The 224948-nt window shown below is 65.4% G+C and carries 220 protein-coding genes, 10 tRNA genes, 1 other RNA gene and 2 pseudogenes (2 of these 233 cut by a window edge); 96 read left to right on the forward strand and 137 right to left on the reverse strand.

What is annotated here, in order from left to right:
• A protein-coding gene (locus ABIB58_RS01160; protein ID WP_045810796.1) for a patatin-like phospholipase family protein crosses the window boundary here: on the reverse strand, window positions 1-1243 show its 5' portion. Its footprint begins 17 nt before the window's first position; the window shows 1243 of its 1260 coding nt (coding positions 1-1243); its start codon is at window positions 1241-1243; its stop codon lies off the left edge, out of view.
• 150 nt (window positions 1244-1393) lie between these two features.
• Between ABIB58_RS01160 and ABIB58_RS01165 the strand changes: the two genes are divergently transcribed.
• Complete coding sequence (locus tag ABIB58_RS01165; protein ID WP_039243689.1) at window positions 1394-1633, forward strand: DUF2171 domain-containing protein; 240 nt, start codon at window positions 1394-1396, stop codon at window positions 1631-1633.
• Window positions 1634-1711: 78 nt separating this feature from the next.
• Here ABIB58_RS01165 and fumC read toward each other — a convergent pair whose 3' ends face one another.
• Window positions 1712-3103: a class II fumarate hydratase gene (gene fumC, locus ABIB58_RS01170; RefSeq protein WP_045810797.1), complete on the reverse strand. Its 1392-nt coding sequence runs from the start codon at window positions 3101-3103 to the stop codon at window positions 1712-1714.
• A gap of 61 nt (window positions 3104-3164) precedes the next feature.
• Here fumC and ABIB58_RS01175 point away from each other — a divergent pair, with 61 nt between their 5' ends.
• A complete protein-coding gene (locus ABIB58_RS01175) occupies window positions 3165-3818 on the forward strand; it encodes a peptidylprolyl isomerase (protein WP_197071025.1) in 654 nt (217 codons plus the stop codon).
• The gene (locus tag ABIB58_RS01180) at window positions 3794-4174 is read left to right on the forward strand and encodes a RusA family crossover junction endodeoxyribonuclease (protein ID WP_231576629.1); all 381 of its coding nucleotides are present in this window, start codon (window positions 3794-3796) and stop codon (window positions 4172-4174) included. Before ABIB58_RS01175 ends, ABIB58_RS01180 begins: the two co-directional genes overlap by 25 nt.
• Window positions 4175-4180: 6 nt before the next feature.
• On the opposite strand, the gene ABIB58_RS01185 is transcribed toward ABIB58_RS01180, so the two are convergent.
• The 3 genes from ABIB58_RS01185 to miaA form a co-directional block, all read right to left on the reverse strand.
• Window positions 4181-4654, reverse strand: a complete 474-nt coding sequence (locus ABIB58_RS01185) for an SspB family protein (RefSeq protein WP_017504863.1) — start codon at window positions 4652-4654, stop codon at window positions 4181-4183.
• A gap of 68 nt (window positions 4655-4722) precedes the next feature.
• Window positions 4723-5089, reverse strand: a transfer-messenger RNA (tmRNA) gene (gene ssrA / locus ABIB58_RS01190).
• 354 nt (window positions 5090-5443) lie between these two features.
• Window positions 5444-6346 carry a tRNA (adenosine(37)-N6)-dimethylallyltransferase MiaA gene (gene miaA / locus ABIB58_RS01195; RefSeq protein ID WP_045810873.1) on the reverse strand — a complete coding sequence of 301 codons (903 nt, stop codon included), beginning with the start codon at window positions 6344-6346 and terminating at the stop codon, window positions 5444-5446.
• A gap of 74 nt (window positions 6347-6420) precedes the next feature.
• On the opposite strand from miaA, the gene ABIB58_RS01200 reads away from it, so the two are divergent.
• Together ABIB58_RS01200 and ABIB58_RS01205 are read left to right on the forward strand one after the other, a co-directional pair.
• Window positions 6421-7488: an Mrp/NBP35 family ATP-binding protein gene (locus ABIB58_RS01200; RefSeq protein ID WP_045810874.1), complete on the forward strand. Its 1068-nt coding sequence runs from the start codon at window positions 6421-6423 to the stop codon at window positions 7486-7488.
• A gap of 76 nt (window positions 7489-7564) precedes the next feature.
• Window positions 7565-8662 carry an NADH:flavin oxidoreductase gene (locus ABIB58_RS01205; RefSeq protein WP_045810799.1) on the forward strand — a complete coding sequence of 366 codons (1098 nt, stop codon included), beginning with the start codon at window positions 7565-7567 and terminating at the stop codon, window positions 8660-8662.
• A 19-nt stretch (window positions 8663-8681) separates the two neighbouring features.
• On the opposite strand, the gene ABIB58_RS01210 is transcribed toward ABIB58_RS01205, so the two are convergent.
• The 6 genes from ABIB58_RS01210 to ABIB58_RS01235 form a co-directional block, all read right to left on the reverse strand.
• Complete coding sequence (locus tag ABIB58_RS01210) at window positions 8682-9002, reverse strand: YbjQ family protein (RefSeq protein ID WP_039243695.1); 321 nt, start codon at window positions 9000-9002, stop codon at window positions 8682-8684.
• A 9-nt stretch (window positions 9003-9011) separates the two neighbouring features.
• The gene (locus ABIB58_RS01215; protein ID WP_045810800.1) at window positions 9012-9539 is read right to left on the reverse strand and encodes a dihydrofolate reductase; all 528 of its coding nucleotides are present in this window, start codon (window positions 9537-9539) and stop codon (window positions 9012-9014) included.
• Window positions 9536-9835 (reverse strand): nucleoside triphosphate pyrophosphohydrolase family protein, encoded by a 300-nt coding sequence (locus ABIB58_RS01220; RefSeq protein WP_045810801.1) that lies wholly within the window; start codon window positions 9833-9835, stop codon window positions 9536-9538. The genes ABIB58_RS01215 and ABIB58_RS01220 overlap by 4 nt, the downstream gene beginning before the upstream one ends.
• 4 nt (window positions 9836-9839) lie before the next feature.
• Window positions 9840-10694: an alpha/beta hydrolase family protein gene (locus ABIB58_RS01225; RefSeq protein WP_045810802.1), complete on the reverse strand. Its 855-nt coding sequence runs from the start codon at window positions 10692-10694 to the stop codon at window positions 9840-9842.
• Window positions 10695-10705: 11 nt separating this feature from the next.
• Entirely contained in the window at window positions 10706-11584 is an 879-nt protein-coding gene (locus ABIB58_RS01230) for a thymidylate synthase (protein ID WP_369796279.1), read from the reverse strand.
• Between the two features lie 116 nt (window positions 11585-11700).
• The gene (locus ABIB58_RS01235) at window positions 11701-12243 is read right to left on the reverse strand and encodes a DUF924 family protein (protein ID WP_045810803.1); all 543 of its coding nucleotides are present in this window, start codon (window positions 12241-12243) and stop codon (window positions 11701-11703) included.
• Here ABIB58_RS01235 and ilvC point away from each other — a divergent pair.
• On the forward strand, window positions 12242-13276 hold the full coding sequence (ilvC, locus tag ABIB58_RS01240) for a ketol-acid reductoisomerase (protein WP_045810804.1): 1035 nt from the start codon (window positions 12242-12244) through the stop codon (window positions 13274-13276). The genes ABIB58_RS01235 and ilvC overlap by 2 nt on opposite strands.
• A 60-nt stretch (window positions 13277-13336) precedes the next feature.
• Here the strand turns inward: ilvC and ABIB58_RS01245 are convergent.
• Window positions 13337-13413: transfer RNA gene (locus tag ABIB58_RS01245), tRNA-Pro, on the reverse strand.
• A 201-nt stretch (window positions 13414-13614) separates the two neighbouring features.
• On the opposite strand from ABIB58_RS01245, the gene ABIB58_RS01250 reads away from it, so the two are divergent.
• The 4 genes from ABIB58_RS01250 (at window position 13615) to ABIB58_RS01265 (ending at window position 14894) form a co-directional block, all read left to right on the forward strand.
• Window positions 13615-13688, forward strand: a tRNA-Gln gene (locus tag ABIB58_RS01250).
• A 125-nt stretch (window positions 13689-13813) separates the two neighbouring features.
• Window positions 13814-14329, forward strand: coding sequence for a Dps family protein (locus ABIB58_RS01255; RefSeq protein ID WP_045810805.1), 516 nt, complete (start codon window positions 13814-13816; stop codon window positions 14327-14329).
• A 68-nt stretch (window positions 14330-14397) separates the two neighbouring features.
• Window positions 14398-14760: a hypothetical protein gene (locus ABIB58_RS01260; RefSeq protein ID WP_231576620.1), complete on the forward strand. Its 363-nt coding sequence runs from the start codon at window positions 14398-14400 to the stop codon at window positions 14758-14760.
• Between the two features lie 49 nt (window positions 14761-14809).
• Window positions 14810-14894, forward strand: a tRNA-Leu gene (locus tag ABIB58_RS01265).
• 121 nt (window positions 14895-15015) lie between these two features.
• On the opposite strand, the gene ABIB58_RS01270 is transcribed toward ABIB58_RS01265, so the two are convergent.
• Window positions 15016-16590, reverse strand: coding sequence for an amino acid permease (locus ABIB58_RS01270; protein ID WP_045810807.1), 1575 nt, complete (start codon window positions 16588-16590; stop codon window positions 15016-15018).
• A 145-nt stretch (window positions 16591-16735) separates the two neighbouring features.
• On the opposite strand from ABIB58_RS01270, the gene hrpB reads away from it, so the two are divergent.
• Window positions 16736-19162, forward strand: a complete 2427-nt coding sequence (gene hrpB / locus ABIB58_RS01275; protein ID WP_354038701.1) for an ATP-dependent helicase HrpB — start codon at window positions 16736-16738, stop codon at window positions 19160-19162.
• Between the two features lie 56 nt (window positions 19163-19218).
• Complete coding sequence (locus ABIB58_RS01280) at window positions 19219-20496, forward strand: MFS transporter (protein ID WP_045810809.1); 1278 nt, start codon at window positions 19219-19221, stop codon at window positions 20494-20496.
• On the opposite strand, the gene ABIB58_RS01285 is transcribed toward ABIB58_RS01280, so the two are convergent.
• From ABIB58_RS01285 to ABIB58_RS01295, 3 genes are read right to left on the reverse strand one after another with little or no spacing between them, the layout of a single operon-like run.
• Window positions 20493-21290: a TrmH family RNA methyltransferase gene (locus ABIB58_RS01285; RefSeq protein ID WP_045810810.1), complete on the reverse strand. Its 798-nt coding sequence runs from the start codon at window positions 21288-21290 to the stop codon at window positions 20493-20495. The genes ABIB58_RS01280 and ABIB58_RS01285 overlap by 4 nt on opposite strands.
• Window positions 21287-22198, reverse strand: coding sequence for an RsmD family RNA methyltransferase (locus ABIB58_RS01290; protein WP_045810811.1), 912 nt, complete (start codon window positions 22196-22198; stop codon window positions 21287-21289). The genes ABIB58_RS01285 and ABIB58_RS01290 overlap by 4 nt, the downstream gene beginning before the upstream one ends.
• 18 nt (window positions 22199-22216) lie before the next feature.
• A complete protein-coding gene (locus ABIB58_RS01295) occupies window positions 22217-23533 on the reverse strand; it encodes a glycosyltransferase family 2 protein (RefSeq protein ID WP_354038704.1) in 1317 nt (438 codons plus the stop codon).
• A gap of 204 nt (window positions 23534-23737) precedes the next feature.
• Here ABIB58_RS01295 and ABIB58_RS01300 point away from each other — a divergent pair, with 204 nt between their 5' ends.
• From ABIB58_RS01300 to ABIB58_RS01315, 4 genes are read left to right on the forward strand one after another with little or no spacing between them, the layout of a single operon-like run.
• Window positions 23738-24367: a TetR/AcrR family transcriptional regulator gene (locus tag ABIB58_RS01300; protein WP_185224087.1), complete on the forward strand. Its 630-nt coding sequence runs from the start codon at window positions 23738-23740 to the stop codon at window positions 24365-24367.
• Complete coding sequence (locus tag ABIB58_RS01305) at window positions 24364-25161, forward strand: ABC transporter substrate-binding protein (RefSeq protein WP_185224088.1); 798 nt, start codon at window positions 24364-24366, stop codon at window positions 25159-25161. Before ABIB58_RS01300 ends, ABIB58_RS01305 begins: the two co-directional genes overlap by 4 nt.
• Window positions 25158-26147: a FecCD family ABC transporter permease gene (locus ABIB58_RS01310; RefSeq protein WP_185224089.1), complete on the forward strand. Its 990-nt coding sequence runs from the start codon at window positions 25158-25160 to the stop codon at window positions 26145-26147. The genes ABIB58_RS01305 and ABIB58_RS01310 overlap by 4 nt, the downstream gene beginning before the upstream one ends.
• Complete coding sequence (locus ABIB58_RS01315) at window positions 26144-26899, forward strand: ABC transporter ATP-binding protein (RefSeq protein ID WP_354038707.1); 756 nt, start codon at window positions 26144-26146, stop codon at window positions 26897-26899. Before ABIB58_RS01310 ends, ABIB58_RS01315 begins: the two co-directional genes overlap by 4 nt.
• Here the strand turns inward: ABIB58_RS01315 and ABIB58_RS01320 are convergent.
• Window positions 26893-28953, reverse strand: coding sequence for a lytic transglycosylase domain-containing protein (locus ABIB58_RS01320; RefSeq protein WP_354038709.1), 2061 nt, complete (start codon window positions 28951-28953; stop codon window positions 26893-26895). The genes ABIB58_RS01315 and ABIB58_RS01320 overlap by 7 nt on opposite strands.
• 125 nt (window positions 28954-29078) lie before the next feature.
• Here ABIB58_RS01320 and dapA point away from each other — a divergent pair, with 125 nt between their 5' ends.
• Entirely contained in the window at window positions 29079-29963 is an 885-nt protein-coding gene (gene dapA, locus ABIB58_RS01325; RefSeq protein ID WP_354038711.1) for a 4-hydroxy-tetrahydrodipicolinate synthase, read from the forward strand.
• On the forward strand, window positions 29963-30436 hold the full coding sequence (gene smpB / locus ABIB58_RS01330; protein WP_055809902.1) for an SsrA-binding protein SmpB: 474 nt from the start codon (window positions 29963-29965) through the stop codon (window positions 30434-30436). The genes dapA and smpB overlap by 1 nt, the downstream gene beginning before the upstream one ends.
• A 3-nt stretch (window positions 30437-30439) precedes the next feature.
• On the opposite strand, the gene ABIB58_RS01335 is transcribed toward smpB, so the two are convergent.
• Window positions 30440-31078 carry a uracil-DNA glycosylase gene (locus tag ABIB58_RS01335; protein ID WP_045810818.1) on the reverse strand — a complete coding sequence of 213 codons (639 nt, stop codon included), beginning with the start codon at window positions 31076-31078 and terminating at the stop codon, window positions 30440-30442.
• Window positions 31075-31611, reverse strand: a complete 537-nt coding sequence (locus ABIB58_RS01340; protein WP_045810819.1) for a LabA-like NYN domain-containing protein — start codon at window positions 31609-31611, stop codon at window positions 31075-31077. Before ABIB58_RS01340 ends, ABIB58_RS01335 begins: the two co-directional genes overlap by 4 nt.
• On the opposite strand from ABIB58_RS01340, the gene folK reads away from it, so the two are divergent.
• From folK to recO, 13 genes are all read left to right on the forward strand, one after another.
• Window positions 31610-32176 (forward strand): 2-amino-4-hydroxy-6-hydroxymethyldihydropteridine diphosphokinase, encoded by a 567-nt coding sequence (gene folK, locus ABIB58_RS01345; protein ID WP_045810820.1) that lies wholly within the window; start codon window positions 31610-31612, stop codon window positions 32174-32176. The genes ABIB58_RS01340 and folK overlap by 2 nt on opposite strands.
• Window positions 32177-32537: 361 nt before the next feature.
• Window positions 32538-32897 carry a DNA-directed RNA polymerase subunit omega gene (gene rpoZ / locus ABIB58_RS01350; protein WP_017504892.1) on the forward strand — a complete coding sequence of 120 codons (360 nt, stop codon included), beginning with the start codon at window positions 32538-32540 and terminating at the stop codon, window positions 32895-32897.
• 134 nt (window positions 32898-33031) lie between these two features.
• Window positions 33032-35191: a RelA/SpoT family protein gene (locus tag ABIB58_RS01355; protein WP_082064421.1), complete on the forward strand. Its 2160-nt coding sequence runs from the start codon at window positions 33032-33034 to the stop codon at window positions 35189-35191.
• Entirely contained in the window at window positions 35188-35946 is a 759-nt protein-coding gene (locus ABIB58_RS01360) for an LOG family protein (protein WP_045810822.1), read from the forward strand. The genes ABIB58_RS01355 and ABIB58_RS01360 overlap by 4 nt, the downstream gene beginning before the upstream one ends.
• Before the next feature lie 50 nt (window positions 35947-35996).
• Window positions 35997-36581 carry an orotate phosphoribosyltransferase gene (gene pyrE, locus ABIB58_RS01365; protein ID WP_045810823.1) on the forward strand — a complete coding sequence of 195 codons (585 nt, stop codon included), beginning with the start codon at window positions 35997-35999 and terminating at the stop codon, window positions 36579-36581.
• Between the two features lie 4 nt (window positions 36582-36585).
• Window positions 36586-37326 carry a pyridoxine 5'-phosphate synthase gene (locus tag ABIB58_RS01370; RefSeq protein ID WP_354038717.1) on the forward strand — a complete coding sequence of 247 codons (741 nt, stop codon included), beginning with the start codon at window positions 36586-36588 and terminating at the stop codon, window positions 37324-37326.
• Entirely contained in the window at window positions 37323-37730 is a 408-nt protein-coding gene (gene acpS / locus ABIB58_RS01375; RefSeq protein WP_354038719.1) for a holo-ACP synthase, read from the forward strand. The genes ABIB58_RS01370 and acpS overlap by 4 nt, the downstream gene beginning before the upstream one ends.
• Before the next feature lie 55 nt (window positions 37731-37785).
• Window positions 37786-38679 carry a signal peptidase I gene (gene lepB, locus ABIB58_RS01380; protein ID WP_045810825.1) on the forward strand — a complete coding sequence of 298 codons (894 nt, stop codon included), beginning with the start codon at window positions 37786-37788 and terminating at the stop codon, window positions 38677-38679.
• Window positions 38679-39389, forward strand: a complete 711-nt coding sequence (rnc, locus tag ABIB58_RS01385) for a ribonuclease III (RefSeq protein ID WP_045810826.1) — start codon at window positions 38679-38681, stop codon at window positions 39387-39389. The genes lepB and rnc overlap by 1 nt, the downstream gene beginning before the upstream one ends.
• On the forward strand, window positions 39386-40333 hold the full coding sequence (gene era, locus ABIB58_RS01390) for a GTPase Era (protein WP_045810827.1): 948 nt from the start codon (window positions 39386-39388) through the stop codon (window positions 40331-40333). Before rnc ends, era begins: the two co-directional genes overlap by 4 nt.
• 15 nt (window positions 40334-40348) lie before the next feature.
• The gene (locus ABIB58_RS01395; protein WP_231576621.1) at window positions 40349-41587 is read left to right on the forward strand and encodes a serine hydrolase domain-containing protein; all 1239 of its coding nucleotides are present in this window, start codon (window positions 40349-40351) and stop codon (window positions 41585-41587) included.
• Between the two features lie 47 nt (window positions 41588-41634).
• A complete protein-coding gene (locus ABIB58_RS01400; RefSeq protein ID WP_045810829.1) occupies window positions 41635-42111 on the forward strand; it encodes a nuclear transport factor 2 family protein in 477 nt (158 codons plus the stop codon).
• The gene (gene recO / locus ABIB58_RS01405) at window positions 42111-42842 is read left to right on the forward strand and encodes a DNA repair protein RecO (protein ID WP_039245096.1); all 732 of its coding nucleotides are present in this window, start codon (window positions 42111-42113) and stop codon (window positions 42840-42842) included. The genes ABIB58_RS01400 and recO overlap by 1 nt, the downstream gene beginning before the upstream one ends.
• Here the strand turns inward: recO and ABIB58_RS01410 are convergent.
• The gene (locus ABIB58_RS01410; RefSeq protein WP_354038724.1) at window positions 42839-44581 is read right to left on the reverse strand and encodes a cytochrome c biogenesis protein DipZ; all 1743 of its coding nucleotides are present in this window, start codon (window positions 44579-44581) and stop codon (window positions 42839-42841) included. The genes recO and ABIB58_RS01410 overlap by 4 nt on opposite strands.
• A 133-nt stretch (window positions 44582-44714) precedes the next feature.
• On the opposite strand from ABIB58_RS01410, the gene parC reads away from it, so the two are divergent.
• Window positions 44715-46916 (forward strand): DNA topoisomerase IV subunit A, encoded by a 2202-nt coding sequence (parC, locus tag ABIB58_RS01415; RefSeq protein WP_045810831.1) that lies wholly within the window; start codon window positions 44715-44717, stop codon window positions 46914-46916.
• Window positions 46917-46934: 18 nt separating this feature from the next.
• On the opposite strand, the gene ABIB58_RS01420 is transcribed toward parC, so the two are convergent.
• From ABIB58_RS01420 to metC, 4 genes are read right to left on the reverse strand one after another with little or no spacing between them, the layout of a single operon-like run.
• Entirely contained in the window at window positions 46935-48347 is a 1413-nt protein-coding gene (locus ABIB58_RS01420) for an FAD-binding oxidoreductase (protein ID WP_045810832.1), read from the reverse strand.
• A gap of 48 nt (window positions 48348-48395) precedes the next feature.
• Window positions 48396-50480 carry a DNA topoisomerase IV subunit B gene (locus ABIB58_RS01425; RefSeq protein ID WP_045810833.1) on the reverse strand — a complete coding sequence of 695 codons (2085 nt, stop codon included), beginning with the start codon at window positions 50478-50480 and terminating at the stop codon, window positions 48396-48398.
• Window positions 50455-51801: an O-antigen ligase family protein gene (locus ABIB58_RS01430; protein ID WP_354038727.1), complete on the reverse strand. Its 1347-nt coding sequence runs from the start codon at window positions 51799-51801 to the stop codon at window positions 50455-50457. The genes ABIB58_RS01425 and ABIB58_RS01430 overlap by 26 nt, the downstream gene beginning before the upstream one ends.
• A 23-nt stretch (window positions 51802-51824) precedes the next feature.
• Window positions 51825-53003 carry a cystathionine beta-lyase gene (gene metC / locus ABIB58_RS01435; protein ID WP_354038729.1) on the reverse strand — a complete coding sequence of 393 codons (1179 nt, stop codon included), beginning with the start codon at window positions 53001-53003 and terminating at the stop codon, window positions 51825-51827.
• A gap of 104 nt (window positions 53004-53107) precedes the next feature.
• Here metC and ABIB58_RS01440 point away from each other — a divergent pair, with 104 nt between their 5' ends.
• Window positions 53108-54175 carry an amino acid ABC transporter substrate-binding protein gene (locus ABIB58_RS01440; RefSeq protein ID WP_045810835.1) on the forward strand — a complete coding sequence of 356 codons (1068 nt, stop codon included), beginning with the start codon at window positions 53108-53110 and terminating at the stop codon, window positions 54173-54175.
• A gap of 33 nt (window positions 54176-54208) precedes the next feature.
• Window positions 54209-55534, forward strand: coding sequence for a dicarboxylate/amino acid:cation symporter (locus ABIB58_RS01445; RefSeq protein ID WP_045810836.1), 1326 nt, complete (start codon window positions 54209-54211; stop codon window positions 55532-55534).
• A gap of 2 nt (window positions 55535-55536) precedes the next feature.
• Here ABIB58_RS01445 and sseA read toward each other — a convergent pair whose 3' ends face one another.
• From sseA to ABIB58_RS01460, 3 genes are read right to left on the reverse strand one after another with little or no spacing between them, the layout of a single operon-like run.
• Complete coding sequence (sseA, locus tag ABIB58_RS01450) at window positions 55537-56361, reverse strand: 3-mercaptopyruvate sulfurtransferase (RefSeq protein WP_045810837.1); 825 nt, start codon at window positions 56359-56361, stop codon at window positions 55537-55539.
• Window positions 56358-57578: an SAM-dependent methyltransferase gene (locus tag ABIB58_RS01455; RefSeq protein WP_045810838.1), complete on the reverse strand. Its 1221-nt coding sequence runs from the start codon at window positions 57576-57578 to the stop codon at window positions 56358-56360. Before ABIB58_RS01455 ends, sseA begins: the two co-directional genes overlap by 4 nt.
• A 32-nt stretch (window positions 57579-57610) precedes the next feature.
• The gene (locus tag ABIB58_RS01460) at window positions 57611-59068 is read right to left on the reverse strand and encodes a cryptochrome/photolyase family protein (RefSeq protein WP_082064423.1); all 1458 of its coding nucleotides are present in this window, start codon (window positions 59066-59068) and stop codon (window positions 57611-57613) included.
• 111 nt (window positions 59069-59179) lie between these two features.
• On the opposite strand from ABIB58_RS01460, the gene kdsA reads away from it, so the two are divergent.
• The 7 genes from kdsA (at window position 59180) to ABIB58_RS01495 (ending at window position 66589) form a co-directional block, all read left to right on the forward strand.
• Window positions 59180-60058 (forward strand): 3-deoxy-8-phosphooctulonate synthase, encoded by an 879-nt coding sequence (gene kdsA / locus ABIB58_RS01465; RefSeq protein ID WP_185224107.1) that lies wholly within the window; start codon window positions 59180-59182, stop codon window positions 60056-60058.
• 18 nt (window positions 60059-60076) lie between these two features.
• Window positions 60077-61531 carry a D-glycero-beta-D-manno-heptose 1-phosphate adenylyltransferase gene (gene rfaE2, locus ABIB58_RS01470; protein ID WP_045810840.1) on the forward strand — a complete coding sequence of 485 codons (1455 nt, stop codon included), beginning with the start codon at window positions 60077-60079 and terminating at the stop codon, window positions 61529-61531.
• Between the two features lie 8 nt (window positions 61532-61539).
• Complete coding sequence (gene rfaD, locus ABIB58_RS01475; RefSeq protein WP_185224323.1) at window positions 61540-62529, forward strand: ADP-glyceromanno-heptose 6-epimerase; 990 nt, start codon at window positions 61540-61542, stop codon at window positions 62527-62529.
• Window positions 62529-63620: a DUF3089 domain-containing protein gene (locus tag ABIB58_RS01480; protein WP_045810842.1), complete on the forward strand. Its 1092-nt coding sequence runs from the start codon at window positions 62529-62531 to the stop codon at window positions 63618-63620. Before rfaD ends, ABIB58_RS01480 begins: the two co-directional genes overlap by 1 nt.
• Window positions 63621-63695: 75 nt before the next feature.
• The gene (locus tag ABIB58_RS01485) at window positions 63696-64685 is read left to right on the forward strand and encodes an SPFH domain-containing protein (protein WP_045810843.1); all 990 of its coding nucleotides are present in this window, start codon (window positions 63696-63698) and stop codon (window positions 64683-64685) included.
• A gap of 17 nt (window positions 64686-64702) precedes the next feature.
• Window positions 64703-65161 (forward strand): NfeD family protein, encoded by a 459-nt coding sequence (locus tag ABIB58_RS01490; protein ID WP_045810844.1) that lies wholly within the window; start codon window positions 64703-64705, stop codon window positions 65159-65161.
• Window positions 65162-65191: 30 nt separating this feature from the next.
• Window positions 65192-66589: an MFS transporter gene (locus tag ABIB58_RS01495; protein WP_045810845.1), complete on the forward strand. Its 1398-nt coding sequence runs from the start codon at window positions 65192-65194 to the stop codon at window positions 66587-66589.
• On the opposite strand, the gene rnhA is transcribed toward ABIB58_RS01495, so the two are convergent.
• Complete coding sequence (gene rnhA, locus ABIB58_RS01500; RefSeq protein WP_045810846.1) at window positions 66586-67038, reverse strand: ribonuclease HI; 453 nt, start codon at window positions 67036-67038, stop codon at window positions 66586-66588. The genes ABIB58_RS01495 and rnhA overlap by 4 nt on opposite strands.
• A gap of 110 nt (window positions 67039-67148) precedes the next feature.
• Here rnhA and ABIB58_RS01505 point away from each other — a divergent pair, with 110 nt between their 5' ends.
• Genes ABIB58_RS01505 through tatC form a run of 3 tightly spaced genes read left to right on the forward strand, consistent with a single transcriptional unit; the run spans window position 67149 to window position 68856 of the window.
• Complete coding sequence (locus ABIB58_RS01505; protein ID WP_017503863.1) at window positions 67149-67367, forward strand: twin-arginine translocase TatA/TatE family subunit; 219 nt, start codon at window positions 67149-67151, stop codon at window positions 67365-67367.
• 23 nt (window positions 67368-67390) lie between these two features.
• Window positions 67391-67969 (forward strand): Sec-independent protein translocase protein TatB, encoded by a 579-nt coding sequence (tatB, locus tag ABIB58_RS01510; protein ID WP_045810847.1) that lies wholly within the window; start codon window positions 67391-67393, stop codon window positions 67967-67969.
• Window positions 67966-68856, forward strand: a complete 891-nt coding sequence (gene tatC / locus ABIB58_RS01515) for a twin-arginine translocase subunit TatC (protein ID WP_045810848.1) — start codon at window positions 67966-67968, stop codon at window positions 68854-68856. The genes tatB and tatC overlap by 4 nt, the downstream gene beginning before the upstream one ends.
• Window positions 68857-68954: 98 nt before the next feature.
• On the opposite strand, the gene glnA is transcribed toward tatC, so the two are convergent.
• Both glnA and ABIB58_RS01525 read right to left on the reverse strand, forming a co-directional pair.
• On the reverse strand, window positions 68955-70361 hold the full coding sequence (gene glnA, locus ABIB58_RS01520; protein ID WP_354038738.1) for a type I glutamate--ammonia ligase: 1407 nt from the start codon (window positions 70359-70361) through the stop codon (window positions 68955-68957).
• A gap of 80 nt (window positions 70362-70441) precedes the next feature.
• Window positions 70442-70780, reverse strand: a complete 339-nt coding sequence (locus ABIB58_RS01525; RefSeq protein WP_008261682.1) for a P-II family nitrogen regulator — start codon at window positions 70778-70780, stop codon at window positions 70442-70444.
• A gap of 24 nt (window positions 70781-70804) precedes the next feature.
• On the opposite strand from ABIB58_RS01525, the gene ABIB58_RS01530 reads away from it, so the two are divergent.
• Window positions 70805-71731: an NAD(P)H-hydrate dehydratase gene (locus ABIB58_RS01530; RefSeq protein ID WP_231576622.1), complete on the forward strand. Its 927-nt coding sequence runs from the start codon at window positions 70805-70807 to the stop codon at window positions 71729-71731.
• Between the two features lie 30 nt (window positions 71732-71761).
• Here ABIB58_RS01530 and ABIB58_RS01535 read toward each other — a convergent pair whose 3' ends face one another.
• Window positions 71762-75115 carry an error-prone DNA polymerase gene (locus tag ABIB58_RS01535; RefSeq protein ID WP_045810851.1) on the reverse strand — a complete coding sequence of 1118 codons (3354 nt, stop codon included), beginning with the start codon at window positions 75113-75115 and terminating at the stop codon, window positions 71762-71764.
• The gene (locus ABIB58_RS01540) at window positions 75112-76686 is read right to left on the reverse strand and encodes a Y-family DNA polymerase (protein WP_231576623.1); all 1575 of its coding nucleotides are present in this window, start codon (window positions 76684-76686) and stop codon (window positions 75112-75114) included. The genes ABIB58_RS01535 and ABIB58_RS01540 overlap by 4 nt, the downstream gene beginning before the upstream one ends.
• 828 nt (window positions 76687-77514) lie before the next feature.
• On the opposite strand from ABIB58_RS01540, the gene ABIB58_RS01545 reads away from it, so the two are divergent.
• Together ABIB58_RS01545 and ABIB58_RS01550 are read left to right on the forward strand one after the other, a co-directional pair.
• Window positions 77515-78642, forward strand: coding sequence for a zinc-binding dehydrogenase (locus tag ABIB58_RS01545; protein WP_185224114.1), 1128 nt, complete (start codon window positions 77515-77517; stop codon window positions 78640-78642).
• A 582-nt stretch (window positions 78643-79224) separates the two neighbouring features.
• Window positions 79225-79839, forward strand: coding sequence for a helix-turn-helix domain-containing protein (locus ABIB58_RS01550; protein WP_231576624.1), 615 nt, complete (start codon window positions 79225-79227; stop codon window positions 79837-79839).
• Here the strand turns inward: ABIB58_RS01550 and ABIB58_RS01555 are convergent.
• The gene (locus tag ABIB58_RS01555) at window positions 79836-81482 is read right to left on the reverse strand and encodes an amino acid ABC transporter ATP-binding/permease protein (protein WP_354038743.1); all 1647 of its coding nucleotides are present in this window, start codon (window positions 81480-81482) and stop codon (window positions 79836-79838) included. The genes ABIB58_RS01550 and ABIB58_RS01555 overlap by 4 nt on opposite strands.
• On the reverse strand, window positions 81479-83083 hold the full coding sequence (cydD, locus tag ABIB58_RS01560; RefSeq protein ID WP_185224115.1) for a thiol reductant ABC exporter subunit CydD: 1605 nt from the start codon (window positions 83081-83083) through the stop codon (window positions 81479-81481). Before cydD ends, ABIB58_RS01555 begins: the two co-directional genes overlap by 4 nt.
• Before the next feature lie 196 nt (window positions 83084-83279).
• On the opposite strand from cydD, the gene ABIB58_RS01565 reads away from it, so the two are divergent.
• The 7 genes and pseudogenes from ABIB58_RS01565 (at window position 83280) to exaC (ending at window position 91066) form a co-directional block, all read left to right on the forward strand.
• Window positions 83280-84860, forward strand: coding sequence for a cytochrome ubiquinol oxidase subunit I (locus ABIB58_RS01565; protein WP_045810882.1), 1581 nt, complete (start codon window positions 83280-83282; stop codon window positions 84858-84860).
• 24 nt (window positions 84861-84884) lie between these two features.
• On the forward strand, window positions 84885-86033 hold the full coding sequence (cydB, locus tag ABIB58_RS01570; protein WP_045810855.1) for a cytochrome d ubiquinol oxidase subunit II: 1149 nt from the start codon (window positions 84885-84887) through the stop codon (window positions 86031-86033).
• Window positions 86034-86052: 19 nt separating this feature from the next.
• Complete coding sequence (cydX, locus tag ABIB58_RS01575) at window positions 86053-86202, forward strand: cytochrome bd-I oxidase subunit CydX (protein ID WP_017504187.1); 150 nt, start codon at window positions 86053-86055, stop codon at window positions 86200-86202.
• Window positions 86189-87565 carry an oxygen-independent coproporphyrinogen III oxidase gene (hemN, locus tag ABIB58_RS01580; protein WP_045810856.1) on the forward strand — a complete coding sequence of 459 codons (1377 nt, stop codon included), beginning with the start codon at window positions 86189-86191 and terminating at the stop codon, window positions 87563-87565. Before cydX ends, hemN begins: the two co-directional genes overlap by 14 nt.
• A gap of 128 nt (window positions 87566-87693) precedes the next feature.
• Entirely contained in the window at window positions 87694-88350 is a 657-nt protein-coding gene (locus ABIB58_RS01585; protein ID WP_045810883.1) for an OmpW/AlkL family protein, read from the forward strand.
• A gap of 89 nt (window positions 88351-88439) precedes the next feature.
• On the forward strand, window positions 88440-89411 hold the full coding sequence (locus ABIB58_RS01590) for a helix-turn-helix domain-containing protein (protein WP_045810857.1): 972 nt from the start codon (window positions 88440-88442) through the stop codon (window positions 89409-89411).
• Between the two features lie 137 nt (window positions 89412-89548).
• Window positions 89549-91066: pseudogene (exaC, locus tag ABIB58_RS01595) on the forward strand (acetaldehyde dehydrogenase ExaC).
• Window positions 91067-91484: 418 nt separating this feature from the next.
• Here exaC and ABIB58_RS01600 read toward each other — a convergent pair.
• Window positions 91485-91649: a methyltransferase family protein gene (locus ABIB58_RS01600; protein WP_231576625.1), complete on the reverse strand. Its 165-nt coding sequence runs from the start codon at window positions 91647-91649 to the stop codon at window positions 91485-91487.
• Between the two features lie 79 nt (window positions 91650-91728).
• Window positions 91729-91917 (reverse strand): annotated as a pseudogene (locus tag ABIB58_RS01605) (MBL fold metallo-hydrolase); the annotation flags it as partial.
• A gap of 56 nt (window positions 91918-91973) precedes the next feature.
• On the opposite strand from ABIB58_RS01605, the gene ABIB58_RS01610 reads away from it, so the two are divergent.
• Window positions 91974-92486 carry an ArsR/SmtB family transcription factor gene (locus ABIB58_RS01610; protein ID WP_231576626.1) on the forward strand — a complete coding sequence of 171 codons (513 nt, stop codon included), beginning with the start codon at window positions 91974-91976 and terminating at the stop codon, window positions 92484-92486.
• Between the two features lie 566 nt (window positions 92487-93052).
• Here ABIB58_RS01610 and ABIB58_RS01615 read toward each other — a convergent pair.
• Both ABIB58_RS01615 and ABIB58_RS01620 read right to left on the reverse strand, forming a co-directional pair.
• Window positions 93053-93775 (reverse strand): DUF1365 domain-containing protein, encoded by a 723-nt coding sequence (locus tag ABIB58_RS01615; protein ID WP_045811762.1) that lies wholly within the window; start codon window positions 93773-93775, stop codon window positions 93053-93055.
• 32 nt (window positions 93776-93807) lie between these two features.
• Complete coding sequence (locus tag ABIB58_RS01620; RefSeq protein ID WP_354038748.1) at window positions 93808-95145, reverse strand: NAD(P)/FAD-dependent oxidoreductase; 1338 nt, start codon at window positions 95143-95145, stop codon at window positions 93808-93810.
• A gap of 166 nt (window positions 95146-95311) precedes the next feature.
• Between ABIB58_RS01620 and ABIB58_RS01625 the strand changes: the two genes are divergently transcribed.
• The 3 genes from ABIB58_RS01625 to ABIB58_RS01635 are packed head-to-tail and all read left to right on the forward strand — an operon-like array spanning window position 95312 to window position 97328.
• Complete coding sequence (locus ABIB58_RS01625; RefSeq protein WP_045811716.1) at window positions 95312-95890, forward strand: sigma-70 family RNA polymerase sigma factor; 579 nt, start codon at window positions 95312-95314, stop codon at window positions 95888-95890.
• On the forward strand, window positions 95887-96525 hold the full coding sequence (gene chrR, locus ABIB58_RS01630) for a cadmium/peroxide/UV radiation responsive anti-sigma factor ChrR (protein WP_045811717.1): 639 nt from the start codon (window positions 95887-95889) through the stop codon (window positions 96523-96525). Before ABIB58_RS01625 ends, chrR begins: the two co-directional genes overlap by 4 nt.
• Window positions 96522-97328: a DUF1295 domain-containing protein gene (locus ABIB58_RS01635; RefSeq protein ID WP_082064507.1), complete on the forward strand. Its 807-nt coding sequence runs from the start codon at window positions 96522-96524 to the stop codon at window positions 97326-97328. The genes chrR and ABIB58_RS01635 overlap by 4 nt, the downstream gene beginning before the upstream one ends.
• Before the next feature lie 7 nt (window positions 97329-97335).
• Here ABIB58_RS01635 and trhO read toward each other — a convergent pair whose 3' ends face one another.
• From trhO to ABIB58_RS01680, 9 genes are all read right to left on the reverse strand, one after another.
• Window positions 97336-98298, reverse strand: a complete 963-nt coding sequence (trhO, locus tag ABIB58_RS01640) for an oxygen-dependent tRNA uridine(34) hydroxylase TrhO (RefSeq protein WP_354038751.1) — start codon at window positions 98296-98298, stop codon at window positions 97336-97338.
• Between the two features lie 27 nt (window positions 98299-98325).
• Window positions 98326-98402: transfer RNA gene (locus ABIB58_RS01645), tRNA-Arg, on the reverse strand.
• Between the two features lie 19 nt (window positions 98403-98421).
• On the reverse strand, window positions 98422-98784 hold the full coding sequence (locus ABIB58_RS01650) for an ETC complex I subunit (protein ID WP_082064508.1): 363 nt from the start codon (window positions 98782-98784) through the stop codon (window positions 98422-98424).
• Between the two features lie 20 nt (window positions 98785-98804).
• A tRNA-Pro gene (locus ABIB58_RS01655) sits at window positions 98805-98881 on the reverse strand.
• A 45-nt stretch (window positions 98882-98926) separates the two neighbouring features.
• On the reverse strand, window positions 98927-99406 hold the full coding sequence (locus ABIB58_RS01660; protein ID WP_052689615.1) for a DUF192 domain-containing protein: 480 nt from the start codon (window positions 99404-99406) through the stop codon (window positions 98927-98929).
• 21 nt (window positions 99407-99427) lie between these two features.
• Window positions 99428-99967: a cold-shock protein gene (locus tag ABIB58_RS01665; protein ID WP_045811719.1), complete on the reverse strand. Its 540-nt coding sequence runs from the start codon at window positions 99965-99967 to the stop codon at window positions 99428-99430.
• A 218-nt stretch (window positions 99968-100185) separates the two neighbouring features.
• Window positions 100186-100260 (reverse strand) — tRNA-Glu (locus tag ABIB58_RS01670).
• Window positions 100261-100338: 78 nt separating this feature from the next.
• Window positions 100339-102150: a single-stranded-DNA-specific exonuclease RecJ gene (gene recJ / locus ABIB58_RS01675; RefSeq protein ID WP_045811720.1), complete on the reverse strand. Its 1812-nt coding sequence runs from the start codon at window positions 102148-102150 to the stop codon at window positions 100339-100341.
• A 39-nt stretch (window positions 102151-102189) separates the two neighbouring features.
• Complete coding sequence (locus ABIB58_RS01680) at window positions 102190-102615, reverse strand: hypothetical protein (protein ID WP_197071091.1); 426 nt, start codon at window positions 102613-102615, stop codon at window positions 102190-102192.
• A 108-nt stretch (window positions 102616-102723) separates the two neighbouring features.
• Here ABIB58_RS01680 and phaC point away from each other — a divergent pair, with 108 nt between their 5' ends.
• The gene (gene phaC / locus ABIB58_RS01685) at window positions 102724-104664 is read left to right on the forward strand and encodes a class I poly(R)-hydroxyalkanoic acid synthase (RefSeq protein ID WP_156146848.1); all 1941 of its coding nucleotides are present in this window, start codon (window positions 102724-102726) and stop codon (window positions 104662-104664) included.
• A complete protein-coding gene (locus tag ABIB58_RS01690) occupies window positions 104661-105038 on the forward strand; it encodes a hypothetical protein (protein ID WP_045811722.1) in 378 nt (125 codons plus the stop codon). Before phaC ends, ABIB58_RS01690 begins: the two co-directional genes overlap by 4 nt.
• On the opposite strand, the gene msrB is transcribed toward ABIB58_RS01690, so the two are convergent.
• From msrB to rplM, 4 genes are all read right to left on the reverse strand, one after another.
• The gene (gene msrB / locus ABIB58_RS01695) at window positions 105035-105538 is read right to left on the reverse strand and encodes a peptide-methionine (R)-S-oxide reductase MsrB (RefSeq protein ID WP_045811723.1); all 504 of its coding nucleotides are present in this window, start codon (window positions 105536-105538) and stop codon (window positions 105035-105037) included. The genes ABIB58_RS01690 and msrB overlap by 4 nt on opposite strands.
• A 39-nt stretch (window positions 105539-105577) precedes the next feature.
• On the reverse strand, window positions 105578-106528 hold the full coding sequence (gene argC / locus ABIB58_RS01700; protein WP_185224124.1) for an N-acetyl-gamma-glutamyl-phosphate reductase: 951 nt from the start codon (window positions 106526-106528) through the stop codon (window positions 105578-105580).
• A 102-nt stretch (window positions 106529-106630) separates the two neighbouring features.
• Window positions 106631-107125: a 30S ribosomal protein S9 gene (gene rpsI / locus ABIB58_RS01705; protein WP_017503896.1), complete on the reverse strand. Its 495-nt coding sequence runs from the start codon at window positions 107123-107125 to the stop codon at window positions 106631-106633.
• 2 nt (window positions 107126-107127) lie between these two features.
• A complete protein-coding gene (rplM, locus tag ABIB58_RS01710; protein WP_017503897.1) occupies window positions 107128-107604 on the reverse strand; it encodes a 50S ribosomal protein L13 in 477 nt (158 codons plus the stop codon).
• Between the two features lie 262 nt (window positions 107605-107866).
• Between rplM and ABIB58_RS01715 the strand changes: the two genes are divergently transcribed.
• Window positions 107867-109252 (forward strand): alkaline phosphatase PhoX, encoded by a 1386-nt coding sequence (locus tag ABIB58_RS01715; protein ID WP_045811725.1) that lies wholly within the window; start codon window positions 107867-107869, stop codon window positions 109250-109252.
• Here the strand turns inward: ABIB58_RS01715 and ABIB58_RS01720 are convergent.
• Window positions 109221-110321, reverse strand: coding sequence for a COX15/CtaA family protein (locus ABIB58_RS01720; protein ID WP_045811726.1), 1101 nt, complete (start codon window positions 110319-110321; stop codon window positions 109221-109223). The two genes, ABIB58_RS01715 and ABIB58_RS01720, sit on opposite strands and share 32 nt — an antisense overlap.
• A 134-nt stretch (window positions 110322-110455) precedes the next feature.
• Here ABIB58_RS01720 and ABIB58_RS01725 point away from each other — a divergent pair, with 134 nt between their 5' ends.
• Complete coding sequence (locus ABIB58_RS01725; RefSeq protein WP_017503900.1) at window positions 110456-110707, forward strand: hypothetical protein; 252 nt, start codon at window positions 110456-110458, stop codon at window positions 110705-110707.
• Window positions 110707-110901: a DUF2842 domain-containing protein gene (locus tag ABIB58_RS01730; protein WP_045811727.1), complete on the forward strand. Its 195-nt coding sequence runs from the start codon at window positions 110707-110709 to the stop codon at window positions 110899-110901. Before ABIB58_RS01725 ends, ABIB58_RS01730 begins: the two co-directional genes overlap by 1 nt.
• Window positions 110902-110978: 77 nt before the next feature.
• On the opposite strand, the gene ABIB58_RS01735 is transcribed toward ABIB58_RS01730, so the two are convergent.
• The 7 genes from ABIB58_RS01735 to ABIB58_RS01765 all read right to left on the reverse strand — a co-directional run bounded on the left by ABIB58_RS01735 (window position 110979) and on the right by ABIB58_RS01765 (window position 115119).
• A tRNA-Pro gene (locus ABIB58_RS01735) sits at window positions 110979-111055 on the reverse strand.
• A 59-nt stretch (window positions 111056-111114) separates the two neighbouring features.
• The gene (locus tag ABIB58_RS01740) at window positions 111115-111522 is read right to left on the reverse strand and encodes a MerR family transcriptional regulator (RefSeq protein ID WP_045811158.1); all 408 of its coding nucleotides are present in this window, start codon (window positions 111520-111522) and stop codon (window positions 111115-111117) included.
• A 5-nt stretch (window positions 111523-111527) separates the two neighbouring features.
• Window positions 111528-111836, reverse strand: a complete 309-nt coding sequence (locus ABIB58_RS01745; RefSeq protein ID WP_026108237.1) for an integration host factor subunit alpha — start codon at window positions 111834-111836, stop codon at window positions 111528-111530.
• A 77-nt stretch (window positions 111837-111913) separates the two neighbouring features.
• Entirely contained in the window at window positions 111914-112891 is a 978-nt protein-coding gene (locus ABIB58_RS01750) for a beta-ketoacyl-ACP synthase III (protein WP_045811159.1), read from the reverse strand.
• The gene (plsX, locus tag ABIB58_RS01755; protein ID WP_045811160.1) at window positions 112888-113931 is read right to left on the reverse strand and encodes a phosphate acyltransferase PlsX; all 1044 of its coding nucleotides are present in this window, start codon (window positions 113929-113931) and stop codon (window positions 112888-112890) included. The genes ABIB58_RS01750 and plsX overlap by 4 nt, the downstream gene beginning before the upstream one ends.
• A gap of 139 nt (window positions 113932-114070) precedes the next feature.
• The gene (locus ABIB58_RS01760) at window positions 114071-114589 is read right to left on the reverse strand and encodes a YceD family protein (protein ID WP_045811161.1); all 519 of its coding nucleotides are present in this window, start codon (window positions 114587-114589) and stop codon (window positions 114071-114073) included.
• Between the two features lie 5 nt (window positions 114590-114594).
• Complete coding sequence (locus ABIB58_RS01765) at window positions 114595-115119, reverse strand: ubiquinol-cytochrome C chaperone family protein (protein WP_045811162.1); 525 nt, start codon at window positions 115117-115119, stop codon at window positions 114595-114597.
• A gap of 91 nt (window positions 115120-115210) precedes the next feature.
• Between ABIB58_RS01765 and ABIB58_RS01770 the strand changes: the two genes are divergently transcribed.
• Window positions 115211-115690, forward strand: coding sequence for an outer membrane protein assembly factor BamE (locus tag ABIB58_RS01770; protein ID WP_045811163.1), 480 nt, complete (start codon window positions 115211-115213; stop codon window positions 115688-115690).
• A gap of 79 nt (window positions 115691-115769) precedes the next feature.
• Here the strand turns inward: ABIB58_RS01770 and ABIB58_RS01775 are convergent, their stop codons facing one another.
• From ABIB58_RS01775 to ABIB58_RS01830, 13 genes are all read right to left on the reverse strand, one after another.
• Entirely contained in the window at window positions 115770-117917 is a 2148-nt protein-coding gene (locus ABIB58_RS01775) for a sodium-translocating pyrophosphatase (protein ID WP_354038763.1), read from the reverse strand.
• 177 nt (window positions 117918-118094) lie between these two features.
• Window positions 118095-118526 (reverse strand): hypothetical protein, encoded by a 432-nt coding sequence (locus tag ABIB58_RS01780; protein ID WP_185224195.1) that lies wholly within the window; start codon window positions 118524-118526, stop codon window positions 118095-118097.
• A gap of 42 nt (window positions 118527-118568) precedes the next feature.
• Entirely contained in the window at window positions 118569-119558 is a 990-nt protein-coding gene (gene thiL / locus ABIB58_RS01785; protein ID WP_185224196.1) for a thiamine-phosphate kinase, read from the reverse strand.
• Entirely contained in the window at window positions 119558-120082 is a 525-nt protein-coding gene (gene nusB, locus ABIB58_RS01790; protein WP_039245120.1) for a transcription antitermination factor NusB, read from the reverse strand. Before nusB ends, thiL begins: the two co-directional genes overlap by 1 nt.
• Window positions 120079-120540 carry a 6,7-dimethyl-8-ribityllumazine synthase gene (gene ribH / locus ABIB58_RS01795; protein ID WP_161639139.1) on the reverse strand — a complete coding sequence of 154 codons (462 nt, stop codon included), beginning with the start codon at window positions 120538-120540 and terminating at the stop codon, window positions 120079-120081. Before ribH ends, nusB begins: the two co-directional genes overlap by 4 nt.
• Window positions 120537-121673, reverse strand: a complete 1137-nt coding sequence (gene ribB / locus ABIB58_RS01800; RefSeq protein WP_185224198.1) for a 3,4-dihydroxy-2-butanone-4-phosphate synthase — start codon at window positions 121671-121673, stop codon at window positions 120537-120539. The genes ribH and ribB overlap by 4 nt, the downstream gene beginning before the upstream one ends.
• Complete coding sequence (locus ABIB58_RS01805; RefSeq protein WP_354038765.1) at window positions 121673-122275, reverse strand: riboflavin synthase; 603 nt, start codon at window positions 122273-122275, stop codon at window positions 121673-121675. Before ABIB58_RS01805 ends, ribB begins: the two co-directional genes overlap by 1 nt.
• A 65-nt stretch (window positions 122276-122340) precedes the next feature.
• Window positions 122341-122961: a RibD family protein gene (locus ABIB58_RS01810; protein ID WP_354038766.1), complete on the reverse strand. Its 621-nt coding sequence runs from the start codon at window positions 122959-122961 to the stop codon at window positions 122341-122343.
• On the reverse strand, window positions 122961-123431 hold the full coding sequence (gene nrdR / locus ABIB58_RS01815) for a transcriptional regulator NrdR (protein ID WP_039245113.1): 471 nt from the start codon (window positions 123429-123431) through the stop codon (window positions 122961-122963). The genes ABIB58_RS01810 and nrdR overlap by 1 nt, the downstream gene beginning before the upstream one ends.
• 7 nt (window positions 123432-123438) lie before the next feature.
• Window positions 123439-124722 carry a serine hydroxymethyltransferase gene (gene glyA, locus ABIB58_RS01820; RefSeq protein WP_045811170.1) on the reverse strand — a complete coding sequence of 428 codons (1284 nt, stop codon included), beginning with the start codon at window positions 124720-124722 and terminating at the stop codon, window positions 123439-123441.
• 547 nt (window positions 124723-125269) lie between these two features.
• Window positions 125270-125470 carry a DUF6898 family protein gene (locus tag ABIB58_RS16390; protein WP_045811171.1) on the reverse strand — a complete coding sequence of 67 codons (201 nt, stop codon included), beginning with the start codon at window positions 125468-125470 and terminating at the stop codon, window positions 125270-125272.
• Window positions 125467-126693 (reverse strand): 5-aminolevulinate synthase, encoded by a 1227-nt coding sequence (hemA, locus tag ABIB58_RS01825; protein ID WP_045811172.1) that lies wholly within the window; start codon window positions 126691-126693, stop codon window positions 125467-125469. Before hemA ends, ABIB58_RS16390 begins: the two co-directional genes overlap by 4 nt.
• Before the next feature lie 131 nt (window positions 126694-126824).
• Window positions 126825-127694 (reverse strand): class I SAM-dependent methyltransferase, encoded by an 870-nt coding sequence (locus tag ABIB58_RS01830; RefSeq protein WP_354038767.1) that lies wholly within the window; start codon window positions 127692-127694, stop codon window positions 126825-126827.
• A gap of 112 nt (window positions 127695-127806) precedes the next feature.
• Between ABIB58_RS01830 and hemB the strand changes: the two genes are divergently transcribed.
• Both hemB and ABIB58_RS01840 read left to right on the forward strand, forming a co-directional pair.
• Window positions 127807-128805 (forward strand): porphobilinogen synthase, encoded by a 999-nt coding sequence (hemB, locus tag ABIB58_RS01835; RefSeq protein WP_354038769.1) that lies wholly within the window; start codon window positions 127807-127809, stop codon window positions 128803-128805.
• Window positions 128805-129296, forward strand: coding sequence for a GNAT family N-acetyltransferase (locus tag ABIB58_RS01840; protein ID WP_354038771.1), 492 nt, complete (start codon window positions 128805-128807; stop codon window positions 129294-129296). Before hemB ends, ABIB58_RS01840 begins: the two co-directional genes overlap by 1 nt.
• Before the next feature lie 3 nt (window positions 129297-129299).
• Here the strand turns inward: ABIB58_RS01840 and ABIB58_RS01845 are convergent, their stop codons facing one another.
• Entirely contained in the window at window positions 129300-130160 is an 861-nt protein-coding gene (locus ABIB58_RS01845) for an NAD(P)-dependent oxidoreductase (RefSeq protein ID WP_354038773.1), read from the reverse strand.
• Between the two features lie 116 nt (window positions 130161-130276).
• Between ABIB58_RS01845 and ABIB58_RS01850 the strand changes: the two genes are divergently transcribed.
• The 5 genes from ABIB58_RS01850 (at window position 130277) to ABIB58_RS01870 (ending at window position 134844) form a co-directional block, all read left to right on the forward strand.
• Complete coding sequence (locus ABIB58_RS01850; protein ID WP_354038775.1) at window positions 130277-131167, forward strand: flagellar motor protein MotB; 891 nt, start codon at window positions 130277-130279, stop codon at window positions 131165-131167.
• 114 nt (window positions 131168-131281) lie between these two features.
• On the forward strand, window positions 131282-132019 hold the full coding sequence (locus ABIB58_RS01855) for an arginyltransferase (protein WP_354038778.1): 738 nt from the start codon (window positions 131282-131284) through the stop codon (window positions 132017-132019).
• Window positions 132020-132094: 75 nt separating this feature from the next.
• A complete protein-coding gene (gene yaaA, locus ABIB58_RS01860) occupies window positions 132095-132865 on the forward strand; it encodes a peroxide stress protein YaaA (RefSeq protein ID WP_354038781.1) in 771 nt (256 codons plus the stop codon).
• A 53-nt stretch (window positions 132866-132918) separates the two neighbouring features.
• The gene (locus tag ABIB58_RS01865; RefSeq protein WP_295218905.1) at window positions 132919-133758 is read left to right on the forward strand and encodes a 3-hydroxybutyrate dehydrogenase; all 840 of its coding nucleotides are present in this window, start codon (window positions 132919-132921) and stop codon (window positions 133756-133758) included.
• Between the two features lie 18 nt (window positions 133759-133776).
• Window positions 133777-134844, forward strand: coding sequence for a patatin-like phospholipase family protein (locus tag ABIB58_RS01870; RefSeq protein ID WP_354038784.1), 1068 nt, complete (start codon window positions 133777-133779; stop codon window positions 134842-134844).
• On the opposite strand, the gene ABIB58_RS01875 is transcribed toward ABIB58_RS01870, so the two are convergent.
• The gene (locus ABIB58_RS01875) at window positions 134841-135758 is read right to left on the reverse strand and encodes an L-threonylcarbamoyladenylate synthase (RefSeq protein ID WP_354038786.1); all 918 of its coding nucleotides are present in this window, start codon (window positions 135756-135758) and stop codon (window positions 134841-134843) included. The genes ABIB58_RS01870 and ABIB58_RS01875 overlap by 4 nt on opposite strands.
• Window positions 135755-136306, reverse strand: coding sequence for a cytochrome b (locus ABIB58_RS01880; protein ID WP_295183862.1), 552 nt, complete (start codon window positions 136304-136306; stop codon window positions 135755-135757). The genes ABIB58_RS01875 and ABIB58_RS01880 overlap by 4 nt, the downstream gene beginning before the upstream one ends.
• A gap of 134 nt (window positions 136307-136440) precedes the next feature.
• Between ABIB58_RS01880 and ABIB58_RS01885 the strand changes: the two genes are divergently transcribed.
• From ABIB58_RS01885 to ABIB58_RS01905, 5 genes are all read left to right on the forward strand, one after another.
• On the forward strand, window positions 136441-138225 hold the full coding sequence (locus ABIB58_RS01885; RefSeq protein ID WP_354038789.1) for an acyl-CoA dehydrogenase: 1785 nt from the start codon (window positions 136441-136443) through the stop codon (window positions 138223-138225).
• 78 nt (window positions 138226-138303) lie between these two features.
• Window positions 138304-140523 (forward strand): S9 family peptidase, encoded by a 2220-nt coding sequence (locus ABIB58_RS01890; protein ID WP_354038791.1) that lies wholly within the window; start codon window positions 138304-138306, stop codon window positions 140521-140523.
• 8 nt (window positions 140524-140531) lie between these two features.
• On the forward strand, window positions 140532-141086 hold the full coding sequence (locus ABIB58_RS01895) for a GNAT family N-acetyltransferase (RefSeq protein WP_354038979.1): 555 nt from the start codon (window positions 140532-140534) through the stop codon (window positions 141084-141086).
• Between the two features lie 39 nt (window positions 141087-141125).
• Entirely contained in the window at window positions 141126-141452 is a 327-nt protein-coding gene (locus tag ABIB58_RS01900) for a hypothetical protein (RefSeq protein ID WP_045811186.1), read from the forward strand.
• Window positions 141453-141509: 57 nt separating this feature from the next.
• Window positions 141510-142862, forward strand: coding sequence for a hypothetical protein (locus ABIB58_RS01905; RefSeq protein ID WP_045811187.1), 1353 nt, complete (start codon window positions 141510-141512; stop codon window positions 142860-142862).
• A gap of 1 nt (window position 142863) precedes the next feature.
• Here ABIB58_RS01905 and ABIB58_RS01910 read toward each other — a convergent pair whose 3' ends face one another.
• From ABIB58_RS01910 to tpiA, 4 genes are all read right to left on the reverse strand, one after another.
• The gene (locus ABIB58_RS01910; RefSeq protein ID WP_165116665.1) at window positions 142864-143028 is read right to left on the reverse strand and encodes a hypothetical protein; all 165 of its coding nucleotides are present in this window, start codon (window positions 143026-143028) and stop codon (window positions 142864-142866) included.
• A gap of 98 nt (window positions 143029-143126) precedes the next feature.
• A complete protein-coding gene (pyrG, locus tag ABIB58_RS01915; RefSeq protein WP_045811188.1) occupies window positions 143127-144779 on the reverse strand; it encodes a CTP synthase in 1653 nt (550 codons plus the stop codon).
• A 122-nt stretch (window positions 144780-144901) separates the two neighbouring features.
• The gene (gene secG / locus ABIB58_RS01920; protein WP_045811189.1) at window positions 144902-145333 is read right to left on the reverse strand and encodes a preprotein translocase subunit SecG; all 432 of its coding nucleotides are present in this window, start codon (window positions 145331-145333) and stop codon (window positions 144902-144904) included.
• Window positions 145334-145397: 64 nt separating this feature from the next.
• Window positions 145398-146150: a triose-phosphate isomerase gene (gene tpiA, locus ABIB58_RS01925; RefSeq protein WP_045811190.1), complete on the reverse strand. Its 753-nt coding sequence runs from the start codon at window positions 146148-146150 to the stop codon at window positions 145398-145400.
• Window positions 146151-146290: 140 nt separating this feature from the next.
• Here tpiA and ABIB58_RS01930 point away from each other — a divergent pair, with 140 nt between their 5' ends.
• Both ABIB58_RS01930 and trpE read left to right on the forward strand, forming a co-directional pair.
• The gene (locus ABIB58_RS01930) at window positions 146291-148198 is read left to right on the forward strand and encodes a peptidylprolyl isomerase (protein ID WP_045811191.1); all 1908 of its coding nucleotides are present in this window, start codon (window positions 146291-146293) and stop codon (window positions 148196-148198) included.
• Window positions 148195-149712 carry an anthranilate synthase component I gene (gene trpE / locus ABIB58_RS01935; protein WP_354038796.1) on the forward strand — a complete coding sequence of 506 codons (1518 nt, stop codon included), beginning with the start codon at window positions 148195-148197 and terminating at the stop codon, window positions 149710-149712. The genes ABIB58_RS01930 and trpE overlap by 4 nt, the downstream gene beginning before the upstream one ends.
• On the opposite strand, the gene ABIB58_RS01940 is transcribed toward trpE, so the two are convergent.
• Window positions 149709-149912 carry a peptidoglycan-binding protein gene (locus ABIB58_RS01940; RefSeq protein ID WP_354038798.1) on the reverse strand — a complete coding sequence of 68 codons (204 nt, stop codon included), beginning with the start codon at window positions 149910-149912 and terminating at the stop codon, window positions 149709-149711. The two genes, trpE and ABIB58_RS01940, sit on opposite strands and share 4 nt — an antisense overlap.
• Window positions 149913-150000: 88 nt before the next feature.
• Between ABIB58_RS01940 and ABIB58_RS01945 the strand changes: the two genes are divergently transcribed.
• The 4 genes from ABIB58_RS01945 to lexA all read left to right on the forward strand — a co-directional run bounded on the left by ABIB58_RS01945 (window position 150001) and on the right by lexA (window position 153239).
• The gene (locus tag ABIB58_RS01945; protein ID WP_185224216.1) at window positions 150001-150591 is read left to right on the forward strand and encodes an anthranilate synthase component II; all 591 of its coding nucleotides are present in this window, start codon (window positions 150001-150003) and stop codon (window positions 150589-150591) included.
• A gap of 2 nt (window positions 150592-150593) precedes the next feature.
• Window positions 150594-151631, forward strand: coding sequence for an anthranilate phosphoribosyltransferase (gene trpD, locus ABIB58_RS01950; RefSeq protein WP_354038800.1), 1038 nt, complete (start codon window positions 150594-150596; stop codon window positions 151629-151631).
• Window positions 151628-152422, forward strand: coding sequence for an indole-3-glycerol phosphate synthase TrpC (gene trpC, locus ABIB58_RS01955; RefSeq protein ID WP_354038802.1), 795 nt, complete (start codon window positions 151628-151630; stop codon window positions 152420-152422). The genes trpD and trpC overlap by 4 nt, the downstream gene beginning before the upstream one ends.
• A 118-nt stretch (window positions 152423-152540) precedes the next feature.
• Entirely contained in the window at window positions 152541-153239 is a 699-nt protein-coding gene (gene lexA / locus ABIB58_RS01960) for a transcriptional repressor LexA (protein WP_039247444.1), read from the forward strand.
• Here lexA and ABIB58_RS01965 read toward each other — a convergent pair.
• Window positions 153220-155337, reverse strand: coding sequence for a ComEC/Rec2 family competence protein (locus ABIB58_RS01965; RefSeq protein WP_354038805.1), 2118 nt, complete (start codon window positions 155335-155337; stop codon window positions 153220-153222). The genes lexA and ABIB58_RS01965 overlap by 20 nt on opposite strands.
• Window positions 155338-155404: 67 nt before the next feature.
• Between ABIB58_RS01965 and gltX the strand changes: the two genes are divergently transcribed.
• Window positions 155405-156820: a glutamate--tRNA ligase gene (gene gltX, locus ABIB58_RS01970; protein WP_045811198.1), complete on the forward strand. Its 1416-nt coding sequence runs from the start codon at window positions 155405-155407 to the stop codon at window positions 156818-156820.
• Between the two features lie 66 nt (window positions 156821-156886).
• Window positions 156887-158188, forward strand: coding sequence for a citrate synthase (gltA, locus tag ABIB58_RS01975; RefSeq protein ID WP_045811199.1), 1302 nt, complete (start codon window positions 156887-156889; stop codon window positions 158186-158188).
• A 56-nt stretch (window positions 158189-158244) separates the two neighbouring features.
• Here gltA and ABIB58_RS01980 read toward each other — a convergent pair whose 3' ends face one another.
• The 18 genes from ABIB58_RS01980 to dnaE all read right to left on the reverse strand — a co-directional run bounded on the left by ABIB58_RS01980 (window position 158245) and on the right by dnaE (window position 178484).
• Window positions 158245-159237 carry an FUSC family protein gene (locus ABIB58_RS01980; protein ID WP_052689552.1) on the reverse strand — a complete coding sequence of 331 codons (993 nt, stop codon included), beginning with the start codon at window positions 159235-159237 and terminating at the stop codon, window positions 158245-158247.
• A 2-nt stretch (window positions 159238-159239) separates the two neighbouring features.
• Window positions 159240-160409 (reverse strand): lipid-A-disaccharide synthase, encoded by a 1170-nt coding sequence (lpxB, locus tag ABIB58_RS01985; protein ID WP_045811200.1) that lies wholly within the window; start codon window positions 160407-160409, stop codon window positions 159240-159242.
• Window positions 160406-161245: a UDP-2,3-diacylglucosamine diphosphatase gene (gene lpxI / locus ABIB58_RS01990; protein WP_354038809.1), complete on the reverse strand. Its 840-nt coding sequence runs from the start codon at window positions 161243-161245 to the stop codon at window positions 160406-160408. Before lpxI ends, lpxB begins: the two co-directional genes overlap by 4 nt.
• Window positions 161242-162030 carry an acyl-ACP--UDP-N-acetylglucosamine O-acyltransferase gene (gene lpxA / locus ABIB58_RS01995; RefSeq protein ID WP_354038811.1) on the reverse strand — a complete coding sequence of 263 codons (789 nt, stop codon included), beginning with the start codon at window positions 162028-162030 and terminating at the stop codon, window positions 161242-161244. Before lpxA ends, lpxI begins: the two co-directional genes overlap by 4 nt.
• The gene (fabZ, locus tag ABIB58_RS02000) at window positions 162030-162524 is read right to left on the reverse strand and encodes a 3-hydroxyacyl-ACP dehydratase FabZ (RefSeq protein ID WP_425340937.1); all 495 of its coding nucleotides are present in this window, start codon (window positions 162522-162524) and stop codon (window positions 162030-162032) included. The genes lpxA and fabZ overlap by 1 nt, the downstream gene beginning before the upstream one ends.
• Window positions 162521-163534: a UDP-3-O-(3-hydroxymyristoyl)glucosamine N-acyltransferase gene (lpxD, locus tag ABIB58_RS02005; RefSeq protein ID WP_354038814.1), complete on the reverse strand. Its 1014-nt coding sequence runs from the start codon at window positions 163532-163534 to the stop codon at window positions 162521-162523. Before lpxD ends, fabZ begins: the two co-directional genes overlap by 4 nt.
• 6 nt (window positions 163535-163540) lie before the next feature.
• Window positions 163541-164146 (reverse strand): OmpH/Skp family outer membrane protein, encoded by a 606-nt coding sequence (locus ABIB58_RS02010; RefSeq protein ID WP_354038816.1) that lies wholly within the window; start codon window positions 164144-164146, stop codon window positions 163541-163543.
• A gap of 32 nt (window positions 164147-164178) precedes the next feature.
• Window positions 164179-166638, reverse strand: coding sequence for an outer membrane protein assembly factor BamA (gene bamA, locus ABIB58_RS02015; protein ID WP_354038818.1), 2460 nt, complete (start codon window positions 166636-166638; stop codon window positions 164179-164181).
• A gap of 29 nt (window positions 166639-166667) precedes the next feature.
• On the reverse strand, window positions 166668-167885 hold the full coding sequence (locus tag ABIB58_RS02020; RefSeq protein WP_354038820.1) for a M50 family metallopeptidase: 1218 nt from the start codon (window positions 167883-167885) through the stop codon (window positions 166668-166670).
• 27 nt (window positions 167886-167912) lie between these two features.
• The gene (gene dxr / locus ABIB58_RS02025) at window positions 167913-169109 is read right to left on the reverse strand and encodes a 1-deoxy-D-xylulose-5-phosphate reductoisomerase (protein WP_354038822.1); all 1197 of its coding nucleotides are present in this window, start codon (window positions 169107-169109) and stop codon (window positions 167913-167915) included.
• Window positions 169106-169924, reverse strand: a complete 819-nt coding sequence (locus tag ABIB58_RS02030; protein ID WP_045811208.1) for a phosphatidate cytidylyltransferase — start codon at window positions 169922-169924, stop codon at window positions 169106-169108. The genes dxr and ABIB58_RS02030 overlap by 4 nt, the downstream gene beginning before the upstream one ends.
• Window positions 169924-170697 carry a polyprenyl diphosphate synthase gene (gene uppS, locus ABIB58_RS02035; protein ID WP_045811209.1) on the reverse strand — a complete coding sequence of 258 codons (774 nt, stop codon included), beginning with the start codon at window positions 170695-170697 and terminating at the stop codon, window positions 169924-169926. Before uppS ends, ABIB58_RS02030 begins: the two co-directional genes overlap by 1 nt.
• Window positions 170698-170734: 37 nt before the next feature.
• Window positions 170735-171292, reverse strand: coding sequence for a ribosome recycling factor (frr, locus tag ABIB58_RS02040; RefSeq protein WP_017503964.1), 558 nt, complete (start codon window positions 171290-171292; stop codon window positions 170735-170737).
• Between the two features lie 38 nt (window positions 171293-171330).
• The gene (gene pyrH / locus ABIB58_RS02045) at window positions 171331-172065 is read right to left on the reverse strand and encodes a UMP kinase (protein WP_045811327.1); all 735 of its coding nucleotides are present in this window, start codon (window positions 172063-172065) and stop codon (window positions 171331-171333) included.
• 127 nt (window positions 172066-172192) lie between these two features.
• The gene (gene tsf / locus ABIB58_RS02050; protein WP_039247421.1) at window positions 172193-173134 is read right to left on the reverse strand and encodes a translation elongation factor Ts; all 942 of its coding nucleotides are present in this window, start codon (window positions 173132-173134) and stop codon (window positions 172193-172195) included.
• A 111-nt stretch (window positions 173135-173245) separates the two neighbouring features.
• A complete protein-coding gene (rpsB, locus tag ABIB58_RS02055) occupies window positions 173246-174109 on the reverse strand; it encodes a 30S ribosomal protein S2 (RefSeq protein ID WP_017503967.1) in 864 nt (287 codons plus the stop codon).
• A gap of 226 nt (window positions 174110-174335) precedes the next feature.
• Window positions 174336-174932: a DUF4142 domain-containing protein gene (locus tag ABIB58_RS02060; protein WP_045811211.1), complete on the reverse strand. Its 597-nt coding sequence runs from the start codon at window positions 174930-174932 to the stop codon at window positions 174336-174338.
• Between the two features lie 87 nt (window positions 174933-175019).
• Window positions 175020-178484, reverse strand: coding sequence for a DNA polymerase III subunit alpha (dnaE, locus tag ABIB58_RS02065; protein WP_354038828.1), 3465 nt, complete (start codon window positions 178482-178484; stop codon window positions 175020-175022).
• A 384-nt stretch (window positions 178485-178868) separates the two neighbouring features.
• On the opposite strand from dnaE, the gene msrA reads away from it, so the two are divergent.
• Window positions 178869-179492, forward strand: a complete 624-nt coding sequence (gene msrA / locus ABIB58_RS02070) for a peptide-methionine (S)-S-oxide reductase MsrA (RefSeq protein WP_340189836.1) — start codon at window positions 178869-178871, stop codon at window positions 179490-179492.
• A 14-nt stretch (window positions 179493-179506) separates the two neighbouring features.
• Here the strand turns inward: msrA and ABIB58_RS02075 are convergent, their stop codons facing one another.
• The 26 genes from ABIB58_RS02075 to ABIB58_RS02200 all read right to left on the reverse strand — a co-directional run bounded on the left by ABIB58_RS02075 (window position 179507) and on the right by ABIB58_RS02200 (window position 203055).
• Window positions 179507-180211 carry an ABC transporter ATP-binding protein gene (locus tag ABIB58_RS02075; RefSeq protein ID WP_354038830.1) on the reverse strand — a complete coding sequence of 235 codons (705 nt, stop codon included), beginning with the start codon at window positions 180209-180211 and terminating at the stop codon, window positions 179507-179509.
• Window positions 180204-181490, reverse strand: a complete 1287-nt coding sequence (locus ABIB58_RS02080) for a lipoprotein-releasing ABC transporter permease subunit (RefSeq protein WP_082465008.1) — start codon at window positions 181488-181490, stop codon at window positions 180204-180206. Before ABIB58_RS02080 ends, ABIB58_RS02075 begins: the two co-directional genes overlap by 8 nt.
• Window positions 181487-182803: a proline--tRNA ligase gene (gene proS / locus ABIB58_RS02085; protein WP_354038833.1), complete on the reverse strand. Its 1317-nt coding sequence runs from the start codon at window positions 182801-182803 to the stop codon at window positions 181487-181489. The genes ABIB58_RS02080 and proS overlap by 4 nt, the downstream gene beginning before the upstream one ends.
• Before the next feature lie 77 nt (window positions 182804-182880).
• Complete coding sequence (locus ABIB58_RS02090) at window positions 182881-183147, reverse strand: DUF1467 family protein (RefSeq protein ID WP_017503976.1); 267 nt, start codon at window positions 183145-183147, stop codon at window positions 182881-182883.
• Window positions 183148-183156: 9 nt separating this feature from the next.
• On the reverse strand, window positions 183157-183495 hold the full coding sequence (locus tag ABIB58_RS02095; protein ID WP_354038835.1) for a DUF3088 family protein: 339 nt from the start codon (window positions 183493-183495) through the stop codon (window positions 183157-183159).
• Window positions 183496-183535: 40 nt separating this feature from the next.
• Complete coding sequence (locus tag ABIB58_RS02100) at window positions 183536-184444, reverse strand: hypothetical protein (RefSeq protein WP_354038837.1); 909 nt, start codon at window positions 184442-184444, stop codon at window positions 183536-183538.
• Between the two features lie 56 nt (window positions 184445-184500).
• Window positions 184501-186174 (reverse strand): ribonuclease J, encoded by a 1674-nt coding sequence (locus ABIB58_RS02105; protein ID WP_017503979.1) that lies wholly within the window; start codon window positions 186172-186174, stop codon window positions 184501-184503.
• Window positions 186175-186954: a type III pantothenate kinase gene (locus ABIB58_RS02110; RefSeq protein ID WP_295194595.1), complete on the reverse strand. Its 780-nt coding sequence runs from the start codon at window positions 186952-186954 to the stop codon at window positions 186175-186177.
• Complete coding sequence (locus tag ABIB58_RS02115) at window positions 186951-187700, reverse strand: biotin--[acetyl-CoA-carboxylase] ligase (RefSeq protein ID WP_354038839.1); 750 nt, start codon at window positions 187698-187700, stop codon at window positions 186951-186953. Before ABIB58_RS02115 ends, ABIB58_RS02110 begins: the two co-directional genes overlap by 4 nt.
• 4 nt (window positions 187701-187704) lie before the next feature.
• Window positions 187705-189147: an NADH-quinone oxidoreductase subunit NuoN gene (gene nuoN, locus ABIB58_RS02120; RefSeq protein WP_354038841.1), complete on the reverse strand. Its 1443-nt coding sequence runs from the start codon at window positions 189145-189147 to the stop codon at window positions 187705-187707.
• A 9-nt stretch (window positions 189148-189156) separates the two neighbouring features.
• Complete coding sequence (locus ABIB58_RS02125; RefSeq protein WP_354038843.1) at window positions 189157-190641, reverse strand: NADH-quinone oxidoreductase subunit M; 1485 nt, start codon at window positions 190639-190641, stop codon at window positions 189157-189159.
• Window positions 190642-190645: 4 nt separating this feature from the next.
• On the reverse strand, window positions 190646-192733 hold the full coding sequence (gene nuoL, locus ABIB58_RS02130; RefSeq protein ID WP_354038845.1) for an NADH-quinone oxidoreductase subunit L: 2088 nt from the start codon (window positions 192731-192733) through the stop codon (window positions 190646-190648).
• A gap of 2 nt (window positions 192734-192735) precedes the next feature.
• A complete protein-coding gene (gene nuoK / locus ABIB58_RS02135) occupies window positions 192736-193041 on the reverse strand; it encodes an NADH-quinone oxidoreductase subunit NuoK (RefSeq protein ID WP_045811222.1) in 306 nt (101 codons plus the stop codon).
• Window positions 193041-193667, reverse strand: coding sequence for an NADH-quinone oxidoreductase subunit J (locus tag ABIB58_RS02140; RefSeq protein WP_017503986.1), 627 nt, complete (start codon window positions 193665-193667; stop codon window positions 193041-193043). The genes nuoK and ABIB58_RS02140 overlap by 1 nt, the downstream gene beginning before the upstream one ends.
• A gap of 74 nt (window positions 193668-193741) precedes the next feature.
• Window positions 193742-194233: an NADH-quinone oxidoreductase subunit NuoI gene (gene nuoI / locus ABIB58_RS02145; RefSeq protein WP_017503987.1), complete on the reverse strand. Its 492-nt coding sequence runs from the start codon at window positions 194231-194233 to the stop codon at window positions 193742-193744.
• Window positions 194233-194412 carry a hypothetical protein gene (locus ABIB58_RS02150; protein ID WP_045811223.1) on the reverse strand — a complete coding sequence of 60 codons (180 nt, stop codon included), beginning with the start codon at window positions 194410-194412 and terminating at the stop codon, window positions 194233-194235. Before ABIB58_RS02150 ends, nuoI begins: the two co-directional genes overlap by 1 nt.
• Window positions 194412-195485 (reverse strand): NADH-quinone oxidoreductase subunit NuoH, encoded by a 1074-nt coding sequence (gene nuoH / locus ABIB58_RS02155; RefSeq protein WP_039247406.1) that lies wholly within the window; start codon window positions 195483-195485, stop codon window positions 194412-194414. Before nuoH ends, ABIB58_RS02150 begins: the two co-directional genes overlap by 1 nt.
• A 3-nt stretch (window positions 195486-195488) precedes the next feature.
• On the reverse strand, window positions 195489-197534 hold the full coding sequence (nuoG, locus tag ABIB58_RS02160; RefSeq protein WP_045811224.1) for an NADH-quinone oxidoreductase subunit NuoG: 2046 nt from the start codon (window positions 197532-197534) through the stop codon (window positions 195489-195491).
• On the reverse strand, window positions 197534-197929 hold the full coding sequence (locus ABIB58_RS02165; RefSeq protein WP_045811225.1) for a hypothetical protein: 396 nt from the start codon (window positions 197927-197929) through the stop codon (window positions 197534-197536). The genes nuoG and ABIB58_RS02165 overlap by 1 nt, the downstream gene beginning before the upstream one ends.
• 2 nt (window positions 197930-197931) lie before the next feature.
• Window positions 197932-199245 (reverse strand): NADH-quinone oxidoreductase subunit NuoF, encoded by a 1314-nt coding sequence (gene nuoF / locus ABIB58_RS02170; RefSeq protein ID WP_045811226.1) that lies wholly within the window; start codon window positions 199243-199245, stop codon window positions 197932-197934.
• A 5-nt stretch (window positions 199246-199250) separates the two neighbouring features.
• Window positions 199251-199514 (reverse strand): hypothetical protein, encoded by a 264-nt coding sequence (locus ABIB58_RS02175; protein WP_017503994.1) that lies wholly within the window; start codon window positions 199512-199514, stop codon window positions 199251-199253.
• Window positions 199514-200191, reverse strand: coding sequence for an NADH-quinone oxidoreductase subunit NuoE (gene nuoE, locus ABIB58_RS02180; RefSeq protein ID WP_045811227.1), 678 nt, complete (start codon window positions 200189-200191; stop codon window positions 199514-199516). The genes ABIB58_RS02175 and nuoE overlap by 1 nt, the downstream gene beginning before the upstream one ends.
• A complete protein-coding gene (locus tag ABIB58_RS02185) occupies window positions 200188-201366 on the reverse strand; it encodes an NADH-quinone oxidoreductase subunit D (RefSeq protein WP_156146807.1) in 1179 nt (392 codons plus the stop codon). Before ABIB58_RS02185 ends, nuoE begins: the two co-directional genes overlap by 4 nt.
• Window positions 201367-201452: 86 nt before the next feature.
• Complete coding sequence (locus tag ABIB58_RS02190) at window positions 201453-202082, reverse strand: NADH-quinone oxidoreductase subunit C (protein WP_017503997.1); 630 nt, start codon at window positions 202080-202082, stop codon at window positions 201453-201455.
• Entirely contained in the window at window positions 202079-202708 is a 630-nt protein-coding gene (locus tag ABIB58_RS02195) for a NuoB/complex I 20 kDa subunit family protein (protein ID WP_087119131.1), read from the reverse strand. Before ABIB58_RS02195 ends, ABIB58_RS02190 begins: the two co-directional genes overlap by 4 nt.
• Window positions 202678-203055, reverse strand: a complete 378-nt coding sequence (locus ABIB58_RS02200; protein ID WP_045811229.1) for an NADH-quinone oxidoreductase subunit A — start codon at window positions 203053-203055, stop codon at window positions 202678-202680. Before ABIB58_RS02200 ends, ABIB58_RS02195 begins: the two co-directional genes overlap by 31 nt.
• Window positions 203056-203260: 205 nt before the next feature.
• On the opposite strand from ABIB58_RS02200, the gene ABIB58_RS02205 reads away from it, so the two are divergent.
• The 3 genes from ABIB58_RS02205 to ABIB58_RS02215 all read left to right on the forward strand — a co-directional run bounded on the left by ABIB58_RS02205 (window position 203261) and on the right by ABIB58_RS02215 (window position 205221).
• Window positions 203261-204892, forward strand: a complete 1632-nt coding sequence (locus tag ABIB58_RS02205) for an AbgT family transporter (RefSeq protein WP_045811230.1) — start codon at window positions 203261-203263, stop codon at window positions 204890-204892.
• Window positions 204893-204987: 95 nt separating this feature from the next.
• Window positions 204988-205064: transfer RNA gene (locus tag ABIB58_RS02210), tRNA-Asp, on the forward strand.
• Between the two features lie 80 nt (window positions 205065-205144).
• Window positions 205145-205221: transfer RNA gene (locus ABIB58_RS02215), tRNA-Asp, on the forward strand.
• 86 nt (window positions 205222-205307) lie between these two features.
• Here ABIB58_RS02215 and ABIB58_RS02220 read toward each other — a convergent pair.
• Window positions 205308-206558: a glycosyltransferase gene (locus tag ABIB58_RS02220; protein WP_354038853.1), complete on the reverse strand. Its 1251-nt coding sequence runs from the start codon at window positions 206556-206558 to the stop codon at window positions 205308-205310.
• A 311-nt stretch (window positions 206559-206869) separates the two neighbouring features.
• Between ABIB58_RS02220 and ABIB58_RS02225 the strand changes: the two genes are divergently transcribed.
• Window positions 206870-210163 (forward strand): autotransporter outer membrane beta-barrel domain-containing protein, encoded by a 3294-nt coding sequence (locus ABIB58_RS02225; protein ID WP_185224247.1) that lies wholly within the window; start codon window positions 206870-206872, stop codon window positions 210161-210163.
• A gap of 58 nt (window positions 210164-210221) precedes the next feature.
• Here ABIB58_RS02225 and ABIB58_RS02230 read toward each other — a convergent pair.
• The 3 genes from ABIB58_RS02230 to lon form a co-directional block, all read right to left on the reverse strand.
• Window positions 210222-210298 (reverse strand) — tRNA-Val (locus ABIB58_RS02230).
• A 34-nt stretch (window positions 210299-210332) separates the two neighbouring features.
• A complete protein-coding gene (locus ABIB58_RS02235; protein WP_017504003.1) occupies window positions 210333-210608 on the reverse strand; it encodes an HU family DNA-binding protein in 276 nt (91 codons plus the stop codon).
• Between the two features lie 104 nt (window positions 210609-210712).
• On the reverse strand, window positions 210713-213109 hold the full coding sequence (lon, locus tag ABIB58_RS02240) for an endopeptidase La (RefSeq protein WP_045811232.1): 2397 nt from the start codon (window positions 213107-213109) through the stop codon (window positions 210713-210715).
• Between the two features lie 281 nt (window positions 213110-213390).
• Between lon and ABIB58_RS02245 the strand changes: the two genes are divergently transcribed.
• Genes ABIB58_RS02245 through ABIB58_RS02255 form a run of 3 tightly spaced genes read left to right on the forward strand, consistent with a single transcriptional unit; the run spans window position 213391 to window position 213916 of the window.
• Window positions 213391-213519: a hypothetical protein gene (locus ABIB58_RS02245; protein ID WP_255360426.1), complete on the forward strand. Its 129-nt coding sequence runs from the start codon at window positions 213391-213393 to the stop codon at window positions 213517-213519.
• Between the two features lie 23 nt (window positions 213520-213542).
• Entirely contained in the window at window positions 213543-213725 is a 183-nt protein-coding gene (locus ABIB58_RS02250; RefSeq protein WP_354038857.1) for a hypothetical protein, read from the forward strand.
• Window positions 213722-213916 (forward strand): hypothetical protein, encoded by a 195-nt coding sequence (locus ABIB58_RS02255; protein WP_045811234.1) that lies wholly within the window; start codon window positions 213722-213724, stop codon window positions 213914-213916. Before ABIB58_RS02250 ends, ABIB58_RS02255 begins: the two co-directional genes overlap by 4 nt.
• A gap of 71 nt (window positions 213917-213987) precedes the next feature.
• On the opposite strand, the gene clpX is transcribed toward ABIB58_RS02255, so the two are convergent.
• Window positions 213988-215256, reverse strand: a complete 1269-nt coding sequence (gene clpX, locus ABIB58_RS02260; RefSeq protein WP_039243616.1) for an ATP-dependent Clp protease ATP-binding subunit ClpX — start codon at window positions 215254-215256, stop codon at window positions 213988-213990.
• 203 nt (window positions 215257-215459) lie between these two features.
• Between clpX and ABIB58_RS02265 the strand changes: the two genes are divergently transcribed.
• Window positions 215460-216098, forward strand: coding sequence for an HAD-IB family hydrolase (locus ABIB58_RS02265; RefSeq protein ID WP_354038860.1), 639 nt, complete (start codon window positions 215460-215462; stop codon window positions 216096-216098).
• Window positions 216099-216101: 3 nt separating this feature from the next.
• On the opposite strand, the gene ABIB58_RS02270 is transcribed toward ABIB58_RS02265, so the two are convergent.
• The 4 genes from ABIB58_RS02270 to tig form a co-directional block, all read right to left on the reverse strand.
• Window positions 216102-216422 carry a hypothetical protein gene (locus ABIB58_RS02270; protein ID WP_354038862.1) on the reverse strand — a complete coding sequence of 107 codons (321 nt, stop codon included), beginning with the start codon at window positions 216420-216422 and terminating at the stop codon, window positions 216102-216104.
• A gap of 72 nt (window positions 216423-216494) precedes the next feature.
• Window positions 216495-217142 carry an ATP-dependent Clp protease proteolytic subunit gene (locus ABIB58_RS02275; protein ID WP_091747119.1) on the reverse strand — a complete coding sequence of 216 codons (648 nt, stop codon included), beginning with the start codon at window positions 217140-217142 and terminating at the stop codon, window positions 216495-216497.
• 93 nt (window positions 217143-217235) lie between these two features.
• Window positions 217236-218141, reverse strand: a complete 906-nt coding sequence (locus ABIB58_RS02280; RefSeq protein WP_354038864.1) for a hypothetical protein — start codon at window positions 218139-218141, stop codon at window positions 217236-217238.
• A gap of 104 nt (window positions 218142-218245) precedes the next feature.
• Window positions 218246-219592, reverse strand: coding sequence for a trigger factor (gene tig / locus ABIB58_RS02285; RefSeq protein WP_082854088.1), 1347 nt, complete (start codon window positions 219590-219592; stop codon window positions 218246-218248).
• Between the two features lie 191 nt (window positions 219593-219783).
• On the opposite strand from tig, the gene ABIB58_RS02290 reads away from it, so the two are divergent.
• Window positions 219784-220485 (forward strand): MBL fold metallo-hydrolase, encoded by a 702-nt coding sequence (locus ABIB58_RS02290; protein ID WP_205195924.1) that lies wholly within the window; start codon window positions 219784-219786, stop codon window positions 220483-220485.
• A gap of 18 nt (window positions 220486-220503) precedes the next feature.
• Here ABIB58_RS02290 and ABIB58_RS02295 read toward each other — a convergent pair whose 3' ends face one another.
• Complete coding sequence (locus tag ABIB58_RS02295) at window positions 220504-220797, reverse strand: hypothetical protein (RefSeq protein ID WP_052689558.1); 294 nt, start codon at window positions 220795-220797, stop codon at window positions 220504-220506.
• A 103-nt stretch (window positions 220798-220900) separates the two neighbouring features.
• On the opposite strand from ABIB58_RS02295, the gene ABIB58_RS02300 reads away from it, so the two are divergent.
• Together ABIB58_RS02300 and ABIB58_RS02305 are read left to right on the forward strand one after the other, a co-directional pair.
• On the forward strand, window positions 220901-221062 hold the full coding sequence (locus ABIB58_RS02300) for a hypothetical protein (RefSeq protein ID WP_185224254.1): 162 nt from the start codon (window positions 220901-220903) through the stop codon (window positions 221060-221062).
• 116 nt (window positions 221063-221178) lie between these two features.
• A complete protein-coding gene (locus ABIB58_RS02305) occupies window positions 221179-221400 on the forward strand; it encodes a con-10 family general stress protein (protein ID WP_039243609.1) in 222 nt (73 codons plus the stop codon).
• An 83-nt stretch (window positions 221401-221483) separates the two neighbouring features.
• Here ABIB58_RS02305 and egtB read toward each other — a convergent pair whose 3' ends face one another.
• A complete protein-coding gene (gene egtB, locus ABIB58_RS02310) occupies window positions 221484-223643 on the reverse strand; it encodes an ergothioneine biosynthesis protein EgtB (protein WP_502909726.1) in 2160 nt (719 codons plus the stop codon).
• A gap of 102 nt (window positions 223644-223745) precedes the next feature.
• On the reverse strand, window positions 223746-224948 hold the 3' portion of the coding sequence (locus ABIB58_RS02315; protein ID WP_306003658.1) for an acyl-CoA dehydrogenase family protein. It continues 24 nt past the right edge of the window; only the last 1203 of its 1227 coding nucleotides appear in the window; the start codon falls outside the window, past its right edge; its stop codon occupies window positions 223746-223748.

Raw genomic sequence — 224948 nt, forward strand, 5'->3', positions numbered from 1 at the left:
CGGCGGGGGGCGCATCGGCCGACGGTTTGGCCGAGGGCTCGGGCGTCAGCACAGCCGGCACTTCAGACTCCGAAATCGTCGTCTGGGGGATGAAGGGCTGGTCCGCCGGGCGCTCGCCCAGCCGTGTCCAGGCATCGGCGCCGCCTCCGCGCTGGCGACCCAGTTCGAACATGGCCGTCATGGTCTCCTGATCGAACTTCAGGCTGGAGGCGGCGACATTGTCTGGAATGGCCGACAGGGCCATGTCCAGCCCATTGCGCCGCGCGAACGCCGCCGTCACCGCCAAGTGGATGCGCAGCGACGACTTGCTCATGCTGTCATAGGTCCGCGCCAGGATCCCTGACAGACGGCCAGGCGTGACCCCGTCGTTGCGGCCGACCTGACCGTTGACGATGACATAGAGGGCGCCGACGCGGCCTTCGTCCTTTGGGCGGGTCCAGAGCATCAGGTCTTCAGGGATGGCCAGGAACGGCGTGTTGACGCCGCCGTCGACGTGCATTTCCAGAACCACCTTGTCGTCGTCCTGAAGCCCGGCGATCAGAACCGGGGGGAAGACGCCGGGAATGCTGGCCGAGGCGACCAGCACCTCCTTGAACAGCTCGCGGGCGTTCTCATCGCCTTGTGTCGCCAAGAGGCCCATGTCCCAGATGACGGTTTCCTCGCTGTCCAGATCGGTCGTCGCCACCAGCAGGCGTCTGCCCTTGGCGTGCTCGCGCGCGACGGCCTGCATCAGTTCAGGGGTCACGTTCTCGTCCACCAGATTGCGTAGGACCTGTGACGAGAACAGGCTCGGGTTCAGGAAGGCGGCGAAACTGCGCCAGCTCAGCAAATTGCTGGCGGCGCCGCTGGTATAGGCGTGCTGAAGTTCGTCGTCCCAATCCCTTCCAAGAAAGGCGAATGGCGCGGCAAGCGCCCCGGTACTGACGCCGGTGACGACGTCGAACGCGGGGCGATCGCCCTGTTCGGTCCAACCGACCAGCAGCCCGGCGCCGTAGGCTCCATTTGCGCCGCCGCCGGACAGCGCCAGGATCGAGGTTGGCTTGTCGGGCCGAAGCCGCTGACCGATTTCCTGCGTGAAGGCTTGCAAACGCGCGCTGTCGCTGGCGCGGATGCGAGGGTCTTCCGCCTTGACGAGCGTGCCGTCCGTAATCCGAAGAGGGCCGGTCGGGCGATCCAGTGTTCCACACGCCGACAAGGCCAAGGCCATGAGGACGCCCAACAGGCCTGATCCAATCCGCCGCATGTCTTGAGTTCCGGTTCCGTGTGACCGCCGGCTTTTACCGCGTCCTGGCCAATCCTGTCATCAAGGCGATGAACAAGCGTCGCCGTTTGAAACCGTCGCAGGCCGGGTGTGTTTTCAACGGCAGGACAAACCAAACTGCTGGAGATACACATGGTTGACGTTTCGCTCATCAAGGAACACCTCGAAGTCGTAGGCTCGGACGGCGGTCACGTGGGTCGGGTCGACCACGTCCTAGGCGACCAGATCGAACTGGCGAAGCTAGATTTCGCCGGCGGCTTCAAGCACCACATGATCCCGGTCAGCTGGGTCGAACGGGTTGACGACAAGCACGTCCATCTGAGCCTGACCCAAGACGACGCCAAGGCGCGCTGGACCGAGAAGCCGCACTAAGGCCGATCTGACGGTCAAAATAAAAAGGCCCCGCTGAGGAAGCGGGGCCTTTTCTTTGTTGTGTCATCAAGGATGGGATCAGCCCGGCGAGATCATCTTTTCCGGCCGCACGGCTTCATCGAATTCGGCGTCCGTCAGATAGCCGCCGCCGACAGCTTCTTCGCGCAACGTGGTGCCGTTCTTGTGTGCGGTCTTGGCGATCTTGGCGCACAGGTCATAACCCAGCTTGCCGTTCAGGGCGGTGACCAGCATCAGCGAGTTGTTCAGGCCGCGCGCGATATTGTCCTCGCGCGCCTCAATGCCGACGACGCAGTTGTCGGTGAAGCTGATGGCTGCGTCGGCGACCAGGCGCACCGACTGCAGGAAGTTGTAGGCCATTACGGGATTGTAGACGTTCAGCTCGAAATGGCCTTGCGAGCCGGCGAAGGTCAGGGCGGCGTTGTTGCCGAACACCTGGACGCAGACCTGCGTCAGCGCTTCGCATTGGGTCGGATTGACCTTGCCCGGCATGATCGACGAGCCCGGCTCGTTTTCCGGCAGCGCCAGTTCGCCCAGCCCTGAACGCGGACCGGAACCCAGGAATCGGATGTCGTTGGCGATTTTGAACAGGCTGGCGGCGACCGTGTTGATGGCGCCGTGGCTGAAGACCATGGCGTCGTGGGCGGCCAGGGCCTCGAACTTGTTCGGGGCCGTGGTGAAGGGCAGGCCGGTGATTTCGGCGATCTGGGCCGCAACCTTCTCGGCGAAGCCGATGGGCGCGTTCAGGCCGGTGCCGACGGCGGTGCCGCCTTGCGCCAGTTCCATCAGGGCCGGCAGCGTCAATTCGATGCGCTTGATGCCGTTCTCGACCTGCTGGGCGTAGCCGCCGAACTCCTGGCCCAGCGTCAGAGGCGTGGCGTCCTGGGTATGAGTGCGGCCGATCTTGATGATGTGGGCCCAGGCCTTGGCCTTGGCGTCCAGCGCGGCGTGCAGATGTTTCAACGCCGGGATCAGGTCATTGACCACCTGTTCGGCGCAGGCGACGTGCATGGCCGTGGGATAGGTGTCGTTGGACGACTGGCTCATGTTGACGTGGTCGTTCGGGTGGACGGGCTTTTTGGAGCCCATCTCGCCGCCCAGAATCTCGATCGCGCGGTTCGAGATCACCTCATTGGCGTTCATGTTGGACTGGGTGCCCGAACCCGTCTGCCAGACCACCAGCGGGAAGTGGTCGTTCAGCTTGCCTTCGATAACCTCATTGGCGGCCTTAATGATGGCGTCGGCCAAGGCCGGATCCAGCTTGCCCAGGTCACGATTGGTCTCGGCGGCCGCACGCTTGACGATGCCCAGGGCGCGCACGACCGGCAGGGGCTGCTTCTCCCAGCCGATCTTGAAGTTGCCCAGCGATCGCTGCGCCTGAGCGCCCCAGTAGCGGTCGGCGGCGACTTCGATCGGGCCGAAGGTGTCAGTCTCTGTCCGGACGTTGCTCATGCGCGTAAATCTCGTCTCTCAGGCGTGGCGATGGGTTGCGCGGCGGTGTAGCACGAGAGCCATGCAGGGCAAGAAGAGCGCGGATATGAGACGAGGGTTGATCGCCGTGGCGGCGCTGTCGGCGCTGGCGGGCTGCGCGACTGTTCAGCCTGAACCGACAATGCCACGCGTTGCGCTCGACACGACAGCCGGCACGATCGTGCTGGCGGTGAATGTAGCCTCTGCGCCGATCACGACATGCAACTTCATCAGTTACGTCGTGACGGGTGATTACGATGGGGGGACGTTCTTCAGAACCGTCAGCCGCGAAACCAATACCGCCAGCCGCTATCCCATCGATGTGATCCAGGCGGCGACCCCACGGGGCAGCGACGACGCCTCGCGACCGCCGATCACTCTTGAACGGACACGAGACACTGGCCTGCGCCACACGGCCGGCGCGGTGTCCATGGCGCGGGACGGACCGGACAGCGCCACATCGAGCTTCTTCATCGTCACACAAGATTCGCCGAGCCTGGACTTTGGCGGAGGGCGGAATCCTGACGGGCAGGGCTTCGCCGCATTCGGCGCTGTGGTCGAAGGGCTGGATGTCGCGCGCAGAATCCAGCGGATGCCCGCGAATTCGGAGGAGCTGCTTACGCCGCCTGTAGCGATCCGCTCCGCGCGCTTGCTGGATGCTGCGCCCGCCGTCTGCATAAAGTCGATGCGACCGTGATCGCTGGCTGGACCGGGACCGGCAAGGTCAGGGCGCGCGAGGATGGCGATGCGGTCGAGATCGTTATCGACGGCCTGACGACCCAGGCCAAATACTACAAGCCGCTGGTCTATGAGTTCATGCGCAAGGAATGGCGCGGAGCCAGACCATCATGGGGCGACCATGTCGTCGAAATCCGCATGGAGCATGTTGGCGAGCCGCCGTGGATGGACCTCGACAATCTGGCCAAGGCCTTACTCGATTCCATCAAGGGCTATCTGTTCCACGACGACGCACAGGTCGCGCGGCTCTTGGTCGAAAGACGCGAAGGTGAAAGAGAGCGGATCCTGATCCGCTCTTATCCGCGCCAGGACTGACGGCGGCTATTTCTTGCGGAACTGGTCCAGCGAAACGACCTTGGGGCCGTCCGAAATCGGCGGCATGTCCTGTGGCGGGGTCGGCTCATCTTCAACCTCGTCCAGAAGCTGCGGGTCTTCGAACTGCAGCAGGAATTGGACGCTGGGATCATAGAAGCGCGTGATCGCGGAATAGGGGATGACCAGGCTCTTGGGCATGCCGCCGAAGCGCAGCTTGACCGAGAAACGCTCAGGCTCGACGCGCAGGTCGTCGTACTGGTGTTGCAGAACTACCGTCATCTCTTCCGGATATTTAGCCAGAATGTCGGGAGCGACGCTGACGCCGACAGCGCGCGTCTTGAAGGTGATGTAGAAGTGGTGGGCGCCGGGCAGGCCCTCGGCCAGCACGCGTTCCAGCGCGGCGCGCATGACGCCGCGCAGGGCTTCCTGCGCCAGCTGTTCGTACCGCATCTCATCGACCGGAGGGGCCTGGTCGCTCATCGTCACCTCACATCAGAGCGCGACTGATAGCGGCGCGGGGCCGCAGACGAAAGGTGTCATGAAGGTAAAGCGCCGGGATTCTGTTGCCAGGCTCCCGACAGGCCCCGCCCAAGGATCTGAACCCCTAGGACTTAAGATTCGAAATCACTCGAACCGCATTACGCGGCGAGAGCGACTTCTCCAGCGAAGTTATCGTTCGCAGTTAGAAAATGGCCCGATACGGTGGGCCAGGACGAGCGAAAGCAATCCTCTTTACACGTCCGTCGATGCTAGTCGGCCCCATGCTGCCTCCGCCGATAACGCGGGGAGAAAGTTGGTGGAGCCGCCGGGAATCGCACCCGGGTCCGGTCCGCTTATTACAAGCGCGTTTATCGCCATAGTCCGGCCGAAGCCGGACCAGACGAATATAGGCGGTTTCCGCAGGATTAAAAGGCGGTGCCGTCAGCCGGCTCGGTTGCTCGGCAATTCCTCGCCGCGGCCTGGGCTCGTTCGGTCCATCATCTGGCGCGAGTTATCGCGCTGTTCTTGCCACTGCTGACGCGTCAGGCAGACCTTCTGAGGGCGGTTGGAGCCCACGACCCGCTCGCGTCGGCATACCATGCGGTTGTCCTCGTTTGCGGGCTCGGAGACGCTCGGCGCGGGTGCGGCGGGTGCCGGGGCCGTCTGCTGCGCTAACGAGAGCGACAGTATAAATCCAAACACGATCACACGACGTCTCCAACATGGTTCGCATTACGGCGTAGTGGTTTTTCCTCGCCGCCGCAAACCAGCGCAACTTCGTTGTCGGGATCAGCCGGCGCCTGATGTGGAATGGTCAGTTGTAGTCCGCAACCAACGCGGCGTCTGCTGTCGAAACCAGGTCAACTGACGTTTGGCATAATTTCTCGTCGCCTGTTTTAGAGCCGCGACGGCGTCGGTCCGCGTCATCTCGCCAGACAGCAGGGCGGCCAGTTCACGCACGCCTACCGCCTTGATGGCGGGCAGATTGTCGGGCAACCGGCGGGCGGTCAGGGTCTGCACTTCGTCCAGTGCGCCGTGTTCGAGCATCAGATCCACGCGGGCGTCGCAGTTGCGATAGAGGTGATGTCGGTCCGGTTCGATCACCATCCCTGTCCATGAGTCTGGCGCGAGCAGAGGGCGGGTGTCGGCCTGCCAGTCGCTGAGCGACCGGCCGCTGGCGACGAAGACGCTCATGGCGCGCACCAGCCGTTGCCGGTCGCCCTGTTCGATGGCAAGGGCCGCACGGGTGTCGGTCTCGGCCAAGCGAGCGCGAAAAGCTGTTTCGCCTAGGGCGGCAAACTCGGCTTCGACCGCGTCTCGGGTTGCGAGCGGGACAGGGGGAACGTCCGCCAATCCCCGCGTCAGCGACATGAAATACAGCCCGGTGCCGCCGACTAGGATCGCAGGACGATTTTCCGCGCGCAGTTCACCAAGGATATCCAACGCCGCGCGGCTCCAGCGTCCGACGGACCAGGCATCCGCCGCGTCGGCGACGCCATACAGTCGATGATCGGCCTGGGCTTCATCTTCAACCGACGGGCGGGCCGTCAGGATGCGCAGGTCGGCGTAAAGCTGTTGGCTGTCGGCGTTGATGATCACCGCGCCCGTTTCGCGCGCCATCTTCAGCGCGAGCGCCGACTTGCCCGACGCGGTCGGGCCGGCGATCAGGGTGATTGGGGGCGGCTTGGACAAATCGTGGCTCGCGGGAAGGGTTCGAGGGCGATAGAACGCGCGCATCATCGCCTGCAAGTCCCTTGGAGATCGCCTTGGTCGAACGCACCGCCGTCATCGCCGCCCTGGACGCCGTCATCGATCCGGTTTCCGGCCAGGGGCTGGTCGCCGCCGGTCTGGTTCAGGGATTGGTCGTGGCCGAGGATCGCGCGGGGTTTGCTCTGGAAGTCGATCGCAGCCAGGCGGCCGCCTACGCGCCGGTTCGTGACAAAGCGGAGGCTGCGCTGAAGGCCATTCCCGGCATGGCGCGCGTCTCGGTCATTCTGACCGCCGAGACCCAGCCTACTGCTGCGCCGCGCACGGCGGGCCTTTCCAAGGCGGCCGTTGATCAGGGCCGCGCCAAGGCGCCGGTCCCCACAGATCGTCCCCCCCATGTCCGCCGCGTCCTGGCCGTCGCCAGCGGCAAGGGCGGGGTCGGCAAGTCCACCGTCGCGGTGAACTTGGCCGCCGCACTTTCGGCGCGCGGGCTTTCGGTCGGCATTCTCGACGCCGATGTTTATGGGCCGTCGCTGCCGACGATGTTGGGCATCAGCGGCCAACCCGCCTACGAGGACGGCGCCATCGTGCCGCACGTCGCTCACGGGTTGAAGGCCATGTCGGTCGGCCTTTTGACCAAGATGGACGACGCCATGATCTGGCGCGGACCCATGGCGTCGCAGGCCATCACGCAGATGCTGACCCAGACGCGTTGGGGAACGGCGTATGCGCCGCTGGACGTGCTGGTGGTCGATCTGCCGCCGGGCACGGGCGATGTCCAGCTGACGCTGATCCAGAAGACGCCCCTGGATGGGGCGGTGATCGTTTCGACGCCGCAGGAAGTCGCTCTGGCCGATGCCCGGCGCGCCCACACCCTGTTCCAGCGCGTCAATGTCCCGACGTTTGGCCTGATCGAGAACATGAGCGGGCCAGTCTTTGGCGAAGGCGGGGGCAAGGCCGAGGCCGAGCGCCTGTCCATCCCATTCTTGGGCGCCTTGCCGCTGGACGCCGCCTTACGAGAGGGCGGCGATGCCGGACGACCGCCGGTCGCAACCGATCCACAGGGCGATATCGCCGACCGCTTCGCCGAAATCGCCGCGCGCGTGTCCTCTGCGCTCGGGCTATAGAAAAAGCCGCCGCAAGGGGTTTTCAAACGCAACCCTGTTCGCCACCTTGGGTGCTACAGATACCCAAGGAGATACGATGAGCCTCGACGCCCTGTTCAGCCCCTTCACGATCAAGGGGCTGGCCCTGCCCAACCGCATCGTCATGGCGCCCATGACGCGGTCCTTCTCGCCGAACGGCATCCCGAGCTCCGACGTCGCCGCCTATTATCGCCGTCGCGCCGAGGGCGGGGTGGGCCTGATCGTGACCGAGGGCACGGTCGTCGAGCGTCCGGCGGCGCGCAACGACGCCAATGTTCCAGTCTTCCACGGCGAAGCGCTGCCGGAATGGAAGTCGGTGGTGGAAGAGGTTCATGCCGCCGGCGGTCTGATCGCGCCACAGATCTGGCACGTGGGCTCGGCCCGCGGACGCGGCGATGACTGGGCGCCTCTGGGCAAGGTGGACAGTCCGTCGGGCATGACCATGCCGGGCAAGACCAGGCTGGAGCCGATGACGGAGGAGGACGTCGCCGACACAATCGCCGCCTTCGGCCGGTCGGCCCGCGCGGCTCGAGACCTCGGCTTCGACGCTGTCGAAATCCACGGCGCCCATGGCTATCTGATCGACCAATTCTTCTGGAGCGGCCTGAATGCGCGCGAGGACCGCTGGGGCGGACCGACCATCGCGGATCGCGCCCGTTTCGGCGCCGAGGTCGTGAAGGCGGTGCGTGAAGGCGTCGGCGACGACATCCCCGTCATCCTGCGCCTGTCGCAATGGAAGCTGCAGGATTACACGGCCCGCATCGCCGAGACGCCGGAACAGATGGTCGAGTGGTTGACGCCACTATCGGACGCCGGCGTCGATGTCTTCCACTGCTCGCAGCGGCGCTTCTGGGAGCCGGAGTTCGAAGGCTCGGACCTGAACTTCGCCGGCTGGACCAAGAAGCTGATGGGCAAGCCCACGATCACCGTCGGATCCGTGGGCCTGGACGGCGAGTTCATAGCGGCCTTCGGCGGCGAAGGTTCAAAGCCCGCTTCGCTGGACGGTCTTTTGCGCCGTCTGGAGAACGAGGAATTCGATCTGGTCGCCGTCGGCCGCGCGCTGCTGGCCGATCCTCAGTGGGTCGCCAAGATCCGCGACGGTCGCGAAGACGAGCTGCGCAACTTCGAGCGTTCGGACCTGATGACCCTGTCCTAATCGGGAAACGTCGAGCCGGTTACGCCGGCTCGACGATCACGCCCGTGCCGTAGCACAACACCTCGGTCACGCCCGGCATGATCTCCGTCGCATCATAGCGGACGGCCAGGATGGCGTTGGCGCCGTGGGCCTGGGCGTGTTTGACAAGTTCGTCATAGGCTTCCTGACGCCCGGCCTCAGCCAGCTTCACATAGGCGCCGACGCGGCCGCCCAGCATGGACTGAACCCCGCCGATGGCGTCGGATATGGCGTTGCGAGAGCGGACCGTGACGCCGCGCACCAGGCCGATGTGGCGCGTGACGCGAAAGCCGGGCAGGTCGTTGGTCGTGGTGACGTACATCTGTTTCTCCTAGCGGCGTTCCAGCACGCGAAAGGTGAAGGCGTGGTCGTCCTTCTCGCCCGCCGCGTGCGATTCCGACGATACCTCGACCCAGGCGGTTTCGTCGAATGACGGAAAGACAGTGTCGCCTTCGGGCGAGGCGTCCACTTCCGTGATGTAGAGGCGTTTGGCGCGGGGCAGGGCGACCTCAAACAGGGCTGTGCCGCCGATGATGCAGATCTCCTCGACGCCATCGTCCTCGGCGGTTTCGCGTCCGATCTCGATGGCCTCGTCCAGAGTGGCGCAGACCAGCGCGCCTTTGGCCATGCCGTCGGCTTCGTAGGACTCGTCACGCGTCAGTACGATGTTCAACCGACCCGGCAGAGGCTTCAACGGCAGGCTCTCCCAGGTCTTGCGACCCATAAGGCAGGGCTTGCCCACGGTGATGGCCTTGAACCTCTGCAAGTCGCTGCGGAGCCGCCAGGGCAGGTCGCCGTCGCGGCCAATGACGCCGTTACGTCCACGCGCGACGACCAATGCGATCAGAGGAACGGTCATGCTTTCGGCTCCAGCCACTTCAGCCATTTGCGCTGCATGGCTTGCTCAAGATCTATGTCCGCCCGCGCGCAGTAGATCAGCAGCATCCCCAGCACATCCGCCGCTTCGTCACCCAGCGCCTGGCTGTCGGGCGCGCCTCGTGCTCGGCCGGTCAGACGCAGATGCTCGGCGGTCAGTTCGCCAAGCTCTTCCTGAAGCTTGAGCAAGGCCCAGTCGCGGTCGCGTTCGATATCGTGTTCGGCGGCATAGATGTCGGAGATGCGAAGCACCGACGCGGTCAGATGGCGCAAATCCATCTGTTCAGCGACGCTCGACGCTGACGCCGTCCGCCGCGAAGGCCTGAAGGCGCGACCGGGCGTCGGCGTCGTTCAGCGTATAGGCGTCGAGGAAATCCTCAGTCGCCCGGATGACCTGATCAAACTGCTCGCCTTGCGCCGTCCCCGGCAGCTGGTGGTCAGCGCCCGCGAAGATCATGAGAGTTTTGTCGCCGGCCGGGCTGTTGTCGAACGGCGCGCGATGATCGCGCCAATCGCTGACGAAGCCAGGCACCAGATCTTGATCGCCGGTGATCACCAACAGCGGACGGTCAAGCGTGCGGTAGCTGTCGGAGGTGACGAGGCCGGGGATCGAGCCGGCCGAGGAAAAGGCGATCACGCCTTTCACCGCCGGGTCGCCTGCTGGCCCGGCAGCCGTAACGGCGCCGCCCTCGATCACGGACATCAGAGAGCCAAACGAATGCCCCGCCACGATCAGCGGTTTGCCCGAATGCGCATGGGCGGCGATGCCGCGTGCGACGCCCAGGTCGATCAGCCTGGTCGAGAAGGCGGCGCGATTGTCGTATTTCTCATGTTCCGGATGACGCAGGGAATCGACGTGAAGCGGTGCGATTACCGTGAAACCATGCGCCGCCCAGGCCGACAGAATGCGAGCATAGGCCGTCGGCGAACCGTTATAGCCGTGGCTGAACACCACCACGCCGCGTTCGATCGGAGCGGTCCAGATGCTGATCGGTATGGCCCGACCGTCCGGCGCCGGCACCCTGATTTGTACCGGTGTGATCTCGGCGGCTTCAACGGCGGATGAGATCGGCTGAGCGATGGCCGACGCTGCCGGTGCTGCGAGCAGAATGAGACCAAGAGAGAAAGCGCGGATCATCGTGAATGACCTTAAACGGCGACGGCGGCCTTGATGTGCGGCCAGGCCTCGTAGCCTTCGAGGGTGAAATCCGAGAGGTCGAAGGCGAATAGGTCGGTCTTGGGCGCGATCTGCATGACGGGCAGGGGCAGGGGCTCGCGAGTCAGCTGAAGTTCGGCCTGTTCGAGATGGTTCAGATACAGGTGGGCGTCGCCGAAGGTGTGGACGAAGTCGCCCGGCTCCAGACCCACGACCTGGGCCAACATCATCGTCAGCAGGGCGTAGGAGGCGATGTTGAAGGGCACGCCTAGGAAGACGTCGGCGCTGCGCTGATACAGCTGGCAGCTGAGCTTTCCGTCGGCGACGAAGAACTGGAACAGGCAGTGGCAGGGCGGCAGGGCCATGTCGTCGACATCGGCCGGGTTCCAGGCGGTGACGATGTGGCGGCGGCTGTTGGGATTGGTCTTCAGCCCATGAACCAGTTTCTCGATCTGGTCGATGACGCGGCCGTCCGGCGCGGTCCAGGACCGCCATTGCTTGCCATAGACCGGACCCAACTCGCCCTCGGCGTCGGCCCATTCGTCCCAGATGCGAACGCCATTGTCCTTCAGATAGGCGATGTTGGTCTCGCCACGCAGGAACCACAGCAGTTCGACGATGATCGACCGCAGATGCAGCTTCTTGGTCGTCAGGACCGGGAAACCCTTGGACAGATCGAACCGCATCTGGCGGCCGAAGACCCCCAGGGTGCCGGTGCCGGTGCGATCGTCGCGGCGGACCCCATTTTCGAGGATGTCGCGCAGCAGGTTCAGATACTGCCGCTCGGGATGATCGGCCGGCGCGGTTAGCGTCTCGGTCAGGTTCGGTGACCTTAAGTCCGATCCAGTAGCAAAGTGCCCGCTGCCGTCCATCATCGAGTCCCCAACCTCGGCCAAGGCCGCGCTGAGTCACTTAAGAAGTTCCTAACTAAGGGGTCGCGTCTTGAATTTCATGAAGACGCTTGGAGCTCGAGATACTTGTGGGCGAATCAGCCGCCGAAGCCGCCTTCGTCGAGGAAGGTCTGTTCTTCAGGCGTCGTCCGGCGGCCCAGCGCGGTGTTTCGGTGCGGGAAGCGGCCAAAGCGGACGATGATGTCGCGGTGGAGCTTGCCCCACTTCTCCAACTCCTCGTCGCCCGCGACCAAGGCCATGTAGCGGTCCTGATCCTCGATCCGTTCGGAATGTTCGAAGGGCAGCAGCAGGAAGTTCTTAAGCGCCGGCTCGACCGCCAGATGCAGATCGCGGGCTACGGCTTGGTTTGCAAACATCAGGGCGAGCGGGTCGGTGGCGAACTGATGCGCCGTGCCGCGAAAACTGTTTCGGGGATACTGGTCCAGCAGAATCAGCAGCGCCAGGGCGCCCTCGGCCGTGTCCATCCAACCGTCCAGTTCGCGGCGCGCGGCGGCCCAGTGCAGGGCGTGGCCTCGGTCGCGGAAGTCGGCGTCGAACGCCTCGTCCTTGGCGAACCACTTTTCGGGCCCAGCCCCTTTCCAGAAGGCGACGACGTCGGATGGGGTTATGAAGGCGGTCATGACCCAGACCCTACCCAATCCGCTTCCCGTCTTCCATGACCGCGACTGCGACCTTTCGATCATTCGCGGCAAGCGCGTAGCCATGATCGGTTACGGCAGCCAGGGCCGGACCCATGCGCTGAATCTGCGCGATTCGGGCGTGACCGACATCGTGGTGGGTCTGAAGGCCGACTCCAGAACACGCGACCTGGCGCGCGCCGACGGGTTTGAGGTGATGACGGCCGGGCAGGCTGCGTCGGGCGCGGACGTGGTCGCCGTCATGACGTCAGACGAGGCGCACCGCGATCTGTGGCGCGACGAACTGGAGCCGAACGTGCGGCCGGGCGCGGCCCTGGTCTTCGCCCACGGCCTGTCGGTGCGATTCGGCCTGGTCGAACCGCGCGCGGATCTGGACGTCATCCTGGCCTCGCCAAAGGGGATCGGGCCGCGCATCCGCGATCTGTACGAAGCCGGGGAGGGGGTCTTCTGTCTGTTTGGGGTGCAGCAGGACACGACGGGCGGCGCGCATGCCCTGGGCCTCTCTTATGCGGCGGCCCTGGGCTGCGGGCGCAAGGGCATTCTGCAAACCACGATGCGCGACGAGTGCGAGAGCGACCTGTTCGGCGAACAGGTGGTGCTGTGCGGCGGGATCGCCGAGCTGATCGATTCCGCCTTCATGAAGCTGGTCGACGCCGGCTATCCGCCCGAGGTGGCGTGGTTCGAATGTTTTTACGAGACCAAGCTGGTGACCGACCTGATGTACGAGCGCGGCATCGCCGGCGCCTTCGCCAAGATTTCGAACACGGCGGAATACGGCGCCTATCTGACCGGACCGCGCGTCATCGGAGCCGAGTCTCGCCAGGCGATGGATCAGGTGTTGGCCGATGTTCAGGGCGGGGCGTTCGTGCGGCGGCTGATGGCCGATTATGACGCGGGCTCGCCCGACCTGACCGCGCGCCGAAAGGCGCTGGGCTCAAGAACCATCGAGTCGGTTGGAGCGCATCTGAATGCGGTGGCGCGCCAGGCGATGGAGAGCGCGGCGAACGACGACTGACGCGGTTCTGGCAGCGGGCGAACACCCGCTGTCGCATCGTCGATTTTTCTGAGGAGAAGATGGTCGGAGTGAGAGGATTCGAACCTCCGACCCCTGCGTCCCGAACGCAGTGCTCTACCAGGCTGAGCCACACTCCGACCGTGGGGGCTGGCCTGGCGGCGTCGCCCCGAAGTGAGGACGCGGCTTATAGCCATGGGTTTGATAGGCCGCAAGCGCCCATTTCGACCCATCTTCACGACAAGCGAAAATAGTCCTGAAAGAGGGTGTTGCATCCCAAAACAGCTTGGCGTATCTGACCGCCTCCGCCGCACAGAGTGCTTCGGAAACGCTGGTCCTGCTGGGGAATGGTGTAATGGTAACACTACGGTTTTTGGTACCGTCATTCTAGGTTCGAGTCCTAGTTCCCCAGCCATCCGCCGACAAAGGTCGGCGCCGCCGAACCACTTCACAGCTTCAGCATTATCATCTGCGCCAGGCCTTCCGTCCGGATGTCCGGCTACCTAGCTTGACCGCAGACTGCTGCTGAGGAGAACGATAATGGTCACCGCCAAAGAAAAGCGCCTGGCGCCCCTGAAGACGCCGACGAGCCTGTCGGAGGAGGCGACCCAGAGCATTTCCGCCGCTCTGACCGGCCTGCTGGCCGATACGTTCGCTCTCTACATCAAGACAAAGAATTTCCACTGGCACGTCTCGGGTCCGCATTTCCGGGACTACCATCTGATGCTGGACGAGCAGTCGGCGGAAATCCTAGCCATGACCGATCCGATGGCCGAGCGGGCGCGCAAGATCGGCGGGACCACCCTGCGCTCCATCGGTCAGATCGCCAAGGAATCACGCATCGCCGACAACGACGCAGACTATGTCGACCCGCTCGATATGCTGGCGGAGCTTCGTGACGACAACGGTGAACTGATCGGCCGGATGCGCGAGGTGCATGACTTGTGCGACGAGCATAACGACGTCGCGACCGCCAGCCTGCTGGAGAACTGGATCGACGAAAGTGAGAAGCGAGTCTGGTTCCTGTTCGAATCGGGTCGTCGCGGCAACGGCTGAGGAACCGCAGCGCTTGCGCCGTCTTATGTATCGTCGATAGTCGATGACGGATGGCGCAGGAGGGGCGTGTGAAGCAGGTTTCGGTGATCTGCGGTTTGGCGATCGTCGGGGTGCTGGCGGCCTCGCCCGCCTCAGCCGATATGTCCAAGGCGTTCGGCAATACGATCGTGTCCCATTATCCGAACGGCCAGTGGGTCCGGCACTATTTCGAGCCGGATGGGCGCTACACCTCACAGTTTTCGGACGGGCGACGTGTGGCGGCCCGCTGGTCGGCCGAGGGCGACAAGATCTGTCTGTCCGGCTTCAGCCCGCGCCAGATCCTGCCACGCTTCTGCAGCCGGATGGTCGAAGCGGATGTCGGCGACAGCTGGCGCGCCCGCGATCCCTTGGGACGCTCCATACGCAACGAACTGGTCGCGGGACGTCGCTGAGGCCTTGCCCTGAGCGGCGTCACCCTCTAGACGCGACCGCCTACCCGATGCGGATGTGGCGGAACTGGTAGACGCACTGGATTTAGGTTCCAGCGCCGAGAGGCGTGGAGGTTCGAGTCCTCTCATCCGCACCAAGACAAAAAAGGCCCCGGATCGCTCCGGGGCCTTTCTCTATTCTTGGCCTATCGCCCTTGCGGGTTATTTGAGGCCGATAGCTGGGCCTGCCGCGATTGGTGCGACAGGCCCGGTTTGGTCTTAGCGGATCGGCGGCACGGGCGGCGGCGGAACGTCACCATCCGTTTCGTGAACCTCGACCACACCGCGACCCAGGTGGCTCTTGCGGTAGCCGTAGGCGAAGTAGATCAGCAGGCCGATCCCGCCCCAGATCGGCAACACCATCTTGGCGTCGTGCGGCAGGTTCCAGAACAGGAAGGCGCAGCCGAACGCCGACAGGGGCGCGAACACCCAGATCAGCGGCGTGCGGAACGGACGGCGACGGTTCGGATCCTTGACCCGCAGCACCAGCACCGCGATCGACACCATGAAGAAGGCGAACAGGGTTCCCGAGTTCGAGATGTCGGCCAGCTGACCGACCGGGAACAGGGCGCCGGCGATGGCGACCGCGATGCCGGTGGCGGCGGTCACGATATAGGGCGTCTTCCACTTGGGGTGGATCTTGGTCAGGCCTTCGGGCAGCAGGCCGTCGCGCGCCATCACGAAGAAGATGCGGGTCTGACCAAAGATCATCATCAGGATGACCGAGGGCAGGGCCAGGAGGGCGGCGGTGCCCAGGGCGTTGCCGATCTGGGGGTGACCGACGACGCGCAGAACGTGGGCCAGGGCCTCGTTAGAGCAGACCAGCATTTCTGCGTTGGCGGGCAGGGCGCAGGCGGCCACGAAGGCGGGCGAGCCCGGCTGTACCGCTTCACCGGCGGCGCCCAGAACCGGCTGAGCGCCGATAGCGCCGGCGGCGCCGAGCGCAACCAGCAGATAGAAGATCGTGCAGATGGCCAGCGAACCAATGAGGCCGATGGGCACGTTGCGCTGCGGATTCTTGGTTTCCTCGGCCGCCGTCGAAACGGCGTCAAAGCCGACATAGGCGAAGAAGATCGAGGCTGCGGCGCCGACGATGCCCATGCCCGAATATTGGCCGAACAGGCCATTTGGAGCGAACGGCGACAGGTTCGCCGACTTGATGACGGGCAGGGTGATGACGATGAAGACCGTCAGGGCGATGACCTTGATCGCGACCAGGATCGCGTTGACGCGAGCCGATTCCGTGGTGCCGACCATCAGCAGAGCCGTCACCAGCAGGGCCACGACGATGGCGGGGATGTTGACGATCCCGGCCGAGAAGTCAGGCGTGGGGATGAAGCCGTTCATCGACCAGGTCGGCCCGGCGGATAGAAGATCAGGGAAGTCGAATCCGAGCCCCTGTTCTATCAGCCCGAGCACATAGCCCGACCAACCGACCGACACGGCCGAGGCCGCCACGGCGTATTCCAGGATCAGCGCCCAGCCGACCGTCCAAGCCAGCAGTTCGCCCATCACGGCGTAGGTGTAGGTGTAGGCCGAGCCCGAAACCGGCGCCATCGACGCCAGTTCGGAGTAGCAGAGCGCCGCGACCGCGCAGACCGCGCCGGCGATGACGAAGCTGATCATCATGCCCGGTCCGGCCTTTTGGGCGGCCGAAGCAGTCAGGACGAAGATCCCGGTGCCGATGATGGCCCCGATCCCTAGAAGCGTCAGTTGAACAGGACCAAGCGACCGGTGAAGCGATTTCTTCTCGGCCGTGGCAAGGATCGCGTCGAGCGACTTAACGCGCCACATAAAATACCCCCACGTTTTGATGCAGCCCCTCGGCTGCTTGGGGCGGACGCTAGCGACGGATGAGGCGGCGCGCAACGCGCATGACGGGGTGGTTAAGGCGCGACGACGCTTTCGTGATCGCCTGTCGGCAGGCTAGAGGCGACGCATGCTGCCCATCCACGCCGTTCTTGAACCGCTGAAAGCCGCGCTGAGCGCGGGCAATACGGCCGTGCTGGCGGCGCCGCCGGGGGCGGGCAAGACGACGGTCGTGCCGCTGGCCCTGCTGGATCAGCCGTGGCTGCAGGGCAAGGTGCTGGTGCTGGAGCCGCGACGCCTGGCCGCACGGGCGGCGGCCGATCGGATGGCGACAACGCTGGGCGAACAGCCGGGCGAGACGGTGGGGTATCGCACCCGGCTGCAGACCCGCATTGGGCCGAATACACGCATCGAGGTGATCACCGAGGGCGTCTTCACGCGCATGATTCTGGACGATCCGGGTCTTGAGGGCGTCGGTGCGGTCCTGTTCGACGAGTTTCACGAACGCAGCCTGGACGCCGACCTCGGGCTTGCGCTGGCGAGAGACACGCAAGGGCTGCTGCGCGAGGACCTGCGGCTGCTGGTCATGTCGGCGACGCTGGATGTGGTCGGGGTCTCGCGCCTGCTCGACGGGGCGCCAGTGATCGAGGCCGAAGGACGGGCCTGGCCGGTCGAGACCCGGTATCTGGGCCGCAATCCGTCGGAACGGTTCGAAGAGGCTGTGGCGCGGGCCTGTCTGACCGCCTTGGGGGAGGAGACAGGGTCGGTGCTGGTCTTCCTGCCGGGGCAGGGCGAAATCCATCGGGTGGCTAGGCTGGTGAACGAGCGGCTGCGGCTGCCGAACGTCGATGTCGTGCCCCTGTACGGCGGGCTGGACCGGGTCGAACAGGACCGGGCCATCGAACCGGCGGCGCCGGGGCGGCGCAAACTGGTGCTGGCGACCTCGGTTGCGGAAACCAGCCTGACCATCGAAGGCGTGCGTGTGGTGATCGACGGCGGCCTGTCGCGCGTGCCGCGCTTCGAACCGTCCAGCGGCCTGACCCGGTTGGCGACGGTCAAGGTCAGCCGATCCTCCGCGGAACAGAGGCGTGGCCGGGCCGGGCGCACCGAGCCGGGCGTCTGCTACCGCCTGTGGGACGAGGAACAGACGCGCGGGCTGGTCCCGCATCAGCGGCCGGAAATCCAGGAGGCGGACCTGACCGGACTGGCCCTGGACCTGGCGCGTTGGGGCGCCCGCTCGGTCGAGGGACTAGCCCTGCTCGACCCGCCGCCGGCCGGCGCCCTGGCCGAGGCGCGCAAGGTGCTGACACGTTTGGGGGCGCTGGATGCCGATGGCGGACTATCGAAACACGGGCTGCGCCTGACGAAGATCCCGCTGTCGCCGCGGCTGGCCCATATGGTCGCCGTGGCGTCCGACGCCGGCGACGCGATGACGGGGGCACGGATCGCGGCGGTGTTGAGCGAGCCGGGTCTGGGCGGGTCGAGCATCGATCTGGCGGATCGCCTGATCGGGCTAGAGCGTGATCGGACGCAGAGAGCACGCGATTCGATCAAGCTGGCGGAGCGCTGGGCGCGTGCGGCGGGCGGAGGATCGGGGCGGACGATCGATCCAGGACTGCTGCTGGCCGAGGCCTTTCCCGAGCGGATCGCAAAGGCGCGGGGCAAGGCGGGTGAATACCTTTTGGCTAGTGGGCGAGGAGCCGTGCTGGAGGCGACCGACCATCTGGCGCGTCAGCTCTGGGTGGCGATCGCCGAACTCGGCGGCGGCGACACGCGCGACCGGGTGCGACTGGCGGCGGCGCTGGAGGCGGACCGGATCGACAGCGATCTGGCGCGCCTGATCTCGACGGAGGACCGACTAGCGCGCGAACCGTCGGGGCGGTCGGTGATCCGCCGTTCGCGCCGCATCGGGGCCATCGTGCTGGACGAAAAGGTCGTCGGCGCGCCGGATGCGGAGACCTTGACCGCCGCCCTTCGGGCCGAGATCGAGGCGGATGGGCTGGGCGCGCTGAAATGGGGCGAGCAGGCGTCGGGACTGCGCGCACGTCTGGCCTTCCTGCACGCGCGCGACCCAGCCTGGCCCGACATGTCGGACAACGCCCTGCTGGCGGCGCGTGAGGACTGGCTGTGGCCTCTGCTGGATGGGGCAAAGTCGCTGGACGGGATTGCCGACGGTCGTCTGGTCGAAGCCCTGCGCGGACTGATCCCTTGGGACCTACAGCGCCGCCTGGACGAGCTGGCGCCCCCGCGTCTGGTCACGCCGCTAGGCTCGGCGGCCATCGACTACGCCGCCGAGGGCGGGCCGCGCGTGGATATTCGGGTGCAGGAACTGTTCGGCGTCACGACGCATCCCACCGTCGGCGGCGTGCCCTTGACCCTCGCCCTACTGTCGCCGGCGCGACGGCCGGTGCAGGTGACCAAGGACTTGCCGCGTTTCTGGTCGGGGTCGTGGGCGGCGGTGCGTGCGGAGATGCGCGGCCGCTATCCCCGTCATCCGTGGCCGGAAAACCCGGCTGAGGCGCAAGCGACGAACCGGGCCAAGCCGCGCGGCGCCTGATCGCCTTGACGCGGCGGGCGGGAAACGGGCATCGCTGGGATAACCGGGAGAAGAAGATGTCCGACGTCCTGCCGAAGAACTCCACCGGCCGCGTGCTGTTCGCCAGCCTGATCGGCACGACGATCGAGTTCTTCGACTTCTATATCTACGCCACGGCGGCCGTGCTGGTGTTCCCGACGCTGTTCTTCCCCGGCGAGGATCCGGGGACGGCACTGCTGTCCTCGTTCGCGACCTTCTCCATCGCCTTCTTCGCGCGGCCCATCGGGGCTCTGGCTTTCGGGCATTTCGGGGACCGGGTGGGACGCAAGGCGACGCTGGTCGCGGCGCTGATGACCATGGGCCTTTCTACCGTGGCCATCGGCCTGTTGCCGACGCACCAGCAGGTCGGCCTGCTGGCGCCCCTGCTGCTGGCCCTGTGCCGGTTTGGTCAGGGGTTGGGTCTGGGCGGGGAATGGGGCGGGGCGGTGTTGCTGGCGACTGAGAACGCTCCGCCTGGAAAGAAGGCCTGGTTCGGCATGTTCCCCCAACTGGGCGCGCCCATCGGCTTCATCCTGTCCACCACATCCTTCATCGTCCTGACGTCGACGATGAGCGAGACCGCGTTCGAGGGCTGGGGTTGGCGCATTCCGTTCCTGGCCAGCGCCGTGCTGGTGTTTGTCGGCCTGTGGGTGCGGCTGAAGATCACCGAGACGCCTGAGTTTCAGAAGGCGGTCGACCGCGACGAGCGAGTCAAGGCGCCCGCCATGACCCTGTTCGCCCATCACAAGGCGGCGCTGGTGCTGGGGACGTTCAGCGGCGTGACGACCTTCACCCTGTTCTATCTGATGACCGTCTTCGCCTTGGGCTGGGCGACGACGGGAATGGGGCTGGCGCGGGCCGATGTGCTGCCCATCCAGTTGATCGGCGTGCTGTTCTTCGCCGCCTTCATACCGGTGACAGCCTTGCTGGCGGATCGATACGGGCAGGTCAGGGTGCTGATCGCATCTTCGGTCGGGATCGGCCTGTTCGGCTTTCTGTTCGCACCGCTGTTCGGGGGCGGTCTCAGCGGCCTGCTGATCTTCTTTGCGCTGGGGTTCGCCCTGATGGGCTGCACCTATGGGCCCATCGGCGCGGCCATGGCGCGGCCGTTCCCGACAGCGGTGCGCTATACCGGTGCGTCGATGGCCTTCAATCTGGCGGGCATACTGGGGGCGTCGCTGGCGCCCTTTGTCGCGCTGAAGCTGGCCGAGCGGTTCGGGCCGGCGGCCGTCGGCGGTTATCTAACGATTTCGGCCCTGATCACCATCGCCGCCCTGTGGGGCATGGGGCGGGTGGCGCCGGAGGAACAGCGCTAGGCTTCGTCCGTCGCGGCATAGACCATAATGCCGGTGGCGATGGCCAGGTTCAGGCTGTCGGCTCGGCCGCGCATCGGGATCTTGACGTTGACGTCGCAGGCGGCGGCCAGGGCGTCTGTCAGGCCAGCCTGTTCATTGCCCATCAGGATCAGCGACGGCCGTTGCATGACGGCCGAGCGGTGACTGACCTTGGCGTCCAGTCGTGTGCCGACGACGCTGCCGGGCCAGGTCTTGCGCCAGGTCAGGAAGGCTTCGGGCGTCGTCTTGGTGATCGAGACGGCGAAGACCGAGCCCATCGTCGCGCGCACGGCCTCGACCGAATAGGGATCGACGCAGTCGCCGATCAGGATGACGCCGCCGCAACCGGCCGCGTCGGCCGTGCGGATGATGGTGCCCAGGTTGCCGGGATCGCGCACCTGCTCCAGCGCCACCCAGCAGGGCGCCGAGGCGGGGTTCAGGCTGTCGAGAGGCGCATAGGCCTGTTCGAACACGCCCAAGACCGTCTGCGGATTGTCGCGGCGGCTGATCTTTTCGAGGATGGCGTGGGTGACGACGATGATATCGCCGCCGGCTTTAAGTGTGGCCGCCTTGGCGCGGTCCAGCAACGGATGAGGCCGGGCGTCCTCGCCGACCAGCAGCATCCGGGGCGCGCGCCCCTGGTCAAGCGCCTCGCCGATGAACTTCAAACCCTCAGCCAGGAAGGTGCCGGTCAGGTCGCGTTCCTTGCGCATATGCAGGGCGCGGACGCCCTTGACCGTGTCGTTGGTCAGGGAGGTGATGACGCGTTCGCTCATCGGCTCCACCGCGCGAAGAAGGACAGGCCGATGGCGCGGGCGTCCGGGCCGTCTTCGGACAGGGCCAGTTCGCCCCAGTCGATCCAGCCGCCGCGATCCTGGGTCGCCTCCACCATCAGATGCGCCAGGGACAGTCCTGACACACGGGCCGCATAGGCGTTCAGCAGCAGGAAGTCGGCATCGTCTGACAATAGCGCGGCGCAATCCTTCAGCAGGCCCGGCATGTCCTCAAACAGGCGCCAGACTTCCCCCGTGGGGCCGCGCCCGTATTTGGGCGGATCCAGAATGACGCCATCATATTTCGAGCCGCGACGAACTTCGCGCGCGACATATTTGCGGGCGTCCTCGACAATCCAACGGATTGGATGCTGGGCCAGGCCCGACTGTTCGGCGTTCTCGCGGGCGTAGGCGACCGACTTTTTGGAGGCGTCGACGTGGGTGACCTCTGCACCCGCGGCGGCCGCGGCCAGACTGGCGACGCCGGTATAGCCGAACAGGTTCAGGATCTTCGGCGCACGGCCGGCCGAACGTGTAAAGTCCCGCACGCGCCCGTCCAGCCATTCCCAGTTGGCCGCCTGTTCAGGGAAGAAGGCGAGGTGGCGGAAGGGGGTGAAACGGCCGGTGAACTTCACGTCGCGCCATTTCAAAGGGAAGGCGTCGATGGGGCCGTACTTGTCGAACCGCCAGCGACCGCTGTCTTCTTCCTCCTGCTGCGGATCAAAGGTCGCCGTGGCGTTTTCGAAGGCTTTCGGATCGCGGGGCGACCAGAAACACTGCGGCTCGGGCCGGACGACGGTGTAGCGGCCATAGCGTTCCAGCTTCTTGCCGTCGCCGCTGTCCAGCAGGGCATAGTCGGACCAGCCGGAGGTCACGAGGGTTTCGGGAGTTTTAGAAAGGACGGGCGCCATCGTCGGGCTGATAGGCGCTCAGGCCGCCTCGCGTCCAGCGTCCAGCGCCACGACGGTCAATTCCGGCATCTGATCGTCGCGATCGTGCGGGGTCTTGTCCCAGACGTGCGGTTCGACCGCGAGCCGCCAGGCCGCATGGACGAAGGCCAGGCTGAGCAACGCCCAATAGGCTGGCGCAGCCAGCACATCGCCCAGCCGGTAATCGAGCCCGGCGCGTCGCGCCCCGGCCGCACAGCTCATCCAGGCGACGATGACGCCCAGCGCCAGCACGCCCAGTGAGCCTCCGGGCAGGGGCGGCAGGACGCCGGAAAGCGCCCAGACGGCGATGGCTAGCGCCAGCCAGGCCAGCGTCGGGGCATGGGCGGCCGCCGACAGGATCGCCGCGCCCAAGGTCATGATCAGCGACAAGCTTCCGCGCCGTCCCAGGGCGTTCGGACGCCGCGTGTGCACGCCCCAGGTCTGCATATAACCCTTCAGCCAACGGGTGCGCTGGGGCAGCCATCGGTCCATCGCACCCGGCGGCGTCTCCCACGTCGGACTGTCGATGACGCCGAGCTTCCAGCCGAGCGACCACAGGCGAAAGCCCAGGTCCGCGTCCTCGGTGACATTGTGCGCGTCCCAGCCGCCGGCGCCTCGCAGCGCCGTCATGCGGATGTGATTGCTGGTGCCGCCAAGCGGAAAAGGCAGGCCCAATCGCGCCATACCCGGCAGGGTCACTTCGAACAGCGCCGCATATTCGAAAGCGAACTGCCGATCCAGGAACCAGGAGCCAGGCTTTGCAGATGCTCGAATACGCAGCGGCGCCTGGAGACAACCCAATCGCGGTTGTGCGACGAAGCGCGCCGCCGCCTGACGGAGTTGTTGCGGATGCGGTCGATCCTCTGCGTCATAGATGGTGACCAGATCGCCCCGCGCATGACCCAAGGCATAGTTCAAGGCACGCGGCTTGGTCTGGGGGCTGCCCGGCGGCGCGATCAGTATCTTCAGCCACGGCGGTTTTGGCGTCGCCTGGGCTACCACCAGGGTGGCCTCGTCATGCGCCTCCAGCACGATGAAGGCCTCCAGCCTGTGCGCCGGATAGTCGATCCGGCTGAGGTTGGCGATCAGTTGCGGCGTCACCGCCGCCTCATCGTAAAGCGCCGCCAGAATGGTGTAGCGCGGCCATTCGATCGGACGCGGGACGGGCGCGGGGCGGCGCAGGCTGGCGATGCCGATGACGGCCTTCCACAACGCGCACACGACGAAGGCGGCTTGGAACAACACCAAGGCGACGTCGAAAGCGGTTTCCGGCCAGCGGATCAGCGCCACGACGGAAGTCAGGGTGAGCAGGATCAAAATCGTGACCTGAAAACCGCTCGGCGTGCGTCGTGAGGCGCCGTTTCGGCGGGGTCTGATCCCTGGATGCGCCCAATCCTTCACCGCATCCGCCCCCAAAGCGCCACAACCCATAATCGCTATTTGAAACAACCGCGTTCGGCAAGTCGATTGGCGTCCGGGACGGATTGTCGCTATTCAGGGCGCCTCACCCGGAGCAGCGGCTTGTCTCAACCCTCGAACGCCTCGCGCACGACCCGAAAGCCCAAGGGCGAAGGCCATTCGCGGCGAGGCGAAATCCTGGCGGCGGCCGAGCGCATCTTCGTCGAGCACGGCTATGAAGGCGCGACGATTCGCAAGATCGCGGACGAGGTCGGGTTGTCGTCGACGGCGCTCTATATGCATTTCCCGGACAAGGGCGCGATCCTGCAGGAAATCTGCCGTGACGCCTTCGCCCGTTTGATCGCGTCAAACGCCGTCGTCGCCGATGAGGCCGCACCGCCAGATCAGCGCCTGCGGCGGATGATCGAGGGGTATATCGACTTCGGTTTCGCTCATCCCAACGCCTATCGCCTGATCTATCTGACCCGGCCGGTCGAGGCGCGAGAGGGCGCCCAGGACGCGGCGCGCGAGTTGGGCTCCAGCCTGTTCACCACATTGGAAGCGACCGTCGGGGATGCCGTGACGGCCGGACGCATGAAGGGCGATCCCGCAACGATCGCCCAGGCGATCTGGGCTGCGGCGCATGGGATCGTGTCTCTGATGATCACCAAGCCCTATTTTCCTTGGTCCGATCGGCAGGCGCTGGTTCGCACGACCTTGGACGCCCTGTTCGCCGGTCTGATCGAACGATGAGGCGTATCTGCGTCGCCTTGGCGGCTCTGGCGTTCAGCAGCACGGCTCAGGCCAGGCCCTTGCGGATCATGGCGCTGGACCAGTGCGCCGACCAATATGTACTGGCTCTAGCGCCGGATGCGGACATCGCACTATCGCCGCGCGCCGACGATCCTGACGCCTGGCTGCGTCAGCAGGCGGTCGGTCACAAGCGTTTGCGTCCGACGCTTGAGGCCGCCGTGGGTTTTCAGCCTGACGTCGTGGTGCGCTATTGGGGCGGCGAACCGCGCCTGCTGGCAGCGCTGGCGCAGCGCGGGGTCAAGGTGGCCACGATCGATGACGCGGTCAACCTAGAGGGCGTGCGCCGGAACATCCAAACCGTCGCGCGCGATCTGGATCAAATTCAGCGCGGGCAGGCGTTAGAGCAACGGATGGACGCCAAGCTGACGAAGGCGGCGCCGGTGAAGCGCACGGCTGAGGCGCCGGGGGCCGTGTATCTGACATCGGGGGGCTTCACCGCGGGGCCAGGCACGCTGATCGATGCAATGATGCGGGCGGCCGGATTTCGCAATCTCACAGCCGCGCCCGGTTTTGGCGCTCTCAGCGTCGAGCGGATCGCGATGAATCCTCCGGTGCGATTTGTGCTCGGCTTCTTCGATCAGCTGCGCGCCGACCTGCGCGGACCGGGGCGGCATCCGGTTGTCGCGCGAGCGGCCGAGGGTCGAACGGCGGCGCGCCTGCCCGCCGCGACCTTGACCTGCCCGGCCTGGTTCGCAGCCGACGCGGTTGAGATGATGGCCAAGGGGCGGCCGTGAACAGAACGGTTCGGCTGTGCCTGGTTCTGATCGGATTGATCGTCGCGGCGCTGGCCCTGGCGGTGCTGGCCGGTGAGACGGCGTTCAACGTCGATCAGTATGCGGCGGCCTTCAGCGATCCGATATCCGGTCCGGCCGAGGTGCTGTGGCAGGTGCGGGCGCCGCGCGCGGTCTGCGCCCTGGTCGTCGGCGCCGCCCTGGGTTTGGCGGGAGCAGTGATGCAGGGGCTGTTGCGCAATCCGCTGGCCGATCCCGGCGTGCTGGGCGTGTCGGCCACCGCGGCCCTGGGCGCGGCGCTGGCCATCGTCCTTGGCGCTGCGGCCGTGCCGGGACTGGTCGAGGTGTCAGCCTTGGCGGGCGCGGCGCTGGCGGGCGGACTGCTGATCGCGGCGTCCAGGGCCATGCGGGCGCCTGAGGCCCTGATCCTGTTCGGCGTGGCCCTCTCCAGTTTCGCTGGCGCGGCGACGGCCTTGATCTTCAACCTGTCGCCGTCGCCGATCGCCTCGGCCGAGGTTATGTCCTGGCTGCTGGGATCGGTGCAGAACCGAAGCTGGGTCGATGTGGCCTGGGTGACGCCGGCCGTGATCGTCTCGGGCGTCTTTGCTGCCTTGTCGGGCGCCGGTCTGCGGATGCTGACCCTGGGCGACGAGGGTGCGGCGGCCTCGGGCTTGAATATGGGGCGGTTGAGGGCCTTCGCCCTGATCGCGGCGGCCTTGGCCACAGGGGCGGCGGTGGCGGTGGCGGGCGTGATCGGGTTTGTGGGCCTGACCGCGCCGCATCTGGTGCGCGCGGCGGTGCGCGGTGATGCAAAACAAATCCTGGCGCCCTCGGCGCTGGCCGGCGGGCTGATGCTGATCGTCGCGGACCTGTTGGCGCGACTGACGCCGACGGATCAGGAACTGAAGCTGGGCGTGTTCACCGCCCTGATCGGCGCGCCCCTGTTCGCCCTGATCGCCTGGCGGGCGGCGCGGGAGTGGCGGCTGTGAGCTTGCTGTCGCTGGAGACGGTTCAGGCGCGGTTGGGCAAGGCCGTCGTGCTGGATGGGGTGAGCGTGTCGGTTGCGGCGGGCGAGGTCGTGGCCCTGTGCGGACCAAACGGCGCGGGCAAGAGCAGCGCCATCCGCGCCGCTGCGGGCCTCTTGGCCACGACCGGCGGACAAATCAGGTTGGGCGGCGCGGACATCGTCGATCTGTCCCATCGCCAGCGGGCGGAACGCGTCGCCTATCTGCCGCAGGAACGGCGCATCGCCTGGAATCTGCCGGCGGTAGAGGTGGCGGCGCTGGGCGCGCCCTTTCTGTCAGGCGTGGACGCGCTGGCGCGCGCGCGAGCCGCTCTGGACGAAGTCGGCGCCGGTCATCTGGCGGACCGCGGCGTGGCGGAGATGTCAGGCGGCGAGCGCACGCGTGTTCTGCTGGCGCGCGCCCTTGTCGTGGATGCGCCGCTGCTGTTGGCCGACGAGCCGATCGCGGGGCTGGACCCGGATGCTCAGCGTCTGGTGCTGGAGCGCCTGAGAGCGCGCGCTGACCATGGGGCAGGGGTGATGGTCAGCCTTCACGACCTGACCTTGGCTGCAACCGTGGCCGATCGTATCATTGTGCTGAAGCAGGGCCGGGTGGTCGCTGACGCCGCTCCGATCCAGGCCCTGTCGCCCGCCGTCCTGCGCGAGGTCTTCGGACTGAATGGCGCGTGGATCGAGGGGCCGAACGGGCCGCTGCTGGCGGCCCGCCGGGCTCAATAGGCGATATAGGGCCGCGCGCCGGCCGCCGATCCGCGCGAGATGTCGGCAGACGGCGTCAGCGGCGCCGTGCCGCCGTTCAGGCGGGCCTTGTAGACCGCCATGTTCTCCATCACCCGCATCATATAGTTGCGCGTCTCGGTAAAGGGCGCGCACTCGATGAAGTCGATGGTCTTGATCGCATCGCCGCGCGGGTCGCCGCAACGGGCGATCCACTGGCTGGGGCGCGCCGGTCCGGCGTTGTAGCCGACTGTCGCCAGCAGCATGGAGCCGTTGTTCGCGGCCATCAGTTCGCCCAGGTGATAGCTGCCCAGGGTCATGTTGTAGTCCGGATCCCACAACTGCTCGGCGGAATAGCTCATGCCCAGGCGGCGGGCGACGCCCGAGGCCGTGGACGGCAGGAACTGCATCATGCCGCGCGCATCGGCGCCGGAGCGGGCGCGGGGATCGAAGCTGGATTCCTGGCGTGTGATGGCCTGGGTGAATTCCAGCGGCGCGGCGCCGGCGACCTGAGGCGGGATGCGGACGGGATACATGCGCTCAGGCATGACGAAGCCGCGCTGGCTGGCCGCGCGCCCCACCATCATGGCGGTGAAACCCTCACCATAGCCGCGCGACAGGTCCATCAGCAGGGCTAGATCGTTGATCGTCGGCAGGTCGTTGTCGAGCTGATAGGCGAACACCCGCAGCAGGCTCATTTCGCCGGTCTCGCCCAAGATGCGCGTGGCGCGGACGATCTCATTGCCTTCGAAACGGGCGATGTCCGCTTGTGAAGGCACAGGCTCGCCCGGCAGTTGAAGCGTGGTCATCCCCGCCTTCTCGGCCGCCAACTGCCCGTAGAAGGTCTGCCAATGCTGGGCGCCGTTGCGATAGTGGGCGAGGGCGGCGTCGCGTTCGCCGCGAGCCTCGGCGGCCCGACCCAGCCAGTAGAAGGCGCGGCCCTGGGTGATCGGCGTGGACGAGGCGGTGCGCAGGGCCTCGAAATGGCGCGCGGCGACCTCGGGCTGGTTCAGCTTGGTCAGGGCGACCCAACCGGCGAAGAACTCGGCGTCCACCATCCGGTCGCCCGAGGTGAAGCCGTGACCGTTCATGGCGTCATAGGCCGCGCGCCAGTTGCCCTGTTGAAGGGCGTCGAGGAAGTAGTTTCGGCGCTCGCTCCACAGGGTGTTGTCGCCGGTCGTATGGCCCGGCGCCGGCGGAAGATTGGCCAGCAGCGCAAAGCCTTCGGACTGGCGGTTCTGCGATCGCAGCAGGCGCACGCGTTCAAGAACCACCGCCGGATCGGCCGCCTGGGCCGGCGTCAGATTGGCGATGACAGCGTCGGGGCTGTAGGCCGAGCGAAGGGTCATCACCGCGTTCGCAATGGCGGCGTGATCAGGCGAAACCAGATTGATCATGCTGCGCGTCGCCGGTCCGTGCGGACCGAGCAGCAGCATGTTCAGACGCGCCTCGTGATCGGCGGGCGTCAGCCAGGAGCCCCATTGGCCTAGGATACGCGACTGCGGCGCGTCGTCGAACGAGCGGGTGCGCCACCAGTCGCGGACCAGTGCGCGCGCCTCGTCCTGGCGGCCGCGCTGCTGCAGCGCGGAGGCGTAGGCTATGGCCCCCTCGACCGTCGTCGGCTTGCCGTCGGACATCAGGGCCAGGGCCGCGTCCGCGCCCATGCCGGAGCGGTCCAGCACCTTTTCGGCGGCGGCGCGTCTTGATTCGCCGCGCGGCCATCCCGCGAGATCGGACTGACCGCGCGCGAGGTCCGAGTAGGACAGCTGCTCGCCCGAGGTGTCGATCAACGCCCATTCGACCAGCTTGCGAGCCGAGGCGTCCCTGATCTGCGACATGGCGGACTGGGCGCCGAACACGTCGCGCGCACGGGCCGCCGCCAGCCCCTGACGAAACAGCGCCGTGTCCTGATCATTCAGCACGCGACCCTGATAAGTCGCCGAATAGCCGGGCACGGACGAAGACGCCGAGGCATAGGGAACAGGCTGGGTGGGCAGGGCGTCCTGCGGGTTCGGCGCAAGGACGGCGAGGGCCGCCGCCAGACTGGTCGCGATCATGATCTGTCCTGTTCCCATTCAATCCCGGTTGCGGCGGAGCCGCTGGCGACCTAACGTCCCGCGCTCATTGCAAAGGCGATGAACATCCGTCCATCGTCACTCCCCACGCAGGCCAGCTTAGTCTTATGAACGCCCCCTTGTTCAAGGGCGTGATCACCGCCCTGATCACACCACTTCGTGACGGAAACGTGGACGAAGCCGCATTCGCCAAACTGCTTGAGCGTCAGATCGCCGCAGGGGTTCACGGCGTCGTGCCGATGGGCACGACGGGCGAGGGCGCCAGCATGGACCTGGACGAGCACAAGCACGTCATCGAACTGTGCGTGCGTCTGGCGGCGGGTCGGGTCAGCGTCATCGCCGGTACGGGATCGCCCTACACCAAGGAAGCCATCGACCTGACCCGCCACGCCAAGACGGTGGGCGCGGACGGGGCTTTGATCGTGACGCCCTATTATATTCGCCCGTCGCAGGCGGGCATGGCGGCGCATTTCGAGGCGGTGGCCGACGCGGTTCAACTGCCGATCCTGCTGTACAACGTGCCGGGCCGGACGGGGGCCGATCTGTCCAATGAGACTGTGGCGCGGCTGGCGGCCCATCCGAACATCGTCGGCATCAAGGACGCCACGGGCGACATGAGCCGCGTCAGCTGGATGCGCGCGAACATCGATGGTCAGTTCGACCTGATCTCGGGCGACGACCCCAGCTATCTCGGCTACCACGCCCACGGTGGCGTCGGCCTGATCTCGGTGGCGTCTAATGTCGCGCCCGAGGCCATGGTCGCCTTGCATAACGCGATGACCGCCGGCGATTATGCGACAGCACGCGACTGGCAGGACCGACTGATCAGTCTTTGCAAGGCGCTGTTCCTCGACAACTCGCCCGCGCCGACGAAATACGCCCTGGCCAAGCTCGGCTTGTGCAACGAGGAGGCGCGTCTGCCGCTGTCGCCGACCTCCGATGCGGTCAAACCCTTTATCGACCGCGCCATGGCGGCGGCGGGCGTCATCTGATGGCGCCCAAGCCGCAATCGAAGTCCAAGGTCATCGCCGAGAACCGCCGCGCGCGGTTCGACTATTTCCTGGAAGACAATATCGAGGCCGGGATCCAGCTGCTGGGCACCGAGATCAAGGCGCTGCGCGACGGCCGGGCCAATATCGCCGAAAGCTATGCGGCGGTGGAGGGGCGCGAGATCGTGCTGATCAATGCTGATATCCCGCCGTACAAACAGGCGAACCGCTTCAACCACGAGCCGCGCCGACCGCGTAAGCTGCTGCTGCACAGAAAGCAGATCGACAAACTGATGGGCGCGGTCCAGCGCGACGGTCAGACCATCATTCCGCTGAAGCTCTATCTGAACGATGCAGGCAAGGCGAAGCTGGAGATCGCGTTGGCCAAGGGCAAGAAGCTGCACGACAAGCGCGAGGCCTCGGCCGAACGCGACTGGCAGCGCGACAAGGCCCGCTTGATGCGCGACAAGGGCTGAGGCTCAGGCCTCGATCAAGGTTCGGGCGCGCGCGAAGATGTCCTCGAACATCTGCGGCGTCAGGCGACCCGTGTTCGTGTTCAGGCGGGAGCAGTGATAGCTGTTCAGAATGACGTAGCCGCCGGCTTTGCCCTGCGCCCCGTGACCCGCCGGCATCGCTGACGCGGGCCGTCCGAATGCTTTCAGGATGTTGCGGCGCGAGACGTCGCCCAAGGTCACGACCACCTTCAGGTTGGGCAGCAGCTTGAGCCTGTCGATCAGGAAGGGACGGCAGGTCGTCTCCTCGATCGGCAGAGGCTTGTTGCCGGGTGGCGCGCACCGGACCGCATTGGTGATCATGCAGTCCGTCAGCGTCAGGTCATCGTCGCCGTTACGATCGTAATGGCCTTGCGCAAAGCCGGCCTTCTTCAGGGTGTCGTACAGCAACCAGCCGGCGTGATCGCCGGTGAAGGGCCGTCCCGTCCGGTTTGCGCCGGTCCGGCCAGGCGCGAGACCGGCGATCAGCAGACGCGCGTTCGGATCGCCGAACGAGGCGGCCGGCCCGTTCCACCAGTCTGGATTCTGGCGCGCATTCTCCTGACGATAGGCGACCAGGCGCGGGCATAGGGGGCAGTCGCGGGGCGGTTCGGGCGTCAGGGTCATTGGGCGGCCTTCGGGCGACCGAAGTCGGTCATTAGATCGTTCAGGTCCAGGAAGGCGTCGGCCTGACGACGCAGTTCGTCGGCGATATGAGGCGGCTGCGTCTTCTGGGTCGAGATGACAGTGACCCGCACGCCCCTGGCCTGGACCGCCTGAACCACCCGCCGGAAGTCGCCGTCGCCGGAGAACAGCACCGCATGGTCGATGTGCGGAGCCAGCTCCAGCATGTCCACCGCGATCTCGATGTCCATATTGCCCTTGATCCGGCTATGGCCGCTAGTGTCCGTGAACCGCTTCACCGGCTTGGTGACGACCGAAAAGCCGTTGTAGTCGAGCCAGTCCACCAGCGGCTTCACCGGCGAGAATTCTTCGCCCTCGACCACGGCCGTATAGTAGTATGCGCGGGTCAGGATGGACCTCTCGCGGAACCAGTCCAGCATCCGCCGGAAGTCCATGTCGTGCTGCAGGGCGCGGGCGGCGGAGTAGAGGTTCGAGCCGTCGATGAAGATCGCCAGCCGGTCGGTGGGATGAAACATGGTCGAAGCCGTCGAAAGAGATGAAAAATCGGATCGCGCGGTCGCCGTCGGAATCGATGACGGGGTCGACCTGAATGATGCAGTCATCGTGGCCCTGGGCTGCAATGACAAGGGGGCATGGTCGTCCTGCACTGAAGCGCTGGAGGCGGCGATCGCGCGTTTTCGCAGCGAAGGCATTGATGTCGTCGCACGCTCGTCTTGGTGGTCTTCTCAAGCTTGGCCCGATCCGCACGATCCCGCCTTCCTGAATGGCGTGGTCATCGTCCGCACAGAACACGATCCCCATGCCCTGATGGCGGCGCTCGGCCGGATCGAGGACGCGTTCGGCCGCGAGCGGTCGGTTCGCAATGCGCCGCGGACGCTCGATCTGGACCTGATCGCCTACGGACGATTGAGCGGTGATCTGCAGGGGTTGATCCTGCCCCATCCCCGCGCGGCCGAGCGGCGGTTTGTCATGGGGCCCCTCGCCGAAATCGCGCCGGATTGGGTGCATCCCACGACGCATCAAAGGGCTGCGGCGCTCGTCGTGTCTGCCAAGGTGGGGACGGACGCCCATGCGGTCTAGCCGACGGCGGATTGAGCTAGCGCTAATTCAGACGCGATTGGCCGCGCCGTTAGGATTGGCGATCGCAGTCGCCGCAGTAGCAGTTCTGATCTGCATTTTCGTAGTGCTGATAAAGCCCAATCCTGCTCGCTTCGATCCATGGAGCAGCATCCATACTGATGACCCCAGTGTTTATTGCAGAACGTATGGCGAGGGCGGGACGGTCTGCTCCCAGGTTCCTGAAGGCGTCCGAAACTTCAGAGAACGGCAAGCCACGGTCCCGCGAAGTGCGCCTTGACGCCCAACTTCCGCCCCTGTGGCGTTGCAAAAAGCCGTCCTCATCTGTATTTGACGCGGTTCTCCCCCGCGTTCGAGGAATTTCATGGCCCGCGTCACCGTCGAAGACTGCATCGAGAAGGTTCCGAACCGCTTTGGTCTGGTGCTGATGGCTGGCCACCGCGCCCGCAGCATCGCCAACGGCGCCGCCCTGACGATCGACCGCGACAACGACAAGAACCCTGTCGTGGCTCTGCGCGAAATCGCCGACGACACCGTCGTGCCGGACGAACTGCGCGAGACCATCATCACCACGCTGCAACGCGTCGATGAGCGCACGGAAGCCGAGGACGAGGCCGAAACGGTCGCCTTGCTGGCCTCGCCGCAGCACATGAACATGGCCGAGGCGGAACTGATCCGCGCCCTGCAAAGCGACCGCGACGGCGGTCAGGAGGAGCGGTACTGACGCCCGAGGGAGCCCCTGGCGTCACTATCCTGCCGGCGCGGACCGAGACGGTTCCGCCGGCGCCCCAAGCTGCAAACAAAAACGACCCTCAGACGGCGCTCGTCGACCCGGCGCCGCAGCCCAAGCGCGCGCCGATCCTGCGTCAGTTCGAGCTGATCGAGGCCGTTAAGGCCTATGACCCTACCGCCGACGAAGCGCTTCTGAACCGCGCCTACGTCTATGCGATGAAGATGCACGGCTCGCAGTTGCGCGCCTCGGGCGATCCCTATTTTGCCCACCCGATTCAGGTCGCGGGGATCCTGACCGATTACAAGCTCGACACCGCCACCATCGTCACCGCCCTGTTGCACGACGTGGTCGAGGACACGACCGCGACGCGCGACGACATCGCCGGCATGTTCGGCGAAGAGGTCGCGGTCCTGGTCGAGGGCGTGACGAAGCTGTCGCGGCTGGAGCTTCAGGCCGAACACACGCGCCAGGCCGAGAACCTGCGCAAGTTCATCCTGGCCATCAGCCGGGACGTACGGGTGCTGCTGGTCAAGCTGGCTGACCGGCTGCACAATATGCGCACGCTCCAGTTCGTGAAGCCGGAGAAGCGCGAGCGGATCAGCCGCGAGACGCTGGAAGTCTATGCGCCCCTGGGTCGGTCGATCGGTATCCACTCGATCGCGTCCGAGCTGGAAGAACTGGCCTTCACCCATCTGAACCCAACGGCCAAGACCGCTATCGAGCGACGGCTGGAGGCGTTGAAGCTGGAGCACGGTCGCGCCATCGACGGCGTGGCGAGCGAGGTCGAGCGCGTCCTGTCCGAGGCGGGCCTGAAGGCCAATGTCTATGGCCGGCAGAAGACGCCCTATTCGATCTGGCGCAAATTGCAGCGCAAGTCGGTCGGCTTTTCGTCCCTGTCGGACATCTACGGCTTCCGCGTCATCGTCGAGGCGGAGGACGACTGCTATCGTGCCCTGGGTGTGATCCACCGCGAATGGCCGATGGTGCCCGAGCGGTTCAAGGATTTCATCTCGACGCCCAAGTCGAACAATTATCGCTCGCTGCACACGACCGTCGTCGGTCCCCGGGGTCTGCGGATCGAGATGCAGATCCGCACCGAGGACATGGACCGGATCGCCGAGGATGGGGTCGCCGCCCACTGGCGCTACAAGAACCATTCCTATGGCTTCGACCGTGAGGCGATGGAGCAGGGGGGCGGGCGTGATCCGCTTCAGAACCTGCGCCACCTGGTTCAGGTGATCGAGCACGGCGAGGGCGGCGAAGACTGGGTCGAGCACGCCAAGCTCGAAATGTATCTGGACCAGGTCTTCGTTTTCACGCCGAAGGGCCAACTGGTCACCTTGCCGCGCGGGGGAATGCCTCTGGACTTCGCCTATGCCGTCCACACCGAGGTCGGGGACACGGCCGTCGGGGTCAAGGTCAATGGCGAGCTGAAGCCCATGCGCACGCCGCTCCAGAACGGCGACGTGGTTGAGATCATTCGCGGCTCAAAACGCGAAGTGCCTGCCGACTGGCGCAGCCTGACGGTCACGGGCCGCGCGCGTTCCGCCATTCGCCGCCATATCCGCACCTCAGAGCGCGAAGAGTTCATCAAGCTGGGCCGCGTGGCGCTGGACCAGACCCTGGGCCGGGTCGACAAGACCCTGACCGACGTGTCGTTGAAGCCGGTTCTGGAGCTGCTGGCGGTCGCAAGCGACGACGATCTTTTCGAAGGCCTGGGTCGCGGGCGGTTGTCGCCGACGACGGCGGCCGAAATCCTGTTCCCCGCACTGAAGGGGCGGTTGAAGTCTGGGCCCGAGAAGCAGCGCATCGAGGGCGAGAAGGCGCGGCTGTTCGTGCGCGGCGGCGGGCTGACCCCAGGCGTGTCGGTACACTTCGGTCAATGCTGCACGCCCGTTCCGGGCGACCGGATCGTGGGCATTCTGGAGCCCGAATCTGGCCTGACCGTCCACACCATTGATTGCCAGACCCTGGCCGCCTTCGCCGATGACGACTCGGTCTGGCATGACCTGCAGTGGACGCCTCAGGCCGAAACGGAGGCGGTCGCCGCCGCCCGGATTCGCGCGACGATACGCAATGCGCCGGGGGTGCTGGGTCAGGTCACGACCCTGATCGGCGAGGCCGGCGGCAATATCATCAACCTGTCGATGGCCCATCGTCAGCAGGACTTCTTCGACGTTGACGTGGATGTCGAGGTCGAAGACGCCAAGCATGCCACCACGATCATGGCGGCGCTGAGGGCCAATCCGTCGGTCGATTCCGTCGAGCGCGCACGGGGCGAATGAGCGAGCCGATAAAGCCGAACGCGGCGCAGATGGCCTCGCCGTCCTATCGCATGGCGGCGATGGATCAGGACTTCCTGCTGGGCGATTCGATGCGCGGCGTGCGGTTCCTGATGGAATACGCCAAGCCCGAGGAGGCGTTGAGGGCCTGGGGCGTGCGCTCGACCCTCGTCGTCTTCGGCAGCGCGCGCATCCGTGAAGGGCACCGTTGGTATGACGAGGCGCGCGCCTTCGGTCGACTGGCGTCCGAGCGCGGCGGAGCCTTGCGAGGGCGCGTCGGCGAGCCCCGCGATAATGTCATCGCCACCGGCGGCGGCCCGGGCATCATGGAAGCGGCCAACCGCGGGGCCGTGGACGCGGGCGCGCCGTCGGTCGGTTTCAACATCACCCTGCCGCATGAGCAGGAGCCGAACGCCTATTCGACCCCGGAGCTGACATTCCGCTTCCATTATTTCGCGATGCGGAAGATGCATCTGGCGATGCGCGCGAATGCGCTGGTGGTGTTTCCCGGCGGCTTCGGCACCTTCGACGAGATGTTCGAGATGCTGACGTTGCGCCAGACCAAGAAGGCGCCGCCGGTTCCGGTCGTTCTGGTGGACAAGGCCTACTGGAGCTCGGTGATCGGTTTCGACGCCTTGGTCGAACATGGAATGATCGCGGCCTCCGACCTGGACCTGATCGGTTTCGCCGAGGACGCGGAGGGCGTCTGGGCCGAACTGCTCGCGCGCGGGCTGCGGCCGAACGAAAACATCGAATGAAGCGTCGCCGCAGGGTTCATCCGCGCGCGATCCGGGTCTAGAACCCTGTCATGAACACTGAAGACGTCCTCAACGAGTTTCGCGACGCCGGCGCCCTGCGCGAAGGCCATTTCGTCCTGTCATCGGGTCTGCACAGCCCGGTCTTCCTGCAGAAAAACCTGGTCTTCATGGACGGCGCGCGCTGCGAGCGGTTGTGCAAGGCGCTGGCGGACAAGATCACGGCCACGGTCGGCCCGGTCGATGTCGCCATCTCGCCTGCCGTGGGCGGCATCATCCCTGGTTACGAGACGGCCAAACACCTGAAGGTCTGTTCGATGTATGTCGAGCGCGAGGGCGGGGAATTCAAACTGCGTCGCGGCTTCTCGGTCGAGCCGGGCGAAAAGGTCGTCATGGTCGAGGACATCGTCACGACTGGCCTGTCATCGCGCGAATGCATCGCCGCTATCCAGGCGGCCGGGGGCGAGGTGATCGCCGCCGCCTGTATCGTCGATCGCTCGGGCGGCAAGGCGGATGTGGGCGTGCCGCTGATCGCCCTCGCGTCGCTGGACGTGCCCGCTTACCCGGCCGACGCCCTTCCGCCGGAATTGGCCGCGCTTCCGGTGGAAGATCCCGGCAGCCGCAGATTGTCGAAGTAGAGCCATGCGCGAACGGGTCAGGCTGGGCGTCAACATCGACCACGTCGCCACGGTGCGAAATGCGCGGGGAGGGACGCATCCCGATCCGGCGCGCGCGGCCGAGGCGGCGCTGGCGGCCGGGGCCGACGGAATCACGGCGCACCTGCGCGAAGACCGCCGCCACATCACCGACGCCGACATCGATGTGTTGAGCGCCCTGTGCGCTCGCGCCGGCAAGCCGCTGAACCTGGAAATGGCGGTGACGGACGAGATGCTGGCCATCGCTCTGCGCCACCGGCCGCATGCCGCCTGTCTGGTGCCCGAGCGGCGCGAGGAGGTGACGACCGAAGGCGGTCTGGCGGTCACCGGTCACGAAGGACGGATCGCGCCCGTGGTCAAGGCGCTGGCGGACGCCGGCATCCGGGTCTCGCTCTTCATCGAACCGACCGAAGCGCAGGTCGAGGCCGCCGCCGCCGTCGGCGCCCAAGTGGTCGAATTCCACACCGGTCGGTACTGCCATCTGGCCGATCCGGCGGAGCGGGAGGTCGAGTTCGAACGACTGGCCGCCGCCGCCGCCCAGGCCGACATCCTGGGGCTTGAGGTCCATGCAGGTCACGGGCTGGATTACGACACGGCCCCGCGCATGCTGGCGGTTCCGGAAATCCGTGAGTTGAACATCGGTCATTTCCTGATCGGCGACTCGATCTTCATCGGCCTGGACGGGGCGATCCGCCGGATGCGAGCGGCGATGGATGCGGCCAGATGATCATCGGCGTCGGCGCAGATTTGTCTGACATCCGGCGCATTCAGGCGTCGCTGGATCGGTTTGGGGATCGCTTCAAGACCCGCTGCTTCACCGAACTGGAACGCACCCGCTCGGATCGGAAGCCGAAGCCGGACCCGGCCTGGAGCTACGCCAAACGATTCGCCGCCAAGGAGGCCTGCGCCAAGGCCTTGGGAACAGGCATGCGGGCCGATGTCTATTGGCGCGACATGGGGGTGGTGAACCTGCGTTCGGGCCAGCCGACGATGGCGCTCACCGGCCATGCGGCCGAGCATCTGGCGCGTCTGACGCCGCCCGGACACGAGGCCAAAATCCACCTGACGCTGAGCGACGAACATCCGTATGCGCTCGCCTTCGTGGTGATCGAAGCCTTGCCGCAGTCGTAATCAGGTTATAGGCGTGCGCGATGACCGCGCGGACGCGGCGAGGATGCCTGATCGCATGAGCGAAGACCAAAAGCCCGACGACGCCAATCGCGACGCCACCCCCGAAGAACGATTTGCGGCCTCGGAGGCGGACGCTCCGGTCAGGTCGGTGCAGGAGCCGACGACGGCGAACCAGAAGGTCTATGCCAAGACGCCCAAGCGCGGCGACAAGGCGGCTTCGGCGGCCAGCGAGACCGGCGAAATCTTCAAGACCATCGTCTTCGCCCTGCTGATCGCGATGGTGCTGCGCATCTTCTTGTTCCAGCCCTTCACCATTCCTTCGGCCTCGATGGAGCCGAACCTCTACGAAGGCGACTATATCGTCGTCTCCAAGTGGTCTTATGGCTTCTCCAAGCACTCGATCCCGTTCAGCCCGCCGCTGTTCGACGGGCGGATCATGGGCTCGGCGCCCAAGCGCGGCGACATCGTCGTGTTCAAACTGCCGCGCGACAACAAGACCGACTTCATCAAGCGGGTGATCGGCCTGCCCGGCGACCGCATCCAGATGATCGCCAACAAACTGTATATCAACGACAAGCCTGTGCAGGACGTCGTGGTCAGCGAGCAGGAGATCAACGACATCTTCGGGCCGCGTCCTGTGACCGAGGTCCGCGAGACCCTGCCGGAAGGCAAGAGCTTCATGACCCAGGACTTCGGTCCCGGAAACGATCTGGACGACACCCCGGTCTATGAAGTCCCGGCCGGTCACTACTTCATGATGGGCGACAACCGCGACAACTCGATCGACAGCCGTGTCGAACAGTCCAGCGGCGTGGGCATGGTCCCGGCCGAGAATCTGGTCGGCAAGGCGCAGATCATCCTGTTCTCGTGGAAGCCCGGTTCGTCGCTGTGGAACCCCGTCAGCTGGTTCAACGTGCGGCTCGACCGGTTCTTCAACGTCCTGCACTGATGGCCAATCTGAGAGCCGAAGCGGTCGCGGCGCTGGAAACGCGCCTGGGACACAGGTTCAAGGACAAGGCCCTGCTGGAGCGCGCCCTGACCCACGCCAGCGTGGGCGAGGGGGCGCCCGCCGGCATCCACGGTCCACGCGACAACGAGCGGCTAGAGTTCCTGGGCGACCGGGTGCTGGGTCTGCTGGTCGCCGAGCGGCTGTCGGCCCAGTTTCCGACGGCGGACGAGGGCCAGCTGTCGTCCAGCCTGCACGCCTTGGTCGACAAGGGGGCCTGCGCCCGGGTGGGCGAAGCCCTGGGCGTGGGGCCTGCGCTGCGGCTCTCGCCCGGCGAGACCAAGACCGGCGGGCGGCGCAAGGCCGGCGTCATCGCCGATGCGGTCGAGGCCATATTGGCGGCCGTCTATCTGGACGGGGGACTGGATGCCGCCAAGGCCGTGTTTGAACGGGCCTGGTCCGACGAACTGGCGGCACCGCCGTCCCGCACCGTGACCAATCCGAAATCAGCGCTTCAGGAGTGGGCGCAAGGGTTGGGGCGGCCGCTGCCGACCTATCGCGTCGCCGATCGGACGGGTTCGGATCATGCGCCGACATTCACCGTCGAAGTGTCCGTGCAGGACGTGCAGCCCTTGACCGCGCAAGGGCGTTCGCGTCAGGAGGCGGAGAAGGCGGCCGCAACGGCTCTCCTCAAACGTGAAGGCGTCATTTGACCGATATCGAAAACCAGCGCGCAGGATTCGCCGCCATCATCGGCGCGCCCAACGCCGGCAAGTCCACGCTGGTGAACCGGCTGACCGGGTCCAAGGTCTCGATCGTCACGCAAAAGGTGCAGACGACGCGCTTTCCGGTGCGCGGCATCGCCATGGAAGGCGACGCCCAAATCGTGCTGGTGGACACGCCCGGCATCTTCACGCCGCGTCGTCGTCTGGACCGCGCCATGGTCGCCTCAGCCTGGGGCGGCGCGGAAGATGCGGACATCGTCGTTCACCTGATCGACGCCCAGTCGCACATCAACGCCGAAAGCCGGGATGGCACGGCGGCCGATCGTCGCTCGGCCGACGACACCGAGACCATAATCGCCAACCTGCAGGCCACCGGGACCAAGGTCGTTCTGGCTTTGAACAAGATCGACGGCATGCGCCGCGATACCTTGCTGGCGCTGTCGCAGAAGCTGTTCGAAAGCGGCGTCTACTCCGAGGTCTATATGATCTCAGCGGCCAACGGCGACGGCGTCGAGGACCTGAAGCAGCGTCTGGCTCTGTCCATGCCCAAGGGGCCGTGGCTGTATCCCGAGGATCAGGCCGCCGACGTGCCGGTCCGGGTTCTGGCGGCGGAGATCACGCGCGAGAAGGTCTATCTGCGCGTCCATGAGGAGCTGCCCTATTCGGCGGCGGTGGAGACCACCAGTTTCGAGGACCGCGCCGACGGCTCGGCCCGGATCGAACAGAACATCTATGTCGAGCGCGAGAGCCAGCGGCCCATCGTCCTCGGCAAGGGCGGCCAGACCCTGAAATGGATCGGCCAGAAGGCGCGCGAGGAGTTGAATGAAATCCTCGGCCGTCAGGTGCACCTGTTCCTGACCGTCAAGGTCGATCCGAAGTGGCAGGACAGCCGCGCCCTCTATGCCCAGTTCGGTCTGGATTTCGACGTCTGAGTTCCTGTGTTTGATGTGCCGCGTACCGCCGGGGGGCATCCTCGGCTCGTTCTGGGCGTCCTCGGGGCGCTGATCCTCGGTGGCGCGGTCTGGGGCGGCATCGCCACGGCCGTGGCCCCCAAGACCGATGTGGAACTGGCGACCGAGCGCGCCGATGCGCCGCCGCGGCCGCCCGTGGTCGTGGTTCAGGATCTGCCGCAACTGGCCGCGCGCCTGGATCGCGAAGCCGCTTCAGGCCGCTTCATGGGCGCGGTTCTGGTGGCCAAGGGCGACAAGGTCCTATTCCGCCAAGTCTATGGCAAGGCGAACTACGAACAGAACCAGCCGCTGGCGCTGGGCTCGCGTTTCCGGCTGGCCTCGATCTCGAAACAGTTCACGGCGACGGCGATTCTGAAGCTTCAGGACGAGGGCAAGCTCAACGTCTCCGATCCGGTCTGCAAATGGATCCAGCCCTGTCCGCAAGCCTGGGCGCCGATCCGTATCAGCCACCTGCTGTCGCATACGTCGGGCATTCCCGATCTGATGGCGCGGCCCGGTTGGGGCATGCGCCGCACGACGCCGGCGACGCTGGACGAACTGACTGAGGATTCAAAGCGGTTTGGTCTTCAGTTCGAGCCGGGCGCCAAGGTTCAGTACGACAACGCCGGTTTCAATCTGGCCGCCGCCATCGTCGAAAAGGCCAGCGGCAAGCCCTTCCAGACCTATATGCGCGAGACCTTCTTCAAGCCTCTCGGCATGAAGGATAGCGGGCTTGATCTCGATGGCGGCGATCACGGCGTCATCATGGGCTACGCCAACTTCCCCGGCGGCCTTGCGGCACAGCCGAACGCCAACACCTCCATCGTGGCGGGCGCCGGCGCGGTCTATTCGACGCTGGACGATCTGCTGGTCTGGCAAAGGGCGCTACATCGCGGCGGCCTGCTGACCCCCGCCAGCTATCAGCAGATGCTGGCCGACCATGCGCCGGCCGACACCAAGCCGAACGAGCGCAGCCATCCGCGTCGGGACTGGGGTTTCGGCATTTTCGCCAACCGCCTGGGCGATCAGGTGCGACCCAGCTTCCAGGACCGCCAGATTTATCACACCGGCAGTTGGGGCGGATTCCGCAACCTGATGCTCTATCAGCCGGACGCCGACGTGACCGTGATCGTGCTGTCCAACAACTATCACCTGCGTGACCAGGTCTTCCTGATCAGTCAGCAGGCGATGGCCGAAGCCTTGGGTCACGAGTTTCCGACGACACTGGCGCGCTGAGGCGCCCGACTGTTTCCCGGCGAGGAGAACAGGAGTAGAACAGGACCATGATCGCTCTTCTTGCCGCACTTGTCCTTTCCGCTTCGTCGACGCAGGCTGCGGGCGATCCCGTTGTCGAGGCTGGCGCTGTTCTCGATCGAATGCACGCGGCGGCCTCGCGCGCGGACGGCGACGCCTATTTCGATCTGTTCACGCCTGACGCCCGGTTTATCGGCACGGATTCGACCGAGCGCTGGTCGCTGACTGAGTTTCGCGCCTACGCCACGCCCTATTTCTCGCAAGGGAAAGGCTGGACCTATCGCCCGCATGACCGAGTGGCGACGCTGGCGCCGGGCGATTGCCGCTGCATCGTCTGGTTCGATGAGTTGCTGGACAACGACGCCTACGGCCTGACGCGAGGCTCAGGGGTGCTGCGGCTGACCGACGACGGATGGAAAATCGAGCAATATGTGCTCAGTTTCACCGTGCCGAACGACAAGGCCAAGGGCGTGGTCGGGGTGATCGCCGAAGGTCCGGCGGACTGATGGACTTCCACGAAGAGGCGTTCGTCCTGTCGGCGCGCAGCCACGGCGACACAGGCGCCGTGGTCGATCTGCTGACCGAGAATCACGGCCGACGTTCGGCCTATGTGGCTGGCGGCGCGTCACGCAAGATGAAGCCATTCCTGCAGGCGGGCGCGCGGGTCGTGGCCGATTACCGCGCCCGCACCTCGGATCACCTCGGCGCGGTACGACTGGAGCCGGTAGGCGAGGGGCCCAGCGCCCTGTTCGACGACGCCCTGGCGCTGACCGGGCTGGCGGCGGCGGCGGGCGTGACCCAAGGCGCGTTGCCGGAGCGTGAGCCGCATCCCGGCGTCTTTCTGGCGTTCGAGGCGCTGATGGCGGCGTTCGAAATGCCTGCGGTCTGGCCTGCGATCTTCGTGCGGTTCGAAGCCGGCCTGCTTGAGGATCTGGGCTTCGGCTTGGACCTGTCGAAATGCGCCGCGACCGGCACGGCCGACGACTTGATCTACGTCAGTCCTCGCACCGGCCGGGCGGTCAGCCGCGACGCCGGCGCCCCCTATGCTGACAAGATGCTGACCCTGCCGCCCTTCATGCTGGGCGCCCAATCCGGTCTGATCGAGGGCGACGTCCGGGCCGGGTTCGACCTGACGGGGCATTTCCTGGAGCAGTTCGTCTTCCACCCGCAGAACAAGCCCCTGCCGCCCGCGCGCGTGTGGATGCTGGACAAGCTGGGCGACGCCGGCCGCCTCTAGCCGAAGGTGAAGGCGAAGACCTGAACGCCGGGATCCAGGAACTCGATCTCGAACGTCCGTTCGCGCACCGCGCCCGTCTGCCGGACCAGTTGGTACAGTCGCTCGCCGTCGACCCGGCCGAAGCCCTGGGCGTCGATGTCGCTGCCGGCGTTCGCGCCCGGCGCCGCGCCATCGATCCGGACACGGAAGCGGACGGGTGCGCCCGGCTTGCTGGGCCCCATGACCAGATGGAGATCGCGCGCCTTGAAACGGAAGGCGATACGGCCGCCGGCCGCCTGCAGGTCGGCATGCTCACGCGTCATACGCCAGCGGCCCGACAGGCTCCAATCGTTCAGCTTCAGCGGCGCGGCGACATAGTCCTTGATCACATCGTTGGCCAGGCCGCCGGGCGAGCGGAAGTTCTCGGCGCGGCCATAGCCGACGTAGGTCTCCGGCGATTCGACCCGGGCCATGTCGGCGGCGGCCTCTGCGCCCTCAGCCTGAACTGTGACGACATTGCTGGCGACGTTCGCTGCGCCCGCCTCCTTCAAAAGTTGCTGGATGACGCGTTCGGAGCCCGCATAGTCCCCTTCGCCGAAGTGGTGGTGACGGATCTGTCCTTTTGCGTCGATGAAGTAGTGCGCGGGCCAGTACTGGTTCTTGAACGCCCGCCAGATGGCGAACTCATTGTCCATGGCGACCGGATAGGTGATGCCGAGGCGCTGGATGTTCTGGCGGACGTTGGCCTCGGCTTTCTCGAAGGCGAATTCGGGTGTGTGCACGCCGATCACCACCAGACCTTGATCCTTATACTTCTCAGCCCAGGCGCGGACGTACGGGATGGAGCGGATGCAGTTGATGCAGGAGTAGGTCCAGAAATCGACGACAACCACCTTGCCCTTCAACTGCTCGGTCGTGAGCGGCGGGGTGTTGATCCAGGTCGTCGCCCCGGTCAGCGGCGGCATCACCCCCTCGACCGGCAGATTGGCCAGATCGGCCGGCGCCCGATTCGTCGGCATGCCGCGCCCGATCCCGCCCAGCAACGCCTGTTCGATCCGGCCCGTGCTGGCGGCCGAAATCCGGGTCAACACTCCCGTGTCCGCACCCAGGCCAATCACGACCACGCCGATCAGCACCAGAACGCCCAGACCGCGCCGCACCCATTCGCCGACGCCCAACGCGCCCTTCATGGCCTTGAACATGCGACCGCCCACCAGAAGGGCCAGGCCGAGCGATGTCGCCGCGCCTGCCGCATAGGCCAGTAGCAGAACCGTCGTTCCGACGCCTGCGCCCTGAAGCGCGGCGCCCGTCAGGATCACGCCCAGAATGGGTCCGGCGCACGGCGCCCAGAGCAGCCCCGTCGCGACGCCGAGCAGCATCGACGAGCGCACGTCACCCTGATCTCCCCCCAGATTGCTGGCTTGGCGCTCGGCGCGATCCGTCAGCCAGGACCCGGCCGCCACGAACGGCCGCATCAGCCGATCGCCGACGGCCGGAAACAGCAGGCTGACGCCCAGCACCGCCATGACGGCCAGGGCGATCCAGCGCCCCACCTCATTGGCCCGCACCGCCCAGCCCCCGCCCAGCGCCGCCAGCGTCGCCACGCCCGCAAAGGTCACGGCCATCCCGACCAACAACGGCAGACCATTGCGGATGAACGGCCGATCCGCTCGCGCGAAGACGAAGGGCAGAACCGGCAGGATGCAGGGACTGACGATGGTCAGAACGCCGGCGAGATAGGACAGCAGGAACAGGATCATGGCGCGGCCTGACGAGGGTGTGTCTCTCACATACGCACGGCGGAGCGGTTTGGTGACTCCCCAGCGCGCTTATCCCCCAATCTGGCGCCTTACGGGCTAGACTTCCCGCTTCCGATCCCCGATTCGCAGAGCCATGACGATCCACGCCCCGCCGCCGGAAGGCGGCCGCATCATCGACGAGCCGATGGAGACGGCGCTCAGCCGCCGCTATCTGGCCTACGCCCTGTCGACCATTACGAACCGCGCGCTGCCGGACGTCCGTGACGGGTTCAAGCCCGTGCACCGGCGCATCCTCTACGCCATGCATCAGATGCGGCTGAACCCGCAGGCGGCGGCGCGCAAATGCGCCAAGGTCGTCGGCGAGGTTATGGGCGGATATCACCCCCACGGTGACGCCTCGATCTACGAGGCTCTGGTGCGCCTGGCTCAGGATTTCGCCCAGCGTTACCCGTTGGTCGACGGTCAGGGGAACTTCGGCAATATCGACGGCGATAGCGCCGCGGCCATGCGCTACACCGAGTGCAAGCTGACGCCGGCCGCCGTGTTGCTGCTCGATGGCATCGATCAGGACGCCGTCGATTTCCGGCCCACCTATGACGATCAGGACGAAGAGCCGATCGTCCTGCCCGCGGGCTTCCCGAATCTTCTGGCCAATGGCTCGTCGGGTATCGCGGTCGGCATGGCCACCTCGATCCCGCCGCACAATGTCGGCGAACTGATCGACGCCTGCCAACTCCTGCTGGAGCGTCCCGACGCGACGACCGAGGACTTGGTCCAGCATGTGCCCGGCCCCGACTTCCCGACCGGGGGCGTAGCGGTTGAGGGTCATGCCTCGATCCTGGACGCCTATGAGACGGGGCGGGGAGGCGTGCGCCTTCGCGCGCGCTGGGAGACCGAAGATCTGGGTCGCGGCGTGTGGCGGATCATTGTCACCGAAATGCCCTATCAGGTGCAGAAGTCGCGCCTGATCGAGGCGCTGGCGGACCTGATCGAGCACAAGAAGGCGCCTCTGCTGGGCGATGTGCGCGACGAGTCGGCCGAAGACATCCGCCTGATCCTGGAGCCCAAGAACCGCACCATCGAGCCTGAAATGCTGATGGAAAGCCTGTTCAAGCTGTCCGATCTGGAGGTCCGCTTCCCGATCAACATGAACGTGCTGGACGCCAGCGGCACGCCGCGCGTCATGGGTCTGAAAGACTGCCTGCGCGCCTTCCTGGATCACCGGCGTGAGGTGCTAAACCGTCGTTCGCAATGGCGGATTGAGCGGGTCGAAAAGCGCCTGCACCTGCTGGAAGGCCTGCGCATCGTCTTCCTCAACCTGGACGAGGTGATCCGTATTGTCCGCGAGGAGGAGCAGCCGAAGGCTGTCCTGATCGCGCGGTTCGGCCTGACGGAGGTTCAGGCCGACTTCATCCTCGACACCCGGCTGCGTCAGTTGGCGCGTCTGGAAGAGATGACGATCGAAAAGGAATTCAATGCGCTGTCGGAGGAACTTGCTAATCTGAAGGCGCTGACGTCGTCTGAAGGCAAGCAATGGAAGGCGATCTCCAAGGAGCTGGAGGCCGTGCGCAAGGCGCTGATCTCGCCGCGCCGGACCACGATCGCCGAGGCGGTGGACACGTCCGCCTTCGTCGCGCCCGAGGCCTTCATTCCGCGCGAGGCGATCACCGTCATCCTGTCGGAACGCGGTTGGATCCGCGCCGCCAAGGGCAAGATCGAGGATCCGTCAGAGCTGAAGTTCAAGGAAGGCGACCAACTCGCCTACCTCGTGCCCGCCTATACGACCGACAAGCTGCTGGTGGCGGCGTCGGACGGGCGCATCTTCACTATCGGCGCGGACAAGTTGGCCTCCGGCCGCGGCCATGGCGAGCCGCTGCGCCTGATGATCGATCTGGACGAGAAGGCCGAGATCATCAACGTCCTGGCCCACCAGCCAGGCGGCAAGCTGCTGATCGCATCAAAGGCCGGATACGGCTTCATCGCGCCGGAAGATGACACCTTGGCTCAGAAGCGCGGCGGCAAGCAGGTGCTGAACGGCGAAATGCTGGCGGTGCTGCGGGTAACCGGCGATCACGTCGCGACGATCGGCGAGAACATCAAGACCCTGATCTTCCCGCTCGCCGAACTGCCCGAGATGGGGCGCGGCAAGGGCGTGAAGCTGCAAAGCTTCAAACAGGGCGGCCTCGCCGATATCTCGGTCTTCAACGCTGAGAACGGGCCGGAATGGGCCGACGGCGGCGGCCGTCGTCGAAACTGGCCGGACTGGAAAGACTGGCTTGGCAAACGCGCCGGCGCGGGTCGCCAAGGACCGCGAGGCCTGCGGAAGTTCAGATAGATGGATCGCCCGTCGGTTCTAGAACAGGACCGACGGGTTCATGATCCGCCTGGGATCGATGGCGCGGCGGATGGCGGCCATGGTTTCGATCTCGAGAGGGGACTTGTAGCGCTTGACCTCTTCGGTCTTCAGCCGGCCCAACCCGTGTTCGGCGGAGATGGAGCCGTCATAGGTTCCGACAACGTCGTGAACCACTTGCGAGCCTTCCTTCCAGCGCCCGATGAAGGTGGGGATGTCCTGACCGACGCCGGGCAAGATGTCGTAGTGCAGATTGCCGTCGCCGACGTGGCCGAAGACCGAGATGCGGGTGCCGGGGTGGAAGCGTTCGACGGCGGCTGAGGCCTCGTCGATGAATTCCGCGATGCGGCTGATCGGGACGGAGACGTCGTGTTTCCAGCCGCCGCCCTCGGGCTTGAGCGCCGCCGAGTGTTCTTCTCGCAGACGCCAGAAGGCGGCGCGCTGAGCGTCGTTCTGGGCGATGGCGGCGTCAGTGATCAGGCCATGCTCGAAGGCGACCTCCAGCAGGGCCTCCATCTGGGCCTCGGCGCCGCCGGGCGTGCCGGAGGCGATCTCGATCAGAACGTACCAGTCGGGCGTCGTGTCGAGCGGTTCGCGGGTGTCGGGGATGTTCTTGAGCACCAATTCCATGCCGAGGCGCTTCATCAGTTCGAAGGCTTCGACCCCACCGCCCGTCTCGGCCTTGGCGCGCGCGAGCAGTTCGACCGAGGCGGCGGCGGTTTCCAGTCCGACCACCGCGACGGCGCGCGAACGCATGATGGGGAACAGCTTCAGGCTGGCGGCGGTCACGACGCCCAGTGTGCCCTCGGCGCCGATCATCAGCTGTTTCAGGTCGTAGCCGGTGTTGTCCTTACGCAGTCGCTTCAGCCCCCGGTAGATTTCGCCATTGGGCATGACCGCCTCGAGGCCCAGCACCAGGTCGCGCATCATTCCGTAACGCAGCACTTGGGTGCCGCCGGCGTTGGTGGAGATGACTCCGCCGATGGTGGCCGAGCCTTCAGCCGCCAGGCTGAGCGGAAAGTAGCGGCCCGACGCCGTCGCCGTCTGTTGCGCCTCGAGCAAAGTCAGGCCCGCCTCGACCGTCATGGCGTCGTCCAAGGCAGTGACGTCGCGAACGGTCCGCATCTTCTTCAGCGACAGCAGGACTTCGCCAAAGGGCACTTGCCCGCCGACCAGGCCCGTGCCGCCGCCTTGGGGCGTAATCGCGACGCCCTCGCGCGCGCATATCGTCACGGCACGCGCGACCTCTTCCGTCGAACGTGGGGTCAGCAGGATCGGCGTGTCGCCGGTCCAGCGATTGCGCCATTCGGTCAGATGCGGCGCGATGACATCCGGGTCCTGGGTCCAGCCGCCCGGACCGAGCGCGGCCTTCAGTTCGTCAAGCACGGCGGTGGAGGGAGCGGGCGTCTGCATGCCCCCTTTTGTCAGGCGTCGCCGTGCGTTGGAAGGGCCGCGAGGCCGTTAGACGTCGAGTTCTTCTTTCACGAACTGGGCGTTTTCCTGAATGAACTGGAAGCGCGCGTCGGCGCGCTTGCCCATCAGGCGTTCGACCAAATCCTCGATGCTGGCCTCGGCGTCGGGCACCGTAATGCGGGCCAGTGTGCGTTTCTTGGGATCCATGGTGGTCTCCTTCAGTTGGGAGGCCATCATTTCGCCCAGGCCCTTGAACCGGCCGATCTCGGTTTTCTTGCCCTTGAAGACCGTCGCCAGCAGTTCGTCGCGGTGGGCGTCGTCACGGGCGTATTCGCTCAGAGGCCCGGCGCTGATGCGATAGAGCGGCGGCAGGGCCATGAAGACCCGGCCCTGGCGGATCGTCTCGGGCATGACGCGATAGAAGAAGGTGATGAGCAGGGCCGCGATGTGGGCGCCGTCCACGTCGGCGTCGGTCATGATGACGATCCGCTCGTAGCGCAGGTCATCGATGTTGAACCGGTTGCCGGGCTGGACGCCCAAGGCCAGGGCCAAGTCGGACAGTTCGACGTTGGCGCGCAGCTTGTCGGCGGTGGCGGAGGCGACGTTCAGGATCTTGCCGCGCAGGGGCAGGATCGCCTGGGTCGTGCGGTCGCGCGCCTGTTTGGCCGAGCCGCCGGCCGAATCGCCTTCGACGATGAAGAGTTCGGTGCCCTCAGCGGCCTGACGGGAGCAGTCGGACAGTTTCCCGGGCAGGCGCAGCTTGCGGGTGGCGGCGGCGCGCTGGACCTCCTTGTCCTTGCGGCGGCGCAAGCGCTCTTCGGCCCGGTCGATGACGTAACCGAGCAGGGCGTTGGCCTGTTTCGGGCTCTCGGTCAGCCAGTGGTCCAGAGGGTCGCGCAGCAACTGCTCTACGATGCGCGCGCCCTCGGGCGAGGACAGACGGTCCTTGGTCTGGCCCTGGAACTCGGGATTGCGGATGAAGACGCTGATCAGGGCGCCGGCATTGGCGATGACGTCCTCGGCCGTGATGACTGAGGCGCGTTTCTCATTGGTCAGTTCGCCATAGGCCTTCAGCCCCTTGACCAAGGCGGCGCGGAACCCGGCTTCGTGCGTGCCGCCGTCGGGGGTGGAGACGGTGTTGCAGTAGGACTGGATGAAGCCGTCCGCCTCGCCGAAACCGACGGGCGACCAGGTGACGGCCCATTCGAAGGCGCCCGCTTCGCCTTGACGCTCGGCGCGGCCGGCGAAGGTGGGGGTGACGGTTTCCAGTTGACCGATGCGGTCGGCCAGAGCGTCGGCCAGGCCGCCTGGGAAGTGCAGACTAGCCTGGGCCGGCGTGGCGTCAGTGATCCGCTCTGATGCGCAGGTCCACCGGATTTCGACGCCGCGGAACAGATAGGCTTTTGACCGTGCCATGCGGAAGAGGCGCGCCGGCTTGAAAGCCGCTCCCATGCCGAAGATTTCGTCGTCGGGCTTGAAGCGGATCAGGGTGCCGCGCTTCTTGGACGGGCCGATCTGCTGGATCGGGGCCAGGACGTGGCCGCGACTGAAGGCCTGTTTCCATTCGAAACCGTCGCGCCAGACCGTGACCTCCACGCTTTCGCTCAGGGCATTGACGACCGAGACGCCGACGCCGTGCAAACCGCCTGAGGTTTCATAGGCTTTACCGGAAAACTTGCCGCCAGAGTGGAGGACGGTCATGACGACTTCCAGCGCCGACTTGCCGGGGTGTTTGGGGTGTGGGTCCACCGGAATGCCGCGTCCGTCGTCGCGCACTGACAGATAGCCGTTGGCGTCCAGATCGACGGTGATCAGCTTGGCGTGTTTGGCCACCGCCTCGTCCATGGCGTTGTCCAGGACTTCGGCGAACAGGTGGTGCAGGGCGCGCTCGTCGGTGCCGCCGATATACATGCCGGGGCGTTTGCGAACGGGCTCCAGGCCTTCCAGCACCTCGATGGAGGAGGCGGAATAGCCGGTGGCGGCCGCCGTCGTGGCCGTGGCCTGAACAGGTGGCGGCGCGGGGGTTGGGGCGATAATGGGCGCAGCCGCAGGCGGGGTCACCGCAACAGGCTTGGGCGGCTCGGGTTTGCGAGCTTCGGGTTCGTCGTCAAAAGCGAAGAGGTCGGCGGCCATTCACATAGTCTGAGGCGATTCGGGACCGGGTCTGGTAGGCCCGTGAGGCCGGTCGAGCAAGCGGAGCACGAACCGGGGCCGGATCAAAGGTCACGGCGCGGGCCATAATCGCCAGCATCAGGATCCACGGCAGGTTGGCGTGGGTCAGCAGGACGCTCTCCGAAAGGCTCAAAGCGGTGAAGACCGACAGATAGGCGATGCTCCAATAGCCTTCGCGCGCGCCGAGCCCGTTCGTGCGCGCGACGACGAAGATCGCAGAGAGCGCCATGACGGCGCCCACCGCCACCGCACCGGGCCAACCCAGTTGCACGAGAAGGTCGATCCAGCCGTTGTGAGCGGAAGGCACGGGCCATTGGGTCTCGATGCGGATTTCGCGTGCGGGGATCGAGTCCACGCCCCAGAAGGCGCTGAAGCCGTATCCGGTCCAAGGGCGCTCGGCCACCTTCCGCATCAGGGCTTCCCAGATCAGCGTGCGGCCTGTCAGCGAAGGATCCTTGCCCAGCGCCTCGAGGATTGCGGCGGAGTCGGAGTTCCACAGCCAGGTCGCGCCCGCCGCAACGATGACGGCAAGCCAGATGCCGATGACGGTGATGACCGCGCCGCCCTGCTTCAACGCCCACCACCCGCCGATCATGCCCAGGCCCAGCCCCCAGCATAGAAGCGATGTCTTGGATTGCGTGGCGAGGACCAAAAGCGTGGTCAGACCTAATGTCAGCAGGCTGATCCAGAACCGACGGCTGCGTCCCGCGATATGATCGGCGGCCAGGGTCGCTGCGGCGGAGACGGCGCCCACCACCATGACCAGCCCCATCTGGTTCTTCTCGTACCACAGGCCGCGCCACAGGCCGGCGTTGTCAAATTGGTGCACCCCGACCTTCGGATAGCCGAAAACCATGATCAGGCTGCCGACCGCCATCACAAGACAGGTGTACATCAGGACACGCGGCAGGGCGTCGTCACGGAATCGGGCGCCCAGATAGATGGCGAAGGCGCTGTTGATCGCCATGGCGATGACGCGGCGTTCAGTGACCTCGGGGTCGATGGACCAATATTTCGAGACGAAACACAGGGCGACCAGGGCGAACATCATTAGCCAAGCGGGCCAGGCGCGGACGACCTTATCGAAGCGAAAGACGATCAGGCCGGCAATGACGGCATAGACCGGCAACCAGATGAACCGCAGGATCGGCGTCTCGACTTGGGTCGGCGCGATGACGGGCGCGATAAGGGCGCCGGTCAGCATGAAGACGACGAAGCCCGCCGCCCACTGTTCCCACAGCGGCGGAGAATCATCCGGGGTCTGAACGGACGGTTCACGCACGGGCGCACAGTCCTTTGCGGCGCTTAAGGAACCGTGAGCGTGGCGGTGAAGGCGGCGAGACCTCGCTCCAGATCGGCGATCAGTTCTGAGGGGTCTTCCAAACCGACATGCAGTCGGATCAGTTCGCCCTCAAGCACAGGCGGATGATGGCGGTAGGCCATCTGATGCGTCTCGTGGGTGATCAGGCTTGCGAACCCGCCCCAAGAATAACCCAGGCCGAACAAGGTCAGGGCGTTCAGGAAGGCCTCGCCCGCCGCCTTGTCGCCGCCCTTCATGACTATGCCCATCAGGGACGCCGCGCCGGTGAAATCTCGCCGCCACAGATCATGACCGATCGAGCCGGGCAGGGGCGGGTAGAGGACGCGGGACACCTCCGGCCGAGCGTGCAGCCACTCCGCGACGATCAAGGCCGACCGCGCCTGTTCAGCATAGCGCAGCGGCAGTGTCCGCAGGCCGCGCAGCGCCAGCCAGGCGTCATCGGGCGACACATGCCAGCCGAGGTCCTCAATCGTGTCGCCGATGGCGCGCAGGCAGGCGGGGTTGTTTGAAGCGATACTGCCCATCAGCACGTCCGAATGACCGCCGACATATTTGGTCACGGCCTGAACACTGACATCCACGCCATGGGCCAGCGGACGATAGGCCAGGCCGGCGGCCCAGGTATTATCGACCACCGTCAGGACGCCTCGTGCGCGGCAGGCCTGGGCTACGGCGGCGACATCGACCATCTCGAATGTGAGAGAGGCTGGCGACTCCATCAGCACCAACCGCGTGCGCTCGCCAATGGCGGCCAGAACAGTCTGCGCATCTGCGTCTGCGGGCAAAAAGCGGGTCGTGACGCCGCGGGCCGATTGATACCGGCTCAGGAACCGGCGCGTCGGACCATAGACGGCGTCGGTCGTGATCACCTCGTCGCCCGGCCTCAAAAGCGCCAGCAGCGGAACCGTGACGGCCGCAAGACCCGACGGAACCAGAAAGGCGTCCTTTGCCCCTTCCAGATCGGCCAGGGCGCGGCGAAGATCGCGGGCGGCGCTGCTGCCACTGAGGCCATAGGTCGGCCCGTCGGTCTCGTCGCGCATGACGGCCGCGCTATCGCTCAACATCGTCGAGGCGCGTTCGACCGGCGGATTGACGCCGCGCCGACCGTGGCCGCGTCGCGTGGCGGCGGCGATCAGGCGGGTGCGGTCCGAAAGCGGCGACATGGCCCCTCCGATGGGTTGCGGATCGGTCCCTAAAGGCCTCTAAAGCCATCGGGGCGCAAGCGGCGAGGGATAGGAACGCGATGCGGTGCTGGACGATCGGAGCGATGGCCGTTGTGCTGATGACGACGGCTTGCGGGCGCAAGGACGCCAGCCCTGCGCCGGAAGCCAGCCCCGCCACGCCCGCGCAAACGTCTTCGACGGCGGTCGCAAAAAGCCCGACGCTGGCCGCCATCAAACGCCGCGGTCGCCTGAATTGTGGCGTGCATCAGGGGTTGGTCGGCTTCGCCTACACCGACAATCGCGGCCAGTGGCGCGGCTTCGACGTGGATTTCTGTCGCGCGACGGCGGCGGCGGTGCTGGGCGATGCCGATGCGGTGCGGTTCGTGCCTCTGTCGGCGTCGGATCGTTTCACGGCGCTGAACGACGGCCGGATCGATGTGCTTTGGCGCAATTCGTCCTGGACCATGAGCCGCGACGCGGGCGAGGGGTTCGTCTTCGCCGGGATCAACTATTACGACGGCCAGGGCTTTCTGGTCCGGCGGTCGCTGAACCTGAACAGCGCCACCGAACTGACAGGTGCGCGGGTCTGCGTTCAGTCGGGTTCGACGTCCCAGGCCAACGCCGCCGACTATTTCCGGTCTCGCGGCATCGAATACCGGCCCGTCGTGTTCGAGACTGAGGAAGCGGCGCGCGACGCCTATGGCCGTGAAGATTGCGACGCATTCAGCGCCGACATCTCTGCGCTAGCCGCCGCGCGAACTGTGCTGACCAATCCCAACGAACATGTGATCTTGTCCGATGTCGCGTCCAAGGAGCCGCTGGGGCCGGTGGTCAAGGCGGGCGACGAACGCTGGGCCTCGACTGTGCGCTGGACCCTGAACGCCCTGATGCTGGCCGAGGAACTCGGGGTGACCAAGGCGAATGCCGAAGATCAGTTCAAGACCACGACAGACCCGCGCGTCAGGCGTCTTTTGGGTGCCGAGGGCGAGTTCGGTCCCATGCTTGGGCTGTCCGACGATTGGGCCAAGGACGCGGTCGAAGCCGTCGGAAACTATGGCGAGATTTTCGAGCGAAATCTGGGATCACAATCGGCGCTCGACCTGGCGCGCGGTTTGAACGCACAATGGAACGCGCGCCCGGCCGGCTTGATCTATGGCCTGCCGATCCGATAAGCGCCGACGCTTGCATCGCTTCCTGGGGGACAGATGACCGAGACGAAACGCGGCGGCCTTGCGCTGCACTGGCTGATGTTGATCGGCTTCGCAGTCGGGCTGATCGGGGGATTGCTGGTCAATCTGGCGGTGGGGGCCGATGCGGCCTGGGTGGTCTGGCTGACAGACAACGTGACCGGACCGATCGGTCAGATCTTCCTGCGCCTGCTGTTCATGATGGTGATCCCGCTGCTGTTCTCGGCCCTGGTCGTCGGGGTGGCGGAGATGGGCGATCTCAGCTCGCTGGGACGGGCGGGGATTAAGACGCTGCTTCTGACAGTCGTGGTGTCCAGCATCGCGGTGGTCATCGGTCTGGTGATGGTCAATGTCTTCCAGCCCGGGCGAGGCGTCGATCCGGCGGTGGCTCAGCAACTGTTGGAGCAGGGCAAGGACGGCGCCGCCAGCATCGTTCAGACCGGGCGCGACAGCTCGATCCAGCTGGGCGATTTCTTCCTGGATCTGGTGCCGTCGAACGCGGTCACAGCAGCGGCGGAGAACGCGATCCTGCCGCTGATGATCTTCGCCCTGTTCTTCGGCATCGGTCTGGTCATGGCCAAGAGCCCGGCGACGGACCGTCTGCAGGAAGTGATCCAGGGAATCTTCGAGGTCTCCATGACCCTGATCAACCTGTTCATCAAACTGGCGCCGCTGGCCATCGCCTGTCTGATGTTCAACCTGGCGGCCCTGTTCGGTTGGGATTTGCTCGTGCGTTTGGCGGCCTTTGTCGGCGTCGCGGTCGGCGCCATGGCGATCCATATGTTCGTAGTCTATCCGCTGGTGATCTGGCTGGCGGCCGGCCGCTCGCCCATCGCCTTCTTCAAGGGCGTGCGCGAGCCGATGGTGGTGGCCTTCTCGACCGCTTCATCCAACGCGTCTCTGCCGGTGTCGCTTAAGGCGGCCGAGCAAGAGCTGAAGCTGCCGCGCAAGATCGCCCGCTTCGTCCTGACGGTCGGGGCCACCGCCAATCAGAACGGCACGGCCCTGTTTGAAGGCGTTACGGTGCTGTTTCTGGCCCAGTTCTTCGGCATCGACCTGACGATCACGCAGCAGGTCGTGGTCATGCTGGTCTGCATCCTCGGCGGCATCGGTACGGCAGGCGTGCCGGCCGGTTCGCTGCCGGTCGTGGCGATGATCCTGGTGATGGTGAAGGTCCCGCCCGAAGGCATCGGCCTGATCCTTGGCGTCGATCGCTTCCTGGACATGTGCCGCACGACTTTGAACGTTACGGGCGACTTGGTTTTGGCCACCGTCGTTTCGCGTGGCGAGGAAGACGAACCGGCCGACGCCGACGACGTCTTCCCCGCGGCGCCGCCGGCCTGATCTTAGCCGGTTTCGACGGGGGTGTCCGTTCGGGCGCCCCATTCGGCCCAGGAACCGTCATAAAGCCGTGACGAACGGCCGAGTTCGGCCAGGCCTAGCGTCAGTATGGCGGCGGTCACTCCGGATCCGCAGGTGGTGATGACAGGTCGGTTGATATCCACGCCGGCGTCTGCAAAGGCCTCCTCCAAGGCCGCGCCACGCTTCATCGTGCCGTCGTCGTTTAGCAATCGGCCATAAGGGAGGTTGCACGCGCCGGGCATATGGCCGCTGCGAACACCGGGGCGAGGTTCGGGCGCTGCGCCGTCGAATCGGGGTGCGCCGCGCGCGTCGACGACCTGAGCATCCTGGGCCAAGGCCGCGCGCACATCATCCAACGAGGCGACGGCATCGGTCGCCATCTCGGCATGGAAGTCCGTCGCATCCGCTACCGAATGCCCGTGGACGGTCGGCAGGCCGTCGTCACGCCAGCGCGGCAGGCCGCCGTCGAGCACCTGAACCCTCTTCGCGCCCATCGTCTTCAGCATCCACCAGACGCGCGCCGCCGAGAACAATCCGGTGGTATCATAGACGACGATCTGGTCGTCGACGGAGAGGCCCAGCGCCCCGACCGAAGCCCCGAAGGCCTCTGGCGTCGGCATCATGTGGGGCAGGGGGCTGTCTCGAGCCGATATGGCGTCCAGATCGAAAAATACGGCGCCAAGGATATGGGTCTGTTCAAAATCGGCGCGCGCGTCGCGGCCGTCCAGGTGCCAGCTGCCATCGACGATCCGCAAGTCCGGCGCGCCCAATCTCGCGGCGAGGTCTGTCGTCGAAATCAGCGGGCTCATGGGCGAGACAGGCTCAGTTGGATCACGTCAGTGCGGCGAGAGCGGAAACCGGCTTCGCAATAGGCCAGATAGAAGCGCCAGAGCCGCCGGAATCGTTCGTCAAAGCCGGAAAGCTTGCTGATCTCGTTCCAGGACGCCTGGAAACGCTCATCCCAAAGCTTAAGCGTCGCAGCGTAGTCGAGGCCGAACCGTTCTACCGACTGCCAGGACAGTCCGGCTTTCGACACGACCGGCGCCAGCCGGTCTTCGGAGGGGAGCATGCCGCCGGGGAAGACGTACTTCTGGATGAAATCCGTCCGGGCATTGTATTCATCGAAAAGGTCGTCCTTGATCGTGATGATCTGCAACCCGGCCTTACCGCCAGGTTTAAGGACGTCGTGGACCTTGCCGAAGTAAGCGGGCCAATACTCCATGCCCACAGCCTCGAACATCTCGATGGACGCCACCCGATCAAATCGACCCTGCACATCGCGGTAGTCGATCAGCTGAATATCGGCGCGGTCGCTCACACCCGCGTTGAACATGCGCTGGCGAGCGAAATCATGCTGCTCTTTGGAGATCGTGATCCCGGTGATCTTGGCGCCGATCTCGCGCGCTGCGAACTCGGCGAAGCCGCCCCAGCCGCAGCCGATTTCCAGCACTGACATTCCTGCCCGAAGATCCATCATTCGGGCCAAGGCGGCGTATTTCTCACGTTGCGCCGTCTCCAGAGCCTCACCATCACGGCTGAAGCGGGCCGATGAATAGGTCATCGTCCCGTCCAGCCACTGGGAATAGAAGGCATTGCCCAGATCGTAGTGGGCGTGGATGTTCTTCTTCGAGCCGGTCTTGCTGTTACGATTGGTGCGGTGGCTCAGCCAGTTGACCACCCACATGATCAGATTGCCGTCGAACAGGCGCCGGATGTGATCGTAGTTGTCCACTAGGGTTTCAAGCAGGGCGGCCAAGTTCGGACTGTCCCACTCGCCTGCGATATAGCCTTCGGCGAAGCCGATATCGCCGGCCGCCAGCACGCGGCGTGCGAACTGGTAGTCGCGCACGGTCATCATGCCGCTGGGGCCCGGCTGCTTGCCTTGAAGCACATGGGTCTCGCCATTGGGCAGTTGCACCGTCAAGCGGCCGAAGGTCCAGTTGGCGGCCAGAAGCCGCAGCAACATGGCGAACACGCGCGGTGTTCGGCTGGCGACGGCTTCGATATCGGCGTGTGCGACGCTCATCTTTTGACTTTCAACGCGGAATACAAAGGGGGTCAATCACGGTCGCTGTGGTCGTCGCCGCGACCGGAAACCGTCTTCAGGGCAGCGAGCGCCCGATGGCGCGCCTTCTCGTGTTCGACGATCGGCTCGGGGTAATCGCGCCCTAGAACGATTCCGGCGTCACGCAGCACTTCGGTGGGTGCGGTCCAGGGCGACTGCAGCCAGCGGTCGGGCAGGCGGCGAAGTTCCGGCACCCACCGACGGACATAGCCGCCGTCGGGATCGAACTTTTCACCCTGCGTGATGGGATTGAAAATGCGGAAGAAGGGGGAGGCGTCTGCGCCCGAGCCTGCGACCCACTGCCAGTTCTGCACATTGCTGGCGCGGTCGGCATCCACAAGCGTGTCCCAGAACCAGGCTTCGCCTTCGCGCCAGTCGATCAGCAGATGTTTGATCAGGAAGGAGGCGACGACCATCCGAACCCGATTATGCATCCACCCTGTCGTCCAGAGCTGGCGCATGCCGGCGTCCACCAACGGGTATCCGGTCCGCCCCTGTCTCCATGCCTTGAGGCTCGTGTCGTCTTTACGCCAGGGCATGGCGTCATACTCGGGACGGAACGCGCGCTCGGTGATGTAAGGGAAATGATGCAGCAGGTGCGCCGAGAACTCGCGCCAGCCGATCTCAGCAATGAATTTGTCGGCTTCCGCCGATGATACTCTGCCGTCTTTCGCCGCCTGTCGGGCGCGGTCGATCGCCCGCCAGGGGCTGATTTCGCCCCAGTGAAGATGCGGCGACAGGCGGCTGTTGGCGCCCTGCCGGTCGGGAAAGTCGCGATCCTTCGCATAGGTCTTCAGGCCGGATGGTATGAACCTGGACAAGGCCTGCGAGGCCCCGTCTTCCCCTGGCGTCCAGTCGAATCCTTTGGACCAGTCCGGACGATGGGGGTGCAGCTTCCAACTGTCGAGGTCGTCGGATTGAACCGTTCTGGGCGTCTGTATCTGGCGCGGTCCCGTTGTGTGAGCCGGCGCCTCCGCCGTGGCCAAGAGGGCTCTCAAGAACGGGGTGAAGACCTTGTACGGCTGACCCGAACCGTTCAGCACCTCGCCGGGGCGGCAGAGCAGGGCGCCGTTGAAGCCTCGGCATTCGATACCGTCCGCCTTGAGCGCGTGGGCGATTTCGGCGTCATGCTCAAACGCCTCGGGTTCGAACAGGCGGTTCATGAAGACGGTGTCGGCACCGGTTTCGCTGATCAGCGCCTGAAGCTGGTTCAGCGCATTGCCCTTGCGCAGAATCAGGCGCGAACCGCGATCTTGAAGCGCCGCATCCAGCGCCCTCAACGACTTGTCGAGCCACCAGCGCGACGCGGCGCCCATCGGCCGTTCGAAATGCTCGTCCAGAATATAGACAGGCAAGATGGGTCGCCCTGTCTCCGTCGCGTGGGTCAGGGCAGGATTGTCATGCAGTCGCAGATCGCGGCGAAACCACAGGATGACAGGTTTGGTGGCCACGCGGGCGAACTCCGTGATAACTTGCGCGCATCCCTTCAGAGCGCCACCTGATGGCCCAATAGTTGCGGCAAAAGCCGCCTCCACAACACCGAACGTCGAAAGAGCCGCCTCGTGAGCCGACCCAACGCTGTCATTACGTTGTCCGAAGGTCTTCGGACGCCTGTCGTCATCGGCGGCGGCGCAAGAATCGCTTTCATCGCCGGTCCTTGCCAGATGGAGAGCCGCCAGCATGCGCTGGAGACGGCCCATGCGCTGAAGGAAATCGGTGAACGTCTGAACGTCGGCATCATCTACAAGACCAGTTTTGACAAGGCGAACCGGACCAGCGCCAGCGCCGCGCGTGGCATCGGTCTGAAAGACGCCATGCCGATCTTCGCCGAGATTCGCGATGTTACAGGCCTGCCGACCCTGACCGATGTTCACTCCGAGGTTCAGTGCGGTCCGGTCGGCGAGGTCGTCGACGTGCTGCAGATTCCGGCCTTCCTCAGCCGTCAGACCGACCTGCTGCTGGCGGCCGCCGCCACCGGCAAGGCGATCAACATCAAGAAGGGTCAGTTCCTGGCCCCCTGGGACATGAAGAACGTCATCGCCAAGGTGGTCGGCGCCGGCAATCCCAACGTCATGGCCTGCGAACGCGGCGCCAGCTTCGGCTACAACACTCTGGTCAGCGACATGCGGGCACTTCCGGTGCTGCGCGAGATCGGCTGCCCCGTCGTGTTTGATGCGACCCACAGCGTTCAGCAGCCGGGCGGGCAGGGCGCATCGTCGGGTGGTCAGCGCGAGTTCGTGCCAGTGCTGGGGCGCGCTGCCGTGGCCGTCGGCGTCGATGCGGTCTTCATGGAAACCCATCAGGACCCGGATAATGCGCCGTCGGACGGTCCGAACATGGTGCCGCTAAGCCAGTTCGAAGCTCTGGCCGCCGAACTGATCGCTTTCGACGACCTGGCCATCAAGATCGGGGCCAAGGCGCCGGTGGCGCAGGCCGCCTGAATCCTCTAGGTCGGACCCATGTCTGACACCCTGGACCTGGGCGCCCTGCAAAGCCTGCTGGAGCGCGTGCGCGGCCTGAAGATCGCCTGCGTCGGCGACCTGATGCTAGATCGCTACGTCTATGGCGAGGTCAGCCGCATCTCGCCCGAGGCGCCGATCCCTGTGCTTCGCACCAGCCGCACCGTCGCCATGCCAGGCGGCGTCGGCAACGTGGCGCGCAATATCGCGGCGTTGGGCGGGGTGGCGCGGCTTGGCGCCGTAATCGGCGACGACGCGGCCGGGGCGGAACTGACCGCTCTGATCGCCGCCGAGCCGCACATCGAGGACGTCGTGGCGAGGCCGGCAGGCGCGTCCACCATCGTGAAGACGCGCTTCGTTTCGGGGGGGCAACAGTTGCTGCGGCTCGATGACGAGGCTGCGCCGACGGCGATCCAAGATTCGGACGCGTTTACAGATGCCTCGGTCTATTTGCTCTCAGATTACGCCAAGGGCGTCGTCAGCGATGCGCTGCTGGCTTCGGCTCTGAACGCGGCGCAGACATCCGGTGCGCCGGTTGTCGTCGATCCAAAGGGAAGGGACTTCGCTCGCTACGGCGCGGTGGATGTCATCAAGCCGAATGCTTCGGAACTGGCCGGCGCCACCGGCCTGCCGGTCGGGACGGACGCCGAGGTCGAGACGGCGCTGGCTGCCTTACTGGCCGCCACGACCGCCAAGGCGATCATCGTCACCCGTGCGGGCAAGGGGATGAGCCTGGCGCGGCGCGGTGAACCCGTGAAGCACTTCCCCGGCCGGGCGCGCGAGGTCTTCGACGTGTCTGGCGCCGGCGATACAGGCTTGGCCGCCATCGGGTTGGCGCTGGGCGCCGGCGCATCGCTGGAGATGGCGGTCGAGTTCGCCATCCTGGCCTCTGGCGTGGTCGTCGGGAAGGCCGGGACAGCTGTCGTCACACCCGCCGAGCTGATCGAAGCCGAGCTGAGCCAGCACGCCACCGCTGCGGTGTCCAAGGTGACGCCGATCGACGAACTGGCGGTCGAGGTCGAGGACTGGCGACGTCAGGGCCTGAAGATCGGTTTCACCAACGGCTGTTTCGACATCCTGCACCGCGGCCATGTGGCCTATCTGGCGCAGGCCCGTAGCTGGTGCGATCGCCTGGTCGTGGCGCTGAACACCGACGCCTCGGTCAAGCGACTGAAGGGCGAGGGGCGACCGGTGAATGATCTGGACAGTCGTGCCGTCGTCATCGGCGGGCTGGCCAGCGTCGATCGCGTCACCAGTTTCGATGACCCGACGCCGATCGCCCTGATCGAACGGCTGCGTCCTGATGTTCTGATCAAGGGCTCGGATTACACGCGCGAGGGCGTCGTGGGCGGCGATCTGGTCGAAAGCTGGGGCGGCGAGGTCAAGTTGGCCGACTTTAAGGACGGCTATTCAACCACGCGGACGATCGAGAAAATGACAGGGAGCGCGCAGTGACGCCGAGAATGATCGTCGTGACCGGCGGCGCCGGTTTCATCGGCTCGAACATCGTCGCCCGACTGACGGCGGAGACCGCCTACGATGTGGTCGTTTGCGATCGTCTGGAGACGGCCGACCTAGCCAAATGGAAGAACCTGGCCAAGCACGCAATCGCCGACTTCTGGTCGCCCGAAGAACTGTTCGAGCAGCTGGAGCGTCACGCCGAGCGGATTGAGGCCGTGGTGCATATGGGCGCGATCTCTTCGACGACCGAGCCGGACGCCGACCTGATTTTGCGGACCAACTTCATTCTGTCCCGCGACCTGTGGGACTGGTGCGCAATCCGGGGATCGCGAATGATCTACGCGTCTTCGGCTGCGACCTATGGCGATGGCGAGACGGGCTTCAACGACGATGACGATGCAGATTCATTATCGCAGCTTCGTCCGCTAAACGCCTATGGCTATTCGAAAATGCTGTTCGACCAATATGCAGTCCGGCAGGCGGATCGGGGTCGAGCGCCGCCCCAGTGGGCAGGGCTGAAATTCTTCAACGTTTATGGTCCGAACGAAGGTCACAAGGGCGGAATGAAGTCGGTTGTGGCTCAAATCTGGCCGAAGGTTGCGGCGGGCGAGACCGTGACCCTGTTTCGGTCGCACAATCCCAACTATGCGGACGGCGGCCAGATGCGAGACTTCGTCTATATCGACGATGTGGTCGATATCATCGAGTTTTTGCTCCAGTCGCCGCAGGTCTCGGGCATCTTCAACGCTGGCTCGGGTCAGGCGCGGTCGTTCGCCGATCTTGCGCGCGCCACCTTCGAGGCCGCCGGCAAGACGCCCTCCATCGACTATGTCGATACGCCCCTGTCGATCCGCGACCGCTATCAGTATTTCACCGAAGCCCGCATGGATCGCATCCGCGCCGCAGGCTTCGAGGGTCAATCGACGCCGTTGGAAGAGGGCGTGCGGCGCTACGTGCAGGACTTCCTCGCCACGGCTGATCCGTACCGCTGATGCGTCGGCTGACCTTCAGGCAATGGGTCGGATATGCAGGCTTCGCCGCCGTCTTCGTGCTCACGGCGGCCGTCGCGGTGTGGAGCGGCGACATTCTGAGGGCAGGGCTGGACCCGCAGGTGCCGTTCCAGACCTACAAGCCACCGCCCGCGCCCGACTATCGAAAGACATCCTCCTGGGCGCTGATCGACCAAGGCGCGCCCAACCAGGCGGCGGTCTTCTTCGTCATGCCGACCACTTTCGATGGTGGAGCCGAGTGGAATGGGCCGATCGACGATGCACGGGCCAACGCCTATATGCGGCGCGTCGTGCTGCCCAACTATGCGTCGCCCTTCGCCCGGGAGGGCAGGGTCAGCGCGCCGCTGTATCGTCAAGCCAGCCTGTACACCCGCCTGACCTTGCGTGATGACGCGCGCGAAGCGCGCGCCTTCGCCTATGAGGACGTGAAGACCGCTTTCGAACTGTGGCTGCAGCAGCATCCCGCCGGTCCCATTGTTATCGCCGGCGTCGAACAGGGCGGGGAACTGACGGCGCGTCTGGTTCGCGACCAACTTCGCGCCGATCCGGCGCTGAAAGACAGGCTTGTCGCCGCCTATCTGATCGATACTTTGGTCGGGCGCGAGATGTTCCGGCAGGCGATCTCGCCCTGCGACGCCGCTGATCAAACGGGGTGCATCTTGGCCTGGGCGTCGGTGCAGGAGGGCGATGATGCGGGCGCGCGGCGCAAGCTGAGACGCGCTCTGGAATGGGACGATCGCGGCGATCTGGTGAACCTGTCCACTGATCCCATCTGCGTGAATCCTTTGACGGGTGCTGTGAGCCAGCCGCGTGCCGCGGCGCGTCAGCACAGCGGCGCGACCAATGCGACCGGCTTGGAATGGGGCGCCCGACCAGCTCTCACGGGTCGGTTGATCTCCACAGAATGCCGTGGCGGCCTGTTGTGGCATAGCGCGCCTGACGCCGATTTTTTGACAGCTGGCGGCAGTTGGGCGGACCGACGCAAGATCGTGCCCTACAACCTGTTCTACGGCGACATCGAACGTGACGTCAGCGTGCGTTTGGCGGCCTGGCGGGCCAAGCGCGGCCTTTAAGGCGGCCATCCTCTCGGTTTGTCTGGCGCCGCTCGCGTACAGCGGGTAGGCTTGCCGCGTCAGGGAGGGATCTGAATGGACGTGACCACCATCTTCGCCGGCGTTGTGCTCTTGCTGGCCATCGTGCTGTTGATCAGCGTGATCAAGATTGTGCCGCAAGGCCGTGAATTCACAGTCGAACGCTTCGGCAAATACACGAAGACGTTGAGCCCCGGCATCGGCTTCCTGACCCCGTTCGTGGAGCGGGTCGGCCGCCGCATGAACATGATGGAGCAGGTGCTGGACGTGCCGACCCAGGAGGTCATCACCAGGGATAACGCCATGGTGAAGGTCGATGGAATCGTCTTCATCCAGGTTATGGATTCCGCCCGCGCCGCCTATCGCGTCGACGATCTGCCTTACGCCATCTCGCAGCTATGCATGACCAATCTGCGGACCGTGGTCGGTTCGATGGAACTGGACGAGGTGCTGAGCCAGCGCGACAGCATCAACACGCGCCTGCTGCACGTCATCGATGCCGCGACCGAGCCATGGGGCGTCAAGGTCAACCGGATCGAGATCAAGGATCTGACCCCGCCAACCGACATCACCAACGCTATGGCCCGTCAGATGAAGGCCGAGCGCGAACGTCGCGCCGTCATCACCGAGGCTGACGGCGAGAAATCCGCCGCCATCGCCCGCGCCGAGGGCGCCAAACAGGCCGCCATTCTACAGGCTGAGGGCCGCAAGGAAGCCGCCTTCCGCGACGCCGAGGCGCGCGAGCGCGAGGCCGAAGCCGAGGCCCGCGCCACGGCCATGGTGTCGGAAGCCATCGCCCGCGGGGACGTCAACGCCATCAACTATTTCGTCGCTCAGAAATACGTCGAAGCCTTCGCCGAACTGGCGCGCAGCCCGCAGCAACGCACCGTCATCGTGCCCGCCGAAATGGGCGCCTTGGTCGGCACCATCGCCGGCATCGGCGAGATGGTCGGACTGGCCAAGGATCAAAACTCGGCCGCGACGCCGCCCGTGCGGCCCGCGCCGCCCCGCCGCCCCGCCGGGGGCTCCGTTCCACCCTCGGCCTGATCCAAGGAGGCTGACCGATGATGTCGCTTGCTGATCTGTATGTCGCCCAGCCGTTCTGGATCTGGCTGGCGATCGGGGTTCTGCTGCTGGCGGTCGAAGCGATGTTCTCGACCGAATGGCTGCTATGGCCCGCCGTTTCGGCCGGGGTTGTCGCGGTCATGACGGCGGCGGGCGTGCGGTTGGGGCTGCCGGGTGAGGTCGCCGTCTTCGCGGTTCTGACCGTCATCGCCACCCTACTGTCCCGTCGTCTGATCTCCAAAGCCAATCCCGACGGTCCCGACATCAACGACCGCGACAGCCGTCTGGTCGGCCAGCGGGCGCGCGTGGTCGAGACGTTCGTCTCGGGCCGCGGTCGCGTCTTCATCTCCGGCGCTGAATGGCCGGCCGAGATCGTGGGCGAGGCGCCGATCGAGGGGCAGGACGTTGTCGTGACGCGCGTGAACGGCTCGTTGCTGACAGTGCAATCAGCCGTCTGAACGCAACGGTCACATCGGCGTTCGTCAGGCATGACTGACACCCAGAACGCCGTCACGGACGGCTTGCCGACACCCAGGCGCTATTGGGCAATCGTGTCCATCGGCCTGGGCATCACGCTTGCCGTTCTGGATGGCGCGATCGCCAATGTCGCCCTGCCGTCGATTGCGCAGGATTTACAGGCGTCATCGGCCGCCTCGATCTGGATCGTCAACGCCTATCAGATCGCCATCGTGGTCGCCCTTTTGCCGCTGGCGTCGCTGGGCGAGATCGTCGGTTATCGCCGTGTGTCGCAGGCCGGTCTGGCCGTCTTCACCCTGGCCTCCATCGCCTGCGTGTTCGCCAACTCCATCGAGACGCTCAGCCTCGCGCGCGTCTTTCAGGGCTTCGGAGCGGCAGGCATCATGAGCGTCAACGGGGCCTTGGTCCGTTACACCTATCCGCAGCGGCTGCTCGGTCGCGCGGTCGGGATCAACGCGGTGATCGTTTCGTTGGCGGCGGCGGCGGGGCCGACCATCGCCAGCGCTATCTTGGCTGTCGGACATTGGCGCTGGCTGTTTGCGCTGAATGTGCCGATCGGCCTGCTGGCGGTGTCGCTGGCGGGTTTCACCCTGCCACACAACCGACTTCAGCCGCGAAAGCTGAACTGGGTCGGAGCCGCGCTGAACGCTGCGGCGTTCGGCCTGCTGATCACCGGCATTCAATCGCTGGCGCACGGTGAGGCGGCCGTTCTTGGCTTCGGTCTGACAGGGGCAGGGCTCGCAGCCGGGGTCTTGCTGATTCGCCACGAGCGGTCACGAACCTCGCCGTTGATCCCCCTCGACCTGCTGGCGCGACCGATGTTCAGCCTGTCGGTCGCCACATCAATCATATCCTTCACCGCCCAGATGATGGCGTTCGTGGCCTTGCCCTTCTTCCTCCAGGGCACATTGGGGCTTACGGCGGTCGAGACCGGCCTGCTGATGACGCCTTGGCCGCTGGCGACTATGATTGCTGCGCCCTTGGCTGGCTATCTTTCCGATCGCTATTCGGCGGGCGTGCTGGGCGCCATCGGCCTTAGCCTGTTCGCCTGCGGCCTGATGGCGCTGAGTTTCCCTAAGGCCGATTTGAGCCACTTCGACATCGTGTGGCGCATGGCGCTTTGCGGCGCGGGCTTCGGATTTTTCCAGTCGCTCAACAATCGCGCCATGCTGTCGGAAGCGCCTAAGGATCGCGCCGGCGCGGCGGGCGGCACTCTGGGCATGGCGCGGGTCGTCGGGCAATCTTTGGGCGCCGTGGTGGTGGCTTTCCTGCTGTCGGCCGCGCCGATCAACGGGGTCGGTCATGGGTTCCAGATCGCGGCCGTTACAGCCCTGTTTGGCGCGGTGATGAGCGGATCGCGCGTCCGCCGACGTCCTGCCGAGCCGGATAAAGAGGTCGAGGCGGTCTAGCGCCGGGGTAGTTCCGCGACACCGCGATCCGCCAGTTGGTCGGCGCGTTCGTTCAGTTCGTGGCCGGCATGACCCTTTACCCATCGCCATTTCACGTCGTGACGCAGGCGCGCCGCGTCCAGCCGCTGCCATAGATCGGCGTTCTTGACCGGCTTCTTGTCGGCCGTCAGCCAGCCGCGCGCCTTCCAGCCGCGCATCCATTCAGTGATACCCTGCATGACGTATTTGCTGTCGGTATGCAGTTCGACCCTACAGGGCCGTTTCAGGGCTTCCAGCGCCATGATCGCGGCCATCAGCTCCATGCGATTGTTGGTCGTGTTGGCCTCGCCGCCCCATAATTCCTTCTCGTGACCGCCGCCGGCCTGAAGCACGGCGCCCCAGCCGCCGGGGCCGGGATTGCCCTTGCAGGCGCCGTCGGTGTGGATGATGACGTGATCGGAGGGACTCATGGTCGCGCAGACCTACAGCCTCCCTTGGCGCGGGGCCATCACTGCGCCTATATGCGGGTCGAATAAGAGTGGATGGGATCGGATGACCGATCCCCGCGAGGAGATTAGCCATGGGCTCCATGAGCATCTGGCATTGGGCCATCGTCATCGTCGTCATCGCGCTGCTGTTCGGCGGCCGGGGCAAGCTGTCGGGCATCATGGGCGACGCCGCCAAGGGCATCCGCGCCTTCAAGGACGGCCTGAAGGACGAAGACAAGAAGGACGGCCCGCACGAAGGCGTCAGCTCGCTGCCGCGCACCGAGGCGGAAAAGGAAGAGCTGAAGCGCTAGTCGTCGTCTGTAAGGGCTGACGCATGGGCGGGCTCGGCCCCGGTATCGGGGGTTTCGAATTAGTGGTGATCGGCCTGGTGGCCCTTCTTGTTGTGGGGCCAAAGGATCTGCCTGTCCTGATGCGGCGCGTCGGTCAGATGGTGGCCAAGGCGCGCGCCATGGCCAACGAGTTCCGATCCAGTTTCGACGAGATGGCGCGTCAGTCCGAACTGGACGACCTGCGCAAGGAGGTCGAGGCGCTGCGCACGGGGCAGGGTGCCATGTATCCCCTGGGCGCCGAGGCGGACGCCGCGTTCAAGGACATCAACGCCGGATTGACCGGGCCGACTGCGGCGGCTGCCCTGCCTGCGCCCGAGCCGGAGGCGCCGGTGATGATGCCTGCGGCCGATGAATGGCCGGACACGCCATCGCCTGTTGAGCCTGTCACGGCGACGAAATCCAAGCGAGGGGACCCCAAGGCAAAGACGGGGGCGGCTATCGCCGGATCGGCGACCGCCAAGCCTCGCTCAGCCGCCAAACCGAAGAGCGCTGCGCCGGCGGCCAAGACCAAGCCTGCAGCCGCCAAGCCCAAGACCTCGCACAAGAAAGCCGTTGACCTGTGACGCCTTCCGATCGTGACGAGGCCGAGATCGAGGCGTCGCGCGCGCCCCTGATGGATCATCTGATCGAGCTGCGCGGGCGGCTGCTGATCTGCGTCGTGGCCTTCTTCTTGGCCTTCATCCTCTGCTTCGCCTTCGCCAATCAAATTCAGATTGCGCTGATCAAGCCGTATCAGGCCGCCGTGGCGATCCATGCCGCCGCTCTGGCGACAGGCGGTCACGCCAATCCCATCGAACTGATCGCGGTGATGACGGGGATCAAACCCTATCCGCCCGGCAGCGCCGCCGTTGTTCAACTGATCGCTACGGCGCCGCTGGAACAGCTGTTCACCAAGATGAAGATCGCGGCCTTTGGCGCGGCGGTCCTGACCTTCCCCGTTATGGCGTGGCAGCTGTACCGGTTCGTCGCGCCGGGTCTCTATCGCAACGAGCGCGGGGCGTTTCTGCCGTTCCTGATCGCGGCACCTGTGATGTTCTGCCTGGGCGGGGCGCTGGTCTATTACGTCATGCTCCCTTTCGTGATGTTGTTCTCGCTGAGCCAGCAGGTGGCCACCGACGGCATATCCGTGGCGCAAACCACGAAGATTTCCGACTACCTCAGCCTGGTCACCTCGCTGCTGCTCGCCTTCGGTCTCTGCTTCCAGCTGCCTGTCGTCACTACGCTGTTGGGCCTGGCAGGTCTAATCAGCTCAAAGATCATGGCGGCTGGTCGGCGTTACGCCATCGTCGCCGTGGTCGTGGTCGCGGCCGTGGTCACGCCGCCCGATCCGATCAGCCAGCTGATGCTGGCCGTGCCTCTGGTCATTCTCTACGAGATTTCGATCTGGTGCGTGCGACTGATCGAGTTGCGCCGCAGGAAGGCGGACGATCTGGAAGCCGAGATCGCTTAGCGCCACGTTGGCGTCTCGATCGCTGCTTGAAGCAGTCAGGCCATGAAAAAGGGCCGGGGAGCGATCCCCGGCCCTTTGCCTTGACTGCGATCAGGTGATCAGCAGCTGTAGTACATGTCGAACTCGACCGGGTGCGGATGCAGTTGCAGACGCATCACCTCTTCCATCTTCAGCTCGATGTAGCTGTCGATGAAGTCGTCATCCATGACGCCGCCCTTCTTGAGGAAGGCGCGGTCCTTATCCAGGTTCTCCAGCGCTTCACGCAGCGAGCCGCAGACCTCGGGGATCGAGCCGCGCTCTTCCGGCGGCAGGTCGTAGAGGTTCTTGTCGGCGGGCGCACCCGGATCGATGCGGTTCTCGATCCCGTCCAGACCGGCCATCAGCAGGGCCACGAAGGTCAGATAGGGGTTGCCCATCGGGTCGGGGAAGCGGGCTTCCAGACGCTTGGCCTTGGGCGAGGAGACGTGTGGGATACGGATCGAGGCTGAGCGGTTGCGGGCCGAATAGGCCAGCTTCACCGGGGCTTCATATCCGGGGACCAGACGCTTGTAGGAGTTGGTGGTCGAGTTGGCGAAGGCGTTGATGGCCTTGGCGTGTTTGATGATGCCGCCGATGTACCACAGACATTCCTGCGACAGACCGGCGTACTGGTCGCCGGCGAACTGGGGCTTGCCGTCCTTCCAGATCGACATGTGGACGTGCATGCCCGAACCGTTGTCCGCAAACATCGGCTTGGCCATAAAGGTCGCCGACTTGCCATAGGCGTGGGCCACATTGTGGATCACGTACTTATAGAGCTGCAGGCGGTCGGCCATGGTCAGCAGGTCCGAGAACTTCAGGCCCAGTTCGTGCTGAGCCGGGGCTACCTCATGGTGGTGCTTCTCAGGCTGAAGGCCCAGATCGCGCATGACGCCCAGCATTTCGCCGCGCAGGTCCTGTCCGGAATCGACCGGATTGACCGGGAAATAGCCGCCTTTGGGTCCAGGGCGATGGCCCATATTGCCTTCGGAGTATTCGGCGCCGGTATTGGCGGGCAGCTCGGTCGAGTCGTAGCTGTAGCCGGTGTCGTGCGGCTGGGTGGACCAGCGCACGTCGTCGAAGATGAAGAACTCGGCTTCCGGTCCGAAGAATACCTGGTCGCCCACGCCCGACGACTGGACGTACGACAGCGCCTTCTTGGCCATCGAGCGGCTGTCGCGGTTGTAGGGCTCGCCGGTGTCCGGGTTCAGCACGTCGCAGAACAGGAACATCGTCTTCTGCTGATAGAAGGGATCGATGTAAGCCGTGGTCAGGTCCGGCTTCAGCAGCATGTCGGACTCGTTGATAGCCTTCCAGCCGGCGATCGAAGAGCCGTCGAACATCGTGCCGTCGTTCAGGAAGTCCTCGTCGACCAGATCGACGTCGAAGGTGACGTGCTGAAGCTTGCCGCGCGTGTCGGTGAAGCGGACGTCCACATATTGGACCTCCTCATCCTTGATCTCTTTGAGGATCTTGCTGGCGCTCATTCTCGAAAAGTCCTGTTCTTGTCGTTTGGGGAGGAGACCGGACAGCGACCCGAAGGCCGAGGGCCGGGGAGGGTAGTCGGTCAGACGGCTTGGGCTCCGGTTTCGCCGGTGCGGATGCGGATCACCTCGGCGACGTCGGACACGAAGATCTTGCCGTCGCCGATCTTGCCTGTGCGGGCCGAGGTCTGAATGGCCTCAACAACCGCGGGCGCGAGGTCATCGGCGACGACCACCTCGATCTTGATCTTGGGCAGGAAGTCGATGACGTATTCCGCACCGCGATACAGCTCGGAATGACCCTTCTGGCGGCCATATCCCTTAGCCTCCAGTACAGTCATGCCTTGCACGCCCACGTCCTGGAGCGCCTCTTTGACGTCATCCAGCTTGAAGGGCTTGATGATGGCTTCGATTTTCTTCATGGCGACCCCGGAGCGGCGCACGGAATGCAGCGGCGCTCGGGCGCGAATGGGACACAGCAGGGCTGCTCAAAGCAAGCGATTTTCGCAGGCTGGCGAAGGATAATCGGAACGCGGATGATAGAAACCAACGACCCGGCGATCTGGCGCAATTTTCTGCCTTGGCCGAGCGCGGAAACGCACAAGCATGCGCGTGGTCGTTTGGCGGTCGTTTCGGGAAAGGCGCATCACACCGGTGCGGCGCGGCTTGCCGCACACGCGGGTCTCAGGATGGGCGCCGGGGTGGTGCGAATCCTTTGTCCGGCAGATGCAGCGTCGGTGATCGCGCCGGCTGTGCAGGCGGTGATGCTGACGCCTTTTTCTTCACCCGAAAACTTAAGTCGCGAAGCCGCCGGCAGCGACGCGGTCGTGATCGGACCGGCCGCAGGCCCGGACGATGCGACGATCGCAAACATTCAGGCGCTGGGCTCGACCGGCGCCGTTCTGGTGATCGACGCCGATGGTCTGTCAGTCTTCAAAGGTCGGACTGCTGAACTGTTCGCCGTGTTGGATCGTGACGACATCCTGACGCCGCATGAAGGCGAGTTTGAACGACTGTTTCCGGGCCTGCTTGCGCAAGGCCGCGAAACGGCAGTTCAAGAAGCGGCGCGAGCGGCCCAGGCGACGATCGTCCTGAAGGGCGCTCAGACCCTGATCGCATCACCTGACGGCCGCATCCGCCGAAACGAAAACGGCTCGCCTTGGCTGGCGACGGCCGGAACCGGCGACGTCCTGGCCGGCATGATCGGCGGATTGGTCGCCCAACGCATGGACAGCTTCGAGGCAGCCTGCGCCGCTGTCTGGCTTCATTCCGACGCCGCAGAGCGTTTCGGTCCGGGATTGACCTCGGATGACCTCTACGATGCCTTGCCGAAGTCATTGTTTCAGCAGTGGAGTATCGGGAATCAAAAATGACCTTTTGAGTTTCGGTCCCGCAATTTTGGATCAATGAAAATCTCTAGATCCGGGCAGGATGCGCACATCACGGGGATGGCGATGCGGTGGATGTCGGGGTGTCTGGGGATGGGCGACGACGTCGGCGCGGGCGAGTTGCACCGAAGTATCGTGATCTTGAGATAGGCGTGACAGTTCGCTGGAACGGTCGATGACGCGGCGGGCGACCAAGTGGACGACGCCTTCGGGGCTTTTCTCAACCACACCCTCGACCGCCATCAGGCGGGCGGCCATGACCTCGCGGCGGAACTGCTCGAACATCCGCGCCCAGAGGACCACGTTGATGATGCCGGTCTCGTCTTCCAAGGTGACGAAGATGGCGTTGCCCTTGCCGGGACGTTGACGCACCAGAACCACGCCGGCGACCTGCACCAGGGCGCCGCCGTGACGGGCTTCGGTCCGGGCGCAGGTCAGCAGGCCTTCGGCGTGGAAGATCGGGCGCAGGATGGCCATGGGGTGCGCCTTCAACGACAGGCGCAGTGTCTGGTAATCGGCGGCGACATGCTCGCCCAGCGGCATGACCGGCAGCCGGGCGTCGGGTTCGACGCCGAGCTCGCGCGCATCGGCGGCGGCGAACAACGGCAAGGGCGTGTCGTCAGGCAGTCGGCGCACGGCCCAAAGGGCTTCGCGCCGGTCCAGCCCCAACGATCGGAAAGCGTCTGCGTCAGCCAGCTTGCGCATAGCGGCAGACGGCAAGGCGGCGCGGCGGGCCAGAGTTTCGATGTTGGACAGAGAGAAGGCGCGGGCGGCGGCGAGCGCCTCTGCCCAGTCTTCGCGGAAGCCCTCGATCTGGCGCAGGCCGATCCGCAGCGCCGGCGTCTTGTCCGAACCTTCCAGACTGTTGTCCCAACCGCTGTAAGAGACATCGACCGGCCGCACCTCGACGCCGTGTTCGCGGGCGTCGCGCACGATCTGGGCCGGGGCGTAGAATCCCATCGGCTGGCTGTTCAGCAGGGCGCAGGCGAAGGCCGCCGGATAGTGGCGTTTGATCCATGAGGAGACATAGACCAGTTGGGCGAAGGAGGCGGCGTGACTCTCCGGAAACCCGTAGGAGCCGAAACCCTTGATCTGATCGAAGCACCGCTGGGCGAAGGTCGGGTCATATCCGCGTTCGATCATCTTGCCGACCATTCGGTCTTCGTAGGTGTGCAGGGTGCCGTCGCCTCGGAAGGTGCCCATAGCCTTGCGCAGACCATTCGCTTCCTTCTCGTTGAACTCGGCCGCGACCATGGCGACCTTCATCGCCTGTTCCTGAAACAGGGGCACGCCGAGGGTCTTTTCCAGAACCTGTTTTAGCTCGTCTTGAGGATACTGCGGTCCAGGCCTGGAGTAGTCCGGCTCCTCAAGCCCGTTGCGGCGGCGCAGATAGGGGTGGACCATGTCGCCCTGGATCGGACCAGGCCGAACGATGGCGACCTGGATCACCAAGTCATAAAGGCGGCGCGGCTTCAACCGGGGCAACATGTTGATCTGGGCGCGGCTCTCGACCTGAAACACGCCGATGGAGTCGCCCTTGCACAGCATGTCGTAAACGGCGGGATCGTCGCGCGGGATCGTATGCAGCGCCCAATCGTCCCCGTGATGAGCGCGGATCAGGTCGAACGCCTTGCGGATGCAGGTCAGCATGCCGAGCGCCAGCACATCGACCTTCATCAGGCGGAGTGCATCAATGTCGTCCTTGTCCCATTCGATGAAGGTGCGATCCGGCATGGCGGCATTGCCGATGGGGACCAGTTCGTCCAGCCGGTCCTGGGTCAGGACGAATCCGCCGACGTGCTGGGACAGGTGGCGGGGAAAGTTCAATAGCCGCATGGCCATCTTCACCGCACGCTGGATCATGGGATTGGCGGGGTCTAGACCGGCCTGCTCGACATGGCGCTCGCCGATCTCACCGCCCCAACTGCCCCATTGGCTGGAGGCCAGACGTGCGGTCACGTCCTCGGTCAGACCCAGCGCCTTGCCGACGTCACGGATGGCGCTCTTGGGACGATAGCGGATCACGGTGGCGGCGATGCCGGCGCGCGCGCGGCCATAGCGTTCGTAGATGTGCTGGATGATCTCCTCGCGCCGCTCGTGCTCGAAGTCGACGTCGATGTCAGGCGGCTCGCCCCGGTCGGTGGAAAGGAAGCGTTCGAACAGCAGATCGGATTCCGCCGGGTCCACCGCCGTGATGCCCAGTACGTAACAGACAGCCGAGTTGGCCGCCGAACCTCGACCCTGACACAAAATCCGCTTGTCCTTCGCCACCCTCACGATGTCGTAGATCGTCAGGAAGTACGGCGCGTAGCCGGCCTTTGCGATGAAGATCAGCTCTTTCTCCAGCAGCGCCTTGACCTTGTTGGGCACGCCGTCGGGATAACGCATCTCGGCATGTCGCCAGGTCAGCTGTTCCAGCCAGCCCTGCGGCGTCTTATCAGGCGGGGTCGTCTCTTCCGGATACTGGTAACTGATATCGCCTAGATCGAAGCCGATGCGAGACAAGACGTGCCGGCTCTCGACCAGCGCCTCGGGCGCATCGCGGAACAGGCGGGCCATCTCGGCGGGCGGTTTCAGCCAGCGTTCGGCATTGGCGTTCAGACGTCGGCCTGCGTCCTCGATCGTCACGCCTTCGCGAATACAGGTCAGCACGTCCTGCAGATCGCGTTGGATCGGGTCGTGATAGAGGACATCGTTGACGGCCAGAAGCGGTGCGCCGCTTCGCTCTGACAGTGTTTTCAGCCGGGCCAGTCTTCGACGGTCGTCGCCGTTCCGCCCCATCACCGCGCCCAGCCAAACCGCGCCGGGCGACGCATCGGTCAACTGCGCCAAGACCTGATCGATGCCATTCAACCGTTCGCCCGGCATGAGGATCAGCAGCAGATCCTCGGGCGCGGCCAGCAGATCGCGCAGTCCGATCTCGCACTGCCCCTTCACCGCCCGGCGATTGCCCAGGGTCAGCAGCCGCGTCAGTCGTCCCCAGCCGGCGCGCGTCTCGGGATAGGCGAGGATGTCGGGCGTCCCGTCGTTGAAGGCCAGACGCGCGCCGGTCGCCAGTTTGAACGTCGCGGCCCGATCCTTGACCATCTGCGACAGGGCTGGATCGTTCAGCGGATCCTCGACATAGGTCACTTCGCCCGGCCCGCCGCCGTCGCGCACGACATCGGGCGGCGACAGGCCGTCCTCGCGGATGGTCCGCAGGGCGCTCCAGGCCCGCACCACGCCGGAAACCGTGTTGCGATCGGCCAGACCCAGCCCCGAATGCCCTCTCAGGATCGCGGTCAGAACGAGATCCTTCGGATGCGACGCCCCGCGCAGGAAGGAAAAGTTGCTGGTCGCCGCCAGCTCGGCATAGGCGGGCGCGGTCAAGCGAACAGGCCGTGGACGAACCACCGCGGCTCGTCGGTCTCGCCATACAGGCCCTGACGGAACAGCCAGAAACGGCGGCCCTCGCGGTCCTCGACGCGGTAATAGTCGCGGGTCTTCTGATCCGGCGCGCGCCACCATTCGCCGCCGATCCGCTCCGGTCCCTCGGCCAAGGCCACCTCATGCAGAACCCGGCGCCATCGGAAACGCAGGGGCGAACCGTCCGGCACCTCCGCCAGGGTTTCCACTGGCTGGGGCGGGTCGAACATCTGCAAGGGCCGCAAGGGCGGATCGTCGGGATCGAGATCCGGCCAGTCATGAGCCGTTCGCAGCGCCTTCATCGTCGCCGGGACCATCCGTCCGGCGCGCTCGGGGATGTGCGACCCTAGAGGTTCGAAACTCAACACCGCCTCGGGTCCCAGCCGCGCCGTCAATCGGTCGATCAGACGACTGAAATCCTCGCCGTCGGGGCTGTCACCGTCGAGGCCGCGCTGAACCGGTTTCAACGTCTGGGCTTCCAGAACCGATAACCGCATCTGATCGAAACCGAAGCCGGGATCCAGCGGGCTTGCCAAGGCCGCCAACCGTTCGCGAAACAGACGCAGCACCGTGTCCACATCGCGTGTCGGACGGCCTGTCCTCGCGACGATGCGGCGAACTTGGCCATCAACGCGGTAGAAGCCGGCCTCAAACGCCCGCCCGCCCTGGCCCGCCTGGTCCAGGCGATCGGCGATGTCGATCAGCAGGTCGGACAGGACGCGATCCACGTCCGCGTCGGTGAGAATGGGTTCGAAAAAGACTCGATCCACGACGATGGGGGGCGGCGGTCGGTGCGGGGTGATGCGAACATCCTCGTCGCCAAGCAAACGAGCCAGACGTGAAGGGAAGTCCGTCCCAAAGCGGGCCGCAAGAGGCGCGCGCGGCCGGTCGTCCAGATCGGCGATCCGCTTCAGGCCGGCGCGCTGCAGCGCCTGGGCGTCACGCTCCGGCAACTCTAGCGCCGTGATCGGCAGCCGACGCACCGCCTGTCGATCCTCGCCCGAAGCGAACAGCCCACCCCGCCCGAAACGGGCCAAGGCGCGCGCCGCCTGGGGTGTGGACGCCAGAGCGCTGCGCATCTCCAGGCCGATGCGACCCGCACGCTGATACGCAGCGCGCACCAGGCCAGCCTCCCCGCCGAACAGATGGGCGCAGCCGGTGACGTCCAGCAACAGACCGTGCGGCGCATCCTCGGCGATCATCGGAGTGAAGCGGCCGAAGTCCTCCAGCACCCGCAGCAGCAGGGCAGAATCCACCTCGGGCCTATGGATGATGGTGCACAGGAACGGCGTTCGCGCCCTCGCGTCAGCCAGGGTCAGCCCGGGCGTCAGCCCCGCCCTTGCCGCCGCCGGATCGACGGCCGCCAGACGCAGGGCGCCGCCGACCTTCTCGACCAGGACGACCGGCGCGGGATTAGGCCCAATCTCAGGCGACGCGTCGCCCGCTATCGCCCCACGCCTCAGCCGGTCGCTGGGCAGCCACGGGAACCATAGCGCCAGATAGCGGCGCCGGTTCGCGGAATGATCGGGCGTCACGATCCCACTCCAAGATCCAGTTTTTCACTTCGCCCCCGCCGCGCCGCCGCAGCAGGGTAAGTGAGAAAGACGGATGGCCAGGCGCGCCTCCGGCCAGAGAGGTGGAGGCTGTTGCCCTCACAGACCATCTTGTCTCTGCCGCACTGGATGATGGCTCGGCTCCAGCACGCACACAGAAAAGCGTTGAGCCTCCCCACTTGGCCGCCAGAGCAAGGCGTCGACTTGAGTTCAATGAGAGGGCTTTAGAATTGCCCCAGGCACTAATAACAACAGATCCGACAGGAGGCGATTTTAGTGACTCCTCACCAACAAGAAGGAGATTTTTTATATCTGGAGCTTTGACTAGCAAAACCCTAGATGAATCGATTCCCATTTCTTCAATGCCAACGCCATAGGGAGTACCATGTTCTGAAGCCATCATTGCATCCAATGCCCAGACAACATGCTGTCCATTTGCGGAAAGCATTCCGACCGCCAAGGCAAAGGCATTTACCGCAACTGCGTCTGCGGCATTGGCTGCATAGAGTTCGTGAATCGCGTCCTGCTTAAAAGCACCAGAAAGTAGTCCAGGCATATGTTTTAAATGACAAACTTCTGGACAGCCTTTGTCCAAGGCCCTCAATCGCTGCCGGACAAGAGATATACGTTCAGCCCTGCACATGTTCTCCATTTGTTCTTTCTTGCATTGTGCAGAGAGCCTTTGTCAAGCCGCTATGTGGCGGCCAGATCGGGCATGACGCGCGCGCCAGACTAAATCTGAACCGATCGCGAGACACAAAACGTCATACATCCGTTCAGCAGCCGATGCCTCGATTAGGACCCATCTTCATGGCCCACAAAACGCGTGAATTACGATCAACGGTGAATAAGGACGGGGTTCTAACGCTGTCACTTGCGGAGATTGTGCTCGATGATCCGGCATCCGACGAAATCATTGTCCGTGTCGAGGCGGCGCCCATCAATCCTAGCGATCTCGGTTTGCTGCTTGGTCCGGCGGATGCAGCTTCGGTCCGCAAGGGTGTGTCGGACGGCGCCCCGCAGCTTAGCCTCGATATTCCGCCAGCGCGGATGGGCGGCATGGCCGGCCGGATCAACCAGTCGCTTCCGGTCGGCAACGAAGGGGCAGGGACCGTCATCGCTGCCGGCGATCAGGCGAAGGACTGGATCGGCCGTCGGGTCGGCATGATCGGTGGCGGCATGTACGCCGATCTGAGAAAGATCAAAACACGCGACGCCCTGCCGATTCCCGAAGGTGTGACGGCCGCCCAAGGCGCAGCCTTGACAGTCAATCCCATGACGGCGCTCGGATTTGTCGAAACCGCTCGGGCCGAGGGACATTCCGCGATCGTCCATACTGCGGCCGCATCCAGCCTGGGCCAGATGCTCCAGCGGATTTGCGCCCAAGACGGTGTGCCACTCGTCAATATCGTGCGTTCTGAAGATCAGTTGCGACTGCTGAAGGACGCGGGGGCGACCCATGTCCTGAACAGCCGCGAAGATGATTTTCGAACACAACTCACCGACGCGGTCACTGAAACCGGCGCCACTGTCGCGTTCGACGCCATCGGCGGCGGATCGCTGGGCGGCGAAATCATGCACGCGATGGAACGTGGCGCAGTCAACCGTATGACCGAATACAGCCGATATGGCTCATCAACGTTCAAACAGCTCTACGTCTACGGCGCGCTCGATACTTCGCCGATGATTCTGAATCGTCTTGCTTTTGGTTTCCAGTGGAGCGTGTCCGGGTGGCTATTGACGCCTTTCATGCAGAAGATTGGTTCCGATACCGTGTCGAGAATGCGCAAACGCGTCTTTGACGACCTGACCACCACATTCGCGACACGCTACACACGCACAATAGGACTTGCTGAAGCGCTCGACCCAGAAACTCTGCTTGCTTACGAGCGGAAGGCGACGGGAGAGAAATTCCTGATCGATCCAACCATAAACTGACGGCTAAAATTTCCGAGACTGCACAGGTTCGGAAACTGTTGCAGCCATAAACGGCTGGATTAACGTCAAAATAACGCAATTTGAGAGGTATGGCTGTTGCACTCGACGACAGCGCTTCTGTTGCAAATCCGAAAGTGCTCTGGCGGCTGCGGAGGCGCTATGGGCACGAAAACACTAGGCGTAGATAGGTTGTGGATAAACGCCAGAAGCGATGACGGATATCCGTTTGGGACTCGTTGCGGACTTTGAGAAGAGCTGGTTTGCGTCAAGGCGACTACCCGATCGCAGCAGGCCGAGGACTAACTCCCATCTGATCTCTGCCGACAGATGAGGAGGTCTGTCTCGCACCAGCAAATTGTCGCTGTTCCTCTTTGAGTGATGCAAATGCCGAAGCACTCTCAGCTGGCACGTCGGAAATAGACTGCTTCGCGCGTGCTTAAGGGGTGATAGAAGGCGAGCATGTTGAAAGTCCGCGCGCTTCCGACGGCCTGTGCCGACCGGCCCACCAGTTCGGTCTGCTCAGGCTGTGGCGCGCGCGCGTTCAGCGTCTGCGACGCGTTGTCGGAGGTCGATCTTGGGCGATTGGATTCACTCGCAGAACGCGTGACGCTGGCGGGCGGCGACGTCCTGGCCAATGAGGCCGAACCGGCCGTGAACGTCTTCAACATCACATCGGGCGCGGTCCGGATTTACAAGCTGCTGCCCGATGGTCGCCGCCAGATCACCGCTTTCCTGTTCGCCGGGGATTTCATTGGGCTGACGGCGGGGGCGACCTACGCCTTCTCTGCTGAGGCGATTGAGGACACGACCGTCTGTCGCTTCCGGGCCTCGGAATATCGGGCCCTGGCGCGAGAGCGGCCCAGTCTGGAAGCGGCCTTGCTGAGCCGGGCGATGCATGAGCTGACGGCGGCGCAGGAACAGATGCTGCTGCTTGGTCGCAAGACCGCGCGTGAACGCGTGGCCAGCTTTCTGGTGACGATGCTTTCGCGCGATCCCTTGCGTCCGTCCGGCGACAACGCCGTGCGACTGCCGATGACCCGATCCGAGATCGCGGACTATCTCGGACTGACGATCGAGACCGTCAGTCGCGAGCTGACCAAGTTGAAGACCAGCGGCGTCATCCATGCCGTCTCTCTGCACGACCTGCGGATCGAGCGCCCTGACCGCCTGAAAGACATGGCGAACGGCGCATCCTAGGCGGCCAAATCATCCGCAGGGCAGGTCAGACGCAGATGTCCGTCGCTGCCCAGCCCTTCGACCCGGATGGAGCGGTTGCAGAGCGCCATCGGCAACGCCCGGTGGCTGACCAAGATCAGGCCTTGCCCCCGCGCGGACAGGCGGTTCTGAAGGCGGTCCATGACCTGGGCCTCCGTCGCGGCGTCCAAGCCTTCCGTCGGTTCGTCAAGCACCAGCCAGGGCGCATCGCGCAGATAGGCGCGCGCCAGGCCAAGACGCCGTCGTTCTCCGCCGGATAGCTGCTCGCCGTTCGGTCCGACGGCGGTATCCAGGCCCAGCGGTTCTGCGCGAATTCGGTCGCCCAGCGCGGCGTCGTCCAGCGCCGCCCACAGGGCCGCATCGTCGGCAGGTCCTGCAAGCAACAGGTTCTGGCGCACGGATCCGTTCAGCAGACGGACGTCTTGGGCCGCATAGGCGAACAGCCGGCGCCGACATTCCGGCGCGATGTCGAGGGCGTCCAATCCACCGAGCCGCATCTCTCCGGTCTGGGGCGTTCGCAACCCGATCAGGCGTTCGATCAGCGTCGTCTTGCCAGCGCCCGATGGGCCGAAGACACCGAGGCGGTAGGGCGGCGTCAACTCGGCGCCAAGGTTAGCAAGACCGAGCGCCGCACCGCTGAGCGGTCGACCGTGACGGGAGGACGCCGTGGACATGGCGGCGTCGAGGCGAGACAGGGCCTGGGCGGCGGAGCCGTTCTGGTGCAGGGCAACGACCAGCCCGCCGGCGGATTCGACACCCATCACCGCCGCCAAGGCTGCGAGCGCGATCAGCGGCAGATCGGCGGAGGATGCGGCGGGGATGACGACGCCGACCGCGAGGGCGCTCGCCGCCGCCTGCCACACGGCCATCCAGCCGCCCGAGCGGGTCAGGGCGATCTGCGCCGCGTCGTGATTGGCGGCGACCTGCGCGACCTGCGCGCACGCCCAGTCGTCAAGACCGTAGGCCTTCAGCTCGGGCGCGGCGGCCTCCAATGCGGCGAGGCGATCCTTCAGCGCGCCGGCGCCGATCTGGACTGCTCGGCCGGCGGGATCGGCGAGGCTGCGCGCGATCAGAACGCCGCCCAAGACAGCCGCGATCAACACGCCGAGCAGGGCCGCGCCGGCGAAAGGGGAGGCGAGGCCGGCCAGCAGCGCGGCGGAAACGGCGCCGGCGCCCAGACTCCAGGGCGCCGAGCGGCGCACTAAGAGCGTCTGAACTGCGTCGACGTCCTGAACCAAGCGGGCGGAGACCTCGCCGGACGACAGGTTCAAGGCGCGCTCGGCCGGGCCTGTGGCGATGGCGTCGAACACCTGCGGGCGCAGGCGGGCGAGCGCCTCCAAGGCGACCTCGTGGCCCGCGACGCGCTCGACATAGCGCCCGCCGGTGCGGACGATGGCCAGCAGGCGGATGATGGCGCTGGGCATCATGTAGTTGAAGCTCTGGGCGGCCGCCGCGCCCGCCAGGCCCGCAAAGGCCGCGCCCGTGATGAACCAGCCCGACAGCCCCAACAGACAGACGGCCGCCACCGAGACGACAGCGCCGCCGGCCGCAGCGAGCCGAAGCCGGGCGCGTTGAGCCTGAGTTTGGGCGGCGATCAGGCCGGCGATGCGCGACGGGACTCTCATAGCGTCACCACGCGGTCGGCCAGGGCGGCGACGGCTGGCGAGTGGGTGGTGATCAGGGTGGTGCGGCCGCGCGCGGCCTGACGGATGACGTCGAGCATGGCGCGTTCCGAGGCCGGATCCAGATTCGCGGTCGGCTCGTCCAGCACGAGAAGCGGCGCCCGCTTCAGGATGGCGCGGGCGAGGCCCAGGCGACGGCGCTCGCCGCCCGACAGACCGCCGCCACGCTCGTCGATGCGGCGATCCAGATCGCCGGACAGGCCCGCCGTGCGCGCGGCCAAGGCGATGCGGCCGGGGCAGGCGGTGCGATCCGCCAAGGCGATGTTCTCGCTCACGGTCCCAGGCGTCACGATCGGGTGCTGGCTGGCCCAGGCGACCCGCCCGGCGATGTCGCCGCACTGGCTGAGCCGCGCACCGCCCACCTCGACCTCGCCGCGCGTCAGGGGCGCGAGGCCGAGCAGCAGATGCAGGAGGCTGGACTTGCCTGCGCCGCTGGCGCCCATCATCGCCACGATCTGGCCCGGCGCGATGTCGAGGTCGAACCCGTCGATGACCGGCGCTGAGCCTTCATAAGCGATGGCGACGTCGCGGAAATGGATGGCGGGCGCCAGATCGCCGAGAGGCGCGCGCTGGGCCGGGCGCGGGTGTGGCGTGATCAGGGATGGGGCTGCGGCCTCGGCGGCCTGGCGATCATGATAGGCGGCCGCCAGGCGGCGCAGCGGCGCATAGACTTCGGGCGCCAGGGCGAGAACGAAGAAGGCGCGCGACAGGTCCAGCGTCTCGGGAACCGGGAAGGGCAGCAGCCGCAACAGGTTGAAGCCGCAATAGACGGCGATCAGCGCGACCGACAAGGCCGAGAAGAACTCCAGCACGCCCGACGACAGGAAGGCGATGCGCATGACGCGGGCGGTGCGGCGCTCCAACTCGTCCGAGGCTTGGGCGATCTGCACCGTCGTGCGGCTAACGGCCTCGAAGGCGAGGATGGCGGGCAGGGTGCGGATACGGTCGATGAACAGGCCGGACAGCCGCTCAAGCGCCTGAAACTGACGACGGCTTTCGCCCGCCGCAGCCGTGCCCGCCAGCGCCATGCCGACGATGAAGGGGAAGAGGGTGAACAGCAGGATGCCCGCCGACACCGGGCTGGCGATCGCGGCGGCGGCTATGACCAGCAGCGGCGAAACGCCTGCGGCGAGGCGCAAAGGTGCAAATCGTGAATAGTAGCCGTCCAGCGCGCCGACCCCTTCGACCAGGGCCGTCATCTGCGCGCTGGATCGCCGTCCTCGCCCGAACAGGTCTGACAGCAGGCGGCCTCGGACGTCGGTCTTTACCGCCCGACCCAGCTTCGCGCCGACGATCACGGCGGCCTGGCCGATCAGGCCGCGCGCGATCAGACTGAACACAGCCAGGGCCAGCCACGGCGCGGCGGCGGCCGGCGATACGGTCAGGCTGGAAATCGTCAAAGCCAGCCCCGCCGCGAAGCCGATCGCTGGCGCGACGTCCGCAATGGTCAACACGCCGGTCAGCAGGGTCAGCCGCCCCCACGGACGACCGATCTGCTTCAACCAGGCGGCCGCAGAGACAGGGACGATTGGCACGGCGCTCATCAGCGGACTCCAGCGCTCGGCGCAGGCCGCGCGCCACTGGGCGAAACGTCGTTGGACGAAATGTCCAAGGACCAAGCGTCCAATAGGGCCGGGCGTTCGCCGCCGCTTTGATCGAGATCAAGGCGGGCGTCCTGCGCACCGCCTACGACCGACGAAACGTCGGTCCAGCAGACCGATTCCTCGGAGCATCGCCATGATCGACCTCGCGGTCGTCGACCTGTCCCGGCTGCAGTTCGCGCTGACGGCCCTTTACCACTTCCTGTTCGTGCCCCTGACGCTGGGGCTGTCGTTCATGCTGGTCATCATGGAGTCGATCTATGTGATGACCCGCCGGCCCATCTGGCGGACGATCACCCGGTTCTGGGGCGTGCTGTTCGGCATCAACTTCGTGCTGGGCGTCGCGACCGGCATCACCATGGAATTCCAGTTCGGAATGAACTGGAGCTATTACAGCCACTATGTCGGCGACATCTTCGGGGCGCCCCTGGCCATTGAAGGGCTGATGGCCTTCTTCTTGGAAGCGACCTTCGTCGGCCTGATGTTCTTCGGCTGGGACAAGCTGAAGCCGCATGCCCACCTGTTCGTCACATTCATGGTCGCGCTGGGCACCAATCTTTCGGCTCTGTGGATCCTGATCGCCAACGGCTGGATGCAGAACCCGGTCGGCGCCGCCTTCAATCCCGACACCATGCGGATGGAGGTCACGGACTTCATGGCCGTGGTGTTCAACCCGGTGGCCCAGGCCAAGTTCGTCCACACCGTCAGCGCCGGTTACGTCTGCGCCTCGGTCTTCGTGCTGGGCGTTTCGGCATTCTATCTGCTGCGTGGCAAGCACGTTGGCTTCGCCAAGCGGTCGATGACGGTGGCGGCGGCCTTCGGCCTGGCCTCGTCCTTGTCGGTCGTCGTGCTGGGCGACCAGTCCGGCTATAATCTGACCGACAACCAAAAGATGAAGCTCGCCGCTCTGGAGGCCATGTGGCGCACCGAGCCTGCGCCCGCTGGCCTGACGCTGATCGGCATTCCTTCGATGAAGGACCGCGAGACCCATTTCGGCGTTCACGTGCCGTGGATCATGGGGCTGATCGCGACCCGCACCATCGACAAGCCTGTCGAAGGCATCTTCGAGCTGGTCGCCACGGCTGAGGACCGCATCGAATCCGGCGTCATCGCCTATGATGCGCTGGAGAAGGTCAAGGCTGACCCGGCCGATCCCGTCGCGCGCGGCGTGTTCGAGACCCATCGCCGCGACCTGGGCTACGGCCTGCTGTTGAAGCGCCACGTCGCCGATCCCCGCCAGGCCACGCCGGCGCTGATCCAGCGGACCGCATGGGAGACGGTGCCGAACGTCCCGGCCCTGTTCTGGAGCTTCCGCATCATGGCGGGCATCGGAATGTTCATGATCGCCCTATTCGGGACGGCCTTCGTGCTGTGCACCCTGCGCAAGCATCATACGAAGTGGTTCCTGCGGTTAGCCGTCCTGGCCATCCCGCTGCCGTGGATCGCCATCGAGTTCGGTTGGATATTGGCCGAGTTCGGCCGCCAGCCTTGGGCGGTGGAGGGCGTGCTGCCCACCTTCCTGGGCGCCTCGTCCCTGACCGTGCCGCAGCTGTGGGCCACGATCGTCGGCTTCACCCTGCTGTACGGCGCGCTGGCGGTGGTCGAGGTGCGGCTGATGCTGTTCGCCATCAAGAAGGGGCCGTTCCACGAACAGGAGACGTTCGGCGAACCCAGCCCCGAAGCGCCGACCGAGCGCTTTCCCGCGCCCGCCGTGGCCTGACCCAAGACCTTAGGACATCCGACAATGGATCTTCCCCTCGACTTCGCCACGCTTCGCCTGATCTGGTGGGGGCTGCTGGGCGTGCTTTTTATCGCCTTCGCCCTGACCGACGGTTTCGACCTGGGTGTCGGCGCCCTTCTGCCCTTCGTCGCCAAGACCGACGAGGAGCGCCGCATGGTGATCAACACCGTCGGCGCCACTTGGGAAGGCAACCAGGTGTGGTTCATCCTGGGCGGCGGCGCCATCTTCGCCGCCTGGCCGTTCGTCTACGCCGTCAGCTTCTCGGGCTTCTACCTGGCCATGTTCCTGGTGCTGTCCGCGCTGATCCTGCGGCCGGTGTCGTTCAAATATCGGTCGAAGCGGGCGTCGCCGAAGTGGCGGTCGTTCTGGGACTGGTGCCTGTTCATCGGCGGTTTCGTCCCGGCCCTGGTGTTCGGGGTGGCGGTGGGGAACGTCCTTTTGGGCGCGCCCTTCCATCTGGATGGCGATCTGCGGTCCTTCTACGACGGCACGCTGCTCGGCCTGTTCACCCCTTTCAGCCTGATCGCCGGCCTGTTGTCGGCAGCCATGCTGGTGCTGCACGGCGCGGCCTGGCTGTCGGTCAAGGCGGAGCCCAGCCCTGTTATGGAGCGGGCGCGCCTGTTCGGCACGGTCGCCGCTGTGTTGGCCCTGGTTCTGTTCGCGGTCGGCGGACTGTATGTCGCTTACGGCGGCCTGGGCTACCGGATCACCGGCGCGCTGGACGTCAACGGCTTTTCCAACCCACTGCGAACGACGGTCCAGGCCGCGCCCGGCGCCTGGCTGGATAACTACGGCCGCTATCCGTGGATGCTTATCGCACCGGCCTTGGGCTTCCTGGGCGCGCTGGTCGGTCTGGTCGGGATGTGGCGGCGGTCCGCGACGCTGGCGTTCGGCGGATCGTCACTGTCGGCCGTGGGCATCATTTCCACCGTCGGCCTGTCGATGTTCCCCTTCATCCTGCCCAGCTCGGTCAATCCGCAGTCCAGCCTGACAGTTTGGAACGCGTCATCCAGCCATCTGACCCTATTCATCATGCTGATTTGCACGCTGATCTTCCTGCCTCTGGTGCTGCTCTACACCGCCTGGGTCTATCGCGTGCTTTGGGGCCGGACCTCGACCGCTGCACTCAAGACCAATCCCGACCTGTACTGACCCTTAGGAGCACAGAACCATGTGGTATTTTTCCTGGATCCTGGGGCTTGGCCTGGCCGTCGGCTTCGGCGTGCTGAACGGCCTGTGGCACGAGTTCCATCTCTTTGACGAAGGCGACGCCGGCCTGTCCACGCCCGACGCATCGAAAGAGGGCGATGTCCCCCTCTAGCCCCTCGCGCGCGTCCGTTCGCGACCTGATCGCGCGCTATGACGCCAATGCGCCGCGCTATACCTCCTATCCGACGGCGGCACAGTTCACGCCCGCTGTCGGACCCGGCGAATGGGCCGACTGGCTGGGGTGCCTGCCCTCCGATCGGCCGGTCTCGCTGTATCTCCACCTGCCGTTCTGCAAGCGGCTGTGCTGGTACTGCGGCTGCAACACCCGGGCGGTGAACCGGGCGTGCGTCATTTCCAGCTATATCGATCTGCTATTGCGTGAGGCGGATTTGGTCCTGGCCCGGATCGGCCGGCCGGTCCGTGTCGGCTCGATCCATCTGGGCGGCGGCACCCCGAACATGCTGTCGCCGGACGATCTGGAACGACTATTCGCCGGTCTGTCCGCGCGGTTCGACCTAGGCGACTGTTTCGAGATCGCCGCCGAGTTGGACCCCGAAGTCCTGACGCAGGAGTGGGTCGAGGCGGCGGGCCACATCGGCCTGAGCCGCGCCAGTCTGGGGGTGCAAGACCTGTCGCCGCGCGTGCAGGCGGCGGTCAACCGGCCCGAAGGTTTCGAGACCATCCGCTGGGCGGCCGAAGCCTTGCGCGGGCAGGGCGTGACCTCCCTCAACCTGGATCTGATGTACGGCCTGCCGCTTCAAGCCGTCGAGAACGTCATCACCACCCTGGGCCAGGTCACGACGCTGAGGCCGGAGCGGATCGCCCTGTTCGGCTATGCCCATGTGCCGTGGATGAAACCGCATCAGCGGTTGATCAATGACGCCGAACTGCCGGACGCCGAAGCGCGCTTCGCTCAGAGCCAGGCGGCGGCGCGCTATCTGGTAGGGAAGGGATGGCAGGCGATCGGACTGGATCATTTCGCCCTGCCGCACGACGGGTTGGCCGCGGCGGACCGGGCCGGACGGCTGCATCGCAACTTCCAGGGCTATACCACCGACGCCGCAGAGGTGCTGATCGGCCTGGGCGCCTCGTCGATCAGCCGCACGCCCAGAGGCTATGTTCAGAACCACGCACAGGAACGCGACTGGCGCCGCGCGGTCGAGGCCGGCGATCTGCCGGTCGCCCGAGGCGTCGCCCTGACGGAACGCGACGTGTTCGTCAGCCAGATTATCGAGCGGCTGATGTGCGATTTCGTCGTTGATCTGGCGCCCATCGTTCGACGTCGCGGTCGAGACCTGTCGGACGTCGCCGGCGCCTTGTCCCTGTTGGAGCGCTTCGTCAACGACGGTCTGGTGCGGATCGACGGGACGGTGGTGGCGGTGACCGACCTGGGCCGCCCCTTCGTCCGGGCGGTTTGCGCCGCCTTCGATCCCAATGCGGCGGCTCTCCAGCAAAGGCATGCGCGGGTGGTGTGAGTGGACAGATTGTCCACCCGCTGAACGATTTGCGCTGGATCAAGGCTGAGGCGTCCACCGGGGCGCACACCCCGCTCAGACGCCTGACAAAGGCCGCACGACGCGGCCATGGCGTCGGGGATCAGAAGATGAAGACCAAGACCCTGCTGCTCGCCGCTGCCGCCTTCACCGCCTGCGCGGCGCCGGCCTTTGCTCAGACATCCGTCGCCTGGGAGACGCCCAAGAAGGGCGACTTCCTGGTGAGCGGGCGCGTCACCGACGTCTTCTCCCAGGCCGATGACGCCATCATCACGGCGGCGGGCGCGGACACCGGCCTGAAGGTGGATGTGGGCGACAGCGTCATGCCAACCCTGGGCTTCACCTACTTCCTGACCGATCACTTCGCGGTCGAGGCGATCCTGGGCACGACGCGGCACGAAATCCGCGCCCAGGGCGGCGCGCCGGATGTGGCCGTGCATGAGACCTGGGTCCTGCCGCCGGTGGTCACCCTGCAGTACCGCCCGCTGAGCCAAGGGAGCTTAAGCCCCTATTTCGGTGCGGGCGTGAACTACATGCTGTTCTACAGCGGCAAGGACAAGAACGGCTTCACCGTCGATCTGGACGACGGTTTCGGCTACGCGCTTCAAGCGGGCGCGGATGTCGGGATTCAGGGGCCCTGGAGCCTGAATCTCGACGTCAAGAAGGTCTGGTTCGAAACCGACGCCAAGATCAACGACGGCGCCCTGAAGTCCAGCGTGAACCTCGATCCGTGGGTCTTGTCGTTGGGCGTCAGCCGCAAGTTCTAGCCGAAGCCTCTACGGGTCAGCGACCTTTGTCCCATTGACTGGAACGCCGATGCGGCGCTCTTTTTCCGAAAGAGCGCCAGGGAAAATCAATGGTCGCGCAAACGGGAAACGGCCACGGCAAGCTGATCAAACAGGCGCTGGACGCCGCCGGCGGTGAGGCGCGTTCGGCCCTGGCGGCGTCATGGCGACGATCGATGTCGCTTTATGGGCTCGATCCCGAGGATGAAGGCCGGCCGAACACCCTGACAGACCAGGAGTTGCGCGAAGCCCGTGACGCCCTAGAGCCAATGACAAGGGCGGCTCAGGACTCGCTTGACCGCCTGTTCCTGGCCGTCGGCGATACCGGATGCTGTGTTCTTCTCACCAACGCTGAAGGGGTGACCTTGGAACGGCGAGGCGCAGCGGCGGATGATGAGATCTTCCGCCGCTGGGGCTTGTGGCCCGGCGCGGTCTGGTCTGAGGCGGTTGAGGGTACAAACGGCATCGGCACGGCTTTGGCCGAGCGTCGGCCGCTGACCATCCATCGCGATCAGCATTTTCACACCCGTAACACGGCGCTGAGTTGCACCAGCCAACCCATCTACGGACCGACAGGGCGGCTGGCGGGCTTGTTGGATGTCTCGTCGTGCCGGGCCGATGCGACGCAGGGCGTATTGGGCTTGATCGCGGCGGCGGTGGCGGACGCTGCGAGAGCGATCGAGGCGCAAACCTTCCGGCACGCTTTTCCCCACGCGCGCATCGTGCTGACCGACGATGCGGCCGGACGAAACACGGCGGCCCTGCTGGCGGTTGATCAGGACGATCTGGTGGTCGGAGCGACGCGCGCCGCACGCCTCGCGCTCGCGATCACCGACGACCGGATCGCGAACCAGCTGGCGGCGTCGGAGGTGCTGGGCGTCGGCGCAGTAGAAGCCGATCTTCTGAACGCCGAACGCGGCGCGGTGCGTCGCGCGCTAGCCTTGAGCGGTGGCAATGTCTCGGCGGCCGCGCGCGCTCTCGGGGTCAGCCGCGCGACCCTGCACCGCAAGCTGCACAGGCTCGGCCTCTCTAACGCACCTTAGCAAGCAATCTGTCGCAGTTCTGCGACAGGTGTGCGCCGCAGAATGGCAGCGTCCTCTGGCGTCGTGCTCTCCGCCGGACGACCTTCTGATCCAACGACGTCGACAATGGACGCCAGAGGACAACGCAGGAGGCCATCATGACCAAGCCCGAGTTCAGCCGCGCCGCGACCCCCAAGTTCAAGGCGCGCTACGACAACTTCATCGGCGGACAGTGGATCCCGCCCGTCAACGGCCGATATTTCGAGAACACCTCCCCGGTGAACGGCCGCGTCCTGTGCGAGGTCGCGCGATCGGACGCGGCCGACGTCGAACTGGCCCTGGACGCCGCACACGCCGCCAAGGACGCCTGGGGGCGAACCAGCGTCGCCGAACGCGCCGTCATCCTGAACAAGATCGCCGACCGGATTGAAGCCAATCTTCAGGCCGTCGCAGAGGCGGAGACCTGGGACAACGGCAAGCCGGTGCGTGAGACCATGGCCGCCGACATCCCCCTGGCCATCGACCATTTCCGCTATTTCGCCGGCTGCATCCGGGCGCAGGAAGGCGGGATTTCGGAACTGGACCACGACACGGTCGCCTATCATTTCCATGAACCGCTGGGCGTGGTGGGGCAGATCATCCCCTGGAACTTCCCCATCCTGATGGCGGCCTGGAAGATCGCTCCGGCCCTGGCGGCGGGCAACTGCATCGTGCTGAAGCCGGCGGAGCAGACCCCGGCGTCCATCCTCGTGGTGATCGAGCTGATCCAGGATTTGCTGCCGGCCGGCGTGCTGAATATCGTTTCGGGCACGGGGGCCGAGGTGGGCGAACCCCTGGCCACCAATCCGCGCATCGCCAAGATCGCCTTCACCGGCTCGACCGCCGTCGGTCAGAAGATCATGCAGTATGCGACCCAGAATCTGATCCCGGTGACGCTGGAACTCGGCGGTAAGTCGCCGAACATCTTCTTCAAGGACGTGATGGATCATGACGACGCCTATCTGGACAAGGCACTGGAAGGCTTCGCCATGTTCGCGCTCAATCAGGGCGAGGTCTGCACCTGCCCCAGCCGCGCTCTGATCCATGAGGACATCTATGAGGCCTTCATCGAGAAGGCGATCGCGCGGGTGGAATCCATCGTCCAAGGCGACCCTCTGGACCCGGCCACCATGGTCGGCGCCCAGGCCTCGGACTAGCAGCTGAAGAAAATTCTCGGCTATCTAAAGCTGGGCGGGGAGGAGGGCGCCGAGGTCCTGACCGGCGGCGATCAGGCCGCGCTCAAGGACGATCTGGCCGGCGGCTATTACGTTAAGCCCACCGTGTTCAAAGGCACCAACGACATGCGGATCTTCCAGGAGGAGATCTTCGGTCCGGTCCTGGCGGTCACAACCTTCAAGACTTTTGAAGAGGCCATGGAAATCGCCAACGACACCGAATATGGCCTGGGCGCCGGGGTGTGGTCGCGCGACATGAACACCGCCTACCGCGCCGGTCGCGCCATCCAGGCAGGCCGCGTCTGGACCAACTGCTACCACCAATATCCGGCCCATGCGGCCTTCGGCGGCTACAAGAAGTCGGGTATCGGTCGGGAGAACCACCGCATGATGCTGGACCACTATCAACAGACCAAGAACCTTCTTCTCAGCTACAGCCCCGACAAGTTGGGCTTCTTCTGATCTAGGCGCAGGATGGCCGATCTAGGATTGGCCATCCTGCGTACGGTTCCTATCATTAGCCGCTCAGCTGGACGGGCCTGCAACTGATCACGGTGGCGCTGCTGCGAGCAGCCTGCACAGGGGACGGTTTTGAGCCGCTGAACGTCAGCTTTTGAGCTTTGAGGCAATCACCGCTCTTGGCGCATCTGCGACATCACAAATGACTTTGCCTGACTCAAAGCGGAGCTTTAAAAGGTCTGCCTTCGGATTGCGCTAATACAGAGCCTGCCGTCGTGTGATCACGACCGCACTCGACGCCCAAACCAGCGGCTCACACTGATAGCGTAGGCGGACCACGCCGCGCCGAAGAGGGCCGCCAAGTGTCGTTCCTCGCGCCGGATGGCGACGCGGTCGGTGGCGAAGGCGGCGATGGCGGTGGCTACGAAGAACCAGGCGTTGTCGACAGGCCGCCGAGGCCGAGCAGCAGCAGGCCGTTGGCGAGATAGATCGGGTTACGGCTCCAGGCGAAGGGGCCGGTCGTGACCAAGGCGGTCGCGGCCCTGTGCGGCAGGATGTTGGCCCGCCGCCGCCGCATCTCGAGCATGGCCCAAAGATCAAGGCCAAGGGCGAGCGCGACAAGCAGGCCGCCGACGGCAGAGGCGCCGGGAAATAGCGCCGGAGCAGGCAAACTCGGTCCGGCCCGGGGGCGCCTTGTAATCGTGACACAGGAAGACCCGCGCCTCGTCCGGCAAAGAGGTCAGGCGATGGATCGAGCGGTACAGGGTCCGGGCGTCGCCGCCCGGGAAGTCGCAGCGCGCCGTGCCGTAGTCGGGCATGAACATGGTGTCGCCGGGGAATACGGCGTCGGCGATGCGGCCATCGCCGACGGCGAGGGCGACGCGCCCTTATACTATCGCGAGCGCCGCCCATGACCGACGACCAGGCCGCCGCCATGGAGCGGTTGAAGGAGAAAGCGCCCGAGGCCGCCGAGCTGTTGCGCCAGCTGGCCAATGCAAACCGGCTGCTGATCCTGTGTCATATCGCCGAAGAGGAGCGCTCGGTGGGCCAGCTCGAGGCGGACCTCGGCATCAAGCAGCCGGCGCTATCCCAACAACTGGCTGAGCTGCGCCAGTATGGCCTGGTCAAGACCCGCCGTCAGTCCCGCTCGATCTTCTATTCGATCGCCGACGATCGGGCCCAGGCCGTTATGGGCATGCTCTACGAAATCTTCTGCGGCGATGCGAAGGCGGTCGGCGCGCGGCGACACGGCGCAATTCGCACGCATCACCGCCGTTGCACGTCGATGACTGAAAACTCAACTGTGCAGCAGATGCCCAACGACGGCAGCACGGCCACTCAACTGGGTGCCCAGCGTTCTCGTGCTGGGTCGGAAAGTGGCTTGGTCGGGCGCCAGATAAGGCAATTGATCGAAGCATATTGAAGTCGTGTTTTCGGCGCAGAGTGAACGACTGCTTCTTGCGCTGGGCTGACGCAGAGGGCGTGAAATTGAAACGGCAGAAAGCTCACCTTCTGGGAGGTTGATCTTCTCCGGCGGATGGCATCTGCAAGGAGGAGAACTGAAAGGTTGCGCGACTGCAGTCAGCACAGCGGCCCCGAGCGGGAGCGCGAGCGCCGCGTCGGAAGCGTCGGAGCCTGCCGCGGTGTCGTCGCACTGGACGGCGTCGTACCAGGGCGTCGGCGGCGTACTGCGTCGATATTCGACGGGGGTGCGTCGGGTGCCATCGCCGCAATGAACACGCCAGGCCCGCTCGACCGCGTCGAACTGGTCCGAGGCGTCCAGACCCAAGTCCAGTCCAACCTTGCCGACGGGTTCCTCGAACCCGTTCTCCGGCTTTGAAAGCTGCGCAGCGGCGTTTTGAGCTCTGACAGGCTTCAGCTATGCAACGGAGAGGAACTGGTGTTTTCTGCCGATAATATATCTTAGGCGATAATATGAGTGCGCTGCTCAAGGCCGCAAACGGCTTTCCTGAGCTTGGTGTTGGACACTCACTGGCGTGTCTGCCGTTTGGGCTGCTGTGTCAGACCAACACCCTTGAGCCATAGCTTCAGCGCCTCCCAATGGATCGCCGCGACCACCTTGAACGTCATCAGCGGGATTGCTGCTGTCGCAGCGGCGATGTTGCGATCCTCCAGGCGTTCCCGCTTGGCCGCCATAGCGGCCGTGATCAGCACGCCTTCGGCATCTAGCCCATCGATGGTCATGTCCAGGCGATCGCCCGGCGTATGGCCACGGAACTGGTAATCCATCTCCATGCCCATGAATGGCGACACATAGAGCGCCTTGGCCGCGCCCTGACGAATGACGCCTGCGGCCCGATCCTCGATCGGGATCGGAATGACATAGGCGTGGCGGATGCCGAAGGTGCTGGTCACCTCGTACACCATGGCGGCCAACCGTCCGTTCGGCCAATGGCAATAGTAAATGCTGATCGGGTTGAAGACGTATCCAAGGACGCGCGGCATGGTTAACAGGCGGACAGGTCCGCCTGCGAGATCGATGCCGGCTTGAGCCATCCACGCATCCACCTGAGGACGCAGAGCGCCAGAACCGTCTCCGTAATCCTTGTCGTGGAAGGACAAGAGATTGAACCGATTGCGCGAAAACAGGCGCAGGCGCGCGTCCACATCATCGATTTCCGACAGGTCAAGCAGAAGCCAGAAGACGCGATAGTTCAGCCTATGGGTCTTGGGGCGAAGGCGTCGGTGCATGACCCGGCCGCGATAAAGGGCCGAGCTGAATATCACGCGGCACGTTCCAGCTGAGCGCTCGCCGGCGTCGTCAAATGAATGCGACCGCTTTCGTTGGCGACAGACCAAGGGCGACGTACGCCGCCGAGTTGCTCGGCGACGGCGAGGCCGGATTGCAGGCCATCCTCGTGGAAGCCGGCGCCGAAATGGGCCCCGCAGAACCAGACGCCCCCCTGCCCTTGCAGGCTCCACAACTGCTTTTGCGCCTTTATGGCCGCAGGATCGAAGATGGGGTGCTCGTACAGTTCGCTGCGTAAAATCGTGTCGGCGCGCGGTGGACGCGGTGGATTGAGCGTCACGAACAGATCGTCGCCCGGCAGGCCTTGCAGGCGGTTCATCCAATAAGTGACGCAAAGGCCGTCGTCCGCGCCAATATAGTTCCAGCTGGCCCAGGCGCGACGACGATGCGGCATCAGGCCGGCGTCGGTATGCAGGACGGTCAGATTTCGGCTGTACCGGAAAGCGCCGAGCAGCGCCTTCTCCTGCGCCGTCGGTTCGGCCAGCATCGCCAGAGCCTGGTCGGCATGGGACCCGATCACAACTTGGTCGTAGCGCTCGATCCCGCCTTGGCTGTCGTGAACGAAGACGCCCTGGTCGCTGCGCCGCACCGCAGTGACGCCATGGTCCAGCCGAATGTCCTGGATGGCGCGAGCGAGATGTTCGACATAGACGCGGCTGCCACCCTCGACAGTGCGCCACAGCGGGCGTCCCACCAGTTTCAGCAGACCGTGATTGCCGCAGAAACGGATGAAGGACTCGGCCGGATAGTCCATCAGCGTGTGCGCCGGCGATGACCAGATCGCGGCGGCCATGGGCAGCAGGTGATCGTCGCGGAACGCCTCGCTGAACCCTTCGCGCTTCAAATAGTCGCCGAGCGTCAGCGAAGAATCAGACATCGCAGCCAAATCCTTTGGCGCCTCGCGATAGAAGCGCAGAATTTCGCTCAGCATGGACCAGAAGCGAGGACGCAGGGCGTTGCGACGCTGAGCAAATAGGCCCGGCGCGGCATATTCGAACCGCCCATCATCCAGGGAGACGGCGAAGGACATATCCGTCGCCCGTGTCGCGATCCCCAAATGCTCGAACAGGGCTATAAGATTGGGATAGGTCGCGTCGTTAAAGCAGATGAAGCCGGTGTCGACGGCGATGTCGCCAGAAGGCACGCCGGCCATAACTGTATTGGAATGCCCGCCCAGCCGGTCGCCCTTTTCGTAAAGCGTCACGTCATGGCGTTTCGACAGAAGCCAGGCCGAAGACAGAGCGGCGACGCCAGATCCGACCACAGCGATCTTTTGACGTTCGGCAGAGGGCGTCGCGGACGACAGGGGCATGAAAACTCCGAAAGATACGCCGCAGCGCAATCGCTAGGGCATGAACGGATTACGGGTCGCCGTCATGTTCGGATCGCGATTGATCCAGACATTTCCGCTGAGCGTATTAGTGTTCATGCATGCCGAGCCGTTATCCTTCGCATCAACGCCATGTCGGTCAAACCGCATGAAGGCGCTCGACAGCTTGCCTGATCCGCTGCTGCATGATCGGCTGATCGAACAGATCGCCCTGAGACGCGATCGTGACGCGTTCGCTGCGCTCTTCGCCTATTTCGCGCCGCGGCTGAAGGCCTGGCTGATCAAGTCGGGCGCGACGCCTGGCGCGGCCGAGGACTTCGCGCAGGACGCCATGCTGACCGTGTGGCGCAAAGCCGATCTGTTTGATTCGTCCAAGGCGCGCGCCGCCACGTGGATTTTCACCATCGCTCGCAACCGTCGGCTGGACATGCTTCGTCGTGACGCGCGTCCCCTGCCGACGCCCGAAATCGAGCTGGCGGGGGACGACGTTCGCCGACCCGATGAACTGCTGTCGATGTCGCAAGACGCGGACCGCGTGCGCGACGCTCTGGCCCGGCTCAGCGCTGACCACGTCGAGGTCCTGCGTTTGGCCTTCTTCATGGACAACTCTCATTCCGAGATCGCCAAACATCTCGGCCTGCCGCTCGGCACCGTCAAATCCCGTATTCGTAACGCCATGACCAAGCTTCGTATGATCCTCGCGCCGTCCGAGGAGGCTGCGCGATGAAACCTCAGCGCAATCCCTCCGAAGAACGTTTGCTGGCCTATGCGGCCGGCACGCTCAGCCCGCCCGAGGCTGTGGTGATGGCGGCCCATCTGGCGATGCGGCCGGCCAATGACGCCTGGGTGCGCGACCTGCAGTCGGTCGGCGGCGAGTTCTTAAACGAGACGCTCCCCTCCCCCTTGTCGAATGATGCGCTCGCCTTGGCGATGGCGCGGATCGAGACGGATGCCGGCAAGGCCAGACACAGCGCGCCCCTGAACGACATGCCCGAGCTGCCCGAGCCGCTGCGACGCTATGCGCTGGGTCCATGGCGCTGGGTCGGGCCCGGCATGCGCGTGCGCGATGTCCATGCGCCGCGGGATGGGGATTGCCGTGTCATTCTTCTGAAGATCGAATCGGGTCGTGAGACGCCAAAACACACGCATGGCGGCGTCGAGCTGACCTGCGTCATCTCCGGCGCCTATGCGACCGAAACCGAGCGGTTCGATGTGGGGGACTTTGAAGAGGCGGATCCGGAGGTGCTGCATCAACCCCGTGTCGTGTCGGACGAGCCGTGTCTGTGCGTCGTCGCGCTTGACGGTCAGATTCAGCTGGATGGGTGGGTCGGCAAGCTGATCCAGCCCTTCGTTCGCCTGTGACGGCTCTTGCGACCATTTGGGGTGTCGCGGCCCTATTTCTCGTTGTTGTCATGTCTACGGCCTGGCTGGTTCAGAAACGAACCGGTCAGGGCGGTTGGGCGGACGCCTTCTGGTCGCTCGGACTGGGAGCAGCCGGCGTCGGCGTCGCGCTGTTTCCGATCGACGGCGCCACTCCGTCGTTGCGCCAGTATCTCGCAGCGCTGCTGATTGGCCTTTGGGGCTTGCGGCTAGGATCTCACATCGCTGTTCGCGCCGCCCACGAGGAGCGCGAAGACGCTCGCTACGCGCGTCTGCGAGAGGACTGGGGCGCCGGTTTTCAGGTGAAGATGTTCGGCTTCCTCATGTTGCAAGCCGGAGCCGCAGCCTTCCTGGCGCTAAGCGTGATGGCGGCGGCGCGCAACCCAGCGCCGGGCCTGACGCTCCAGGATGTCTTAGCGACACTAATCTTTGTCGGAGCCCTGATTGGCGAAGCTGTTTCCGATCGCCAACTGGCGGCCTTTAAACGTAATCCGGCCAACAGGGGCGGAGTCTGCGATATCGGTCTGTGGGCCTGGTCACGCCACCCAAACTACTTTTTCGAATGGGTGAGTTGGTGCGCCTGGCCTGTGTTCGCCATCAATCTGAGCGGTGAATGGCCTTGGGGTTGGCTGGCGCTGACAGGGCCAGCGTATATGTACTGGCTTTTGACCAAGGTGTCCGGCGTGCCCTTGCTGGAAGAGCATATGCGACAGTCGCGACCCAAGGCGTTCGAGGCCTATGCCGCCCGCACCAGCGCGTTCTTCCCTCGCCCGCCCCGGCGATGAGGCGATATTAGTCTTTCTGAGCTGACCCCAGATGCGTTTCGCCCCGCTCGCGGGCTATCTGCATCTGCCTGTGCCGCTCGGCATATCGCTGCCGCTGGACCGCGTCGCGGGCGTCGTGACAGCGCTCGCAGCACACGCCTTCGATATAGTGCGGCGAAGCCCGACCGGCCTCATCCACGGGCAGACGACATCCCCGGCACAAGGTGTGGGGACCTTGCCTCAGGCCGTGCCCGACCGAGACGCGTTCGTCAAAGACGAAACACTCTCCACGCCATAGGCTCTGATCCTCGCCTACAGTCTCAAGATACCGAAGGATGCCGCCTTCCAGATGGTGGACGTTCTCCACGCCCTCGGCCTTCAGGAAGGCGGTCGATTTTTCGCAGCGAATGCCGCCGGTGCAGTACATGGCCACGCGCTTGGCGCCGGTCTGCTCAATCAGGGCGCGACCTTCGCTGCGAAACCAGTCTGGGAAATCGCGAAAGCTTCGAGTATTCGGCTGGACGGCCCGTTCGAACGCGCCGATCTCGCCCTCATAGTCGTTGCGCGTATCGATTACCAAGGTCTCGGGATCGGCGATCAGGGCGTTCCAGTCCGTGGGCGCAACGTAGACGCCCGCCTGGTTCGCAGGGTCCAGATCCGGCTGTCCCATGGTGACGATCTCGCGTTTGACGCGCACCTTCATCCGGTGGAAAGGCAGGGCGTCGGTCCAGGCGTATTTGAGTTCGAGCGTCTCGAAGCCTCGCATGGCATGGATCGCGGACAGCACCGCTGCGATGGCCGCCTCTGATCCGGCGATGGTGCCGTTCAGACCTTCCGGCGCGACAAGCAGGGTCCCCCTCACCTGCCTAGCGTCGCAGACCGCCTGAAGCGTCTTGCGTACGGCGTCGGGGTCGGGGTCGGCAACCGGCGCGAACCGGTAGAGCGCGGCGACAAGGACGGCTTGGCTGGACGAGGCCTGATGCTCGGTCATGGATCAGCCCCTCGAAGGCGCCGGAGATGGCGCGCCCAGCAGGACTCGAACCTGCAACATCCCGCTTAGAAGGCGGGTGCTCTATCCGGTTGAGCTATGGGCGCTCTGGCAAGACGTTAGACGTCAGTGCGTCCAGGACTGCTTGCGGTTGGTAGCGAAATTGTCGGCATAGGCCTTGATGATCACTGGCGGATCGTTCGGCTCGTGCAAGCGGAAGGCGATGCCATGACGTTCGGCGTATTCGATCGCTTCTTCCTTCGATTCGAAGCTCAGCCGAACCTGGCCGTTCATGTCGGTGGAGCTGGTCCAGCCCATTAGCGGATCGATGGTGCGCGCCGACGCGGGTTCGAATTCCAGCCGCCAGTCGCGGCTCTTGGCCTTGCCCGACTGCATCGCAGTTTTGGCCGGGCGGTAGATGCGAGCCAACATGGCGAAATCCTCAGTGACGGCGTGGTCTGTGACCCTGCCATAACGCGCGCCGGACATATGATCCAGCGGCCTTCCGTTGGTCGGGGCGAGAGGATTCGAACCTCCGACCCTCTGGTCCCAAACCAGATGCGCTACCAGGCTGCGCTACACCCCGGACCGAACGGAGCGCTCTATTGGCACTTCGCGACGCGATCCGCAATCAAGGCTTGAAATAAGGATGTAAAACTTTGTCGCCGGGCTTGGCGTTGATTTCGGCCGCCCGCCCTGCCCGCAGTTCCAGGACGCCGTTGGCGGCGCCATTGGAAGGTATCGGCGCCTCGGAGAACGGCGTGGCGTGCGAAGCGATGGAGACGATCCGGCCCTGCGGATCGATATACAGAATGTCCAGCGAACTCGGCGTGTTGCGCATCCAGAAGCTTTGCTCGCGCGGCGCTTCTCCCGGCCATTGGAACAGCATGCCGCGGTCGGCCTCCAGCGGTGGACGGAACATCAGCCCCCGTTGACGTTCGGGCTCTTCGTCCGCGATCTCGACCCAGAACTGATGCTCGCCCGACGTGGTCACGACGGCCAACTTTTGCAGCGGCTCGCCATTGGGACCGACCGGCGCCTTGGCCGCGCATCCGGCAAGCGCGAGCATAATAAGCCCGGCCATCGCAAAACGTCTCGTCGCCTTGATCATACGCCTCTCCTGAGCGCTGGATCAGTCGCCCGTTCTGATGTCCGCCACCACCAGACCCTTGGGCCCGTTGGCGAATCGCACCCGCACCGCATCGCCCGGAATCAGATCATCCAGGCCGCAGCGACGTAGGGTTTCGATGTGGACGAAGATATCGCCCGGCTCGCGATCACGCACGACGAATCCGTAGCCCTTGGTGCGATTGAACCATTTGACCAGGGCGGTCTCCAGCTGTTCGTCACTTTCGGCGACCGGCCGCGGCGGCGGCGAAGTCACAGGTCGACGCACGGCCGGCGTCGCTTCGCCCTCGCCCAGGTCATGGATCTCGATCGTCTGCCAACCCTTGGCGCGCTTGACGCAGTCGCAGGTGATGGTCGCGCCTTCATCGGCCGCGTCACGGCCGAGATCGCGCAGGCTGCTGATATGCAGCAGGACGTCTCTTGTTTCGGTCAGGGTCGGATCGTCAGGGACGATGAACCCATAGCCCTTGACGGCGTCGAACCACTTCACGCGCCCAGTGACGCGAACGGTCTGCGCCGTTTCCGTCTCTCTAAAGTCAGACACTTAAAAACCCCCGCCCGCGCCTCCAGCGGACTCGTTTTATATTTAACACCGTTCCGCGAAATTTTGAAAAGCGGAAAAGGCGCGTCTATGCAGAAGCTTGCGTGTGGGAGTGCAAACGCGCGTTACGGATGCCGGCGAATGAGCGCCTGTTTCGTCTGCAATTTTGTTTAGGCTGTTTGGCGGGAGCCTCAAAAGGCTCAACCATAGTCCTGCCCGCGTGGCAGTCCCTAGGGGAATCGAACCCCTCTTTTCAGGTTGAAAACCTGACGTCCTAACCGATAGACGAAGGGACCGCTGCGCGGGAGAGCCGGCGATATAGCCGCGCCCTCGGGGCGGTGCAAGCGTGGATTTTCAGTTTTTTGGAGAGGTCGTCAGATCATTCGAGGATCGGCGACATCCTCGATCTCGAACTGCACGCCCTTGCGGCCATTCCAGTCGTCAGCCTTCAGCCGGCCCACGACACTCAGCCCGCCCTGCCCCGACAGCAAGGCCTGGCCCGTCGGCAGATCGGCGCAGCGCCAGGCGATGGCCTTGACCGACGCGCCATCCGGGCCGACCAGCCGGCACCGCACGTGACCGCCATTCATGGCGACGGGTTCGCGGGCTTGAACCCCGCTTAGGGCGAAGCTGGGTTCCGGGTTGGCAGGGCCGAATGGGGCCAGACGCTCGAACGATTCGAACAGATCGCGCGTCGCCGCCGCAGGGTCGATCAGGGCGTCGATCTCAAGCACGTCCTGTGCGACAGCTTCGACCCTTTCGGTGGCGAGTCTCTCGTTCAGGAAGACGGTCAGCTCGGACACGCGCGCACCGTCCATCGTCAGGCCTGCCGCCATGGCATGACCGCCGCCAGCGAGCAGGATCCCGCTCTCCCATGCCGCCTGGATCGCGCGTCCCAGGTTCATGCCTGGCTGTGACCGGCCCGAGCCCTTCCCGAGACCGGTGACGGGATCGACGCCAATGACGATCACCGGCTTGCGCCAGCGCTCGCGCAAACGGCCGGCGACGATCCCGACGACGCCCGGATGCCAGTCCTCGCCCGCGACCACGACGACGGCGCTCTCGTCGGCATGGGCGCCGGTCGCCTCGACTCGACGAACGGCGGCGTCGGTGACGGCTCGCTCGACATCGCGCCGTGACACGTTCAGGGCATCGAGCTCGATCGCCAGGGCCTCGGCCTCGGCCGGATCATCCGTCGACAACAACCGCGCGCCGAGGTCGGAGCGACCGATGCGTCCTCCCGCATTGATGCGCGGTCCCAGGATGAAACCGGCATGATTGCTCTTGGCCGGTCCCGGTTCGGCGCCGGCCGCCGCCAACAGCGCGCGCAGACCCGGATTGCGCCAGTCGCTCATGACCTTCAGACCAAGGCCGGTCAGCGCGCGATTGAAGCCGGTTAGCCCGGTCACGTCGCAGATGGCGCCTAGGGCCGCCAGATCCAGCCACTGACGAATGTCCGGCTCGATCCTCTCGGCGAACAGGCCCCGACGCCGCCCCTCCCGGTTCAGCGCCGCCAGAAGCACGAACACGACGCCCGCCGCCGCCAGATTTCCCTGACCCGAATTGCAGCCCGGCCGGTTCGGGTTGACGACCGCCAACGCCGTCGGCGGCTCGCTGCGCATCAGGTGGTGATCGATCACGACAACGTTCAGGGCGATGGCGGCCGCATGGGCCAGGGCTTCGTTCGCCGCCGCCCCGCAATCCACCGTAATGACCAGGTCCGCGCCCGACGCCTTCAGCGTGTCGAAGGCCCTGGCGCTGGGGCCGTACCCTTCAGTCATCCGGTCCGGAACATAGATCGGAAGCGGATGGCCCATCGCCCGAAACCAACGCACCAGCAGCGCCGCGCTGGAGGCCCCGTCCACGTCATAGTCGGCGAACACATGAATGTTCGCCTTGGCCTGTAATGCGTTCAGGATCGCATCGGCGGCCGTATCCATGTCCATGAAGCTTGAAGGATCGGGAAACAGGGCGCGCAGGGTCGGGGTGAGGAAATCTTGGCCCTGGTCTGCGCGAACACCCCGCGAGGCCAGCGCTCGGGCCAGCAGCTCTTCCAGATTCAGGGTCTGCATGTGCGCGCGCGTGGTTGCGGCATCGGCCGGACGTTGACGCCAGGCGCGCCCGGACAGGGATCGAGACACGCCGAGGAATGCGTTCAGTGTCTTTGCGCCGCCGTCGTCTGCCATCAGCACATTATCGCGGGATTCTGCCTCCCGCGCGACCGGTCATCGCGTCGGGCGACGGTCGAGCGGCGGTGGAGCCTTGGCCCTGTCACGCAGACTTTGGGCGAAGGCCTCGATATCCGCCTGGGTTCGGACGGCGTCGGGCGACACCGGAACGGCGTTCACGGCCGCGCGTGTTTCGGCGGCGAGCGCCTCGGCGTCGCCGAGCGTCCAGTCGATTCGTGCGATCTCGCTGGTCAGCGTCGCGCTGTCGCCTTGGAGACGCTGCACATTCGACGCGACCTGAGTGACCGGCGGCAGATCGGTCGGCGCTGCCGGAAAGTCCTCCCAGCGCGGATAGCGCCGATTGGCGTCGACCAGTTCCTGGATACGTGGCGCAAGCGGCGAGACAGCCTCCGTCTTGGAGGCGGATGCGCCGACACAGCCGCTCAATGGCGTCGCGATCGCGGCTGCGGCGATCAGGATCATCTTTTTCGAGTGCGACGCGTTCATTTCCTTGATGGTCTTATGCCATCATCGCGGTGCGCGGAAGGGCGGATGAACCGCCCTCTGGCGCAGGAAGCGCGAAGGACGATCATGGCCAAGACTCCCAGAACGCCGACAGACGCCCCCGACCGCCCCGCACGCAAGGCCGGACGTCCGACGTCCGCCAAGCCCCGCCCGCCTCGCCAGCCCAAATCGAAAACTGCCGAAACGCGGGAAGCGGCCGCCGAAGCCCATTCCGAACCGACTCCTGAACCGACCGCAGCGACGCCCAACCAGGCCGAGTTGATCGAAACCCTGTCGATGAATCTGGCCAAGGCGGCCATGATGGCCCAAAGCGCGATCGCCGAGGCGGCGCTGACCCAGGCCGATCGGCCGGCCGCCCTTTCCGCCGATCCCTTCAACGTCGCGCCGGCCATGACGTCAGTCATGACCAGCCTAGCCGCCCAGCCCGACAAGATGATTCAGGCACAGGCTGACCTGTTTGGCCGCTATATGCAGCTCTGGTCATCGACGGCGCGTCAGGCGGCCGGCGAGGCGCCCGATCCCGCACCGGTCGACAAGCGGTTCAAGGACCCGGCCTGGTCCGAAAACCCGATGTTCGACATGATGCGGCGATCCTATCTGCTGACATCAGACTGGATGAACGGCCTGATCGCCGGGGTCGAGGACGTCGATCCGACGCTCAAACGTCGCGCCCAGTTCTTCACCCGCCTGCTGACCGACGCCTTTTCGCCGTCGAACTTCCTGGCCTCCAACCCCGTCGCGCTGAAAGCCTTGGCGGAGACCAGCGGCGAATCACTGGTGAAGGGCATGCAGAACTTCGCCGCCGATCTGGAACGTGGCGGGGGATCGCTGCGCATCAGTCAGGCCGACTATGGCAAGTTCGTCGTTGGCGAGAACGTCGCCACCGCGCCGGGCCAGGTCGTCAGGCGCGACGAGTTGTTCGAACTGATCCAGTACGCACCCTTAACTGAGAGCCAGCACGAAATCCCGCTGCTGATCTTCCCGCCCTGGATCAACAAATTCTACATCATGGACCTGCAGCCGGCGAACTCGCTGATCCGCTGGCTGTCGGCTCAGGGCTTTACGGTCTTCGTCTGTTCCTGGGTCAATCCGGACAGGGACAAGGCTGGCTTCGGCTTCGACGACTATCTGGAAAAGGGCATCTATCGCGCGGTCGAGAAAACGCTGGAGCAGGCGGAAACCAAGCAACTGAACGCCGTGGGCTATTGCATCGGCGGCACCCTGCTTGGCGCTGGCCTGGCCCATATGGCGGCCAAGGGCGACAAGCGCATCGCCGCCGCTACCTTCTTCGCCGCTCAGCATGACTTCGCCGAGGCCGGCGACCTGCTGCTGTTCACCGACGAACACTGGATCGCCGAGATCGAGCGTCAGATGGATGCGGCGGGCGGCGTCCTGCCGGGCGCAGCCATGGCCGAAACGTTCAACGCCCTGCGGTCCAACGACCTGATCTGGTCCTTCTTCATCAGCAACTATTTGCTGGGCAAGGATCCGCCCGCCTTCGACCTGCTGTTCTGGAACGCCGATCAGACCCGCATGCCCAAGACCCTGCATCTCGACTATCTGCGTCAGATGTATGGAGCCAATGCCTTGGCCAAGGGGCAGTTCGAGATCGGCGGCCTGACGGCGGACCTGTCGAAGGTCGAGATCCCGCTCTATTTCCAGGCCAGCCGCGAGGATCACATCGCGCCGATGAACTCCGTCTATCGGTCCGCCAAGCTGTTTGGCGGCAAGGATGTGACCTTCACCCTGGCCGGGTCAGGTCATATCGCCGGCGTCATCAACGCCCCGGCCGCAAAGAAGTATCAGCACTGGACCAACCCTGCCCTTCCCGCGACCTTGGCCGAATGGCAGGCGGAAGCCATCGAACATCCCGGCAGCTGGTGGGAGCATTGGTCGGCCTGGCTCGGCGCGCGATCCGGGAAGCAAATCCCCGCCCGCGACCCGGCCATGGGCCCGCTCAAGCCCATCGAGCCGGCGCCGGGCAGCTATGTGAAAGTGAAGTCTTGAACCGTCTCGAACCCAACGCCCTGCTCGCCGTCAGCACAGGCGTCGCCTTGATCCTGCTGATCATGACAGCCAGCCTGTTCGGAGAACCGGGCAACACGGTCAAATATGTGATCTCGGCCGTCATCTGCGCGGCCGCCTTCGTTCTGCTCAACGAACGAATGGCGCGCGCGATGAAACGTCCGGTCGCTCAGCCGCTGATCCACGTCAGCACGCCGGGCACGGCGGTCTGGGCCGGACTGTTTCCATTGATCGTCATCGCCATGGCCTGCGCGCCCGTTTTCTTCGCCGGTCACGACTATGGTCTGCTGGTGATCATCGCCTCGGTCATCTTCGGCCTGACCGTCGATTCAGCCGTGCGCGCCCTTCGCGCCTAGGCCGAGACGAACTTCAGCGCCACGCCGTTGTTGCAGTAGCGTAGCCCCGTCGGACGCGGACCATCGTCGAACACATGCCCTTGGTGTCCCAGGCAGCGGGCGCAATGATATTCGGTGCGTGGAATGCCGATGGCCAGGTCACGCTTCTTGCCGACATTGGCGGCGATCACGTCATAGAAGCTGGGCCAGCCGGTGTGGGAATCGAACTTCCACTGCGATCGGAACAGCGGCAGATCGCAGCCCTTGCAGACGAAGGTCCCGCGAGCGTGCTGATCGTTCAGCGGGCTGGAATAGGGACGCTCCGTCCCCTCGTGCCGCATGACGCGCCAGGAGGCGTCGCCCAAGCGTCGTCGCCAATCCGCATCGGACACCCGACGATAGGGCGAGGCTGCATATTGCCCCTCCCCGGCTTCGGACGTCTCAGGCGAACAGGCGGACAGGGCGAGCGCGCCGGCGCTCATCAGAAGGCCCCGGCGATTCAGAATCAGGGACTGGGTCATGTCCCTGATACGACGCACGCCGCCGAATGGTTTCAGACCTCAGATCAGACCGGTCGCTTCATCCAGGCCCAGCATGATGTTCAGGTTCTGCACCGCCGCGCCCGACGCACCCTTGCCCAGGTTGTCGAGCAAAGCGACCAGCCGCGCCTGCTCGCCGTTGCGATCGCCGAAGACATGCAGACGCAGGCGATTGGTGCCGTTCAGGCCTTCGGGCGCGATGCCGGTCATGGCCTCGGTCTCCTCCAGGTCGGCGACCTCGACGAACCGCTGGCCGTCATAGGCCTCGACCAAGGCGCCGTGCAGCCGTTCGACAGAAGGGGTTTCCGGCAGGGCCCCCAGATGCAGCGGAACCTCGACCAGCATGCCTTGGCGATAGTTTCCGACCGCCGGCGTGAACAGCACGTCTCGGCTCAGACCTGTGTGTTTTGTCATTTCAGGCACATGCTTGTGCCTCAGCGTCAGACCATAGGCGCGATAGGCGGTCGCGGCGCCCCCGCTGTCTTTTGCGGCCGCCTCGAACGCGGCGATCATGGCCTTGCCGCCGCCGGAATAGCCCGACACCGCATTGACCGTGACCGGATAGTTGGCGGGCACCAGACCCGCCTTCACCAGCGGCCGCACCAAGGCAATGAAACCCGTGGGATAACAGCCGGGGTTCGAAACGAACTGAGAGCGCGCGATCAACGCACGCTGCCCGGCATCCATTTCAGCAAAGCCATAGGCCCAGCCTGGCGCGACGCGATAGGCGGTCGAGGCGTCGATCACCTTGACCGACGGGTTCTCGATCATGGACACGGCTTCCCGCGCCGCATCGTCGGGCAGACACAGGATCACCGCGTCAGCGCCGTTCAGGGCCTCACGCCGCGCATCCGCATCCCGACGACGCTCGCCCAGCAACAGCAGTTCCAAATCCGGGCGCGCTTCCAGCCGCTCGCGGATTTCCAGCCCCGTGGTGCCGGCCTCGCCGTCGATGAAGATGGTGTGGGTCATTTGTCTCTCCCGTTCCTTCTCCGCTTAAGGGAGCAAAGGCGCAAGAAAAAGGGCGCTCCGGGTCTCCCCGAAGCGCCCCAAATCCAAACCGCGTAAACGCGATCAGCGCTTCGAGAACTGGAAGCTGCGGCGAGCTTTGGCGCGGCCGTACTTCTTGCGCTCGACGACGCGGCTGTCGCGGGTCAGGAAGCCATGCGGCTTCAGAACCTTGCGCAGTTCCGGTTCGAAGTGCGTCAGGGCGTGCGACAGGCCGTGACGAATGGCGCCGGCCTGGCCCGACAGGCCCGAACCTTCGACGGTGCAGATCACGTCATACTGCGTGGCGCGATCCGAGACGGTCAGCGGCTGAGCGATCATCATGCGCAGCACGGGACGAGCGAAATACTGCTCCTGGTCCTTGCCGTTGATGGTGATCTTGCCGGTGCCGGGCTTCACCCAGACGCGAGCGATGGCGTTCTTGCGCTTGCCGGTCGAATAGGCGCGGCCCTGGGCGTCCAGCTTCTGGACATAGACGGGCGCGTCGTTCTCGACCGAAGAGCTCAGGCCCTTCAGGGCGTCGAAGCCGGTGGCGGTTTCGGTGTTGGTCACGTCGGTCATGCTCAGACGCTCCGGGTGTTCTTGGGCGACGCCGACTTGAAGTCGATCGTTTCCGGTTGCTGGGCTTCGTGGTCGTGCGCGGCGCCGGCGAACAGGCGCAGGTGCGTCATCTGCTTGCGGGCCAAGGGGCTTTCCTTGGGCAGCATGCGCTCGACGGCCTTTTCAAGCACGCGTTCGGGGAAGCGGCCGCCCAGAACCTTCTCAGGCGTGGTCGACTTGACGCCGCCCGGGTGACCGGTGTGGCGATAGTAGATCTTGTCGGTGTTCTTCTTGCCAGTGAACACCACCTTGTCGACGTTGGTGACGACGACATAGTCGCCGCAATCGACGTGCGGGGTGTAGTCGCCGCGGTGCTTGCCGCGCAGACGGTTGGCGATGAAGGTCGCAAGGCGGCCCACCACGACGCCTTCGGCGTCGATGTGGATCCACTTCTTCTCGACCTCGGCCGGCTTCAACGAAGCCGTAGTGCTCTTCAGCATGAGGGGGTTCCTGGAGACGAAAATCGGGTCCGGCCCCCGAGGGAACCGAATGAAGGCGCGCTGATACAGGAGACGATTGGTCGCGTCAACGCACTAAACAACATCACATTTGCCACAACGCATTGTTTCAACTGAGTTTTTAAAATACGGTATTAAAATACCCGACGCGAAGAGGCTAGGCAGCGTTACGGCGTAACATAAAACGTCATCAAAGGATGATTATAGGCGGGCATCGCAAAGACGACAGCTCTGGAGTCCCTTCATGATCCTTCATCGTCGCGGTCTGATCGCCACGGGCGCAGCCGCCGCCTTCTCGGGACTGGCTCGTCATGCCGCCGCTCAGACGGCGGGTGAAGAGACCTACGTCAACGAGGTCCATGGCTACGGCCCGCTGCTGCGCGATCCCAATCGCTTGCTCGATCTGCCCGAAGGCTTTTCCTATCAGGTCGTGGCCCAGAGCGGAGACACGATGGATGACGGCTTGTTAGCTCCGGGTCAGCCTGACGGCATGGCTTGTTTCCCGCTGGAAGGGTCTCGCGTGGCCCTGGTCGTCAATCACGAGCTGAAAGGCTCCAGCGGCCTGCATCGCAACCTCGGCCCCGGCGGCCTTCGTGAGGAACGGCTTGACCTGCTGGACGCCACCAAGGGCTACGACACCTATAAGAATGGCCGCCCCCTGCCCGGCGGCTGTTCCACCATCGTCTATGATCTGGCGACCCGCCGGATGGTCAGCCGACATCTGACGCTGGCCGGCACCTCGACCAACTGCTGCGGCGGCCCGACGCCGTGGGGCAGTTGGCTGACCTGCGAGGAAACGCTGGAGACGCCGGCCGACGCCGATGTGACCAAGGCTCACGGATGGGTCTTCGAAGTGCCGGCGACCGCAACCGCCCTGGTCGATCCGGTGCCGCTCAAGGCCATGGGTCGCTTCGATCACGAGGCCGTCTGCGTCGATCCCCGCACCGGCGTCGTCTATCTGACCGAAGACGACAACGCCGGCCTCTTCTATCGCTTCATTCCCAATGCGCCCGGCAGGCTGAGAGAGGGCGGCCGGCTTCAGGCGATGGCCTGGAAGGGCGCGCCCTCGGCCGACACCCGCAATCAGGACGCTCGCACCTGGGCTGTCGGGGATTGGAGGGAGATCGAATGGATTGATCTGGACGACGTCGAATCTCCCAATGGCGACCTAGCCAAGCGCGGTCATGCGTCCGGCGCGGCCTGGGTGGCGCGGGGCGAAGGCGTCTGGTGGGGCGATGACGAACTGTATTTCACCGCAACCTCGGGCGGGCCAATCCGCCGCGGTCAGGTCATGCGGCTGGTCCCCGGTCTGAACGGCGCGGCGGACCGGCTGCAGTTGTTCGTGGAAAGCACGGACCCGAAGACGATGAATATGGCCGACAACATTACCGTCGCGCCCTGGGGACACTTGATCCTGTGCGAGGACAACTATTCCTCGGACGTCCGCAATCACCTGAAAGGCGTCACGCCAGAGGGCAAGGTCTATACGATCGGCCGCAATGTCTTCACCGGCAACTCCGAGTTCGCCGGCGCCTGCTTCTCGCCGGATGGCGAGGTGCTGTTCGTCAACATCATGTACCCCGGCATGACTCTGGCGATCAGAGGCCCATGGTCCTCGGTCCGGACATGAAGATGCGCGGCTGAGCCCGCAGCACCAACCATAGGTTCACGGTGGCCGTCGCCAGCACGATTGCGGCGCCCGCCTGGTGCAGCACGCCCAGCCACACCGGAACCGCGTGCACCAGGGTCACGATCCCCAGCAGAGCCTGGAACCAGATCACACCCGCAAGCGCAAAGGCGCCGAAGCCCATTCCCTCCGCCACGCGCCAGCGCCAGGCCTGGAAGGCATAAATGCTGACGGCGATCAGCAGGCCATAGGCGACCAGTCGGTGATTGAACTGCGTCAGCGCCTGATCATGCAGAAAGGCGACCGCGCCCAGGCTCCAGTCGGCCGGCGGCAAAACGGCGCCGTTCATCAGCGGCCAGTCGGTATAGACCAGCCCCGCATGACCGCCCGCAACCAGGGCGCCCAGCAGACATTGCAGGAAGACCGCGCCGAGCAGCAGGCCGGCGCCCCTCGCCCAACCCGACGGCGGCCGGCCGTGATCCTCGCCGTTCCAGGCCTCCAGCCCCGTCCAGATCAGGGCGGCGAACAGCACGAACGCCAGACCCAGATGTGTGGCCAGACGCTCCGGCGCGACGCTGACACGCTCGGACAGGCCGCTAGACACCATCCACCATCCGATCAGCCCCTGAAGGCCGCCCAAGGCCAGGAGCAGGACACAGCGCCAGATCAGGCGATTGGGCATCGCCCACTGGTGGAATACCGACCGGGCCGGCCCAAGACGGCACAGCAGGAAGACGATCAGCGGCAGGGCGAACACCATACCCACCAGACGCCCGATCAGCCGGTGCAGCCACTCCCACCAGAAGATGCCCTGAAACTCGCCCAGGCTCATGCCGGCGTTGACCTGCGCGTACTGCGGGATCTGCTTGTACTTCTGGAAGGCCTCGGCCCACTGGGCGTCGTTCAGAGGCGGAATCGCGCCCATGATGGGCTTCCACTCCGTGATCGACAGGCCCGAGCCCGTCAGCCGCGTGATGCCGCCGATCACGACCATCAGGAAGACGACGGCGGCCGTAGTGAAGAGCCACACGGCGACGGCGCGGTTACGATCTGGATTTCCGAAACGGTTCATTCGACGCCTGACACTGACCCGGATATGGTGTCGCGTCGAACGAAGACCAGACGCGACCGGTGCGGTATGCCCGCCCCAAGCGACAAGATCGAGTCGGATTGAGTTAACGGCGCTGTTGCCGCAGGAGATCAGGGTTGCAATACGCCGATATCGCCGCCGCCGTCGCAGGCGGCCTGCTGCTGGCCTGGATCGCGGACCTTCTGACGGGCCGGCGCGGCTTTGGCGGCACAAGCCTTGTGTCCGGGATCGGCCTGGCCTGCGGATGGTTTCTGGCGGTGCGGGTCTTCGCGGTCAGCACGATGGACAGCTGGGTCTGGGTGCCGTGGGCGCTCGTCGGATCGGGCATCTGTCTCGTGGCCTTCTTCCTGTTCCGGAACAAGCGCTGATGCCGCCGCGTCTGCGTCGCTTCGTCGCCGCGATCGGCGTGCTGCTCTTTCTCGTTTTCTGGGTTTGGGGCCTGATCGCCCTGCGCGGACTGCTGCCGCCGTCGCAGTGGATCGACTTCCTGTTCTTCGGCATCGGCGGGACCGCCTGGGGCCTGCCGCTCATCCCGCTGCTGCGATGGGCCGAGCGCGGCTGAGCGCCGAACCTGCCTCCAGATACGGCGATGGGGCCGCCCGCAAGGACGACCCCACCATCATCATTCTTTTTCAAGAATGGTCGGAGCGACAGGATTCGAACCTGCGACCCCTTGACCCCCAGTCAAGTGCGCTACCAGGCTGCGCCACGCTCCGAAGGCGCTCCCTATAGACGGGGGGACCGCTGTCCGCAAACGCTAAAACGACTTTTCCACCTACCGTGAAAGAACGGCGTCCAGACGCGCTTTGGCCTGCTCCAGATCGGCCAGAACCTGATGCAATTTCGAGGTTTCGGCCCGCGCGACATCGGAAGTCGCCGTAGCGAACGTGACATCGCCGTCGTCGATCAGTGCAGCGGCCTCCGCCCCGATCAGCTTTTTCAGCCCCTGTTCCTTGTGCAGACGCTGGACGCCGCGAATCGTCAGCCCATCGTCGTGCAGCAGGCGTTTGACCGCCTTCAGCACCGCGATGTCCTGGGGCCGATAGAAGCGACGCCCGCCAGCCCGTTTCACAGGCGTGACGAAATCGAACTTCGTTTCCCAGAACCTCAGGACATGCTGCGGCGCGCCGACCTCTTCGGCCGCTTCAGAAATGGTTCGGAAGGCGTCGGCGCTCTTGGCCACCGCGATCAGGCCTCGACGACGGCGTCGTGAACCCGGCTTTTCATGATCTGTGAGGCGCGGAAGCTGATGACCCGGCGCGGGTTGATCGCCGCCGGTTCGCCCGTCTTGGGATTGCGGCCCATCCGTGCGCGCTTCTCACGCACCTGAAAGACGCCGAAGCCGGACAGTTTCACCGTCTCGCCGCGCTCAAGCGATTCGACGATCAGTTCCAGGGTGCGCTCGACCAGGCTGGAGCATTCCTGACGCGACAGGCCGACCTCTTCATGCACGGCTTCGCACAAGTCGGCGCGCGTCACGGTCTGTTGGCCTGCCATCGTATCCCCGCTGTCATGCGATCCGCTCGCATCCATAGGGGCGCAAAGCCCCCGAAAAATCAATGCCTCGATGTCGATTACAGCCGAAGCGCGCAGGCACCCCAGGTCAGGCCGCCGCCCATGGCCTCAAGCAGCACCATATCGCCCTTCTTGATCCGCCCGTCTTGGATCGCAGCGTCCAGCGCCAGCGGGATCGAGGCGGCCGAGGTGTTGGCGTGGGTCGCGACGGTCGAGATCACCTTGTTCTCGTCCAGACCTAGCCGGTCGCCGACGCCCTTGATGATTCGCTGGTTGGCCTGGTGCGGCACGAACCAGTCGACGTCCGCGATCTGGATGTTTGCGGCGGCGCAGGCGGCGGTTATGCCTTCGGCAATATTCACGACGGCATGACGGAAGACCTGGTTTCCGGCCATGCGGAGGTGGCCAACGGTGCCGGTCGTCGCGGGGCCGCCATCGACATAGAGCAGGTCGGTCTTGGACCCGTCGGCCCGTAAGGCGAAGCCCAGCATGCCCTGGTCGTCCGATGTCCCCTGCCCTTCGCGCGGTTCCAGCACCACGGCGCCGGCCCCGTCGCCGAACAGGACGCAGGTGGTCCGGTCGGTCCAGTCCATCAGCCGCGTCATCTCTTCGGCCCCAATAACGAGGGCGCATTTCGACAGGCCGCGCGCCACGAATCCGTCGGCGACGCTGAGCGCATAGACGAAACCGGAGCAGACGGCCTGAACATCAAAGGCGATGCCGACGCCCGCGCCCAGCTTGGCCTGGACGATCGACGCGACCGCCGGGAAGGTCATGTCGGGCGTTGTGGTGGCCACGATAATCAGATCGACGTCGGACGCCGCCTTGCCCGCGTCGGCGAGCGCCTTCCTGGCGGCCTCGACCGCCAGATCGCTGGTCGGCTGGTCGTCGCGCGCCTTATGACGTTGCTTGATGCCGGTGCGCTCCTGAATCCATTCGTCGGATGTGTCGACGAACTTGGCCAGGTCGGCGTTGGTGACGATCTCCTCCGGCAGATAGGAGCCGACGCCGGTCACGGCGCTGCGGGTGACGGTCACTGGAGGGGTTCTCCCACGGCTGCGGCGGGCTTGGCGGCATGATCGAACACCGCGTCCAGCTTGCCCAGGTTGTCCCCCACCTTGCTCATATAGTCGCTGCGGGCCAGATCGACAGCGATGCGGATGGCGTTGCCGAAGCCCTTGGCGTCGGCGCCGCCGTGGCTCTTCACGACAATGCCGTTTAGGCCCAACAGAGGGCCGCCGTTGATGGCGCTGGGGTCGATCTTCTGGCGCATCTTCTTCAACGCCGGCATGGCGATGACGGCGCCCAGCTTGGATTGCAGGTTGGAGGTCAGGGCCTCTTTCAACAGGGCGGAAATATAGCGCGCCGTGCCTTCGGCGGTCTTTAGCGCGATGTTGCCGGTGAAGCCGTCGGTCACCACCACGTCCACCGTGCCCTTGGCGATATCGTCGCCCTCGACGAAGCCATGATAGTTCAGGTCGAACGGCCCATCGCGCAGGATGGCGTGCGCCTCCTTGACCTGTTCGTTGCCCTTCATGTCTTCCGAACCGACGTTCAACAGGCCGATAGTCGGGCGCGCGACGCCGCGCACGGCCGACTGGAAAGCTTCGCCCATGATGGCGAACTCGACCAGCTGCTCCGCATCGCTGCCGATGTTGGCGCCGACGTCCAGAACCGCCGTGTGGCCCTTGAAGGTGGGCCAGCTGGCGACGATGGCCGGACGCTCAAGCCCGGGCGCAGACATCCGCAGAATCAGTTTCGAGATCGCCATCAGGGCGCCGGTGTTGCCGGCCGAGACGACGCCGGCCGCCTGGCCCGTCTTCACCGCCTCGATGGCGTTCCAAAGGCTGGAGCCCTTGCCGCGCCGCATGGCCTGGGCCGGCTTTTCGTCCATGGCCACGACCTTGTCAGTGTGATGGATTTCGCAGACGTCCGCCGCCAGGCCGCAACGCGCCAACTCCGGCGCGATCTTGGCCTCGTCGCCATGCAGCAGGAAGCGCACCCCCTCGCCATCGTGGGTGCGGATATAGCTGCGGATGCCGGGAACGACGACGGAGGGCCCGTGATCGCCGCCCATGGCGTCAAGCGAGATCGTAACTGGGGCTGGCAAATGGACCTCTTATGGCCGCGTCGTCTTGTCGCGCGACGCTTGGCAGGATGCGCTGGACGATAGCGCCGAAGCCGGGGGATGCAACCACCCGGCCCCTACGTCAACCTCAGCCTTGGTCGTCTTTGGGCTTGAGCGCCTTCAGGGCCGCGAACGGCGAAATCTCCGTCGGCTCCTCAGGTTGCACGAACTCCGCGCCCGGCTTGCGCGGGAACGGATCAAGCGAGAGCACCAACTGTTCGACCGCATACTGGCCCAGGTCGATCTTGCCGTCCTCGATCACGTCGGCGTCGTCTTCATCCAGCGTGACCTCGATCTCGTCGGTTTCCTCGGGCTTGGCTTCGACAAGCTGAATGGAAAAACGCCGATCCACATCGACCGGCAAGGGTTCCAGGGTCAGGCCGCAAGTCTGCACCGCATGCGCGGTCACCCTGCCCTTCATCGTCCATTCGCTGGTCGACGGCGTCGGCTTGATCTCCAGATCGACGGCGAAATCATCCAGCCCCTGAAGATCCAGGCTACGGGCGATTCGCTTGCGGGTCTCCGCATCCGGTTCAAGCCGGCGGCTCAGGCCCGCGCCGATCTGATTGACCCGCACCGTTTCGCTGTAGGGGAGCGTCGCGCTCATCTCTTTCAAACTTCCGCCCATGCTGGCGTCGCCAGCACCTTGTTGAAATCCTGCGCCGCCAGGGCTGCGCGTGTCGTCAGCGCATAACGCGCCAATGTGTCCGCATGGGGCGCTTGCGGATCCGCGTAGACATTCTTCGCCATCGCCTCGGCCAGAACCGTCGCATCGCCGGCGCGCAGCGGCTGCTCATAGGCGTTCATCCGGCCATACAGGGCCTCTCCCAGTTTACGCATCTTCTTGCCGACGGCGACGTCGCCCACGCCTTCCTCCCGCAAGACGTGATCCAGCGCCGAGACATAGACGTCGAAGACCGCCTGAGCCGCATCTTGGCCCTGAGCCGTGTTTTCATCGCGTAGCCGCAGCACCAGCAACAGCACATGCAGCGTGTAGAGTTCGAATCGCGCGTCGATGCGGTCGTCGACCGCCAGGCGCGTGTAGAAGGCCGGATTGCGGGCCTGGCTGACGGCCTTGGCGTAGAGATCGTCGCCGAGACGGACGCCGGATCGGGGTTTGAACAGGTTTTTCAGCATGGGTTCCAACAGCCCCTTTTCCGCCGCGCCGTTGAACTAGGACGCAGGTCCGTCTAGGTCAAAGACCTTGTTCTCTCGCAGGCGCCCGACCATGTCCCGTTTCGTCCCGCTTTTCGTCGCTGTTTCGCTGGCCGGCCTGTCCGCCGCCTGCGCCCCGACCATCGGCTCCAACGGCTTCCAGGCCATCGACGCCAAGCCGCAAGACGTGGTCGCCGGCACGGACACCAAGGAAACCGTCCTCGCCAAGCTGGGTTCGCCTTCGACCACCTCGACGTTCGAGCCTGATCAGGTCTGGTATTACATCAGCCAGACGACTGAGAAATATACATACAACCTGCCCAAGGTTTCGACCCGCACGGTGACCGAGATCACCTTCGTCCCGCAGGGCGATCAGGTGGCGTCGGTGCGGACTCTCGGCCTGACGGACGGCGAGCAGATCGCCATGAACAGCAACGAGACGCCGACGCGCGGTCGCGAGCTGACCGTTCTGGAACAACTGCTGGGCAACGTCGGCCGTGGCCAACTGCCCCGCACCGAGGACGACACCCCCGGCCAGCGCCGCCCCGACTAAGGCGGCTCATCGCCCCAAAAGCAAAGACGCCCCGGAGATCGCTCTCCGGGGCGTTGTCGTAAGGGCTGTATGTTTCAGCCTAGCCGATGGTCCCGCTCGCCAGCACCGCCAGCAGCAGCAAGGCGACGATGTTGGTGATCTTGATCATCGGGTTCACCGCCGGACCCGACGTGTCCTTGTAGGGATCGCCCACCGTATCGCCGGTCACGGCCGCCTTGTGGGCCTCCGAACCCTTGCCGTGGACGACGCCGTTCTTGTCGGTGAAACCTTCCTCGATCACCTTCTTGGCGTTATCCCACGCGCCGCCGCCCGACGTCATGGAAATGGCGACGAACAGGCCGGTGACGATCACACCCATCAGCATGGCGCCGAGAGCGGCAAAGGCGTTCGCCTTGTCCGAAATGCCCAGCACCGCGACGAACAGGACGATCGGCGACAGCACTGGCAACAGAGACGGCACGATCATCTCGCGGATCGCCGCCTTCGTCAGGATGTCGACCGCCCGGCCGTATTCCGGCTTTACCTGATAGGTCATGATGCCGGGGTTCTCGCGGAACTGGCGCCGCACTTCCGCGACGACTGATTCGGCGGCGCGTCCCACCGCCATCATCGACATCCCGCCGAAGAGGAAAGGCAGCAGCCCCCCGAACAGCAGGCCGACGACGACGTAGGGATTGGTCAGATCAAAAGCGATCTCTCCCATACCTGCAAAGAAGGGATAGTCCGCCGGGTTGGCCGAGAAATACTGCAAATCCGACGTATAGGCGGCGAACAGCACCAGCGCGCCGAGGCCCGCCGAACCGATGGCATAGCCCTTGGTCACGGCCTTGGTCGTGTTGCCCACGGCGTCCAGGGCATCCGTCGAATGCCGCACATCGCTCGGCAGGCCCGCCATTTCGGCGATGCCGCCGGCGTTGTCGGTGACGGGCCCGAACGCGTCCAGCGCCACGATCATCCCCGCCACGCCCAGCATGGTCGTGGTGGCGATGGCGATGCCGAACAGGCCGGCCAGCTGGAAGCTGGCCACGATGCCGACGATGATCGTCAGCGCCGGCAGCGCCGTCGCCTCAAGCGAGACGGCCAGGCCCTGAATGACGTTGGTGCCGTGCCCGGACACAGAGGCGTTGGCGACCGATCGCACCGGACGGAAGCCGGATCCGGTGTAGTATTCGGTCACGACCACGATCGCCGCCGTCACCGCCAACCCGACCATGCCGGACCAGAACAGCGCCATCGGCTGGATCTCCAGACCGCTGGCCGTGACGATCGGCCCCGTCACCATCTGGTCGATCACCAACCAGACCGCGCCGATGGACAGGACGCCCGTGACGATCAGGCCCTGATAAAGGGCGCCCATGATGTTCTTGGACTTGCCCAACCGCACGAAGAAGCTGCCGACGATGGAGGTCACGATGCACACCGCGCAGATCGCCAGCGGCAGCACCATCATCAGATCCACATAGGGCTGCCCCCGGAAGAAGATCGCGGCCAGCACCATGGTCGCAACGGTCGTCACGGCATAGGTCTCGAACAGGTCGGCCGCCATACCGGCGCAGTCGCCGACGTTGTCACCCACGTTGTCGGCGATGGTCGCGGCGTTGCGAGGATCGTCTTCGGGAATACCCGCTTCGACCTTGCCCACCATGTCGCCGCCCACGTCGGCGCCCTTGGTGAAGATGCCGCCGCCCAGGCGCGCGAAGATCGAGATCAGCGAGGCCCCGAAGCCCAGCGCCACCAGCCCGTCGATCACCTCGCGGCCCGTTGAGGGCAAGCCCAGATGCTGGGTCAGCACGATGTAGTAGCCTGACACCCCAATCAGGGCGCCGCCTGCCACGAACATGCCCGTGATGGCGCCCGAGCGGAACGCCAGGTTCAATCCCTTGGACAGGCTTTCGGACGCCGCCTGAGCCGTGCGCACATTGGCCCGCACCGAGATCAGCATCCCGGCATAACCGGCCGCGCCGGACAGGACGGCGCCGATCAGGAAGCCGATGGCGGCGTAAGCGCCGATCAGGAAATAGGCGGCGATCAGGATCACGATCCCGACGATGCCGATGGTCAGATATTGCCGCTTCAGATAGGCCGAGGCGCCTTCCTGGATCGCGGCGGCGATCTCTCGCATCTTGTCGTTGCCGGTGCTCGCCTTCATCAGCACGGCGGTCTGAGCGGTGCCATACAGCACCGCCAGCACACCGGCCGCGAAGACCAGCGTAAGTGAGTTCGTCATTGGCGTTTCCATGCCCTTGCAAACAGGCGCGCAGGCCTTGGCGCGGTCGGGCGTTATCGCCTCTGTCCGCCTTCCGGTCCCCCCGCACGCGGCGAACGCGTCAGTGCGTTCTTTGGGATTTGCTAAGGGAGCCTGTCATGGCAGGCGGAGTGACGCAACAGCGGTCGGTCAGCCGGGTCAGCGGGCGGTCTGCATGCCCGTGCGGCGACGCGGCGACTGGCTGACCACCTCGACGCGCCGAACGGAGCCGCGCCCCGAGATCGCCGCAGACGCGGCCACCAGCGAGGCGGACAGGGCCCGCTCGTCCAGGCGTGTCCAGTCGCCGGGCACGGTGAAGGGCGTCTTGTGCGCCGCGCGGACGACGGCGTCGCGGAAAAAGGCCTCCTTGGGCTTCATCTGCTCGACGGTCTTGCCGGCGCCCAGTTCGAGCCGGAGGGCGACGAACACGTAATTGCGCAAACGCCCGTCCTCAATGACGGGCAGGCCGAGCCCTGCGATGCTCAGGGCTGCCGGCGCGGACTCCGTTTCGCTGCCGGACGCGGAAGCGCGACTGGCGACGGCGCCCGTCAGGGCGGCGGTTCCGGCTGCGATCAGGGTTCTACGGTCCATGACGACATCCTGCCCGACGGGCGTTAGGATTCCCTTGCCACGTCAGCCGTGGGTCCAGCCGTTTCTGGACATCGGCACGGGCTGACCGTCGTAAAGAACCGTCAGGCCCTGACCTGCGGTGACTTCGCCGACGCGGGTCAGGCGAATCAGTCGGCGCTCGGCCTCGCGACGCAGGGCGTCTCCGTGGCGAGGATGGGCGCTGAAGGCGATCTCATAGTCGTCGCCGCCGCTGGCGAGGTCTTCCAGCGACAGCTGCGGATCGACCCGGTCGTCGAACCAGGCCTGGGCGGCAGCGGACAGCGGCAGGACGTTCAGATTGAGCGACACGCCGACCCTGCTGGCCTGCGCAATGTGGGCCAGGTCGGCGGCCAGGCCGTCAGACACATCGACGGATGCTGTGGCGTACTCGCGCACAATGTCGGCGAAGTCGGTCCGGGGCGTGGGCATCCGGTAGTGGCTGACCAAGGCTTCCATCCGCTCGGGCGCCAGAGCCAACTGTCCTTGCGCCGCCTTGAGGCCCAGAAGGCCGTCGCCTATCACACCGGTGACGAAGACGAGGTCGCCGACCTGCGCGCCGGCGCGAGAAACGCTCTTGCCCGTCGGGGCCCACCCCAAGGCCGTCAGAGAGAAGGACAGCGAGCCGGGTGTCCTGACCGTGTCGCCGCCCAGCAGGTGAACGCCGAACCGCGCCTGATCTTCAGCCAGTCCGGCGGCGAAGGCCTCACGCTCGGGCCAGCCGCAGCGCTCGGACCAGAAGCAGGACAGCAGATAGCCGAACGGCTCTGAGCCCTTGGCGGCCAGGTCCGACAGATTGACCCGCAGCAGCTTCCTGGCGACCGTGTCCAGCGGATCGTCAGGCAGGAAATGCACCCCCTCGACGATGGCGTCTTTGGTCAGAACGAGGTCATAGCCGGGGCGTGACGGCAGCGCCGCCACATCGTCGGCCAGCCCCCTGCCCCACTCGGGATGGGCAAGAGGCTTGAACAGCCGCTCGATCGTCTCGAACTCGCCCGCGACGTCGAGCGCCGGCATTATTTGCGGGTGTCTTTGGCCACGCCGTCCAGCGCCGCATTGACGAAGCGCGCCTCGGCGTCGTCGAAGAAGGCCTTGGCCAGTTCGACATATTCGTCGATCACGACCTCGCGCGGCGTCTCGGGATGCTTGATCAGCTCCCAGGCGCCCGAACGCAGCAGGGCGCGCAGGGTGGCGTCGATCCGCTCCAGCTTCCAGTTGGAGGCCAGGCGGGCCTTGATAGCCGTGTCGATGTCGCGCTGGCTTTCGATCACGCCGCGCACGATGTCGGCGAAATAGGCCTCATCGGCCTCGGCCAGGGCTTGGCCCTCGATATCGGCGTCGAAGCGGAAGTTGGAGAATTCGGTGATCACCGTCTCCACGCCCTCGCCGGCCAGTTCCATCTGATACAGGGCCTGGACGGCGGCGAGACGCGACACTGTGCGAGCGCGACGCTGTTTGGAGCTCAGATTGGGCTCGGCGCGCTGCTTTTCGGCTTCGGCGAGTTGTTCGAGGACGGCTTTGACGCTGTTCGGTTCAGTCATGCGCCGACGCCATGACGCAACCGCTTCTTCAATGCAATGAGGTCCAGGCACGCCTTGGCCGCGCCGCCGCCCTTATCCCCTTCCGAAAGACGGGCCCGATACCAGGCCTGATCTTCGTCCTCGGTCGTCAGGATGCCGTTGCCGATGATGACGCCCTTGACGCCGAGAGCCATGATGCCGGCCGCCGACTGATCGGAGACGATTTCGAAATGGTAGGTCTCGCCACGGATGATCGTGCCCAGCGCGACATAGCCGTCATAGCGGGGGGCGGTCGGAAAGCGGCCCGCCTCCTCGGCCAGGGCGATGGCCGGCGGCACCTCCAGCGCGCCGGGCACGGTGATGACATCGAAGTCGGCGCCACGCGCCTTCAGCGTCTCCTTGGCCCCTTCCAGCAGGGCGTCGGCCAGGTCGTCGTAGAAGCGCGCCTCGACGATCAGAATACGGGGGGCTTCGGTCACGCCTTGGTTTCTCCATCCATGTCGCGCCAGCCGACGATGCGCAGGCCGTAGCCTTCCAGCGCCGTCGGCTCGGGTCGCGTCGAACTCATCACGATCATATCCCTGACACCCAGATCCAGCAGGATCTGAGCTCCCACGCCATAGGCGCGCAACGAGCGATCCATCGCCGCCGGCTTGTCCGCGCCCGCCAGCCGTTCGGCCAGCGAGTTCAGCGACGGATCGCGCAGGAAGACGACGACGCCGGGACCGTCATGGTCGGTGATCTGTTTCAGGGCGCTGGGCACATAGTCCTGGCGCGCCTCGACGTGACCCAGCAGGTCGCAGGCGAAGTCCACCTGGTGCATCCGCACCAGAGTCGGTTTGGCCGGATCGATCCGTCCCTTGACCAGGGCCACGTGCTCGGCGCCCTCGATCGTGTTCCTGTACAGCATCAGGCGGAACGGTCCGCCGTGAACGCTCTCGAACGGCGTATCCATGATCCGCTCGACGAAGCGTTCGGTGCGACGGCGATAGGCGATCAGGTCGGCGATGGTGCCGATCTTCAGCCCGTGCAGCTGGGCGAAGGCGACCAGATCGGGCATCCGCGCCATGTCGCCGTCGTCCTTGATGATCTCGCAGATCACCCCGGCGGGGGTCAGGCCGGCCATGCGACTGATATCCACAGCCGCCTCGGTGTGGCCGGCGCGGACCAGAACGCCGCCGTCGCGGGCCACCAGGGGGAAGATGTGGCCGGGCGAGACGATGTCGTCCATGCCCTTGGACGCATCGGTCGCCACATGAATGGTGCGCGAGCGGTCGGCGGCCGAGATGCCGGTCGTCACGCCGTCCTTGGCCTCGATCGAGACGGTGAAGGCAGTCTTCATGCTCTCGCGGTTGTCGGCGGCCATCGGCGGCAGGCGCAGTTGCTGTGCGCGTTCGGCGGTCAGAGCCAGGCACACCAGGCCGCGCGCCTGGCGGATCATGAAGTTGATCTGGTCCGGCGTAGCAAACTGGGCGGGGATGATGATGTCCCCTTCGTTCTCGCGATCCTCGGCGTCCACCAGGATGTAGGGACGGCCGTTGCGGGCGTCCTCCAGAATGTCCTCGATGGGACTGATCGGGCTGTCGTTCATGTTCGCGGCCTGGGCTTGCATCACGCGGTCTCCTGCCACCGCGCGAGGTATCGCGCCAGCATGTCGATCTCCAGATTGACCGGATCACCCACTTTCAAGTGGCCCAGGGTCGTCACGTCCCAGGTGTGCGGGATGATGTTCAGCGAGAAGACCTGACCCTCGACGGCGTTGACGGTCAGAGACACGCCGTCGACCGTGATCGACCCCTTGGCGGCGATATAGCGGTGTAGGGGCGCCGGGGCCTCGACCTCAATCCGATGCGATCCGCCTTCGGGCGTGATCGAAATCACCCGCCCAAGACCGTCCACGTGGCCGGACACGACGTGGCCGCCCATCTCGTCGCCCAGCCTGGCGGCCCGCTCCAGATTGACGCCGTCGCCGGTCTTCCAGGCGCCCAGGGTGGTCTTGGACAGGGTCTCGTTCGACACCTCGACGGCGAACCAGCCCCCCCGAGCATCGTGGCCCTTTTCGGTCACCGTCAGGCAGCAGCCCGCGTGGCTGATGGAGGCGCCCAGGTCGATGCCGTCGGTGTTCCAGGCGGTCTCGATCTCGTAACGACGATCGCGGTCGGTCTCGCGGACCTCGCGGACGCGGCCGATGTCGGTGACGATGCCGGTGAACATTTGGACTCTGGACCCCTTGGGAGAAAAATACCGTCTAATTCGTCTAATCGTCTAATTGGACGGCGTCAGAGACGGGCGTAACGTTCCCACAGATCGTCCCCGACGGGCTCGACGCCCAGGCGACGGAACTTGGGGGCGTCGGCCAGCTTTGCAAGAGCCAGGGCGGCGACGCAGGGCCGTCCCTCTCCGCCCAGCAGGATCGGCGCCCGAAACCATTCCAGCGCATCGACGGCGTTTGCGCGCAGGAAGGCGGCCGCGACCTGGCCGCCGCCTTCGATCAGAAGCGAGGTTGCACCAGCGATTTCCAGAGCTTTCAGCACGGCCGGGATGGTCGGACGACCATCCTCGTCGGCGACCTGCACGACCTTGGCGGCGCCGATCGTGCGCGGTTCCGCGGCGGTCAGGATCAGAGTGTTTTCGCCCGCGACCTTCGCCGCCTGCGGCGTGCGCAACCGGCTGTCCAGCACGACGCGCAAGGGCTGATCCACGCTGCGCCCCGGAAGGCGGGCGGTCAGTTCGGGATCGTCATGCAGAACCGTCTCGACACCGACCAGGATTGCGTCGTGTGCGGCGCGCAGGCGGTGCCCTTCAAGCCGCGCGGCTTCGCCGGTGATCCACTGGCTCTCGCCCGAGGCCGTGGCGATCCGTCCGTCCAGGGAGGTCGCCAGTTTCAACGTGACCCGCATCAGGCCTTGCCGGACGGTTCGTCGAACCCTTCGTCGCCCAGGAATTTGGCGAAGTCGCCGGTGTGGCGGAAATCCTTATAAACCGAGGCGTAGCGGACATAGGCCACCTCATCCACGCCCTTCAGCGCCTTCATGATGAAATCGCCGACCGTGCTGGACGGGATTTCGGTCTCGCCGAGGCTTTCCAGCTGGCGGACGATCCGGTTGACCATCTGCTCGACCTGATCGGCCTGAACCGGGCGCTTACGCAGAGCCACGCCCAGCGAACGTTCCAGCTTGTCGCGGTCGAAGGGCGTGCGTCGCCCGTTGCGTTTCAGGATGACCAGTTCACGCAATTGCACGCGTTCGAACGTCGTGAAGCGCCCGTTGCAGTTCGGGCAGGACCGGCGACGTCGGATGGCCGAGCCGTCGTCCGACGGCCGGCTGTCCTTCACCTGGGTGTCCTGATGACCGCAAAAAGGGCACTTCATCAGGCGCTTATCCGTAGATCGGGAAGCGGTGCGTCAACTCTCGCACCTGGGCCGCGACGCCTGCGACCACGGCCGGATCGGCTTCGTCGCCGCCGTTCATCGACGAGACGACGTCGGCGATCCAGTGACCGATCTGCTTGAACTCTTCCTCGCCGAAGCCGCGCGTGGTGCCAGCCGGGGTCCCCAGGCGGACGCCCGAGGTGACGGTGAAGGGAGCGGTGTCGAACGGCACGCCGTTCTTGTTGCAGGTCATCAGCGCCTTTTCGAGCTCATGCTCGGTCGCCTTGCCGGTCACGCCCTTGGGCCGCAGGTCGACCAGGGCCAGGTGGCTGTCGGTGCCGCCCGAGACGATGGCCAGGCCGCGCTCGATCAGGACGCCGGACAGAGCCTGGGCGTTCTTGACCACCTGTTGGGCATAGCCCTTGAACTCGGGCTTCAGCGCCTCGCCGAAGGCCACGGCCTTGGCCGCGATGACGTGTTCCAGCGGGCCGCCTTGCAGGCCGGGGAAGACGGCGGAGTTGATCTTTTTGCCCAGATCAACGTCGTTGGACAGGATCATGCCGCCGCGCGGGCCGCGCAAGGTTTTGTGCGTCGTCGTGGTGACGACGTGGGCGTGCGGGATCGGGTCCGGATAGGCGCCGCCGGCGATCAGACCCGCATAGTGGGCCATATCCACCATCAGATAGGCGCCGACGCTGTCGGCGATCTCGCGGAAGCGCTGGAAGTCGATGTGGCGGCTGTAGGCCGAGGCGCCGGCCAGGATCAGCTTGGGCTTCTCACGCTCGGCCATTTCGGCGACGTGATCGTAGTCGATCAGGTGGGTGTCTTCGCGCACCTTGTAGGTCACGGGGCGGAACCACTTGCCCGATTGGTTCGCCGGCGAACCGTGCGTCAGGTGTCCGCCGCAGGCCAGATCCATGCCCAGGAAGGTGTCGCCGGGCTGCAGCAGGGTGAAGAAGACCGCCTGGTTCGCCTGCGCGCCCGAGTGGGGCTGGACGTTGGCGAAGGCGGCGCCGAACAGTTGCTTGGCCCGCTCACGCGCCAGGTCCTCGGTCACGTCGACGAACTCGCAGCCGCCGTAATAGCGACGACCGGGATAGCCTTCGGCGTATTTGTTGGTCAGGACCGAACCCTGCGCGTCCAGCACCGCCTGAGATACGATATTCTCGGAAGCGATCAGCTCGATCTGTTCGCGCTGACGGCCCAGCTCGCCCTGAATGCCCTTGAAGACATCCGGGTCGGCGTCAGTGAGCGTCTTGGTGAAATAGGCGTCGTGGGTGAAGGCCGTCACGCTGGAATCCCCGGAAATCAGAAGCTGGCCTATCTATCCCCAGCCGCGCGCGACCACAACATCTTGTGGTCAGCCTTCGATAAGCCGCTTACGGCGTAGGGCCAGGGAAGCGCGAGAACCTTATGTTCTTATCGTAATCCGTGGATTCTCGAACTTGGAAAAAGCAGACCCTGCAACTTGCCTTGTCAATCACAACGGCCGGTCCCTCAAACAAGGCCAAGAAGCCGTTGGGAAGATATTGCTGAACACGAACCGACGATCCTAGATCGATGATCTCGTAACCGTAATCTGGCCTAAATTTACGCCAGCTCCGCGTCGATACGGCAGTCTTGGCCGTATCAAGATAGTCGCAACGCTCAACCCTCGGACCTGTGCATCCTGGCGCGGAATGGTCCGCACCAACCAGCAAGACAAGACCTGCTAGAGCTGCAAAAATCGAGAACGCGCCAAACCCTAAAATCGGCGGGCTGCCCGGTTGCAACATGGTATCCTCCCAAGTGCGAAGGGAACCATCGTTCAACGTCAGAGTCGATTCAATCGCGCTGTGTTAAAGCCCGCTGAACAATGCCCGCCTTAGCTTGGCGATCGCCACACGTTCGACGGACTTGGGCTCATTGACTGGCCCCATCGCGCTAACCTCTCGGCCTGTCGCGACATGGATGGCCGAGCATTTGAGGTAGGGGCCGTTGCGGGTGAACTCGACGATGACCTCCCCCAAGTCCAAGCGGGGGTCGTCGTCCGTCGTCATGCGGCGGCGGGTCGGCGCGCCACGTTGCAGTGGGCGAACAGCTTGTCCATCGCCTGAACCAGATGATCCATCATGGCGTCGGTGTGGTTCGGCGACGGCGTGAAGCGCAGGCGCTCGGTCCCCTTGGGGACGGTCGGATAGTTGATCGGCTGAACATAGACGCCGTACTCGTCCAGCAGCATGTCCGAGATCATCTTGCAGTGGACCGGATCGCCGACGTGCACAGGCACGATATGGCTCTCGCTTTCCATCACAGGGATGCCGGCGGCGGCGAAGCGGGCCTTCAGGGTCGCTGCGCGTTCCTGGTGCTGGACGCGCAGTTCGGGATGGGCCTTCAGGTGACGCACCGAGGCCAGCGCGCCCGCCGTCAATGCGGGTGGCAGCGAGGTGGTGAAGATGAAGCCCGAGGCCCAGCTGCGCACCGCATCGATGATCATGGCGTCGGCGGCGATATAGCCGCCCATCACGCCGATCGCCTTGCCCAGAGTGCATTCGATGATGTCGATCTGATCCAGCACGCCGTCGCGCTCGGCGACGCCGGCGCCGGTCTCGCCATACAGGCCGACCGCATGGACCTCGTCCAGATAGGTCAGGGCGCCGTATTTCTTGGCGAGCGCAATCGTGCCGGCCAGATCGGCGATGTCGCCGTCCATCGAATAGACGCTCTCAAACGCGATCAGCTTGGGCGCATCGGCCGGCGCCGCCGCCAGCAGGGCCTCCAGATGCGCCAGATCGTTGTGCATGAAGACGTGACGCTCGCCGCCGCCGTGGCGGATGCCGGCGATCATCGAGGCGTGGTTCAGCGAATCGGAGAAGGTGATCAGGCCCGGCAGGATCTTCTGCAGGGTCGACAGCGTCGCCTCGTTGCCGACATAGCCCGAGGTGAACAGCAGGGCTGCTTCTTTCTGGTGCCAGTGGGCCAGTTCGGCTTCCAGATCGACGGCGGAACGGGTCGTGCCGGAGATGTTGCGCGTGCCGCCGGCGCCGGCGCCTACCGCATCGATCTCGTTATGCATGGCGTCCAGCACGACGGGGTGCTGGCCCATGCCGAGATAGTCGTTCGAGCACCAGATGACGACGTCCTGTTCGGAGCCATCCTCGCGGCGACGCACGGCCTGCGGAAACTGACCGCGCACGCGCTTCAGATCGGCGAAGACGCGATAGCGCCCTTCGCTGCGAACCTGCTCCACGGAGCTATTAAAGGCGGCCTTATAGTCGAACAAACTACGCGTTCTTTCGCTTATGGCGATGTCTTTGCGTTGTTTGCTCTCCCGAAGCGGGCTTGTCCATGTCCGCCGCATGGACAAAACGCCCCAAACCCTTAATTGATAACAGTTCTCAGTATTGAGATCGATCAGCCCGGCTTGCGGAAGCGATAGACGAACTGGTCCGTCTTGCCGCGGATCTTCTCGTCGAAGACGTTCAGGCTGTGGTCGTCTGCGGGATTGGCGACGGCCTGGCTCTCGCCCTCGAAGACGAAGCCCGCCACCTCGACCTCGCGCTTCAGATAGTCGCCTTCGATGCGGTGCAGGGTCTGAACCGCCGAGATGCCCGTGCCGGGCGCGGCTTCATGGTCGATCAGGATGTAGCGGCCGCCGGGCTTCAGCGCCGCGAACAACGCCGCGTTCATCCTGGCCACGTCGGTGTTGAAGCCGGGGATGTGGAAGTCGTGGTACTCCTGGCTCATGAAGATCATGTCCAGCGGCTCGGCGAAGGTCATGGAGTCCAGCAGGCCGTTGACGCGCGTCACGTTCGAATAGGCCGCGACAAGCGCATCGGCCCCGGCGTTCTCGCGCGCCATCGTCCGCTCGGGCACGAAGGCGTAGACCCGACCGGTCGGGCCGACCACGTCGGAAAACAGCCGCGTGAAATAGCCGGCGCCGGGGCGAATGTCGGCGACCTTGTCGCCCGGCTCCAGTTGAGCGAAGGCGAGAATCTCGGCCGGGTGACGCAGCGGATCACGCGCGACCTCTTCGGCCGGACGCTTGGAATCGGCGACCGCATCGGCATAGAGACTAGAATAGCGCGCTGCTTCTGCGTCAGCCGCTGCTTGATCGACCATCAAGGCATAGTCCGACGCGGGTGTGACGACGGTCCGCTCGCCGCCATCCGAGTCGATGATGATGCAGCCGGACAGACCTGCCGCCAAAACCAGGGCCGTTGCACCCGCCGTCAATTTGCCGATCATCATCGTCTCCATCGATTTGTCGCGATAGGCTCGCATTTCGCCGATCCGCGCAAGCCGTCATCACGCACGAAACGATCCGACGCATCACGCGATTTGCGCACCGGTCATTGCGGCGCTAGTCCGACGCTGGATTTCCCAAGGTCTCGCCATGCTTCCCTATCAGCCCGCCCCCTTCCCGCTCGCCCGTCCGCGCCGCCTGCGGTCCAGCCCGTGGGTGCGGCGGCTGGTGGCGGAAACGACCCTGACGCCGGCCGATCTGATCTGGCCGCTGATCGTTCATGATGGCGCCGAGGATCGCGTCCCGGTCGCCTCCATGCCCGGCGTGTTTCGGCTTTCCCCCAAGGCGGCGGCGGCGGCGGCGGTCGAGGCGCGCGACCTCGGCATTCCGATGGTGGCCCTGTTCCCCAATGTCGATGGCGCGATCAAGGATGCCGTCGGCACCGGCGCGACCGACCCCGACGGCCTGATCCCCGACTGCATCAAGGCGATCAAGGACGCCGCGCCCGAGATCGGCGTCATGACCGACGTGGCGCTGGACTGCTATACCGACCATGGCCACGACGGGGTGATGGAGGGCGACCGCATCGCCAACGACGCCTCGCTGGACCGGCTGGCCGAACAGGCCTTCATCCACGCCCATGCGGGCGCCGATGTCGTGGCCCCGTCGGACATGATGGACGGCCGCATCCAGGCGGTGCGAGAGGCGCTGGAGGCCAACGGGTTTCAAGATACGCTGATCCTGTCCTACGCCGCCAAGTTCGCCTCGGCCTTCTATGGTCCCTATCGCGACGCCGTGGGCTCCTCGGCGATGCTGAAGGGCGACAAGAAGACCTATCAGATGGATTACGCCAACTCGGACGAGGCGCTGAAGGAGGTGGCGATGGACCTGTCGGAAGGCGCAGATGCGGTGATGGTCAAACCGGGCATGCCGTATCTGGATATCGTCCGGCGGGTGTCCGAGACCTTCCGCGTACCCACCTTCGCCTATCAGGTGTCGGGCGAATATTCGATGATGCAGGCCTCCATCGCCAATGGCTGGCTGGACCAGGACCGCGCGATCCTTGAAGCCCTGCACGGGTTCAAACGCGCGGGTTGCGCGGGCGTGCTGACCTATTTCGCACCGCAGGCCGCACGGCTGCTGGGCTGATGGGCGTGGAGATCCGGCCGATCACGGAGGCCGACTGGCCGGGCCTGTGGCCTATCATCGAGACCGTCACCCGCGCAGGCGAGACCTATACCTATCCGTTGGACATGACCGAGGATCAGGCGCGCGTCCTCTGGACGCCGCCCGCGCCGGGCGGAACCCTGGTCGCGGTCGAGGACGGTCAGGTGCTGGGCGCCGCCAAGATCATTCCGAACCAGCAGGGCAACGGCGTCCACGTCGCGAACGGCAGCTTCATGGTCGCGCCCGAGGCGCGCGGGCGCGGCGTGGCCCGCACTTTGGGCGAGGCTGCGCTGGCTTTCGCTCGTGACGCCAGCTTCCGGTCCATGCAGTTCAACGCCGTGGTCGAGACGAATACCGTCGCGGTGGCGCTGTGGAAGACGCTGGGCTTCGAGATCATCGGCACGGTCTCCGAAGCCTTCGATCACCCGACGCACGGCCCGGTCGGCCTGCACATCATGCACCGCCGGCTCTAGGCGTCAGTCGCGGGGTTGCAGTCGCGCCGTCAGGCTGGACGTGTCCCAGCGGTTTCCGCCCATGGCCTGAACCTCGGCGTAGAACTGATCGACCAGGGCCGTCAGGGACAGGCGCGCGCCGTTCGTGCGCGCCTCGTCCAGCACCAGACCCAGGTCCTTGCGCATCCAGTCCACGGCGAAGCCGAAGTCGAACTCGCCCTTGGCCGCCGTCTTCCAGCGATTGTCCATCTGCCAGCTTTGCGCGGCGCCCTTGGACACGGCCTCATAGGCGGCGTCGGTGTCCAGTCCCGCGACCTGAGCGAAGTGGACCGCTTCGGCAAGACCCTGGACGACGCCGGCGATGGCGATCTGATTGACCATCTTGGTCAGTTGGCCCGAGCCGGCCGGTCCCATATGTTTGATGGCCTTGGAATAGGCCTTCAGCACGGGCTCAACCCTCGCCAGGGCGGCGGCATCCCCACCGGCCATGACGCTGAGCTGTCCGTTCTCGGCGCCCGCCTGGCCGCCCGACACCGGCGCATCGATGAATGCCCTCCCCTGACCGTCCGCCCGTTCGGCCATTTCGCGCGCTACCTTGGCCGATGTCGTCGTGTGATCGACGATCACGGCGGCCTCCGACAGATGCGGCAAGGCCTCGGTCACGACGGCCCGCACGTCCGCATCGTTGCCGACGCACAGGATGAACAGGTCCACGCCCTGCGCCGCCTCAGCCACCGTCGCCGCAGCCTTGCCGCCCGTCGCCGCCGCCCAGGCCTCGGCTTTTGAGACAGTACGGTTGAAACCGGTCACGTCGTGGCCCGCCTCGACCAGATGACGCGCCATAGGGGCGCCCATGACGCCCAGGCCGGCGAATGCGATCTTCATGACAGGCTCCTTGATCCTGCCGTCGGACTAAGCCCCGCCGCGCCGGGGTTCAAGGTCAACGCCCGGTTAACCTTGGCCAGCCCACAATGGGAAACCATTCGTCGGGGTGCGCGTCCATGTCCGTGAGCGATCGTCCGATCCTCATCAAGAAGGTCAAGAAGGTCTCCGGCGGAGGCCACCACGGCGGTGCGTGGAAGGTGGCCTATGCGGACTTCGTGACCGCCATGATGGCCTTCTTCCTGCTGATGTGGCTGATCAACACGACCGACCCGGAGCAGAAGCGCGGCATCGCCGAATATTTCGCACCGGCCAGCGTGTCGGAGACGACGTCGGGTTCCGGCGGTATTCTGGGCGGGACATCGCTGGGCGACGACGGCGTCAAGAGCGCCGGCTCACAGTCGGTGCTGGAAGAACTGGCGCCCGAGGCGCCCGCCACCGATCAGACGGGCTCCAGCCTGTCTTCCGCCAGCGACGCGGCGCTGCAGGACGAAATCCAGAAGCGTGAGGCGGCCGAGTTCGCCAGCGCCGCCGAATCGCTGCGGCAGGCCATGCAGTCGATGCCGGAACTGGCCGAACTGTCGAAACAGCTGATCGTGGACCAGACCCCCGAGGGACTGCGCATCCAGCTGGTCGATCAGGAAGGCCGGTCGATGTTCGACAACAACTCGGCCCGACCCAACGCCCGCGCGCAGGTGCTGCTGCGCGCCGTGGCCAAGGTGATCAACCAGTTGCCGAACCGCATCTCCATCACCGGACACACCAGCGCCGCGCCCGGCTCCAGCCGCGCCAGCGCACCTGCCGACTGGAGCCTGTCGTCCGAGCGCGCCAACGGCTCGCGTCTGGTGCTGCAAGGTTCGGGCGTCGATCCCGACCGGGTCTATTCGGTGGCGGGCAAGGCGGGATCCGACCCGCTCTATCCGGACGACCCGACCCTGGCAGGGAACCGCCGCATCGCCATCGTGCTGTTGCGCGAGGCGCCGGTCCTGCCGTCGGACACCTCGCTGTGATCCGGCTCGGCTGCAACGCGAACAGGCTTGCAGCCGGAACACGGATGACGCCAAATCGCGCGATGAGCGTTGTGTCGTCGCAATATTGGCAAGATCGGATGCGGACCTGAGGCCGTGACCCAGCACGTACCGACCCGACAGCTTCGCTTCTTCATGACCTCGGTCGCGCCGTGCCCCTATCTGCCGGGCAAGACGGAGCGGAAGGTCTTCGCCAACCTGCCCTTCTCGGACGGCGCGCACGTCAATGACGAGTTGACGCTAGCCGGCTTCCGCCGCAGCCAAAACATCGCCTATCGCCCGGCCTGCGAAGCGTGTGACGCCTGTGTTTCGGTGCGGCTGCCAGTTCCGGAGTTCACGTTCAGCCGTTCGCAGCGCAAGGTGCTGGCCCGCAACGCCGACCTGTCGCGCGACTTGGTTGAAGCCGAGGCGACGACCGAACAGTTCCAGCTTCTGCGCCGCTATCTGACCATGCGGCATCCGACCGGCGGCATGAGCGACATGGGCTGGCTGGATTACGTCGCCATGGTCGAGGACACGGCCGTGCGCACCCATCTGATCGAATACCGCCTACCCTCCACCGACGGCGGGCCGGGCGATCTGATCGCCGTAACCCTGACGGACCTGCTGAAAGACGGCCTGTCGATGGTCTACAGCTTCTATGATCCGACGATGGAGCGGCGCAGCCTGGGCCGGTTCGCCATCCTGGACCATGTGCGCCAGGCCGCCATCGTCGGTCTGCCGTTCGTCTATCTCGGCTATTGGGTCCAGGGCTCGGCCAAGATGGATTACAAGGCCGACTTCCACCCGATGGAAACCCTCGGCAAGCTCGGCTGGTCACGCCGCGACGCCTGAGGCGCCCTTCGCCGCAGCCGGTTCAAATCGTCATCGAAGCATCCTATGTGGGCGGCGACATTACGGAGCCGCGTCTTGCTGATTGTTCTTTCCCCGGCCAAGCGCCTCGATTTCACCGAAGCCGATGCGGCCAGTCCGGCGACGGACCGGCGGTTCCTCGAAGACACCGCCAGCCTGTCCAAGACCGCCAAGCGCCAGACCAAGGCAGACCTGCGTCGGCTGATGGGGATTTCCGACGATTTGGCGACGCTGAACGCCGCGCGTTTCGAGGCTTTCGATCCTGAATCGACCGAGGGCGTTCAGGCCGCCTTCGCCTTTGCCGGCGATGTCTATGAGGGTTTGAAAGCGCGCGAACTGGACGCCGAGGCCTTGGCGTTCGCCCAGGATCACTTGCGCATTCTGTCCGGCTTTTATGGCCTGCTGCGTCCATTGGACCGGATCCAGCCCTATCGCCTGGAGATGGGCACGCGGCTGAAGACGCGTCGCGGGGCCAGCTTGTACGACTTCTGGGGCGACCGGATTTCCAAACAACTGAACGAGGACGCCGAGGGTCAGTCGGATCCGACGCTGGTGAACCTGGCCAGCCAGGAATATTTCGGAGCCGTCGATGCAAAGGCGCTGAAACTGCCTGTCGTCACGCCCCAGTTCCGGGAAGAGAAGAATGGCGAGAGCCGCATCATCTCGTTCTTTGCCAAGAAGGCGCGGGGGGCCATGGCGCGTTTCGCGATCGACGAGCGCGTGGAACGGGTCGAGGACCTGAAGGCTTTCGACCGCGACGGTTATGCGTTCGACAAGGCCGCCTCGACCGACGCCGAGTGGATATTCATCAGATCGGGAAATTCTTGATCCCGACATCGACCTCCCGCTAATCTCGCCAAAACCAACCAAGGGGCGGATTCATGTCGCAAGAGCCTAACTCCACGGGCGCTGACAGTCGGGCGGCACGCGGTATCGGCGATCTGAAAGGGCAGGTCGCGGTCATCACGGGCTCGACCTCCGGCATCGGGCTGGCTCTCGCGCGCGCCGTGGCGGCAGGCGGCGGCGACGTCGTGCTGAACGGCCTGGGCGACCCGACGGAAATCGAGCGTACCCGCGCCGATCTGGAGGCCTCATCCGGCGCTCGCGTCCTCTATCATCCGGCGGACATGACGCGCGGTGACGAAATCGCCGACATGATCGGCTTCGCTGAACGCGAACTGGGACGGCTGGATATTCTGGTCAACAACGCCGGCATCCAGCACGTCGAATCCGTCGAGAACTTTCCCACCGATCAGTGGGAGAAGATCATCGCCATCAACCTGTCGTCGGCCTTTTACGCCACGCGAGCGGCGATCCCGATCATGAAGGCGCAGGGGCGCGGCCGGATCGTCAACATGGCCTCGGCGCACGGTCTGGTGGCTAGTCCGTTCAAGTCCGCCTATGTCGCGGCAAAGCATGGCGTCATCGGCTTCACCAAGACCGCAGCGCTGGAACTGGCGCGCGACAACATCACCTGCAACGCCATTTGCCCCGGCTTCGTCGAGACGCCGATCGTGACCAAACAGATCGCGGATCAGGCGCGAACGCGAAACATGACCGAGGAGCAGGTGCTGACGGACGTGATCCTGGCGGCCCAGCCGACAAAGCGGTTCGTCACGACGGAGGAGCTGACTGGCATCTTCCTCTACCTGGTCAGCGACCTCGGCGCCTCGGCTAACGGGGCCAGCTTCTCCATCGACGGCGGCTGGACCGCGCAGTAGCAGAGGAAGGCGGCGGTCATGGCGATTTTCAAGCGCAAGACCGCCGAGGCGGCGGACATCGTTCCCGCCGCTTCCGCCCGACGGCCCATATGCCTAGCGCTTCAAGGCGGCGGCGCGCACGGCGCGTTCCAGTGGGGTGTGCTGGATCATCTGTTGGAAGACGATCGTCTGGATATTCGCGCGGTGTCCGGAGTCTCAGCGGGAGCGATGAACGGAACTGCGTTGGTGTCGGGCCTCGCGTCAGGCGATGGCCGCGCCGCGTTGGACAAACTCTGGCGAGAGGTGAACCAGTCCGGCGGTCGCAACGTCTTTGGCGACAGCGCGATCTGGAATGCGGCGCGGACGCCCGACTGGATCAAGGACAACCCATTCTGGCGCGCGGGCGAGACGCTGGCGATGTCGATGAGTCCGTATGAATTCAATCCGCTGAACCATAATCCTCTGAAGCGGGTTTTGCAGGCCTCAGTCGATTTCAGCGCCGTTCAGGCCTCGGACATCCGGCTTTTCATCGCCGCCACCGCCGTGCGCCAGGCGAAGGCGCGCATCTTCCAGACGAATGAGATCAACGCCGATGTCCTGATGGCGTCGGCCTGCCTGCCCCATCTGTTCCAAGCCGTGGAGATCGACGGCGAGCCCTATTGGGACGGCGGTTATCTGACCAATCCGCCGCTGTGGCCGTTGACCGGAGACGACACGCCGGACGACGTGCTGCTGATCACACTCAATCCGATGATGCGCGACGAGACGCCGAAAAGCGCAGGCGACATCGTGGATCGGCTGAACGAAATCGTCTTCAACGCGCCGCTTGTCGCCGAACTGCGCGCCATCGCCCTGGCGGGTGAACTGATCGAACATGGGCAGTTGAAGGGCGGCGGCGCCGGGCCTTATCGGCACGTCCGGCTGCACGCGATCGAGGCGGACGGCTGGCTTTCGGACCTGTCGCTGCGATCCAAGTTCAACACCGAATGGGGTTTCCTCAACGACCTGAAGGCGCGAGGACGTGCGGCCGCCGACGATTGGCTGAACGCGTGCCTGGCCAGTGTCGGACGCCAGTCAAGCGTCGATCTTCAGGCCCGCTTCGGCTAGCCGACGAAGCCTGCCGCCCGGCGCAGACGGTCGTTGATGGCTTCACCCAGTCCCGTCGTCGGGATCGGCGATACGGCGATACCTGTCGGCCGTGTGCGATCGGCCTCGCGCAGCAGTCGGAACAGGTTGGCGGCGGCTTCGCGCAGGTCGCCCGAAGGGCTTAGACTCCAGCGCGGCTCGCCGGCTTCGGGGCCAAAGCCGAGCAGGATCTCGCCGTCACGCGCTGCGTCAGCCTCGATCCGAACCGGCGCATCCGGCGCATAGTGCAGGGTCAGTCGCCCGGGCGAACGATGCCCTTCTGAGCCCTCTTCAATGGGACCAACGACCGCCTCGATCTCGGATCGGGTGATGGCGCCGGGACGCAGCAGGGCGACCCGTCCCCCCAGCACCGACACGACCGTGCTTTCCAGACCGACCTGGCAAGGCCCGCCATCGACAGCCGCTGAGACCGCAAAGCCCGTCTCCTCGACAGCATCCGTGAAGGTCGTCGGGCTCGGTCGGCCGGAACGATTGCCCGAGGGAGCTACGACAGGGCCGCCGAACGCCGCCAACACTTCCCTGGCCACCGGATGCGCCGGAACGCGAATCGCGACGCTATCCAGTCCCGCGCGCGCCAGATCGCAGACCCTGCGCGTGTTCAAGATCGGCGTGATCAGGGTGAAGGGTCCCGGCCAGAAGGCGTCCGCCAAGGCCCGTCCGAGCGGGCCCAACTCGCCGATTTCAGCGGCCGCATCGACATCCACGACATGCGAGATCAGCGGATTGAACTTCGGTCGTCCCTTGGCGGCGAAGATGGCGGCGACCGCTTCGGCATTGCTCGCATCGGCGCCCAGTCCGTAGACGGTCTCGGTCGGCAGCAGGATCAGATCGCCGTTCGCCAGCGCCTGGGCGGCTTGCAGCGGCGTTTGGCTCACGGTCGGCGCGGGATGATCGGGATCATCCGGTGCAGCACATTGTCCCGATCGATGAACTGGTGCTTCAGCGCCGCGATCACATGCAGGGCGATCAAGACGTAGAGACCCTTCACCGCCAGTTCGTGCAGGCCCATCAGGCTGCGCGCCGTTTCGCGCCCGCCGCCGACGGGCAGCAGGGGCCATGAGAACAGGCCGAACCACTCGATCGCGCGCCCGCCCGCAGATGATGCGAGCCAACCGGTCATCGGAATAACGATCAGGGCCAGATAGAACAGGACGTGCGTCGTGCGCGCCGCCACCTTCTGCCAACGCGGCAAGGCCGATGGCAACGGAATCGCCGGATGCGCCAGGCGCCATCCGATCCGTGCAAGGGTCAGCACCAGGATCGTCAGACCCAGCGACTTGTGCAGCATGACGAACTGGCCCGAAAGCGGGCCTTCCGTATTCTCGTGCGCGGTGATCAGCAGCACCTGCGCCAGAACGGCGACGGCGATACCCCAGTGCATCAGCAGGGAAACGACCGAATATCGATTGCGGGGCTCGCCCATGTCTTCCCTTCCGCGACGGCACGGCGTCACCATGCATTCCGTCACTTTGCACTGAGACGGGGCGCGTCGCCAAGACGCTTGCAGCGACAGGCCCCGACGCGGCACTTAGGCCGCAAAGACGATTGAGGAAACCCATGACCTATCGCGCGCCTGTTCGAGACCTGGCCTTCACTCTGGAATCCGTCGCCGGCATGGCCGACGTGGCCGCAACCGGCGCCTTTCCCGACTATGACGCCGACGTCGCCGGCGCCGTTCTGGAGGCGGCGGGACAATTCTCCGAAGAGGTGCTGGCGCCGCTAAACCGGATTGGGGATCAGAAGGGCTCGACCTACGCTAACGGCGCCGTCACCGCCGCTCCCGGCTTCGCCGACGCCTATCGCCAGTTCGCGGCCGGCGGCTGGACCGGGCTGTCGGCCTCGACCGAAGCGGGCGGACAGGCCCTGCCCAAGGCGCTGGAACTTGCGGCCTATGAGACCGTCCATGCCGCCAACATGGCGTTCGGCCTGTGCCCCATGCTGTCGCTGGCCTCGATCGAGGCGCTGGAGCAGGTCGGGACGGAAGAGCAAAAAGCCAAATATCTAACCAAGCTGGTCAGCGGCGAATGGACCGGCGCCATGGTCCTGACCGAGCCGGGCGCCGGATCGGACCTGGGTTCGCTGATCACCACGGCGACGCCGAACGGCGACGGGACCTATGCGCTGAACGGGCAAAAGATCTACATCACCTGGGGCGACCACGACGCGACCGACAATATCATCCATCTGGTGCTGGCCCGCCTGCCCGACGCGCCCAAGGGCCCCAAGGGCATCAGCCTGTTCCTGGCGTCGAAGTTTGCGGTGAAGGAAGACGGCACGCTGGGCGACCGCAACGCCTTCCGCCCGGTCGGCGTCGAGCACAAGCTGGGCATCCACGCCTCGCCGACCTGCGTCATGAGCTATGAAGGGGCGACTGCGGAACTGGTCGGCCAGCCGAATCAGGGCCTGGCCCATATGTTTGTGATGATGAACGCGGCGCGCCTGGCCGTCGGCGTCGAGGGCGTCGGCATCGCCGAACGCGCCTATCAGCACGCCCTCGCCTATGCCTTGGACCGTCGTCAGGGGCGCTCGGTCTGGACTGGCGAGGCCAACGCCCCGATCTTCGACCACCCCGACGTGCGCCGCATGCTCAGCGTCATGAAGGCCAAGATCTCGGCGGCGCGCGCCGTGTGCCTGGCGACCGGCGTCGCCGCCGATCTGGCCCGCCACGCCGGGACCGAAGAGGAACGCCGCCGCTGGAAGGGACGCGAGGACTTGTTCACGCCGATCGCCAAGGCCTGGTCCACCGATATCGGCTGCGAGGTCGCCTCGATGGGCGTCCAGATCCACGGCGGCATGGGCTTCATCGAGGAGACCGGCGCGGCGCAATACTATCGCGACGCCCGTATCGCTCCGATCTACGAAGGCACCAACGGCATTCAGGCCATGGATCTGGTGGGTCGCAAACTGTCGATGGACGGCGGCGATTCGGCCAAGGCGCTGATCGCAGACATGAAGGCGACGCTGATCGATCTCGGAAAGCTCTATAGCGGCAAGCCGGTCGAACGGTTCGCCACCGCCATCGAGGCGGTCGAGGACGCGACCCTGTGGCTGCTGGATCAGAAGGCCGATCCGAATGCGGCGGCCGATGTGCTGGCGGCGGCCGACGCCTATCTGAAACTGCTTGGCGATGTGGCCGGCGGATGGATGCTGGCCAAGGGCGCGCTTGCCGCCAAGGCGAAGCTGGACGCCAATGACGGTGGTCCGGTTTGGCTGCAGGGCAAACTGGACCTCTACGAAGTCTATGCCGCCAATGTGCTGGGCCACGTCTCCAGCCGTCTGGCAGCCGTGGGTCAGGGCGGCGACTTGCTGCGGCGCATGACGGTGGACGCGCTGGCCGGATGATCGGCTCGGCGTTTCTTCGTTTGACGTAGAGGGTGCCGGACCTTCAAGGTCGGCTCTTCAAACAAGCAGGAGCGTCCGATGAATCGTCGGCAACTGATCATGTCCACAGCGGCGACCGCCCTCGCCGTCTCGGCCTCCCCCGCGCTCGCCCGTCAGTCCACCGGATCCCCCATGCCTCAGCCGCCCGTCGCCAAGAAAATCCCTGTCGTCATCGAACAACTGGGCCGCACCCGGACCGACGACTATCAGTGGATGAAGGATGACAATTGGCAGGCGGTCCTGCGCGATCCGACCCTGATCAAGGCCGAGGTCAAGGAACACCTGACCGCCGAGAACGCCTACCGCGAGGCCATGATGGCCTCTACCCTGCCCTTGCAGGAGACGATGTTCAGCGAGATGCGCGGCCGCATCAAGGAAGACGACAGCTCGGTTCCTGCGCCGGATGGCGGCTGGAACTACTACGTCGAATACCAGACCGGCGATCAGCACCCGCGCTACATGCGCGTCGAGCGTCAGGGCACGTGGATGGTCGATGGTCAGCCGGTGACGAAAAACTTTGTCATGGCCCCGACGCCCCAGCTGCTGCTGGACGCCAACGAACTGGCCAAGGGCAAGGCCTATTCGGAAGTGTCGGCCGCAAGCCACAGCCCGGATCACAGCTTGTTCGCCTATGCCGAGGACGCTCAGGGTTCCGAGGTGCACAAGATCTACGTCAAGGATCTGGCGACCGGCGAGCTGCTGCCCGAGGTGATCGACAGCGCCACCGGCGACTTCGTCTTCTCGCCGGACAGCCAGTGGATCTTCTGGACCAACCGCGACGACAACGGCCGTCCGGACAAGATCTTCCGTCGTCCGGCCCGCGGCGGCGAGACCAGCCTGGTCTATGAGGAAACCGACGACGGCATGTTCATTGGCGTGGGCCGCACGGCCGACGACCAGTTCATCGTGGTCGGCATCCAGAACCAGGAAACGTCGGAGGCGCGCTACATTCCCGCCGCCACGCCGACGGCCGAGCCCGTCGTGCTGGAGCCGCGCGTGGTCGCGACCCGCTATGACGTCGATCACTGGGGCGACCGCTGGGTGATCCGCACCAATGCGGACGACGCCATCGATTTCAAGATCGTCCAGGCCCCGACCGCGACGCCGGCCAAGGCGAACTGGACCGATCTGGTGGCGCACACGCCGGGCCGTTTCATCGAAGGCCTGGACCTGACGAATGCCCATCTGGCGCGCCAGGAACGCGCCGACGCCAACACTCGCATCATCATCCGCGACCGCGAAGGCGCCGAGCATGAGATCGCGGTGGACGAACCGGCCTTCGCCCTGTCGCTGGCCGGCGCCTCCGAATACGAGACGACGACCACCCGCTACAACTACAACTCGCCGTCCACCCCGACGCAGACGTTCGACTACGACATGGCGTCGCGCGAACGGACCCTGCGCAAGACGCAGCAGATTCCGTCCGGTCACAATATCGAGGACTATGTGGTCGAGCGGCTGAACGCGCCGGCTTCGGACGGCCAGTTGGTGCCGGTGACGGTGCTGCGTCGCAAATCGACGCCCGTCGATGGTTCGGCGCCCCTGCTGCTCTACGGATACGGCTCCTACGGCATTCCCATGCCGGCCAGCTTCTCGACCAACCGGTTGTCGCTGGTGGATCGCGGCTGGATCTACGCCATCGCCCACATTCGCGGCGGTTCGGACAAGGGCTGGGGCTGGTTCCTGGACGCCCGGAAGATGACGAAGAAGAACACCTTCACCGACTTCATCGCTTCCGCCGAACACCTGATCGACAAGAAATACGCCACGGCCGGAAACATCGTGGCCCAAGGCGGATCGGCCGGCGGCCTGTTGATGGGCGCGGTCAACAATATGCGGCCCGACCTTTGGGCCGGGATCATCGGTCAAGTGCCGTTCGTGGACGTGATCAACACCATGTCGGACACCTCCCTGCCGCTGACGCCGCCCGAATGGCCCGAGTGGGGCAATCCGATCGAGGACCCGGCCGCCTACGACTATATGATGAGCTACAGCCCCTACGATCAGGTCGAGCCGAAAGCCTATCCGGCGGTCCTGGCGACAGGCGGTCTGTCCGATCCGCGCGTCACCTACTGGGAGCCGGAGAAGTGGGTCGCCAAGCTGCGACCCGCCACCACCTCGGGCAAGCCGGTGCTGCTGAAGATCAATATGGAGGCCGGTCACGGCGGCGCGGCCGGACGGTTCGATTATCTGAAAGAAGTCGCCCACGATTACGCCTTCGCCGTCTGGGCCATCGACAAGGGCTGGGAGCAGGCGTGAGCGCGCTGATGGTTCGCGACGCCCGTCCCGACGACATCGCCGCGATCACGGCCATCTATGCCGAGAGCGTCGCCAATGGGCGCGGCACCTTCGAGCTGGAAGCGCCCGACGAGATCGAAATGGCGTTCCGGCTGGCCGGGGTCGAAGCTCTCGGCCTGCCGCGGCTTGTGGTCGAGATCGAGGGCGCGATCGCGGGCTATGCCTACGCCGGGCCGTTCCGCACGCGTCAGGCCTATCGCTACATGGTCGAGGACTCCATCTACGTCGCGCCTTGGGCCCGGGGGCGCGGCGTCGCCGGCGTCCTGCTCGATGCGTTGATCCTTCGGTGCGAAGTGATGGGTCTTCGTCAGATGGTCGCGGTCATCGGTGATGCGGAGAACGTCGGCTCAATCGCCCTGCACCGAACGCGCGGCTTCACCGACGCCGGCGTGTTCAAGGCGGCCGGCTGGAAGCACGACGACTGGCGCGACGTGGTGTTCATGCAGCGGGCGCTAGGCGACGGCGGCGCGACAGCGCCCGACGCCCCGGGTCTGCCCCTTGTCGACAAGAAGCCGCTGCGCTGACGCATTGCGGCGCCGTGACCCGACGCCTATCCTGACGCCGTGAAGATCGTTCAATCCCTGTTGCTGCTGATCGGCGCCCTGTCGGTGCTGGCGCTCGGCGCGGTCGGCGCCTCGGCGTCGCCGGCGACCGCCGCGCTCTGCCATCAGACGGGTCAGTCTTCGCCCGACCAGACCCCGAACCAAGCGCCCAAGGCCATGAAGGCGATGATCTGCTGCGTCGCCTGCGTGGCGACGCCCACGCTGGACCCCGCGCCGGTTTCTCGTCCGACCCTGTCGCCGTTGCGCGTGGTCGCCGTTTCGGTCGCTCTGCCGGCCGGTCGCTTGCTGTCGCCCGAACCCGGACCACCCCGCCTCCTGATCGTCTGACACACCTCGCGCCCCTCGCAGGGCGCACTCCGTCACGATCATCAGAGGAGGCCTTGAATGGCTATCCGTACTCTCGTCGGCGTCTGCGCCGGCGCTTCCCTGCTCGCCCTGGCTCAGGCCGCGGCGGCGCAGGATCACTCCCACCACGCGTCGACCAAGCCCGCTGCCGATCCGCACGCAGGTCACGACATGCCCATCTCATCTGACGAACCCATGGCGGATCACGCCAGCATGGGTCACACGATGACCAGCCCCTACGGCCCCTGGCCCATGAGCCGCGACGCCTCCGGCACAGGCTGGCAACCCGACGCCAGCGAACACGGCGGCATCCACAGCGTCCGTGGCGACTGGATGGTGATGACGCACGCCATGCTGAACCTGGTCTATGACACCCAGTCCGGGCCTCGCGGCGGCGACAAGACCTTCGTCGCCGGCATGTTGATGACCTCGGCGCGGCGCGATTTCGACGACGGTTCGAAACTGAACCTGCGCGCGATGCTCAGCCCCGATCCGCTGATGGGCAAGTCCGGCTATCCGCTGCTGCTGGCGGCGGGCGAGACGGCGGACGGCGTCAATCCGCTGGTCGATCGTCAGCACCCCCACGACCTCTTCATGGAGCTGTCAGCCAGCTACTCGAAGCGTCTGTCGGACAAGGACAGCGTCTATGGCTACATCGGCCTGCCTGGAGAGCCTGCCTTCGGGCCGCCCGCCTTCATGCACCGCATGAGCGCGATGGACAGTCCGGAGGCGCCGATCACCCACCACTGGCTGGATTCGACCCACATCGTCTTCGGCGTGACCACCTTGGGCTGGGCGCACGACCGGTTCAAGATCGAGACCTCGGCCTTCAAGGGACGCGAGCCGGACGAGGAGCGTTGGGGCATCGATTCGCCACGGCTCGACAGTTGGTCGGTGCGGGCTGCCTGGAATCCGAGCGATCAATGGTCGCTGCAGGCCTCCTACGCCGATGTCTCCGCGCCGGAACAGCTGGAGCCCGACGAGGACGAGACGAAATGGTCGGCCAGCGCCATCCACACCCGCCGTCTGGGCGATGACGGCTGGTGGTCCTCGACCCTGGCTTGGGGCCGAAAGACCAACGACCACGGCGAATCGAAGGACGGCTGGTTGCTGGAGACGGCGGTCCATCCCAACGACCGCTGGACCGTCTTCGCCCGCGCCGAACGGATCGAGACCGATGAACTGGTTCCCGGCGTCGGCGGCGGTCACGGCCCGCTCTACACGGTGGGCAAGGCGTCGGTCGGCATGGTCCGCGACTGGCGGATCGCCGAACACGTCCGTTTCGGTCTCGGCGGTCTCTATGCCATGAATCGCGTGCCGACGGCGTTGGAGCCGCTGTACGGCGGCGATCCCGACGGGGCGATGCTGTTCGCGCGGCTGAAGATCGACTGATCTAGCTCAAGGCCTGTCCGGCTTCGGCCGGGCGGGCCGGCGGCTGGTCCAGAAGGCGCAGCGCTTCATAGCCGACCAGGACCACGCCGAGCACGAGCATCAGCGCTCCGGCGATCAGCACCAGCCGAACGTGCCTGTGCAGGTGATAAAGCAACTCGCCGATCATCGACGGTCCCGCCGCATTCGGATCGTGCCAATTCGATCCGTTCCGGACAGTCTACTGCAAAACGCGGACCCGATGGAGTCTGTGAGAACCGCGTTCCGTCAGACGAGGCGGCTTTGCACCACGGCCGCGCCGATGAAGCTGGCGAACAGCGGATGCGGCGCGAACGGACGGCTCTTCAGCTCGGGGTGATACTGAACGCCGATGAACCAGGGGTGGTCGGGGCGTTCGACCGTTTCGGGCAGCACACCGTCGGGCGACAGGCCGGCGAAGACCAGTCCGCCCTTCTGCTCGATCGCCTCGCGATAGTTGATGTTGACCTCGTAGCGGTGGCGGTGACGCTCACTGATCGCGGTCGAGCCGTAGATCTCGGCGATCTTGGAACCGGCAGCCAGAGTCGAATCATAGGCGCCCAGCCGCATCGTGCCGCCCAGGTCGCCGCCCTGCTGACGCAGGACGCGTTGATTGCCCTGGGTCCATTCGGTCATCAGGCCGACGACCGGCTCGGCGGTCGGGCCGAATTCGGTGGACGAGGCCTTGGGATAGCCGGCCAGGTTCCGCGCCGCCTCGATCACCGCCATCTGCATGCCGAAACAGATGCCGAAGTAAGGGATGTTGCGCTCACGGGCGAAGCGGGCCGCCTCGATCTTGCCTTCCGAGCCGCGCTCGCCGAAGCCGCCCGGCACCAGAACGGCGTGCGCGCCCTGAAGACGCTCCTCACAGGCCTCGGGATCGCCTTCGAAGGTGTCGGCCTCGACCCAGTCGATGTTGACCTTGACGTTGTTGGCCACGCCGCCGTGATGCAGGGCCTCGATCAGCGACTTATAGGCGTCCTTCAGGACGGTGTACTTCCCGACCACGGCGATGGTGACTTCGCCGTCGGGCTGCAGGCGGCGACGCGCGATCTCCTGCCAGCCGGTCAGATCCGGCTCGGGCGCGTCGTTTATGCCGAAATGCGCCAGCACTTCGCGGTCCAGACCCTCGCGGTGATAGTCCAGCGGCACGGCATAGATGTCGGCGGAGTCCATTGCTTGAATGACGCCGCTTTCGCGCACGTTGCAGAACTGGCCGATCTTGCGCTTTTCCTCAGCCGGGATCGGCTGCTCGCAGCGGCACAGCAGGATGTCCGGCTGAATGCCGATGGAGCGCAGTTCCTTGACCGAGTGCTGGGTCGGCTTGGTCTTCATCTCGCCGGCCGTCTTGATGAACGGCAGCAGCGTTAAGTGGACGAAGCAACTCTGCCCGCGCGGGAGGTCCTGCCCCAACTGGCGGATGGCCTCGAAGAAGGGCAGTCCCTCGATGTCGCCGACCGTGCCGCCGATCTCGACCAGCACGAAGTCGACGTCTTCGCCCGCGTCGGTCAGGGCGGGCGTCAGGCAGAAGGATTTGATCTGGTCGGTGACGTGCGGAATGACCTGCACCGTCGCGCCCAGATAGTCGCCGCGACGCTCCTTCTCCAGAATGGTCGAATAGATGCGGCCGGTCGTGATGTTGTCGGACTTTGCCGCCGACACGCCGGTGAACCGCTCGTAGTGGCCCAGGTCCAGGTCGGTCTCGGCGCCGTCGTCGGTCACGAAGACCTCGCCGTGCTGATACGGGCTCATCGTGCCCGGATCGACGTTCAGATAGGGGTCAAGCTTGCGCAGGCGGACCTTGTAGCCGCGCGCCTGCAAAAGAGCGCCGAGAGCGGCGGAGGCGAGGCCTTTTCCTAGCGAGGAAACCACGCCGCCGGTGATGAACACATAGCGAGCCATGGGGGGACACCTTACTCCATGATTCGCGGCTCGGTCATGCCGCCGTCGAATCGAACTGTTGATCAAAAGAAGAAAGCGCGCCCTGCGGCGCGCTTTCGAAAACTCGGGTCTCTGTCGGAGCCTTACTGGGCGGGCTGTTGGGCCGGCGCCGGAGCAGTGGAGGCCGACGGCAGGCTGGCTTCCAGATCATCCAGCGAAGGCGTCGCCGGTTTGGCCGGCGCAGCAGGCTGTTGCAGGGCGGGCTGCTGCGTCTGGGTCTGCGGCGTCGTGGCCAGCGAACCCACAGCGTCGGCGTCGATGCCGGACACCGATGCGCGGTCCATATTGCCGACAACCGTCAGAATGATCGTCAGGATGAACAGCGCGGCAGCCAGCCACCAGGTGGTGACGGTCAGCAGATTGCCGGCGCCGCGCGCGGTCATGAAGCCCGACGGACCGCCGCCCATGCCCAAGGCGCCGCCCTCGGACTTCTGAAGCAGGACGATGCCCGTCAGCGCGATGGCGACGATGATGATGGCGACGAGCAGGATGGTCTGGAGCATGGCGTCATTCATGTGGGCGCGGATCTGCGCCGATCAAGCGGCGGCCTCTATCATCGAAGCGCGCCAGGGGCAAACGTCACGCGGCGGCGTTGACGATCGGCATGAAGTCCTCGGCCTTCAAGGACGCGCCGCCGACCAGGGCGCCGCCGACTTCCGGCGTAGCCAGAATGTCGCGCGCATTCTCCGGTTTGACCGAACCGCCATACAAAATGGGCGCGGTGCGCGCGCCGTCTCCCAGCTTTGCGACGATGGCGGCGCGCACGGCGGCATGGACCTCGGCGATCTGATCCAGCGTCGGGGTCAGGCCCGTCCCGATGGCCCATACGGGTTCATATGCCACCGCGAAGTCGCGCTCGGCCAGGATGGATGGCAGCGAGCCCGAGACCTGGCCCGACACCACGGCGATGGCGTCGCCCGCCTCCCGCTGCTGCAAGGTTTCACCGACGCACACGATGGGCTCCAGCCCGGCGGCGATGGCGGCCTCGACCTTGGCGGCGACGTCCGCATCGGCCTCGCCGAACGCGGAGCGGCGTTCGGAATGCCCCAGAATCACCACGGTCGCGCCAGCATCGACCAGCATTTCGGCCGACACCGAGCCGGTGAAGGCGCCGGCGGGCTTGTCATGGCAGTCCTGACCGCCCACGGCCACGCCGCTGCCCGCCAGGGCGGACTGCATGCGGTCGATCAACGTCGCCGGCGGGCACAACACAACACGGCATCCCTGGCCCGTCGTTCCGACGGCGTCCCTGATAGCCTCAGCCTGCGCCAAGGCGGCCGAGACGCCGTTCATCTTCCAATTGCCGACGATCATCTTCACGGATTGTTTCATGGGCGCCTGTCTAGAAGGCGAAAACCGCCAAGCCAAGAGGCGCCGCCGCAATCCGGACACGAAGCCATCCTTGCAGCGGCGGCCTCGCCCCGACTATACGCGACGATTGACGCCAATATCGGCCAGTCCCGGGTTTTCGAATGCTCACCGCCTTCCGCGCCTTCTCTCGATCCAAATGGGCGGCCGCCCTGCTTGTCCTGATCGCGATCAGCTTCGTGATCGTCGGCGCGCGGATGGATGTCTTCTCCAACCTGGGACCGAAGCACGTCATCGATGCGGGCGACCGTTCGATGAACGAAGCCGAGTTCCGCACCGCCTTCGATCAGGTGCGTGAGCGGCTGCAGCAGCAGGTCGGCCGCCCCCTGACGAACCAGGAGCTGGTGGCGGAAAACATCCACGTCCGCTTTCTGACCGAGCAGACGCAGCAGCTGGGCTTCCTGAACTGGGCCTACAAGGCCGGCATCCGCCCGGGCAAGGAGCTGATCGTCAAGCAGATCCGCCAGATCCCGGCCTTCTTCAACTCGGTCACCGGCCAGTTCGACCAGCAGGCCTATGAGGCGGCTCTTGCGCAGCAGAACCTGACGCCCGCCATGCTGGAGCAAGACCTGCGCGACCAATATGCGACCGAGCATTTCGGCGCCGCCGTCTTCGCCGGCGCCCGCGTGCCTCGCATCTATGGCGCGCTGCTGGCCGGTTCCGCCTTCGAAAGCCGCGATGGGCGCTGGTTCGAGGTGACCCCGGCGATGGCCGGTCAGATCCCCGCCCCGACTGACGCCCAGTTGAACGCCTTCATCCAGGAGAACGCCGACCGCCTGCGCGCGCCCGAGTTCCGCATGGTGTCGGTAGTTCTGTTCACGCCTGAGGCTTCGGCCAATGCGCCGATCTCGGAAGACCGCATCCGCGAGCGTTTCGAGTTCAAGAAGGATACGCTGAGCAAGCCCGAGACGCGCTCGTTCGTCACCCTGACCGCGCCGAACCGCGAGACGGCCCAGAAGATCGCCGCCGCCCTGCGCGCGGGCCAATCGCCCGCCGACGTCGGCCGCGCCAACAACATCACCCCTGCCGCCTTCAACGAGACCCCCCGCTCGGCCATCGGCGACGCCGCGACCGCAGCCGCCGTCTTCGGCCTGCAAGCCAATCAGGTGTCCAACCCGGTCCAGGCCGGTGTCGGCTTCGCCGTCGCCAAGGTTACGGCCGTTCAGCCAGCCGCGCCCGCCACGCTCGACAGCGCTCGCGAGGAGATGATCCAGGAACTGCGCGCCGAGGACGTGAAGACCCAGACCTACGCCAAGGTCGAGAAGTACGAAGCCGCCCGCACGGCCGGCAAGAACCTGGCTGACGCCGCGCGTGAGGCCGGCGGTCGCATCGTCGATCTGCCGCCCTTCACCAAGGACGGCAAACTGCCGAACGGTCAGGCGCTGAACGCCCCGCCGCAAATCTTCGAGACGGCCTGGAGCCTGACCAAAGGCGGCGAGAGCGACGTCATCGACGCCGGTCAGGGCCAGTATTTCGCCGTGCGCGTCAACGACATCCGCCCGTCGGCCCTGCCGACCCTGGCCGAGGTTCGCGAGCCCCTGGCCGCCCAATGGATCCAGCGGGAAACCATGCGTCGCCTCTCGGCCAAGGCCGAAGAGCTGACGACCCGCGTGCGCAATGGCGAGGACATCGCCGCGGTCGCCCGCTCGGTCAATGCGCCGCTGACCGTGCGCACCGGCGTCATCCGCAATCAGCAGACCCAGGAAGCCTTGGGTCAGGGCGTGCTTCAGGGTCTGTTCGGCCAGTCCAAGGGCCAGGCCTTCTCGCAGCCGGCGTCGCAGACCGCCTATGTGGTCGGCCGCGTCGACAACGTCCGCGCCGCCAATCCGGCCGTAGCCGGACCGCTGGCCGAGCAGGTCCGCCCGCGCCTGACCCAGGAGTTGGTGCAGGCCATGGTCGAGTCGTCCGTCTCGGCGGGCGCCCAGCGCTCCAAGGCCAAGAACGATCCGGCCCAGGCGCTGTCGGCCCTGGGTCTGTCGGGTGGCGCAACGCCCGCCGCACCGGCGCAATGACCGACGACGTTTCACGCGACGTCACGTTCGACGCCTTCGCCGCCGGCCTTTTGGCCGGTCGGCCGCAGGTCCTGGTTCGCCGGGTCATCGACGACCTGGAAACCCCGGTCTCGGCCTATCTGAAGCTGGGACGCGATCGGCCGTACGCCTGCCTGCTGGAATCGGTCGAGGGCGGCGCGGTCAAGGGACGCTACTCCATCCTGACGCTGGATCCCGATGTGGTCTGGCGTTGTCGATCCAACGTGGCGGAACTGTCGCGCGGGTCCGCCATAGGCAAAGGTCGATTCGCGGCCGAAACGCTCCCTGCGCTGCAATCCCTGCGCGCGCTGATCGCGGCGTCGAAGTTCGATCTGCCGGAGGGACTGCCGCCGATGGCAGCCGGCCTGTTCGGCGTCTTCGGCTACGACATGGTGCGCCTGCTGGAACCGCTGGGTGCGCCCAACCCCGATCCGCTCGATCTGCCCGACGCCGTGCTGACGCGGCCGTCGCTGGTGGCCATCTTCGATTCGGTCCGCCACGAGATCGTTCTAGTGTCGGCCGCCTATCCCGACGCCGGCATGTCAGCGCATGACGCTTTCGACGCCGCGACGGCGCGGCTGGACGCGTTCGAGACGGCCTTGCGCGAACCCTTGCCCGTCCGCGCCGCTCCGCAGCAAACGCCGCCTCCCGTCTTCACTTCGCCGGTTGACGAGCCGGCCTTCGGCGGGATGGTCGCCAGGGCCAAGGACTATATCGGCGCCGGCGATATCTTCCAGGTCGTGCTCAGCCATCGGTTCTCAGCCCCGTGGACGGACGATCCGTTCGCCTTTTATCGCTCGCTGCGTCGCCAGAACCCATCGCCCTATCTGTTCTATCTGAACTTCGAAGGCTTCCAGCTCGCCGGCTCCAGTCCCGAGATCCTGGTTCGACTGAAGGACGGCGAGGTCACGATCAGGCCGCTGGCCGGCACACGCATGCGCGGCGCGACGCCAGAGGCGGACAAGGCGCTGGAAATCGAACTGCTGGCTGATCCGAAAGAGCTTGCCGAGCACCTGATGCTGCTGGACCTGGGACGCAACGATGTGGGGCGCGTCGCGGCGCCCGGCACGGTCGAGGTCACTGAGAGCTTCGTCGTCGAACGCTACAGCCAGGTCATGCACATCGTCTCCAACGTGCGCGGCAAGGCTGATCCCAGGCTGGATGCGGTGGACACGCTGCTGGCCGCCCTGCCGGCCGGCACCCTGTCGGGCGCGCCCAAAGTGCGCGCGATGGAGATCATTGACGAACTGGAAAGCGAAAAGCGCGGCGTCGGTTATGGCGGCGGCGTCGGCTATATTTCGGCCGGCGGCGAAGCGGATATCTGCATTACCCTGCGCACCGCCCTGTTCGCAGACGACCGGATCTTTGTTCAGGCCGGAGCCGGCGTCGTCGCCGACAGCGATCCTGCGGCCGAATATGCCGAGACCCAGCACAAGGCGCGCGCGCCGATGCGGGCGGCGGAGGACGCCTGGCGGTTTAGGACCGGCAATCGCTAGCGCGAAATCGTCATCGCCGGGTCGTTGAACTGCACGCGGGGTCCGATGATGACGACGCCCGCCATCAAAACCGCCGCAGTCGCTGCGAACGCGGCTGCGCCAAGCGCGGCGACGGGGTTGGGCTTGGTCTCGACCACGACCAGCTTCGCCTTGGCGGCGGCGATCTTGGCGGCGATGTCTTTTTCAGCGGCGAGTTTCACCCGCCCAGTCCTAGTACCGTCGAGTTAAAATGCGCTTTAAGGCCGCGCCCGCTTGGCGCGGACGCGCGTCACGCCTAGAAGCCAAGCCATGATCCTCGTCGTCGATAACTACGACAGCTTCACCTACAACCTCGTCCACTACCTCGCGGAGTTGGGCGCGCCGACGCATGTGGTGCGCAACGACGACCTGACGGTGGACGAGGCGTGGGCGCTGAACCCCGCCGCCGTTCTGCTGTCGCCCGGCCCGTGCGCGCCCGATCAGGCCGGCATCTGCCTGCCGTTGATCACGACCGCGCCAGAATCGATGCCGATCCTGGGCGTGTGCCTGGGTCATCAGGCCATCGGCCAGGCCTTCGGCGGCGACGTCATTCGCGCCAAGACCCTGATGCACGGCAAGACCTCGCCGATCCTGCACGAGGGCCAGAGCGTCTTCGCCGGCCTGCCCTCGCCCTTCACCGCCACGCGCTATCACTCGCTGGCGGTCAGGCGCGAAACCCTGCCCGACGATCTGGAGGTCACCGCCTGGACCGCCGACGGCGAGATCATGGGTTTGCAGCATCGCACCCGCCCGATCCACGGCGTGCAGTTCCACCCGGAATCCATCGCCACCGAACACGGTCACGATATGCTGGCCAACTTCCTTGAGATCGCCGGCGTAAAGCGCCTCGCGGCCGCCTGACCGTGGGCGACGGGTTCAAGCCGATCCTCGCCCGACTGGTCGAGGGCCATCCCCTGACGTCCCAGCAGGCGCACGACTTCTTCGCCGCCTGCCTGCGCGGCGAGCCGACCCCGTCGCAAGTCGCCGCCGCCGTCACCGCCATGCGGATGCGCGGCGAGACCGTGGACGAGATCGCCGCCTTCGCGGGCGCGATGCGCGAGGCCGCCCTGACGCTGGATCACCCCTATGAGGTGATCGACACCTGCGGCACCGGGGGCGACGGTCAGCACACCTACAATATCTCGACCGCCGCAGCCCTGGTTCTGGCCGGCGCCGGTCTGAAGGTCGCCAAGCATGGCAATCGGGCGATGTCATCGAAATCAGGCTCTTCCGACGTCCTGTCGATCCTGGGGGTGAACCTGATGGTGTCGCAGGCGCAGCAGAAGAAGGCGCTGAACGAGGCGGGGATCTGTTTCCTGTTCGCGCCTGCCTATCACGGGGCGATGCGTCATGTCGGGCCGGTGCGGGCCGAGATCGGTTTTCGCACCGTCTTCAACCTGTTGGGACCGCTTTCGAACCCGGCGTCTGCAAGACGACAGGTCATGGGCGTCTATGATCCACGCCTGCTGGAGCCGCTGGCCGAAGTGCTGGGCCGGCTGGGCGCCACCCGGGCCTGGACCGTTCACGGCCAGGGCCTGGACGAACTGGCGACTTCCGGCCCCACGGACGTCGCCGAATGGAAGGACGGCGCGGTTCGCCGCTTCCAGGTCACGCCCGAGGATGCCGGCCTGCCGCGTGCCTCTATCGCAGACATTCGCGGCGGCGACGCCGAGGAGAACGCCGTCGCCCTGCGCGCGCTTCTGGCAGGCGCGACTGGCCCTTACCGCGACATCGTGCTGCTGAACGCCGCCGCCGCCCTCGTGGTGTCGGATCGCGCGGCCGATCTGGCCGAGGGCGCCGCGCTCGCCGCTGCCGCGATCGATGACGGTCGAGCCGCCGTGGCGCTGGATCGCCTGGCCCGCATCACCTCCACGCCGCTGGAAAGCGAAGAGCCCGCATGACCGACGTTCTGGACCGCATCGCCGCCTACAAGCGCGAGGACGTCGCCGCCCGCAAGGCAGCGACTTCACAGGACGCGATCGAAGCCTTGGCCCGCGCCGCATCGGCTCCACGCGGCTTTCGCGCTGCCTTGGAACGTGTGGGCGAGGAAACCGGTCGTCCCGCCCTGATCGCCGAGATCAAGAAGGCCAGCCCCTCCAAGGGCCTGATCCGGCCCGATTTCCATCCGCCGGCTCTGGCCCGCGCCTATGAGGCCGGCGGCGCGGCCTGTCTGTCGGTGCTGACCGATGGTCCCAGCTTCCAGGGCGACGACGCCTATCTGGCCCAGGCCCGCGAGGCCGTCGCCCTGCCCTGCCTGCGCAAGGATTTCCTGGTCGATCCCTGGCAGGTAGCCGAAAGCCGCGTCCTTGGCGCCGACTGCATCCTGATCATCCTCGCCATGATCGATGACAGCCTGGCCGCTGAACTGCTGTCGGAAGCCGAACGCTTTGGGATGGACGCGCTCATCGAGACCCACGACGAGGAAGAAATGGCGCGCGCCTGTGCGCTCGGCGGCGATCTGGTGGGAGTCAATAATCGCTCGCTGCGCACGTTCGAGGTCGATCTGGAAACCACGGAACGGCTGTCGATGCTCAGCCCCGTGCGCGCTCTGCTGGTCGCCGAGAGCGGCATCTTCACGCCCGACGACGTGGCGCGCGTCTCGGCTGCCCATGCCCAGGCGATCCTGGTTGGCGAAAGCCTGATGCGGCAGGCCGATGTCGAGGCCGCCACCCGTCAGCTGCTGGCGGTCTGAGCCGAAGCGCGGCGGCAAGCCTCGCCGTTAAGTTGACATTAGCAAGGAACACTTACAGAACATCGACAAATGTTCACGGCCCGTTCCGATTCGTCGGCGGGCGCATGAGGGCCTGGCGATGCTCACGCGCAAACAGCACGAACTGCTGATGTTCATCCATGAACGCATCCAGGAGACCGGCGTCTCCCCTTCGTTCGACGAGATGAAGGAGGCGCTCGATCTGGCTTCCAAGTCCGGCATTCACCGGCTCATTACGGCGCTGGAGGAACGCGGCTTCATCCGTCGTCTCGCTCACCGCGCCCGCGCGTTGGAAGTCACGAAACTGCCCGAGCAGGCGACGGCCGGCGCGCCGCGCGGTCGCGCCGGGTTCAAGCCCGACGTCATCGAGGGCGGCGGCGGTGTCAGACCTGCGGCTCCGATGGCGGCCAACGACACCCGCGAACTGCCGCTGATGGGCAAGATCGCCGCCGGCACGCCGATCGACGCGATCGAGCATGAAACCGCCCGCTATCCGGTTCCGGAATCGATGCTGGGTTCTGGCGAGCACTACCTGCTGGAGATCGAAGGCGACTCCATGATCGAAGCCGGTATCCTGAATGGCGACATGGTGGTGATCAAATCGACCGACAACGCTGCCTCCGGCGAGATCGTGGTGGCTCTGGTGGAGGGGGAGCAGGCGACGCTGAAGCGCCTACGCAAGAAGGGCGCGTCGATCGCGCTGGAACCCGCCAACCGTAACTACGAGACCAAGATCTACGGCTCCGATCAAGTCGCCGTCCAGGGCAAGCTGGTCGGCCTCATGCGCCGGTATCACTGACCTCCGGATCGGACTGACGCGTCCAGGGGCGGTCGCCGCGAACGTCGGCCGTCCACACCGCGCGCCATCGATTCGGGGCGTCCGAGCGGACGCGCCACAACTCCACCGCCCCACCCCGCGCAAAATCCACGCCGTCCAGGACAAGGCGATCCTGACACGCGCTGGGGATCGAAGTGACGACGGCGCGGACGCTGACGACAGGCGCTGCACGGCATAACGTTTCCATCTGGTCGGAGCTCGGCGACTTTCGCCCCCACCAGATCGCCACCGGCCCCGCTTCATCGGTGTCCGGTCGACAGGAGAATCGGTTGCAGACCCAGCCCGTCTCCGACCGGTCCGTCATCGTCAGCCCCCGTCTCCGTGACCAGAGATCGACTGCAAATTCGCGCACGCCAGGCCGCACGACGACCGCCGCCTGGTCACGATGAAAGGCGGCGTTCGTCCCGCCATCGCCAATCCAGAGGTCCGGCGTCGGTTCACGCGGCCAGATCAGGACCGCAGCTGCGAACGGCAATCCCAACCAGCGCAGGCGGCCCTGCCACAGACAGACGAACAGCACGCCCAGAAAGGCGATCGGCAGGACATAGTTCGGCGCGCTGGCGACGGTTCTGACCGCGCCGGGCAATCCCGCCGTCCACGTGCCGATCGCCAGCATCAGGTCGACGCCCCAGCCCGCGACCGCCAGAAACGGTCCGCCGAGCCCCAAAGGCTCAAGCGCTGCGCCCAGAGCCAGCGCCGGCATCAGGATGAAGTCCGCCACGGGCGACGTGCCGAGATTGGCGAGCAGTCCGTACATGGCGGTGCGGTTGAAATGCTGCATGGCGAACGGTCCCGTCGCCAATCCTGCGACGACGCTGGCTGCCACAGCCGCCGTCAACCAACCGCCCAGCCGTTGGACTGCCAGGATCGGCCAAGGCGCGGATATTTCGCGCGGGCGCTTCGGCCAGGCCTCGACCAAAGCGACCAAGGCCGCCGTCGCCGCAAACGACATCTGGAAACCGGGCGTGACGATCGCCTCAGGCTGGATCGCCAGAACGATGAAGGCCGCGACCGCCAGGCCGTGCATCGTCACCGCCTGCCGATCGAGCAGGATGGCGAGAAAGGCGATGGAGGCGGTGATGGCGGCCCGCTCGGCCGGAGGCGGCGCGCCCGACACCACCAGATAGACCCCGACCGCCGTCAGGCCCGCCAATGCCGCGACCTTCTTGCCGTGAACCCGCAGGGCCAACCAAGGCCAAGCTGCGACGCCCAGCCGCACGGCGAAGAAGACGAAACCGCCGACGATGGCCATATGCAGCCCTGATACCGACAGGATGTGCGCCAGGCCGGAATCGCGCATCACATCCATGTCCTCCTGACTGATCCAGGTTTCATGGCTGGTGGTCATGGCGGCGGCGATCCCGCCGGTCCGTTCGCCGAGCCGTGCCACGATCCTCTCCGCCAGCGCGAAGCGAGCGCTGTTGATCGCCATTTCAAGTCGAAGGCGCCACGGCGGCGGGGCCAGATCGGCCCCACGCGTTTCGCCCAAGGCGAACGCCACGCCGCCCATCCCCTGAAAGAAGGCGTTGCGCCCGAAGTCGTAGGCGCCGGGGCTGGCGGGCGCAGGCGGCGGATTCAGAATGCCGAACAGGCGGATCGCTTCGCCGGGCCGCGGCGGCTCGCCCCGCACCGTCGCCCGCAAGCGCACCGGCGTCTGCTCGGGCGTCAGTCCGCGAATCCAGACCGGCGCGATCACGACCCGCGCGCCGCGCTGACCCGGGCTGTCGACATCGGCGACCCAGGCTTCGATCACGGTCGGTTCGCTGAGGACGGGCGCGATCGGCGCGGCGACGGCTTCGGTGCGCACCTTGGCTACCGCCAGCCCGCCTGAAACGCAGGCCAGCATCAAGAGCAGCCAGGTCAGGCGCCGCGACCCGCCACGCCGGCGCGCCACGACCCACAGCCCAAAGGCCAAGGCGGCGCCCAGCAACAAGGGCCACAAGACCGGTTCGGCTCGCAGGGCGAAATAGACGCCGCTGCCCGCGCCGAATGCGACCGGCGCCCATAGCCGCCATCTCAGGGTCTGGGCGGCGACCTCGGCGTCCAGCCAGGCGCGCAATCGCGCAGCGGGGGTAGGTTTTGCCGCATCGGGGCGTATAAGGGCCTCGCTTACGGACCCCTCCCCCATGACCTCACCTTCCTCGACTGTCGTCACCCGCTTCGCCCCCTCGCCGACAGGCTATCTGCATATCGGCGGGGCGAGAACCGCTTTGTTCAACTGGCTGTACGCCAAGCGACACGCTGGACGTTTCCTGATCCGTGTCGAGGATACCGACCGCGAACGTTCGACCGATGAGGCGGTGAAGGCCATCTTCGATGGTCTGAGCTGGCTGGAGCTGTTCTCCGACGACGAGCCAGTGTTTCAGTTCAGCCGGGCCGACCGCCACCGCGAGGTGGTCGATCAACTGCTCGAAACCGGCCATGCCTATCGCGACTTCGCCTCGGCCGAGGAGACCGGTCGTCTGCGTGACGAGGCCAAGGCTGAAAAGCGCACTTTCGAATCGCCCTGGCGCGACCGTGAGCCGACCGTGGACGACCTGGCGCTGCCGCACGTCGTGCGCTTCCGTCGGCCAAAGGCGACGACGGTCACGGTGGCCGATGAGGTCCAGGGCGACGTGAACTGGTCGACCGACGACTTGGACGATCTGGTGCTGCTGCGTTCGGACGGCGCGCCGACCTATAACCTCGCCGTCGTCGTGGACGACCACGACATGGGCGTGACCCACGTCATTCGCGGCGACGATCATCTGAACAACGCCGCGCGCCAGAGCCTGATCTACGATGCGCTGGGCTGGACGCGCCCGACCTTCGCCCACATCCCCCTGATCCACGGACCGGACGGCGCGAAGTTGTCGAAGCGTCACGGCGCCCAGGCGGTGCATGAATATGCCGAGATGGGCTATTTGCCCGAGGCCATGCGCAACTATCTGGCCCGCCTGGGCTGGGCGCACGGCGACGACGAACTGTTCAGCGACGCCCAGGCCATCGCATGGTTCGATCTCGCCGGCATCGGCAAGGCGCCGGCCCGTCTGGACTTCGATAAACTGGCCCACGTCAATTCGCACTGGCTGCGCCTCGCCGACGATGAACGGCTCGCCAAGCTGACGCTGGATGCGCATCTGCTGAAGGGCCACGCCCTGGCGGAGGCGGACGAAGCCCGCCTCCAGCGCGCCATGCCTTTCGTCAAGGACCGCGCCAAGACGATCCTCGATCTAACCGACCAAACCGCCTTCGTGCTGAAATCGCGCCCGCTGACCCTGGACGACAAGGCGCAGGCGCTGCTGTCCGGTGAGACGCTGGATCGCCTCGCCCGCTTGCGCGAACGGCTGTCCCTGTTCCAATCCTGGGATGTCTTCGCACTGGAAGCCGAGCTCAAGGCCTTTGCGGAATCCGAGGGCGTCGGGTTCGGAAAAATCGGCCCGCCGATGCGCGCGGCGCTTACCGCAGGGTCAACATCACCTGATATTGCACGAACTTTGTCGGCTCTTGGGCGCGACGAAAGTCTCGGGCGCTTGGATGATGCGCTGCAACAGACTAAGTGATCACCCACAAACCAAAAAGCGGCCGACGCCTCCCCGCGCCTGGACGTGTGATGCAAAGGGGCATTCATGACTGAACAAGCCAAACCCGCCGGCTCGGCGACCCTGTCCTTCGAGGACAAGACGATCGAGTTGCCGGTCCTTTCGGGCTCCACCGGCCCGGACGTCATCGACATCCGCAAACTCTATGCGGGAACGGGCGCCTTCACCTTCGATCCCGGCTTCACCTCGACGGCGGCCTGTGAATCGGCTCTGACCTATATCGACGGCGACGCCGGCGTGCTGCTGCACCGCGGCTATCCGATCGACCAGCTGGCGTCGAAGTCGAACTTCGTGGAGGTCTGCCACCTGCTGCTGCACGGCGAACTGCCGACCGCCGCTCAGTATGAGAAGTTCGAAAACAGCATCACCACCCACACGATGCTGCACAGCCAGTTCGATCGCTTCTTCGAAGGCTTCCGCCGCGACGCCCACCCGATGGCGATCATGGTCGGCACCGTCGGCGCCCTGTCGGCCTTCTATCACGACAGCCTGGACATCCACGATCCGATCCAGCGTGACATCTCGGCCATTCGCCTGATCGCCAAGATGCCCACGATCGCGGCCCGCGCCTACAAATACCATATTGGCCAGCCGTTCGTTTCGCCGCGCAACGACCTGTCCTACGCCGAGAACTTCCTGCGCATGTGCTTCGCCGTGCCGGCCGAGGACTATCACGTCGATCCGGCCCTGGTCCGCGCCATGGACCGCATCTTCACCCTGCATGCCGACCACGAGCAGAACGCCTCGACCTCGACCGTGCGTCTGGCCGGTTCGTCGGGCGCCAATCCGTTCGCCTGTATCGCCGCCGGCATCGCCTGCCTGTGGGGCCCGTCGCACGGCGGCGCCAACGAAGAAGCGCTGACGATGCTCAAGGAAATCGGCACCCCGGACAAGATCCCGGAGTTCATTCAGGGCGTGAAGGACCGCAAGTACAAGCTGATGGGCTTCGGCCACCGCGTGTACAAGAACTACGACCCGCGTGCGAAGGTCATGCAGCAGTCGGCCTATGAAGTGCTGGCCGCCACGGGCCGCGAAAACGATCCGCTGTTCCTGGTCGCCAAGGAGTTGGAGAAGGTCGCCCTGTCGGACGAATACTTCACCTCGCGCAAGCTGTTCCCGAACGTCGACTTCTATTCGGGCATCACGCTGTCGGCGATGGGCTTCCCGACCACCATGTTCACCGTCCTGTTCGCCCTGGCCCGCACCGTGGGCTGGATCTCGCAGTGGCAGGAAATGATGGCCGATCCGTCGCAGAAGATCGGTCGCCCGCGTCAGCTCTACACGGGCCCGACCCAGCGCGATTACGTGCCGATCGAACAGCGCGGCTGAGACGAAGGCTAGAATGCGAAACGCCGGGGAGACATCCCCGGCGTTTTTCTTTGTCGTCAGACCAGCTTCAAATCCGCGAACCGGGCGGCCAGGTCGTCCAGATCACGGTGCATATGGGCCACGCCGATCGCAGCAGCCCCCAGAGCCACGTCGTCGCCCTCGACAGCCATGGAGAGGGCCAGGCTTTGGTCGATCGCGCCCATGGGCTGGGCGGCCCTGCCCTGAGACAGAGCCTTGAGTTGCTCCACCGCGCGCTCCGCATCCTGTGACCAGGGATCCAGCCGGGCGCCCGCACCCTCGGCCTGGAAACCGCGCCCCAGGATGACGATGTCGCTGCGCACGCGCCAGAAGGCGCGCACGAGCGCAGCCCGGTCGGCGGTCTCACGTTGCGGACCGGGGAGATCGATGACGTTCTTGGCGGCCTGACCCAACGCATCCAGCCGCCGCTTCAGATCGGCATGACGGCGCGAAATCTCGGACGCATCCTCCGGGTCGGCCTTAGACACCAGAGCCAGCAGCGCCGCCGCCTCGCCCGCCGCCTCGCGCGCCTGAAGTTTGAAGGACTGCCTGGCATGGCGCGGGAACAGGGCCAGGATCGCCAGCACGCCCACGCCGCTGCCGACCAAGATTTCCATCACCCGATCCAGCGCGAGGGACGCCGGCCCTTCCGCGCCCGTCCCGCCGGCGATGACGATGGTCGCCGTCACGGGCGCGACCTTCAGCCAAGGCCGCCCGCCTGCCAGGAAGGCCAGCAGCCCGGCGGAGACGGCGATGCTCAGCGCCATGCTTTCCAGGCCCGGCGGACGAAGGAAGGCGAAGACCGCCCCCGCCAGCGCTCCGGTCGCCGTACCGATGGCCCGGTCGCGCGCAACGGTCAGGACGCCGCCGCCGACGCTCGCCTGAATGACGACGATGGCGGAAATCACGCTCCAGTACGGGTGCGGCAGGTTCAGCCAGGTCGCGAGATAGAGCGCGGCCATCGCGCCCACCGCCATCTGCAGCGCGGCGCGGACCTCGGCCGCACGTCGCGGACTGAGCGCCCGCGCCATCGTCAGTTCGCCGATTTGGCGGCGATGACCCTGAGCACGGCGTCGGCAGCCAGTTCGGACGGATCCGGGCCTCCGCGCCCCATCAGATCCAAGGCCGCCGTCTGGCGACGCGCCTGTTCGGTCGCCAGGGCCGGGTCGGCCAACAGCCGCCCAACCGCCGCCGTCAGGATGGCCGGGGTCGCCTCGTGCTGAATGAACTCGGGCGCGATCCGGTCGTCAGCCGCGACATTGAACAGTGTGATGTGCTTGGCGGTCACGAACCGCTTCATCAGCTGATAGCTCAGCCCGTCGATCTTGTAGGCGATGACCATCGGCGCGCCCGCCAGCGCCAGTTCGGTCGACACGGTGCCGCTGGTGGCCAGGGCGATGGTCGCGGCGCGCATGGCGTCATATTTTTCGGCTTCGTCGACCAGGTGAACGCGGAAGGGCCAGGCGGCGACGCGGGCCGCAACATCCTGAGCGACCGTCCCCGCGGCGACTACGGCGACTTCCAGGCCCGGGTTCGTGGTCTTCAGTTTTCTGACCGTCGCCTCATAAACGGGGGCCATCCGCGTGATCTCGCTGGGCCGGCTGCCGGGCAGCACTAGGAGAAGCTGCGCATCGGCGGCGATCCCACGACGCGCACGAAACGCTGCACCGTCCGCAGCATCGACATTCACATGAAGCGCCGACGAACCGACCACAGTCGTCGGCAGGCCCTCGCGCTCGAACCAGGGCGCATCAAAGCCATAAAGGGCCAGAAGATGATCGACGGCGCCCGCCAAGGTCTTGGCCCGGCCCGGCCGCGAGGCCCAGACCTGAGGCCCGACGTATTTGATCAGCGGCAGGTCCGGGCGCGCGGCCCGAATCGCCTTGGCCACACGGATCGTGAAGCCCCAACTGTCGATCAGCACCACGGCGTCAGGCTTTTCCCGCTCGGCCAGAGCCGCCGTCTGCTCGACGCGCCGCTTGACCTTGCCATAGGCGCGCAAGCCCTCGATCCAGCCCAGGATCGACAGTTCGGCGATATCGAACGGGCTGGCGACGCCTTCAGCCGTCATCTTGGGCCCGCCGACGCCGACAAAGGCCACATCGTCCCCCAACCGCGCCTTCAACGCCTTGGCCAGACCGGCGCCCAGCGCATCGCCCGAAGCCTCAGCCGCCACCAGCATGATCTTCAGCGGACGGCTCACCGATCCTCGCCCCAGACGAACAGACCCAACCGATCGGCCGTCTCAACGATGGCCGGACGGTCGATCAGAATCAAACGTCCGGCCACACCGCCGATGCCCGCCAGACCCGCCGCCGCCGCCATTTCGACAGTGCGCGGCCCGATCACGGGCATATCGACGCGCAGATCCTGGATCGGCTTGGGCGCCTTGCCGAGCGCGCCTCTGGGGCTATCAACCGCTCCACGCAAGTCGGCGGGCAGATCGGCGACGCGGGTCAGCATGGCGTCCGTGCCTTCCTGCGCCTCGACCGCAAGGACCAGGCCGTCACAGACCACGGCGCCCTGTCCGATATCCAGTTCACCTGATCTTTCGGCGACATGCAGCGCCTTCTTCAGATCGGCTAGCTGCTCGTCGGTCGGCGAGACCGCGCCCAAGGCGCCCGCGCCAAGCGTGTCGCCGCCCAGAATGTCGTCGGCGCCCTCGACGGCGAAGCCTTCGGCCTCGAACACTGACAGGACTTTACGCAGCAGAGCGTCATCCCCTTTGGAGGCCGCGGCGACGATGCCCGGCAACAGGGTCGCCCCCTTGAAGTCGGGTTTCAACGTCTTGAAATCCGGCCGATTGACGATGCCCGCCAGACACACGGTCGTGCAGCGCTCGGCCTTCAACGCCTTCAGGATCGCGCCGATCTGCGCCATGCCGAACTCGGCGCCGGACCAGCGCGCCAGATGCTCATCGGCGAATCCCGCCAGACGGATCACGAAAACCGGCCGCCCGAGCGCATCGCAACGCGCCGCGACGGCCGCCGGCAGATCGCCGCCGCCGGCGATCAGGCCCAGCTTTCCAGCCGCGCTCATTCCGCGTTGGGCAGGCACAGCGGACGCCGCCCGCCGTCGCGGATGAAGGCGATGATCTCCATGATCTCGGGCAGGTCGTAATAGCGTCCCTCCACGCCATCGATCCGACCGGCGAACTCGCCCTCGCCCTCGAACAGATCACGATAGGCAGCGAGCAGACGCCGCACCTGATCCTTGCCGTAGCCCTTGCGCTTCAATCCGATCAGATTCAGCCCACGCAGCCGCGCGTGATTGCCCCAGGCCGAGCCATAGGGGATGACATCGCGCGTCACCGCCGCCAGACCGCCGATGATCGCGCCCTGCCCGACGCGGCCGTTCTGGTGCACCGCGCACAGTCCGCCCAGAAACACCTTGTCCCCGACCTGAGCATGACCGCCCAGGGTCGCGTTGTTGGCCATGACGACATTGTCGCCGACGATGCAGTCGTGACCGACATGGGCGCCGGTCATGAACAGGTTGTTCGAACCCACGACCGTCACACCCGTCCCCTGCGGCGTGCCCCGATTGAAGGTGCAGTGCTCGCGGATCAGGTTGTTCTCGCCGATCTCCAGCCGCACCGTCTCGCCCTTGTAGCCATTGTGCTGCGGATCGCCGCCAATGACGGCGAAGGGATGGATGACCGTACCGGCCCCGACCGTCGTGTCCTGCTGGACCACGACATGGCTGACCAGACGCACATTGTCGCCCAGCACAACATTCGGCCCGACCGTGCACCAGGGGCCGACCTCGACTCCCTCGGCCAGCGTCGCCGTCGCGTCGATCAGAGCCGTGGAATGAACGGTCATCAGGCCGCCGGCCCAGGCGCAGGAGCAGGCACAGTCACGACCATCGCCATGAACTCGGCTTCGGCCGCCAGCTTGCCGTCAATGAAGGTCTCGCCCCGGAACTTGTAGGCGTCGCCCCGCGCGCGGATCACCTTGACCTCCATACGGAGCTGGTCGCCGGGCCGCGCGGGCTTTCTGAAACGAACCCCGTCGATCGACATGAACATGATGACCTTGTCGGCCACCGCGACATCCAGCGTCTTGGACATCAGTAATGCGCCGGTCTGGGCCATGGCCTCGACGATCAACACGCCGGGCATGACGGGATCGATCGGGAAGTGACCGGGGAAGAAGGGCTCGTTGTGGGTGACGTTCTTGATGCCGACAATCGACGTCGCGGGCAAAAAGTCTTCGGCCTTGTCCACCAGCAGGAAGGGATAACGGTGCGGCAGCCGCCGCATCACCTCGGCGTAATCGATCTTGCCTTCGACGGCAGTCGTGTCGCTCATCCCTATGATTCCTTCGGAGCCTTCTTCGATGAGGCCTGTTTGGCGAGCCAGACCGTCTCGCGCAAGAACTGTCGGATCGGACGCGCTGGATAACCCGACCAGGTCTCGCCGGCGGGAACATCGGCCAGCACACCGGCCCCGGCCGCGACGCGCGCGCCCTCGCCGATCGTGATGTGGTCGCCGATCCCCGCCTTGCCGCCGAAGATGACATTGTCGCCCACGGTCACAGAGCCTGAGATACCCGTATTGGCGACCAGCAGACAGTTACGGCCGATGACGCAGTTGTGGCCGACCATGACCAGATTATCGATCTTGGTGTTCTCGCCGATGACGGTGTCGTCATAGGCGCCGCGGTCGATGCAGGAGTTGGCGCCCACCGTCACGCCGTCCTGAAGGATGACGCGGCCCAGTTGGGGAATATCCATGACCCCCGCCGCTGTCCCCGTGGCGCCGAATCCCGCTTCGCCGATCCGGGCGCCGGCATACAGCTTCACCCGGTTGCCGATCAGGGCGAAGGCCACGCTGACGTTGGCGCCGATCACGCAATCCCGGCCGATCTGCACGCCCGGCGCGATGACGCTGTTGGCGCCGATGCGAGACCCGCGACCGATACGGACGCCCTGCCCCAGGATCGCGCCGGGTTCGACCACGACGCTGTCGTCCTCGGCCGCCTCGTCGCGGCTGATCGCTTTGTCCAGGAGTATAGGCCGATGCAGCGCCAGCGACGCCTTGGCCCAGGCGGCTTGCGGCTTGCGCGAGACGATGACAGCGGCGGACGACGGCGCGGCGTCCTTGGCCTCAGCCGACACGATGACGCAGCCGGCCTGGGTCGTCGCCAGCGCAGCGGCGAACTTGCGGTCACCCAAAAACGCGATCGCGCCCCCGTCCGCAGAGGACAAGGGCGCGACGGAGGCGATCATGCGATCCCCGCCCCGCTCGACCTCGCCGCCGATCTTCGCCGCCAGATCGGCGACGCTGAGGGGCGACAGGGTTTCGAAGAAGCGCGGATCAGGCATCGAGACTTAGCGGGCGGCGGCCGGTTGAGCCTGCGTCTGAGCCGGCACGGCCATACGGTTGAAGCTCAGCGTCGGCAGGGCCGTGTTCAGGCGCTGGATCGCCAGATCAGTGACGTCCATGGCCGGGTTCATCATGAAGACGCTCTCGCGGTCCAGCAGCAGGCCGCAGCCCTTTTCCTGATACAGGGCGGTCAGAATCGGCGAGACGGCCTCGGTGATGGCCTGACGTTGCATGCCCAGGGTGTAGCGCAGCTCGTTTTCACGAGTGGCTTCCAGCTGCTGGGCTTCTTGAGCGCGCTGCTGCAGGGCCTGACGGCGCTGTTGCAGTTGGTCGGCCGGCAGGCTGGAGCCCGCCGATTGCAGCTGCTGGGCTTCGGTTTGGATCTGGGTTGCATAAGGTTGCAGCTCGCCCTGAACTTCTTGGGCCAGCTGCTGCATGCGGGCTTCGACGGCCTGGCCGGCCGACGACTGGGCCAGCAGACGCGCGTTGTAATAGACGCAGACGCCGGGGATGACCGGGCCGGGGTTGGCGGGCGCGCCGGCCTGTTGCGCCGAAGCGGCGGTGGCGATGAGCGAAGCAGCGGCGGTCGCCGCAATGATCAGAGCTTTCATGGTGTTTCCTCGTGCGGTCGAAAAAGCCGCGATTAGAACTGAGTGGAGGTCGAGAAGCGGAAGGATTCCGTCTTGTCGTAGTCTTCCTTGGACAGAACCTTGGAGATGTCGAAGCGGATCGGACCCATCGGCGACTTCCAGTGGATGCTGACACCCGCCGACGCGCGCAGCGACAGCTCATCGGCGATGTTGGTGTTCACCGTTCCGGTGGACGTCAGCTTGTAGCGGTCATCCAGCACGCCCAGCGTACCGACATCGGCGAACAGCGAGGTCTTGATGCCGTATTGCTCGGGCAGATAGTTCGGCAGGGTCAACTCGACCGTACCGATGGCGTAGAAGTTGCCGCCTAGGGCGTCGGTCGTATTCAGATCGCGCGGTCCCATACCGGCTGTCTCGAAGCCGCGGAAGCTGTTGCCGCCCTTGAAGAAGCGATCGTTGATGCGGATCGGGTCGCCGTTCCAGCCGCTGACGTAGCCGGTGGAACCCTGAACGCTGACGATCCAGTTCGGCGTAAAGCCGTAGTACCAACTCGCATCGGCCTCGGTCTTCACATAGTTCACGTCGCCGCCCAGACCCGCGAGGTCCTGACGCAGAGACCCGGCCCAGCCGCGCGTCGGACGGATCGGATCGTTGGTGTAGTTGACCTGTAGCGTGTAGCCCGCCGACGAGTTGATGAAGCTGCCGATCTGATCGCAAAGCGCCGAAGATCCCTGCCCCACGCCCGAGCAGAAGCCCGTCGGCACGATGATTTCGTCGGACTTCAGGAAATAGCGCGTGCTGAGCAGCATATTGCCGTTCAGCGGATAGGACAGACGCAGCCCGGCGCCGGTCGAGCGATAGTCGTACGATGAATATTGGCTCAGGTCGTAGCGCGAGTGGAACAGGTCGAAACCGGCGCGAAGATCACGTCCGAGGAACTTCGGCTCGGTGAAGCGGAAGTCGACCTGCTGGCGCAGCGAACCCCACTCCAGACGGGCCACGACGTTCTGGCCGCGTCCGCGGAAGTTCCGCTCCGAGATGCCCAGGTTGACCGTGAAGGAGTCAACGGAGCTGAAGCCCGCGCCGACAGACAGTTCGCCGGTCGGCTGTTCCTGGACATTGACGTTGATGACCGAGCGGTCCGGCGCGCTGCCGCGCGTCTCCTCGACCGTCACGTCCTTGAAGAAGCCCAGGGCGCGCAGGTTGTTGCGCGAGCGCTCCATAAGAGCGCGGTTGAAGGCGTCGCCCTCGGTCAGCAGCAGCTCGCGGCGAATGACCGGGTCGATCGTGCGGGTGTTGCCGACCACATTGATGCGATCGATATAGACGCGCTGGCCCTCGGACACGTTAAAGGTCACATCGACCGTGTCCGTCTCGGGATTGGCCTTGTAGGTCGGATTGATCTCAACGAAGGCATAGCCTGCCGAACCGGCCGCGAACGTCAGGGCGTCGACCGCCTGTTCGATCTTGTCGCTTTCGTACAACTGGCCTTCCCGGATCGGCACCAGGGCCTTCAGGAAGTCGGCGTTAAGCCGGTCGTTCTGGGTGACGACCTTGATCTCACCGAAGTTGTATTTGTCGCCCTCGTTCAGCGTCAGGGTCAGCTGGAACGCCTGATCGTCGGGCTGCAGCTCGGCGACCGAAGACACCACGCGAAAGTCGTAATAGCCGCGGTTGGTGTAAAACTTCCGCAACTGCTCCTGGTCGTATTCCAGGCGGTTGGGATCGTAGTTGTCGTTGTTGGAGAAGAACTTCCACCAGGTCGACTTCTCGGTGACCATCACACCGCGCACGTCACGATCGGAAAACGCCTCGTTGCCCAAGACGTTGATGGCGCTGATGCCGGTCTGTGGGCCTTCGTTGATCTCGAAGATCACATCGACGCGGTTCTGTTCCAACTGGACCAGTTTGGGCGTGACGGTTGCAGAGATGCGGCCCTGCAAGCGATACAGTTCGACGATCGCGCCGACGTCCTCCTGAACCTTGGCGCGGGTATAGATGCCGCGCGGCGCCAGGGTCACTTCCTTGGTCAGCTTGTCCTTCGACAGCGCCTTGTTTCCCTCGAACACCACCTGGTTGATGATCGGGTTCTCGACGATCTGGACGATCAGGTCGCCGTTCTGGATACCAAGTTGCACATCGGCGAACAGGCCCGTGCGCGACAGGGTGCGCACCGCGACGTCCAGCACAGAGGCGTCGACCGCATCACCGGGACGGATCGGCAGATAGGAAAGGACCGTCGTCTGGTCGATCCGCTGCGCGCCCTGCACGATGATGCGATTGATCGTGATCGTCTGCGGCGCAGCGATCTCGACACGCGGTTCGGCAGCGCTCGCCGAGGCCGTCTGGGCTGGCGTTTGAGCCGGCGCAGCAGGCGTCGTCGTCGCCGGAGCGGTCTGGGCCGGCGCAGTCTGCGCCAGCGCAGGCGCGCCCAGCCCAGCAGCGACCGCCAGAGCCAGCAGGCTGGAGCGGGCGCTCAGTCGAACGGCGGCGCGAGAGGTCATGTCATTCATTCGGGAAACCGTCGGGGGCTGGCGTCGGCTCACGAGACGAGCCCGCCGAGGAATTGGAAGATATTGAGCTTCTGTAGGTCGTTCCACGTTGCGAACAACATAAATCCCGCCAAAAGCGCAAGGCCTGCACGATAGCCCATCTCCTGGAACCGCGCCGACACAGGCTGTTTCGCCACAGCCTCATAGCCGTAGAAAAGCAGATGCCCGCCGTCGAGGACCGGAATGGGAAGCAGATTTAGAAAGCCGATTCCGATCGAAAGTATGGCGGCCAAGGTTGTCAGCGTCAGGATCAGGTTGATCGCCATGGCGCCCGGCGCTGGATTGGCCTCGACCGCGGCCGTAGTCAGCGAGCCCGTCGCCTTGGCCATGCCCAGCGGACCGCTGAACTGATCGCCCGACTCGCGACCCGTCGCCAGGCGTCCGAGGTAGGTCAGGGTCGAGCCGATAACGTCGGCCGTCTGGCGCGCACCCTCCACCACGGCGTCGACAGGGCCGTAACGCACGTGGCGGACATCTCCGGCCGACGAGCCCAGCCCCAGGCCGATACGGCCGACCTTGACCCGTCCGGCGATGGGATCGTTTTCCTCGCGGCGTTCCGGCGTCGCGACCAGTACGACCGGACGACCGGCGCGCTCGACCGTGAAACGCACGGGATCGCCGGTCGAGAGCATGACGGTGCGGGTGACCGCGCTGCCGTCCTTGATAGCCTTGCCGTTCACCTCGGTGATCAGGTCGCCGACCTGGAATCCGGCGGCGGCGGCGGGCGATCCCGCCTGGACCTGCGCGACGCGCGCGGGGCGCAAGGACACGCCGACGGCCATGAAGACGACGGCGAAGATGGTGATGGCCAGGATGAAGTTGGCCATGGGTCCGGCCGCGACGATCAGGGCCCGCTGCCACACCGGCTTGAAGTGGAAATAATCGCGCTCGGCGCCCGGCCCGCGCTCGGCGACCACGCGGCGACGCAGTTCATCCAGCCCGGCCCGATCAGGCACGCTGGACGCATCAAGATCGCCCGAGAACTTCACATAGCCGCCCAGCGGCAGCCAGCCGAGACGCCATTCGATGCCGTGACGGTCCGTGCGGCTGGCCACGGCCTTGCCGAAGCCGACCGCGAACCGGTCCACCTTCACGCCAAAGGCGCGCGCGACAAGGAAGTGACCCAGTTCGTGGATGGTGACGATGAAGGTCAGCACCAGCAGGAACGAGGCGATGGAGATCAGGACCTGACCCAGGACGCCTAGCATTCGAAAATCGTCTCCCCTGGCCTACTGTCAGGCCGCATTCGCAAGGCCGGCGATGACGCTCTCGGCCATTCGACGCGTCTCGGCGTCGACCGAAAGGGCCGCGCCGCAGGCGTCTCCAGAACCGAAAGCCATCCCCGCTTTCGTCGCACGCTCAAGGGTTTCGGCGACGACTGCGGCAATATTGAGAAACGCCAGCTTGCGGTCAAGGAAGGCGAAGGCGGCAACCTCGTTGGCGGCGTTGAACACGGCCGGCGTCGCGCCGCCCGCCTTCAGGGCCTGACGCGCCAGATCGAGGGCGGGAAAGCGCGTCAGATCGGGCGCTTCGAACGTCAGCCGACCTAGCTCAGCCAAATCCAGCTTGGGCGCCGGCCACGCGATCCGGTCCGGCCAGGCCAGCGCGCAGGCGATCGGCGTGCGCATATCCGGCGGTCCCATCTGGGCCAGGGTCGAACCGTCCACATATTCCACAAGGCTGTGGATGATCGATTCGGGGTGCACGACGACGTCGATCCGATCCTGCGGCATATCGAACAGATAGGCCGCCTCGATCATCTCCAGGCCCTTGTTGGCCATGGTGGCGCTGTCGACCGAAATCTTGGCCCCCATGCTCCAGTTGGGGTGGGCGACGGCCTGTTCGGGCGTGATGCCGACCATCTGCTCGCGCGGAGTCTGGCGGAACGGTCCGCCCGATGCGGTCAGGATCAGCTTGGCCACCCGCTCAGGCGCTTCGGCCGGAAACACTTGGAAGATGGCGGAGTGTTCGGAATCGACGGGGATCAAGCGCCCCCCTACCCGCTTGACCCGTTCGATCAACGCTGGGCCGCAGCAGACCAGGCTTTCCTTGTTGGCCAAGGCCAGGGTCGCGCCCGTTCCCGCCGCCGCCCAGGCGGACTTCAGACCCGCCGCTCCGACGATGGACGCCATGATCCAATCCACAGGTCGCGTCGCCGCCTCGACGATGGCCGCGTCGCCGGCGGCAACAGCGACATCCGTGCCGGACATGGCGTCGCGCAGTTCGTCCAACCGAGCCGGATCGGCGGTCACGGCCAGCTTGGGCTGCCAGCGCCTGGCCTGCTCGGCCAGTTTGGCGATGTTGGCGCCGCCTGTCAGGGCCTCGACCTCGAACGCGCCCGTGCCCGTCGCCTCGGCTTGAGCCATCAGGTCCAGTGTAGAGGCGCCGACCGATCCGGTCGCGCCAAGTACGGTGACGCGACGCCGGATCACGCCCCTCGCTCCAGCATCAGGACGAGCAGTCGGCCCGCCGCGACGACCACGACCGCGAACATCAAACCATCGACACGGTCCAGCAGGCCGCCGTGGCCCGGAATGGTGTTGCCCGCATCCTTGACCCCGAACCGTCGCTTTAGCGCCGATTCCCACAGGTCCCCCGCCATGGTCGCCAAGGCCGCCGCCAAGCCCAGCACCGCCCCCCAAACGACGCTCAAAGCGCCCATATTGACCCAGGCCGTCATGACGGCCCCCGCAACCGCGCCGGCCGCAACGCCGCCGATGAACCCGGACCAGGTCTTGTTCGGTGAAAAGCGCGGCCACAGCTTGGGTCCGCCAAAGGTGGATCCCGCCAGATAGGCCACGATGTCGGCCGACCAGGCGACGGCGAACACCAGCACGGTCCAGTGCAGCCCGATCAAACTGTCGACATCGCGCAGCCAGATCAGCAGAACCGAAGGCCAGCCGAGATAGAGGACGCCATAGGCGGCATCCAGCGCCTCCTGCCCTCGACTACGGGCATAGACCCCGGCCGCGACCGCGCCGAACACCAGCATGATGAAGGCGACGGACATGGCGCCGAAATGGGCGCTGATTACCGCCGCCACGACGCCGAAGCTGACCGCGCCGCCCATGACGCGGCGTGCATGCGGCGCACTCATCGCCGCCCATTCAAACGCCAGGACGACGCTGGCGACGATCATCAGCGCCAGGAACCACACGCCGCCGCCCCACGTCGCAGCGACGGCTGCGGGCGCCAGCACGACGGCGGACGCAGCCCTGAGGGCGATATCCCGACCCTTGACCGCCATCAAGCCGTCGCGCGCTCAGGCGCGATCACGCGTCCGCCGAAACGGCGATCGCGCTGACCAAAGGCCGAAATCGCCTCGGCCAGGGCCTTGGGGCCATAGTCGGGCCACAGAATGTCCTGGAACACGAGCTCGGCGTAGGCGGCCTCCCACAACAGGAAGTTCGACAGCCGCTGCTCGCCCGATGTGCGCACGATCAGGTCCAGCGGCGGCGAGCCCGCCGTGGCCAGCCCGGCTGTCAGGATCGCTTCGTTGAAAGGCTCGACCGTCTCGCCCGCCAGCACCCGCTCCATATGGCGACGCGCCGCGTCCACCAGATCCGCGCGACCGCCGTAGTTGAAGGCGACCTGCAACAGGAAGCGATCGTTATGGGCGGTCTGGACCTCGGCCCGTTCGATGATGGCGGCGATATCGGCCGGCAGTCCCTGGCGTCGCCCCAGAATCTTCAGCCGCACGCCGGCCTTGGTTAGCCGGGCCAGATCGCTGGCGACGTAAGACCGCACCAAGCCCATCAGGTCCGACACCTCGTCCTCGGGACGGCTCCAGTTTTCGGTCGAGAAGCCGAACACCGTCAGGCAATCGATGCCCAGATCCGGCGCCGCCTGGATGGTGCGCTTCAGCGCTTGAACGCCTTCGCGGTGCCCCAAGGCCCGCGGCAGGCCGCGCGCCTTCGCCCAGCGTCCATTGCCGTCCATGATGATGGCGACGTGGCGCGGGCCGTCCTGACCCTGCTTGTCTGGGCTTTGGCCTGAAGGCGCGGCGCGGTCTGCCGTCATCTGTCGTGCGATCCCTTCCGGACCCAGCCGTTTCGCCTCAGACCTGCATGATCTCTTGTTCCTTGGTCTTCAAGGTCTCGTCGATGCGCTTGATGGCCGCGTCGGTGTCCTTCTGGACCTCGGTCTCCATCTTCTTCTGCTCGTCCTGGCTGATCTCGCCGGCCTTCTCGGCCTTCTTCAGGTCGTCGTTGGCGTCGCGGCGGACGTTGCGAACCGAGATCTTCTGCTGCTCGGCGTATTTGCCGGCCAACTTGACCAGGTCCTTGCGGCGTTCCTCGGTCAGAGGCGGCACCGGAATGCGCAGCGTCTGGCCGTCCACGATCGGGTTCAGGCCCAGGTTGGCGTTGCGGATCGCCTTTTCGACGGCGACCACCATGCCCTTGTCCCAAACGTTGACGCTCAGCATCCGGGGCTCAGGCACGCTGATGGCGGCGACGGCGGTCAGGGGCGAGGCCGAGCCGTAGGCTTCGACCCGCACGGGCTCCAGCAGGCCGGCGTTGGCCCGGCCAGTGCGCAGACCGCTGAACTCTTCCTTCAGGGCGGCGACGGAGCGATCCATGCGGTCGCGATAGGTCTTGAGGTCAGGCTTTGCCATGGTCTTGGTCTCTCTTGTCTTTCCAGGTCAGGCGAACGTCAGGCGACGTCCTGAATGACCGTGAACGTGCCTTCGCCGGTCAGGGTCCGGCGCAGCGAATTGTCTTCCCGAATGGAGAAGACCACGATCGGTATGCCCGTGTCGCGCATCATGGCGATGGCCGAGGCGTCCATGACCCGCAGATCCTTGGCCAGCACGTCCTGATAGGACAGCGTCTCGTACCGCGTCGCGTCAGGATCCTTCTTCGGGTCGGCGGTGTAGACCCCGTCCACGCTGGTGCCCTTCAGCAGGGCGTCGCAGCCCATTTCGGCCGCACGCAGCGCCGCGCCCGAGTCCGTGGTGAAGAACGGTGCGCCCACGCCGGCGGCGAAGATCACGACCCGGCCTTTCTCCAAGTGCCGCAGAGCGCGACGACGGATGTAGGGTTCGGCGATGGCGGCCATCGGAATGGCGCTCTGCACGCGGGTCGAGACGCCGATCTTCTCCAGCGCCGATTGCATGGCGAGCGCGTTCATGATGGTCGCCAGCATGCCCATATAGTCGGCCTGGGCGCGCTCCATGCCGGCCGCCGCCTTGGACAGACCGCGGAAGATGTTGCCGCCGCCGATGACCAGGCAGATTTCCACGCCCTCGGCCGCGACATCCGCGACGGCCTTGGCCACCGCATCGACCGTTTTCATATCGACGCCGAACGACTGGTCGCCCATCAGCACCTCGCCCGAAACCTTCAGCAGGACGCGTTTGTAGCGGAAGGTCGAGGGGGCGTCGGGCATGCGGGAAGGTCCGTTTGACTGCGGCGCCATTGAATCAGGCGGCTTCTTATAGACGAAAGGCGCGCCGGCCATCAAAGCCGAACGCGCCCTTCTGATACAAAACCCTCACGAATGAGGGGAATGTTTTTTAGTTGCCGCCCATCATGGAGGCGACTTCCGACGCGAAGTCGGGGCCTTCGACCTTCTCGACGCCTTCACCCAGCGCCAGGCGGACGAAGCCGGCCAGGTGCAGGTTGGAGGAGCCCAGTTCCTTGGCCGAATTGGCGACCAGTTGTTCGATGGTTACGTCCGGATCCATGACGAACGGCTGCTTGGACAGCACCACGTCCTTCTGGAACTTGTTGATCTGACCTTCCACGATCTTTTCGATCATGGCTTCCGGGCGGCCTTCTTCCTTGGCCTTTTCGATCAGAACGGCGCGTTCCTTCTCGATGGCGGCGGGGTCCAGGTCGTCGGTGTTCAGCGACAGCGGCGCGGTGGCGGCGACGTGCATGGCGATCTTGCGGCCCAGTTCGCGAAGCGCGGTCTTGTCGCCCTCGCCTTCCAGAGCCACCAGCACGCCGATGCGGCCGACGCCCGGCGAAACCGCGTTGTGGACGTAGGTCGAGACGACGCCTTCCGACACCGACAGGCGGGCGGCGCGGCGCAGTTGCATGTTCTCGCCGATGGTGGCGATCATGTTGGTCACTTCGTCCTGGACCGTCTTGCCGGCTTCCAGTTCGGCGCCGTGCAGGGCCTCGACCGAGTGGTGCTCCAGACCCAGTTGGGCGAACGACTTGGCGGCGTTCTGGAACAGCTCGTTACGGGCGACGAAGTCGGTTTCGGCGTTGAACTCGATGGCGGCGGCGACTTCGCCCTTGCCGTCTTCCTTCGACGCGACGGCGACCAGACCTTCGGCGGCGACGCGGTCGGCCTTCTTGGCGGCCTTGGACAGGCCCTTGGCGCGCAGCCAGTCGATTGCTGCTTCGATGTTGCCGTCGTTTTCGACCAGCGCCTTCTTGCAGTCCATCATGCCGACGCCCGAACGCTCGCGAAGCTCCTTCACGAGGGCGGCAGTGATCTCGGCCATGTTCTTCTCCTTGGGGGATTTCGTATGTGGGAACGGCCGGACTGATTTAGCCCGGCCGTGTGTCAGTTCGTCAGGCGGCGCTCAAGAACGCGAACGCCGCCCGGCGGGCGATCAGCCCTCGGCCTTCTCGGTTTCGGCAGCCGGCTCAGCAGCGGCTTCCAGTTCGGCGGCGGCGCCTTCCGTGCCGGCCGGCGCGGCTTCGGCTTCAGCCTTGGGGGCCGAGGCTTCACGCAGCATCGGCTCGACCGGAGCTTCCGAAGCGCCCAGGTCGATACCCGAGGCCGAAGCGCCGGCGGCCAGGCCGTCCAGGACGGCGTCGGCGATCAGATCGCAGTAGGTCTGGATGGCGCGGGCGGCGTCGTCGTTGCCGGGGACCGGATAGGTGATGCCGTCCGGGTCCGAGTTGGTGTCCAGGATGGCGATGATCGGGATGTTCAGCTTGCGGGCTTCCTGGATCGCGATCGCTTCCTTGTTGGTGTCGATCACGAACATGATGTCCGGGATCGAACCCATGTCCTTGATGCCGCCCAGCGACAGTTCCAGCTTGTCCTTCTCGCGCTGCAGGTTCAGCAGCTCTTTCTTGACGCGGCCTTCGCCGCCGTTTTCCAGAATGCCTTCCAGCTCACGCAGACGAGCGATCGAGCCCGACACGGTGCGCCAGTTGGTCAGCGTGCCGCCGAGCCAACGGTTGTTCATGTAGTACTGGGCGCAGCGCTTGGCGGCTTCCGCGACCGGCTCTGCGGCCTGGCGCTTGGTGCCGACGAACAGAACGCGACCGCCCTTGGCGGCGACTTCGCGCACGGCCACCAGAGCCTGGTGGAACAGCGGCATCGTCTGCGACAGGTCGATGATGTGGATGTTCGAGCGCGAGCCGAAGATGTAGCGGTCCATCTTCGGGTTCCAGCGGTGCGTCTGGTGGCCGAAGTGAGCGCCTGCTTCAAGCAGGGTGCGCATCGAGAATTCAGGCAGAGCCATGATCGTTCAGTCCTTTTTCCGATCAAACGTGGCGCGGGGGATTAAAGGTCTAAAGACCCTCGGAATGGTGCGGATCGGGATGTCTCCCCGAAGCGCGCCTCTCCCGCGTTGCGAAATGCGGGGGCCATGTAGGCCGGATGGGCCGCAATAGCAAGCGCAGCCCTGCAAATGCGGAAAAGGCGGCCCCTTTCGGGACCGCCTTTGGTCACCAACGCGACGGCTGCTTCTACTTCATTGCGTCCAGCAGGGTGCGGGCGCGGTCACGGTGTGTAGTGACGGGCGTCACCAGCTCGCGCGCCAGGGTAGCGAGGGCGGGCGCTTCGGTGTTGTCGGCAAAGCCGTTCAGCAGCGTCAGCGTCTCATTGTGGGCGGCGACCTGCTGGTCCAGATAGACCTTGTCGAAGTCGTCCGGCGTCGCAGCATTCAGATTGTCGATAAGGCCCTTGCGGCGTTCGTCCAGCGTCGTGGGGATGGCGACGTTCGGCGCGGCGGTCGCTTGGGCGGCGGCCAGCTTCTCGCCGGCGGCGGTGTGATCCTTGGTGATCATGGCGGCCAAGGCCTTCACGTCCGCATTCTTGGACTTGGCGGCGGCGATCTTGGCGGCTTCCAGCTCATACATGTTGCCGGTGCCCAGACCGGTGACGAAACCGTCGACGGTGTTGGCGCCCATGGTCATGGCCGAGGTCTGGCCGACGACGCCGGACGTGGCGTCCTGGGTGGCGTTGACCGCTTCGCTGGTGTTCTGGGCGGCGCTGTCGCCACCCTGGTTGCAGGCGGCGAGAAGGGCCAGCGAGGCGACGCTGGCGATGGCGAGATATTTCATTGGAACAGTCTCCCTATGGACTGACCAAACCCATCACGCGTCCGTGAGGTTCCGAAAAATCAAAAGCTTGGCCATATCCAACAGGGCTCAGGCGTCCTCCAACATGACGACGCCCGGCGCCGACTTCAGCGCGCCGCGCAAGGCGCCGTCCAGGCGATAGCGGCCCGGAATCTTGACCTCCACCTCGCGCCCCTGCTCGAGGCCCGCGATCATCAGCGACACCTCGCCCCCCTTGCCGATCGCGCCTGATCGTGCGCGCTCAAGCCGCGCCTTCAGGGCTTCGGCGTCCGCGCTGCGGGCCGAGACATGGATGCGAAGGCCGATGTTGGCGTCGTCCAGCAGATTGTCCATCTGGGAGGCGTCGTCGCCGAAAAAGCGCACCTCCCCTTCCGACGACTTGGCGCGCACCCGCACCATGACCGAGGCGCCGGGCTCCAACACCTCGCGACATTTGCGAAGTTGTTCGGGCGGGAACAGGCATTCGAACTCGCCGGTCGGATCCGAGAAGGTCACGAAGGCGAACTTCTCGCCGGTCCGCGCGCTGGCCCGCTCCTGCTTGCGACGCACGACACCCGCCATTTGGAAGGCTTCGTGGCCGGACTCCGCCAGCGGGATCGCTTCGGCGACGAAGGTGACGCGTTTGCGCTTCAGGGCTGAGGTCATCTCGTCCAGCGGGTGGCCCGACAGATAGAAGCCGACCGCCGACAGTTCGTGATCCAGCCGCTCCGGCCCGACCCAGGGCTCGACGCTCTTCAGACGCGGGCGCGCGGCATGGGCTTGGTCGCCGCCAAACAGCGACACCTGCGACGAGGCGCGCTCGGCCGCCACGCTCTGGCAATAGGCCATCAGAACGTCGGCCTGTTCCAGCAACTGACGCCGGTTGGGGTGGATGCTGTCGAAGGCGCCGGCCTTGGCCAGGCCTTCCAGCGCGCGCTTGTTGACGCTGCGCGGATCGACGCGCTCAAGGAAGTCGAAAATGTCGGCGAACCGCCCGCCCGTCTCGCGTACCTCGATGACGTGTTTCATCGCCTCGAGACCCACGTTTCGGATCGCGCCGAGGGCATAGAGCACCGCTCCCTTGTCGTCGTCCCAGGCCACGTCGAAGTCGGCCGAGGAGCGATTGATGTCGGGCGCCAGGACCGGCACGTCGAACCGTTTGGCGTCCTGATAGAAGACCGCCAGCTTGTCGGTGTTCGACAAGTCCAGGCTCATTGACGCCGCGAAGAACTCGACCGGCTGATTGGCCTTCAGCCACCCCGTCTGGAACGAGATCAGGGCATAGGCGGCGGCGTGGGACTTGTTGAAGCCGTATCCGGCGAACTTGGCGACCAGATCGAAGATGGAGCCAGACTGCGCCTCCGGCACGGCCTTTTCGGCGGCGCCCTTGACGAAGCGAAGGCGCTGGAAATCCATCTCCTCCTTCTTCTTCTTGCCCATGGCTCGGCGCAGCAGGTCGGCCTCGCCCAGGCTGTAGCCCGCCAGGATCTGGGCGATCTTCATCACCTGTTCCTGGTAGATGATGACGCCGTAGGTTTCGGTCAGCACCTCTTTCAGGCTGGGGTGCAGGTAATCGACCTCGGCGCGTCCGAACTTGCGGTCGATATAGGTGTCGATCATCTCCATCGGCCCCGGCCGATAAAGCGAGATCAAGGCGGTGATTTCTTCGATGGAGCCGCAGCGCATCTTGCGCAGGGTGTCGCGCATGCCCTGGGATTCCAGCTGGAACACTCCGACCGTCTGGCCAGAGGCCATCAGCTCATAGGTGCGCGCATCGTCCAGCGGCAGGCTGTTCCAATCCCTGGCTGCGCCGCGCCGTTCCAGATAGCCGCGCGCCCGATCCAGCACCGTCAACGTCTTCAGGCCCAGGAAGTCGAACTTCACCAGCCCCGCCGGCTCGACCCATTTCATGTTGAACTGGGACGCCGGAATGGTGGAGCGCGGATCCTGATACAGCGGGACCAGTTCGGTCAGCGGCCGGTCGCCGATGACAATGCCGGCGGCGTGGGTCGAGGCGTTACGGTATAGCCCCTCCAGCTCCAGCGCGGTTTCCAGCAGGGTCTTCACCGCCGGCTCGGCGTCCCTCGCCTCCTTCAAGCGCGGCTCGATGTCGATGGCCTGGGCCAGGGTGACGGGCGCGGCCGGATTGTTCGGCACCATCTTGCAGAGCCGGTCGACCTGACCCAGCGGCATCTGCAGCACCCGGCCGACGTCGCGCAGCACGGCCCGCGCCTGCAAGGTGCCGAAGGTGATGATCTGGGCCACCCGGTCCTTGCCGTAGCGGTCCTGAACATAGTCGATCACCTCTTCGCGCCGCTCCTGGCAGAAGTCGATGTCGAAGTCGGGCATGGAGACCCGTTCGGGGTTCAGGAACCGTTCGAACAGCAGGCCAAACCGCAACGGATCCAGATCGGTGATGGTCAGGGACCAGGCGACCAGCGAGCCGGCCCCGGAGCCGCGCCCCGGCCCCACGGGAATGCCGTGGGTCTTGGCCCATTTGATGAAGTCCGACACGATGAGGAAATAGCCGGGGAACCCCATCTGCTGGATGATCCCGACCTCCCATTCCAGGCGGGTCCAATATTCCTCTTCCGGCACGGCCGGCGTGACCTCGGTCAGGCGGACCTTCAGCCCCTCGCGCGCCTGGTGGGCCAGTTCGTCGGCCTCGGAGCGACCGGCCCCGGTATCGAAACGCGGCAGGATGGGCGCGTGCGTATTGACCAGGAAGGCGCAGCGCCGCGCGATGTCGATGGTGTTGTCGCAAGCCTCGGGCAGGTCGGCGAACAGCTCGCGCATGACGGCGGCCGGCTTGAACCAGTGTTCGCCGGTGATGCGGCGACGATCCTCCTGGCCGGTGAAGGCGCCGTCGGCGATGCACAGCAGGGCGTCGTGGGATTTGGCCTGCGCCGCCTTGGCGTAATAGACGTCGTTGGTGGCGACCAGCGGCACGTCGTTGGCATAGGCCCATTCGACCAGCCCAGGCTCGGCGCGCTTTTCGTCCTCAAGCCCGTGGCGTTGCAGTTCGACGTAGAAGCGGTCGCCGAACGCCGCCTTCATCGCCGACAGGGCGGCGGCGGCTTCGGTCTTCTTGCCTTGGACGAACAGCGGATCGATCGGTCCGTCCGGGCCGCCGGACAGCAGGATCAGGCCTTCGGAGCGGGCGACCACCTGCTCCCAGGCCACGCCCGGCTCGGCCATTTCTCCGGCGTCCAGATAGGCGGATGACGACAGGGCGCACAGGTTCAGCCACCCGGCCGTATCCTGAGCCAGCAGGACGATGGTCGGAACCTTGGCCCAGCGGGCGTTGACCTGGCCGCCGATGCCGAAGACCGGAAGAGCGCAGGCCACGAGCGGCTGAACGCCCGCATCCTTTGCCGTCTGGCTGAACTCCAACGCGCCGAACAGGTTGGCCCTGTCCGCCACCCCAACCGCCGGCATTCCGGCGTCGGCCGCCAGCTTGCCGACCTTGGCCGCCTTGATCGCGCCTTCCAGCAGCGAATAGGCCGAACGGACCCGCAGATGGACAAAACCCTGACTGTTCACCGGCTCGTTCACGCCTTCTTCGACCCTGGCCCGCTGCCGAGCCCTACTCTATCCTGAGTCTCATATCGGGTGGCGTGCGGCCATCGCAAACCGGTCGCCCCACAGATCGGCTGTGGATCGCTGGCTTCAAACGGTCCTCGAAAAAACACCGTCTAAAGTGTCTAATTCGTCTGATCTCAGGCGGTGACGCTGATCGCCACGGTCCAGACCATACAGACGAAACCGCCGCACGACGCCAGCGACAGCATATCTCTCATCAAACGTGGCATGACCTTGGCTCCGAGACATCCGATATGTTCCGCTAATGTTCTATGTTGGCGTTTTGTTCCGGTCAAGCCGGTCTGTTGAAACCGTTTGCGCGTCGTCGTCGTAGTCAATGCAAAAGGAGATGAGACCATGTCCCTTCGCACGACCGCCCTCGCCGCCGTTGCATCCTTGACTGTCGCCGCGCTGGCGATCGGCGCGCCCCTGGCCCATCAGGCCGAGGCGCAGACGGCGCTCCAGACCGCGATCTTCGCCGGCGGCTGCTTCTGGTCGGAGGAGAAGGCCTTTGATGACGTGCCAGGGGTGCGCTCGGCCGTGTCCGGCTTTGTGGGCGGCCATACCGCAAACCCGACCTATGAGCAGGTGGTGCGCGGCGGCACCGGCCATATGGAGGCGGTGCAGGTCACCTTCGATCCGCGTGTGGTCAGCTATCGTACCCTGGTTGATCGCTACTGGCGCACCATCGACCCAACCGATCCGAACGGCCAGTTCTGCGACCAGGGACCGTCCTATCGATCCGCCGTCTTTGCGACAGCGGCCCAGCGCGCGGACGCCGTCGCCTCACGTGATGCGGCGATGCGGGTGCTGAGAAAGAGCTTCACGACGCCGGTCGTCGGCGCCCAGCGGTTCTGGCCGGCCGGCGAGGAGCACCAGAACTACGCCAAGCGCCACGCCGCCAGCTATCAGGCCTACCGGATCGGATGCCGCCGCCCCGAACGCCTGCGAGCGATCTGGGGCGACGCCGCCGTCAGCTGATCGACGGGCGTGGCTCAGTAAGCGTGGCTCTGGGCCTCGCGCTGTTCCAGATGACCGTCCTTCAGGGCGAAGACGCGGTCCATATGGCCGGCCAACTCCATATTGTGGGTGGCGATCAGGGCGGCCACCCCCGTGGTCTTGGCCAGGTTTCGCAGGGACTCGAACACCGACTGGCTGGTGGTCGGATCCAGATTGCCGGTCGGCTCGTCGGCCAGCAGCAGCCGCGGGCCATTGGCGAGGGCCCGTGCGATCGCGACGCGCTGCTGTTCGCCGCCGGACAGCTGGGCCGGCTGGTGCGTCAGGCGTTCGCCTAGCCCCAGGGCCGTCAGCGTGACCTCGGCGCGTTTGCGCGCCTCGTCCTGGGACACCCCGGCGATCCGCATCGGCAGGGCGACATTGTCGCGCGCGTCGAACTCAGGCAGCAGGTGGTGGAACTGATAGACGAAGCCGATCCCGCCCAGTCGCAGTCGCGTGCGGGCGCGCTCGTCCAGATCGCCGACCTGTTCGCCGTCGATGGCGACCGTGCCGCTGGTGGGCTTCTCCAACAGGCCGGCGGCGTGCAGCAGCGACGACTTGCCCGAGCCCGACGGTCCGATCAGCCCGACCAGTTCGCCGGGATAAACGTCCAGATCCACGCCCTTCAACACGGTCAGGCCGCCCTGGGCGGTGTCATAGGTGCGGGTCAGGCCGCGCACCGAAAGGATGGGAGCCTTACTCATAGCGCAGCGCCTCCACGGGATCGATGCGAGACGCGTTCCAGGACGGCGGCAGGCTGGCGATACAGCTCATCAGCAGGGACCAGAAAGCCACCCAGGTCACGTCCACCGGATCGACCAGGGCCGGGATGGCGTCCAGCATATAGACGTCGGAATCGAACAGCTTGGTCTGCAGCACGAACTCCAGGAAATGCTGGATCGAACCGATGTTCCAGCAGAACAGCAGACCCAGAATCAGGCCCGCGATGGTGCCCGCGACCCCGATCATGGCGCCGGCCATGAAGAAGACGCGCAGGATCGCCGAGGGGCTGGCGCCGATGGTGCGCAGGATGGCGATGTCGCGGCCCTTGTTCTTCACCAGCATGACGATGCCGGAGATGATGTTCATGGCGGCGATGGCGACGACGAGGCCCAGGATGATGCTCATGGCCACGCGTTCGACTTTCAGCGCGCCATAGAAGGCGGCGAGGCGCTCGCGCCAGTCGCTGACGACCGAGCCGGGACCGGCGGCGTCGCGGATGGCGGCGGTCAGGGCGCCGACCTGATCGGGATCGTCGACCTTGATCTCGATCGCGTCCCAGACGCCTTCCTTGCCGAAGAATAGCTGCTGCTGCTCCAGAGGCATGAAGATGAAGGCACGGTCGTAGTCGGCGGCGCCCGAGCGGAACAAGCCGCCGACGAAATAGGTCTTCTCAAGTCCGCCGAGGTTGCCGAAGGCGCTGTCGGCCCCGGTCGGCGAATACAGGGTCACAGGATCGCCGACGCGCAGCCCCATAGAGTTAGCCAGGGCCGCGCCGACCAGAATGCGGTCACCGCCATAGGGGCCCTTGCCGAAGCTGGCGCGTTCCTGCGGGCTCAGACTGTCGAAGACATACTGGGTCTTGGCCAGATCCTCAGGGCGGATGCCCTTGGCGATGGCGCCGGTCGTATAGCTGCCGACGCGGATCAGGCTTTGCGCCTCGTTCAGCGGGCTGGCGCTGGCGACGCCCGGCACGGCCTGGATGCGCTTCAGCGCGGCTTCGCGATCCGGCGAGGTCAGGACCTGCCCCTGCACATACATATGGCCGTTGAAGGCCAGCATGCGGCCCAGCAATTCGCTGCGGAAGCCGGACATGATGCTCATCACGCTGATCAGCACGGCGACGGCCAGCATGATGCCGATGAAGCTGATGACGGCGATGGTGGCGACGCCGCCTTCCTTGCGCTTGGCGCGCAGGTAGCGAAGGGCCAGGCCGATCTCCCACGAGGAGAAGGCGCCGGACGGACGAGACGGCAGGCTCAAGCGGTCAGCCTTTCGATAGCTTCGGCTAGCGGCACGGAGACCTTCTCGCCGGTGGCGCGACGTTTCAGTTCGACCACGCCGTCCGCCAGACCCTTGGGACCGATGGTCAGTTGCCACGGCACGCCGATCAGATCGGCGGTGGCGAACTTGCCGCCGGGACGTTCGTCGGTGTCGTCGTAGAGGACGTCCTTGCCGAGTTTTTCAAGCTGGGCCACCGCGTCTTCGCAGGCGGCCGAGACGGCCTCGTCATTGGCGCGCAGATTGATCACGACCACATCGAACGGCGCGACCGCGTCGGGCCAGATGATGCCGCCGGCGTCGTGGCTGGCCTCGATGATGGCGCCCAGCAGGCGCGACACGCCGACGCCATAGCTGCCCATGTGGACCTCGGCGTCCTGACCGTCAGGCCCGGCGACCTTGGCCTTCATCGGGGCGGAATATTTCGTGCCGAAGTAGAAGATGTGGCCGACCTCGATGCCGCGGGCCGACAGGCGGTCGCCTTCGGCGGTCTTGGCCTCGAATTGCGACGGATCGTGCATCTCTTCGGTGGCGGCGTAGAGGGCGGTGCGTTCATCGAAGACGGCCTGCACGGCCTCCGGGCTGAAGTCGCCGCCGGGCGCGGGCATCTCGACCAGCTTGCGGTCGCAGAAGACCTCGCTCTCGCCGGTTTCGGCCAGGACGATGAACTCGTGGCTTAGATCGCCGCCGATGGGGCCGGTGTCAGCGCGCATCGGCACGGCCTTCAGACCCATGCGGGCGAAGGTGTTCAGATAGGCGACGAACATGCGGTTGTAGGCGACGCGGGCCGCGGCCTCGTCCACGTCGAAGGAATAGGCGTCCTTCATCAGGAACTCGCGCCCGCGCATCACGCCAAAGCGCGGACGGCGCTCGTCACGGAACTTCCACTGGATGTGAAACAGGTTCAGCGGCAACGACTTGTAGGATTTCACATAGGCCCGGAAGATGTCGGTGATCATCTCCTCGTTGGTCGGTCCGTACAGCAGCTCGCGCTCATGTCGGTCGGTGATGCGCAGCATCTCGGGACCGTAGGCGTCATAGCGGCCGCTCTCGCGCCACAGATCAGCCAGTTGCAGCGTCGGCATCAGCAGTTCGACGGCCCCGGCCCGCATCTGCTCCTCGCGCACGATCTGCTCGATCTTGCGCAGCACCTTCAGACCCAGCGGCAGCCAGGCGTAGATGCCGGCGGCCTCCTGCTTGATCATGCCGGCGCGCAGCATCAGCTGGTGCGAGACGATCTGGGCGTCCGAAGGAGCTTCCTTCAGCGTGGGCAGGAAAAAGCGCGACAGGCGCATGGTCGGGAATCCTAGGCGTAGAGACGGTACAAGGCTTTAGCCGCTCGGACGGGGCGAAAGCTAGGCCGATGCGTCGTTTAGACGGCCGGGCCGCTGGCGAAGTTCGGCAGGGGCAGCCAGCCCGTGAAGATCAGCACCATGACGAACGCCCAGACAAGGGCCGAGACCCAGGTGGTCGTCAGGAACTTCTTCTTCAGATTGGGCGTCTTGGGCGCGCCCCATTGAGAGCCGTCGGTCGGCGGCTCGTGCGTCTCGCTCGCCGTACCCAGCGGAAGCACGGCGAACAGCACCGTCCACCAGGCGATGATGTAGATGCCGACCATGGTGAAGACGCCGATGGGCATGACGGACCTCTAGGGATGCGGGCGGCCGACGCCGTAGCGGGCCGCCAGATAGGGAGCGATGGCATGATCCTGAAGGAAGCGCCGGCCGGTCGTTTCGCTGACCTCAGCCTCGGACCAATCCAGCGCGCCGTCCAGGATCAGGATGGGGCAACTCTGATGCGCCTCGCCGACCTGGTCGATGACCGGCTGACGCGGGCGCGGATGGTTCAGATAGACGACGTCGAGCGCATCGCGAAGCTGAGGATAGAAGGTCAGGACACCCTCGATATAGGCGCCGGGCGGGCAGAACCACGGCCCGCCCTGATCGTCGTGCCAGTCGGGGTTCAGCAGGAAGAGTCGCTCGGTCATCGGCGTGGATATATCCGAGTTGAGGCCGTAGGCGCGACCGCTATTCGCACGACGCGCCAAACCCCGGCGCCCGTAGCGCCAGCAGGACTGAAGAACGCGCCTGCTGCGTGATCGCCCCTGCGCCTTGCAGCACGCAGCCGACCGCCGTGTTCGAGTTGGGCGCCAGAAGGCCGTAGGTCAGGCCTTCCTGCGCCAGACGAGCCTGGGCGCCCTTCAACGTTTCGACCGCCGTCGCGACGCGCACCGGGTCGTTTGTGATGCGCGTCATCTCGTGCAGCGCCTCGCCCGAGCTGGGAAAGTCATAGGCGTTCGGATCGAACGGCGCGATCTCAGCCGATAGACGTTCAGGATGGATGTCGATGCCGAACTTGGCGTTCTGGCTGGCGGAGAAGGCGATGGCCGGCCCGCTTTCGGGAACGACCAGAATATAGGCGTGGCGCGGAAACAGCAGATATTGCGCCATGAATTTGGTCACCGGCACCAAGGGCATACCGTCCGGTCCCAGGGCATGGGCCCCGACATAGACGCCCGACGGCACGCTGCGCGCATCGATCCGGCCGTTCAGCTTCAGGATGCGATCGACCATGACGTGGTCGAGCAGAAAGACGCCGTCCTCCGCCTCGCGCTCCAGATAGGCATGAATGGCGGCGGTGTCGGGCGCTGGTCCCAGATCGCGGCCATAGACGGTCGGAAAGGCGGTCGGCGACATCGGTTGGCCGTCAGGCGGGCTGAACCACAGCACGCGCAGTTCGTGAACCGTTCGAGCCAGGGGATCTTCGCCCCGGAAGGTCGACAGGCTGAGCACCAGATTGACCACGGCGAACAGGGCGACGAAGCCGACCAGCCCCTGCCCCGCAATCACCGCCCACCGACGCCACCCCCGCAGCGGATGACGGGCGTGCCGGATCCGCTCCAGCAGGCGGCGCGCACGGGCAGGCTTTTTCGACATGCGTTTCCCCGACCGTTTAGGCGCACGACCAATGCGCCCGAACGGTCAAGGTTGCATCAGACGCGCAGGACGACCGTCTCGACGATGGGACGACGATCCCAGATCTGCTGGCTAGCCTTTTTCAGCACGCGGGCGACGGCCTGTTCGATGACCATTTCGTCGTCCAGCGCATCGCCCTTCAGGCCCTTGACCACCTGCTCGACCCGCTCGGCCAGCTTGTCCAGCGCATCGCCGAGCGGCGTGGCGGTGTCGCCGGGCAGGCCGACGCTGCGGATATCGATGTCGCTGGCGATGCGGCCGCGCTTGTCCAGGGCGAAGCTGACGATCAGCACGCCGTTGGTCGAGGCGTGACGACGTTCCTTCAGGGCCTCGCCCTGCTCGGTCACCAGCATCCCGCCGTCGACGTACAGGCGACCGTTCGGCACCTCGTCGATGATCTTGGCCGGCCCAGGGGCCAGGCGGACCATGTCGCCGTTGCGCGGCGTCACCGTTTCCGGGACGCCCATGTCCTTGGCCAGGTTGGCGTGTTCGAGAAGGAACCGACGCACGCCGTGGGTCGGCACCGCGATCTGCGGCCGGGCCCATTCGTACATCTGCTTCAGCTCGTCACGGCACGGGTGGCCCGAGACGTGGATGCCGGGGTGATCCTTCTCGGTGTAGAGGCGCACGCCGCGGTCCGCGAGCCGGTCCTGCAGATTGCCGATCGCCAGCTCGTTGCCGGGGATCTGGCGCGACGAGAAGATGCAATGGTCGCCCAGACCCAGCTTCACGACGGGATGCGTGCCGTCCGCGACGCGCGACAGGGCCGCCCTCGCCTCGCCCTGGCTGCCAGTGCACAGATACAGGATTTCATCGGCGGGCCAGACGCGGGCCTCCTCGTCCGACAGGAAGGGCTTCACGTCCTTCAGCATGCCGACGTGTTTCGCGGCCGCCGTGATCCGGTGCATCGAACGGCCGGCCAAGGCCACGCGACGCCCGCAGGCCTCGGCGGCGCGGATCACGCTGTCCATCCGGGCGACGTTGGAGGCGAAACAGCCGACCGCAACACGCCCCTTCAGGCTGGCGATCAGTTTGGAAATGGCGACGGCGACATCGCCCTCGGACCCGGCCACGCCCGGCACGAAGACATTGGTCGAATCGCAGACCATGGCCAGCACGCCTTCGTCGCCCAGGGCGCGGATGACGGGGGCGTCGGTCTTGGTCCCGATCACCGGCTGGTCGTCGATCTTCCAGTCGCCGGTGTGGAACACCATGCCCAGCGGCGTATCGATTGCCAGGCCGCTGGGCTCGGCGATCGAGTGGGTCATGTTGACGAAGGTCACGCCGAAGGTGCCGATATCGACGGTCCCACCCAGCGGCACCTCGATCAGCTCGACCTCGTCCAGAATGCCGCGCTCGCGCAGCTTGTCGCGGATCAGATAGGCGGTGAACGGCGTGGCGTAGATCGGCGCCTTGATGCGCGGCCACAGCCAGCCCAGAGCGCCGATGTGATCTTCGTGCGCGTGGGTCAGCACGATGCCCTTGATGTTCTCACCCTCCAGGAAGGTGGGATCAGGCACGATCACGTCCACGCCGGGCGTGGACAGGTCGCCGAAGGTGACGCCGACATCGACGATCAGCCATTCACGGTTCGCCTCTGGGCCGAAGCCATAGGCGTTCAGGTTCATACCGACCTCGTCCGAGCCGCCCAGCGGCAGGAAAACGAGTTCGTCTTGGGTTTGCTTTTTCATTCAATCAGTCAAATGGGCGTTACGACGCCAGATTTCGAGGAGGCCGCGAATAGTCAGGTCGGGATCGAAGTGATCGATGCTGTCGGTCGCGCCTTCGAACAGGCTGGCCACCCCGCCGGTGCCGACGACGGTCATGGGCTTGCCCCACTCCGCCTTGATGCGTCCGATCAGGCCTTCGATCAACGAAATATAGCCCCAGAAGACGCCGGACTGCATGGCCTCAACCGTGCCCTTGCCGATGACGTTCTCGGGTTTCTGGATGGCGATGCGCGGCAGTTTGGCCGCCGCTTCGTGCAGGGCCTGAAGCGACAGATTGATGCCGGGCGCGATCAGACCGCCCTCGAAGGCGCCGTCGCCCGAGACGATGTCAAAAGTCGTCGCCGTGCCGCTGTCGATCAGCAGAAGGTCGCCGGGATACATCAGCGAGGCGCCCACGGCGTTCACCAGACGGTCGGCGCCCGCCTCGCTGGGCTTGGCGATCCGTACCTCGATGCCCAGTTCGGCGTTCTCACCGATGACCAGCGGTTCGATGTTCAGATAGCGCCGCGCTAGGTTGCGCAGGTTGAAGATCGACTGCGGCACGACGCTGGAGATGATGCAGCCGCCGAGGGCGTCGAACTTCAGCCCCTTCATCACCATCAACTGATTCAGCCAGACGGCGTATTCGTCGGCCGTGCGGCTGGCCTCGGTCGCGGCGCGCCATTGAGCGATCCAATCCGTGCCGTCGTGGACAGCGAACAGCGTGTTGGTGTTGCCCTGCTCGATGGCGAGAAGCATCAGGCGGCTTTCCCGAAGAAGACATCGCCGGCGGAAATCAAACGCACGGAGCCGTCGGCCAGACGCAGGCGCAGGGCGCCGTCCGGCTCCACGCCCTCCGCCAGGCCTTCAAGCGTCTCATTGTCCAGACGCGCGACACACGGTCCATTCAGCCCCGTCAAACGACTGGTCCAGGCGTCCAGCACGGGCTCGAAGCCCATCGTCTGCCAGCGCCCCCACCATACCGCGAAGGTCTCGGCCAGGATTTCGGCGGCGGCCTCGATCGGCGGGACATAGGCCAGGTCGGCGCGCAGACGTTCGGCAACCGAGGTCGCCCCCCGCTCGGTGCCCTCGGGCGCATGGGCCAGATTCACGCCGATGCCGACCGCAAGCCAGAGGTCGCCGTTCGCATGCCGGCCGGATTCGACCAGGATGCCGGACACCTTGACCCCGTCCAGCAGGACGTCGTTGGGCCATTTGATCGACACGAGCGCGGGCGAGACGAAGACGTCCAGCAGGTCCGCGACCGCCAGGGCGGCGATGAAGGTGGCCTGGGCCGCCTCCGCCGCCGACTTGGGCGTGGTGATCAGAAGGGTCGCGGCCAGATTGCCCTGATCGGTGTCCCACTTGCGACCCCGCCGACCGCGACCGGCGGTCTGGCGGCGCGCCACGATCCAGCACGGTCCCGCCTCTCCGGCCTCGGCGAGGCGGCGCGCCTCGGCGTTGGTCGAGTCGATCTCGTCGAGGATGACCAGTGGGACGGGCGCCAACGCCCTACCCGTTCCCGAAGCCGGCGCTCGCAGCCTTGGTCAGCGGCTCCAGCCAGGTCAGACCAACGATCACCAAGGGGAAGGCGAAGGCGGCGCACGCCCAGCCGATCCACTTCGCCTCGACCGGCGCGGCGTCGGTCGCAATGTCGTCCACCGGCGCATCGAACCACATCAGCTTGAGGATGCGCAGATAGTAGAAGGCGGCGACGACCGAGGCGACCAGACCGGCGGCCGCGACGGGCCACAGTCCTGCATCGGCAGCAGCGCCGAACACATAGTATTTGCCCCAGAAACCCGAGAACGGCGGCATGCCCAGGACCGACAGCGACAGGATGGTCAGGGCCACGGCCGTCAGCGGCCGATCCTTCTTCAAGCCAGCCAGATCGGCGATGCGGCGGATCGGACGGCCCGACTTGGACAGGCTGAGCAGGATAGCGAAGAAGCCCAGCTGGTCGATGACATACAGCGTCATGAACATCAGCATGGCCTGCAGGCCTTCGGCCGTGCCCGCCGCAATGCCCAGCAGGGCGTAACCGATGTTGGCGATCGAAGAATAGGCCAAGAGGCGCTGGATGTCCTTCTGCGCCAGGCCGCCAAAGGCGCCGACGACGAAGCTGATCAGCGAGATGGCGATCAGGACCTGCGACCACTGGGCGTGGGCGTCACCGAAACCGTTTTCCAGCGCGCGGGCGATCAGCACCATGGCCGCGACCTTGGGCGCCGTGGCGAACAGGGCCACGACCGGCGTCGGCGCGCCCTCATAGACGTCGGGCGTCCACATGTGGAACGGCGCGGCCGAAACCTTGAACGCCAGGCCGCAGATCAGGAAGACCAGGCCGAAGACCAGGCCCGGGCCGGGATTGTCGGCGGCGACGGCGGCGATGTCCTCGAACCGCATCGAACCGGCGAAGCCGTAGATCAGGCTGGCGCCATACAGCAGCAGACCCGACGACAGGGCGCCCAGGACGAAATACTTCAGGCCCGCTTCGGACGCCTTGACGTCGTTGCGGTGGAAGGCGGCCAGCACATACAGGGCCAGCGAGTGCAGCTCGATCCCGACATACATGGAGATCAGGTCGCCCGAGGACGCCATCATCCCCATGCCGGCCGAGGCCAGCACGATCAGGATCGGATATTCGAACTTGGCGATGCGCGTGCGCTTCATCCAGCCGTCGCCCAGCACGACCGCCACGGCGGCCGACAGATAGATCAGGCTCTTGGCGTAGATGGCCAGAGGATCGGCGACATAGGCGCCGTTGAAGGCGACGCCCCACGGTCCGACGATCGAGATGACCGATGCGGCGATCAGCAGCAGAACCGACAGGATCGATACCAGGCGGGCGCTCTTGTCGCCGATGAAGGCGCCGACCATCAGCAGGACCAGGGCGCCGACCGCGAGGGTGACTTCCGAGGCGGCGAGATGCAGGGCGGAGGATAGATCAGGCATCTGTAAGTCTCACCCGCCGATCGCGGCGCGATACGCGCTGGTCAGGGCCTCGACGGCAGGCCCGGTGTAATCAAGGACGGAGGCAGGATGGACCCCCAGCCAGATGGTGCCGACGATCAGAGGCACGAACAGCAGCAGTTCGCGCTTGTCGATGTCGGTGATGGTCTCAAGCTTCGGATTGGTGATCTCGCCGAACATGACCGCGCGGTACAGGGTCAGGGCATAGACCGCCGAGAAGATGACGCCCGAGGCCGCAACCAGCGCCGCCCAGGTCGAGGCGTTGTAGGCCCCCGTCATGGTCAGAACCTCGCCGATGAAGCCCGAGGTGCCCGGCAGGCCGACGTTGGCCATGGTGAACATCAGGAAGATGGCGGCGTACCACGGCATCTTGGAGGTCAGGCCGCCGTAGAAGGCGATCTCGCGGGTGTGCATCCGGTCGTAGACGACGCCGACGCACAGGAACAAGGCGCCCGAGATCAGGCCGTGGCTGATCATCTGGAAGATGGCGCCCTGCATGCCGATGTCGTTGCCGGCGAAGATGCCCAGGGTCACAAAGCCCATGTGGGCCACGGACGAATAGGCGATCAGCTTCTTGATGTCCGTCTGACGCCAGGCGACCAGCGACGTATAGACGATGGCGATCACCGACAGGGTGAAGACCAGCGGCCGGAACATCTCCGACGCCATCGGGAACATCGGCACGTTGAACAGGATGAAGCCGTAGCCGCCCAGCTTCAGCAGAATGCCCGCCAGAATGACCGAACCGGCCGTCGGCGCCTGAACGTGGGCGTCGGGCAGCCAGGTGTGGACCGGCCACATCGGCATCTTGACCGCGAACGAGGCGAAGAAGGCCAGCCACAGGATCGGCTGGACGGCCGGATCGAAGGCGAAACGCTTCAGCTCGGGAATGCTGGTGGTGCCTGCCTCATGCGCCATCCACAGCATGGCCAGCAGCATCAGGACGGACCCCAGCAGGGTGTAGAGGAAGAACTTGTAGGCCGCATAGATGCGGTTCTGACCGCCCCAGATGCCGATGATCAGGAACATCGGGACCAGGGTGCCTTCGAAGAAGATGTAGAAGAGGAACAGGTCCAGTGAGGTGAACACCCCGATGACCAGCGTCTCCAGCACCAGGAAGGCGATCATATATTCGACGACGCGCGTCTCGACCGACTTCCAGCTGGCCAGGATGCAGATCGGCATCAGGAAGGCCGTCAGCGGCACGAACAGGATCGAGATCCCGTTGACACCCAGGTGATAGCTGGCGCCCGCGAACCACGGGACCATCTCCACGAACTGATAGCTGGTGTCAGCCGGATCGAAGCCGGCGACCAGCACGACCGACACCGCCAGGGTCACCAGGGTGGTGATCAAGGCGATCCAGCGTGCGGCCGGCGCGGTCGCATCGGCCGACTTTGACGTCAGCCGGGCGGCGAAGATCGCCAGGGCCCCGACCAGGGGCAGGAATGTAACGAGGCTCAGGATGTAGGGCACGAGATCAGGCTCCCCACGCGAGGATGGCGAAGGTGAGCAGACCAGCCACCCCGAGCAGCATCACGAAGGCGTAGTGATAGACATAGCCGGACTGGATCTTGCCCAGTCGAGCGGCGGATTTCAGCGACACCCACGCGGCGCCGTTCGGGCCCAGGCCGTCGATGATCTTCACGTCGCAGATCTTCCAGAAGAAGTTCCCGATGGCGCGGAAGCCGCGCACGAAGACGAAGTCGTACAGCTCGTCGAAATACCACTTGTTGTAGAGGAAGCGGTAGATGACGCCGTTCCGCTCGGCCATGCGACGGCCCATGCCCTCGCGAGCGACGTAGATCCAATAGGCGAAGGCGGTGCCGATCAGCGTCAGGATCAGCGGCGACCATTTCACCCAGGTCGGGACGTCGTGGCTTTCGTGCAGGACGTGGTTGTTCGCGCCGGTGAAGATCGCGCCGCGCCAGAACTCGCCCTCGTGGTGGCCGATGAAGTGCGGCGCGAAGACGAAGCCGGCGGCGACGGCGCCGATCGACAGCAGGATCAGCGGAACCAGCATGACCAGCGGGCTCTCATGCGGCTTCAGCGGGCCGTGATGACCGTGGTCATCATGCGCATGATCGTCGTGATGATCGCCGACCGGCTCGGAATGGGTTTCCAGCTGGGCGTGGGAAGCGTGGTCGTCAGCATGATGGGCGTCGCCCTCTTCCTTCCACACCGGCTTGTTGTGGAAGGTCATGAAGACCAGGCGCCACGAATAGTAGGCCGTCAGACCGGCGGCGATGATGCCGACGAAGAAGGCGAACAGACCGATGGCCGAGTGACCCGAGGCCGCCGAGGCATAGGCGCTCTCGATGATCGAATCCTTGGAGTAGAAGCCGGCGAAGCCGCCGACGCCGGGGATGCCCAGGCCGGTGATGGCGATGGTGCCGATGGTCATTACCGCATAGGTGACCGGCAGCAGCTTCCACAGGCCGCCCATCTTCCGCATGTCCTGCTCATGGTGCATGCCGTGGATCACCGAACCGGCGCCCAGGAACAGCAGGGCCTTGAAGAAGGCGTGCGTGAACAGGTGGAACATGGCCGCCTGATAGGCGCCGACGCCCGCCGCGAAGAACATATAGCCCAGCTGCGAACAGGTCGAATAGGCGATGACCCGCTTGATGTCGTTCTGGGTCAGGCCGACCGTGGCGGCGAACAGGGCCGTGATCGCGCCGATGATGGCGATGATCTGCGACGCGCCCGGCGCATACTCATAGATCGGGCTCAGCAGGCAGACCATATAGACGCCGGCGGTGACCATGGTCGCGGCGTGGATCAGCGCCGACACCGGGGTCGGGCCTTCCATCGCGTCCGGCAACCAGGTGTGCAGGAAGAACTGGGCCGACTTGCCCATGGCGCCGATGAACAGCAGGAAGCCGGCCAGATCCAGCGCGGACCACTGGACGCCCAGGAACTCCCACGTCGTGCCGGCCTTTGTGGCGATCAGCGGGAACAGCTCGGCGAAGTTGATGGTGCCGTACATCCAGAAGACCGTCATGATCCCCAGCACGAAACCGAAGTCGCCGACGCGGTTGACGACGAAGGCCTTGATGGCGGCGGCGCTGGCCGTCGGCTTCTTGAACCAGAAGCCGATCAGCAGATAGGACGCCAGGCCGACGCCTTCCCAGCCGAAGAAGATCTGCATGAAGTCCGCCGCCGTCACCAGCGCCAGCATCATAAAGGTGAACAGCGACAGATAGGCGAAGAAGCGCGGCCGGCTGTCGTCCTCGGCCATATAGCCCCAGGAATACAGGTGAACCAGCGACGACACGCTGGTGACCACGATCAGCATGGTCGCCGACAGGGCGTCGATGCGGATCGACCAGGCCGACTGGAAGTCGCCGACGTTGATGAAGGGCGCCAGGCGGATGGTGAAGGGCTCCATATGGCCCCAGGTCCATTGGCCGAACACCGTCCAGGCGACGGCGCACGAGAAGAACAGCAGGCCGGTCGTAACGGCCTGCGACGGGATGTTGCCGATCCGGCGTCCGAAGAAGCCGGCGATGGCCGCGCCCAGCAGCGGGGCAAAGATCCCGAGAATGACGAGGGTATGGAAGGTCACGCTCAGCCCTTCATCACGGAGGCGTCGTCCACGGCGATGTTGCCGCGGTTACGGAAGAAGGTCACCAGGATCGCCAGGCCGACGGCGGCCTCGGCTGCGGCGACGGTCAGGACGAACATAGCCATGATCTGCCCGCTGATCTCGTTCAGATAGGCCGAGAAGGCGACGAAGTTGATGTTCACCGCCAGCAGGATCAGCTCGATCGACATCAAGATGATGATGACGTTCTTGCGGTTCACGAAGATGCCGAACACCCCGATGGTGAACAGGATTGCAGCGACCGTCAGATAGTGGGTCAGACCGATCATCAGAGAAGCTCCTCGGCGCTGACGCCTTCGCCCGTGGCGGCGGACTTGATCTCGACCGACTTGCGACGGTCGCGGTTCACCTGGTCGCCGGGGTTCTGGCGTTTGATGTGCGGCTTGTGGCGCAGGGTCAGGGTGATGGCGCCGATCATCGCGATCAGCAGCACGATCCCGGCCGCCTGGAAGAAATAGACATAGTCCGTGTAGAGCACGCGGCCGATGGCCTCGACATTCGTCACGCTGGCGTCCGGCGCGCCCGGCGCCGGCAGGCCCGCAGCGGCGCCGCCCTGAACCACGGCGACCGAGACGATGATCATCTCGACCAGCAGCACGGCGGCGATGATGGCGCCCAGCGGCAGATAGCGTGCGTAGCCTTCGCGCAGCTTCAGGAAGTCCACGTCCAGCATCATGACGACGAACAGGAACAGCACCGCGACCGCGCCCACATAGACGACGACCAGCAGCATCGCCAGGAACTCGGCGCCCAGCAGGACGAACAGACCCGCCGACGAGAAGAAGGCCAGGATCAACCACAGCACGCTGTGCACCGGGTTGCGCGCGGTCACGACCAGAAGGCCGGAAACCGTGGCGACCGCCGCCAGCAGATAGAAGGCTATGCCTTGCAGCATGTCGGGACGAAGCCCCTTTCGTATCGGCCGCGACCCCCATTCAGGAATCGCCGACCCGTTTAGCGAGATGCGCCTTAGCGGTAAGGCGCGTCGAGTTCCAGATTCTTGGCGATCTGCCGTTCCCAGCGGTCGCCGTTATCGAGCAGGCGTTGCTTGTCGTAGAGCAGCTCTTCGCGCGTCTCGACGGCGAACTCCGAGTTCGGCCCTTCCACGATGGCGTCCACCGGGCAGGCCTCCTGGCACAGGCCACAATAGATGCACTTGACCATGTCGATGTCGTAGCGGGTCGTGCGGCGGCTGCCATCGGCGCGCGGCTCGGCCTCGATGGTGATGGCCTGGGCGGGGCAGATGGCTTCGCACAGCTTGCAGGCGATGCAGCGTTCCTCGCCGTTCGCATAGCGACGCAACGCGTGCTCGCCACGGAAGCGCGGCGACTGCGGATTGCGCTCGAAGGGATAGTTCACCGTCATCTTGGGACGGGCCATATATTTCAGCGACAGACCGATGGCGCCGATGACGTCCAGCATCATCGCGCCCTTGGTCGCTTGGACGATACGGGTGAACATCAGGGCTTATCCTTGGGGGCGGGCGTCGTCTTGGGGGCGGTCTGGCTGGCGCGCCAGTCCTGTTCAATGCGATCCTGGCGCTGCTGCCATTGATAGCTCGACTCGGGCATGCGCGACGGGTCGGGCGCGCAGGCGGCGGTCATCGCCACAAGACCGAGGCCGATGATAGGGCCGCGCATCACGACCCCACCACGAAGACGCGCCAAGCGGAAACGATCACGACCGCGACCAGCGACGTCGGCAGGAAAATCTTCCAGCCCAGACGCATCAGTTGGTCATAGCGATAGCGCGGCACGAAGGCCTTCACCATCGAGATCATGATGAACCAGAAGACCGTCTTGGCCATGAATGTCAGCAGATAGATCGTATAGGCGATCCAGGCCGGCAGCCCATCCATCCACGCCTGCGGCACGCCGGGGTTCCAGCCGCCGAAGAACAGCAGGCTGATCATCGCGGACATGAAGACGATGTTGACGTACTCGCCCATCATGAACAGCAGATACGGCGTCGAGCTGTATTCGACCTGATAACCGGCGACCAGTTCGGACTCGGCCTCGGGCAGGTCGAACGGCGGGCGGTTGGTTTCGGCCAGGGCCGAGATGAAGAAGATGATCGACATCGGGAACAGGATCACCACCAGCGGCCAGGTGTCGGCGCCGCCGCCGAAGCCGTACCAGTTCCAGAACATGCCCTTCTGGCTGTCGACGATCGCCGACAGGTTCATGGTGCCGGCCAGCAGGATCACATTGATGATGATCAGGCCGAGCGAGACTTCATACGACACCATCTGCGCCGCGGAACGCAGCGAACCTAGGAACGGATACTTCGAGTTCGAAGCCCAGCCGCCCATGATGATGCCGTAAACGCCCAGCGACGACACGGCGAAGATGTACAGGATGCCGACATTCAGGTCCGACACGACCCAACCGGGCGCGAACGGAATGACCGCCCAGGCCATGAAGGCCAGGATCACGGTGATGATCGGGGCGATGATGAAGACCGCCTTGTCCGCGCCGGCCGGGATCACGACCTCCTTCAGCACGAACTTGATCATGTCGGCGAAGGATTGAAGCAGGCCGAAGGGACCGACGACGTTCGGACCCTTGCGCATCTGCACCCCGGCCCAGACCTTGCGGTCGGCCAGCAGCAGGAAAGCGACGGCGATCAGCACGCCGACCGTGATCAGCAGGACCTGGCCGACCGTGATCAGCGTCCAGCCCAGAGGCGTGGCCCAGAAGGAAACGGGGTCCATGGCTTACTCCGCCGCCATTGCGACCGGCTGGGTCCGCAGGGCGGACAGCTCGGCCATCGTCGCGCTGGCGCGCGCTATCGGATTCGAAAGATACGGGTCGGTCACGACCGAGACGAAGGCGCGGTCGCCCAGATCGCCCTTGGCGCCCAGGGCCGCCACGTCGAACGTCGCCGGCGCGGGCAGATAGTCGATCCGGCCGAAGGTCGGATGATCGCCCATCAGCTTGGCGCGCAGTTGCTCCAGCGTGTCGTAAGGCAGGGTCTGATCGACGCGCGCCGACAGGGCGCGGATGATGGCCCAGTCTTCCTTGGCCTCGCCCTTGGGGAAGACGACGCGTTCGGCCATCTGCACCCGGCCCTCGGTGTTGACGTACAGGCCGGCCTTCTCGGTATAGGCCGCGCCCGGCAGGATCACGTCGGCGCCGTGCGCGCCGCGGTCGCCGTGGCTGCCCAGATAGACGCGGAAGGCGTTCGAACCGGTCGGATCGACCTCGTCGGCGCCCAGCAGGAACAGAACGTCAAGCGCATCCGGCTTCAGCATCTCGGCGACGGTCAGGCCGCCCTCAGCCGGCACGAAGCCCATGTCCAGACCGGCGACGCGCGACGCGGCGTGGTGTAGGACGTTGAAGCCGTTCCAGCCGTCAGCGACGACCCCGACCTTCTTGGCCAGGGCGCCGAGCGCGTTCAGGACGGCCGGACCGCCCTCCCCGCCCAGCGCGCCGGAGCCGACGATGATCGCCGGACGCTCGGCCTTGGTCAGGAAGTCTAGCGCCGATTTCGGAAGCTTGGCCAGGGTCTGCGTGCCTGCGCCCAGATAGGCGTAGTCGAACGTCAGGTCGGCCTGTTCGCCGATCAGACCGATCTCCACATCGCCCTTCAGCCAGGTCTTGCGCAGGCGGGCGTTCAGCAGCGGCGCCTCGGTGCGCGGATTGGCGCCGACGATCAGAACGGCGTCAGCCTTTTCAATGCCTTCCAGGCCGGAGTTGAACAGCCATCCTTCACGCGGGCCATAACCCACGGCGGCCCCGTCCTGGCGGCAGTCGGTGTTGTTCGACCCCAGGGCGCGGAACAGGTCCAGCGTCGCCTTCATCGACTCGGCGTCCTGCAGATCGCCGGCGATGACGCCGATACGGTCGGCCGGTGCGGCCTTCAGCTTGGCGGCGACGGCGTCCAGCGCCTCATTCCACGAGGCGGCGCGCAGCTTGCCGTTCTCGCGGATCCACGGACGGTCCAGACGACGCGCGGTCAGGCCGTCGACGACGTAGCGGCTCTTGTCCGACAGCCACTCCTCGTTGATGCCCTCATTGACGCGCGGCAGCACGCGCATGACCTCGGACCCGCGATAGTCGGCGCGGATGTTAGAGCCCAGGGCGTCCATGACGTCGATGGTCTCGGTCTTCTTCAGTTCCCACGGACGATAGTGGTACTGCCACGGGCGGTGCGTCAGGGCGCCGACCGGGCACAGGTCGTTGACATTGCCCGACAGTTCCGAGGCGACCGACTTCTCCAGATAGGTCGTGATCTCGGCGTCCTCGCCGCGCGAGATCATGCCGATGTCCGGCACGCCGGCGACTTCGGTGATGAAGCGGACGCAGCGCGTGCATTGGATGCAGCGCGTCATGAAGGTCTTGATGGTCGGACCCATCGCCTTTTCTTCGACCGCGCGCTTGTTCTCCGAATAGCGCGAACCGTCGCGGCCGTAGCCGACCGACTGGTCCTGCAGGTCGCACTCGCCGCCCTGGTCGCAGATCGGGCAATCCAGCGGGTGGTTGATGAGCAGGAACTCCATCACCCCTTCGCGGGCCTTTTTGACCATCGGCGTGTCGGTGAAGATTTCCTGGCCGTCGGCGGCCGGAAGCGCGCACGAAGCCTGCGGCTTCGGCGGTCCAGGCTTCACCTCGACCAGGCACATGCGGCAGTTGCCGGCGATGGACAGGCGCTCGTGATAGCAGAAGCGCGGAATCTCTTGTCCGGCGCGTTCGGCGACCTGGAGCACGGTCATGCCGGGCTCGAACTCGGTTTCGACGCCGTTGACCTTGGCGATAGGCATCAGCGGGCCTCTTGCTCGGCGGCGGGAACCGCCATTTGTACATCCACGGACATCGGCTGACCGTCGCGGAACAGGCCCGCACCGTCGGCTTGCGCCCGGCATTCGAATTCCAGCCTGCCGCCATCGACCGGCGCGCGCCACGACACCTGGGCCGTGCGTTCGCCGGTGGCGGTGAAGGCGACGGCGTCGCCTTCCTGGCCATACATGCGGTTCACCACGTCGCGGCACGCCGCTTCGAGGTTCGCCGGAGCCGCCGAAGCCGCTTGAGCCGCGACCGGCGCAGCCTCGGCCGACGCCGCCTCGGGCGCTGACGGGGCTTCGGGCGCGACCCTTCCCCCCTCGCCGCAAGCGGCGAGGATCGGAAGCGTCAGCAACAGGGCGACGGCGAGGCGCATCTCTACTCCGCCGCGATCGTGTGGCCGGCGAAGTTCGCGCGGCGGCTGCGATAGTTGGCGATCCGCTCTTCGATCTCGTGACGGAAGTGACGGATCAGGCCCTGAACCGGCCAGGCGGCGGCGTCGCCCAGGGCGCAGATGGTGTGCCCCTCGACCTGTCCGGCGACGTCCAGCAGCAGGTCGATTTCCGACGGATCGGCCTCGCCCACGGCCATCCGCTCCAGCACGCGCCACATCCAGCCGGTGCCTTCGCGGCACGGCGTGCACTGGCCGCAGCTCTCGTGCTTGAAGAAGTAGCTGATGCGGGCGATCGCCTTCACGATGTCGGTGGATTCGTCCATCACCGTCACGCCGGCGGTGCCCAGCGACGAGCGAACCTCGCGCATGGAATCGAAGTCCATCAGGACCGTCTCGGCCTGTTCGCGCGTGATCACCGGGCAGGACGCGCCGCCCGGGATGATGGCCTTCAGATTGCTCCAGCCGCCACGCACGCCGCCGCCGTGATCCTCGATAAGCTGACGCAGCGGGATCGACATGGCCTCTTCGACCACGCAGGGCGTGTTCACGTGGCCGGACAGCGACATCAGCTTGGTGCCGGTGTTGTTCGGACGGCCGAAGCTGGCGAACCAGTCGGCGCCGCGACGCAGGATCGTGCCGACCACGGCGATCGACTCGACGTTGTTCACCGTGGTCGGGCAGCCGTAAAGGCCGGCACCGGCCGGGAACGGCGGCTTCAGGCGGGGCTGACCCTTCTTGCCTTCCAGCGATTCCAGCAGGGCCGTCTCTTCGCCGCAGATGTAGGCGCCGGCGCCGTGGTGAATATAGACGTTGAAGTCCCAGCCGTGGACGTTGCCGTCGCCGATCAGCTTGGCCTCATAGGCCTGCTTGACGGCGGCTTCCATCCGCTCGCGCTCCAGCACGTATTCGCCGCGCAGATAGATGTAACAGGCATGGGCCTGCATCGCGAAGCTGGCGATCAGCGCGCCTTCGATCAGCAGGTGCGGATCATGGCGCATGATCTCGCGGTCCTTGCAGGTCGCGGGCTCGGATTCGTCGGCGTTGATGACCAGGTAGTGAGGACGATCCTTCACTTCCTTGGGCATGAACGACCATTTCAGGCCGGTCGAGAAGCCCGCGCCGCCCCGGCCGCGCAGACCTGAGGCCTTGACGTTGTTGATGATCCAGTCGCGGCCAAGGTCCAGCATGTCCTTGGTGGCGTTCCAGGCGCCGCGGTTCTTTGCCCCGTCCAGCGTCCAGTCGTGGAAGCCGTACAGGTTGGTGAAGATGCGATCCTTGTCTTCGAGAATGCCGACCATGGCCCTCAGAGTCCTTCCGCCAGACGGCGCTTGTGGTGGCGCGTGCGCATCCAGATGGCCGCGATGACCATCACCCAGCCCGCCGCCAGCATGAAGTAGGAGAGATTGACCGCCCACGGCCCAACTGCACCCTGACGCGAGATCAGGATCAGAACGGCCGCGCCGACGACCATGGCCAGGCCGCCCGCGCGCAGCGGACGCCCGACGTTGCGCAGTTCCTTGCGGTAGGCTGCGCGGCCCTCTTCGGTGTTCAGATCCGGCGGCGACATCAGGCCGGCGCCTTCTCGACCGGCGCGGGGTCGCTGTTCGGCAGCTTCTTGATCGGCTTGGCGGCCGAGCCGTCATACAGCGTCGCATCGAGCAGAGTCTTCGGCCCGCCTTCCGGCGCTGCATTGGTGCGACCGATGTAGGAACCCGGCTCGGGCGTCTTGCCGGCGGCGAAGTCGTCGATGATCTGGCCGATCGTCTCGGGCGTCAGGTCCTCGAAATAATAGTCGTTGATCTGGGCCATCGGCGCGTTGGAGCAGGCGCCCAGGCACTCGACCTCCTGCCAGGTGAAGCGGCCGTCTGCGGACAGATGATCCTTGGGGCCGATCTTCTCTTTGCAGACGCGCATCAGCTCATTGGCGCCGCGCAGCATGCACGGCGTGGTGCCGCACACCTGGATCAGCGCCGTCTTGCCGACCGGCTCAAGCATGAACATGGTGTAGAAGGTCGCGACCTCCAGCACCCGGATGTAGGCCATATCCAGCAGTTCGGCGATCGCGCGGATGGCGGGTTCGGACACCCAGCCTTCCTGCTTTTGCACCAGCCACAGGATCGGGAGAACCGCCGACTGACGACGCCCTTCCGGATACTTCTTAATCCACCATTCGGCCTTGGCCGTCGTATCGGCCGAGAAGGCGAACGAGGCCGGCTGTTCCTTGGCGAGACGACGAACGCTCATCGGTCCACTTCTCCGAAAACGATGTCGAGCGAGCCCAGGATGGCGGACACGTCGGCCAGCTGGTGGCCGCGGTTCATCCAGTCCATCGCCTGCAGCGAGCGGAAGCCCGGCGCCGAGATCTTCACGCGATAGGGTTTGTTGGTACCGTCCGACACCAGATAGATGCCGAACTCGCCCTTGGGCGCCTCGACCGCGGCATAGACCTCGCCCTCAGGCGTCTTGAAGCCTTCGGTGTAGAGCTTGAAGTGGTGGATCAGCGACTCCATCGAGCGCTTCATCTCGCCACGGCGCGGCGGGACGATCTTGTTGTCCTCGACCATCACCGGCTCGCCGGGGCAGTTGCGCAGCTTGTGGATGCACTGCTCCATGATCCGCACCGACTGCTTCATCTCCTCGATGCGCACCAGATAGCGGTCCCAGCAGTCGCCGTTCTTGCCGACGACCACGTCGAAGTCGAGCTCGGCATAGCACTCATAGGGCTGCGACTTGCGCAGGTCCCAGGCGATGTTCGAGCCGCGCAGCATCACGCCGCTGAAGCCCCATTCCAGGGCTTCCTGCTTGGACACCACGCCGATGTCGACGTTGCGCTGTTTGAAGATGCGGTTCTCGGTGACCAGGCTTTCGATGTCTTTCAGCGCCGGCGGGAACTCGTGGCACCAGCGGCCGATGTCGTCGATCAAGTCCATCGGCAGGTCTTGGTGGACGCCGCCGGGACGGAAATAGTTGGCGTGCAGACGGGCGCCGCAAGCGCGCTCGTAGAACACCATCAGCTTTTCGCGTTCCTCAAAGCCCCAGAGCGGCGGCGTCAGGGCGCCGACGTCCATGGCCTGGGTCGTCACGTTCAGCATGTGCGACAGGATGCGGCCGATCTCCGAGTACAGGACGCGGATCAGCTGCGCCCGGTACGGAACCTCGATGCCCAGCAGCTTCTCGATGGCCAGGCAGAAGGCGTGCTCCTGGTTCATCGGCGAGACGTAGTCCAACCGGTCCAGATACGGCACGTTCTGAAGGTAGGTGCGGGCCTCCATCAGCTTTTCGGTGCCGCGGTGCAGCAGGCCGATGTGCGGATCGACGCGCTCGACGATCTCGCCGTCCAGCTCCAGCACCAGGCGCAGCACGCCGTGTGCGGCCGGGTGTTGCGGGCCGAAGTTGATGGTGAACTTGCGGTCTTCCATCTCGCGCGCATGGGCGGTGCGCGTGTCGAGATCGTCCTCGAACACATCGACGCCCAGCGGCGGCAGAGTGGGGTTTCCGTCAGCCATTACGCCTGGCCTCCCGCCTTCTCGTCGCCGGGCAGGACCGGCGCGGGGTATTCGGCGCCCTCCCAGGGCGACAGGAAATCGAAGGTGCGGAACTCTTGGGTCAGCTTGACCGGCTCATAGACCACGCGGCGCTGTTCCTCGTCATAGCGGACCTCGACATAGCCCGTCATCGGGAAGTCCTTGCGCAGCGGATGGCCTTCGAAACCATAGTCCGTCAGCAGGCGACGCATGTCCGGGTGCCCCGAGAACAGCATGCCGTACATGTCGTAGGCTTCACGCTCGAACCAGTTGGCGGCCGGATAGGCCGAGATGACCGAAGGCACCGGCTGGGTCTCGTCGGTCGAGACCTTGACCCGCAGGCGCGCGTTCCGCGTCATCGACAGCAGGTGATAGACCACCTCGAACCGCTCCTTGCGATCCGGATAGTCCACGCCGCACAGGTCGAGCAGCTGCTGGAAGCCGAATTGATCGCGCAGGGTCGTCAGCACCTCGACGATCCGCTCGCGCGGCGCGACCAGCGTCAGTTCGCCGAACGCGACCTGGGCCTCGACGCCCAGCGCGCCGACCATCTCGGCGCCCAGCGGCGTCAGGGCCGCTTCGTGTTGCGCTTGAACAGCCAGAGAGGTCATCGGTCGATGGTCCCCGTGCGACGGATCTTCTTCTGCAGTTGCAGCAGGCCGTAAAGCAGCGCCTCGGCCGTCGGCGGGCAGCCGGGCACATAGACGTCCACCGGCACAACGCGGTCGCAACCGCGAACGACGCTGTAACTATAGTGGTAGTAGCCGCCGCCGTTGGCGCAGCTGCCCATCGACACGACATAGCGCGGATCGGGCATTTGGTCGTAGACCTTGCGGATGGCCGGGGCCATCTTGTTGGTCAGGGTGCCGGCGACGATCATCAGGTCCGACTGGCGCGGGCTGGCGCGCGGCGCCATGCCGAAGCGTTCGACGTCGAAGCGCGGCATCGACATCTGGATCATCTCGACCGCGCAGCAGGCCAGGCCGAACGTCATCCACATTAGCGAGCCCGTGCGGGCCCAGTTGATGACGTCGTCGGCAGCGGCGACCAGATAGCCGCGCTCGCCGAGCTCCATGTTCACGGCCTCGAAGAACTTGTCGTGGACCTTGGGGTCATAACCCTCGACGGTCGAACGCGCGCCGGCGCCGGCCGGCACCAGCGGCGCGCCCGATGCGGACACCAGGCCCGCGGGCTTGGAAGCGGCGACTACTCCCATTCCAGGGCTCCCTTCTTCCATTCGTAGATGAAGCCGATGGTCAGCACGCCCAGGAAGACCATCATCGACCAGAAGGCGAAGACCATGCCGGCGTGCGACAGATCGAACATCGACACCGCCCACGGGAACAGGAAGGCGACTTCCAGGTCGAAGATGATGAACAGGATCGACACCAGATAGAAGCGGATGTCGAACTTCATCCGGGCATCGTCGAAGGCGTTGAAGCCGCACTCATAGGCCGACAGCTTCTCGCTATCGGGGCTCTTCGGCGCCAGCAGCAGCGGCAGGACGATGAAAAGAAAGCCGATGAAGGCGGCTACGCCGGCGAAGACCAGGACCGGAAGATATTCTAGAAGGAATGCGTTCATTCGAAGAACCTCGTCCGCCGGGGAGAGGCGGGATTCGGCGCTTCTTAGACCCAAGACCGCCGCCGTTCAAACCCCTGCGACCATTGGATTTTCATTGAGAATGGCTCGCAACTTTGCGCGCCATATGTCGCAGGGCCGACGCTTGCGCGTCGCAGGGCTGCAAAGGCCTATTGGCGGGCCGATCGCGTAACCGAAAGTCATCCGAATGAGCCTAGCCAGCCGCGCCCTGAACGCTGTCGAGCGGATCGGCAATCGACTGCCCGATCCCGTCTTCCTGTTCCTGTGGCTGATCGGCGGTCTGATCGTGCTCAGCATGGTCGGCGCCGGCCTGGGCTGGTCGGCCGTCAATCCGGTCACCGGCGATCAACTGGTCGCCAAGAGCCTGCTGTCGGCCGAGAATCTGGAACAGTTGATCATCGGCATGCCGCGCACCCTGGCGGACTTCCCGCCTCTCGGCATCGTCATCACCATCATATATGGCGCTTCGGTCGCCGAACGCACCGGGATGTTCGCGACCGCCATTCGCGGCGCCCTGCTGAACGCCCCGCGTTCCATACTGACACCCGTCGTCGTGATCACCGGCATGGTGTCCCACCACGCGTCGGACGCCTCCTATGTCGTGGTCATCCCGCTGGCGGCCGTCATCTTCGCCGCTGCGGGCCGCCATCCGCTGGCGGGTCTGGCCGCGGGCTTCGCCGCCGTGTCGGGCGGATACGCCGGCAACCTGTTTCCCGGCGCCAGCGACGCCCTGATCCTGGGCATCACCGAGCCGGCCGCCCGCCTGATCGATCCGTCCTATTCCGTGAACATCGCGGGCAACTGGTTCTTTATCGTCGGCGTCGTCTTCGTCTTCACCCCCATCGTCTGGTTTCTGACCGACCGGGTGATCGAGCCGCGCCTCGGCGTCTGGAAGCCGTCAGAGGGGGTCGCCGCCCCGAACGCTTCGGAAAAACAGCCCCTGACCGCCTCCGAGAAGCGCGGCCTGAAGTTCGCCGGCCTGGCGCTTCTGGGCATGATCGCGCTCTGGGCCCTGCTGACCTTCATACCGGGCTCGCCGTTCGTCGATCCCGAAGTGGACCCGGAGCAGAAGTTCAATCCGCTCTACAAGTCCCTGGTCGCCTTCTTCGCCATCACCTTCTTCGTCACCGGCGGGGCATACGGCGCCGGAGCCGGCACGATCCAGTCGCACCGCGACATGGTCACGATGATGCGCGACGGCATCGCCCAGTTGGCGCCCTATATCGTGCTGGCCTTTTTCGCCGCGCACTTCGTGGCCATGTTCAACTGGTCGGGGCTGGGGCCGATCCTGGCGGTCAATGCGGCGGCGGGTCTCAAGACCCTGGCCCTACCCGCCCCTCTGCTATTGATCTGCGTGGTCTTCGTCTCGTGCTTCTTCGACCTGTTCATCGGCTCGGCCTCGGCCAAGTGGTCGGCCCTGGCGCCCATCGTGGTGCCGATGTTCATGCTGCTGGGCATTTCACCAGAGATGACGACCGCCGCCTATCGCATGGGGGATTCCGTCACCAACATCGCCACGCCGTTGATGAGCTACTTCCCGCTGATCCTGACCTTCGCCCAGCGCTGGGATCCGCGATTCGGCCTCGGATCCCTGATGGCGACGATGCTCCCCTATGCCGGGGCCTTCCTGGTCGCCGGTCTGGCCATGGTCGCGGCCTGGGTCGCCTTCGACCTGCCGCTGGGGCCGGGCGTCGGCGTCCATTACGAGCCGCCGCCTCCCGCCGTGGCGGCCCATGAGCCTGCGGACGGCGGCGTAGCGGGCCCGCACAGCCCGCCCCAGGCGGCGATCGTCACACCGTCCACAGCCCCGTCGCGTTGAGGGGCGCGTTTCTCCGAAAAGGTCGCTTGACGCGATGTGTCAGCCCGCCTAAACGACGCCCCTCGCCGGGGCGCACAGCCGCTTCGGCCGGGAACGCGGGTGTAGCTCAGTTGGTTAGAGTGCCGGCCTGTCACGCCGGAGGTCGCGGGTTCGAGCCCCGTCACTCGCGCCACTCTTTCTAGAAATAGAAGAGTGGCGCACACCGCCTTCCCAAAAAGCTTTCGAAACAGCTCAAAAGTTTCGACCTGATACGCGGGTGTAGCTCAGTTGGTTAGAGTGCCGGCCTGTCACGCCGGAGGTCGCGGGTTCGAGCCCCGTCACTCGCGCCACTTCTTTTCAAGACATCGATAAAAGAAGTGGCGCGCTCCCGTTTTCGCAAGACGCGCCATTCGAACGGATCAAAGCCCTGGCCGCCTCAGTGCAGCGGCAGTGCCATATCCGGGTTCACGAACGCCGCTTCGCCCGTCAGCTCGCCATAGACCATGCAGAGGTCTTCGAAGACGCGGTTCCAGGCGAATTGGTTGACCGCCTTTTCGCGCGCCGCTCGACCGATCGCTTCGATATCGCGCGCGAACAGGGCCTCGACCGCCTGGGCATAGTCGTCGGCATCCGCGCTGGCGGCCAGTTGCCCCACGCTCTCGTCGACCGTCTCGGCGACGCCGCCCGCATTGACCCCGACCACGGGCCGTCCGCAGGCCATGGCCTCCAGCACGATCAGGCCGAACGGCTCCTTGTCATTGGCGTGAACGAAGGCGTCGCAGCTGGCGATGATCTTGGCGACCGCCCTGGGATCGCTTTCATAAGGCATGGAGATGACGCGATCTTCTTCCGGCATCCCCGCACCAGCCCCGACCAGCACCAGGTGATAGGGCGCGCCCAGCTTCTGGACCGCCTCGATCAGCACATCGACGTTCTTCTCCTTGGCCGGACGACCGGCGAAGCACAGCAGCCGCGCGTCCTCGCCCAGACCCAGCTGTTTCAGCAGCCACTGCCGGTCACGACGGTCCGGACGGAAGGTGTCGATCTCCACGCCCAGAGGCCGGATGACGATGTTGTTCACACCGGCCTCTTCCAGGCGCCGCGCGATAAAGCGACTGGGCGAAACGACCCGATCAAACTGCGAGAAAAGCTTCGCCCAACGTTTCTCAACCGGCTTCTTGGCCCATTCGCCGAAATGCAGCGCCGCCAGCCCGGCCGGATCGGAGTGGCAGAAACCGACGACCGGGCATCCGACCCGCTGCCCGGCCTCCAAAGCCCCCTGCCCGGGCGTGTAAGGATCTCCGGCCTCGATGATCGACGGCTTCATGGCCGCCACCCAGGCGCTCCAGCGCTTCACCGAACTGGGCCAGCGATAGCCGTCGCCGAACGGCAGCTTGGTGGCCCGAAGTTGCACGATGCCGTCGGCGCGCGCCTTGTGCCGCGCACCCGGCACGATCAGCGAGTGACTGATCCCCGGCCGATTGGCCTCGATCCACGCCTTCTTGGACAGGATATATCGCTTCACCCCGCCCGAGCGCGGCGCATAGAGCATTGTGGTGTCCACTAGGCGGGGCCGCTCGTCCATCGCCGCCGCCTTTAAGGCCCGCAGCGTATCGGCGACTTCCACGTCCAGCCCCGGAATCAGTCGGAGTTCGCTTTCTTGGACGTCGAGGTCTGTCATGCTCATGGAGTGTTCTCGCCTGGTCTGGGCTGTCGAACGCCGGAGGTGTTCGATGGATGCGTCCACGGGACGCGGCCTTTGGACCGTTCGACGCCCGTAAACCTGGGCGCGGCAAAGCTCAAGTGCGCGCCGTAGCGATTCCCTCCGCATTCGTCCTATCAGGCATCGACGAACGAACGCGGGTCGCCTTACAGCATCGCCTCACGACCATCACGGCCTTGCATTCGCCTCAAATTCGATAAACTTGGAACGCTGGCGCGGACCCTGCTAAGGGGTCTCCCGTAACGTGACGCGTGACCACCAGGGGTTTCTACCGAATGCGTATTTTGCTCGCGACCGCCGTGGCGATCGCCCCCTTGATGGTCGCCACAGGATCCCAGGCCGAGATCGTGATCTCGAACGCCCGGACCACGCCGATCCAGACGTCCAATGCGACGGGCACGGCCGCCGACAATATCCGCATCGCCAGCGGCGGCAGCGTCGCCGTCGCTTCCGGTGCGGCCGTGACCCTGAACAGCAACAACATGGTCGATCTGGATAGCGGCAGCTCGATCACGATGGACAAGTCGGCCGATGGCTCGACGGGTCTTCTGGTCAACGGCGGCAACACCGGTTCGGTGATCGTCGGCGGCTCGATCACCGTCAACGACACGCTGGAAGCTGCCGACATCAAGGACACCGACGGCGACGGCGATCTTGACGGCCCGTTCGCCACCGGAACCGGCCGCTACGGCGTGCGGGTCACCGGCGCCTCGCCCTTCACCGGCAACATCCTGGTCGAGGGCACGGGCGCAATCGCTGTGGAGGGCAACAATTCCTACGGCCTGTCCGTCGAATCCGCCCTAAACGGCAAGCTTCAGAGCCTGGGCACCGTCCGTGTGACCGGCAACGACAGCGCCGCCATACGCACCACGGGGCCGATTTCGGGCAATGTCGATCTTGCCGGCTCCATTTCGGCGCTGGGCGCCAATGCGACGGGCGTTTCCATCGAAGGCGATGTCGGCGGGGCGCTCAAGATCCATTCCTCCGTAGTGGCCACCGGCTATCGCTACACCACCCCGCCGCCCGCCCGTCCGACGACCGGCACCTTCGACAACGCGACGACCCTGTTCCTGGACGAACTCGACGCCGACGATCTGCTGCAAGGCGGACCGGCCGTGCGCGTCGGCGCCAATGTCGCCGGCGGCGTGCTGCTGGACAAGGCGCTCGCCTATTCCGAGGCTGGCATCGAGGGCGACGACGACAAGGACGGCGTCAAGAACGGCGACGAGGACGATGACGGCGACGGCATCAAGAACCGCGACGATCCGGACCGTGACGGCGACGGCATCCCGGACGCCAGCGAGACAGCCGCCTCCATCACGTCGCTGGGCGGCGCGCCTGCGCTGCTGATCGGCTCGACGACGAACACCGTGACCCTCGGCGCTGTCGGAACAGGCGATGCGGCCTATGGTCTGATCAACCGCGGCACCATTGTCGGCTCCGGCCTTTACTCCGGCGTGGAGTCGCGCGCCGTGCAACTCGGCGTGACCGGCGGCCAGGCCGTCAACGTTGTCGGCGGCGTGCGCAACGAGGGCGGCATCTCGTCGACCGCCGTCGATGCGAACGCCACCGGTCTGTGGATCGGCTCGGGCGTGACCGCTCCGACGATCAACAATTCGGGCGCCATTCAGGCCGTCGCTTCGGGCAAGCAGACCCAGAGCGCGACCGGCATTCTGATTGGTGCAGGCGCAAACGTCGGCTCCCTGACCAACACCGGCAACCTCGTCGCCTCTTTCGGCGGCAATCAGGGTTCGGCCACCGTTATTCGTGACCAGTCCGGCAGCCTGACCCAGCTGAACAACGCCGGTTCGATCATCGGCTCGCTCACCCCTAACACCGACGATACAAATCCTGTCACCGGCAAGGTGACCGCCATCGACGTCTCGGCCAATACGACCGGCGTCACCCTGCGGCAATACGGCATTGCCGCCGCTGCAGGCAGCACGGCGACGGACACGGACAAGGACGGCGTGCCGGACGCGGCCGAACCGGCCATCGTCGGCGCGATCAAGCTGGGCTCTGGCGCCGACACGCTCAATATCGAGAACGGCGTCGTGAACGGCGACATCGATTTCGGCGCCGGCGCGGACCGGCTGAACATCAGCGGCGGCGCGGTTGTGACCGGCGCCATCGCCAACAGCGACGGCCTGCTGGACATCAATGTGTCCAAGGGCACACTGGCCGCGACCCAGACCGGCGCCACGGCGATCTCCAACCTGAATATCGGCGCCGAAGGGACATTGCTGGTCAATCTTGACCCCGCCAACGACCGTGCCGGCGGCTTCAACGTCAGCGGCAATGCGACCCTGGCGACAGGCTCCACCCTGGGCGTCCGCTTCTCGTCGCTGATCGATCAGCCCGAGCGGTTCAACGTCATCACGGCCGGCACGCTGAATGTGGGTCAGATCAACCAGACCCTGCTGTCGGACAACTCGCCCTATCTTTACGTCGTGCAGGGCGGCGTCGCCGGCAACACCGTCTATGTCGACGCGCGTCGCCGCACGGCTTCGGAGGCCGGTCTGATCCCGGTCGAGGCGTCCGCCTACGACGCCGTCTATGGCGCGCTGGGATCCAATGAGGCCCTGCGCAACCTGTTCCTGTCGCAGACGTCGCGCGACGGCTTCATCGACGCCTACGAGCAGATGCTGCCCGACCACTCCGGCGGACCGCTGATGTCGCTGTCGGCCGGCGTCGATGCGGTCACCCGCGCGCTGACCGGCCGCAACGCCGCCGCCGCGCCGGGTGAAACCAGCGCCTGGGTGCAGGAGATCAACTTCTACGCCGACAAGGACAAGACCGACTCCTACGGTTTCCGCTCGGAAGGCTTCGGCGTCGCCGGCGGCGTCGAAAAGGGCACCAGCCTGGGCGCCGTCGGCATCTCGGCCGCCTTCACCTCGTCCGACATCAAGGATCCCGAGGCCGAGGCCGAAGAGGTTCTGTCCGCCAACCTGCTTGAGCTGGGCCTGTACTGGCGCGCTCAGGGTCAGTATTGGACGACCTGGGCCCGTGCGGCGGGGGGCTACGCCTCCTTCAGCGCCGATCGCTCGCTGGTCGCGACCGGCGTCTATCTGAACAACAAGTCCGACTGGCATGGCTGGACGGCGGCGGTCGCCGGCGGCGCCTCGTATGAGCGCAACTTCGGCCGTCTGAACATCCGCCCCGAAATCTACGGCGAGTATTTCAGCCTGTCGGAAGGCTCGCGCAGCGAGAAGGGCGGCGGCGACGGCTTCGATCTCGACATCGATTCGCGCGACAGCCACATCTTCTCGGCGGTGGCGGCGATGAACGTCGGCTACGGCTTCGGCCGCAACGGCTGGATCCGTCCGGAACTGCGCGTCGGCTATCGTCAGAACATCTCGGTCGACGCCGGCGAAACCATCGCCCGCTTCGCCAGCGGCGGCCCGGACTTCATCCTGTCGCCGGACGCCATCGAAGGCGGCGGGCCGATCCTGGGCTTCCGCCTGAACTTCGGCAACGAACTGGGCATGCTGTCGCTGACCGGCGACGCCGAGCTGCTGGAAGACTACGTCCGCTACTCGCTGCTGCTGCGGGCCAGCTTCCGCTTCTGATCGCAGCCCGATCCAGACAAACGAAAGGCCGCCGGAGCGATCCGGCGGCCTTTTTGTTTGGTAGGCGGCGACGGGTTCGAACCGCCGACCCTCTCGGTGTAAACGAGATGCTCTGACCAGCTGAGCTAGCCGCCCCCAAGGGCAGAGACGGGCTTATGCCCGTCGCGCCTCAACCGTTCAAGGCGCTTTTCAAACCTTCGCCCGGGCGAAAGCGCGCGGTGCGCGAGGCCGGGCGCGCGACCGCCGCACCGGTCTGCGGATTGCGCGCGACGCCGGCCTTGCGATCCACGGCGACGAAACTGCCGAAACCGATCAGCTTCACATCCGCGCCCCGCGTCAGCGACTCGGTCACGCCGTCCGTAAACGCCTCCAGCGCCGTCTTCGCCTGGTCGCGGCTGATGTTCGCCGCGCTGGCCATCCGGCCGATCAGTTCCGCCTTGGTCATTCGTCCCCTCCAGAACGAATCACTAAAGGACAGATCGGCGGTTGCGTCAAAAACGAAAACGCCGCCGGTGGGATCACCGGCGGCGCTCGCTGTTCAACTCGGCGTTAGTGGCTGACTGCCGCCGCCGGTCCTTCCGGAGCCGCGACCGGGGCCGGCAGCGGTTCGGCCGCCTCGTCCCACTCCACCGGCGTCAGGGTGCCGACAAGCGCCCACTTCAGCGCCTCGTCCGCCGTGGAGATCGGCACGATCTCCAGCGCCGACTTCACATTGTCCGGCACGTCGGCGAGATCCTTCTCGTTCTCCTGCGGGATCAGCACCGTCTTGACGCCGGAGCGCAGGGCCGCGAGCAGCTTCTCCTTCAGACCGCCGATAGCAGTGACCCGGCCGCGCAGGGTGATCTCGCCGGTCATGGCGATATCCTTGCGGATCGGAATGCCGGTGAGAACCGAGACCATCGCCACGGTCATGGCCACGCCGGCGGACGGGCCATCCTTGGGCGTCGCGCCGTCCGGCACGTGGACGTGGATGTCGGTCTTCTCGAACACCGGGGGCTTGACGCCGAAGGCCAGGGCGCGCGACCGCACATAGGACGCCGCAGCCGAGATCGACTCCTTCATCACGTCCTTCAGATTGCCGGTCACGGTCATGCGCCCGCGACCCGGCATCTTGATCGCCTCGATGGTCAGGATGTCGCCGCCGAACTCGGTCCAGGCCAGACCGGTGACGATGCCGACCTGATCCTCCTCATCCGTCTCGCCGTAGCGGAACTTCTTCACCCCCGCATAGTCGGACAGCTTAGCCTCATCGACCGTGATCGACTTGGCGCCCGTCTTGGCCATCTCGCGCACGGCCTTGCGCGCCAGACCGCCCAACGCCCGCTCCAGTGAGCGCACGCCAGCCTCGCGGGTGTAATAGCGGATCAGGTCGCGGATCGTGTCTTCCGGCACGATCAGTTCGCCGTCCTTCAGGCCGTGGTCCGCCAACTGCTTGGGCAGGACGTGGCGCTTGGCGATCTCGACCTTCTCATCCTCGGTATAGCCCGAGACCCGGATGATCTCCATCCGGTCCATCAGCGGCTGCGGCATGTTCAGGCTGTTCGCGGTCGTCACGAACATCACCTGGGACAGGTCGTAGTCCACCTCCAGATAGTGGTCGCCAAAGGTCGAGTTCTGGGCCGGATCCAGCACCTCCAGCAGGGCCGACGACGGATCGCCGCGCCAGTCCGATCCCAGCTTGTCGATCTCGTCCAGCAGGACGAAGGCGTTGGTCGTCTTGGCCTTCTTCATCGACTGAATGATCTTGCCGGGCATGGAGCCGATATAGGTCCGGCGGTGGCCGCGGATCTCGCTCTCGTCGCGCACGCCGCCCAGCGACATGCGGACGTATTCACGCCCCGTCGCCTTGGCGATGGATTTGGCCAGCGAGGTCTTGCCGACGCCAGGAGGGCCGACCAGGCACAGGATCGGGCCTTTCAGGCTGCCGGTGCGGGCCTGGACCGCCAGATACTCGATGATCCGCTCCTTGACCTTCTCCAGACCGAAGTGATCCTCTTCCAGGATGTCCTCGGCCTTGACCAGGTCGATCGGCTTCTGCTTGGCCTTGCCCCACGGCACGGACAGCAGCCAGTCGAGATAGTTGCGCACGACGGTCGATTCCGCCGACATGGGGCTCATGTTGCGCAGCTTTTTGACCTCGGCCTCGGCCTTGGTCCGCGCTTCCTTGGACAGGCGCGTCTTACGAATGCGCTTCTCCAGGTCCATGATCTCGTCGCGCGCGTCGTCGGTCTCGCCCAGCTCGCGCTGGATCGCCTTCATCTGCTCGTTCAGATAATACTCGCGCTGGGTCTTCTCCATCTGGCGCTTCACGCGCGAGCGGATCTTCTTCTCGACCTGAAGGACCGAAATCTCGCCTTCCATCAGCCCATAGACCTTCTCCAGCCGCTTGGGCACATCGAAGGTTTCCAGCAGGCCCTGCTTGTCGGCGATCTTGACCGACAGATGAGCGGCGACCGAGTCCGCCAGCTTGGAGGCGTCGGTGATTTGGGGGATGGAGCTAAGGGCCTCGGGCGGGACCTTCTTGTTCAGCTTCACATAGTTTTCGAACTGCTCGACCACGGCGCGCAGCATGGCCTCGGCTTGCGAGGCATCGCCGGCTTCGTCCTCGATCTCGACGGCCTCGGCCTCGAAATACTCCTCACGGTCGGTGAAGCGGGTCAGGCGTGCACGACCCTTACCCTCGACCAGCACCTTGACCGTGCCGTCGGGCAGTTTCAGCAGTTGCAGCACCGAGGCCAGCACGCCGACGGGATAGATGGCGTCCGGCGACGGATCGTCGTCGACGCTGTTCTTCTGGGTCGCCAGCAGGATCTGCTTTTCGCCCTTCATGATCTCGTCCAGCGCCTTCACCGACTTCTCGCGTCCGACGAAGAGCGGCACGACCATGTGCGGGAAGACGACGATGTCTCTCAGCGGCAGGACGGGCAGGATTTTTGGTTCAGTCATGATGCGTACTCCTGGGCCATTGATCATCTCCGGCCCGCCGCCAGGGTCCGCCGGGCAAGAGGCCCGACCGGCGCATGACGGCCCGTCGATTCCGACGGCGTTCGGATGAGTATGTGGTTTGAAAGACCCGCGGTTCAAGCGTGACCGCGGAACGGCCCACATCTGCGTGGCCACAAGCCCTTCCGATCGCGTCGCCTTAGGTCCGCATTACGCCCGGCGGCGCTTTCGACATGGCCGCTTTACGGGGATCGGGCGTCTTCTGCCGCTCCAAGGAGATGACCATGAGCCGTTCCCACCTGCTGGCCGAGACCCTGAAACGTCCCGCTCCGGCACAGACAACCTTACAGATGGCGATGATCTTCATCGGCGCCCTGTTCGGCGCCCCGATCCGCAAGGGCCGTGCGCGATGATGCAGGGCCATGTCGAGGGCGGCGTGATACGCGCAGCCCCTCCCCGACGCTATCGTGTCGTGCCTCGCGCCAGCGGTTGGGCCGTAGCGATCAACAACGCCTGCACCCGCCCCCTGCCCGATCGCATCTCGGCCGAACGTCTCGCCGCCCGACTTCAGGCCGAGGCCGACCGCCTGAACCGCGACCAACATCGCCAAACCCAATGATTACGACCCTTGCCTCGCCACCCGCCTTCGAAGTCCTGACGATCCAGCCTGTCGGCGATCGCTGGCGCATCACCTCAAGCGACGGCCTGTTCGAAGGCGTCTTCACCGACGCCAGAAGCGCCGTCCGATGCGCCAAGGCAGAGGCCGACGCCCATCCGGGCCATGTCCTGATGCTGGCCGAACCTGCCTGATCGCCCCAGATCAAGAAAAAGGCCGGAGCGAGATCGCTCCGGCCTTCGTCATTTCAGCGTCTGTCGCCGGTTCAGGCGGCGCCGTCGGCCTTCTTCTTGGAGGCTTCCGAATAGATCAGCAGAGGCTGGGCCTTGCCGTCGATGACCTCGGCGTTGACCACAACCTCTTCGACGCCTTCGAAGGTCGGCAGTTCGAACATGGTCTCCAGCAGGATGCCTTCCAGGATCGAGCGCAGGCCGCGCGCGCCGGTCTTGCGGGTGATGGCCTTCTTGGCGACGGCGATCAGCGCGTCGTCGGTGAAGGTCAGTTCGACATTCTCCATCTCGAACAGACGCTTGTACTGTTTGACCAGGGCGTTCTTCGGCTCGGTCAGAATGGTGACGAGCGCCGTCTCGTCCAGGTCTTCCAGCGTCGCCAGAACAGGCAGGCGGCCGATGAACTCAGGGATCAGGCCGAACCGCATCAGGTCGTCAGGCTCGACACCCTTCAGGATATCGCCCGTGCGGCGTTCGTCGATCTCCTTGACCTTGGCGCCGAAGCCGATCGACGCGCCGGATCCACGCGCCGAAATCACCTTTTCCAGGCCGGCGAAGGCGCCGCCGACGATGAACAGAATGTTGGCGGTGTCCACCTGCAGGAACTCCTGCTGCGGATGCTTGCGGCCGCCCTGCGGCGGCACGGAAGCGACGGTGCCTTCCATGATCTTCAGCAGGGCCTGCTGCACGCCTTCGCCCGACACGTCGCGGGTGATCGACGGGTTGTCCGACTTGCGCGAAATCTTGTCGATCTCGTCGATGTAGACGATGCCGCGCTGGGCCCGCTCGACGTTGTAGTCGGACGCCTGAAGCAGCTTCAGGATGATGTTCTCGACATCCTCGCCCACATAACCGGCCTCGGTCAGGGTCGTGGCGTCGGCCATGGTGAAGGGCACGTCGATGATGCGGGCCAGAGTCTGAGCCAGCAGCGTCTTGCCCGAGCCCGTCGGCCCGATCAGCATGATGTTCGACTTGGCCAGTTCGACGTCGTTGTTCTTCGTCGCGTGATTCAGGCGCTTGTAGTGATTGTGGACGGCGACCGAGAGCACCTTCTTGGCGTGCGCCTGGCCGATGACATAGTCGTCCAGCACGTCGCGGATTTCCTTTGGCGTAGGCACGCCGTCGGTCGTCTTCTTGAAGCCGATCTTGTGCTCTTCGCGGATGATGTCCATGCACAGTTCGACGCATTCATCGCAGATGAAGACGGTCGGGCCCGCGATGAGCTTGCGGACCTCGTGCTGGCTCTTTCCGCAGAACGAGCAGTAGAGGGTGCTTTTGGCGTCGGTGCCGGCTGCTTTGGTCATAGACCCTTATCTCACTCCCGCGGGCCGGACCGAAATGGCCCGAAACGCGCTTCCCTCACATTGATTCCAGCACTCTGGATGCGAAGGTCTTCAAAAAATGACAATCACCCATCACACGTTCCGGAACAACCCCGAAGGCGGCAGGGGATTGTTGCAGTGCGTGGATGGATCAGTGTCGACGGGGATCAAGGCGAATGTCTGACATGGGTATTGTGCAGGATTTACGCCAGTCCACGGCGAATGGACGTGTCATCGTCGCTTTCGATTTCGACGGCACGCTGACGATTCGCGACAGCTTTACCGAGTTTCTGCGCTGGCGCGCTGGTCCGGGCGCCTGGGCGCTGGGGCTGGTCAAGCTGGCCCCCGCGCTGGCCGCCTACGCCAAGGATCGCGACCGGGGACGGATCAAGGCGGCCTCCGTCAGGGAGTTCCTGCTTGGCGTGAGCCGCCAGACGCTGGAAGCGGAAGCCGCAGCCTTCGCCGAAGAGATATGGCCCCGCTTCATGCGCCCCGATGCGCTTCAGGTGTGGAACGACTGGGGCCGACGCGGCGCGCATCGCGTCATCGTGACCGCGTCGCCCACGACGACCGTCGCGCCATTCGCCCGAAAGCTGGGGGCCGAGGCCCTGCTGGGCACCGAGTTCGTCTTCGATGCCGATGACCGGATAACCGGCGACTTCGCCGGTCCGAATTGTCGGGGTCAGGAAAAGGTGCGGCGGCTGAAGGCGGCCTATGGCGAAGACACGACCCTGACGGCCGCCTATGGCGACACCTCGGGCGATACCGAAATGCTGGCGATGGCCCAGCAGCCAGGTTTTCGGGTCTTCCGTCAGAAGCCCTGAGGCTCAGTTCCCGTCGGCGTCCACGTCGAACACCATCGCCTTGCCGCGCGACGTCGGGTCCCAGCCCGCCTCGATCACCGAGGCGACGGCGGTGCGGACAGCGTCGACATTGACGCGCTGCTTTTCCACGTCCGGCCGGCCGTTGGGCCGAAGCGGCGGCGGAAACTGGACGATGGCTTCGCGCTTGAAGTCCGCGTGGCGAAGGGAAACGGCCATACCCTCCCAGACGTTGCCGCCCTTGGGCTGAGGTTGGCGACGAAGCTCCCAGACATAGCTTTCGCCATCGACATCGACCGTGCCGCTTTGATCTCGTGTGAACTGCATGACGGCTCCGATAGCACAAAATGAAAAGGGCGCGCCGCAGTGGGCGCGCCCTCTCGTCTTTCGACAGCCGTCTTAGTTGCCGGGCGTCTTCACGCCGTCGGCGTCGGCCTGTTCGCGGCGATCATAGACGTGGTCCACGATGCCCCAGGCCTTGGCTTCCTCGGCCGACATGAAGTGGTCGCGATCCAGGGTCTTTTCGACCTCCTCATACGTGCGGCCGGTGTGGTGGACGTAGATCTCGTTCAGACGACGCTTGGTGTAGCGGATGTCGGCGGCGTGCAGTTCGATGTCCGACGCCTGGCCGCGGAAACCACCCGACGGCTGGTGCACCATGACCCGCGCATTCGGCAGGGCGATGCGCTGGCCTGCCTCACCGGCCGTCAGGATCAGCGAACCGGCCGAGGCCGCCATGCCCATCACCACGGTCGAAACCGGGCTCTTGATGTATTGCATGGTGTCGTAGATCGCGAGCGCCGAGGTCACCTGACCGCCGGGGCTGTTGATATACATGCTGATTTCCTTCTTCGGATTCTCTGATTCAAGGAACAGCAGCTGGGCGCAGATCAGCGACGCCATACCGTCCTCGAACGGTCCCGTCAGGAAGATGATCCGCTCGCGCAGCAGACGCGAGAAGATGTCGAAGGAGCGCTCGCCGCGGCTGGATTGCTCCACCACCATCGGCACCAGGTTCATGTTCATCAGTTCGATCGGATCGCGCATTTAGCCTTCTCGGATGCAGTGGCGACGATTCAGCGTCGTCAGCCGGTTATGCTGCATATCGCGTTCGATGACACCCTGCGCAAGACGCCGGGTTCAATCGGACTGCGCGTCTTGCTGGTTCGCCGCTGCACGACGCCCTTTTTGTAGTCGTTCCGCGACCGCCGCCTCCTGCGCAGCAGCGGATGCGCGATCGGGCTCCGCTTCATATAGTGCTTGCAGATAGGCGCGATCCCAGTCCGTGAGGCCGGTCACGTTCTGGGGATCACCAAATAAATTCAGCACAGTGGGCTGATCGGAATAGTCGGCGCGGGGATCGACCTGGGCCAGGACGACCATCGCGGCGTAGTCCATCAAAGCCGGCAAAAGCACGCCATCGGCCTTTGTCATATCAATGACGACGGTCGCAGAGCTCAGGTCATACCGCAGCGGCGACCTCATACGGCTGATGTTGCGCGATCCAATCGAAGGCGGCTCATCACCGGCGACACGGGCCGCCAATCGGCCTGTGTCTGCTGAGACCGGCAGGGAAATATGCCACCATCGCACTGGCGCATCACTGGTTTTGAACCGCTCCAGCGCCGCCAAACCCATGTTGGTGTTGTCGATCGGCGGACGGAAGCGACGACGCCAACCTTCCACCAGCGCCGATGCGACACTTGGACCATCCTCCGTGGCGATGATGAGCACATTGGCCGAGCAGCCAGGCTCGCCCACTCGAATTTCAAGGTCATGCGCGATCTGGCCGATGCGATCGGCAAGCATCTGACCGTAGGGCGCCTTCAATCCGGCGACGCTGACGCACAGCGGCGTATTCCATCGTCCAAGCCGCGCACCGGCGGGCGCGGTCGCGACGCGCTGAACAAACTGGCGCGCGGCCTGCCGCGGCGACTGACCCTCGACCGTGATCTCCTCCAGATCTGTCGGGGGCGGCTGTCCCGGATCCTGCGCCTGCGCGCCTGCGCTGATGAGAGCGGCCAGAGCGACAGCGGAAAATGACATTGAAGACTTACTTGAAAAGCAAAATGGGCCCGCACTGCGGACCCATTCCACTTACAATCCAGACACCACAACCGCCAGTTACGGTCGTCTAATCGGGCGACAAATCAGCCCTCGTCCTCGTCTTCCTTCAGCAGCTCTTCCTTCGTGATCGGCTTGTCGGTCACGTCGGCGACGCCCACGATCAGGTCCACGACCTTCTCTTCGTAGATCGGCGCGCGCATCTGGGCGGCGGCGTTGGGGTTCTGGCGGTAGAAGTTCAGGACGGCCTGTTCTTGGCCCGGATAGTTGCGCGCTTCCTGCAGGATGGCGGCGTTCAATTCCTGATCCGTGACCTGGACGTTGTTGGCGCGACCGATCTCGGCCAGCACCAGACCCAGGCGCACGCGGCGTTCGGCGATCTTGCGGTATTCCGCCTTCAGATCTTCGTCCGACTTGGCGGCGTCTTCTTCCGGCAGACGACCAGCGGTCTTGTCGGCCTCGACCTGCTGCCAGATGCCGTCGAACTCGGCGTCCACCATCTTCGGCGGCAGCGGGAAGTCGTGGGCCTCATCCAGTTGGTCCAGCAGAGCGCGCTTCAGCTTGAAACGGGCGGCGCCGGCGTACTGCTGGTCCAGGTTGGACTTCAGCAGTTCCTTCAGCTTGTCCAGCGACTCCAGACCGATGCGGGTGGCGAAATCGTCGTCGATCTTGGATTCGGCTTCCGCCTTGATGGCCTTCACCTTGATGTCGAAGGTGGCCTTCTTGCCGGCCAGATGGGCGGCTTGATAGTTCTCGGGGAAGGTGACCTCGATGGTCTTCTCTTCGCCGACCTTGGCGCCCGTCAGTTGCTCTTCGAAACCGGGGATGAAGCGGCCCGAGCCGATCACCAGGTCCGCGTCCTCGGCGGCGCCGCCTTCGAAGGGCTCGCCGTCCAGCTTGCCCAGGAAGTCGATCGTCAGCTGGTCGCCCTCGGCGGCCTTGACGGTCTTGCCCTTCTTGTCTTCGTAGGTCTTGGCCTGACCAGCCAGTTCTGTCAGGGCCTCGTCCAGATCGGCGTCCGACGCTTCATAGGTCGGGCGTTCCAGCTTCAGGGTTTTGGGATCGACCGGCTCGAAGTCCGGCATGATTTCCAGCGACATTTCGTAGGCCAGGTCTTCCTGACCGGCGATGACCTTGTCCATGTCAGACGTCAGCTTCATCTCGGCCGGCGCGGCCGGGCGGATCTTGGCCTCGTCGAGCGCCTTCTGGCTGGTTTCGTTCAGCTCGGCGTTGATGATCTCGCCCATGAACTCACGGCCGAAGGTCTTCTTGACGTGGGCGACCGGCACCTTGCCCGGACGGAAGCCCTTCAGCTTCACCTGCGGGGCGACTTCCTTGACGCGGGCTTCGAGCTTTTCGTTCAGCTCCGCGACGGGAATGGTGACCGCGATCACGCGGCTGAGGCCTTCGTTCGACTTTTCGACGACTTGCATGGTCGGGATTCTGACGCTCTGGGGCGCATGAGCCATCGAGACGGCCGGCGCGGAATGGATAAAGCAAGAAGGCCGCCCCGTGTGGAGCGGCGCCTCGAAGCCCGCCCTTATGTCGAGAAGGGCCCGAAAGGTCAACGCGGGCGTGGTCAGAGCCGGTGGTTTCGCGGCCTTTGCGTGGCTATGTTGACCAAATGAGCCAACCCGCCTCCCCCATCGGCGTCTTCGTCACGCCCGTCACCCCGCTTCAACAGAACTGCACGACCGTCTGGTGCACCGCCACCAACAAGGCCGCCGTGATCGATCCTGGCGGTTCGGTCGATGCAGTCTTGGGCGAGGTCACGCGGCGCGGCCTGACGCTGGATCAGATCTGGATCACTCACGGCCATCTGGATCACGCGGGCGGCGCAGCCGAAATGCAGGAAAAGACCGGCGCCGAGATCATCGGCCCTCAGAAGGCCGACCAGTTCTGGATCGACCGAATCGTGGAGAGCGGCCGGATGTACGGCCTGCCTGATGCCCGCCCCTTCACGCCCGACCGCTGGCTGGAAGATGGCGACACCGTCACGCTGGGCGAAACGACCTGGGACGTGCGTCACTGCCCCGGCCATACGCCCGGGCACGTCATCTTCTTCAATCGCGCGGCGCGATTCGCTCAGGTCGGGGATGTTCTGTTCAAGGGTTCGGTCGGCCGCACCGACTTCCCGATGAGCGATCCGCCCGCCCTTATCAGCTCGGTGATCGAAAAGCTCTGGCCGTTGGGCGACGACGTCACCTTTGTGCCGGGCCACGGGCCGATCTCCACCTTTGGTGAAGAGCGAAGGACGAATCCGTTCGTGTCTGACGCCGCAATGCGACAGGCCCCGATCCAGCGTGAGCCGTCGGGGCCTGCCTGAGCATGCTGATCGTGTGGCTTAGCGCCGCAGGATCATGCCGATGATGACGCCGATGCCCAATGCGTAGAGCGTCGCCTTCATCGGATTGTCCTGAATGTCTTCCTGCACGCGATGAACGCGTCCGGAAATCTTCTCACGGACCAGGCCCGCATCTTCTCTGACGGCCTGACGGACCGACGTGGTCTTGCCAAAGCTGCGGCCCTCGCCTTGGGCGAGAATTGCGTCGGCCTGTCGGTCCAGACGTTGGGTCAGGTCATCGTCCTCCAGGACGATGTCGTCGGGTGATGTCGCGCTTATCGGGGTGTTGGTCATGTCGATCTCCGTGCTTCGCTGAACAAACCGGCGTTGCGACCCATGGTTCCTTTTTGAACGCGGGCGATCAGGGTGCGTTGGTTGATCGCACAAGGAGCCGCTCATGACCTATATCGAACCCACTCCGACCACGCCGCAACCCGAAATCCAGCCTGAACCGGCGCAGCAGCCGGAAATACAGCCTTCAGACACCCCCGATGAAGTTCCGCCGATGGAACCGGATGGTGCCGGCGAAGGTGATTCGCGGCCTTACGGCGCTGGCTGAAGTCAAACTCACGCGCGCTTGAGGATCGCGACAGTAAAACCGAGTTCCCGACGGAACCGTCACCGAGTCACTGGGTTCACTTCAGCAAGCGCAACGGCAGCACTGAAAGGAACACGATGGACAGCCAACCCACACGCCCCTCCGGCGTTTCCAAGCGAGGTTTCGCCTCCATGGATCCCGAACGTCAGCGCGAGATCGCGCGCAAAGGGGGCGCAAGCGTCCCCAGCGAAAAACGTAGCTTCTCCCAAGATCGCAGCCTTGCCGCACAGGCCGGCCGCAAGGGTGGCGAGGCGTCGCACGGTACCAAGAAAGATGCGGACGCAGCCGACGGGCAATAGTCGGCAAGACTAGATACAAACAGGGCGGCCCATCGATCGATGCGCCGCCCTTTTTCTTGTCCGCGATCAGCCGCGCATTCGGCTCAGGCGCGCAGGACCGCCAAGGCCACGCTCGGCGCCGGAGAGGTGTCGATGCGGACGACCGTCCAGCCGGCGGCGGCCGCCATGGTCTGGATCGGTTCAGGCGTGAACTTGCGCGAGCTTTCGGTGTGGATCGTCTCGCCGGTCATAAAGCCGAATGTCCGATCTCTGATGCGCGCGGTCGTCGGCGCAATCGCTTGCAGATGCATTTCCATACGCGAGGCGTCCGGGTTCCACACGGCGCGGTGAACAAAGGCGTCCACGTCGAAATCAGCATCCAGCTCGATGTTGGCGCGGATCAGAACATTGCGATTGAAGGCTGCCGTCACGCCCTGGCTGTCGTCATAGGCGGCGACCAGGATCGCAGGGTCTTTGACCAGATCGACGCCCAGAATGAACAACGCCCCTTCGCCCAGCATCCGACGCGCCGCGGCCAGGAATGCTTCGGCCTCGTCCGGTTGCAGATTGCCGATGGTCGAGCCGGGGAAGAAGCCGATCCGCCGCCCCGACGGCAGGTCATCGGGCAGCGGCGCCAAATGCTCGAAGTCCCCCAGAACCGGCTGCACGCGCAGCGTCGGATAGTCGGCGCGGACGCGAATGGCGGCGTCCATCAGAGCGCTCTCGCTGATGTCGAGGGGAACGTAGGCGCCGAGGTCCGTGGCGGCGTCCAACAAGATCCGCGTCTTCTCGCTGGCGCCGGATCCAAACTCGACCAGCACCGCATCGGGGCCGAAGTCGGCCGTCAACTCCGCCGCGCGATCGTGCAAGAGCGCCATTTCCTGCCGGGTCGGATAGTATTCGGGCAGCACGGTGATGTCTTCGAACAGGCGCGACCCATCTGCGTCATAGAACCACTTCGGCGGCACGGCCTTTTGCGCGCGCGACAGCCCTTCGATCATATCCTTTCGAAAGGCGGCGGTTAGGGCGTCGTCCGCGGCGGCGTCGCGCGCCACGGTCCGGCCTTCAGCCAGTCTCAAACCCATGAAAGCCCACCTCTGTTGGGGATAGAAGAAGTTGCGATAGGTGATGCGGTCATGGCCCGGCGGCGTGGCGAACGATCCGCCCCGCAGCACCATCTGATTGGCCATGAACTTGCCGTTGTATTCGGCGGCGGTGCCCGGCGTCGGCTGGAAGCCGGGATAGGGCCCATAGGCGCTGGACGTCCACTGCCACACTTCGCCAGCCAGGTTCGAAAACGCCTCAGGCGAGGAGGCGGCGGCATGTTCCCATTCCGCCTCGGACGGCAGACGCTTGCCGGCCCAGCGGGCGTAGGCGTCGGCCTCATAAAAGCTGATGTGGCGAACCGGCGCGGCAGGATCAACAAGTGTACGCCCCGTCAAACCCATCACGGTCCAATCGCCATCGTCGCGACGCCAGTACAGCGGCGCGATCCAGCCCTCAGCCTTGACCGTCGCCCAGCCGTCCGACAGCCACAGGTCGGAACGCGAATAGCCGCCATCCTGGATGAAGGCGATCCACTCGCCGTTCGTCACCAGATCCGCAGCCAGAGCGAACGGCTCCAGCCAGACACGGTGCGCAGGCCCCTCATTGTCGAAGGCGAAGCCGGGTTCATCATGGCCGATCGTCACCAGACCGCCGTCGAACGCCAACGTTCCACCGCGTCTGATCTGGAGCGTCTCGGCTCTGGGCTCGATCTCATAGGCGGCCGGGTCGAGCGGAGAGCGCGACATCAGGTTCAGCACATCCATCAGGAAAAGCTCCTGATGCTGCTGGTCGTGGTGTAGACCCAGCTCGAACAGATAGCGTTGATGGCCGCTGGTCTCGCCCTGCGCCAACCACGCGATCATGCGGCGGTCGATCTCGCGTCGATAAGCGAGGACCTCGTCGACGGACGGCCGGGTCATCAGCCCACGCTGGTCCCGCCTGACCCGCTCGCCCAAGGCCTCATAGTAGGAGTTGAACAGCTGCTGAAACCGCGGATCGACATGCTGATATTCAGGATCGGACGACAGGATCATCGCCTCGAAAAACCAGCTGGTGTGCGCCAGATGCCATTTGCCGGGGCTGCAATCCGCCATCGACTGGGCCGACAGATCCTCGGCAGACAAACCTTCAGCCAGATCGATCATGCGTGAACGCACGGCCTTAAACTGCGCCACGTCAGACGTAAGCCGCAGGTCGGGCTCGGAGCGCGCATTCATGTCAGCTGTCCCGTCCGACACCAGCCCCAGCGCCTTGTCAGTGCCCAACAAACGCACCAACAAGGCCAAGGTTCCCAGACACTTGCCGTTCGAGATCACCCATCAGCGCATCGGTCTGCCGCCATGTTTAGCGTATTCCAACCGAGCGATGGTGCGATTGTGGACCTCATCCGGGCCGTCGGCGATGCGCAAGGTGCGGACACCCGCGTAAAGCTCGGCCAGAGGCGTGTCGCCTGACACACCGGCGCCGCCGAACGCCTGAATGGCGTCGTCGATGATCTGCAAGGCCATCCTCGGCGCAGCGACCTTGATCTGGGCGATCTCGGAGCGGGCGTTCTTGGCCCCCGCCTGATCCATCATCCAGGCGGCCTTCAGCACCAGCAAACGGCACATCTCGATGTTGGTGCGCGCCTCCGCGACGCGCTGTTCCCAGACCGAATGCTCGGCCAATTGCTTCTTGAACGCCGTTCGGTTCAGCAGCCGCGTCACCATCAGCTCCAGCGCCCGCTCGGCCGCACCGATGGTGCGCATGCAGTGGTGAATACGGCCCGGGCCAAGCCGTCCTTGGGCGATTTCGAAGCCCCTGCCCTCGCCGGCGATCAGGTTCTCGACCGGCACGCGGACGTTCTCCAGCACGACCTCGGCATGGCCGATCGGCTTTTCGTCATAGCCGAACACCGACAGCATCCGCTCGACGCGGAATCCCGGCGTGTCGGCCGGCACGATGATCTGCGACTGCTGGGCGTGGGATGCGGCGTCGGGGTCGGTCTTGCCCATGACGATGGTCACGGCCAGATTCGGATGGCCCATATTGGTCGACCACCATTTGCGGCCATTGATGACATAGTGGTCGCCGTCTCGCTCGATCCGGGTCTGGATGTTGGTGGCGTCGGACGAGGCGACCTCAGGCTCGGTCATCAGGAAGGCCGAACGGATTTCGCCCGCCATCAGGGGCTTCAGCCAGCGCGCCTGTTGCTCGGCGTTCCCGTACATATGGAGCACCTCCATATTGCCGGTGTCGGGGGCGTTGCAGTTGAACACCTCGGCCGACCACAGATGCCGCCCCATCATCTCGGCCAGCGGCGCGTATTCCAGATTGGTCAGACCCGCCCCCCCATTCTCACCTTCATGGTCGCCCGGCAGGAACATGTTCCACAGTCCGGCTTCCTTCGCGGCGGCCTTCATCGTCTCCATGACCGGCGGCTGACGGTTCGAATCCTCGCGCACCTGGGCGAAATATTCGGCTTCGCGCGGGATGACCTGCTCGTCCAGGAAGCGACGGACGCGGGCGTGCCAATCCAGGGC

Source organism: Brevundimonas sp. UYEF29 (assembly GCF_040546195.1).
GTDB classification, from domain to species: Bacteria; Pseudomonadota; Alphaproteobacteria; order Caulobacterales; family Caulobacteraceae; genus Brevundimonas; species Brevundimonas huaxiensis.

Coding starts and splice junctions, on each gene's coding strand:
- ABIB58_RS01610 (WP_231576626.1), top strand. CDS start 91,974: ATGACCGACGACCAGGCCGCCGCCATGGAGCGGTTGAAGGAGAAAGCG.
- ABIB58_RS02270 (WP_354038862.1), bottom strand. CDS start 216,422: ATGCAGTTCACACGAGATCAAAGCGGCACGGTCGATGTCGATGGCGAA.
- cydX (WP_017504187.1), top strand. CDS start 86,053: ATGTGGTATTTTTCCTGGATCCTGGGGCTTGGCCTGGCCGTCGGCTTC.
- ribB (WP_185224198.1), bottom strand. CDS start 121,673: ATGCAAGCCCAGGCCGCGAACATGAACGACAGCCCGATCAGTCCCATC.
- rfaD (WP_185224323.1), top strand. CDS start 61,540: ATGATCGTCGTGACCGGCGGCGCCGGTTTCATCGGCTCGAACATCGTC.
- cydD (WP_185224115.1), bottom strand. CDS start 83,083: ATGAGCGCCGTGCCAATCGTCCCTGTCTCTGCGGCCGCCTGGTTGAAG.
- ABIB58_RS02220 (WP_354038853.1), bottom strand. CDS start 206,558: ATGAGCATGACAGACCTCGACGTCCAAGAAAGCGAACTCCGACTGATT.
- ABIB58_RS01895 (WP_354038979.1), top strand. CDS start 140,532: ATGGTTCGCGACGCCCGTCCCGACGACATCGCCGCGATCACGGCCATC.
- ABIB58_RS01745 (WP_026108237.1), bottom strand. CDS start 111,836: ATGGCAGGCCAACAGACCGTGACGCGCGCCGACTTGTGCGAAGCCGTG.
- clpX (WP_039243616.1), bottom strand. CDS start 215,256: ATGACCAAAGCAGCCGGCACCGACGCCAAAAGCACCCTCTACTGCTCG.
- ABIB58_RS02060 (WP_045811211.1), bottom strand. CDS start 174,932: ATGAAATATCTCGCCATCGCCAGCGTCGCCTCGCTGGCCCTTCTCGCC.
- frr (WP_017503964.1), bottom strand. CDS start 171,292: ATGGCAAAGCCTGACCTCAAGACCTATCGCGACCGCATGGATCGCTCC.
- ABIB58_RS01280 (WP_045810809.1), top strand. CDS start 19,219: ATGTCCGACGTCCTGCCGAAGAACTCCACCGGCCGCGTGCTGTTCGCC.
- argC (WP_185224124.1), bottom strand. CDS start 106,528: ATGACCCACACCATCTTCATCGACGGCGAGGCCGGCACCACGGGGCTG.
- ABIB58_RS01765 (WP_045811162.1), bottom strand. CDS start 115,119: ATGCTGAAAAACCTGTTCAAACCCCGATCCGGCGTCCGTCTCGGCGAC.
- hemB (WP_354038769.1), top strand. CDS start 127,807: ATGCTTCCCTATCAGCCCGCCCCCTTCCCGCTCGCCCGTCCGCGCCGC.
- ABIB58_RS02100 (WP_354038837.1), bottom strand. CDS start 184,444: ATGTCGAAAAAGCCTGCCCGTGCGCGCCGCCTGCTGGAGCGGATCCGG.
- ABIB58_RS01270 (WP_045810807.1), bottom strand. CDS start 16,590: ATGTGGCGCGTTAAGTCGCTCGACGCGATCCTTGCCACGGCCGAGAAG.
- nuoI (WP_017503987.1), bottom strand. CDS start 194,233: ATGTTCACCCGTATCGTCCAAGCGACCAAGGGCGCGATGATGCTGGAC.
- ABIB58_RS01505 (WP_017503863.1), top strand. CDS start 67,149: ATGGGCTCCATGAGCATCTGGCATTGGGCCATCGTCATCGTCGTCATC.
- ABIB58_RS01730 (WP_045811727.1), top strand. CDS start 110,707: ATGCCGCCGCGTCTGCGTCGCTTCGTCGCCGCGATCGGCGTGCTGCTC.
- ABIB58_RS01175 (WP_197071025.1), top strand. CDS start 3,165: ATGCAGGGCAAGAAGAGCGCGGATATGAGACGAGGGTTGATCGCCGTG.
- recO (WP_039245096.1), top strand. CDS start 42,111: ATGGACTTCCACGAAGAGGCGTTCGTCCTGTCGGCGCGCAGCCACGGC.
- ABIB58_RS01850 (WP_354038775.1), top strand. CDS start 130,277: ATGTCCGTGAGCGATCGTCCGATCCTCATCAAGAAGGTCAAGAAGGTC.
- bamA (WP_354038818.1), bottom strand. CDS start 166,638: ATGAATGACATGACCTCTCGCGCCGCCGTTCGACTGAGCGCCCGCTCC.
- tpiA (WP_045811190.1), bottom strand. CDS start 146,150: ATGAAACAATCCGTGAAGATGATCGTCGGCAATTGGAAGATGAACGGC.
- rnc (WP_045810826.1), top strand. CDS start 38,679: ATGGCCAATCTGAGAGCCGAAGCGGTCGCGGCGCTGGAAACGCGCCTG.
- ABIB58_RS01440 (WP_045810835.1), top strand. CDS start 53,108: ATGGCCGTTGTGCTGATGACGACGGCTTGCGGGCGCAAGGACGCCAGC.
- ABIB58_RS02300 (WP_185224254.1), top strand. CDS start 220,901: ATGACCTATATCGAACCCACTCCGACCACGCCGCAACCCGAAATCCAG.
- ABIB58_RS01805 (WP_354038765.1), bottom strand. CDS start 122,275: ATGTTCACCGGCATCGTCACCGACATCGGCCGCGTCCGCGAGGTCCGC.
- ABIB58_RS01425 (WP_045810833.1), bottom strand. CDS start 50,480: ATGGCCGCCGACCTCTTCGCTTTTGACGACGAACCCGAAGCTCGCAAA.
- ABIB58_RS01830 (WP_354038767.1), bottom strand. CDS start 127,694: ATGCGAGCCTATCGCGACAAATCGATGGAGACGATGATGATCGGCAAA.
- ABIB58_RS01445 (WP_045810836.1), top strand. CDS start 54,209: ATGACCGAGACGAAACGCGGCGGCCTTGCGCTGCACTGGCTGATGTTG.
- ABIB58_RS01545 (WP_185224114.1), top strand. CDS start 77,515: ATGGCCCACAAAACGCGTGAATTACGATCAACGGTGAATAAGGACGGG.
- ABIB58_RS01285 (WP_045810810.1), bottom strand. CDS start 21,290: ATGAGCGAACGCGTCATCACCTCCCTGACCAACGACACGGTCAAGGGC.
- ABIB58_RS01585 (WP_045810883.1), top strand. CDS start 87,694: ATGAAGACCAAGACCCTGCTGCTCGCCGCTGCCGCCTTCACCGCCTGC.
- ABIB58_RS01410 (WP_354038724.1), bottom strand. CDS start 44,581: ATGATCCTGTTCCTGCTGTCCTATCTCGCCGGCGTTCTGACCATCGTC.
- ABIB58_RS02075 (WP_354038830.1), bottom strand. CDS start 180,211: ATGAGTAAGGCTCCCATCCTTTCGGTGCGCGGCCTGACCCGCACCTAT.
- ABIB58_RS02020 (WP_354038820.1), bottom strand. CDS start 167,885: ATGCTAGGCGTCCTGGGTCAGGTCCTGATCTCCATCGCCTCGTTCCTG.
- ABIB58_RS02010 (WP_354038816.1), bottom strand. CDS start 164,146: ATGAAAGCTCTGATCATTGCGGCGACCGCCGCTGCTTCGCTCATCGCC.
- thiL (WP_185224196.1), bottom strand. CDS start 119,558: ATGCCGGCGCTCGACGTCGCGGGCGAGTTCGAGACGATCGAGCGGCTG.
- ABIB58_RS01220 (WP_045810801.1), bottom strand. CDS start 9,835: ATGGATTTGCGCCATCTGACCGCGTCGGTGCTTCGCATCTCCGACATC.
- gltX (WP_045811198.1), top strand. CDS start 155,405: ATGACCTCACCTTCCTCGACTGTCGTCACCCGCTTCGCCCCCTCGCCG.
- rpsB (WP_017503967.1), bottom strand. CDS start 174,109: ATGGCTCTGCCTGAATTCTCGATGCGCACCCTGCTTGAAGCAGGCGCT.
- rfaE2 (WP_045810840.1), top strand. CDS start 60,077: ATGTCTGACACCCTGGACCTGGGCGCCCTGCAAAGCCTGCTGGAGCGC.
- sseA (WP_045810837.1), bottom strand. CDS start 56,361: ATGAGCCCGCTGATTTCGACGACAGACCTCGCCGCGAGATTGGGCGCG.
- hrpB (WP_354038701.1), top strand. CDS start 16,736: ATGCTGCCCATCCACGCCGTTCTTGAACCGCTGAAAGCCGCGCTGAGC.
- lon (WP_045811232.1), bottom strand. CDS start 213,109: ATGACTGAACCAAAAATCCTGCCCGTCCTGCCGCTGAGAGACATCGTC.
- smpB (WP_055809902.1), top strand. CDS start 29,963: ATGGCGCCCAAGCCGCAATCGAAGTCCAAGGTCATCGCCGAGAACCGC.
- lpxD (WP_354038814.1), bottom strand. CDS start 163,534: ATGCCTGATCCGCGCTTCTTCGAAACCCTGTCGCCCCTCAGCGTCGCC.
- msrA (WP_340189836.1), top strand. CDS start 178,869: ATGTCCCTTCGCACGACCGCCCTCGCCGCCGTTGCATCCTTGACTGTC.
- rnhA (WP_045810846.1), bottom strand. CDS start 67,038: ATGAGTCCCTCCGATCACGTCATCATCCACACCGACGGCGCCTGCAAG.
- ABIB58_RS02150 (WP_045811223.1), bottom strand. CDS start 194,412: ATGCGCGGCCCTATCATCGGCCTCGGTCTTGTGGCGATGACCGCCGCC.
- metC (WP_354038729.1), bottom strand. CDS start 53,003: ATGTCGCCGCTTTCGGACCGCACCCGCCTGATCGCCGCCGCCACGCGA.
- tatB (WP_045810847.1), top strand. CDS start 67,391: ATGGGCGGGCTCGGCCCCGGTATCGGGGGTTTCGAATTAGTGGTGATC.
- ABIB58_RS01305 (WP_185224088.1), top strand. CDS start 24,364: ATGAGGCGTATCTGCGTCGCCTTGGCGGCTCTGGCGTTCAGCAGCACG.
- ABIB58_RS02140 (WP_017503986.1), bottom strand. CDS start 193,667: ATGCTGCAAGGCATAGCCTTCTATCTGCTGGCGGCGGTCGCCACGGTT.
- ABIB58_RS01320 (WP_354038709.1), bottom strand. CDS start 28,953: ATGATCGCGACCAGTCTGGCGGCGGCCCTCGCCGTCCTTGCGCCGAAC.
- lpxI (WP_354038809.1), bottom strand. CDS start 161,245: ATGAGCGCGGCTGGAAAGCTGGGCCTGATCGCCGGCGGCGGCGATCTG.
- ABIB58_RS01650 (WP_082064508.1), bottom strand. CDS start 98,784: ATGTCCGGCGCGCGTTATGGCAGGGTCACAGACCACGCCGTCACTGAG.
- ABIB58_RS01230 (WP_369796279.1), bottom strand. CDS start 11,584: ATGGACGGCAGCGGGCACTTTGCTACTGGATCGGACTTAAGGTCACCG.
- ABIB58_RS01495 (WP_045810845.1), top strand. CDS start 65,192: ATGACTGACACCCAGAACGCCGTCACGGACGGCTTGCCGACACCCAGG.
- ABIB58_RS01255 (WP_045810805.1), top strand. CDS start 13,814: ATGGTCACCGCCAAAGAAAAGCGCCTGGCGCCCCTGAAGACGCCGACG.
- ABIB58_RS01600 (WP_231576625.1), bottom strand. CDS start 91,649: ATGCTCGAGATGCGGCGGCGGCGGGCCAACATCCTGCCGCACAGGGCC.
- ABIB58_RS02265 (WP_354038860.1), top strand. CDS start 215,460: ATGGGTATTGTGCAGGATTTACGCCAGTCCACGGCGAATGGACGTGTC.
- ABIB58_RS02200 (WP_045811229.1), bottom strand. CDS start 203,055: ATGAACGCATTCCTTCTAGAATATCTTCCGGTCCTGGTCTTCGCCGGC.
- ABIB58_RS01555 (WP_354038743.1), bottom strand. CDS start 81,482: ATGAGAGTCCCGTCGCGCATCGCCGGCCTGATCGCCGCCCAAACTCAG.
- nuoK (WP_045811222.1), bottom strand. CDS start 193,041: ATGATCGGTCTGACCCACTATCTGACGGTCGCTGCAATCCTGTTCACC.
- proS (WP_354038833.1), bottom strand. CDS start 182,803: ATGCGCCTGTCGCGCTTTTTCCTGCCCACGCTGAAGGAAGCTCCTTCG.
- cydB (WP_045810855.1), top strand. CDS start 84,885: ATGGATCTTCCCCTCGACTTCGCCACGCTTCGCCTGATCTGGTGGGGG.
- rpoZ (WP_017504892.1), top strand. CDS start 32,538: ATGGCCCGCGTCACCGTCGAAGACTGCATCGAGAAGGTTCCGAACCGC.
- ABIB58_RS01400 (WP_045810829.1), top strand. CDS start 41,635: ATGATCGCTCTTCTTGCCGCACTTGTCCTTTCCGCTTCGTCGACGCAG.
- ABIB58_RS01880 (WP_295183862.1), bottom strand. CDS start 136,306: ATGGGCGAGCCCCGCAATCGATATTCGGTCGTTTCCCTGCTGATGCAC.
- fumC (WP_045810797.1), bottom strand. CDS start 3,103: ATGAGCAACGTCCGGACAGAGACTGACACCTTCGGCCCGATCGAAGTC.
- acpS (WP_354038719.1), top strand. CDS start 37,323: ATGATCATCGGCGTCGGCGCAGATTTGTCTGACATCCGGCGCATTCAG.
- rplM (WP_017503897.1), bottom strand. CDS start 107,604: ATGCTGAAGAGCACTACGGCTTCGTTGAAGCCGGCCGAGGTCGAGAAG.
- chrR (WP_045811717.1), top strand. CDS start 95,887: ATGAAACCTCAGCGCAATCCCTCCGAAGAACGTTTGCTGGCCTATGCG.
- uppS (WP_045811209.1), bottom strand. CDS start 170,697: ATGACGGCAGACCGCGCCGCGCCTTCAGGCCAAAGCCCAGACAAGCAG.
- nuoF (WP_045811226.1), bottom strand. CDS start 199,245: ATGGTCGGCATTCTCGAAGACAAGGATCGCATCTTCACCAACCTGTAC.
- ABIB58_RS01865 (WP_295218905.1), top strand. CDS start 132,919: ATGTCGCAAGAGCCTAACTCCACGGGCGCTGACAGTCGGGCGGCACGC.
- ABIB58_RS01930 (WP_045811191.1), top strand. CDS start 146,291: ATGCTCACCGCCTTCCGCGCCTTCTCTCGATCCAAATGGGCGGCCGCC.
- nuoE (WP_045811227.1), bottom strand. CDS start 200,191: ATGAGCGTTCGTCGTCTCGCCAAGGAACAGCCGGCCTCGTTCGCCTTC.
- phaC (WP_156146848.1), top strand. CDS start 102,724: ATGGCCAAGACTCCCAGAACGCCGACAGACGCCCCCGACCGCCCCGCA.
- ABIB58_RS01980 (WP_052689552.1), bottom strand. CDS start 159,237: ATGGCGCGGGCGCTCAGTCCGCGACGTGCGGCCGAGGTCCGCGCCGCG.
- gltA (WP_045811199.1), top strand. CDS start 156,887: ATGACTGAACAAGCCAAACCCGCCGGCTCGGCGACCCTGTCCTTCGAG.
- ilvC (WP_045810804.1), top strand. CDS start 12,242: ATGACCCAGACCCTACCCAATCCGCTTCCCGTCTTCCATGACCGCGAC.
- nuoN (WP_354038841.1), bottom strand. CDS start 189,147: ATGCCTGATCTATCCTCCGCCCTGCATCTCGCCGCCTCGGAAGTCACC.
- rpsI (WP_017503896.1), bottom strand. CDS start 107,125: ATGACCGACGTGACCAACACCGAAACCGCCACCGGCTTCGACGCCCTG.
- ABIB58_RS02030 (WP_045811208.1), bottom strand. CDS start 169,924: ATGGCGGTCAAGGGTCGGGATATCGCCCTCAGGGCTGCGTCCGCCGTC.
- ABIB58_RS01615 (WP_045811762.1), bottom strand. CDS start 93,775: ATGCACCGACGCCTTCGCCCCAAGACCCATAGGCTGAACTATCGCGTC.
- nuoH (WP_039247406.1), bottom strand. CDS start 195,485: ATGGACCCCGTTTCCTTCTGGGCCACGCCTCTGGGCTGGACGCTGATC.
- ABIB58_RS01480 (WP_045810842.1), top strand. CDS start 62,529: ATGCGTCGGCTGACCTTCAGGCAATGGGTCGGATATGCAGGCTTCGCC.
- ABIB58_RS01185 (WP_017504863.1), bottom strand. CDS start 4,654: ATGAGCGACCAGGCCCCTCCGGTCGATGAGATGCGGTACGAACAGCTG.
- ABIB58_RS16390 (WP_045811171.1), bottom strand. CDS start 125,470: ATGACGACGGACGACGACCCCCGCTTGGACTTGGGGGAGGTCATCGTC.
- ABIB58_RS01845 (WP_354038773.1), bottom strand. CDS start 130,160: ATGAAGATCGCATTCGCCGGCCTGGGCGTCATGGGCGCCCCTATGGCG.
- ABIB58_RS01530 (WP_231576622.1), top strand. CDS start 70,805: ATGCAGCGGCGCTCGGGCGCGAATGGGACACAGCAGGGCTGCTCAAAG.
- pyrE (WP_045810823.1), top strand. CDS start 35,997: ATGAACACTGAAGACGTCCTCAACGAGTTTCGCGACGCCGGCGCCCTG.
- ABIB58_RS01360 (WP_045810822.1), top strand. CDS start 35,188: ATGAGCGAGCCGATAAAGCCGAACGCGGCGCAGATGGCCTCGCCGTCC.
- ABIB58_RS01290 (WP_045810811.1), bottom strand. CDS start 22,198: ATGGCGCCCGTCCTTTCTAAAACTCCCGAAACCCTCGTGACCTCCGGC.
- ABIB58_RS02235 (WP_017504003.1), bottom strand. CDS start 210,608: ATGACCAAGGCGGAACTGATCGGCCGGATGGCCAGCGCGGCGAACATC.
- ABIB58_RS01890 (WP_354038791.1), top strand. CDS start 138,304: ATGAATCGTCGGCAACTGATCATGTCCACAGCGGCGACCGCCCTCGCC.
- ABIB58_RS01485 (WP_045810843.1), top strand. CDS start 63,696: ATGGACGTGACCACCATCTTCGCCGGCGTTGTGCTCTTGCTGGCCATC.
- msrB (WP_045811723.1), bottom strand. CDS start 105,538: ATGACCCAGTCCCTGATTCTGAATCGCCGGGGCCTTCTGATGAGCGCC.
- ABIB58_RS01905 (WP_045811187.1), top strand. CDS start 141,510: ATGGCTATCCGTACTCTCGTCGGCGTCTGCGCCGGCGCTTCCCTGCTC.
- dapA (WP_354038711.1), top strand. CDS start 29,079: ATGAACGCCCCCTTGTTCAAGGGCGTGATCACCGCCCTGATCACACCA.
- recJ (WP_045811720.1), bottom strand. CDS start 102,150: ATGGCAGACGACGGCGGCGCAAAGACACTGAACGCATTCCTCGGCGTG.
- ABIB58_RS02095 (WP_354038835.1), bottom strand. CDS start 183,495: ATGACCGAGCGACTCTTCCTGCTGAACCCCGACTGGCACGACGATCAG.
- parC (WP_045810831.1), top strand. CDS start 44,715: ATGACGATCCACGCCCCGCCGCCGGAAGGCGGCCGCATCATCGACGAG.
- ABIB58_RS02255 (WP_045811234.1), top strand. CDS start 213,722: ATGATTACGACCCTTGCCTCGCCACCCGCCTTCGAAGTCCTGACGATC.
- ABIB58_RS01420 (WP_045810832.1), bottom strand. CDS start 48,347: ATGCAGACGCCCGCTCCCTCCACCGCCGTGCTTGACGAACTGAAGGCC.
- nuoG (WP_045811224.1), bottom strand. CDS start 197,534: ATGCCTATCGCCAAGGTCAACGGCGTCGAAACCGAGTTCGAGCCCGGC.
- ABIB58_RS01870 (WP_354038784.1), top strand. CDS start 133,777: ATGGCGATTTTCAAGCGCAAGACCGCCGAGGCGGCGGACATCGTTCCC.
- ABIB58_RS01210 (WP_039243695.1), bottom strand. CDS start 9,002: ATGTACGTCACCACGACCAACGACCTGCCCGGCTTTCGCGTCACGCGC.
- lepB (WP_045810825.1), top strand. CDS start 37,786: ATGAGCGAAGACCAAAAGCCCGACGACGCCAATCGCGACGCCACCCCC.
- nrdR (WP_039245113.1), bottom strand. CDS start 123,431: ATGAAGTGCCCTTTTTGCGGTCATCAGGACACCCAGGTGAAGGACAGC.
- ABIB58_RS01215 (WP_045810800.1), bottom strand. CDS start 9,539: ATGACCGTTCCTCTGATCGCATTGGTCGTCGCGCGTGGACGTAACGGC.
- ABIB58_RS01810 (WP_354038766.1), bottom strand. CDS start 122,961: ATGCGGGTCACGTTGAAACTGGCGACCTCCCTGGACGGACGGATCGCC.
- ABIB58_RS01490 (WP_045810844.1), top strand. CDS start 64,703: ATGATGTCGCTTGCTGATCTGTATGTCGCCCAGCCGTTCTGGATCTGG.
- ABIB58_RS02090 (WP_017503976.1), bottom strand. CDS start 183,147: ATGCCCATCGGCGTCTTCACCATGGTCGGCATCTACATCATCGCCTGG.
- ABIB58_RS02195 (WP_087119131.1), bottom strand. CDS start 202,708: ATGGAAGAAGGGAGCCCTGGAATGGGAGTAGTCGCCGCTTCCAAGCCC.
- ABIB58_RS02105 (WP_017503979.1), bottom strand. CDS start 186,174: ATGAAAAAGCAAACCCAAGACGAACTCGTTTTCCTGCCGCTGGGCGGC.
- ABIB58_RS02275 (WP_091747119.1), bottom strand. CDS start 217,142: ATGCGCGATCCGATCGAACTGATGAACATGAACCTGGTGCCGATGGTG.
- ABIB58_RS01235 (WP_045810803.1), bottom strand. CDS start 12,243: ATGACCGCCTTCATAACCCCATCCGACGTCGTCGCCTTCTGGAAAGGG.
- ABIB58_RS02225 (WP_185224247.1), top strand. CDS start 206,870: ATGCGTATTTTGCTCGCGACCGCCGTGGCGATCGCCCCCTTGATGGTC.
- trpC (WP_354038802.1), top strand. CDS start 151,628: ATGACCGACGTTCTGGACCGCATCGCCGCCTACAAGCGCGAGGACGTC.
- ABIB58_RS01715 (WP_045811725.1), top strand. CDS start 107,867: ATGATCCTTCATCGTCGCGGTCTGATCGCCACGGGCGCAGCCGCCGCC.
- glnA (WP_354038738.1), bottom strand. CDS start 70,361: ATGAGCGCCAGCAAGATCCTCAAAGAGATCAAGGATGAGGAGGTCCAA.
- ABIB58_RS01225 (WP_045810802.1), bottom strand. CDS start 10,694: ATGATCCGCGCTTTCTCTCTTGGTCTCATTCTGCTCGCAGCACCGGCA.
- secG (WP_045811189.1), bottom strand. CDS start 145,333: ATGAATGACGCCATGCTCCAGACCATCCTGCTCGTCGCCATCATCATC.
- ABIB58_RS02245 (WP_255360426.1), top strand. CDS start 213,391: ATGAGCCGTTCCCACCTGCTGGCCGAGACCCTGAAACGTCCCGCTCCG.
- ABIB58_RS01945 (WP_185224216.1), top strand. CDS start 150,001: ATGATCCTCGTCGTCGATAACTACGACAGCTTCACCTACAACCTCGTC.
- ABIB58_RS01910 (WP_165116665.1), bottom strand. CDS start 143,028: ATGATCGGCGAGTTGCTTTATCACCTGCACAGGCACGTTCGGCTGGTG.
- ABIB58_RS01780 (WP_185224195.1), bottom strand. CDS start 118,526: ATGGACCGTAGAACCCTGATCGCAGCCGGAACCGCCGCCCTGACGGGC.
- ABIB58_RS01455 (WP_045810838.1), bottom strand. CDS start 57,578: ATGAGCGTCGCACACGCCGATATCGAAGCCGTCGCCAGCCGAACACCG.
- ABIB58_RS02205 (WP_045811230.1), top strand. CDS start 203,261: ATGAGCCTAGCCAGCCGCGCCCTGAACGCTGTCGAGCGGATCGGCAAT.
- ABIB58_RS02290 (WP_205195924.1), top strand. CDS start 219,784: ATGAGCCAACCCGCCTCCCCCATCGGCGTCTTCGTCACGCCCGTCACC.
- ABIB58_RS01625 (WP_045811716.1), top strand. CDS start 95,312: ATGAAGGCGCTCGACAGCTTGCCTGATCCGCTGCTGCATGATCGGCTG.
- ABIB58_RS01885 (WP_354038789.1), top strand. CDS start 136,441: ATGACCTATCGCGCGCCTGTTCGAGACCTGGCCTTCACTCTGGAATCC.
- plsX (WP_045811160.1), bottom strand. CDS start 113,931: ATGGGCGGCGATCACGGGCCCTCCGTCGTCGTTCCCGGCATCCGCAGC.
- tig (WP_082854088.1), bottom strand. CDS start 219,592: ATGCAAGTCGTCGAAAAGTCGAACGAAGGCCTCAGCCGCGTGATCGCG.
- ABIB58_RS01370 (WP_354038717.1), top strand. CDS start 36,586: ATGCGCGAACGGGTCAGGCTGGGCGTCAACATCGACCACGTCGCCACG.
- trpE (WP_354038796.1), top strand. CDS start 148,195: ATGACCGACGACGTTTCACGCGACGTCACGTTCGACGCCTTCGCCGCC.
- ABIB58_RS01660 (WP_052689615.1), bottom strand. CDS start 99,406: ATGATCAAGGCGACGAGACGTTTTGCGATGGCCGGGCTTATTATGCTC.
- pyrH (WP_045811327.1), bottom strand. CDS start 172,065: ATGCCCGACGCCCCCTCGACCTTCCGCTACAAACGCGTCCTGCTGAAG.
- ABIB58_RS02175 (WP_017503994.1), bottom strand. CDS start 199,514: ATGTCGCCGCCGGATCTGAACACCGAAGAGGGCCGCGCAGCCTACCGC.
- ABIB58_RS02305 (WP_039243609.1), top strand. CDS start 221,179: ATGGACAGCCAACCCACACGCCCCTCCGGCGTTTCCAAGCGAGGTTTC.
- ABIB58_RS01335 (WP_045810818.1), bottom strand. CDS start 31,078: ATGACCCTGACGCCCGAACCGCCCCGCGACTGCCCCCTATGCCCGCGC.
- ABIB58_RS01340 (WP_045810819.1), bottom strand. CDS start 31,611: ATGTTTCATCCCACCGACCGGCTGGCGATCTTCATCGACGGCTCGAAC.
- ABIB58_RS02295 (WP_052689558.1), bottom strand. CDS start 220,797: ATGACCAACACCCCGATAAGCGCGACATCACCCGACGACATCGTCCTG.
- folK (WP_045810820.1), top strand. CDS start 31,610: ATGGTCGAAGCCGTCGAAAGAGATGAAAAATCGGATCGCGCGGTCGCC.
- lpxA (WP_354038811.1), bottom strand. CDS start 162,030: ATGACCGTTCATTCCACGGCTCTGATCGACGCGACGGCGACGCTGGCC.
- ABIB58_RS01590 (WP_045810857.1), top strand. CDS start 88,440: ATGGTCGCGCAAACGGGAAACGGCCACGGCAAGCTGATCAAACAGGCG.
- ABIB58_RS01840 (WP_354038771.1), top strand. CDS start 128,805: ATGGGCGTGGAGATCCGGCCGATCACGGAGGCCGACTGGCCGGGCCTG.
- ABIB58_RS01205 (WP_045810799.1), top strand. CDS start 7,565: ATGAGCCTCGACGCCCTGTTCAGCCCCTTCACGATCAAGGGGCTGGCC.
- pyrG (WP_045811188.1), bottom strand. CDS start 144,779: ATGGCTCGCTATGTGTTCATCACCGGCGGCGTGGTTTCCTCGCTAGGA.
- ABIB58_RS01775 (WP_354038763.1), bottom strand. CDS start 117,917: ATGACGAACTCACTTACGCTGGTCTTCGCGGCCGGTGTGCTGGCGGTG.
- ABIB58_RS01760 (WP_045811161.1), bottom strand. CDS start 114,589: ATGAGCGCGACGCTCCCCTACAGCGAAACGGTGCGGGTCAATCAGATC.
- egtB (WP_502909726.1), bottom strand. CDS start 223,643: ATGAATGCGCGCTCCGAGCCCGACCTGCGGCTTACGTCTGACGTGGCG.
- ABIB58_RS02165 (WP_045811225.1), bottom strand. CDS start 197,929: ATGCGCCTCGCCGTCGCCCTGTTGCTGACGCTTCCGATCCTCGCCGCT.
- hemN (WP_045810856.1), top strand. CDS start 86,189: ATGTCCCCCTCTAGCCCCTCGCGCGCGTCCGTTCGCGACCTGATCGCG.
- ABIB58_RS01620 (WP_354038748.1), bottom strand. CDS start 95,145: ATGCCCCTGTCGTCCGCGACGCCCTCTGCCGAACGTCAAAAGATCGCT.
- nusB (WP_039245120.1), bottom strand. CDS start 120,082: ATGACTGAACCGAACAGCGTCAAAGCCGTCCTCGAACAACTCGCCGAA.
- ABIB58_RS01770 (WP_045811163.1), top strand. CDS start 115,211: ATGTCCCGTTTCGTCCCGCTTTTCGTCGCTGTTTCGCTGGCCGGCCTG.
- ABIB58_RS02280 (WP_354038864.1), bottom strand. CDS start 218,141: ATGTCATTTTCCGCTGTCGCTCTGGCCGCTCTCATCAGCGCAGGCGCG.
- trhO (WP_354038751.1), bottom strand. CDS start 98,298: ATGACCGAGCATCAGGCCTCGTCCAGCCAAGCCGTCCTTGTCGCCGCG.
- ABIB58_RS01680 (WP_197071091.1), bottom strand. CDS start 102,615: ATGATCCTGATCGCCGCAGCCGCGATCGCGACGCCATTGAGCGGCTGT.
- ABIB58_RS02190 (WP_017503997.1), bottom strand. CDS start 202,082: ATGACCTCTCTGGCTGTTCAAGCGCAACACGAAGCGGCCCTGACGCCG.
- ABIB58_RS01165 (WP_039243689.1), top strand. CDS start 1,394: ATGGTTGACGTTTCGCTCATCAAGGAACACCTCGAAGTCGTAGGCTCG.
- lexA (WP_039247444.1), top strand. CDS start 152,541: ATGCTCACGCGCAAACAGCACGAACTGCTGATGTTCATCCATGAACGC.
- ABIB58_RS02185 (WP_156146807.1), bottom strand. CDS start 201,366: ATGGAAGACCGCAAGTTCACCATCAACTTCGGCCCGCAACACCCGGCC.
- ABIB58_RS01525 (WP_008261682.1), bottom strand. CDS start 70,780: ATGAAGAAAATCGAAGCCATCATCAAGCCCTTCAAGCTGGATGACGTC.
- ABIB58_RS01720 (WP_045811726.1), bottom strand. CDS start 110,321: ATGAACCGTTTCGGAAATCCAGATCGTAACCGCGCCGTCGCCGTGTGG.
- tsf (WP_039247421.1), bottom strand. CDS start 173,134: ATGGCCGAGATCACTGCCGCCCTCGTGAAGGAGCTTCGCGAGCGTTCG.